The sequence below is a fragment of the Mesoterricola sp. MK458 genome (assembly GCF_055384935.1).
This window is the reverse complement of record NZ_AP045075.1, coordinates 1945823-2171020: the sequence shown is the minus strand read 5'-3', so window position 1 is coordinate 2171020 and position 225198 is coordinate 1945823. Positions and strand designations below refer to the sequence as shown.

The window sequence follows — 225198 nt, the reverse complement described above, 5'->3', positions numbered from 1 at the left end:
AACATGTACTTCTTCTTGGGGTAGATGGAAGGCAGGCCCCGGGACTTGCGGAAGGCGTAGGCGGCCAGGGTGCGCACCTGCGAGAGGAGGTGGGCGGCCTGGATCTCGAAGCGCTCGGCGTCGTAGTCGGTGTTGAGCTCGGGCAGGAAGCAGCCGGCGGCGTTGATCATGGCCGACAGGATGGCCATGGGATGGGCCGAGGAGGGGAAGCCCTCGAAGTGGAACTTCATGTCCTCGTGGATCATCTGGTACTTCGTGAGGAGGCCCGAGAAGCGCAGGCGCTCGGTCTCGGTGGGAAGCTTGCCGAAGATGATCAGGTAGGCGGCCTGCACGAAGGTGGAGCCCTCGGCCAGTTCCTCGATGGGGATGCCCCGGTAGCGGAGGATGCCCTTCTCGCCGTCGATGAAGGTGATCCGGCTCTGGCAGCTGCCGGTGTTCCCGTAGGACTCATCGTAGGTGATGTAGCCCGTCTTCGCGCGGAGATCCCGGATGTCGAGGGCCCGTTCAGCTTCGGTCCCGTCGATGATCGGAAGGTCGATCACCTTGCCGTCCAGTTCCAGTTTCGCCGTGTTGGTCATGAATTCCTCGCAGGTGGCTGTAGGGGAGCATTCTATACGGGAGACCGGGAAGGAAGGCTCCCGAATGTTGGGCGGCCCGGATACGGCAAGGCCCCGCGGGGCCGCGGGGCCGGGGTGGCTCCTTCCAAACTAACTGAAGTTGAGCCTCTCTCGCAAGAAATGCTCCATGAAGTTGAGATCCCGTCACAATGGAACCCTATCGGGCACCCCAAGGACGAGGAGCTGGCCATGGGAACGAGAAACGCGGTACTGCTGGGGGTCATCCTGGTGGGGCTCGGCGCCCTGGGAGCGGTGAGCCTGTCGGGCGGTCATGGAACGGGAACGAAGGAAAGGGAGGCGCGTGTGGAGCAGGGCGGCAAAAAGACCAAGGAAGAGCTCAAGAAGATCCTCACCCCGGAGCAGTACCGGGTCACCCAGGAGGCCGGGACGGAGGCCCCCTTCACCGGGGAGTACTGGAACGCCAAGGGGGAGGGCATATACGTGGACGTGGTGTCCGGGGAGGCCCTCTTCTCCTCCAAGGACAAGTTCGATTCCGGCTGCGGGTGGCCCAGCTTCACCAAACCCCTGGAACCCGGGGAGGTGGTGGAGCGCCGGGATGTGAGCCACGGCATGGTGCGCACCGAGGTGCGCTCGAAGAACGCCGACTCGCACCTGGGCCACGTCTTCGACGACGGGCCGGCCCCCACCGGGCAGCGGTACTGCATCAACAGCGCCTCCCTGCGCTTCGTGCCGGTGGCGGACATGGAGGCCAGGGGCTATGGCAAATACCTGCCACTATTCGGGTTGAACCCATCTCCCCGGGAGGTGGCCACCCTCGCCGGGGGCTGCTTCTGGGGCATGGAGGACCTGGTCCGGGAGCGCCCCGGGGTCATCAAGACCCTCGTGGGTTACACCGGCGGCACCACGCGAAACCCGGTGTACGAGGACGTCCACACCGGCACCACCGGCCACGCGGAGGCCATCGAGGTCACCTTCGACCCCACGAAGACCACCTATGAAGCCCTCCTCAAGTTCTTCTTCACCATCCACGACCCCACCACCCCCAACCGCCAGGGCAACGACATCGGCACCCAGTACCGCTCGGCGATCTTCTACCACGACGAGGCCCAGCGGAAGACCGCCGAGAAGGTCAAGGCCGAGGTGGAGGCCTCCGGGAAGTGGAAGCGCCCCATCACCACCCAGATCGCCGAGGCCACGACCTTCTGGCCCGCCGAGGACTACCACCAGGACTACCTGAAAAAGCACCCGGGCGGCTACACCTGCCACTTCGTGCGGCCCTTCTCGTTCTAGGAGGCTGTCCAAGTATTCCTCGGCCCCGCGATGATGGCACCGGCCATGGCAAGACAAGGCACGCGAGGAGAGCGATTCGGGTAATCGTTCGACGAGCGAAACGCGGGATTGCCGTGGCCGCTGCCATCACCCGAAGGGCGGCGCCTGGAAGCCCGCTTCTCGTGTGCAAGCCCCTTGAAAATATGACCTATATTTCCTGCGGGTCTTGCGCTCGATAATCGGGCTTCCAGACGCCGTCGCGGGGTCGAGTAATACTTGGACAGCCTCCTATTCCTCCGCCAGGCGCCGCGCCCACGCCGCCTGGCGTTCCTTGAGGGTCTCCTTCAGGACGAAGGGGGCCAGGTCCTCGGCCAGCACCTCCAGGATCACGTAGTCGAAGGCCGCCGCCCCATGCCGGTCCCACGCGGCCTGCAGGCCCTTGTCCAGGTGCCGGCGGTCCTCCAGCGTGTGCCAGAGGCCGTTGCGGGTGGTGTCCAGATCCTTGGCGGCGCCGGCCCAGGCCCGGCCCGAGGCGATGTGCCGGACCGCGTAGATGCCGGGCCTGGGTTTGCGCTCCTTGTAGGCGCGCAGGGCGGCCTTGCGGTCAAACGTCTGATTCATCGTTTCCTCCCTTGAATCCCGCCAGGCAGGGGCCGGCCAGGACCAGCGCGTGCTGTCGCACGTCCCCGGGCCACGGGGCCACCTGGGCCTGGAACCGGGCGGCGTCCCCGGCGAACAGGGCTCGGGTGGCTTCCTCGAAGCCCGGAAGATCGCCGCCCAGGGCCGCCATGAACCGGTAGGCCGCCTCCTGGGCGGAGCGCCGACGATCCGCGTCCTTGCCGGCGCGGCGGGCCTCCTCCACCAGCTTGCGCAGCGCCACCGAGGCGCCGCCGGGCTGGGCGGTCAGCCATTCCCAGTGCCTCGGCAGCAGGGTCACCTCCCGGGGCACCACCCCGAGCTTCGGACGGCCCCGGCCCCGGGGCGGCTCCGGCGGCGGCGCCAGGCGGGCCAGCAGGTCCGCCTCGGTGCCCCGCAGGTCCAGGTCGATGACCCGGCCGTCGGCGTCGTCGAACACCAGGGCCTGGCCCCGAGGGTCGGCCTCCAGGGCGCGCCGCACCGCCACGGCCACCGTGGCCAGGGAACCCGCCGCAAGCCGCCGGGTGCCCAGGAACGCGGTGCATGTGAGGGGGATGGGGGTTTCCACGGGGCGTCTCCAGAGGTCTGGGACGATTTTACCCGGATAAAAAACCCGTGCAAGAAATTTACCCGGATAAAAAGGGCGCTACCGCCAGTGCTCGGCGATGGGGTAGGCGGTCATGACGATCTGGAGCTCCTGGCCCTCCACCTGGTGCCGCTCCGTGATCACCCGGAACCACCGGGTGGGGTGGACGCCGAGGCGGTCCCGGTAGGTGCCCACGATCTCCGGGCTTTCGCAGACGGTCTGGAAGCCGCCGTCGGGCGCGGTCACCCGGGCGATTGCTCCGGAACCCAGCATTCCCCGGGCGACCAGGGTCGCCAGCGCCTGCGGATCCATCCATTTCGCGGCCCACCGCCCGTTGGCGTCCGGGGCGCCGCCATGGCGGACCAGGCTGTGCCGGACCGCGCCGGGGGTCAGGAGCACATCCTGGGTTTCCAACAGGTCCAGCAGGCCGTCCAGCTCGTCCGTTGGGGGTGTGGCCGGGCCGGGGGCCGGCGCCTCCTTGGGCTCGATGGACAGGCGGGCCAGGAGCGCCTTTTCGGCCGCCTCGACGCGGCGCTGGTGCAGGGCGTGGCGTTCCTCCCGGCTCAGCGTCTTCGCCGTGGTGACCGGCCGGGGCTGGTAGGTGGGCACCTCCCAGGAGGAGGACGAGGAGCTGGTTTCACGGCTCGCGGGAAGGGCCGGGGCCTTCCGTTCGTCCTGTTTGGACTCGGCGGCTTCCCGGGCCAGGTGATCGGCGTGGCCCGGGTCCAGCACCGTCGCCGCGCGCAGCGCCGCGCGGATCGAGCCGATGGCGTTCCGCCCTTCCAGGGTGAAGAGCATGCGGCCATCCCTCGCTGGGACGATTTCCAGGGGCCGGCTGCCTTTGGGAAGGGGGAACCAGGTGATGGGGCCGCCGGAAGCGATGCGCCCGATGCGTTCCCCGGCCGTGTCGGTGAACCACATGCAGCCGTCGGGACCGGGAGCGATCCCGTGCGGCTGGGGCCTAGCTCCGTCCAGGACATGCACCCTGCATGCCTTGCCGTTGGGGGCGATTTCACCGACGCCGGGCGTCCCGGTCTGGACGAACCAGATGCGGCCACCGTGACCCTGCACCATGCGCCGGGGCCGGCTTCCCGGGGGGAGCGCGAAGGAGTACGGCTCTTCCGTCGGCCCCCGATGGAAGAGGATCGCGCCATGCTCGGGAATGGCGAAGGCCACCTCCGTGCCCTGGGGGCTGGACACCGCCAGGGATCCGGCCGCCTCGGACACGCGGCGGTACCCCAGGTTGCGGAACGAGAACGTGCCCCTGGCGATATCGTGGCTGACGCACCAGGCCCGGTCGGAAAGCGAGATCCACACGTCACCGTCGGACCCGGCCACCACTTGGCTGGGCGGGGTCGGAACGTCCTTCTTCCAGGTGGAGAACCGGATGGGGGCGCCGGTGACGGCCGCGCCGTCCCCCGTCTGGGCGATGCCCACGAGTTGGTCGCCGACGGTCCACAGCCGTCCCAGGCTGTCCGTGACGACGGCATGGAGACGGGTGTCACCATTGGCCGGCATGGCGTGGAAAAGCCCGGTGCCCGAGACGTTCTCCAGCGTCGGATCGTCGCCCCTGGACCAGAAGATGCGGCCATCGAGGTCACAGGCGAGGTTGCGCACCGGGCCCCGGTCCTCCAGCCCAGGCTGGCCCAGATGGAGCGTCTTCACGTGCCCGATCTCCTCGTCCTGCCCGACCTCGAAAAAGGGATGGCGCCGGGTGCCGGACAGGTCGAGGCCGGTCGCGCCGCCGATGTCGGCGCAGAAGAGGCGGGCGCCCTCCAGCTTCGCCCCGGTCAGGTTGGCGCCTCCCAGCTGGGCCAGGGTGAGGTCTGCGCCGCGCAGGTCCGCGCCGCGCAGGTCGAGGCGCCGGAGGTCGGCCCCGCGCAGGTCCGCCCCGCGCAGGTCCGCCCCGGCCCGCAGGTGCAGGCCCCGCAGCGTCAGGTCGGTGAGGACTCCGCCCACGGGGGGCGCGGTCGTTTCCGTGCCGCGGCCGGGAAGCTTGAAGTCCTTGAGATCCGCAAGAAGGGCGCGCATGAGCGCTTCGGTCGCGGGATCGCCGACTGCCTCCGGGGCCTTGGGGCCGGGAGGGACCGGATCCATGGCGGGCAGGGAAAGCGCCCCCGGCGCCAGAAGGGCCGCGAGCAGGGCCGCCCGGTGTCGGCGGGTCGAATCGTGGAAACGCATGGCTTGAAGTCCTCGGGGCAGGGCGGGGCCATGCCCTGCGGGCTGGGGTTCGAGCGCGGCCCCAAGGGGTTACATGGTTCCAGATCGAAAGGAGTTCCCGCAGCCGCCGGCTAATTGCCCGGGTTGTGGCTGGTCTTGAAATCCTTGCCGAGCCACCCCCTGGCCAGGATCAGCAGGACGGTGGTGACCATGGACACCAGGCCGAACACCAGCCACATGGTTCCGGTGCGCCCCGGGCCGCCTTCGGGGCACCAGCGGGCCAGGGCGGTGCCGGCGTAGAAGCTCACCAGCATCTTGGTGAGGAACCAGGGGAACTGGGCCACGCCCATGTACGCGCCGGTGCGTCCCTCGGGGGCGATCTCCGCGGCGTACTGCAGGAACCGGGGCTGCCACATGGCCTCGCCGATGCTCATCAGCACGATGTAGGCCAGGAGGCCCGCCGGGGTGGGGCCCAGGGCCAGGATGAAGGTGGGGCTGGCCATGACGGCGGTGCCCAGGATCATCATGGTGTAGACCTTCACGCGGGTGGTGAGCGCGGCCACCACGGGGCAGAGCACGAAGACCAGCAGGGTGTTCAGGCTGCTGGCGGCCTCGAAGTGCGTGCCCACCCAGGTGCCGGCGAAGGCCCGGCTGACGTAGGGCGCGAAGAGCAGCCAGTTGTAGGCGAACAGGGTCTGCACGGGGATCAGGCAGAAAATGAAGAAGGAGAACTTCGGGTCGGCCAAGGGGTGGTTGCGCAGCCAGTGCATGAGGCCGCCCGAGGGCCCCGCGCCGGCGGGTGCCGGGGGCGCCTCCTGGGCCGCGAGGCCCGCGGCCAGGGCCTCCCGTTCGGTCCGGCGGCTCAAGAGGATCATCAGCGCCGCCAGGCTCACCAGCGTGACGGCCGCGTAGAAGACGTAGGCGCCCCGGATGCCCCAGTGGGTGCGCACGGGCGTCATGAAGGTGGGCAGCCACCCGCCCAGGTTCATCACGGCGTACAGCATGGCGTAGCCCATGCCGGCGGTGGCCGGCGTGGTGAACTTGCGGATGGCCGCGTAGCCGGCGGGGTAGCACATTCCGTAGCCCGTCATTACCAGGGTGATGGCCAGGGCTCCGGTCAGCGCGAAGGGCGTCAGGAAGCCGCCGCCGCGCAGCCCCAGGTAGGGCGCCAGGGCCAGCAGCGCGCGCCCGGCGAACATGATGCACAGGGCCACGATGAAGGTCCGGCGAAGGCCCCAGGCGTCGGCGCGGCCGCCGAAGAACAGCATGGAGATGGTGATGCCCCAGGTGAGGAAGCCCACCATAAGTCCGGCCTTGGGATCCGACAGGCCGCCGTACTGGTTGAAGTACATGTGGAGGTAGATGACCATCCCGAAGTAGACGAACCCCTCCAGGAAGCTCAGGAGGTTCACGGCCCACAGGGCCCGGGGCGCGTGCACCAGGTCGATGAACGGCTGGATGATCTGGTTCAGGGGGGACGGTTCCACAGGGGGCGCGGCCACGGGCATCTCCGGACAAGGGGGTAGGGAACTGTACCACGGCCGCGGACGGCGATTTCGACTGCCCGTGAGTCTCAGTCTGGTCTAGACTTTGCCCAGGAGTGTCCATGAAGCTGGTTACCTTTCTGCACAACGGCCAGGAGCGCATCGGCGCCGTCACCGGCGGCGGGCGCATCCTCGACTTCCATGCGGCCGACAAGCGCCTGGCCGTGGACATGCTCACCCTCATCCGCAAGCAGGACACGCTGATGCCCCTGGCCCGGGCCCTGGCGGCCAAGGCCCCCGCGGCGGCCTTCCTGGACGCGGGACAGGTGACGCTCCTGGCGCCCGTGCCCCGGCCCCTTTCCATGCGGGACGGCTACGCCTTCCGCCAGCACGTGTCCACCGCCCGGCGCAACCGCGGGCTGGAGATGATCCCCGAGTTCGACCAGTTTCCCGTCACCTACTTCACGAACCATCAGGCCGTCACGGGTCCCGGCCCCGTGGAGGTGCAGGAGCACCACCTGGACCGCCTGGACTACGAACTCGAAGTGGCCGTGGTCACCGGGTACCCCCTGAAGAACGCCACCCTCGCCCAGGCCGACGCGGCCATCTTCGGCTTCATGGTCATGAACGACTGGAGCGCCCGGCGCCTCCAGATGGAGGAGATGAAGCTCTCCCTGGGCCCGTGCAAGGGCAAGGATTTCGCCACGAGCCTGGGGCCCTGGCTGGTGACGTGCGACGAGCTCCCCCTGGAGCCCACGCCCCAGGGGCGGGTGCTCCAGGCGCGCATGACGGCCTCGGTGAACGGACGGCTCCTCAGCGACGGCGAGGCCTCCTCCATGAACTGGACCTTCGCGCAGATCCTCCAGCGCACCTCCTACGGCGTGCAGGTGAACCCCGGCGAGGTGGTGGGCAGCGGCACCGTGGGCACCGGGTGCCTCCTGGAGCTCAACGGCTCCAAGGTCACCGACAACCTGTGGCTGAAGGAAGGGGATTTCGTGGTAATGGAGGTGCAGGGCCTGGGCCGCCTGGAGAACACCGTGGCCCGGGCCGAGGGCATCGGACTGCCGCCGGAGCTGGTGGCCCTGGGGCCCCGGAGCCCGCTGCCGTGAAGACGATCCTGCCGGAGGACCTGACTCCCACCGCCACCAATGCCCTGCTCACGGGCGGCGTGGGGCCCCGGCCCATCGCCCTGGCCAGCACCGTCTCCGGGCGCGGGGAAAGGAACCTGGCGCCCTTCAGCTTCTTCAACGCCTTCGGAAGCAACCCGCCCATGGTGGCCTTCGCCCCCAACCGCCGCGCGCGGGACGGGACGGTGAAGGACACCTACCGCAACGCCACCGCCACCGGCGAATTCGTCATCGCGGCGGTGAGCTTCGCCATGCTCCAGCAGATGAACGTGGCCAGCGCCGACTACCCCGGGGACGTGGACGAGTTCGTGAAGTCGGGCCTCACGCCCCTGCCGGCGCGGTTCGTGGCGCCGGCCCTGGTGGGGGAGTCGCCCTTCCAGATGGAATGCCGCCTGCACCGGGAGGTGGAACTGGGCTCAGGCCCCGGGTCGGGCCTGATGCTCATCGGGGAGGTCCTGGCCTTCCACGTGCGGGAGGACTGCCTGGACCTGCATCCGGACCGCCTGGACCTCGTGGGGCGCAACGGCGGGGCCTTCTACACCCGGGCCTCGGGCCACGCCATCCTCCAGGTGGCGAAGCCCGCGGGCCGGCCCATCGGCTACGACGCCCTGCCGGACGTCCTCAAGCGCAGCCGGATCCTCACGGGCAACGACCTGGGCCGCCTGGCCAACTCCGCGGACCTGCCCGACCCCGGCCACGCCGCGGCCCTCCGGGACGATCCCCGCGACGCGGAGGGGCTGGAGCGGGCGATCCACCTGGCGCTGCAACGGGAGGACCTCCCGGAGGCCTGGCGGCTGGCGGGGAGGCGGCAGGTGCTTTAGGAGGCTGTCCACGTATTCTTCGGCCCCGCGATGATGGCACCGGCCATGGCAAGACAAGGCACGCGAGGAGAGCGATTCGGGTAATCGTTCGACGAGCGTAACGCGGGATTGCCGTGGCCGCTGCCATCACCCGGAGGGCGGTGCCTGGAAGCCCGCTTCTCGTGTGCAAGTCCCTTGAAAATATAACCTATATTTCCTGCGGGCCTTGCGCCCGATTATCGGGCTTCCAGGCACCGTCGCGAGGCCGAATAATACGGGGACAGCCTCCTACAGGCTCGTCATGAACTGCTTGGCCTGTTGGGCCTGGGGGCTGTCGGGGGCCATCTCGATGATCTTCGCCCAGACCTTGCGCGCGGCGGCCTTGTCGTTGAGGTTCGTGGCGTACACGATGCCCATGTTCAGCATGCTGGGCAGGTGGTTCGGATCGAGCTTGCCGGCCTGCTTGAAGTTGGCCAGGGCCTTGTCGAAGGCCTTGAGCTCGCGGTACATGACGCCCTGGTCGGTGAGGATGTCCGGGGCCTTGGGGTTCTTGGGATCCAGCGCCAGGGCCTTGGCGTAGGCGTCCACGCTGAGCTGGGGCTGGTGGGTGTCGAAGTAGTCGTTGCCCAGCATGACCAGGGCGTCGAAGTCCTTGGGGTTGCGCTCCAGGGCGGCCTTGGTGGCGGCGATGCGGGAGAAGGCGTCCACCTGGCCCATGCCCATGGGAGGCATTCCCGCGGGGGGCATGCCGGCGGGGGCCGCGGCGGCGGGCGCCGGGGGATGGGTGTGGCCGCTGGTGGTGGTGAAATACACGCCCGTCCCGTAGCCCAGCAGGAAGCCTGCCACGAGCCCGGTCCCCAGACCGATCAGGATGTTCCGGTTCTCCACGATGCCTCCAACCCGACAGAAATGAACGGATCGGAATTCTCTCACGAAGCGATGGAACCTGCGAGCGGGTCCTATTTCCAACTGCTCCAGTAGGCCTCGTTCTCCACGGCGGCCGCTTCGGGCGTGGCTTCCAGGGGGTGGAAGGCGTCCACCATGACGGCCACTTCGTCCGTGCGGTCCTTCAGGCGGGAGGCCGGGATGGCCTTGGGGTGGGGGCCGTGGTGGATGCCCTGGGGATGCCAGGTGACCATCCCGGGACCGATCCCTTCCCGGCTGAAGAAATGGCCGTCGGAGTAGAAGAGGACCTCGTCGTAGTCGATGTTGGAGTGGTAGAAGGGCACCCGCATGGCCCCGGGCTCCTCCTCGAAGGGGCGGGGCAGGAAGGTGCAGATGACGAAATTGCGCCCGAGGAACGTGCTGTGGGCGCTGGGGGGGAGGTGGTACCGGGGGCTCACCACCGGGCGGATGTCCTTGACGTTGATCCGCCAGACCGTGAGGTCGCCCTTCCAGCCCACCACGTCGTTGGGATTGAAGGGGTAGTAGACCCGGGTGATGGCGTTGCGGCGCTTGATGTGCACGGCCCATTCCCTATCGGGCTCGGCGGGGGGCTCCAGCTCCGGGGTGTCGATCATGGCGGGGTCGAAGATGGCGTTGGGGCCCAGCTGGTTGCGATCGGGGATGGTGATCTCGCCGGCGCTCTCGATGAGCAGGTAGGCCTGGGGCCCGGCGGAGGGCAGGAACCGGTAGGTGGTGCCCCGGGGCAGCACCAGGTAGTCGCCCCGCACGTAGTCCAGCACCCCGAAGGTGGTCTCCAGGCGCCCGCCGCCGGCGTGGATGTAGTAGACGTCGTCCCCGTCCGCGTTGCGGTAGAAGAAGTCCATGGCGCCCGCGGCCACCCAGTGCAGGGCCACGTCCTCGTTGCGGAGGAAGCACACGGGCTCGAAGGGGCCCGCGGCGGGGGCGAGCCGGTTCAGGTCGTAGCTGCGGGGGCGCAGGGGGCCTTCGATGCGGCTCCAGGCGGTGACGGGGTGGGTGCGGTACAGGTGACTCGTGCGTCCGAAGAACCCCTGGCGGGCGAATTCCTCCTCGAAGGTCCCCTCGGGCAGGTCCACATGCGCCTGGCGGGTGATCCGCCCCTTGCGAAGGGGGAAAAGGCTCGATTCGTTGGTCAATTTCATGGATTCACCTGGGCGGGGGGGCGTGGGTTCCAGCAGTGTAGCGCCGAAAAAATCTCCGCGGCGAATCCGTCTCAATCTCTTTGCAGGCTGCTATGATCCTGGATTCCTCCGCACGGAGTCATGAATGTCGAAGACCAGTTTCGCCCTTTCCACCCCCACCGGCCGGGTCGCCACGAACCCCCTGGGCATCGAGCGCATCGACCACTTCCAGATGACCGGTGTCCTGGACCGGCTGGAGCCCCTCTACCGCCGCCTGGGCTTTTCGCGGGTGGCCTCGGGCAAGGCCCCCTGGGGCCGGCTCGTGCACCTGCGCCAGAACCGCATGGACGTGCTCATCCTCGAGGCCGACGACACCCACTGGGCCGGGCGCTACTTCCACGCCCACGGGGAGGGCGTCTGCGCCCTGAACTTCCAGGTGGCCGACCTGGACCGGGCCCTGGCCACGGCCCGCGCCAGCGGGGCCAAGGTCATGCTCGAACCCGAGACCCACCACCACGGCGGCGGCACGCTGCGCTTCGCGGCCATCAAGGGCGTGGGGGACGTGCTGAACTACCTGGTGCAGCGCACCGGCGAGGTGGAGCCCTTCTGGCCCTTCCTCCACGCGGACCCGGGGCTGCCCCTGTGCGAACCCGGGCTGGTGCGGGTGGACCACCTCACCAACAACGTCGGCCCGGGCGAGATGGAGCCCCTGGTGGACTTCTACGAGCGGGTCTTCGGATTCACCGTGACGCGCACCTTCAACATCCGCGGGCACCTGGGCACGGGCCTCAATTCCAAGGTCGTCCAGAGCGCCAACGGGCGGGTCATCATCCCCATCAACGAGCCCACGGACGAGAAGAGCCAGATCCAGGAGTTCGTCAACCGCCACAAGGGCCAGGGCGTCCAGCACATCGCCATGTCCACCAACAACATCCAGGAGACCCTGGCCGTGCTCAGGGCCCAGGGGTTCCAGTTCCTGGAGGTGCCGCGCACCTACTACGAACTCCTGCCCGGCCGCATCGAGAAGGGCGGCTACAAGGTCACCGAGGACCTGGCGGACATCGAGGCCCTGGGCATCCAGGTCGACGGGGACGCCTCCGGCTACCTGCTGCAGATCTTCAGCGAGGACCAGATCGGCCCGCTCTTTTTCGAGATCATCCAGCGCCGGGGAAACATGGGCTTCGGGGAAGGGAACTTCCAGGCGCTGTACGATTCCATCGAACTGGACCAGCGGCGCCGGGGCGTTCTCTAGGGGCAACAATTCCTGCCTTTTGTCCCTGGCTCGGCCGGATCGGATCGGAAGGACCATCGAAAAGCTCAAACGCTGGGGCGCAGAGTGCTCGCTGGGGCGCTGGGAAAAGAAGCAAGTGTGCCTACGGCGGCCAAGAACCAGTCAGAGCCCCAGCCTTTCCCGCAGCCGCGGCGCGCCGCCCCGGCTCGCCTCCAGTTCGCCGCCTCCGGCCAGGCGGACGATGGCCCGGCCCCCTGAGGAGGGGCGCAGGCCGATGACGGCCTCGGGGCGCACCAGGAGGTGCCGGTGGATGCGCAGCAGGCCCGCGGCGGGGAATGCGGCCTCCACCTCGCCCAGGGAGGTCCACTGGGTGCGCATGCGCGCGCCGGCGTGGGCGAAGACCACCTCGTTGTCCACCTCGAAGTGGGTGGTGCGGGCCAGGTCCACCAGCACGATGCCCTCTCCGGCCTGCACCGGGTAGCGCAGGGGGCCGGGGTGGGGGGCGGGGGCGGCCAGGGCGTGCACCTCGGAACCCTTGCGGGCCTCGATGCGCTTGAGGGCCCGCTCCAGCCGGGAGGCGGTGATGGGCTTGAGGAGGTAGTCGGTGGCCTCGGAATCGAAGGCCTCCACCGCATGCTCGGGGAAGGCCGTGGTGAGCACCGCGGGCATGCGGCCCTCCACGGAGCGCAGGATGGCCAGCCCGTCCAGGTTGGGCATGTGGATGTCCAGGAACAGGGCGTCGACGTCCTGGGGCCGCCGGAGCCACTGGGCGAGGCCTCCGCCCTCCGCGAAGGTGGCCACCACCTCGCAACCCGCCTCCTGGAGGAGGCGCACCAGGCGCTTGCTGCTCAGGGCTTCGTCTTCCGCCACGACCACGCGCAATCGGCTCATGCCTTCTCCTTCCACCGCACTTCGGCGACGGTCCAGGGGCCGTCCTGGGCCAGGGTGAACGCACCCGCGCCTTCCATCCAAAGGTTCAGCCGGGCTTCCAGGTTGGCCAGGCCCACGCCGTGACGGGGGGCGGAACCCAGGGCCATGCCCGTGTTGGCCACGGCCAGCGCCACCCACCCGCCCTCCCGGGCGCAGGAGATCCGCAGGTCGCCGCCGGCCCCGCAGGGGCTGATGCCGTGCTTGATGGCGTTCTCCACCAGGGGTTGGAGGAAGAGGGGCGGCAGCACCACCGCATCAGCCCAGGCCGGCCAGAGCCATTCGACCCGGAGGCGCTCCCCCAGGCGCATCTCCTCCATGGCCAGGTAGGCCTCCACCAGCAGGCGTTCCTTCAGGAGCGGCACGAAGTCGGCTTCGGAGTGGCGGGTGAGCATGCGGTACAGGTCCGCCAGGCGCGCGATCATCTCCTCCGCCGCCAGGGGGTCGTCGTGCACCAGCTCGGAAAGCCCGTTGAGGGCGTTGAAGAGGACGTGCGGCTCCAACTGGTTCTGCAGGGCCCGGGACCTGGAATGGCGGAGAAGGCCGGCCATGCTGCGTTCCCGGGCCTCGGTGGCCTCCTTGTCGGCGAAGACCCACCCGAAGGCCAGGGCGAAGGAGACGTTCACCAGCGCCAGACCCAGGATGGGCGGCGTCCGGGGGCCCCGGCCGGGGTCGAAGCGGTCCGGGGCCTGGGGGCCCTCCCTGGGGGGAGGTTCGCCCGGGCGCGGCGGCCGGGGCGGGCTCGCCAGCTGGTGGACGCCCAGGACCAGGGCCACCCAGGCCGCGTTGAAGAGGAGGGACTGCAGGATCCCCCTCCCCAGTCCGGCCATGGGGGCGTCGTCGCCGGTCCATTGCCAGGGAAGGGGAGCGAGGGCCAAGTGCCCCAGGAGCAGGACGAAGGGGAAGACGATCTCGGACACCGAGACCCCCGGCGGGCCCAGGGTGAAGCGGAACAGGCAGAACATTCCCCCGACCAGTAGGATGATGGCCAGGTTGGCGCGACCGGTGACGCGCCTGAGGAGGGTCGTGCTGATCCGTTCCTGCCGCATGGGTTTCCCTGGGTTCGGGCCGATGGCCCAGCATCCATGAAAACAGCGAATTGGGCAAACCGTCGGCTGCCGCCGCCCAACGGCGGATTCGTCCCGCCCGGCGTCGACGGGGCCCCGGCGGGCGTTCCGGCCGGGGGATCCGGCCGATGCGGGCGCCCCCGGAGGGACGCTGCGGAATGTGCATGGCGCTTTTAAATTAAATATTGATTCATGTTGGATGGCCTTCCCCGGCCGGCGGCCGCGGCGCCGCGGGAACGCCCCTCCCGTCGGCCCCCCCCCAGGCGCGATCCGGCGGCGCGGGGGGGCCGTTCCCCGGAAACCCTTTCGCCGTGCCCGTTTCCGGCCGAAGGTACCTGGCGGGAGGTTTGCAATGGGTCGAGGCGGACCGTGTCCGCTTCCACAAGGAGGGAACCATGAACATCACCGCAACGGGGACGTCGAGCCTCTCGGCCCTGTATCTCCAGCGCCTGCTGGGCCTGACGGACACGTCCCCGGACGACGAGTCCGGCACCGGCACCAGCACCGGCGCCACGGATCTCCTGACCCTTTCCGCCGCGGGGCAGCAGGCCGCGGCCGCCGGCGGGACGGATCCGTTCCAGACCGACCTGGCCTCCCTGGCCTCGAGCATCTCCTCGGGGGACCTGGATTCGGCCCGGAAGGCCTACCAGTCCATGGTGGAAAAGATGGGGAAGAACGGCGAGATCCCCAGTGATTTCAAGGCCATCGGCACCGCCCTGGAATCCGGCGACCTCGACGCGGCCACTGCCGCCGTCGAGGAGGTGCGGTCCAAGGCCGCCAAGGGCCCCCAGGGCGGGCCGCCCCCCAAGGGCGCCCCGGCGCTGGATGAGGATTCGACGAGCCTGGTGGAAGCCCTGCTGTCCGGGGACACCGGCTCCACCCGGAGCGTGGAGTCCATCGCCGCCGCCGCCTACCTCGCCAACGCCTCGGCGCTGGGGTAGCGCGGCCGCTCCGGCTACTTCGCCCACTCCAGGCTGTCCCGCTTGGCGTGCCAGTGCGCGCCCAGGTCCAGGGCGATGGCCATCTCGCACAGTTCCAGGGCACCGTGGAAATCGGCCCTCTCCGTGCGGGCCTGCACGCCCCGTTCCAGGGCCGTGGTGGCCTCCAGGGCCCGGCGGTAGCCGTGGCCCAGGGCCGGCTCCATCTCGGGGAGGTTCTTCAGGAAACCCTGGAGGGCCTCCTCGACGCCCTCCCAGTCCTGGGCCTGGGCCCGGGCCTCCGCCAGGAGGTCGAAGGCCACGGCCTTGACGGCGTTGGGCAGCGACTGCTGGCCCTCCAGGGTGCGCAGGAGATACCGGGCCGCGCCGGCGGGGCCCGTGAGCGCGGCCTCCCGGTGCCCTTCCACCAGGTCCTCCAGGACCTCCTTCACGGACTTGTTCACGCGTTCGATGCGCTTGGCCATCAGGACCCCAGGAGGATGCGTACGAGGGGGATCACCGCGAGGCTGCAGACGATCCCGGAATAGACGGAGACGAGGGTGAAGGTGCGCCCCGAGTAGCGCTGGACGAAGGGCAGCATCACGTCCATGGAGGTGGCCCCCCCGATATGGATGGGCAGGTAGGGCGAGACGCGCGCGGCCACCGGCGCCGCCAGGATCGCGAAGAGCTCCCGGGTGAGGTTGTGGATGAAGGCCAGGAGCGACATCACCACCAGGCCCTTCTGGGCGATCAGCACCGACGAGAGGGAGTACCAGCCCAGCCCCGAATACAGGAGCAGGCCCTCGCGCACGGGGATACCGCGCACCAGGCTGAAGACGGCGCCGCAACCCAGGGACATGGCGATGTTGAGGAAGGGCAGGACCAGCAGCGGCAATGGCAGGTCCTTCACCTTCAACCGGTGGAGGTCGGCGCCCAGGTCGAAGCCGATCATGGCGACCAGGATGCGCAGGAGCCAGTCCGCCACGGCCTCCAGGGGCAGGTCCGCGGAGACCCTCGCGGGCAGGACCAGGAAGGCGGCGGCGCCCAGGGCGATCCATGCGACGTTCGCCGCCACCGCGGCCAGCTCGTGGCCGCCGCCCCCGCCGTTCGACTCCGGCTCGCTGGCGGGACCGCGGCGCGCCTTGGACGCGGCCCAGAACACCAGGAAGAAGACCGCCACCAGGAGGAGGCTGCTTCCCACGGCGGCCGCCAGCACCCCCAGATCCCGGGCGAAAAGCTCCCGGGAGCGGGCGAGGCGGGTCCCCATGATGAAGAGAAGGGAGCCGATGGCGTAGCGCGTGGCCGCCCGGTTGAGAAGAATGGCCTTCTCGTTGAGGCGTGAGGCATAGCCGGCCAGCGCGCCCGCCAGGAGTAACAAGAGCAGGGCGAGCACGTTCATCTGGCCATCCTATCACCCATGGTACCCTTTTCCCCATGAGCGACCTGGCCGGCTACGAACGGGACCCCTACCTCACGGAGCTGGACACCGCGGTCCTGCGCGCCGGGGACGACGGGCGCCCCTTCGCCGTGCTCGCGGACACGGTGCTCTACCCCGAAGGGGGAGGCCAGCCCGCGGACCGGGGCACCCTGGGCGGAGCCGAGGTGCTGGACGTCCAGAAGCGCGACGGCGAGATCCGCCACTACCTCCAGGCCCCCGCGGCCCCGGGCCCCGTCCATGTGCGCCTGGACTGGGAGCGCCGCTTCGACCACATGCAGCAGCACACCGGCCAGCACCTGCTCACCGCGGTGGCCCAGGACCGCTTCGGCTGGGAGACGCGGGCGTTCCACCTGGGGGAGGAGGTCTGCGACATCGAACTGGGCGTGGCCGCCCTGGGCGCCGAGGACCTGCGGGCCCTGGAGGACGCCGTGGCCGCGGAGGTGCGCGCGGCCCGCCCGGTGGAGGCGGCGCGGGTGAAGCCGGAGGACCTGCCGGGCCTCAAGGTGCGCTCCCGGGGCCTGCCCGAGGGTTTCACGGGCGACGTGCGGCTGGTCACCATCCAGGGGGTGGACACCAACACCTGCGGGGGCACCCACCTGCGCTCCACGGCCGAACTGGAGGCGGTGGTCCTCCTGGGCGCCGAGAGCCTGCGGGGCGGCACCCGCCTCTTTTTCGCAGCCGGGGGGCGCGCCCGCCGGCGCATGGCCGCCCACGAGGCGCGCAACGCCGCGCTGCGGACCCTCCTGGGGGCCCCCGACACCGGCCTCGCGGCGGCCGTGGAGGGCAAGCTGGAGCAGGTGCGCGTCCTGGAGCGCAAGGCCCGGGCCCTGGAGGAGGAACTGGCGGACCGGGTGGCGGAGGCGCTGGCCGCCCGCCCCGGCGTCGTGGCGGACCACCATTTCGAGGGCCGGGACGCGGCCTTCCTCCTGCGTGCCGGTCGTCAGCTGGCCGCCTCGGCCCCCGGCAAGGCGGTGTTCCTCACCGCCACCCTGGAGGGCAGGCATTTCTTCCTGCTCACCGCGGGGGAGGCCTCCCCCCTGGACGTTCCCGCCCGGGGCCGGGAGCTGGCGGCCCTCCTGGGGGGCCGGGGAGGAGGCTCAGGCCGCCTCTTCCAGGGCAAGGCCCCCAGCCTGGACGCCCGGGACGCCGCGGTGGCCCTGCTTTCTTGAATTTTCCGGCCTTCGGCCCTATCATCCTCCCATCCGGTCCTCCGATAGGTTTGGGCGGAGCGATCGGATCGCCACCAAAACCCATATCGACCTTGAACCATCACGCGGCCCGATCCCGCCGGGGCAGGCGTGCCTGACCCATGGCGGCCTCATCCGGGGATCCCCCATGGCCGACGAACCGCTTCTCACCAAGACGATCCCGTGCCCCGCCTGCGAGCAGAAGGTGCCCCTGCGGGTGGCCAATCCCAGGCTGTACACCGTGGCCAGCCGGGAATCGGACCGCCACGTCACCGCCTACCGCTGGCTGCGGGGCCTCGTCACCGACGTGGTGCCCCACCACTACCGGGTCTGGCAGTGCCCCTCCTGTCTGTTCGCGGACCTGGCCGACCGGGTGGACACGGAGAAGCTGGACGGCAGCCTCGACGAGGCCCGTTCCGTCTTCATGGACATCTCCATCGAGAAGCGCGTGGTCCTGGATTCGCTGCGCAAGCTGGTGCCCGACGGGGACCTGGACCTGCGGGGGGCGGTGGCCATCCACCTGGCCGCCCTTCTCATCGCCCTGCTGCCCAGCAAGCGCATGGACCACGGCAGGCTGGCCCGGCTCGCCATCCGCCTGGGGTGGCTGTACCGGGAGATGGACGGCCCCGCCGCGCCGCCCCCCGAGCCCGAAAGCCGCACCTCGGCGGAGCTGGCCGAGGCCACGGAACGGCTGGACGGGCTCCTCCAGGAGGCCGCCGCCGCCCTGGAGGTCATCCGGGGCAAGGGCCGCCAGCGGGGCGTCGAGCTCCGGTTGGCCGCCGACGCGAACCCCTACCTCGCCCACGGGGAGCTCATCGACGTGCGGCTCCGCACCGTGCAGGCCGAGGTGGCCACCCTCCAGCTGGCCGTGCTCCAGGACCAGCAGGGTCGCCTGGCGCCGCCCCCGCCCCCCGAGGCGGACCCCGGCGGCACCCTGGCCGGGTCGCTCCAGGCCATCCTCCCGCTGTGGCCCACCCTGCCCAGGAACGAGCGCCAGTGCATGCTCCTGGCCCTGGAGGCCCTGGAGTACAGCTACCAGTACGAGCGCGGCAGCGAGAGCGAGGACGAGGGCGTGGCCCAGGTGAACCTGATCCTCGATCTGCTGGTGCGCCTGGGCCTCCTGGAGCGGGCCCTGGACTGGACCTCCCAGATCTCCAAGTACGCCACCGACAACGTCGAGGACCTCCAGAACCGCCTGGCCAAGGGCCGGGGCACCAAGGCCATGACCGCCTTCGACGAGACCGTGATCAACCGGAAGATCGCCGCCATGGGCCTCACGCGGCAAAAAGCGGGCGAGCGTCGGCGGGAGGTCCTGGAGCTGATGCTGGAGCGGGACCGGGAGGCCATCGACGCCTCCCTGGCCGCCACCTCCGCCCAGCCCGCCCCGGAGCGGGTGAAGGCCCTCCTGGAGCTGGGCATCCACCAGGGCGTGGTGGCCCTGCTCGGCAAGGAACTCGCCGACAGGACCAAGGAAACGCCGGGCTGGTTCAAGAACCTTTTGAACTAGACCGTTACGGTATCCGCCACGTCCCGGAAGGACGCGATCTGGTCGAAGTTCATGTAGCGGTAGATGTCGCTGGCCTTGCTGTTGACGGTGGCCACCTGGGCCTGGTACTCGGCCGAGGTGGGGATCCGGCCCAGCAGGGCGCAGACGGCGGAGAGCTCGGCGGAGCCCAGGAACACCTGGGTGTCGATGCCCAGGCGGTTGGGGAAGTTCCGGGTGGAGGTGGAAATGGCGGTGGCGCCCTTCTTCACCTGGGCCTGGTTGCCCATGCACAGGGAACATCCCGGGGTCTCCATGCGGGCGCCGGTGCGGCCCAGGATGCTGTAGTAGCCCTCCTCCATGAGGACGAATTCGTCCATCTTGGTGGGCGGGGCGATCCACAGGCGGGTGGGGATGTCGGTCTGGCCTTCCAGGACCCGGCCGGCCGCGCGGAAGTGGCCGATGTTGGTCATGCAGGAGCCGATGAAGACCTCGTCGATCTTCGTGCCGGCCACCGCGGACAGCGGCTTCACGTCGTCGGGGTCGTTGGGGCAGGCCAGCAGGGGTTCCTTGATGGCGCTCATGTCGATCTCGATGACGGCGGCGTATTCCGCGTCCCGGTCCGCCTCCAGCAGCTCGGGCTTGGCGACCCAGGCCTCCATGGCCCGGATGCGGCGCTCGAGGGCGTTGCGGTCCTCGTAGCCGTTGGCGATCATCCACTTCATGAGGGTGATATTGGAGTTCATGTATTCGAGGATCGGTTCCTTGTCGAGCTTCACGGTGCAGCCGGCCGCGGACCGCTCCGCGGAGGCATCCGTCAGTTCGAAGGCCTGCTCGATCTTGAGCTTGGGCAGCCCTTCGATTTCCAGGATCCGGCCCGAGAACACGTTCTTCTTGCCCTTCTTCTCCACGGTGAGGAGGCCCAGCTTGATGGCCTCGTAGGGGATGGCGTTCACCATGTCCCGGAGGGTGATGCCGGGCTGCATCTCACCCTTGAAGCGCACCAGCACGGATTCCGGCATGTCCAGGGGCATGACGCCCGTGGCGGCGGCGAAGGCCACCAGGCCCGAACCCGCGGGGAAGGAGATGCCGATGGGGAAGCGCGTGTGGGAGTCGCCGCCGGTGCCCACGGTGTCGGGCAGGAGCAGGCGGTTCAGCCAGGTGTGGATCACGCCGTCCCCGGGCCGCAGGGACAGGCCGCCGCGGTTGGTGATGAAGGGCGGGAGGGTGTGGTGCACCTTGATGTCCACGGGCTTGGGGTAGGCGGCGGTGTGGCAGAAGGACTGCATGACCATGTCCGCCGAGAAGCTCAGGCAGGCCAGGTCCTTCAACTCGTCGCGGGTCATGGGGCCCGTGGTGTCCTGGCTGCCGACGGTCGTCATGCGCGGCTCGCAGTATGCGCCGGGGCGAACGCCCTCGCCTTCGGGCAGGCCGCAGGCGCGGCCCACCATCTTCTGGGCCAGCGTGTAGCCCCGCTTGGACGCGGGGGGGACGGGGTTGGGGCGGAAGAGGCCGGAGGGGGCGAGCCCCAGGGCCTTGCGGGCCTTGGCGGTGAGGCCCCGGCCGATGATGAGCGGGATGCGGCCGCCGGCGCGCACTTCGTCGAAGAGCACCTCGGACTTCACCTTGAACCCGGCCACCTCCTGGCCGTTCTTGAGGACCTTGCCCTCGTAGGGGCGCAGCTCGACCACGTCGCCGGTCTCCAGGCCCGAGACGTCCATCTCGATGGGCAGGGCGCCGGAGTCCTCCATGGTGTTGTAGAAGATGGGCGCGATCTTGGAACCCAGGCACACGCCGCCGAAGCGCTTGTTGGGCACGAAGGGCACGTCGGCCCCCGTCCACCAGAGCACGGAATTGGTGGCCGACTTGCGGCTGGAGCCCGTGCCCACCACGTCGCCCACGTAGGCCACGGGATGCCCCTTGGCCAGGAGCTCCTGCAGGAGCTTCATGGGACCCAGCTTTCCGGGTTCGTCGGGAACGATGCCCGGGCGCGGGTTCTTGAGCATGGCCAGGGCGTGGAGCGGGATGTCCGGGCGGCTCCAGGCGTCGGGGGCCGGGGAGAGGTCGTCGGTGTTGGTTTCGCCGGGCACCTTGAAGATGGTCACGGTGAGGCTCCGGGGCACCTCCGGCCGGCAGGTGAACCACTCCGCCTCGGCCCAGCTGGCCAGCACCGCCTTGGCGTTGGCGCCGCCCGCGTCGGCCTTGGCCTTCACCTGGTCGAAGTAGTCGAAGATGAGCAGGGTCTTCTTGAGGCCTTCGGCGGCGATGGCGCCCACCGCCGGATCGTCCAGGAGCGCGATGAGCGGCGAGATGTTGAACCCGCCCAGCATCGTCCCCAGCAGTTCCGTGGCCTTCTCCCGGCTCACCAGGGGGCTCTTGGCCTCGCCCCAGGCGACCTTGGCCAGGAAGTCGGCCTTGACCTGCGCCGCTTCGTCCACGCCCGCGGGCACCCGGTGGATGAGCAGCTCCAGGAGGGCGGCTTCCTCGCCCTGGGGAGGCTGCTGGAGGAGGCCCACCAGGGCCAGGGTCTGGTCCGCGGTCAGGGGAAGGGGCGGAATGCCGAGGGCGGCGCGTTCGGCTGCGTGGATACGGTAGGCGGCGAGCATGGGACCTCCGGACTCAACGATAGCGCCCTATGGGGAAAACATCTAAGCCATTGCGCACTCAAAAGAGGGCGGTTTGCCCCCCAGGGCCGGGTCCTGGGCGCGCGGTTTTGCATCCGTTGCATATTCTGCGAAGCTTGGGCAATCCCGGGCCGCGAAGGCGGCCCCACGGACCGAACCCCATGCGCCTCGATATCCCCCCCATGCTGATCGACCGCCGGGAATCCTCGTCCTGGGTCCGGACGCTTGCGCTGCCCGCGGTCCTGGCCCTGGCGTTCATCGGGGTCGCCAGCCTGCTCATCGGCCGCATCCAGGGCGAGGACGCGCGCCGCACCCGGTCGGCCGTGGAGGTGGGCGGGAGGGCGGTGGGCCAGAGCCTGGCCCGGGCCCTGGAGGACGACGAGAACTACCTGGAGGCCCTGGCCGACGCCTGGATCCGGGATGCCCTCCCGGAGGAGACGTTCCGGTTCCGGGCAGGGCGCTTCGTGGCCGACCATCCTGAACTCCTCAACCTGACGCGGGTGGACCCGTCCCTGACCATCCGGGACGTGGCCCCCCGGGAAGGCAACGCCCAGATCCTGGGCCTGAGGCTGACCCTCCCCGAGCCCTTGCGGGCGGCCACCGCCGCGCGGGAGGGGCGGCGCCCGGTGCACACCCGCCCCTTCACGGCCATCCAGGGGCACCCGTCCCTGGAGATCTGGGTTCCGGTGTACCGCGGGGAGACCTTCCTGGGGCTCATCGCCGGCGTCGTTTCCGTGGAACGGCTGCTGGCCGCCTCCATGCCGCCCTCCCTGGCGCAGATGCAGCGTTTCGAACTCCGGGGGGACGCGGGGGACCTGCTGGCGGAATCCACCTCCGCCCCTTCCCCCCGGCCCGATATCCGCAACTCCGTGACGCTACCCGTCCCGGGCCTCACGCTCACCGCGGCGCCCCTGACGGAGGACCGGGTCCGGGCCGGCACGCTCCTGCTCCAGCTCCTTTGCGCGGGCCTGGCGGCCGCCATCGGCTGGGCCCTGTGGCTGACCCGCCGCGACGGGGCGCGGCGGAAGGTCGCGGGCCAGAACCTGCTGCGCATGGCCCAGATCCATGCGGCGCTGGGCCAGGTGAACCAGGCCATCATCCTGTCCCGGTCCCAGGACGAGCTGCTCAAGCGCATCTGCAGGGCCATGGTGGAGTTCGGCCAGCTGAGGATGGCCTGGATCGGACGTCTGGACCCGGAGCGGCGCCGGGTGGAGATCGTCTGCCAGGAAGGGGACGTGAACCGGTACACCGAGGCCATCGAGATCCGCATCGACGAATCGCCCTGGGCGGAGGCGCCGTCGGCGCGGGCCATCCATGGGGGGACCCCATTCATCGCCAACGACTTCCTGGCCGCCTCGGCGGGCGCGCCCTGGCAGGCCGCGGCCGCCGCCCAGGGATTCCGGTCCGCGGGGGCCTTCCCCATCCTGAAGGGGGGCGCCATCTGGGGCGTGCTCGCGGTCTACTCCTCCGAGCTGAACTTCTTCGGGGAGCACGAGATCGGGTTGCTGGACAAGGCCGCCGCCAACGTCTCCTTCGCCCTGGACCACCTGGAGGGCGAGGCGCAGCGGGCCCGCGCGGAGGAATCGCTCCGGGTGAACGAGGAACGGCTCCGCAACGCCCTGGAGGGCGCCAGCGACGGCATCTGGGACGTGGACATGACCACGGGCGGCGTGTACCTCAGCCCCCGGGGCTGCCAGATCCTGGGTTTCCAGGGCGACGAACTGCCCGCCGTCATCCGCGTGTGGAACGAGCTCGTCCACCCCGACGACCTGGAGGAGACCCGACGGAGCCTCGCCGCGTACCTGGACGGCGGGCGGGATCTCTTCCAGGTGGAGCAGCGCCTGCGGACCAAGGATGGCGGCTGGAAATGGATCCTGACCCGGGGCAAGGTGACCCGGCGCGACGCCGAGGGGCGCCCCATGCGCATGACGGGCACCCACACGGACCTTACGGAGCGCAGGGCCATGGAAGCCGAGCACGCCCGCATGGAACGGGAGCTCCACCACGCCCAGAAGCTCGACAGCCTGGGGGCCCTGGCGGGGGGCGTGGCCCACGACATGAACAACGTGCTCACCGCCATCCTCAGCCTGGCTGAGACCCTTTCGTTCTCCTTCCCGGAGGAGGCCCCCCAGGCCAAGGCCCTGGGCACCATCATCCAGGCCACGGAACGGGGCAAGGGCCTGGTGAAGAGCCTCACCCACTTCGCCCGCAAGGATCTGGCCGACGCGGCGCTCCTGGACCTCAACGACCTGGTGCGCCAGGAGGAGGGAATCCTCCGCCGGACGCTGCGCCAGAAGGTCTCGGTCATCGTGGACCTGGAGGAAGGACTGCCCCGGATCCTCGGCGAGGCCGGCCTCCTGGGCAGCGCCATCATGAACCTGTCCATCAACGCCCGGGACGCCATGCCCGAAGGCGGGGCCATCACCCTCCGGACCCGCCGCCGGCCCGGAGGTGTGGAACTGGAAGTGGCGGACACGGGCCAGGGCATGGCGCCCGACGTCCTGGCCCGGGCCACGGAGCCCTTCTTCACCACCAAGCCGGTGGGGCAGGGCACGGGCCTGGGCCTGGCCATGGTGTACAGCACCCTCAAGGCCCACGGCGGCACCCTGGATATCCGCAGCGCGCCCGGGGAGGGCACCACGGTGGTCCTGCGCTTCCCCGCGGCCCCCGAGCCCCCGGGAGCGCCCCCTGCCGCCGATCCCGCCCAGACGCCCTCCCGGGCCCCGCGGCGGCTGCTCCTGGTGGACGACGACGAGCTGATCCGGTCCTCCGTGCCCGCGGCCCTGGCGCGCCAGGGCCATGCCGTGGAATCTGCCGGCTCCGGCGCGCGGGCCCTGGAACTCCTGGAAGGCGGCCTGGACCCGGACCTGGTGATCCTGGACTACAACATGCCCGGCATGAACGGGGCCGAGACCCTGGACCGCATCATGGCCCTGCGCGGCCGGATCCCGGTGATCGTCGCCACGGGCTTCGTGGACACCGAGCTGTCCGAGGCGCTGGCCCGCTGGCCGAAGGTCCTTTGCCTTCCCAAGCCCTTCACCACCGAAGCGCTCCAGGCGGCCATCGACCGGCTTACCTGAATGCGACTCGGGCTCTGCGAACAAGCAGGGCGGGGTTAAATTTCTTATAAGTGCAATAAAAAATAGGATTGCACCCCGGGCTCATGGCCTGTGCCCCGGATTCTCGTCCCGGAGATTGGCGCTCTGAACGGATTGTGCCAATCGGATCGGAAAGACCATCGAAAATCTGAAACGCTGGGGCGCAGGCTCGAATCCTCTCATCGCGTCCAAAGGGTGGTTATTCAAGTCCGTTCAAACGCATGGCACGGCACCAAAAAATCAGTCCTCAATATCATAAGGATTGGCTCGTAGGTCCACCGGGGTTTCCGGCACCAGGAAGATATCCCGTTCGACTTGGTGAAAGTGCTCCACGAACTTGGGGTAGTCATCTGCGAAAGCTTGTCCCCGGCAGTGATCGATGGCCGACAAAAAGCGATCCAGGAAATGGTCGTGGTCCAGCTTCTGGAATTGGACCATGGCCGCGAGGTCTGCCTGATCGTTGCCATTGAATCGCTTCAGCTTGGTAACACACACATCCGTGATGTCCATGACCTCGACTTCAAAACAGCTGAGAGCGGAGGAGAATTCCAGAAGCGGGCGATAGGTCACGGCGCTTGGCATGAAGAGAATCCCACTGGGCACGATATCCAGGTAGATACCGTGGCGATTCGCCAAGCCGGTTCCCTTTCCGCCGAGAGCGAGCAATTCGGATTTGATGCCTCGATGGATCGGCGCGCTCTCGAGCACGTCTCCATTCTTTGTGCCGCGAATGTAATCGGCCTGGATCATGAGGGCCATCGAGCCCAGGATCCGCAGTCGGACCTTCGGCGCCTCGGCCGGCCTTTGGGCGATGTAGAGCCTGTCGAGGTCCTGCAGGAATATTTCAAACGGTGTCATTGGAATTCCGGATTTCGTTGAGGTTCAAGCCCGCCTTCAGTGCCTCGATGAAATCCTGGAGCTGAAGGTTGGAGACGACGCCCCAGCGCCTGCTGACGGGGTCCGCAGAGGACCAGGTGTTGCGGATCGTCCGCCAGGACTGGGCCTTTCTTCCAAGCACATCCAGGTGGGAGAGGGCCTCCTCCCACCCCGGGCCCGCTCCGGGGGCCTCAGGAACACCAGGCCACCCATCGGTAACGGGCCCCCGGACCACCAGAAAATTCCGAAGGCTGGTTTCAGCCTGACGAAGCGGCCTCGCATCGTGGCTGGCGAGCCTGCCTGAAAGTTGGCCAAGGGCATCAGCCACGTTCTCCAGAGCCCATCCAAGGCGGTTCTGAAGGCCGTAGTCGGTGAATCTGGCCCAGAGCCGTTTCAGGTCGACCTGGTCGTGATTCCGGGCGAGGACCGGTGCAATGGCTGTGATTTGACGCGGATTCCGGCCATCCAGGAGGACTTCCCGCAGGGTGGTTTCGACATCCTGGTTGAGAGCGCTGGGCAGGACCCGGGGATCCTGGAATAGGTGTTCGGCCCCCTGCTGGGCAAGGGCCCGCTGGAACTCTGCTTCCGGATCCCGCTTGCCCAGGGTGAAAGCCTGGGGCACTTCGTTGAAGATCTTGAGGACCTCCAGGAGTTGCTCAGCGGTGAGGGAGCCTTCGCCCCTCTCCACATACGAGAGCCAGGCCTGGGAAACCCCGAGCTGCCGGGCGAGGTGGGCCTGGGACAGGCTGCGAGCCTTTCGCAGTTCGCGAAGCTTTTGGCCGATATGCCTTCTCAGCTCGGGTTTCCAGGTCGATCCAATCATTTCACTGATGGCTCCATCAAATTCATTATAATTATGCTTTCTTGCCTAATTTTATCAATCCCAAAATCGCGTCCGGCTCCCCTCCTCCAAGGCAACGCGTTCGCACCGGACCGCACACCGAATGGAGTCCGGGGCCCAGACAGGAACGGGCCCCATTTCGGGGCCCGTCTTGTATCCAATTCTGGAAAATCCGCACCGCCTTCCGGAGACCGGGGCGGGGTCTGCAACCGTCCTAGAAGGACCAGCGGGCCTGGAGCGCCCAGATGTCGATGGCGTTCTTGAAGGTGCCCGAGAGGTTTCCCTTGATGTAGTCCGAGGACAGGGGGTTCGTGCCGCCCTTGAGGTCGACGGTGGAATCCTTGGCGATGATGTGGGTGTACCCGAAGTCCAGGGTGAAGCCCTTGCTGAACCGGTAGCCCGCGCCGGCGGAGATCCAGGTGCGGTCGGCGTCGGGAATGCGGGGGGTGCGGAAGGTGTCGTCCACGGGGGCCGAATCCATGGCCAGGCCCATGCGCCAGGTCCAGGCGCCGCCGGGACGGTAGGTGGCGCCCACGGCGACGAAGGTGCTGTCCTTCCAGTTCTCATTGGTGACGTTGTCGCTCTGGGTGGCGGGGTTGCGGAACTTCAGGCGCAGTTCCTGGAATTTCGACCACTGGGTGCGCTCCACCTCGGCGCTCAGGGTGACGGCGGGGGTCACCTGAACGTTCAGGCCCAGGGTGATCACGGCCGGAAGGTTCAGCTCGGCGGTGACGGGGCCGTTGGCGGTGCCGGCGGTGAAGGCCGCCGCCAGGCCGTCCAGGTACGCCTTCTTGGTGGCGCCGGGGTTGATCTGGTAGAGCGCGGCCAGCCCCATGGGAACGGTGGAGGGGATGGAGAAGGTGGCGTCGCCCTTGATGTTCTCCTTGATGGCGGACTGGTAGCCCATCCCGATGGAGATGTCCTTGGTGGGCTCGAAGAGCAGGCCCGCCTTGAAGCCGTAGCCCCAGGCGTCGCCCGTCACGGTGACCTTGCCGTCGGCGGCGCCGGGATAGACCACGGGGCCGCCGGTGAGGGGGTTGGTGTTGGTGATGCCCGCGGGGGCCAGCTGGGCGACGCCCATGTAGGCCTCGTAGCCGAAGTCCACGGCCTGGCTGAGTTCCGCCTTGGCCCGGCGGGCCACGAAGGAGACGCCGCCGCTCCACTTCTCGGAGAAGCGGAAGGCCACGGTGGGGGTGATGTCCACGGTCTCGAGCTGGCTGCGCAGGCCGTGGTAGCGCCCGATCCAGTTGTCGTCGTACTGCGTGGTGAGTCCGTAGGGGACGTTCACGGAGAGGCCCACCTTCAGGCGGGGGTTCAACGACCACATGGCGTAGAGCGTGGGGGTGACGGCGCTCTTGGCGGCGTTGCCGGTGGAGGCCGGGCCGGAGATGGCGCTGAAGGGCGAGGCGGCGGGGATGCCGGCCCTGCTGGCGGCGCCGTTGCTGAACTTGGTGGAGGGCAGGATGTTGGTGAAGCCCACCTGCAGCTGGTTGCCCTCGAAGCGGTTGAGCACGGCCGGATTGAAGAACATGCCGCCGATGTCGGTGCTGCCGGCGCTGATGCCCGCATAGGAAAGGCCCTGGCCGCTGGCGCCCTGTTCCCGGAGCTGGAACCCGGAGGCCATGGCGTGGGGCGCCGCCGCCACGAGCAGGAGGGCCACCGCTGAAGCGGACAGTGAAACGCGGGAATGATTGGACATGCTATAGGCTCCTTGGTCCTTGTGGCGTGAAATCACGCTTTTTGCCGAATGGGCAGGCAGAACGGTAAACCTTATCAAACCGCACGGCGCGGAGCCCTTTTAAATTCCTTTTGGAGATCAATCTAATTGACCGCGGGTCAGTATTATCAAGATCGAGGTTTCCATGCGGCGTGCGTACCGACCCGAAGAGAAGGAACTGCGGCGCAAGGCCATCCTTGCCGCCGCGGCCCAGCTCCTGGGCGCCTGCCGCTACCAGGACCTGCGCATGGTGGACCTGGCCCGGCGGCTGGGCATGGGCAAGGGCACCCTCTACCTCTACTTCCCCACCAAGGAGTCCCTCTTCCTGGCCGTGCTGAAGGCCGAGATGGGCGGGTGGTTCCAGGGGGCCGCCCAGCGCCTGGAGGCCATGCGCCCCGGTGAGGACCCCGGGCGGGTGGCCGCGTCCCTCGTGCGCGAGCTCCTGGACCGGCCGCTCCTTCCCAGCCTCCAGGCGGCGGTGCACGGCGTGCTCGAGCAGAACGTACCGCGGGAGGAGACACTCGCCTTCGCGCGGTTCCTGCAGGACGGCGTGAACCGCGTGGGCGCCAGCCTGGAACGGGCCGTCCCGGACCTAGCCCCCGGCCGCGGCGCCCAGTTCCTGCTGCGGTTCTACGGGCTGGTCATCGGTTCCCAGCTCATGTCCGGGCGGCCCCCGTCGGTGGCCGAGGCCCTGGCGGAACCCGGGCTCCACGTGTTCGACTTCACCTTCGAAGGCATCTTCACCGGGGCGGTGGTGGACCTTCTGAAGGGGATGCTGCAGGGGGAACCGGCCCTGGCGTGCCAGGCGGCGCCCGCGGAGTGAAGGCCGGAGTGGGGCCTCAAGGCTTCGGTGAGGACCCCGGAAGGTAGGAGAGGGGCACCCGCAGCGGTTCGTCCTGGCCCCGGAAGCGGAGCACCAGGATCGCCCGGGCCACCTCCGGGGCGGTGCGGCGGATGGCCAGGCGCTGCTCGGGCGCGGCACCCGGGATGGGCCCCACCTTGAAGCCGGCGCCTTCCACCTCCGCGCCTTCGATGACGAAGGGCTTGCCGTCCCGGGCCTTCAGGACCAGGTCCTGGGCGGGCGCCGCCGGATCCAGGAACACCACGCGGCTGGGGAGGGCCTCGATGGGGTGGTGGAGCTTCCAGTCCAGGTAGAGGGTGAAGGCGGGCTGCTGGGGCGCGCTGGTCTCCACCTGCAGGGTCTCCAGGCCCAGGGTGGCCCCGGGCGGGATCCGCGCGGGCCGAAGCGTCACCAGGAGGCGCGAGGCCGGCGTGCCGGGGACCACCTCGGTCTCCAGGTAGGGCGCGACCTCGCCCGCAAGGCGCAGGGCGGTGGGCTGGCCCGTCTCGCGGGTGAAGGTGAAGACGGCCTGGGGGCTCTCGTGGGGCGCGACGGTACCCAGGCTCTTGCGCAGGGCGTCGACGGTGAGGTCGGCGCGCACGTCCATGGCCACGGGCAGCCGGTATTCCCCCTGCCCGGGATCATCCGTGAGAAGCCGCACGTTGCGGGCCTGGTGCCCCACGAAATCCGAGGGGTCCACCGTCAGGGTCAAAGCCAGGCTCTGTCCGGGCGCGAAGGGCCCTTCCAGCGCCGGCCCGCGCACGGCGACCCCCGGAGAGAGCTCCCCCACGCGCAGCGCGATGGGGCCGTCGCTGACGTTGGTGAAGGTGTACTCCACGGTGCGGACCTCGCGGGGCCCGGTGCTGCCCAGGTGCACGCGGCCCGCGGGCTTCACCGCGAGCCGGGCCGGGGCCACGGCCGCGAGGGGCGCGGCGAGGACCAGGAGAAGGGGGAGGGCGAAGGGGATGCGCATGGACATTGGGTTTCCCGGGAATGGTTGGCGTCGTGTGCATCGGGGGACGAGGCAGTATCACACGCCGCGAAGGGTCGGGCCAGCGTTCTATCTCGTTCATTTACAATTGAATACATCCCCATCTTTAATTGCGATTTCACATTAATTAACACGCGTCCCGCGGGGGAATCTCTGATGATCCTTTCAGGTCATTTCTCCATCGTCCATAGTCCGCGTGCCGCAGGCGATTCCCGCCTTCGGCCGCACCTCCAGTAGCCGCTGGAGCCCTCCAACCCAACCTCGCGGGAGCATCGCATGGTTTCGAGTCGCTGTACCTACACCGTTCTCACCCTCGCCCTGGTCGTGGCCCCGGCGTTCGGACAGGAGGCTGAGCATGGCCGCCTCATGAACATGCGCGCCGCCCTGGGCCTGGACGCCCAGCATTCCTTCGCCCAGCGCAACATCCTCCGTGACGAGAAGGGCCGCACCCACGTGCGCTTCCAGCAGCACTACCAGGGCGTCCCGGTGTTCGGCGGCATGGCCATCACGCACACGGAGGCCTCCGGCGTGGAGCGCGCCATCACCGACCACCTGGTGCGCCACATCGCCATCAACGTCCAGCCCAACCTCGCGCCGGCCGAGGCGGTGGCCGTGGCCCACGGGCGCCTTTCCCCCCGCGGCGCCTACGCGGTACCGCCCACCGCCAAGCTGGTGATCTATCCCGTCAAGGCCGTGGCGGCCAAGGCGGGCCGCCTGCGGGCCTCCAACGCCGAGGACTTCGAGGAGCAGGTGCTCGGGCAGGTCCTGGCCTACCACGTGCACACCTCCCTGCGCAACGAGGACGAGACCCGGGACACCGACTACCTCGTCGACGCCCACACCGGCGCGATCCTGGAATCCTGGGACGACCTGCACACCACCGCCGCCGTGGGCTCGGGCAAGTCGCAGTTCAGCGGCACCGTGGCCCTCAACACCAACCTCAACGGCGCGTCCTACGAACTCAAGGACACCGTGCGCGGCATGAACATCGCCACCTACAACCTGAACCACGCCACCAGCGGCACCGGCACCCTCTACACCGACGCCGACAACGCCTGGGGCGACGGCACGAACTACACCGGCTCGACCACCTCCACCACCGGCGCCACGGGCCAGACCGCGGCGGTGGACGCGCACTACGGCGTGGGGATCACCTACGACTTCTACAAGAACATCCTGGGCCGCAACGGCATCGACGGGGCCGGCAAGGCCACCTATAGCCGCGTGCACTACAGCAAGAGCTACGACAACGCCTTCTGGGACGACGCCTGCTTCTGCATGACCTACGGTGACGGCAGCTCCTTCAAGAGCCTCGAGGCCCCCGACGTGGCCGGCCACGAGATGAGCCACGGCGTCTGCGCCTCCACCGCGAACCTCACCTATTCCGGCGAGTCCGGCGGCCTGAACGAGGCCAACTCCGACATGTTCGGCAACATGGTCGAGCTCTACGCCCGCAACGGGTTCGCCATGCCCGCCACGGTGGCCAACACCGACGCCTGCTGGACCGTGGGCGAGCAGCTCTCCTCCACCCCCCTGCGCTACATGTACAAGCCCAGCCTGGACGGCAGCAGCCCCAACGCCTGGTCCTCCACCGTCAAGAACCTGGACGTGCACTACAGCTCGGGCCCGGCGAACCGCATGTTCTTCTTCCTGAGCCAGGGCGCCAGTTCCAGCAGCACCAGCAACTACTACAGCTCCTACGCGCCTTCGGGCTTTGCCGGCATCGGTCCCGAGAAGGCCATCCGCATCTGGTACAAGGCCCTCACCAGCTACATGACCTCGAGCACCAACTACGCCGCGGCCCGCACCGCCGCCCTGAACGCGGCCTCGGACCTCTACGGCGCCGCCGGCGCCGAGTACGCCGCCGTGCAGAACGCCTTCGGGGCGATCAACGTGGGCGCCCTGGCCTCCACGGGCGTCTCCGTCGCGGTCACGCCCGGCTCGGCCACCCTGGCCCCCGGCGCCACCCAGCAGTTCACCGCGGCCGTGAGCGGCAGCACCACCACCACCGTCACCTGGACCTGCACGGGCGGCACCGTCACCACGGCCGGTCTCTACACCGCCCCGGCGACGGTGGGCACCTACACCGTGACGGCCACCTCCACCGCCGACACCAGCAAGTCGGCCTCGGCCACCGTCACGGTCGCCTCGGGCTCGGCCACCTACGCGGAAGTGGAAAGCAACGGCACCCTGGCCGCCGCCAACGCCGTGGGCAACGCCGTCACCAAGATCACCGGCTTCGTGGGCACCACCACCGACGTGGACTACTTCAAGGTCGCCGTCAACGCCGGCGCCACCCTGACCGTCAAGATGACCGGCCCCGCCAAGGACTACGACCTCTACCTGTACAATTCCGCCGGAACCCAGGTCGCCAGCAGCACGGGCTCCTCTTCCACGGAATCCGCCACCTACAAGAACACCGGCGCCGCCGCGGCCAACTTCTACATCAAGGTCAACGGGTACAAGCGGGCCTACTCCACCACGGCCGGCTACACCCTCACCCTCACGCGCTGACGCGCGCCCGCTCCAGGGCGAGCATCACCCGCTTGCGCCCTTCTCCCCAGTGGTAGCCCCCGAGGGCCCCTGAGCCCTGGATGATGCGGTGGCACGGAATGAGCCAGGCGATGGGGTTCCTGCCCACGGCAGCCCCCACCGCCCGGCTCGCCCCGGGTGCGCCCAGGGTGCGGGCCAGGTCGCCGTACGAGAGCACGCGGCCCTCGGGAATGGCCAGCAGGGCCTCCCACACCCGGAGCTGGAACGGGGAACCCTGGAGCAGCATGGAGAGGGGCTTTCCCGGCTCGCCCCGGAAGCGCGCCTCCAGGACCCCGGCCAGGTCCGGGAGCGCCTCGCGGCGGAACTCAGCGCGGGGCCAGCGGTCCCGCAGCTCCGCCAGGGCGGGGCCGGGGTCGTCCCCCTCGAGGAAGGAGAGCCCGCACAGGCGCCCGTCCAGGGCCGCGAGGAGGGCCGGCCCGAAGGGCGTGGGCGCCACCGTCCAGGCCACCCGCACGCCGCTGCCGAGGTCCTTGAACTGGCCGGGCGTCATGCCCTCCAGGGTCAGGAACAGGTCGTGGAGGCGGCTGGGGCTGGACAGCCCCAGCTCCACGCTGGCTTCCAGCACGGAGCGGGAGTCCCGCAGGAGGTCCCTGGCTTCCTGGAGGGTCAGGTACTGGAGGAACCGCTTGGGGCTGATGCCCGCCCACCGCTGGAACATCCGCTGGAAATGGAACTCGCTCACCCCGGCCTGGGCGGCAACGTCCGAAAGGCGCGGCTGGTCCCGGACGCGTTCGCAGAGGAACCGGATGGCCCTGGCGCACCGCGTGAAATCGCTCTCGGACATGGCAATCCCTCCGGAACCCAGCTTCGGGCCACCGGAGGGAGGTCGCAATCCGGATCTTGCTACGGAATCCGGAAGATGGCGGCAAGGTCGCCGCCCGTGGGGATGATGCGCCCGGCCTTGAGGCAGGTCTCGAAGCCGCCCCGCACCCAGTCCCGGACCCGGTAGAGGGTGGCGAAGTTCCAGGCCGGGGTGGCCTCGCCCTGGCCGCCCACGATCTCGCCGCCGCGGCGGACGTTGTCCGACATCCAGGAGGGCAGGGTGAGGTGGTAGGGGTTGCGCACCACTTCGCCCTTGTGGAAGGACGTGGCCGCAACCAGGTCCGCCACCTCGCCGGGGGTGGACTGGATCATGAGGTTGGGATCGGTCATGGGGTGCCAGTACTCGGTCTCGATGACGCGGCACTTGAAGGCGGGACCCAGGGTCTTCAGGGCGTCCACCACCAGATGGTGGGTGCCCAGGTGCGTGCTGTTCCAGTCCTGGTCGTGGGGGATCACGACCAGCGTGGGGCGGTGGTAGGAAAGGATCTGGGCGATGGTCTCCACCGAGGTGGCCCAGCCGTCGGGGTTGCCGCCCCGGGTCTTGGGATTGACGCTGGCGAGGCCGTTCTGCCGGGTGGTGATCAGCTCGAAGCCCAGGAAATGGCAGGCCCCGTACATCTCCTGGAGGCGGGCCTCCTGGCGGTCCACGCGGCTGCCCTGGGTCACGGCCACCACGCACACGCGGTAGTTGAGCTCCCGGCGCAGGCGCAGGGTCAGGGCGCCGGTGATGGATTCGTCGTCGGGGTGGGGGGCGAAAACCAGCACGCGGGGGGCGTTGTCCATGAGCCGGGGCGCGGGCGCGGGCGGCAGCTCGCCCAGGGGCATGGCCCGGGCCTCCTCCTGCAGCTTGACGTATTCCTCAACGTAGTGGGTGTAGGGATGACTCACGGTCCTTACTCCTATGCCAGACGGATACCCATGAATACCACGATGCCCGGGGCCGGGCACCCTCTTATTGGATGCCTAACCCGGGAGGCTTTCCAGCGCTTTATCCAGCAGTCCGTTCATTTCCGAACACTGTTTCTGGATCCGCGAGGCGATCCGGGCGGTCTCGGGCGTGCCGCAGGTCTCCTCCAGGAGCTGCGCCATGAGGAGGATGCTGTTGAGGGGGTTGCGCAGGTCGTGGGCCAGCCTGCGCAGCGTCTGGCGGTGGTCCGCCCTCGCCTCGGCCAGCGCGGACACCCGGCGCGTCTGGGTCATGTGGAGGATTCGGGTTTTCATGGCACCTCCAGGGCCGGTTTATGGCTAAGAGCGTAGGACCATTCACTAATTGTTCAACCCAAACCTCGCGCCCGGGTCCCGTCCGACGGGAACCGTTGCGCCGGGGGCCCATCCCTGGCTGAATGGCGTTATGACTTTCGCCGACTTGACCTACCTGGTCGTGGACACCGAGACCACCGGGCTCAGCCCCGCCACCGACCGGGTCGTGTCGGTGGCCGGCGTGTGGGTGCGGGCCGGGGAGGGCCTCCTTCGCCGGGAGAGCTTCCTGGTGGACCCGGGCATTCCCATTCCGCCCGAGGCCTCGGCCATCCACCACATCGTGGACCGGCACGTGGCCGGCGCCCCCGCCCTGGCCGAGGTGCTGCCCGTGTTCCAGCAGGGCGACTTCGACGCCTACGTCGCCCACAACGCCGCCTTCGACTTCGGCTTCCTGCCACGGGCCGGGCGCCCGGTCCTTTGCACCATGCGTCTGGCCCGCAAGGCCTGGCCGAAGCTCGGCCGGTATTCCAACCAGTACCTGCGGTACCGCCTCCACCTGGAGGTGGCTGAGGCCGAGGGCCTGCCGGCCCATGAAGCGCTTTCCGACGCCCTGGTGACCAGCCACCTCCTCCTGCACGAACTGGAATGGCTCCGGGAGAATCCCCAGCCCGGCGTGGAGACCCTCCAGGACCTCATCGCCTGGGCCGAGGCCCCCAGCCTGCTGGAGACCTGCCAGTTCGGGAGCAAGCACCGGGGCGTGCCCTGGGCCCAGGTGCCCCGGGACTACCTCGCGTGGATGAAACGGGAGGTCAAGGACATGGACCCGGACCTGCGGCACACCGTGGACCATTACCTGCAGCGGGTCTGACCCGGGTTGTGCATTCCATCACCAATTGTCCAGGCGTCAGATGCCGGCCCCGGGCCGCTTTGCGGGTCTCCCGCATATAAGATGAATATTAATTGATCTTATCAAATGAAATCCGCGCCGCCGCTCATTCGATCCTGAAGCGAGGATTCACCGGTATTTTCCAGGCTCGCGAATTTCCCCTGACCCTACAATAGCGGTTCGAGGGCAGATCAAGGTCTGGTGGAGCCCCCGCCCTGGTTGGCGCGGCTCTGCCCCCACTTTACCGAAACGCTTGGAGGAAGCGGATGGACACCAAGGCCAAGAAGGAGATGCTCGAGAAGCTGCGCGGGGAGGCCCTCCTCGGGGGCGGCCAGGACCGCATCGACGCCCAGCACGCCAAGGGCAAGATGACCGCCCGCGAGCGGGTGGAGGCCTTCCTGGACAAGGGCTCCTTCCGGGAGCTGGACGCCTTCGTGGCCCACCGCACCCACGACTTCCAGATGGACAAGAAGACGTTCCTGGGCGACAGCGTGGTCACCGGCTGGGGCCAGGTGGAAGGGCGCCCCGTCTATGTCTTCAGCCAGGACTTCACCGTCCTGGGCGGCAGCCTGGGCGAGGTGCACGCCGAGAAGATCTGCAAGGTGATGGACCTGGCCGTGAAGAACGGCGTGCCGGTGGTGGGCCTGAACGACAGCGGCGGCGCGCGGATCCAGGAGGGCGTGGTGAGCCTCGGGGCCTACGCCGACATCTTCCTGCGCAACACCCTGGCCTCGGGCGTGGTGCCCCAGATCAGCGCCATCCTCGGCCCCTGCGCGGGCGGCGCCGTGTACAGCCCGGCCCTCACCGACTTCATCATGATGGTGAAGAAGACCAGCCACATGTTCATCACCGGCCCCGACGTGGTGAAGACCGTCACCCACGAGGACGTCTCCATGGACGACCTGGGCGGCGCGAGCATCCACGCCAGCAAGAGCGGCGTGGCCCACTTCGTGGCCGAGGACGAGAAGGACGCCCTGGCGGGCCTGCGCAACCTGCTGTCGTACCTGCCCGCCAACAACATGGAGGACGCGCCCCGGGTGGACACCGGCGACGACCCCGCCCGGCGGGAGGAGGCCCTCAACACGATCGTCCCCGACGATCCCCGCAAGGCCTACGACATGCACGAGGTCATCGGCCACGTGGTGGACAACGGGGAGTTCCTGGAGGTCCACGCGGCCTTCGCGGGCAACATCATCGTGGGCTTCGCCCGCATGGACGGGCACACCGTGGGCATCGTGGCCAACCAGCCGATGGTGCTCGCCGGCGTCCTGGACATCGACGCCTCGGTGAAGGGGGCGCGCTTCGTGCGCTTCTGCGACGCCTTCAACATTCCCATCATCACCTTCGAGGACGTGCCCGGCTTCATGCCCGGCGTGGACCAGGAGCACCGGGGCATCATCCTCCACGGCGCCAAGCTGCTCTACGCATACTGCGAGGCCACGGTGCCCAAGCTCACCGTCATCACCCGGAAGGCCTACGGCGGCGCCTACGACGTGATGAGCTCCAAGCACATCCGCGGCGACTACAACGTCTCCTGGCCCACGGGCGAGATCGCGGTCATGGGCCCCGACGGCGCGGTGAACATCATCTTCCGCAAGGAGATCGCCGAGGCCGCGGACCCCGCCGCACGGCGGGCCGAGCTCATCGAGCTCTACAAGGACAGGTTCGCCAACCCCTTCGTGGCCGCGGGCCGGGGGTACCTGGACGACGTGATCGATCCCGCCGACACGCGCGCCCGGCTCATCGAGGCGCTGCGGATCTCCCAGAACAAGCGCGATTCGAACCCTCCACGCAAGCACAGCACCATGCCTTTGTGAGGTGAGAGATGGGCAACAAGACCAGCATCAAGGAACTCGCCAAGCACCTCGCCACGCCATACAGCCACCTGGAGCTGGGCCAGGTCAACGACCACGCCGCCTACGTCATGAACTTCAAGGACGTGTTCCCCTTCCACCGGCACATCCAGGACGAGCTGTACCTGGTGCTCCAGGGGGAGATCACCATCCGGTTCAAGAACGCGGCCCCCATCCGCCTGCGCAAGGGCGAGAGCACCGTCGTCCGGGCCTACACCACCCACTCCTCCGAATCCCTGGAGGGGGCGCTGGTGCTCATGGTCAAGCCCAAGGAAATGTTCCCCCATCCCTCTGAAGTGGAGTAGCGCACATGGCAGCCACCCCCCTGATGATCTGCGAGACCCTCCTGCGGGACGCGCACCAGAGCCTCCTGGCCACGCGCATGCGCACCGAGGACATGCTTCCCCTTTGCGAAGCCCTGGACGATATCGGCTACTGGTCCCTGGAAGTGTGGGGCGGGGCCACGTTCGATTCCGCCATCCGGTTCCTGGGCGAGGATCCCTGGGAGCGCCTGCGGGCCCTGAAGAAGGCCCTGCCCAGGACGCGGCTCCAGATGCTGCTGCGCGGCCAGAACGTGGTCGGCTACAAGCACTACCCCGACGACATCCTGGAGCACTTCGTGGGCCTGGCCCGGAAGAACGGCATCGACGTGTTCCGCATCTTCGACGCCCTTAACGACCTGCGCAACATGGAACCCGCCATGCGCTTCGCCAAGGCCGCCGGCGGCCACGTGCAGGGGACCATCTCCTACACCATCAGCCCCTTCCACACCGACGCCGCCTTCGTGCAGATGGGCAGGGACCTCAAGTCCATGGGGGCCGATTCCATCGCCCTCAAGGACATGGCCGGCCTGATCACCCCCTACATCGCCTACGACCTGGTCAAGGCGCTCAAGGAGGAGGTGGGGCTTCCGGTGCAGCTGCACACCCACTACACCTCGGGCTTCGGTTCCGCGGCGCTCCTCAAGGCGGCGGAGGCCGGCGTGGACGTGGTGGACACGGCCATCTCGTCCATGTCCATGTCCACCTCCCAGCCGCCCACCGAGACCATCGTGGCCGCCCTCAAGGGCCAACCCCGGGACACGGGCCTGGACCTGGGCAGGCTGGCCGACATCAGCCGGCGCATGGAGAAGGTCCGGAAGAAGTACGTGAGCTTCGAGGCGGGCGTGGCGGCCGTGGACGTGAACGTGCTCCAGTTCCAGGTGCCCGGCGGCATGCTGAGCAACCTCGTGGGCCAGCTCCGGTCCCAGGGCGCCATGGACAAGTACTACGACGTGCTGGACGAGATCCCCCGGGTGCGCAAGGAGATGGGCTATCCGCCCCTGGTGACCCCCTCCAGCCAGATCGTGGGCACCCAGGCCACCCTCAACGTGGTGCTGGGCGAGCGCTACAAGGTGATCCCCGAGGAGGTGAAGCAGTACTTCCGGGGCTGCTACGGCAAGCCCCCCGCGCCCATGGATCCCGACATCCAGAAGCTGGCCATCGGCAGCGAGAAGCCCATCACCTGCCGCCCCGCCGAGCTCCTGGAGCCCGGGTGGGAGGTCGCGAAGAAGGAGATCGGGGACCTGGCCGAAAGCGACGAGGACATCTGCTCCTACGCCCTCTTCCCCCAGATCGCCAAGCCCTTCCTGGCCCGGCGCAGGCAGGGCATGGGGGGCAAGGAGGAGGTGGCCGCGGCCATCGCCGCCGCGCTCTTCGCCCAGGCCGATGCCAAGGCCGTCAAGCCCGCCGCCGGGCCCGCGCCGGCGGCTTCCATGTGGAAGATGGCCGGCAGGACCGGCGCCCAGAGGGGATGGTGATCCGATGCCCACGAAATTCAAGCTGACCCTGGAAGGCAACGCCTACGACGTGGAGCGCCGCGATGGCCTCATGGTGGTCAACGGGGTGGAGTTCGCCCTGGCGGCCAAGGAGAACCAGATCCTGGTCGCCGGCACCCCGCACACCGTCAAGCTCGGCGCCGGAACGGCCGAGGTGGACGGCATCACCTACGCCATTTCCGCCGAGGGCCTGGAGGAACCCGCCCCGTCCAGGGGCCGGCGCACCGCCAGTCCCACCGCCGCCGCCGAGGCCGGCGCCCTGGTGGCCATCATGCCCGGGCTCATCATCAAGATCCTCAAGAAGGAAGGGGACCGGGTGGAGGCCGGCGAGGTGATCCTCGTCCTGGAGGCCATGAAGATGCAGAACGAGCTCCAGGCCAGGGCCCCGGGCGTCATCCGCCAGATGAACGTCAAGCAGGGCGACAACGTGGAGATGCGCCAGGTGCTCTGCGTCATCGAGTAGGGAGCCAAACTCCGGGAAGTGAGTCAAACTGGACATCTTGACTCACCCCGGAAGGACTCCATGGCCAACACGCTCCCCGTCATCGCCCTCGACGGCCCCTCCGGGGTCGGGAAGTCCACCACGGCCAAGGCCGTGGCCCAGGCCCTGGGCTGGCAGTACCTGGACACCGGGGCCATGTACCGGGCCACGGCCCTGGCCCTGCGCCGCGCCGGCGTGGGGCTGGAGGACCGCGAGGGGCTGGAGCGGGCCCTGGCCGGCCTGCGCATCCAGCAGCGGGGCACCCGGGAGTTCCTGGGCGACGAGGACGTGAGCGACGCCATCCGCTCGCCCGAGGTGAGCCGCATGGTCACCCCCGTGTCCGCGGACGCCCGCGTGCGGGAGGTGCTGGTGGACCAGCAGCGCTCCATCGCCGGCTCCGGGGGCTGGGTGGTGGACGGCCGCGACATCGGCACCGTGGTGTTCCCCGACGCCTGCTGCAAGGTGTTCCTCACCGCCAGCGTGGACGTGCGCGCCCGGCGCCGGGCCCGGGAACTGGAGGCCAAGGGCACCCCCCAGCCCCTGGCGGAGGTGGCGGCCGACATCCAGCGCCGGGACCTGGCCGACTCCACCCGGGCCGTGGCCCCCCTCCGGAAGGCCGAGGACGCGGTGGAGCTGGATTCCGGCGGGATGAGCCTGGAGGAAGTGGTGAAGTGGATTGTGGAACTCCACCGGCGGCACTGACGAAAGTTGAAAATTTTGTAATTGGTGTGGCAACTTATGCATGCGAGGTTTTTAAATTGCTTGATTATCCTCGCATTGATATTATTTTGAGGTATTTTAGGTAAACTACTATTACGCAGAGGACGCCGAGGCGCAGAGTTGCGCAGAGGCGGCTTCGCATCCTTGGCGCCGACCCATGCCGCCCAGGCCCTGCCCGCTGGCGCGGGCTGCGTCGCTTGCGCGACGCACGGCAGGGCGCGCTGGTCCTGCCGCATGCAAGCCTGTGGAGGACCAGCGCGCCCTGCCGTTGGCTGGCCTGGGCTCATCGTACTGGAGGAAAACCGGCCCCGCGAACGTTGGCGGGGGTTGCCCCGGGCGAACCGGGGCGCTACGGGCTGGAATCAGCAACCTACACCTGATTGGTAGTTGGAACCGGATTCTACGCCAAACGCTGCAGGGCCTAATACGCCCATTCCGCTCCAAGCGGCAACACCCACCTATCGGACATTGGCAACATCCATCAAGCCCAGGCCCGTCAAAGGCAGGGTGCGCGGGTCCTCCGCAGGCTCGCATGTGGCAGGACCCGCGCACCCTGCCGCGCGCCGGCAACGGCGCGGTCCGCGCAGCGGACAGGGCCTGGGCGGCATGGGTCGGCGGTCTTGATAGCGAAGCCGCCTCTGCGTAACTCCGCGCCTCGGCGTCCTCTGCGTACGGGTTTTTTAGCCGAACTTGCCGACCCCAACAAATTCCATTAGCGCCAGTTCAACTATTCTTACCGAAACCCCACGCCTCAAACCCGGAACTCATCCCCCCGCCACTCCTGGATGCGCTTCTTAATCGCCTCCCCCCCCAGATCCTCCGCCAGGGCCTCCCTGACCCGGGCCTCCAGCTCCGCGTCCGAAGCGAACCGCAGGGCCACGAACTGACCGGGCTTGAGGCGCGCGATCTGGGCGTGCATGGGCTCGGGGAGCAGGGCCTTCATGCGCAGGGTCTCCTCCAGGCGGATGACCCGGTCCTGCACCCGCAGGGCGTAGATCCGGGTCTTGACCAGCGTCAGAGCCACGAGCGCCAGGAGAAGGATCTGGTACCAGGCCCCGGCGTGGCCGCGGATGGCGCTGAGGACGGCCATGCCGATGCAGACGAGCAGCAGCCCGAGACCCCCGTAGTGGTACCCGGGATCCATGCGGCGGTGGGTGGCGTAGGACTGGGTCATGGGGGCTCCACAGAGTCAACGTGCGGGACGGAAGGCCTTGAGCACGGCGGGGTCCGTCTCCAGGATCGGGCCTCCGGCGAGCTCGATGCAGTAGGGGATGGCGGGGAAGACGGCGTCCAGGCATTCCCGGATGGACTTGGGCCGGCCGGGGAGGTTCACCACCAGGCTCGAGCCCCGGAGGCCGGCCATCTGGCGGCTCAGGATGGCGGTGGGGACGTACTGCAGGGACACGGCGCGCATGCGCTCCCCGAAGCCGTCCAGGATGCGGGGGCACACGGCCCGGGTGGCCTCGGGCGTCACGTCCCGGGGCGAGGGGCCCGTGCCGCCGGTGGTGAGCACAAGGCAGCAGCCCTCGTCGTCGCACAGGGCCTTGAGCGTGGCCTCGATGACGGGCTGCTCGTCGGGGATGACGTGGTAGCGTTCCTCCCACGGGGTGGTGAGGTAGGCCTTGAGGGTGTCCCGGATGGCGGGGCCGCCCAGGTCCTCGTAGACGCCGGTGCTGGCGCGGTCGGAGATGGTGACGATGCCGATGCGAGGTCTCATGCCGCTATCCTACCCCAAAACGCGCGAAGGGCGCCCGGAGGCGCCCTTCGGCGGAGACGGAAGGTCCTACTTGTGGTCGTGGTCGCAGTCGGGGCCGTGGACGTGCTCGGCGGCCTGGACGGAATCCGGGGACCCGCCCTCCTGGTGCTCCAGCTCGCCGCCCTCGAGGCCGCCGGCGTCGAAGCGGGCGGCGGGGATGCCCGCCTCGCGGCGGCGCTCCAGCTCCACCAGGGCCGCGAAGGCGTCCTTGTCCAGCAGTTCCTCGGCGACGGTGGCGGAGGCCACCATCATCTGGAAGATCTTGTCGGTGCGCACCCGGCCCTTGATCTCGGTGGTGGAGCCGCGCTTCTCGAGGCTGGCCTTGAAGGCCTCGAAGGGCTGGGGAACCTTGTGCTCTTCCATGATGGCGCGGATCTCGGCGTCGATCTCCTCGTCGGTGACCTGGAGGTCCTCGGCGTTGCCGATGGCCTGCAGGAGGTAGCCGGAGCGCACGGCGCGCTCGGCGTCCTGCATGCGGCTCTGGCGGTAGCCGGCCCAGTTGATGTTCTTGGGATCCACGCCCTGGCGGGCGGCCATCTCCGCGAACTCCTGGCAGTAGTCGTCCAGCTGGAGGCTCACCATGGAGGCGGGCACCTCGAAGGGGGAGGCGTCCAGGAGGGTGTCCAGGAGGGTGGCGTGGAGGCGGGCGACGGCGTCGCGTTCGGCGGCCTCTTCCAGGTCCTTCTTGACGAAGCTCTTGAGGTCCTCCAGGCTCTCGTGGGCGCCCAGGTCCTTGGCGAACTCGTCGCCCAGCTCAGGGATCTCCCGGGCGCGCAGGTCCTTGAGGGTGGCCTCGTAGGCCACGGCCTTGCCGGCCATGGCGCGGTTGGGGTCCTCGGCGGGGATGGTGATGGAGAACTTCTTGGTCTCGTCGGTCTTCATGCCGAGGATCTCGCCGTCGAAGGGGCGGCCTTCGGCCAGCTGGATGACCTGGTCGGTGTAGTTCACGGGCTTCATGCCCTGGGGTTTGACCTTGATGTCCAGGGTGGCGTAGTGGCCGACGGCGGCGGGGGTCTCCTCCACGGGGATGAACTTGGCGTGCTGCTGGCGCAGGGACTCCAGGTGCTCGGCGACGGCCTCGTCGTCGATGGCCCGCTTCTTCTTGGTGACGGCCAGGCCCTTGTAGGTGGGCAGCGCGACCTCGGGGGCCACGTCGAACTGGGCGCGGAAGACGCCCTCGGCCCCCTCCTTCAGTTCGAGCTTCTCCAGGGCGGGGCGGGAGATGGGGGTGGCGCCGGCCTGGGCGGCGGCGGCCAGGAAGTGCCGGGCGATGAGGTTCTCGGCCACCTCGGACTGGATCTCGCGCTCGTAGCGCTTCATGAGCACGTCCTTGGGCGCCTTGCCGGGACGGAAGCCGGGCACCTTGACCTTCGGGGCGATCTTGGCGAGGACCTTGCCGAACTCCTCGTTGACCTCGGCGGCCGGGACCGTGACGTCGATGGACTTCCGGGTGGAGGTGTGGTGCGTGAGGCTGGACTGCATGGGTGCTCCTGGAACAGGGTGAAGTGCTTCGGGCGGGTGTTGGTGCGAATGGCGGGACTCGAACCCGCACGGTGTGAACCGCTGGAACCTAAATCCAGTGCGTCTACCAGTTCCGCCACATTCGCAAAGACGTTGGTGCAGGTTCCTCGTGGTGCGCCCGGAGCGACTCGAACGCCCGACCCTCAGGTTCGAAGCCTGATGCTCTATCCAGCTGAGCTACGGGCGCACAACGAAACCGCTATTTTGCCATGAAACCGGCGGGAGTTCACGCTTCAATCGCCAGGGCCGGCGAGGCACCACGCGTCGGCCCGGGCGTTCCGGGCCAGGTCCTGCAGGTCGGAGGCGGACAGCCCCATGTCCTGGGCCGCTTTCCACTCGCCCGGCAGGTCGGTGGGGATGATCCCCGGGTCATCGGTACCCAGGGCGCACCGCACCCCCGCCTGGAGCAGGCGGGGCAGGGGATGGGGGCCCAGGTCCGGCACCAGGGCCCGGTTGGAGGTGGGGCACACGTCCAGGGCGATCCTCCGGTCCACCAGCAGCTCCACCAGCGCCGGATCGGCCGCCGCCCGCACGCCGTGGACGATGCGCTCCACGCCGGCGTCCAGGATGGCGTCGCGGACGTTCTCCCCGGGGCCGTTCTCGCCGGCGTGGGCGGCCAGGCGCAGGCCGGCCCGGCGGGCCCGCTCGAACACCGGGGCCCACTGGCGGAAGGGGACCCGCTCCAGGCCGCCGGTGGAGAAGCCCACCACCCAGGCGGGCCGTTCCGGCAGGACCAGGTCCAGCACCTCATGGCCGTGATCCACGCCGAAGTGGTTCACCGCGTCGATGATCACCGCGACGCGGACGCCGGCGCGCCGGGCCTCCCCGATGCCGTCGTCCATGCCCCGCCACAGCTCGTCCAGCCGCAGGAAGGCGGCCTGCTTCACCAGCAGGTGCGGGGAGACCCAGAGATCCACGCCCCGGGGCGTGCCGGTGTCCCCGCCGAGGCGGGCGGCCGCGGCGCGCACCGCGTCCCGCACCGCGTCCGCGTCGCACAGGAACCGGCAGCCGAAAAAGAAGGCTTCGATGAAGCCTTCAAACGGAACCGCTTCGCCCCGCCACAGGGCCTCCAGGGGCTCCGGCAGCGTCAGTCCCCGCTCCCGGGCCCGGTCCCGCACCCACCGCGGATCCAGGCCGCCCTCCAGGTGGGCGTGGCGGTCGATCCCAGGGCAGGCGGGCACTCCGGTCATACCTATTCGTCGTAGTCGTCCATCTGGAGGTCGCCGGGGTCCACGCCCTCGGCGCGCGCTCCGGAGATGCCAAGGCTTTCCTCCAGGGTGTCCTCGGCGGCGGGGTCCACTTCGCCTTCGGGAATGAAGTCGTCGTCGATGGCCAGCGCAACCTTCTCCTTCTTGGCGGCCTTGGGCTTGGCCGGGGCTTCCTTCTGGTTCGCGCCGCACTTGGGGCAGAGCGCCTCAGGTTTCGTGAAGTCGTAGAACTTCGCCCCGCATCCGAAGCAGGTCCATTTCTTTCCAAGATTCGCCATGGCTTCCTCAATCCCGTTTAAGGGTCAAGGATTTACCATGATTCCAGGCCCGTGTCACCAGGAAGAATGGCCTAGTGCGCGCCCCAGGGAGCGGGCCCCAGCCGCGAGGGGTCTCCTGCGCATAGCTGCTGGACAACCGTTTGGTAGAAAATGCGATGCTGGTTTTCAAGATCGAGCCCGTACCTTTCCACGAAGGAGGCCCGGCTCCGGTCCAGCTCGTCCTTCAGGACGGGGTAGAGGCTGCCGTCCTGCTGGCCCTGGGTGACCTTGGCGGGGAAGTAGAGCTCGATGTCGCCCACCAGGACCCGGGCGCTGCGCTCGGCGTTCATGCGCACCCGCGGGTCCAGGGCGGCGCCCTGGGGCTCCGCGATGGCGTCGGGAATGCGCTGGGTGAGCGTGGAGGGGTGGGACTCCACCGGAGCGGTGCGCTCCTCCTCCTTGACGCCGGCCAGGTAGGACAGGCGCGCCTCGGCGCCCAGGGCCAGGGCCCGCACGTGGCTGGGGTGCTGGATGGCCGGCAGCAGACCGCTGTCCACCAGGAGCAGCGCCACGATCTTCTTGCGCAGGCGCAGGGGGAGGATGAGGATGTCCCGGGCCTGGAAGCGGCTCAGGGGGGCCAGGAGGGCCTGGTAGGCGGGGCCGGGCCCGGCCACCAGGTGGACGCGGCCGCCCAGCAGGTCCTCCAGGTCCGGAGGGGGGACGACCGGGCTGCCGGCCTTGGGGGACTCGCCGTCGAAGCCCCGGTGGGCGTAGACGGTGGCGATGCCCTGCTTGAGGACGAAGAGGGCGCTGCGTTCCACGAAGCGCTGGGTGGCGTCCAGGAGGTGCTTGAGCACCTCGCCCTGGGTGTGGGCGTTCTCCAGGAGGTCCAGCCCCGCGCCCAGGTCCCCGTCCGTGGGCGGGGGCGGGGGAGGCGGTTCGGGGGCCGGCTCGGGTACCGGGAGGGCGGCCAGGATGGACGCCATCAAGGTGTCATCGGGGGCGAGGCGGGGGATGGCCTCGCTCCAGGCGAGCATCACCTGCTCGAGGAGGGCCTGCTGTCGTTTGTCGGCCCACTGCTGCAGCAGATTCTTCAGGGAGGCCTGCGCATTCTCGTCCATGTCATTCCCGATTTGAGGCCATGGTACCCCAAAACCCGCCGGTCCAACCCCCGGCTGGCAATTATTCCGCCGGGGCGATAGCATTCACCCAGGTATCCAGGGCCCTACATGGAGCGAACAGGCATGGCCGATCTTTTGATCCAGGTGCGAGAAGTGGACGGTGTCGCGGTGATGCGGCCCGAGGGCTTCATCAATGCCCACACGGTCCGGATGTTCGAGGACGCCCTCGAGAAGCAGGTGGCCTCGGGGCGCTTCACCATCCTCCTGGACTGCCAGGCCCTCAACTACATCAGCTCGGCCGGCCTCGGAGCGATCATGGGCCTGATCGAGACGGTCCGGGAGAACGGCGGGGACATCCTCCTCTGCAACCTCCACGAGAACGTCTTCGCCATCTTCGACACCCTCGGGTTCACCCAGCTCTACCGGGTCTTCCCCACCGAGGCCGAAGCCTTCCAGGCCATGGCGGGGAAGGGCTGAGTGCGGGCCGCCCCCGATCCCGAGAGCTTCCGGCTGGTCATTCCCAGCCAGACGCGGTACCTGAACCTGGTCACGGGCCTGGCCAAGCGGGCCTCCCTGGCCGCGGGCATGGACGACGCCACCGCCGCCAAGGTGTCCATCGCCGTTGACGAGGCCGTCACCAACGTCATCATCCACGCCTACCGGGGGGAGAGCACCCACCAGGTGGAGATCGAGCTGCGGTTCCGGGAGGAGGCCCTGGAGATCCGCATCTGGAACACCGGCACCGGCCTGCACGACGAGGACGTGGTGCTGCCCGATCCCAAGGAATACGTCAAGCACCCCCGGAAGGGCGGGCTGGGGCTCCTGCTCATGAGCCGATTCATGGACGAGATCCATTTCAAGGACGCGGATGGCCGCAGCGAGTGCTGCATGATTAAGCGCACTCCCGCCTGATTCGTGGGATTATCAGGGTCTGGAAAGGCAACCGGCGCACGGCCATGCTCACCAGGGAGGCCAGGCAGTGCTCTCAATCGCCAGAAACCTGAAAATCGCTTTGCTGTGCTTCGGGTTCCTCGCCGCCCTTGCCCAGCCGGGGGAACCCTCGGTGGAATCCATGAAGGCCGCCCTGGCGGGCCTGGCCGGCCCGGCGCGCATGGCGGCCCTGCTGGACCTGGCCAACCGCATCGAGACGGCCTCCCCCCAGGAGGCCCTGGTCTTTGCCACCGAGGGGCTCGCCCTGGCCGTCAAGGCGGGTGACCGGGAGAAGGAGGCGGCCTTCCTCACGTCCACCTCCTACTGCGCGGGCCAGTCCGGCGACTTCCCCAAGGCCGTGGACTTCGGCAAGCGGGCCCTGGCCCTGAGCACCCAGCTGGGCAACAAGGACCGCATGGCCAAGGCCCACAACGCCCTGGCCATCACCTACACCTTCATCGGCTCGTACAGCCAGGCCCTGGACGAGGCCATCGAATCCCTTCGCCTGCGGGAGGAGCTGGGCCTGGAGAAGTCCGTGACCCAGTCCCTGAACCTCATCGGGGTCGTCTACCACAACAGCGGCCAGTATGCCCAGGCCATCGAGTACTACGAGCAGATCCTCAAGCGCATCGAGCGCCACCCGGACAACAGGCGGCTCATCCTCACCCGGCTCAACATCGGCTTCTCCCAGTTCAAGCTCGGCAGGCTGGAGGAGGCCCTGCAGAACCACCTGGCCGCCCTCGCCCTTTCCCGGGAGACCCGGGACGACAGCTACCTGGCCTACAACCACCTGAACCTCGGCATGACCTATTCCGAGCTGCGCCGGTTCGACCTGGCCCGGGAGCACCTGCGCCTGGCCCGGGCCCAGTACGGGAAGTTCAACCACCGCCACGGCCTCGTCCAGGTCATGAACGTTACGGCGCGCCTGCACCTGCTCTCGGGCGACTACGCCGGCGGCATCCCCATCGCCCAGGAGGCCGCGGCGCTCGCCACCGTGCTCAACGCCCGGGACGAGCTCAAGCGGAGCTACGAGCTCATCTCCGAACTGCACGAGAAGATGGGCCGGACCGCCGAGGCCCTGCGCGCCTTCAAGCGCGCCATGGAGATCAAGGACTCCATCTACACGATCCAGGAGAGCAACAAGATCGCCGAATCCACCATGAAGATCGTGACGATCAAGAAGGACAACGAGATCGAGGCGCTCAAGCGCGAACGGGTGATCTCCGCGCTCCAGCTCCAGCGCAACCGGTACTCCCTGGCCGCCCTGGTGATGAGCCTGGGCGCCCTGGCCACCGTCGTCATCGCCATGGCCATCTACAGCAAGAACATGCGCCGGAACCGCAGGACGCTGCAGGCGTCCAACGCCGAGCTGGCCAAGATGAACGTCGAGCTCCAGGACCGGATGACCGAGATCAAGACCCTCAGCGGCCTGCTTCCCATCTGCGCCCAGTGCAAGAAGATCCGCAACGACCAGGGCTACTGGACCCAGCTGGAGAGCTACGTCGCCGAACACACCTCGGCCACCTTCTCCCATGGCATCTGCCCCAACTGCGCCGAGGACCTCTACCCCGAGGCCATGGACCGCATGCGCAAGAGGACCGAGACCTGCCCATGAACGACCCGTCCGGCATCCCCCCCTTCGAGCGCCTGCGGGAGCTGTGCACGCGCATCCCAGAGGGCACCCAGGAGCTGCTGCCCGTCATCGACTTCCTGGAGACCTTTCCCGCCCAGGCCACCGAGGAGGCCCTGATCCACCTGGTGGGGGTGACCGCGCTGGGCATCGCCAAGGCCTCCCAGGGGGGCATCTGGAACGGGACCCGGTGGATCTTCCTGCGGGGCAACGCCTCGCCGTTCCCCACGCACCCGGGCCCGGGCTGGACCAGCCTCCCCTGGGCCTACGGGGACGAACCCTACGGCCACCTGGTGGTGCGCACCCCGGCGGCGCCCGCGGCCCTCACCCTGCTGCTGTCCATCTCGGCGCCCCTCCTGGCGTGGCGGCGCCTGGAGGCCAACCGCAGCGACCAGAACCGGGCCCTGGCCCTGCAGCTGTCCCGCCTGAACACCCTGTTCGATCTCACCCGCAACCTGGGCGAGGTGGAGACCCGCACCGAGCTCATCCGCCTCATGGCCAACACCCTGGCCGGGGAGTTCCACATCCAGCGCCTCCTGGTGGTGGGGGCCGACGGCACGGTGCTCCACAGCCGGGGCCTGGGCCAGCTGCCCGCGGTCCTGGAGGGCGAGAGCATCAACGGCATCGTGGAGGAGAAGGGCCTGGTGCACGCGGTGGAGCTGCGCGACACGGACCACAGCCACGGCTTCGCCTACGCCGCCGAGCCCGCGCAAGGCAAGCTCAACGACGACGACGAGCTGTTCTTCCAGACGCTCCTGAACATCACCTCCACCCAGCTGGGCAGCCTGGAATTGCGGGAGACGCGGATCCAGGCCATGAAGCTGGAGAAGGACCTGGAACTGGCCCGCAACATCCAGCGCCGCATCCTCCCCAAGCGCCTGCCCGAGCCCGAGGGCTGGCAGTGCGCCGCGGCCAACCTGCCCTACCAGGCGGTGGGCGGCGACCTGTACGACCTCTGGATGGCCTCGGACCTGGACCGCAGCCCCCGCCTGCACCTGGCCCTGGCCGACATTTCCGGCAAGGGCCTGCCGGCCTCGCTGATGATGACCCAGCTCTCGGCCTTCCTGCGGGCCATGGCCGACCGCCGCGTGGCGGACTGGGGCGCCCTGGCGCTGCGCCTGAACGAGCGCATGAACGAGGTGCGGGACCGGAACCGCTTCGCCACCCTCTTCATGGGCAGCCTCAACCCCGCCACCGGCGACCTGCGGTACGTGAACGCCGGGCACAACCCGCCCCTGCTGGTGCCCGGGGACGGACGCCCCCTGGAGCACCTGCAGCCCACCGGCCCCATGGTGGGCCTCCTCCCCGGGGCGGTGTTCCGGGAAGGGCGGGCCCAGATGCATCCCGGGGATGCGCTGGTCATCTTCACCGACGGCGTTTCCGAAGCCGAGAACCTGGCCGGGGAGGACCTGGGCGAGGGACCCCTGGTGGAAACGGTCCTGGAGAGCCCCGGCGCCAGCGCCGACGACCTCTTCGAGCGGCTCCTCACCCGGACCTTCAAGCACCTGGACGGGGCGGGGTTCAAGGACGACGTCACGCTGGTGGTGATCAAGCGCCTGTGAGGCATAATGTGGGCACGGGGAGTGGCGCATGAATAGCGTTAAAACATTCATACTCATCATGGTCATGACGGGCATCCTGGTGTGGGCCGGCGGCCTCCTCTACGGGGACATGGGGATCGTGCTGGCCCTGGGCTTCGCCATCCTCATGAACGGCGTCAGCTACTTCTTCTCCGACAAGATCGTCCTGGCCGCCTACCGCGCCCAGATCGTCGGGCCCGGCGACGCGCCCGAGCTGTACGCCATCGTCGCCAACCTCGCCCAGCGGGCCGGCCTGCCCATGCCCCGGGTGGCCATCATCCCCGACGAGACCCCCAACGCCTTCGCCACCGGACGCAACCCGGACCACGCGGTGGTGGCCGTCACCGAGGGCATCCTCCGGGCCCTTTCCCGTCCCGAGTTGGAGGGCGTCATCGCCCACGAGCTGGGCCACGTCAAGCACCGGGACATCCTCATCGGCAGCCTCGCCGCCGTGCTGGCCCAGGCCATCATGCTCCTGAGTCGCATGGCCTTCTGGTTCTCGCCCCGCCGCGACGACGAATCCGGCAGCCCCCTGGTGGCCATCCTGGTGATGATCCTGGGTCCCGTGGCCGCCCTCCTCCTGCAGATGGCCGTGAGCCGGTCCCGGGAGTACGAGGCCGACGACTATGCCGCCCACATCACGGGGCGCCCCGACCAGCTGGCCTCGGCCCTGGGGCGGCTGTCCGCGTACAACCAGCAGGTGCCCATGCGGGACGCCCAGCCCGCCACGGCGCACATGATGATCGTCAATCCCCTGCGGGGGGGCGGGATCCTGTCCCTGTTCTCCACCCACCCGCCCATGGAGAAGCGCATCGAACGGCTCAACGCCATGGCGATCCAGATGAGGTAGGCTTGGGGCCCATGCGCGAGCGGATCGGGAAGTTCGAGGTCGTCCGGATGATCGGGCACGGCTCGATGGGCGAGGTCTACCTCGCCAAGGATCCGCTCCTGGACCGCGAGGTGGCCATCAAGACGATCCGCCTGAACGCGAGCTTCGCCCCGGAGGCCAACGCGCGCTTCGAGCGGGAGGCCCGCAGCGCCGGGTCCCTCAACCACCCCAACATCGTGACGGTCTTCGAGTTCGGCGAGGACGAAGGCACCCACTACCTGGTCATGGAGTACGTGGACGGCGAGGACCTGGGGGTGGCCATGCGCTCGGGGGCCCACACCCGCGAGGACCTGCTCGAGCTGCTGGCCCAGGCCTGCGACGGCCTGGCCTTCGCCCACGAGCACGGCATCATCCACCGCGACATCAAGCCCGGCAACATCCTGGTGAGCCGCCGGGGCAGGAAGGCCCAGGCCAAGCTCATGGATTTCGGCGTGGCCGCGGTGGAGCAGTCCGAGCTCACCCAGAAGGGCAACTGGATGGGCACCGCCAACTACATGGCCCCCGAGTACCTGGACACCGGCAAGGCCCAGCCCGCCTCGGACGTCTTCGCCATGGGCGTGGTGCTCTACGAGATCCTCACCGGCGGGCGCAAGCCGTTCGCGGGCGAGACGCCCGCCTCCATCCTGGGCCGGCCCCCGGTGCCCTTCACGCCCGAGGAACGGGCCGCCCTGAACCCCGCGCTCCTGGCGCTGGCGGAACGGGCCCTGGCCAAGGACCCAGCCGAGCGCATCCCTTCGGCCGAAGCCCTGGCCGAGGCCATCCGGGAGGCCGGTGCGGCCCCGAGGCCCGCCGAGGCCCCCGGCGTGCGCACCCTGACCGTGGGCAAGGGCGGGAAGGCGCAGTGCATGAGCCTGCGCGTGGCCCTGCGCCAGGCCGAACCCGGCACGCGCATCGCCATCCTGCCCGGGCTGTACCGGGAGTCCCTGGTGGTGGAGAAGGACGTGACGCTCGTGGGCCAGGGGGAGGCCGGGGAGGTGGTGATCGAAAGTCCGGCGGGCCCCTGCCTGGCCCTGAACGCCGCCGACGTCCGGCTTGCGGGGCTCACCCTGCGCAGCGCGGACGCCGAGGCGGCGCTCCTGGCGCTGCGGGGCCGGATCGTGGTGGAGGGCTGCGGCTTCGAGGTGGCCGGGGGTCCCGCCATCCGGGTTTCGGGCGATTCGGCGGACCCGTCCTTCCTGGACTGCGGCATCCGCGGTGCGGGCCCCGTGGCCGTCCAGGCCGACGCCGACTCCCGGGCGCGCCTGGAGGGGTGCACCGTGGCCGGGGAGTTCATGGCCGCCGTGCGCGCCTCGGGCGGCGCGCGGGTCCAGCTCAACCGCTGCACCCTCACCGCCGCGCCGGGGGTGGGTGTCCACCTCCTGCCCGGCGCCCAGGCCATCCTGGAGGACTGCCTGGTCTCGGGGCAGGCCGCCGGCGGCGTGGAGATCGAGGCCGAGGCCCGGGCGGAGCTGCGGCGCTGCCGCATCCTGGCCTCGGGCTCCATCGGCGTGCTGGCCATGGAAGGGGGCCAGGCCACCCTGGACGACTGCGAAGTGTCCGGCCACGCCCTGGGCGCCGTGCACGGCGCCGACGGCGCCTCCATCGCCCTCCGGCGGTGCCGCCTCCACGGCAACCCGGGCCTGGGCGGCTCCGTGGCGGACCAGGGCCTGCTCGCCATGGAGGCGTGCGAACTCTCCGGCAACCAGGAGCCCGCCGTCCTGGCCCACAACGGCGCCACCGCGCAGCTGAAGGGCTGCCGGATCTTCGACGGGAAGTCCTTCGGCGTGGTGTGCTCCTGGCGGGGCCGCGGCGTGCTGGAGGGCTGCGAGATCTACGGCAACGCCGGCACCGGCGCCAAGGTGGAGCCCGGCGGCAGCCTCCTGCTGGTGCGCTGCGACCTGCGGGACGGCAAGGACACCGGCATCCTCCTCCTGGAGGACGCCGAGGTGACCCTGGAGGAATGCGTCGTGCACCGCAACGCCCGGGGGGGCATCCTCCTGGCCAAGGATGCCGCCGACCCGATCCTGCGGGGCGGAAACCGCCTGCAGGATGACCTCATCCGCACCACCTCCACCGGCGAGGCGGTCAAGGTCGCGCCGGTCAGGAAGGCATAGCCCTTTCCAGCATCGCGTCCAGGGTCGCCAGGGACTCCTCCCCCACCTCCGTCGACACGAAGCGGGTGAGGTCGGCCTGGGCCAGGAACAGGGTGGGGTCCACGGCGTCGCAGAGGATGGCGACGGGGACGTTCCCCAGGTCCGCGACGCCGGCCTCGATGGAGCGCACGGCCTCCAGGGGCTCGGCGTCCCCGGCCCGGGCGGCGGCGAGGTCCACGATGCAGAGGCGGGGCGGGTGGCGCCGGGGTTCGGCGGCGAGCCGGGCGGCGAGCTCGTCCACTGAGGCGGCGACCTGGAGGCGGTGGAAGCCCGCGTCGCGAAGGCGGCGTTCCACGTCGGCGCGCCCGGGGCCCTCGGCCATGACCAGGCCCACGGTGGAGGTGCGCCGCCGCAGGCGGCGCAGGATCTCGCCCGCGGCGGCGGGTGCGTCGGGGACGGGCTCCACGCCGGGCTGAAGGGGACGGCTGTCGGGGCGCATGGCCACGGCGGCCCCTTCGGGACGGGGGCCGGAGCCCCGCTGGAGGCGGTCGCGGATGTCCAGGGCGGACTGGATGGCGGCTTCCTCTTCGGGGGACAGGGATGTGAAGGCCAGCCCCAGGATCACCTCGTTGCCGCGCTCGGTGGCGTGGGTGGAGATGCCGCGGGCCTCCAGCAGGTGGATGCGGGGGAGGTCCTGCACCCGGATCCGGGGGAATCCCTTGCCCCGGTCGAAGAGGGCGGTGGAGGGCGGGATGCGCACCCCCGTGTCGAGGCGGATGACCCGGTCCACCCGCAGGGCCAGGCCGCCCAGGCTGATGTTCACCAGGGGCCCGGCCACCCCCAGGCCCGGCACGCCGGAGTCCTGGAGGATCACGTAGGCGCTCTCCCGGGGCCGGAAGGGGTAGCGCTTGTGCACCCGCCGGTCCGAGAGGATGAGGTAATCAGGCCGCTCGAAGCGGTACTGGAGGTAGCCTTCGCGGCCCTGGAACGTGACGAATCCCTCGTACCGCTGCTCCCCCGAGGCGCACAGGAAGTGGAAGACGGCCCCCACCAGGAGCTCGTGGGGCAGGGGCCGTCCCAGCTTCAGGACGATGGCGCCCTCGTCCCAGTGGAGGCTCCGGATGGTGCTGAAATAGGGCAGGGTGCTGGTTCCTTCCACCTTGATGGGGAACTCCGCCTCCAGGTCGAACATCTGCTGGAAGATGTCCCGGAGGACGGCGGGATCCTCGATGCGGGTGCCTGGATCTGCGGGTTTGCCTGCCTTGAGCTTTGCCATCGCCTTTTCAGCCTGTCGCCACGCCACCGGTTCGGGAAGGTCCTGGAATCCAGTATGTCCTTCAGACGTTGAAAAGGAAGTGCATTACATCGCCATCCTTGACGACGTATTCCTTCCCTTCGGACCGCATGCGGCCCATCTCCTTGGCGCCCTGCTCGCCCTTGTGGGCGATGAAATCGTCGAAGGCGATGACCTGGGCCCGGATGAAGCCCTTCTCGAAGTCCGTGTGGATGACCCCGGCGGCCTGGGGGGCGGTGGCCCCGATGGCGATGGTCCAGGCCCGCACCTCCTTGACCCCGGCCGTGAAGTAGGTCTGGAGGTTGAGCAGGCGGAAGGAGGCCTGGATGAGCCGGTTGAGGCCCGGTTCCGACAGCCCGGCCTCCTCCAGGAAGAGCGGGCGCTCCTCCGGGGCCAGCTCCTGGATCTCGGCCTCCAGCTTGGAGCAGATGGGGATCACGGGGCAGCCTCGCTGGGCCGCGGCGGCCACCAGGGCGGTGTAGTGGGGGTTGCCCTCGGGGGCCGGGATGTCGGCCTCGGAGATGTTGCCCACCAGGAGCATGGGCTTGAGGGTGATGAACCCGAAGGACTTCACCAGGGCGAGTTCCCCCCGGTCCAGTTCGGCGGCGGTGGCCCATTCCCCGCGGTCCAGCACGGCGTACACCTTTTCCAGGACCGCCACCAGCTGCTGGGATTCCTTGTTGCCGCTCTTGGCGATCTTCCGGTGGCGTTCCAGGGCCTTCTCGGCGCCGTCCAGGTCCTTGACGATCAGCTCGGTGTCGATGATGGACAGGTCCCGCGCGGGGTCCACGCCGCCCTCCACGTGGGTGACGTCCCCGTCCTCGAAGCAGCGCACCACCTGCACGATGGCGTCGGTCTCGCGGATGTTGGCCAGGAAGGCGTTCCCGAGCCCTTCGCCCTTGCTGGCGCCCCGCACGAGCCCGGCGATGTCCACGAACTCCTGGGAGGCGGGGAGCACCCGCTGGGGGATGACGATTTCCGCGAGCCGGTCCAGGCGGGAGTCCGGCACATCCACGACCCCCGTGTTGGGTTCGATGGTGCAGAAGGGATAATTGGCCGAAGCGGCCCCGGCCCGGGTCAAAGCGTTGAAAAGGGTGGACTTGCCTACGTTGGGAAGGCCCACGATTCCGCACTGCACTGCCATTCGGTCTCCTTGTACTAAGCCTCTGATGAAGGTTTCCCCTGGCCGATGGCTCGTGTTCCGGCATAAGGGGCCGTAAGGGAATGCCGGTCATGGGAATGGAGATTCCCTAACGGCCCCTAATCCTCCAGTGTCCCAGGCCTTTGCTCAGCCGGGAAGGATTCGTACGGTGTAGGCCGATGTGGTGGTGGCCCCGGCCCCCACCTGGAAGACCCCGGGCTTCTCGTGGAACTCCCCGTCGAAGGCCGCGGGGCTGGCAAAGCCGCGCCAGGGCTCGATGCACACGAACCCCGCCCCCGGCCGCGTCCAGATGCCCAGCTGGGGGAAGCCCTCCCAGCTGACCTCCACCACCGGGGCGCCCGGGGCGGAGTACCGGAGGTGGCGGCTCTCCACCGGGTTGAAGATGAGGGCGTCCTCCTGGAAGATCTCGTCCCGCAGGGCGAGCTCCCGGTTGCGCAGGGGGCTGGGCTGGTTGCCGGCGCCCAGGAGGCCCCGGCCGTCCAGCACGGGCAGGAAGGCCATCTCGGGCTTCTCGAAGACCATGCGGTGGGCTTCCCGGGGGATGTCGGGGTGCAGGGGCCAGCGGAAGGCGGGGTGGGCCCCGAGGCTGGCGAAGAGGGCGCTGCCGCCCGGGTTGTGCAGGTCGTACTGGACGCGCAGGTGGTTGCCGTCGATGCGGAAGGTGACGCAGAGCTCGAAGGGGAAGGGATAGGCGGCCCGGGTGGCCTCGTCATCCACCAGGCGCAGGGTCACGGAATGGGCCGTGAGGCGCTTGAGGGACCATTCCCGGTCCCGGGCGAAGCCGTGCCGGCCCAGGGTGTGGGCCTTGCCCCGGTGCAGGAGCCGGTCGCCCTTGAGGGCGCCCACGATGGGAAAGAGGTTGGGAGCCTGCCGTGGCCAGACGGCGGGGTCGCCGTCCCACAGGAGGTCCAGCCCGGCCGCGGTCTGGAGCCGGCAGAGCTCGGCGCCAGCCGTGCGCACCGATGCGCGCAGCAGGTCGCCGGCGATGTGGTAGGTGCCCAAGGAGGCCTCCCGATCGGACATCATAGGCCCGGAGGCCCCTAACGGCAACCGCAGCCCGCGTTGTCCAGCACGGGCGTGGCCGCCGCCCAGAAGGCCCGCATCTCCTCGGGCTTGCCCAGGGTCACCCGCACGTGGTTGGGCAGGTCGTAGCCATGCATGGGACGTACGATCACGCCGGCCTTGAGGAGGTCCTTGAACAGCTCGGGGGCGGGCAGGGCGCTCTCCAGGAGGATGAAGTTGCCGGCGACGCCCGAGACCTGGCATTTGTGGTTGGCGGCCTCGGCCATGAAGGCCTGGCGGGCTTCGGCGTTGCGGGCCCGGGAGAAGGCCTCGAAGGTGTAGTCCTCCACCGCGGTTTCCGCGGCCACCTGGGCCAGCATGTTCGTGTTGAAGGGGCTGCGCACGCGCTCCAGGAGGGCGATGAGCTTGAGGTGGCCCACCGCGTAGCCGATGCGCAGGGCCGCGAGGGAGTGGATCTTGCTGAAGGTGTGCAGCACGAGCAGGTTGCTGCGCTCGTCCAGGAACGTCGCGGCGTCGGGGTAGGTCTCGGGGTCCTCGTACTCGGCGTAGGCCTGGTCGACGATGAGCAGGATGTCGTCCCGGAGCTCGCGCACCAGGCGCGCCAGGCCCTCCCGCTCCAGCATGACGCCGGTGGGGTTGTTGGGGTTGCCCAGGTAGACGATGCGCGTGTCCAGCTGCACCGCGCCCAGGATCGCGTCCACGTCGATGGCGGTGGGGCTGGAGGGGCACTCGATGAAGCGGCCCCCCGCGGTGCGGGTGGCGATGCCGTAGATGGCGAAGGAATGCCGCGGGGCCACGCCGCTGCCGCCGCCCAGGAGCGCGGCCTTGGCGGCCATCTCGATGATCTCCGAGCTGCCGTTGCCCAGCATGATCTGGCCCAGGTTGAAACCCCGCCGCCGGGCGATGGCCGAGCGCAGGTAGAACCCGTCCGAGACCGGGTAGAGGCCCAGGCCCTCGTCCTGGCTGCCGGTGGCGGCCTTGATGACCCGGGCCTTCACGGCCTCGCTGGGGCCCCAGGGGTTCTCGTTGCTGGCGAGCTTGACGATGGATTCCAGCCCAAGCTCCCGCTGCACCTCCTGGATGGGCTTTCCGGGAACGTACAGGGGGATCTGGCGGAGTTGTTCGAAGGCATGGTTGGATAGCAGCGTCATGGGGTGATCCTGTGGAGTAACCACTACCATGCCCCTACCCCTGCGCGTAATGCGTCACAACCCGGAAGTTTTTCAGGCGGGCCGCTCCGAAAGGACCCGGTCGATGAGGCCGTAGTCCTGGGCCTCGTCCGCGCTCATGAAATAGTCGCGATCCATGTCCTTCATGACCTTCTTGAGATTCTGGCCGGTGTGCTTGGCCAGGGCGGCGGCGAGGTTGTCCTTCAGGCGCTGGATCTCCTTGAAGGTGATCTCGATGTCCGAAGCCTGCCCCTGGGCGCCGCCGGAGGGCTGGTGGATCATGATGCGGGCGCTGGGCAGGGCGAAGCGCTTGCCCTTGGTGCCGGCGGCCAGGAGGTGGGCCCCCATGGAGGCGGCCTGGCCGATGCAGTAGGTGACGATGTCGTTCTTCACGAACTGCATGGTGTCGTAGATGGCCAGCCCGGCCGTGACGCTGCCGCCGGGGCTGTTGATGTAGATCTGGATGTCCTTGTCCGGGTCCTCGCTCTCCAGGAAGAGCATCTGGGCCACCACCGCGTTGGCGACGGAATCGTCGATGGCGGTGCCCAGGAAGATGATGTTGTCCTTGAGCAGGCGGGAATAGATGTCGTAGCTCCGCTCGCCCCGGGGGGTCTCCTCGATGACGATGGGCGGATAGTAGGCGCGTTCCATGGGTGCTCCTTGGGGCTTAGGATACTTGCGTTGCGGACGGGGTGGGTAGTCTTATTGACAATTTATACTTCCGCTTCCTCCCGTACCTCGTCCACCCAGGTCCTCCAGGCCTCGGGCTGGAAGGGGCCCGCATGGCAGCGCAACTGCCGGCGCAGGCTCCGGAACCGGGCCGCGGCGGGGGCCCAGAGGGCCTCGGGCATGCGGGAGGCGGCCTCGGCGCAGGCCAGGGAGCCTTCGGGGGTCTGGCACACCAGGAGGGCTTCGTGGCCGGCCATGAGTCCGTGCCGCACCTTGTCCTCCCAATTCCACCCCCCGGCGCCGCCCATTTCCAGGTCGTCGGGGATCCACCTCGCCTTGATCCCCCAGGGATTGCCGGCCACGCACCGGTCGCTGAGGCTCGCGGGCAGGCCCTCGCTCCGGGGCACCTTGAGGTGGGCCACCATCATCAGGCGCTCGGCGTGGGCCAGGACCCGGAAGGGCGCCAGGTTGGCTTCGACCCGGACGGGATCGGTGAGCTCGGGCAGGCCCACGTGGCTGTCCAGGCGGGTGCCGCCCAGGCCGGGGAAATGCTTGAGGCAGCCCCGGACGCCCTCGGCCTCCAGGCCCTCCAGGAAGGCGCCGGCGGCGGCGGCGGTCTCCCGTGGATCGGCGCTGGCGCAGCGCCCGCCCAGGGCAGAATCCGGGGCCGGGTCGAAGAGGTCGGCCACCGGCGCGAAGTCCACGTTGAAGCCCAGCATGCGCAGGCCGCGGCCCCACAGGGTCCCCCACCGGCGGCAGCCCGGGGCGCCTCCGGCCTGGAAGACCGCCCGCAGGCCGGGGGTGAGTCCCACCCACTCCCGCAGCCGGCTCACGGCCCCGCCCTCCTGGTCCACGGCCACGGCCAGGGGGCCCCAGCGCTCCTGGAGGGCGGTGATGAGGGCGTGGCAACGGGCGGGGCCCGCCACGGGATCCGGGTCGAGGTTGCGGGCGAAGAGCACCACGCCCCCGGGCTGGAATCCCGGCTGCACCTGGGCGGCGTCCAGGCCCGTGAAGCCGGTCCACAGCAGGCGGTGGGCGGGGGACCGTTCCACCTCAGCGCGTCCGGGCGGCTTCCACCTGGACGCGGACGCGGTGGAGGCCGTGCAGGGCCGCCTCCAATTGGCGGCGCCAGAGCAGGAAGGCCGGGGCCTCGGGGTGGAAGGAGCTCCGTTCCTCGAAGCCCAGGAAAAGCGCGCCGAGAAGGATGCCGTTGGCCCGCAGGGGGATGAGGTGCCCTTCGGGGTACCCGCCCTCCCAGGCGCATTCGCCGCCCTCCCCCAGCCGCGAGGGCGTGGGCAGGCCCTGGGTGCGCGGTTCGCGCGGGCCGTCCGCGGAAAGGAGGTCCCAGGCGTCGTGGCGGGCGGGCAGGAGGGCCATGTGGCCCTCGGGATGCCAGCGATCCTGGAGGTGGGCCAGGAAGGCCTGGAGGATGGGGGCCTCGTCGGCCTCGGCCTGGGCGGCCAGGAGAAGGACGTTGAGCCGCTCCATCTCCTCGACCAGTTCGATGTTCTCCCGCACCCGCGCCAGCACGCGGCCTTCCAGGTCCCGCTGGTAGTCCTGGAGCTGGCCCACCACCACCGCGTGGTCCAGGGCCCGGTCCAGCACCGCCTCGATCTCGGCCAGGCGGAAGGGCTTCTTCACGAAGTCGTAGGCCCCGAACTTCACCGCCTGGATGGCGGTCTCCAGGGAGGCGTAGCCGGTGATGACCACGCAGAGGGTGCGGGGGTCGCGGGCGTGCACCGCGGAGATGAGGTCGAAGCCCGTGGGGCCGCCGGGCATGTTGAGGTCCGTGAGCACCACGGGGTAGTGCCTGCGGGCGAGGATCGCTAGGGCCGAATGGGCGTCGGGGGCGTCGTCCACCAGGTAGCCGTCGTGGGTGAGGGCGTCCTTCAGGAAGGTCCTGAGATCCTCCTCGTCGTCCACCAGAAGGATCGGGTCGCGGATCATGCCCGCTCCGGTTCGGCCTTGATCTGGGTCATGGTCAGGTCGTAGATCCGGGCCTCCAGGAAGATGTCCAGGGCGTCCCCGTCCAGCAGGCCCGCCTTGGCCTCGTCCTCGAGGATCTCCAGGCTCCGGGGCACGGTGACGGCGACCTTGTAGGGGCGGTCCGCGGCCACCAGGGCGTCGTACACGTCGCAGATGGCCATGAGCTTGGACTGCGGGGGTATGGCGTCGCCCTTGAGGGCGCGGGGGTAGCCCATGCCGTTGAGCCGCTCGTGGTGGGCGTAGGCGATGCCGGGCACGTCGGCCAGGGTGCCGGTCCAGGGGATCTGCTTGAGGAACCGGTAGGTCTTGTCCACGTGGCTGTTGATCTCGTCGCGCTCGGCCTTGGAGAGGCTGCCCCGGGGGATCCGCAGGGCCGCGATGTCCGTGGGCTCGAGCACCTTGGCCGTGGCGCCCTCCCAGTGGCCGAAGGTGAGGTCCTCCAGTTCGTCCATGGAGTCCACCACCTCCTGGGTGAGGAGCTTGGGCTCGTTGCAGCGCAGCACCAGGTCCGCGAGGCGCTGGCTCTCGGCGCGGTGCGCGGCCATGAGCACCTCGAAGCACCCCTCGTCGAAGGCCTCGCTGCGCTTCCAGGCCTCCTGGAGGCGCCGGGCGACGGATTCCAGGTCCCGCTGGTACAGGCGCTGAAGGATGCGCTCCAGGCGCTCGGGTTCGAGCTTGCGGGCCTTGACCAGCACCTGCTCGCGCACGCCCACCTTGCCGAAGTCGTGCAGGAGGCTCGCGTAGCGGAGCTCCTTCACCTGGTTCTCGTTGAAGTGCAGGGGGCCGTAGGCCCCCGACGGCGTGCGGTTCACGGCCTCGGCCAGGCCCACGGTGAGGGTGGCCACGCGGTTGGAGTGGCCGGAGGTGGAGGGGTCCCGCGACTCGATGGCGAACACGGCCGCCTGGACGAACCCCGCGAAGAGCTTCTCGATGTCGTCCTTGAGCTTCACCACCTCGCGGGTCCGCTCGGCCACCCGCTCTTCCAGCCCGGACTGGTAGGCCTCGTTCTGGCGCAGGGCCTTGTAGTGGTTCAGGGCCCGCTGGAGGCTGGCGTCCAGCTCGGCCAGCTTGAAGGGCTTCTGGATGAAGTCGTAGGCGCCGTTCTTGAGGGCCTGGATGGCGCTGTCCGTGGTGGCGTAGCCCGTCATGAGGATGCAGAACGTCTTGGGATCGATCTCCTGGATGGCCTGCAGCAGGTCCAGGCCCGAGAGCCCTCCGGGCATGTTCAGGTCCGTGAAGATGATGGCGAAATGGCGGTTGCGGGCCATGTCCAGGGCGACCTCGGCGGTCTCCGCGCCTTCGCACTGGTAGCCCATGCTTTCCAGCGCCTCCACTAGAAGCGTCCGGAAGTCCGACTCGTCGTCCACGATCAGGATGTTATAGGTGTCCATAGGGGTCCTGGACACCTATCCTACCCGAAGCTTCATTTCCGGGGGGGAGGGAAGCGGGAAAGCATGGTGGCCACCGCCTGGGACACCTGCTGCTCGGCATCCTCGGGGTCCGTGAGGCCCGTGAGGGCGCCCTCGGCCACGGCCTGCCAGATGAGCTGGTTGGTCTTGTTGTCCACGATCTCCAGGATGATGCTGCCCTCCCGGTAGCTCCGGGCCTCGGTGAACTGGGTGCCCACGCCGTAGCCCCAGGGTCGCCAGTAGCCGAAGTGGGAGCCCACGGTCGTGGTGGTGTACACCGTGCCCTGGCGGTAGGCCGGGTAGTAGGTGACCAGCACGTCCGGTTCGGCCGAGCGCTCCACCTTCAGGCCCTTGGCCGCCAGTTCCCGCTCCACGGCGGCGCGCACCCGGCGGTCCATGATGGGGTTTTTCACCCCGTCGGACTTGCCCTGGGCCTTCTTGCTGGCGGCGTACCAGTCCCAGGTCTTGTAGGAGGCGTAGGAGGCGTGGGAGTCGTAGTCGTACCGGATCGAGTAGGGGGTGCACCCGGCCAGGACGGCCAGGGTCAGGGGGAACAGGGCGCTTTTCAGGTTCATGGGGACCTCCGGACTGGACTATAGATGCGCCTTGGGAGTCAGAGGTTTAAGGTTTCCCTGATCCCAGATCATGAAATTACCATCATGCGCCCAGGGCAGGGCGGTGCCGTTGCCCTCCACCTCGTGGGTGTGGAAGTGCCCGGTGATGAAGGTTTGGGTGGGGTGGGCGGCTGCCGCGGCCCGGAAGGCCTCCCGGGGGAAGGCCAGCTTGTAGGCGCGGTTCGTGGTGCGCATGGCCCGTTCGAGGCGGGCGGCCAGGGACCGGGCCGCGGAACGGGGCAGTGCCCGGGCCACCAGCCACATGACGCCGCTGCGGGAGAGGAGGTTCCAGAGGCGGTACCGCCCGTCGGCGGCGTTGATGAGGTCCCCGTGTTCCCAGGCCAGCGCCTCCCCGGGCAGGCCGCCGCCGATGCCCTCGCCCATGAGGTCGAAACGCCCGGAAAGCCCGTCCAGGAAATACTCCCGGTTGCCCAGCCAGAGCCCCACCCAGCGGCCCTGCCGGCGCCGCTCGTCCACCCAGGCCAGGAAGGCCTCCTGCTGGGGGGATTCCATGCCCGGGATGCCCACCCACACGTCGAAGATGTCGCCCAGGAAGAGCCAGTCGGCCTCCGGATGGGCGGCGGCGGCCTCCCGCAGGCCGGTGAGCTCCTCGCCCCAGTGGGGGTCGGCCACCAGGATCAGGGGCACGCGGGGGTCGGGCCGGCGCGGCTCGCCCCGGACCCAGCCCAGGGAAGCCATCCAGCGGCGCCACAGGAGGGGCAGGCACGAGACGCCCAGGCCCAGCACCGTGCCGGCGGAATCGGCCGCCCAGTCCAGGACCGAGACGTCCCGTCCCGGCACGAAGAGCTGGTGGATCTCGTCCGACAGGCCGTAGGCCGAGGCCGCCAGGAAGATGGCCAGGTGGCGCCGGTAGGTGGGGACGCTCCGCCAGGTGTGGCGGGCCGCCACCTCCAGGGAGAAGGCCAGCGCCGCGAACTCGAGGGCGTGGGCGCACCAGTCCAGGGGGTGGCCCAGGGAGACGGGCAGGGAGCTCTGGCCGCTGAGCCAGAAGGTGTTGATGGCCAGGGCCAGGGGAAGAAGCCAGATCCAGACGCGCCGCATGGCTCAATCCTACCGCGTCATCCGGGCCTCCGGGCCATGACGATGGCCTCCCCCAGGAACCCCGGGACCTTCTTCCTGCGGACCTCCGTGAAGCCCTCCCTTCGCCAGAACGCGAGGGCGCGGGGGTTCCCTTCGAGCACCGCCAGGCCCAGCGCGGGGCAGCCCCACGCCAGGGCCAGGGCCTGCACGACGCCCAGGGCATGCCTTCCCAGGCCCCGCCCCTGGTGGGTCTCGGCGAAAAGCAGCAGGCCGATGTGGACGCACCCCGGCGCCGGATACCCGCGCAGCAGCTCCGCGGCGCCCACCAGCGCGCCCTCCAGGAAGAACCCCAGCACGCATTTGTCGGCCAGCGCCATGCCCGGCGGGAGTGACGTGAAGGTCTCCTCCGCCTCGGAGCCGTCGGGGTCCCGCCCGTGGGCGATGCGGCTGTACCCGGGCGCCCCTGCGTGCAGGGCCTGCAGGGCCGCCACGTCGGCGGGCGCGTCACGGTCAAGCTGGCGGTGGGAGATGACGTCCAAGGGAGGGCCTCGAGGGGGATGGGAAGTCGAAGGGCGTGGAACAACCGTATCCAGGAACCCGCTCCGGGCGGCGAGGCCGCCTGAAAAACAGGTAGCAATCTGTCCTGACGCGACCAAAGGCGCTATAGGGTCTTTGGTCCTGCAGAATCCATTCTGTTCGAAGCCTGTGGGAAAAAGATTATCGCCGAGGCGCCGAAGACGCCGAGGATCGCCGAAAAAGATTTTCTTTCTTTTCCTCGGCGAACCTCGGCGACTTCGGCGCCTCGGCGACAAGCCTTTTCTTCCGGCCTACGGAACGACGGGCTCCTGCCGATATCCCCGGCCTCCCTTAAAGCGTCGGCCGATGCCATATAGAATCAGGGCATCCTCTGTCTCCCACATGCCCGGCAAGGTTCCCATGACTGAACACATCGAATGCGTGGTGATCGGCGCGGGCGTCGTGGGCCTGGCCCTGGCGCGGGAGCTGGCTTTGCGGGGCCGGGAGGTGGTGGTCCTGGAGCGGGAGGATCGCTTCGGCATGGGCATCAGCTCGCGCAACAGCGAGGTGGTGCACGGCGGCATGCACTACGCCACCGGCACCCTCAAGGCCCGCCTCTGTGTCGAGGGCAACCCCGCGCTGTACGCCTTCTGCGCGGCCCATGGCGTGGACCACCGGCGCTGCGGCAAGTTCATCGTGGCCACCCGGGCCGGCCAGGTGGAGACCCTGGAGCAGGTCCTGGCGCGCGGCCTCGCCAACGGGGTGTCCGGCCTGCGCCTGGTCACCGGCGCCGAGGCCATGGCCGCGGAACCCGGGTTGACCTGCCTGGCGGCGTTGGCGTCCCCTGCCACCGGCATCGTGGACAGCCACGGCCTCATGAAGGCCCTTCTCGGAGATGCCGAGAACCACGGCGCCAGTCTGGTGCCCCGCAGCCCGGTACTGGGGGGCGCCGCCGCTCCCGGAGGTGTGCTGCTGGACGTCGGCGGGCCCGAGCCCATGGCCGTCCTGGCTTCGGAGGTTTACAACTGCGCGGGTCTCGGCGCCCGGAAGGTGGCCCAGGGCATCCGGGGCGTGCGCCCGGAGGCCCTTCCACCGCTGTCCCTGGCCAAGGGCAGCTACTTCGCCATCGCCGGGCCCGCGCCCTTCTCCCGCCTCGTTTACCCCGTGCCCGAGGCCGCGGGCCTGGGCGTGCACCTGACCCTGGACCTGGGGGGCCAGGCCCGCTTCGGCCCGGACGTGGAGTGGGTGGAGGAGGAGGACTACGCCGTGGACCCCGTCCGCGCCGACGCCTTCTACGGGGAGATCCGCCGGTACTGGCCGGCCCTTCCCGACGGGGCCCTCCAGCCCGCCTACGCCGGCATCCGCCCCAAGCTCCAGGGCCCCGGCGACCCCGAGGCCCGGGACTTCCTCATCCAGCGCGCCGACGCGCACGGGGTGCCGGGGCTGGTGAACCTCCTGGGGATCGAATCGCCGGGGCTAACCGCCTGCCTCGCCCTGGCCGCGCACGTGGCGGGCGGCTGATCTGCGTCAGGGCAGCTCGGGCTCGGCGAAGGTGTCCGGATGCTGCCGCATGATCTCCTGGAACCGCGGGAGGTTGTCGAAGAACACGCGGGTCAGGGCGGGGTCGAAGAGCTTGCCGCTGTTGTCCCGGATGTAGGCGAGGACGTCGGGTTCGGTCCAGGGCATCTTGTAGACGCGGCGGTGGGTGAGGGCGTCGTAGATGTCCACCAGGCAGGTGATGCGCGCCTCGATGGGGATCTGCTCGCCCGCGAGGCCGAGGGGGTAGCCGGAGCCGTCCCACTTCTCGTGGTGGCACGCGGCGATGCGCGCCCCCATCTGGATGAAGGGGACGGTGGAATCCTTGAGGATGGCGGCGCCCATGGCGGTGTGGGTCTTCATGATGATCCACTCCTCCTCCGTGAGGCGTCCGTCCTTCTGGAGCACCCGGTCGGGGATTCCGATCTTGCCGATGTCGTGCATGGGCGCCGCGGCCTGCACGGTCTCGACGCGCTCCTCGTCCCACCCGAGCAGGCGCCCCATCTCCGCGGCGAAGAGCCCGATGCGCCGCACGTGGGCTCCGGTCTCGTTGTCCCGGTGCTCGGAGGCCGAAATGAGGCGCAGGGCCACCTCGTCCCGGGAGGCCCGGATCTCCAGGGTCTGCTCCTGCACGCGCCGGGCCAGGATGGCTTCCCGGTCCCGGTAGTCCAGTTCCAGCATGCGCCGGCGCAGCGCGGCGGCCACGGCGATGAGGATGTCGTTGGTCTTGAACGGCTTGAGCACGTAGCCGTAGGCCCCGTACCGCAGGCACTCCATGGCCATCTCGGTGTTGTCCATGGAACTGACCATCACCACGGCGATCTCGGGGATCCGGTGGGCCACCGCCTTCACCAGCGCGAGGCCGTCCATGCCCGGCATGCGGATGTCCGAGAGCACCAGGTCGATCTTCTCCTTCTCAAGCCGGTCGAGGGTCATGAAGGCGTCGGAGGCCTCGGAGCAGGTGAAGCCGTGCTTGCGCAAGGTGCGCAGCAAGGCCAGACGCACGATTTCCTGGTCATCCACCACCAGGATGTGGATGTCCTTGGGGTCGTGGCCCGGCAAGGGCCAGTCGATGGGAAGGGCTGGGGGGCTTCCTGCGGGTTCCATGACAAGGAGATCCTAGCGGAGACCCGGGTGTTTCAGGAATGTTTCGCCACGCCGGTGAACGCCTGGAGGGCGACGCCCAGGATGATCAGGGACAGGGCGCCCCAGCGCAGGGGCGGGATGCTCTCGCCCAGCACGGCCTGGCTCAGGAGGGCGTTGACCAGGAAACCCAGGGCCAGGAAGGGGTAGGCGTAGTTCACCTCCACCAGGTTGAGGGCGCCCGCCCAGAGCACCACGCTCAGGGCGTAGCAGCCCAGGCAGGTGAGGGTCCAGGGATTGAGTCCCAGTCTGAAAAGGGACGGGAGGTCCCAGGTCATGCCGCCCACGGCCTGGAGGCCCTTCTTCATGGCGATCTGGGCGAAGGCGTTGAGGAGCACGCCGACGAGGATGAGGGGGAGGGCCTTGACGTAGGGGCTCACTGGGTTTCCTTTCCGGTTTTCCGGCGGATGAGGAGGGCCTCCCCGCCGCCGACGGGCACGTTCAGCAGGATCTCGAAGCGGTTCCGGTCCAGGCCCCAGTCGTTCATGTCCCACTCCCTGCGCATGGCCACGAGGCGGTCCTCGGGGCCCAGGCCTTCCAGTTCGCGGGCCGTGTGGAGTTCGGGCATGCGGTGGGTGGTGTAGACCATGGCGCCGCTGCGGATCGTCTGCCAGAAGAAGACCCGGCGGCCCTGAATGAGGGGCTGGACCGACGCGGTCCACACCCGGTAGCCCTTGCGGGCGTCCAGGAGCCGGAAGCCCCAGGTGCCCACCACCAGGAAGGCCAGGAGGATCGTCGCCGCGGTGTCCCGCACCACGTGGCGGCCCTGTCCCGCCATCATCCGGCCCAGGAGGGACAGGGCGCCCAGGAGGAAGATGGCGGCGCACGCGCGCAGGGGTCCCAGGTAGGGGAGGAGCTCGGCCTGGAGCTTCGGGCCCCCGGCGTTCAGGAAGGCCAGGGAACCCAGGACCAGGCCCAGCACGGCCAGGGCCCCGGCCAGGATGCCCCCCAGGCGGCGCAGGCGGGTGGGCCCGACGGCCTCCACCGACAGCGGCTGCAGGAGCGCGGCCAGCAGCAGCGCCAGGAAGGGGTAGATCATGAGGAGGTACTTGCCCTGCTTGCTCTGGGAGCAGCTGAGGAGCACGAAGGGCACCACCACCGCCAGGATCAGGAACCGCGCCAGGGGGCTGCGCCGGGCCCCGGTGCCCCGGAGGAAGAGGCCCAGGGCCGGCAGCAGCAGGCTCCAGGGGAAGAAGTCCCCGGCCAGGTACTGCACGTAGCGCCACACGGGCTGGATGTGGTCCCAGGCCTTCAGGGCTCGTTCGAAATTCTGGTGGACGATCATCTGGTAGGCGTAGGCCGGGCCGCCCTTGATCCCCGCCGCCACGTACCAGGGCGCGATGATCGTGGCCATGAGCAGGAGGCCCCAGCCCGGCAGCGTCCGCCGCAGGGCGCCGAAGTCCCGTTCCCAGGCCAGGAAGGCCAGGAGCAGCGCCCCGGAGAGCACCAGCGCCAGGGGCCCCTTGGCCAGGAAGGCCAGGGACATGCAGGCGTAGGCCCCCAGGAACCACACCCGCTCCTCGTAGGGGTAACGCGGGTTGGCCTGGTCGCGGATGAGCAGGTAGCCCCCGATCCAGGCCAGCCAGCTCCACGCCAGGAGGGCGGCGAAGACCATGTCGATCTGGATCAGCTGGGACTGCCAGAGCCAGATGGGCGTCGAGGCCAGGATCAGGGCCGCCAGGTCCCCCATGTCGGCCTGCAGGAAGCGCGCCGTCCACCTGCGGAACCCGAACATGAAGAGGATGGAGGCCAGGACCGGCGGCAGGCGCAGCGCCCAGGCCGAAACGCCGAACGTGAAGCCCTGTCCTCCGGTGACGGCCTCGCCGACGATCACCGAGGCCTTCATGAGCCAGTAGAAGAGGATCGGCTTTTCGGAATAGGGCACGCCGTTGAGGTAGGGCAGCAGCCAGGTGCCCCGCTCCCGCATCTCCCGCACGCACTGGGCGAAATCCGGCTCGTCCGGGCTCCACAGGTCCCGCATGGGCAGGACCAGCAGCAGGGCCAGGGCGAACAGCAGCGGCACCCGGTTCCGCACGAGCCACGCCAGGAGGCGGTTCCGGGGCTCGGGGGAGGAATGGATGCTGCAGGCGTCGCCGGGGGTCTCGTTTTCAACCATCCCCTATCGTCCCCTGCCTTGCCGGATCAGGCCAGGGCCATTCGAGGCCCCATGGGATAATCTGGAAGCGATGAACGGCAACCACGTCCCCCTAGCTGAGCGCATGCGGCCCCACGCCCTCGAGGACGTCGTGGGGCAGGGCCACCTCCTGGGCCCCCGGGGGGCCCTGACGCGGCTCACCGCCGGGGGGCGGCTGCCCTCGCTGGTCCTCTGGGGTCCCCCCGGCACCGGGAAGACCACCCTGGCCCGGCTCCTGGCGCAGGCCACGGGCCACCCCTTCCTGGAGTTCTCCGGGGCCTCGGGCTCGGCGGCCGAACTCAAGAAGTTCCTCAACGAGCACCGGGAGCAGCCCCTGTTCCGCACCGTCCCCCCCGTGCTCTTCCTGGACGAGATCCACCGCTACAACCGGGCCCAGCAGGACATCCTCCTGCCCAGCCTGGAGCGGGGCGACGCCATCCTGGTCGGGGCCACCACCGAGAACCCCGCCTTCTACCTGAACCCCGCCCTGCGCAGCCGCTGCCAGCTGCTGCCCCTGAAGCCCATCGAACCCGCCGACATCCGCCGCGTCCTGGCCCGGGCCTGGGCCCTGGAGCGGGAGGGGGAGGAACCCCCCGCCCAGGTGCTGGAATGGCTTTCCGGCTGGGCCGGCGGCGACCTGCGCTCGGCCCTGGCGGGCCTGGAGACCTGGCTGAACCTGCCCGGGGCCGACCTTGAAGGCCTGCGGGAAGCCCTGGGCGGCCGCATCATGTACGACCGCGCCGACGGGCACTACGACCTGGCCAGCGCTTTCCAGAAGAGCCTGCGGGGCTCCGACCCCGACGCGGCGCTCTACTACCTGTCCCGCATGATCCGCGGCGGGGAGGACCCCCGCTTCATCTGCCGGCGCCTCCTGGTGTGCGCGGCCGAGGACGTGGGCAACGCCGACCCCATGGCCTTCGTCATCGCCGAGGCGGCAAGCCGAGCTGCCGAGCAGATCGGCTGGCCCGAGGCCCGCATCCCCGTGGCCCAGGCCGTCCTCTACGTGGCCAACGCCCCCAAGAGCAACGCCACCGTCCTGGCCATCGACGCCGCCATGGCCGCCCCGGACCTGCCGGTCCCCGACGCCATCGGCGACGCCCACACCGCCACCAGCCGCTCCGCCGGCAAGGGCGAGGGCTACTTCTATTCCCACACCGACTACGACCATGCCCAGGCCTTCCTCCCCGTGGCCCTGCGCGGCACGGCCTTCTACCGGCCCATCCGCCCCCAGGAGCGCAACTGGCGGGACAAGGCCGAACCCGACCCCGGCGCCCTGGGGGACCTCTGGACCGAGTGGATCCAGGCCAACCCCGAGGGCGGCGACGTGCCGGTGGACGCGTGGGCCACGGCCCTGGGCTGCAGCCGGGAGGCCCTGGCCCGCGCCGTCGGGCGGCTGGGCGCGGGCGTGTGGAAGCTGGAGCGGGTGCTGAGGATCCGGCCCGGGGATACGGACTGACCCCGATTGAGCCTCCCGGTACGTGATCCGCAGGATCCGGATCCGGGCGGCCGGGAACCCAGGTGCCGTCCGGGCGCATGTGGTAGGGAAGGCCTGTATGAATATTTAATTCATGCAAATCCCCTGCTACGGAATCCCCATGCCCAGGCTGCCCATCCTCCCCGCCTCTGCCTTGCGGACCTTGCCCGTGGCCCTGGGCCTCCTCCTGGCCCCGGCCTGCCAGGGTGACGGCAGCAGGAAACAGGCGCCGGAAACGGTGGGGGTCACCATCGAACCGCGCAACGCGGAGATCACGGCCGGGGAGGAGGTGCGCTTCGGGGCGGTGGTGTCGGGCACGGTCGAGCAGGGCGTCTACTGGGCGGTGATGGAACCCGGGGGCGGGGAGGTGTCGCCGGACGGGCGCTTCCTGGCGCCCCCCCTGGCCGGCGTCTACCATGTCCTGGCCCAGTCGAAAGTCGCTTCCCGGGCCAAGGACGTTGCCGAAATCAAGGTTCACCCCAAGGCGGAGGTGGTGGCCTTCAAGGCGCACCCGCCGCGGCTGCGCGCCGGTGAGACCGTTACCCTCACCGCCGAGTTCACGGGAGGGCAGGGCCGGATCCTGCCGGGCTCCGTGGCCGTGACCAGCGGAACCCCCGTCGGCTTCACGCCGGACGGCAACACCACCTACACCCTTGTGGTCACCAACCCCCTGGGCCAGACCGCGACCCGGAAGCTGGCGGTGGAGGTGGTCCCCGCCACGAATGCCCTGCCGGACATCAGCGCCCCCCGGGTGGTTCGCGCGGGCAACCTCCACGTGGCCGTCTTCAACCGCGCCAACGCCAAGGTGGAGTGGCATTCCGAAGATGTCGAGTTCATGGGGACCGGGGCCAGGCCCCACACCCACGTGGTGCTCTTCCGGCCCAAGGACCGGATCTCCACCTACGGCCTTTCCGTGAAGGCCCAAGGGGTGGCCGGGGAACCCGCCGACACGCCCGGTTCGGCCTCAGCCCGGCTCGAGCGCCAGTTCACGTTCCAAGGGAAGGTCGAGACGGGCTCCGGCGCCGATCCGGTCCTCATCGTCGACAAGCCCTTCGTGACGCGGGGGAAGACCTGCCGGGTGCGGGTCGGCTCGCCCCGTCCGGGGGCCTCGTACCGCTGGACCGTCAAGAACGGCACCGCCTCGGGAAGCGGACCGGAGGTGACCGTCACCGCGGGCGACGCCAGCCACCTGCTGGTCACCTGCGAGGACGGCCCCCACGCCACCACCACGGGCCTGCTGGTCCTGGAACCGCCGGATCCGCCCGTGATCCGGGCCGGCGAGACCACCGTGGCCGGCGCGCCCCAGGGCGCCTTCGTCACCGAACCCCAGGCGGGAATCACCTACCGCTGGGAACTGGACCCGGCCCAGGGCCGCTTCACGGGGAACCAGGCCACGGCCGCAGGGCGCATGGTCACCTTCACCGTGGCCAAGCCCGGACCCTTCACCCTGCGGTGCCAGGCCGCAAACCTGGCCGGCGACGTATCGGCGCCCACCCTCCTGGTCGTCACCGCCGTGCCCTACGCCCTTGAACCGCCCATGCTTCGGGTCCCCGCCCTGGTGCGGGCCGGCTCAGGTCCCCAGGCGGCCGAAGTCATCGACCCCGTCGCGGGCCAGACCTACGCCTGGACCGCCCAGGGCGCCGATCTGGCCACGGCGGATGGGGCGCAGGTCGCGTTCACGCCCACCCAGGACCACGTCCTCCTCACCTGCACCGCCCGGAACCCGGTCACCGGGACCGCCAGCGCCTCCGCCGCCACCTGCAGCGTCGTGCAGCCCATCGCCGAGCCCGTCATCCTGGCCCCGGCCACCGTGGCGCCCGCCACCACCCAGGTGGCGGGGGTGCTCAACGGAGGCCGTCCCGGGGAGACCTACACCTGGACCCTGGCGCCGGAGGGAACCCTTTCCCAGGCCACCGGGGCCGCCGTGGCCTTCACGTCGGGGGCCGCCCAGGGGCCTTTCGTGCTGACCTGCGTGGCCACCAACCCCCTTGGCGACCGATCCGCCACCGCCACCTTCACGGGCCAGGTCTCCGCCCCGGCCGGCCCCTCCGGAGGCGGGACCCCTCCGCTCGGCGGCGGCGCGCCCGCCGGCACCGGAATGGCGCCGGGCGGCGGGACGACAACGGGCACCGGAACGGACCCGGCCCCCGGGACGACGCCGGGAGCCGGAACGACCGCGGGAGGCGGCACCCCGCTCCGGCTGCGCATCGCGTACCCCTCGATGACCTTCCGGAAGAATGCCCCGGTCCCCGTCCAGGCCCCGGTGGTGACCAACGCCGTGCTGCCCATCGCGCGGTTCGAGCTTCTGGGCGCCATCCCCGGCGGACTCGCGTGGAACGGCGCCACCGGCGAAATCTCGGGCGTCCCGGACCAGGTGCAGTTCGCCAACTTCTACGTCGCCATCGTGGACGGCGCCGGCAACCGGGCCGAATCCGATCCGGTCACCTACGCCATCTCCGATGACACCGTCCTGGGCATCTCGTACGGCGCGCCCGGGCCCGTCGTCTGCGCCACCCGGCAGCAGCTCGACCCCCAGGCTCCCACCGTCACCAACGTGGCGGCGCACTTCGGCCTGGCCTACAGCCTGGTGGGTGACCTGCCCCCGGGGCTCCACTTCGATCCCGGGACCGGCTCCATCGGCGGGGTTCCGCGGGCCGCGGGGAGGTACGCCTTCCAGGTCGCCGTCCGCAACTGGGACCGCACCGCATCCACCGACCTGGTGTACCAGGTGAACCCCGGCCCGGCGATGGCCCTCCACTACCCCGACTTCCACTTCGACGACCGCCTGGCCATCGAACAGGTTCGCGGGGTCACCAACCCGGATCCCGATCATGCCGCCGGTTACCGCTACACGGCACTCACGCCCCTTCCTCCCGGCCTGGGCCTGGATCCCGGCTCCGGCGTGATCTCCGGGACCGTCCCCGCGCCAGGCACCTACACCTTCTCCGTGAAGGTGACGTCCCTGGACGGCCATTCCGGGTCCGAGCTCGACACGGCCGTGTCGAACCTCGTGACCTACACCGTGGTGCCCTTCGTGGCCCTGGGCTCCCTGACCCTGACCGCCTCGGTGAACCCGCTGCCCCATGACCAGGACCTCACCCACCTTTCCTGGACCTTCACGGGCATTCCCCAGGGGATCTCCCTCACCCGCAACCTCCTCGTCAAGCCCCGGGGGGCCGCCGTCTCCTCGGATCCGGACCCCGCCATCCCCCTCGCAGCCGGCGCCACCGGCGCGGATGTGCCGGTCACCCGCCGACAGGCCTTCACCCTCACCCTCAAGGACCGGGACGGACTCCCGGACCTCTCGGCCAGGCTGTCTCTGGCCAGGCGGTCCCTGGAGGTGGTGGCGGGGAATCCCGGGATGGCCCATCCCGCCCCGGAATATGGGGATTCCCAGTCGGGCCACCCCCCCCGGGAAGGACGGTGGCGCAACGTGAAGGGCCTCGTCGCCCATGGCGGAGACGTGATCATCTCCGAAGGCCCGGACGCCACCCTGCGCCGCATCGCCACCGTTGGGGGGACGGTGGAACGTTTCGCCGGGTCGTACCGGCTGCCGGACCACGGGGCCCGCCCCGACCGCCTCGCCAACCCCGGGCCCATGGCCGTGGCGGGCACGGAGCTGCTCATCTGCGACAACGGCACCCATACCGTCAAGACGATGCCTCTGGACGGGAGCGCGCCTCCCGTCACGCTCGCGGGCACCCCGGGCGTCGCCGCCCCCGCAACGGCCCCCCCTTTGGCCCCGAGCGTGACCCACCCCGGGCTCCCGCCCGAGCCCGTCACTCCCTTCGCCGGCGCCCGCTTCGGCACGCTCACGGGCATCGCGGAGGCCGGAGGCTTCGCCTTCGTGGCGGACCTGGAGCACGGTGTCCGGGTGCTGGACATCGCCAACCGGCGGACGCGGCTCCTGACCCCCGAGAGCGTCACGTACACGCACCCGATTTTTAATAAAACCGCCCCCCACACCCCGAGGCTGTGGCGTCCGATCGCGATCGCGGCTGCGCGGATTCTGCTTCCGCATCCCACGAACACATACCGATGGTTCGTCTTCGTCGCCACGGAGAAGAGCCCCCAGTGGGACCTCACGGCCAAGGAACCTTCCCCATTACAGAACGGGGTGATCCAGGTGCTCGCCTCGGACCGGGACGACCCCGTCAATGCGGCGTGGACGCTGAAGCCCTTCGCCGGCCAGGTCAAGTCCGGCTTCGGGGACGGCCCCGGCGGCAGCCTCGCGGCCGGGGCCATGTTCCGGAGCCCCGCCGCCCTGCTGGTGGCCAACGGCGAGCTCCTCGTCGCGGACCGCGGCAACCATTGCCTTCGCACCGTCGCCATCGTCGCCGACGGGGCCGGGACCGTCACCGCCGGCCAGGTCACGACCGTGGCCGGCGCCCTCGCCGCGGGACGCGTGAGCGCGGGCTTCCAGGATGCACCTGAGCCCCTGAAGGCCCGGTTCAGCCGTCCCTCCCAGCTTGCCGCGGGGGTCGCCCCGGGAACCTTCTGGGTGGCCGACCAGGACGAGCACGTGATCCGCCAGGTCCACCTGGGCCTTCCCGGCGGCGTCACCTCCCTGGGCGCGCCCTGGACCCCGACACCGGAAAAGCCCTGGGCCGACCACCTCAAGGGGCACGAGGCCCGGTTCCTGGGACCCAGGGGCATCGCGGTGGAACAGTCCACTGGCGACGCCTTCGTGGTGGACACCGGGAACAACTGCATCCGCCGGGTGGCCCTCCGCGGGATGGACACCGTTCCATCCGGAGCGGTGGGCACCTTCGCCGGAAACCCCAAGGTGAAGGAGGCCCAGTTTGGACCGGAGTCCCTCGCCAACGCCCGGTTCAAGAACCCCACCGAGATCGCCATGGACGGTTCGGCCCGGATGTTCGTCCTGGAAGATGGCGGCTCCCACATCAAGATGATCGACCAGGGCCGGGTCCTGAACGTCCTTGACGTCGTCCGCGGGGGGGCTGGCGTCCACATCGCAGCCCGGGGACGGGGCGCCCTGGCGCGCCTGAACCCCCTGGACCCTCCGGACGCCCAGGCCATGGTGGCGTTCTGCAGCAGCCCCGCGGCGCCCCCCCCGGACCCCAAGCGCGGAACCGCGCCCGCGCCGCTGGCGCAAGGAGCCTACGCGGCCTACCTGGCCACCCATCCCGGCGGCGGCCCCTGGAGGGTCACCCTCTGCCGGATCACCGGCACCGGACCCACCCCGGCCTTCGCCATGGAGACGGTTGCCGACGGCCTGCCCCACGGGCCGCAGGCCCTGGCCATCGGCTGGGACAACCGGGTCCATGTGGTCCTGCCCCATCACGACCAGGATCTCTGCATGATCCAAACCTATCGGGAGGTCGTGCCCGGGGGCCCCGCCTGGGTAATGGACGGCCCGCCCTTCGCCTTCGGGCCCGGGGTGGCCGCCAGCGTTCCCGGCACGGCCGAACGGACCGAGGGCGGATTTCCCGAGATCACGGCCGCTGCCGTGGATTCCAGGGGGAACCTTTTCCTGGCCGATGCCGCCAACGGGGCCGTCTGGGTCCGCCGGGAAGCCAGCGGGACCTTCGAGTGCGTCGCGGGCCATCCCGGCGTCAACCACCTGACGGGAGCGGAGCCGGGCCAGGCCCTCGCCTCGCCCCTCCTGGCGCCGATGGGCCTGGCCGTGACGCCCGAAGACGACCTGGCCCTATCCTGCGGAGACGCCGTCCTCCAGGTCACCGCGCCGCTGCTTCCCTACCAGGAGGCGCTTCCGAACCCGGCGTGGCGCACCCAGACCGCCCATAACCGAAGGGCTGGCGGGGCCACGGCACCCACCACGGGCACCTCCGGGGCCGGATCGATGTCCCAGTTGGAAGCCATCGCCAATATCCATTTCACGAAGGGCATGGCCCTGATCACCACCCATCCGGAGGGGGCCCTCGAAAGGCTCGAGAAATACCTGGAAGGCGCGGAGAAACACCCCGAATGGAGGAACTTCTCCAACGCGATCCAGGCGGCCCTGCCCCTCTGGGCCAGCCTCGGCGACCAGGCGCAGACGGCGGGCAACGCGGACCTGGCCCTGGAGCACTACCGGAAGTACGTCAAGTTCGGCAACGCGCCCCGGATCCCGGTGGTCCGTGCCGTCATGGACCGGATTCGGCCGCTGGCCGCCGATGGCCTCGTGCGCAGAGGAGACCAGGCAAGGCTGGCCGGCGACGCGCCCGCGGCCCGGGACTATTACGAGGAATTCCTCCGGATCCCGGGCATGAACGCCGATCCCCGCAGGGCCACCGTGAGGTCCCTCCTCGACGCGCTTCCCAAATGACCGTCAGGCCAGGTCGAACACCAGCACCTCCGCCCGCGCCTTCCCCGTGAGGCGCAGGCCGGGCGCTCCGGTCACCGCGGCGCCGTCCCCGGCCGCCAGGTCCACGCCGTCCAGGTCCACGCCGCCCGCGGCCACCTGCACCCAGGCCGCCCGCCCCGGGCGGAGCGGCATCTCCAGGACCGCGCCCGGCTCCAGCACCGCCGTCCAGAGGTCCACGTCCTGGTTCCAGTGCAGGGACCCCTCCCGGCCGCCCCGGCTGGCCAGGAGGGCGAAGCGGCCCGTCCTGGCCTCCACGGGGAAGGCCTTCTCCTCGTAGCCGGGGGCCAGGCCGGTCTTCTCGGGCAGCACCCAGATCTGGAGGAAGTGCACCGGCTCGGTGTCCGAGGCGTTGAACTCGCTGTGCCGGATGCCGCTGCCGGCGGTCATGCGCTGGGCGGTGCCGGGCCTGAGCGCGTGGCGGCCCCCGGTGCTGTCCTCGTGGGCCAGGGCGCCCGAGAGCACCCAGGTGAGGATCTCCATGTCCCGGTGGCCGTGGGTGCCGAAGCCCTGGCCGGGCTGCACCCGGTCCTCGTTCAGGACCCGCAGGGCCCGGAACCGCTCGTGGGCGGGGTCCTGGTAGTCGCCGAAGGAAAAGCTGTGGTGGGTGTCGAGCCAGCCGAAATTGAAATGTCCGCGCTCGTTGGCGGGCCGCTTGAGGATCATGGGAGCACCTCCTGGGATCAGTATACGTGTTTAAACATCTATTTCAAGACCCGGGCGTTCGCACTTCCCTGGCCGGGGCTTGACGCCGGGACTATGTTGGAGGTGTCCCCTGGAGATGCCACATGATCAATCGGGTGATCGTCGGAGTGGATTTCTCGGATGCCTCCCGGGCCGCCCTGGCCAAGGCGTCCATGTGGGCCCGGACGTTCGGGGCGCCCCTGGTGGCGGTGCACGTGCTGCAGCCGCCCGCGCCCATGTTGCCCGAGGCCCAGATCGCGCTGCCGGATCCGGCCTGGCTGCAGTCCATGGAGGCCCACGCCGCGGACCACCTGGGGCAGTGGGTGGCCGACCTTCCGGGGGCGGCCCTGGAGGTGAAGTGGGGCAGCCCCGCCGAGGAGCTGGTGGCGATGGCCGATCCGGATTCGCTCCTGGTGGTGGCCCAGGTGGGGCACTCGGGCATCGAGCGGCTCCTGTTCGGCTCCACCGCGGCGCGGGTGGTCAAGCACGCGCCCTGCGACGTGCTGGTGGTCCGCCACGGGAAGGCCCGCTGATGCGCGCCCTGGTCACGGGCGCCAACCGCGGCATCGGCCTGGCCACGGCCCGGGGCCTGGCGGCGAAGGGGCTGGAGGTCGTCCTGGGCAGCCGGGTGGCCGCGGAGGGCGAGGCCGCCGCGGCCGGGATCCCGGGTTCCACGGTCCTGCCCCTGGACGTGGCCGACGGGGCCTCGGTGGCCCGGGCCCTGGCGGCCCTGGGCCCCGTGGACGTGCTGGTGAACAACGCCGGGGTGTGCCCGGAGGGCACGGCGCTCCAGGTGGCGCCGGAGGCGGTGCGCCAGGCCTTCGAGGTGCACGTCTTCGGGCCGCTGGCGCTCATCCGGGGACTCCTTCCGGGGATGCTGGACCGCGGCTACGGGCGCATCGTGAACCGCAGTTCGGGCTGGGGCTCCTTCGGCGAGGGCCTCACGGGCCCCTTCGCCTACGCCGTCTCCAAGGCCGCGCTGGACGCCCTCACCTTCTCCCTGGGCCATGACCTCCAGGGCGACGTGAAGATCAACGCCTGCTGCCCGGGCTGGGTGGCCACGCGCATGGGCGGGGCCGCGGCGCCCCTCGTGCCGGAACAGGGGGCCGACACCCCCATCTGGCTCGCCACGCTGCCTCCGGACGGGCCCAGCGGAGGCTTCTTCCGGAACCGCAAGCCGATCCCCTGGTAGCCTCGGCGGGGCAAGTAGGGCACCATTTCAGGATGTCCCTACAGTCCCTTTCGGATCCGACCCCTTCAAGGCGCTGCGACTGGCTCGACCTCATCCGGGGGTGGGCCGTGATCGTCATGATCGAGGTCCACTGCGTGAACGTCTGGCTCCACCAGGGGCTGATCCCGGACTGGCTCAACTACCTCAACGGGCTGGTGGCGCCCAGCTTCATCCTGGCGGCGGGCTACAGCCTGGCCCTGTCCACCTTCCGCCCCGACGGGACGATCCGGCCCTTCGCGCCCACCGCCAGGCGCCTGGGCTTCATCCTCCTGTGCGCCTACCTCCTGCACGCCCCGGGCCTGACACTGGCCGAGTGGACGGTGCTGGCCACCCCGCAGAAGTACCGCGAGCTCTTCAAGATCGACGTGCTGCAGTGCATCGTCTATTCCCTCCTGATCCTCCAGGGGCTGGCGCGGCTGATCCGCCGGCCCATGGCCTACGCCGCCGTGGCCCTGGCCCTGGCGCTGGGCGTCACCCTGGCCGCACCCCACCTGTGGCGCGCGGGCGTGGCCGACGGACTCTGGATGCCCATCCGGGGGTTCGTCAACGGCAACACCGACCGGGGCGTGACGGCCCTGTTCCCGCTGTTCCCGTGGTTCGCCTTCGCGGCCTTCGGGTCCGTGCTGGGGGCGCTGTACCGGCATTTCCGGGTGCTGCCCGTGGAGGGCCGGGCCCGTTGGACCGAGGGACGGTGGCTGGGGGTGTTGTCGGCGGTGGGCCTGGTCCTCCTGGTGTGGGGCACCTGGCAGGCGAAGACCTGGCTTTGGAACGGGCCCTGGACCCAAGGGGAGATGGGGCGGCTCCACAACACCACGCTGCCCAGCGTCGCGCAGCGCATGGGGGTGATCTGTCTGGCGGGGGGCTTCCTGGGGTGGTTCGAGGCGGTGAGGGGCCGGTGGCCAGGCGCCAACGTGGTCATGGCGGCGTCCCGGGAATCCCTGCTGCTCTACCTCCTGCACCTGAATCTCATCTTCGGCCTGCTGCTGGCCGATCCCATCCGCCTGCGCACCGGATGGGGCTGGTACCAGTTGGGCTGGACCGGGACCCTCGCCCTCACGGCCGCCATCATTGGCCTGAACCTGGCGGCGGGCGTGGCCTGGCAGAAGGTAAGGAAGGATCCCCCGCGGGCCTGGCGGCTCCAGCGCGCGGGCCTGGCGGCCCTGGGGTTCTGGTTCCTGACGGGGGGCTGGGTCACCTACCACCACTTCCGCAGGAGTCCCGAATTGGCCACGGAGCCCTACGCCTTCCTCAACGCCGCCCGGGTCCGGAAGGGCCTGCCCCCCACGCCCGACGGGCTCAGCCGCGACCCCATGGAAGCCATCCGGGAAAAGGCCCGCCTGCACGGGAAGCTCACGCCCGATGAGAAACGCCTGCTAGAATTGCATCGTGACTGAACCCCCGAGTATCGCCCCTGGCCCCTGGCTCGTCGCCCTCATCGTCCTCGTCCTCCTGTACCGGGCCATCATGGCCGGGCTCCTGGAGGCCTTCCACGCCCTGCCGTCCATCCAGCGCCGGCGCATGCTGGAAGGGGAGGCCATCCGCAACCGCCTGTTGGCCCAGCTTCTGGTGGATCCCCACGTGCTGGGCCTGGGCATCTCCCTGCTCAACCAGGCCCTCCTGGTGGTGCTCCTGGGCCTCGCCTGGCCCCTTCGCGAGCTCCTGCCCGGAGGGGGCTTCACGCTGGGGGCCCTGATCCTCGTCTACATCTGGGCCATGGACCTGGCCCTGCCCACCCTGGTGGTGGCCAGCGACCCCGGCGTCTGGATGGAGCGGCTCTTCCCCTGGTATGGCCCCGCCCACCGCCTCCTGGCGCCCCTGGTGGCCCCCCTGGCCCGGGTCGTGCAGCGCCAGCGGGCCGACCACGACCGCACCCGCCTGGACGAGGACGAGGACGTGCCCGAGGAGGCCGTCACCGCGCTGCTGGAGGAGGGCGAGGCCGAAGGCATCCTGGAGGTCGAGGACCGGGAGCTCATCCGCAACGTGGTGGAATTCGGCGACACGGTGGTGCGCGAGGTGATGACGCCCCGCACCCTCGTCCAGGGCATCCCCGTGACGGCCACCTTCAAGGAGGCCTGGGCGGCCTTCCGCGACAGCCGCCACTCGCGCATGCCCCTCTACGACGGCACCATCGACACCATCGTGGGCATCCTGATCCTGAAGGACCTCATGCAGGTGGGCCGGGACGCCCCGGAGGACCTGGCCACCCTGGCCAAGCCGCCCTGCTTCGTCCCCGAGAGCAAGAACATTCTCCACCTCCTGCGCGAGATGCAGCGCAACCGCCAGCAGCTGGCGGTGGTGGTGGACGAGTTCGGGAGCGTCTCGGGCATCGTGAGCCTGGAGGACCTCCTGGAGGAGGTCTTCGGGGAGATCCACGACGAGCACGAGTTCCAGCCCGAGATCGTGGAGGTGGTGCCGGGCGAGTTCCTGGTGCCGGGCCAGGTGCACGTGGACGATCTGGAGGAGCGCACCGGGCTCGTCTGCGAACGGGACGGCTTCGACACCCTGGGCGGGCTCATCATGGCGCGACTGGGCCGCATTCCCGTGCCCCACGAGGTCCTGGAGGTGGAAGGCGCCCGCCTCACGGTGCAGAAGATGGAGGGCCGCAGGATCCTCCAGGTGCTCGTGCAGCGTCAGGACAGGTAGGCCTGGATCTTGCCCAGGAGCCGCGTGAACTCCACGGGCTTGCTCTCGAAGTCGGTGCAGCCCGCGGCCATGGCCTTCTCCCGGTCGCTGGTCATGGCGTGGGCGGTGAGGGCGATGATGGGAATGTCCCGGGTGTTCTCGGAGGCGCGCAGGAGCCGCGTGGCCTCGTAGCCGTCCAGCCTGGGCAGGCTGATGTCCATGAGGACCAGGTCGGGCAGGGCGGCCCGGGTCACGGTCACGGCCTCCTCCCCGTCCTCGGCGAAGATGACCTCGAAGCCCCGCCTCGCCAGGAGCCGGGACAGGGAGTCCCTGTTCATCTCGTTGTCTTCCACGAGCAGGATCTTCGGCATCGTCCGCCTCCAGGCCAGTTTAGCCGGGAAATTGTTCTCCATGCGACTTAAGCTGAAAGGGTTGGAGAACGCATGTTCAAGAAGATCCTGGCCGTGCTGGCCCTCGCCGCGGTTCCCGCGACCGTCGCCCTGATCCGCCACAAGTCCGCCCGGCGCCTGGTGCCCCAGCCCCGGGGCATTGTCCTGGGGATGTACGCGGGCCTGCCGGACTACGACTACCGGGAGGAACTCGAGCGCATCGCCGGCACCGGCGCCACCTGCGTGAGCCTCCAGGCCATCTACCGCATGGAGACGGGCCGGAGCGACGAGGTGGTGCGCCACCCCACCAGCAGCCCCACGGAGCGCGCGCTGCGCCGCACCTTCCGCCAGGCCCGGGACCTCCAGCTCCGGGTGATGTTCTTCCCCACCATCAACCTGCGCGACGAGGCGGAGAACGCCACCTGGTGGCGCGGCAACATCCACCCGGCCCACTGGGATCTGTGGTGGGCCGACTACACCGCCTTCAACGTGCACCTGGCCGCCCTGGCCCAGGAGGAGGGCGTGGAGTGGTACAGCGTCGGCACCGAGATGGCCAGCACCCACCCCTTCCCGGACCAGTGGCGGGCCCTGGTGGCCCAGGTGCGCAAGGTGTACAAGGGCAAGATCACCTACAGCGTCAACTTCGACAGCCACGACAGCTTCACCTTCGGGGACTGCCTGGACGTCATCGGCATGAACACCTACGACCCCATCGACAAGTCCGAGGACTATCCGCGGCCCGAGGCCATCCGGGACGCCTGGTGGTGGATCGTCAACAAGGCCCGCACGCTCCACGCGCGGTTCGAGAAGCCGGTCATGATCACCGAGGTGGGCTACCCCAGCGTCGCCGGCGCCCACGTGGGGCCCTGGGACTTCCGCACCGACAAGCCCCGGGACCTGGAGCTCCAGGACCTGCTGGTGGGCGGGGCCCTGAAGGTGCTGCGCAACTGGAGCGACGGCGAGGCGGTCTTCTACTACCTCTACGGCGAGAACATCAACGTCAAGCCCGTGGGCGGGCCCGAGGACCGCACCTACGCCGTGTGGGGCAAGCCTGTGGAGAAGACCCTGCGGGACTATTTCGCCCTGCCCATCTTCGAGGGCCACATCCCCCCCAAGCCCAGCGACCGCCACGACGCCATGATCCAGACCCTGGTGAGCCACCTGCGCAAGGAGCGGGACTACGAGGACGGGGCCCTTCCGGCCTGGGCCGTGGCCTGGATGGCCACCCACCCCGCCGACGCCGCCCAGGCCCGGGCCCTCATCGCCGACGAGCCCCGGCCCCGGCACAAAATCCCCAAGGGCCAGGAATCCGAAACCCACTAGACTGGCATCGATGATTACTCCGACCGGTCCCCGTCCCGCCAAAACCGCCCTTCTGGTGGAGGACGAGCAGTCCACCTTGCGGTTCTACCTGGCCGGCCTCAAGGGCCTTCAGGAATTCACCCTCGTGTCCGCCGCCAACGGCCGGGAGGCCCTGGACCGCCTCCGGGACCAGCCCGTGGACGTGGTGGTCACCGACCTCAACATGCCCGTGCTGGACGGCTACGGCCTCATCGCGGCCCTGGCCCAGCGGTACCCGAGCCTGCCCATCATCGTCATCACCTCCGTGGCCGACCCCTCCCTGCAGAACCAGGCCCTGGACCTGGGGGCCCTCCAGGTGATCCCCAAGCCCCCCAAGCTCTCCACGCTCATGGAGGCCATCCGCACCGCGGCCAGCCTCACCGCCCCCGGCCTGGTGCGGGGCGTGGGCATCGGCAGCCTCCTGCAGCTCATGAACTGGGAGCGCCGCACCGCCACCTTCACGGTGCGCGGCCCCGACGCCACGGGCTACCTCTACGTGAGGGAAGGGGAACTGATCCACGCCGCCCTGGGCCAGGAGGAAGGCCTCCTGGCCGCGTACCAGATCCTGAGCTGGGACGGGGTCCAGGTGGAGTTCGTCTACACCTGCCGCGTGGAGCCGAGCATCGACCTGCCCCTGCCGGAGGTGCTCATGAACCTGGCCCTGTTCCGGGACATGAAGGTGAAGAAGCAGCTGCCCCGCAACCCCTTCTACGAAGACAACTGGAACGCCTGACCATGCGCATCATCCTCGCCCGCCATGGCGAAACCCAGTGGAACGTGGAAGGCCGGCACCAGGGCCAGACCTTCGACATCCCCCTTTCGCCCCGGGGCCGCGAGCAGGCCCAGGCCCTGGGCCGGCGCCTGGCGGGCCTGGAGGTGGCCCGGGCGGTGGCCTCCCCCCTCCTGCGGGCCCGGCAGACCGCGGAGCTGGCCCTGGGGGAACGGCCGCTGACCCTGGACAGCCGGCTGGTGGAACTGTCCCACGGCGCGTGGGAAGGGCGGCTCACCTCCGAGATCCAGGAATCGCACCCCGACCTGCGCCGGGCCTGGCGGGAGACCCCCCACCTGGCGACCCCTCCCGGCGGCGAGGGCTTCCGGGACGTGGAGGCCCGGGCCTGGCCCGCCCTGTGCGAAGCCTGCCGAGGCCTGGGTCCGGAGGAGGTGGCCGTCCTCGTCACCCACGACGGGGTCAACCGCGCGCTGCTGGCCCGCATCCTGGGACTGGATCTCAGCCGGGTCTGGGCCTTCCGCCAGGCCCCCACCTGCCTTAACCTGCTTGAGGGAACCGATGTGGATCATCTCCAGGTGGTGCGGCTCAACGACGCGGCCCACCTCCATGACCTGTTCGGTGAAGGGGTGCACCGGAGGCTCTAGGGCCTCCCGGATGGCATGGCAAAAAATTTTCACACATTAGGAAATTTCTTTCTTATGCCCCTCTCCTTTGCCAAAATACCTCATCATCTTTAATAGTCCCTTGGCAACCCTCTCTCCCAGGAAGGATCGTATGTCCCAGCTGAAGCCCTTCAAGGCCTACCGTCCCAAACCCGAACTCGCCGGCCAGGTGGCCGCCGTGCCGTACGACGTCGTGAACACCGACGAGGCGCGGGCCCTGGCCGCCGGCAACCCCCACTCGTTCCTCCACGTGGGACGCCCGGAGATCGATCTCCCGGCGTCCACCGACATCCACGCCGACGAGGTGTACGCGCAGGGCGTGAAGGCCCTCCAGCGCCTGATCAGCGAAGGCACGCTCGTGCACGAGGCCCAGCCCTGCCTCTACGTCTACCAGCAGCGCATGGGCGACCACGTCCAGGCCGGGCTCGTGGGCCTGTGCTCGGTGAAGGAGTACGAGGACGGCCAGATCAAGCGCCACGAGTACACCCGCAAGGACAAGGAGGACGACCGCACCCGCCACGTCACGGAGCAGGCCGCCAACGCCGAGCCGGTGTTCCTGGCCTACCGCGCGGTGCCCTACATCGACTCCCTCGTCGACAAGATCCGCGCCACTGAACCCCTCTACGACATCGTCACCCCCGACGGCATCGGGCACACGGTGTGGCTCATCGACCACGAGACCCACATCTACACCCTCAACCACCTCTTCGACGCCATCCCCGCGCTCTACATCGCCGATGGCCACCACCGCACCGCCGCGGCCATCCGCTACGGCCAGGCCCGCCGCGCCGCCGCCCAGGACCCCACGGGCGACGAGAACTTCGAGAGCTTCATGGCCGTGGTCTTCCCCCACAACCAGCTGAAGATCATGGACTACAACCGCGTGGTCAAGGACCTGGGCGGGCTGACCCCCGAGGCGTTCCTGGCCAAGGTCGGCGAGCGGTTCACCGTGGCCCCGACCGCGGACCGGAGCCCCAAGGCCCCCACCTCCTTCGGCATGTTCCTGGGCGGGAAGTGGTATTCCCTCACCGCCAAGCCCGGCACGTTCCCCGCCGACGACCCCGTTCGCAGCCTGGACGTGAGCATCCTGCAGGAGAACCTCCTCGCGCCCGTCCTGGGCATCCAGGATCCCCGCACCGACACGCGCATCGACTTCGTCGGCGGCATCCGCGGCATGGACGAGCTCGAGCGGCGCGTGGCCAACGGCTGGGCCGTGGCCTTCTCCATGTTCCCCACGTCCCTGGAGCAGCTGATGGACGTGGCCGACGCCGGCCAGATCATGCCGCCCAAGTCCACCTGGTTCGAGCCCAAGCTGCGCTCCGGCCTGCTGGTGCGCCTCTACGAAGACTAGCGAAACGACGGGGGCCGCCCGGCGCGGCCCTCCAACCATGCCCATTCCCATTGGAGGTACCCCATGAAGATCCTCATCGCGGACGCGTTCGACGCGACGCTGCCCAAGCGCCTGGAAGCCATCGGTGACGTCTCCAGCGACATGGCGGACCTGGGCGGCGCCCACGTCCTCCTGATCCGCTCCAAGACCACCGTCAACCCCGAACTGCTCGCCAAGGCCCCGAACCTCAAGCTCGTAATCCGCGGCGGCGTCGGCCTGGACAACGTCGACAAGGAGGCCTGCAAGGCCAAGGGCATCAAGGTCATGAACACCGCGGCCGCGTCCAGCGTGTCCGTGGCGGAAATGGCCATGGCCTTCATGGTCGCCATCCCGGCCCGCCTCATCGAGGCCCACATGGCCATGAAGGAGGGCAAGTTCCCCAAGAGCGAGCTCAAGCGCACCGAGCTGTTCAAGAAGACCCTGGGCCTCATCGGCGCCGGCGCCATCGCCACGGAAGTGGCCAAGCGCGCCGCGGGCTTCGGCATGAAGGTCATCGCCTACGATCCCTTCCTCTCCTCCCACGCCCACGCCGAGCTGAAGACCCTGGACGAGGTGCTCGCCCAGTCCGACTTCCTCAGCTTCCACACGCCCCTCACCGACCAGACCCGCGGCATGTTCAACGCCGCGACCATCGCCAAGATGAAGGACGGCGTGATCATCATCAACACCGGCCGCGGCAAGGTCGTGGTCGAGAAGGATCTGGCCGAGGCCCTGGAGTCCGGCAAGGTGCGCGCCTACGGCACCGACGTGTGGCCCAGCGATCCCCCGCCCGCGGACTGCCCCCTGCTCACGGCCAAGAACGTCTTCATGGCCCCGCACATCGGCGGCAGCAGCAAGGAGAACCTCGGCCGCATCGGGGACATCGTCGTCGAGACCCTTTCCACGTTCAAGATCTAGGAGATCGAAATGACCAACCGCGCGATCAACTTCTACGCCGGCCCCGCCGGCCTGCCCCTGCCTGCCCTGGAACGGGCCAAGGAAGAGCTCCTGGACTTCGCCGGCACCGGCATGTCGGTCATGGAGGTCAGCCACCGCTCCAAGGAATACGACGCCGTCCACGAGGAGGCCCTGGCGCTCACCCGTGAGCTCATGGGCATCCCCGCCAACTACAAGGTCATCCTGCTCCAGGGCGGCGCCCACCTCTCCTTCGGCATGATCCCCCTCAACTACCTGCGCGGGAACCACAAGGCCGACTACATCAACACCGGCAACTGGGCCGAGAAGGCCTACAAGGAGGCCAAGCTCGTGGGCGGCGAGGAGCGCGTGCGCCTGGCCGGGTCCACCAAGGCCGAGAACTACGCCCGCCTCCCCAAGGCGTCCGAGCTGAACATCCACCCGGATTCCCTGTACGTGCACTTCACCTCGAACAACACCGTCGAGGGCACCCAGTGGCAGGAATTCCCCGAGACCGGCGGGATCCCCTACGTCTGCGACATGTCCTCGGACATCATGTGGCGCCCCTTCGACGTGTCGAAGTTCGGCATGATCTACGCCGGCGCCCAGAAGAACCTCGGACCCTCGGGCGTCACCCTCCACATCGTCTCCGATGAGTTCCTGGCCAAGGCCGAGGCCCAGGACCTGCCCAGCTACCTGCGCTACAAGCTCCACGCCGAGAAGAACAGCCTCTACAACACCCCGCCCACCTTCGGCATCTACATCCTGCGCAACGTGCTGGCCTACAACAAGTCCATCGGCGGCCTCAAGGCCATCGAGGCCAACAACCGCAAGAAGGGCGAGCTGCTCTACGGCTGCATCGACCGGCACGCGGGCTTCTTCAAGCCCTTCGTCACCGAGAAGGCCGACCGCTCCCTGATGAACGTCGACTTCTTCCTCCCCACCGAGGAGCTCACCGACGCCTTCGTGAAGGAAGCCAAGAAGAACAACATGATCGGCCTCAAGGGCTATCGTGACGTGGGCGGCATCCGCGTTTCCACCTACAACGCCGTCACCGTCGAGAACGTCAAGACCCTCGTGGAGTTCATGGAAGCCTTCGTCAAGAAGAACGGCTAGACTGCGCCGCCGTCAGGATGAGGACGCCCCCCGGCCGGGGGGCGTCCTCTCGTTTATCCGCGTTCCCGCGGGGAGAGGGCTGCGACCGCGCCGATCCCCCTCGAAACTGTCAATTCCTGGGGCTCCCGATGACGATCTGGGTCCCCGAAAGGACGAGTTTCGTTCCGGAAGGCAGGGTCACGGAGACGGGGTCGGCCGCCTTGGGGGAGGCGACCTGCACCTTCACCTGCTTGTACCCTTCGTCCCGGATGAAGAACGTGTGCATGAGCTTGCCGGCGGCATCGCGCGAGGCGAAGACGGTGGCGACCTTCCTGGGGCCAACCTCCACGTCCTTCGAATCCCAGGGCTTCAGCGTGGACGATTTGCCGTCTAGGGAAACGGCCAGTTCCCCGGTGTTGCCTTCATTGCCCTGGACGAGGATGACGTACTTCGCGGTGGATTGGTTGACGACCGTGATCGGCTCCTCCCTGGCCGCGGAGAGCGCGGAGGTCGCCGCCAGGGCGGTCCCGAGGAGAAGCAGGTGGAGAGGACGGAAGGAGGGCATGGGTGCTCCGGAGGGGATAGGGACGAGGTCGCGCCGGCGGTGGAAGCTGACGCGAGGGGAATTAATAAAACATAATTTGATTTCGATTCTTCGCCAGGGATCTTCCCGTCTCGGGGCTCGAATCGCCCAATTCGAATGCATGCAATGGCTTATCATCAGGAGGACCCCCTTTCCGACCGGATCCGCCATGCTTCATCCGAAACCCGACCCCCTGGGACGCTGGCTCATCGGCCTCGCGGTGGCGGCGGTGTGTGTGCCGGCGGGGCTGGCCCTGGCCGGGCGGGGACCCGAGCCCCGGACCGTCCTGGCGCTCCTGGGGATCGGCCTGGCCGCGGCCGGGGCGGGGGCTGTCCTCCTGAACCGGGGCCCCGCGGACGACGGGGACGCCGCCGACCCCCTGGAGCTGGGCCTGCGGCGCCTGCTGGCCGCGGTGCGCAGGCCCCGGGACGTGGCGTGGTACCGCTGGGGCCTGGCGGCCTCCCGCCGAGGGAACGCGCTGGCCTTCCTGGAGGAGGCGGCCCGCCTGGGCCACGCGGAGGCGCATTTCGAGCTGGGCCTCTTCCATGAAGAGGGCGGCATGGGCCAGGCGGGGCGCGAAGTGGCGGCCCGGCATTTCCGCGCCGCGGCGGAGGCGGGGCACGCCGAGGCCGCCTTCCGCCTGGCGGAGCTGCTGCGCTGGGGCATCGGTCCCGCCCGGGACCCGGGGGCCGCCCAGCGCTGGTACCTGCGCAGCGCCAACGACGGCTTCCGTCCCGCCATGGAATGGCTGTCGCGGGCCTACGAATTCGGGGTGGACCTGCCGGAGGACCTGGAGAAGGCCGTGTACTGGACCGTGAAGGCCCGCGATGCCGAGCGGGTGGGGCTGCGGATCAGCCACTTCGCCCGGGCCAGCCGCCTGGGGTCGAGGGCGCAGGAGGAGATCACCCAGGGGTGGGAGGCCACCGTCGAGACCCTGGCCACCGCGGATCCGGACCGGGGGCAGGCCTGCTTCATGCTGGGCATGAGCCTCCTCACCGGCACCGGCGGCAGGCCGAGGGATCCCCAGGCCGCGGAGGTGTGGCTCCGGCGCGCCGCGGAGGCGGGCCACGTGGAGGCCATGGCCGAACTGGGCGCGCTGCTGGAGCCTTCCGGCGATGCCCAGGCGTGGTTCCAGCGCGCCGGCGCGGCGGGGCACCAGGGCGCCCAGATCCGGCTGGGTCAGCTGGATCCGCTCAGGCCCTGGGGATATCCAGGTAATCGTAAGGATTGACCTTCCAGTCGTCGGGGTCCTCGTTGCCCACGATGGCGTCCATGCCGTTCTCCGGGTCGGCCAGGTCCAGGTCGAAGGGATCGATCCGGGTGCGCTTCACGCAATCGTACATCACCCGCAGCTTGGGGCTGAGCAGCCCCTCCTGGCTCTGCTCCAGGACCACCGCCAGGCGCCGGCTCTCCAGCTGCACCAGGGAACCCACGGGGTAGATGCCCAGGGCGTGGATGAAATGCTGGACCAGCTCCCCGTCCATGTGGGGCTCGGCGGTGGCGGTGGGATCGCTCCACTCGTAGATCTTCTTGAGGGCGAGGGGGGGCTCCATGCCCTTGTGGTAGACGCGGTTGGAGGTGATGGCGTCGTAGACGTCCACGATGGCCGCCATGCGCCCCAGGAGCGAGATGTCGGCGCCCTTCTTGCGCAGGGGGTAGCCCGTGCCGCAGAACTTCTCGTGGTGCTCCCCGGCGATCTGGAACACCGTCTCGGAGATGCCCGGGGTCTTGTGCAGCACCTCGAGGCCCAGGTTCACGTGGTTCTTCATGATGGTGAACTCGGCGTCGGTGAGCTTCCCGGGCTTGTTGAGGATGTGGTCGGGCACCCGCATCTTGCCGATGTCGTGGAGCATGCCGCCCACGCCGGCCTCGTGGATGATCTCCGGCGGCAGTTCCATGGCCCGGCAGAAGGAGATGAGCAGGGTGGCCACGCTCACGGAGTGCTGGAACGTGTAGGTGTCGCCTTCGCGGATGCGGCACAGGCTCACCAGGGTGCCGGGGTTGCGCAGGATGGAATCGGTGATCTGGCTGACCACCGGCTCCACCCGCTCCACCTGGATTCGCTTGCCCAGGCGCACGTCCTCGAGGATGGAATGGATGACCTTGTTGGCCTCCTTCGTGATCTGCTTGGCGAAGACCAGCTCCTCCTGGTGGCTGGTCTTGACCTCGGCGCCCGGGGCGGTGGCCACGGGGGAGCTGAGGATCTTCTCCTCGATGATCTGCTCGACCGCGTCACGGCTGGGCGCGTCCACGTCCTCCAGCACGTCGATGCCCTTCTGGGTGTCGATGTAGACCTCCGTGATGCCGCTCTTGGCGATCTTCTCCAGGTCGGCCTCCTTGCGCAGCATGAAGCTGTTCCGCAGGAAGGAGTGGTCCATCCAGCCGCAGTTGAGGTCGTGGATGAACATTCCCAGCCTGAGATGCTGCTTCCCCACCTTCTTGATCATCGGTCCATCCCTAATGATTCATTCAAGATAGCGGTTATCGGCGCGCCCGGTAAGTGTCATGTGAAAGTTTCAGTGTCGTTGCCTGATAACACAAGGGCATTCCCCGCCACCAGGGAATTTGCGCGGGGCGAGCCTGGGGCGGCCGTTTGCGGAAGGTGACAGCCTGAAGCGACGATGGCCGGGAAGATCCTCCGGTCCAGCGGATGCCCTCCGGCATGGCGTTTGATTCAGCATGGGGCAGTTTCCGGGAGCCCCATGAAAGCCCTGCTTCTCTCCTGCTTCCTCGCCCTCCTCCCCCTCCACGGGGGCAAGCCCAAGGCGCCTGCCGAGCCCGTCGACCTGAACACGGCCACGGCCACCGAACTCATGCAGCTGCCCAGGGTGGGGGCCCGCACGGCAGCCCGGATTCTGGAGTACCGGAAGACCCACGGCCCCTTCCGCAAGCCCGAGGAGATCATGAACATCAAGGGCATCGGCGAAAAGGCCTTCCTGCGCCTCCGGGCCCACATCCGCACGGCGGACGCGCCGTGAGGGCCCGGGGCCACACCCTCCTGGAGGCCGTCCTGGTCCTGGGCCTGCTCGCCGTCCTGGGGGCCGCGGGCAGCCTCGCCCTGGACCGGCGCGGCCCGTCCCTGGCCCTCCTGGCCGCCGACCTGCGGGGCGCCCTGGACCAGGCCTTCCTGCTGGCCCGGGCCCGGGGAAGCGACGTGCGGCTGGCCCTGGGGGGCCCGGGCGGCGACGTGGAGCCGGTGCGCCTCCCCCGCGGCGTGCGGTGGGGCCTGCCGCGCGCGGGCGTGTCCATCCCGGCGGGCAAGGACCCGCCCCGCAAGGCCCACCTCACCGGTGCCGCCCACCCGGTCATCACGGTCACCCCGCGGGGCACCGCCACCTCCGGCGTCTGGTACCTCACGGACGGCCGGGACGCCCTGTGCCTGAGCCTTTCCGGCCGGGGGGACGTGCACCTTCTGCGCTGGCGCCGGGACCTCCGGCGCTGGGTCGGGTGAGATGCGCATCACCGACCTCTCCCCCCACCAGCGCCCCCGCGAGCGGCTCATGGCCGGCCTGGGGGAGGAACTGGGCGACGCCGAGCTCCTGGCCCTGCTCTGGGGTTCGGGCATTCGCGGAACGAGCGCGGTGGAGCTGGGGCAGCGCATCCTGTCCGCCTGCGGGGGCCTCTCGGGGCTCCTGCGGCTTGGGCTGAAGGACTGGGCCGGGTACCCGGGCATCGGCCCCGCGAAGGCGGGCCAGCTCTGGGCCAGCCTCGAGCTGGCCCGGCGCGCGGGGCGGGGACAGGACCCGCTGCGCCTCCTGTCGCCCCAGGCGGCGGGGACGTATCTTCTGGCGCGGTGCCAGGGCTGGACGGAGGAGCGCTTCGGCCTCCTGGCCCTGAATTCCCAGGGCGCCCTCATCGCCGACCGCATCCTGAGCCAGGGGCTGAGCAACGCCACCCTGGTGTCCCCGCGGGAGTTCTACCGGGAAGCCCTGCGCTACGGCGCGGTGACGGCCATCGCCTACCACAACCACCCGGGCGGCGGCGTGACCCCAAGCCGCGAGGACATCGCGCTCACCCGGCGGCTTCGCGAATCCGGGAAAACCCTGGGGGTGCCGCTGGCCGACCACCTGATCCTGGGAGCGGCCACGTTCCACAGTTTCCGGACCCAGGAAGGGTGGGGCCAGGATGGCGCGGGATGAGGGCTCAGGGCCAGACGGTGTGGACTTTCTGGCCCGGCTGGTCGAAGCGTTCGTAGGTGTGGGCGCCGAAATAGTCCCGCTGGGCCTGGATCAGCGATGCGGTTCCCCGGGCCGTGCACAGGGTGTCGAACCAGGAGAGGGAGGCCGAAAGGCCGGGCACGGGAAGGCCGGCGCTCACCGCCGCGGACACCACCCGGCGCCAGGCGGGCTCCCGGCGGCGCAGCTCCTCGGCGAAATGGGGCGCGAAGGCCAGGAGGTCGGGGGCGGGGGTGTGCAGGAAGGCCGCGCGCACGTCCTCCAGGAACCGCGCGCGGATGATGCAGCCGGCGGTCCAGATGCGGGCCATTTCCGAAAGTTCCGTGCCGTAGCCGTGGGCGGCGCTGGCGGCGCGCAGCAGGTCGAAGCCCTGGGTGTAGCTGGCGATCTTGGCGGCGTAGAGGGCGTCCCGCAGGTCGTCCAGGGGAAGGGAGGGCAGGGCGGCGGGCTCGGTGGGGAAGAGGGCGGCCCCCGCGAGCCGGCGCGGCCGGTCGGCGCTGAGGCTCCGGGCCTCCACGGCCGCCGCGATGGTGGGGATGGGGACGCCCGCTTCGGCCGCGGCCAGGACGGTCCAGGCGCCGGTGCCCTTCTGGCCCGCCTGGTCCAGGATGGCGTCCACCAGGAAGCCGGAGCTCTGGGGATCGGGGGTTCGCAGGATGCGGGCGGTGATCTCCACCAGGTAGCTGTCCAGTTCGCCCCGGTTCCAGTCCTCGAAGACCTGGGCGGCGTCGGGCGCGCTGAGACCCAGGCCCCGGCGCAGGAGGAACGCGGTCTCCGCGATGAGCTGCATGTCCCCGTACTCGATGCCGTTGTGGACCATCTTCACGAAGTGGCCCGCGGAGCCCGCGCCGCAGTAGGCCACGCAGGGGCCCGAGGCGCTCCGGGCGGCCATGGCCTCCAGGCAGGGGCGCAGGGTCTCGAAGGCCGCGGGGTCCCCGCCGGGCATGATGGCCGGGCCCTTCAGGGCGCCCTCCTCCCCGCCGGAGACGCCCATGCCCAGGAAGGACCAGGCGCGCGGGGCGCGGATGCGGCGGTCGGTGTCGGTGAAATGGCTGTTGCCGGCGTCGGCCAGCACGTCGCCGGCCTCCAGCAGGGGGTCCAGCTGCGCCAGGACGGCGTCCACCGCCGGGCCGGCGTTCACCATGAGGAGGATCTTCCGGGGGCGGGCCAGGGAGGCCACGAAGGCCTCGGGGCTCCCGGCCACCGCGATGGCGGCCTCGGGATGGTCCTCCGTCAGCCTTCGGCCGGCGGCGGGGTCGCGGTCGTAGCCGGCCACCGCGTACCCGCGGCTGGCCAGGTTCCGGGCCAGGTTGGCGCCCATGACGCCCAGTCCGATGACGCCGATTTCGCTAAGCATGGGTGTCTCCTTCCAGATCGGTCACGACGGTCAGGCCCCGGAAGCCGCTGGCGGGCAGGGCCGGGTCCCCCCGGAGCAGCCGGCGCAGGGCCGGCGCCTTGGCGGGGCCCCAGGCCACCAGGATGGCCGCGGGGGTCTCCGCCAGCAGGTCCCGGCCCAGGGTCATGCGGCCCGGGGGGGGCTTGGGGCTCCCGTCCACCGCGTGGACCCGCTCCGGGGGCCAGGGGCGGCCGGGAAAGAGCGAGGCCGAATGGCCGTCCTCCCCCAGGCCCAGGAGGAGCACGTCCAGGCCCCCGCCGAAATCCGCATCCAGGGCCGCCTCCACCCGGCGGCAGGCCTCGGGGGCGGTTTCCAGGTCCAGGTAGAGGGGCAGTTCGGCCCCCGGGGGGTCCGCGGGGTCCAGGTGGCCCTGGCGGTAGGCTTCGCCCCGGTTCGAATCGGGGTCGGCGAAGGGCACCCGCCGCTCGTCCACCCAGGTGAGGCGCACCTGGCCCCACCGGGGCCCCAGGGCCCGGCGGGCCAGGCCCAGCACCGCCGCGGCGCTGCCGCCCGAAACCCCCAGGCGCGGCCGGGGCAGGGCGGCGAGGGCCTCGCACAGGAGGGCCGCGGCCGTCGCCGCGGGGGTGGCGGTGCGGACCACCTCAGCCACGGGACCAGCCCCCCTCGCAGCCGTGGAAAAGGCGGTCCGCCTCCGGGGGCCCCCAGGAACCGGCGGGGTAGTCCAGGAGGGGCTGGGCCGGGAGGGCGTCCACGGCGCTCCAGGCGGCCTCCACCTCGTCGTTCCGCAGGAAGAGGGACGGGTCGCCGTTGATGGCGTCCAGGAGCAGGCGCTCGTAGGCGGGCGCGGTCTGCGCGCCGAAGCGGTCGCGGTAGTCGAAGGCCAGCTCGGCGGGCGCCATGATCATGCCGGGCCCGGGCACCTTGACCCCGAAGCCCAGGGACAGGGCCTCCCGGGGCTGGATGCTGAGGGTCAGGTGGTTGGGGCGCAGCTGGCAGGCCAGGCCGTCCACGACTGGGGGCTGGGCGCAGGTGTCGAAGAGCTGGATGGGGGGCACCCGGAACTGCACCTTCACTTCCGTGAAGCGCTTGGGCATGCGCTTGCCGTGGCGGAGCAGGAAGGGCACGCCCCCCCAGCGCCAGTTGGCCACCTCCGCGCGCAGGGCCACGAAGGTCTCGGCGGTGGAATCCGGGCCCACGCCTTCCTCGTCCAGGTAGCCCGGAACGGAGCGGCCGTTCGCCTCGCCGGCGGCGTACCGCGCCCGCACGGGGGGATCCTCCAGGGGGAAGCGCAGGGCCTTGAGGGCCGCCACCTTCTGGTCGCGCAGGGTCTCGGGGTCCAGGGAGGACGGGGGCTCCATGGCCACCAGGGCGAGGATCTGGAGCATGTGGTTCTGCACCATGTCCCGCAGGGCGCCCACGGCGTCGTAGTAGCCGGCCCGGCCCTTCTCCACCCCCAGTTCCTCGGCCACGGTGATCTGGACGAGCTCGATGTGCCGGCGGTTCCACAGGGGCTCGAAGATCGCGTTGTTGAACCGGAAGGCGAAGAGGTTCTGGACAGTTTCCTTACCCAGGTAATGATCGATGCGGTAGATCTGGGATTCCTCCGCCACCCGGTGCAGGGTCTGGTTCAGGGCCCGGGCCGAGGCCAGGTCGTGCCCGAAGGGCTTCTCCACGATCACCCGGCGCCACGGCCCGCCCTGGAGCAGCCCGGAGGCGCCCAGGTTCTCCATGGCCGGCACGAACAGGTCGGGCTTCAGGGAGAGGTAGAAGAGCCGGCCCGCGGGGGCGCCCCCGGCGAGCTCGTCCAGGCGCGTGCGCAGGGGCCCCAGGCCGTCGGCGGCGTCGCCCCGCACGTAGTGGACGCGGCCGGCGAAGGCCTCGAAGGCCCCCCGCTCCCCGGGGTCGAGGCGCGCGGCCAGGGCGTCGCGGAATTCGGCGTCCGAATAGGGCCGGCGGGCGACGCCCACCAGCTGGAGGTTGGCGGCGCCCTTGGACGCGATGGCCAGGAGCGCGGGCACCAGCTTGCGCGCCGCCAGGTCTCCGCTGGCCCCGAAGATGACGATCTGGACGAGCTGTTCCATGGCCTACGCTCCCGCGACGCCGGGCACCGTGAAGTCCTCGCCCGGATTGATGAACTGGTCCAGCTCGCTGCTCTGCTGGCGGTCGTGGAGCTGGCGGTAGCGCCCTCCCAGGGCCATGAGCTCGGCGTGCGCGCCCCGCTCGACGATCTCGCCCCCTTCCACCACGAGGATGAGGTCGGCGGTCTCGATGGTGCTCAGGCGGTGGGCGATCACGAAGGTGGTGCGTCCGGCCCGCAGCCGGCGGAGGCCGTCGCGGATCATGGCTTCGCTCTCGCTGTCGAGGCTGGAGGTGGCCTCGTCCAGGATGAGGATCCTGGGATCGGCCAGGATGGCCCGGGCGATGGCCACCCGCTGGCGCTGGCCCCCGGAGAGCTTGACCCCACGCTCGCCCACGACGGTGTCGTAGCCGTGCTCGAAGCGCCCCACGAACTCGTCCACGTGGGCGATGGCGCCCACCGCCTCGATCTCGGCCCGGGTCGCGCCGGGCCGGGCGAAGCCGATGTTGTCGGCCACCGTGCCGTCGAAGAGGAAGTTGTCCTGCACCACCACGCCCAGCTTGGAGCGGTAGTCCCGCAGCCGCACCGAGTCCACGTCCCGACCGTCCACCAGCACCCGGCCCCGCTGGGGGTGGTTGAAGGCCATGAGGAGCGAGATGATGGTGCTCTTGCCCGAGCCGCTGGAGCCCACGAAGGCCACGGTGGAGCCCGCGGGGGCGACGAAGGAGATGCCCTTGAGCACCGGGGTGTCCTTCTCGTACTCGAACCACACGTCGCGCAGCTCCACCTGCCCGTCCATGGCCGGAAGGGGCGCCCGGGCCAGGTCCTCCTGGTCCTCGGTGGGCATGTCCAGGGTCTCGCGGATGCGGTCCAGGCCCGCGAAGGCTTCGCTCACCTGGGTGCCGATGTTGGCGATCTGCACCACGGGCGCGGCCAGGAGGCCCACGAAGAAGGTGTACATGATCAGGTCGCCCAGGGTCATGCGCCCGGCGAAGATGGCGTTGCCGCCCACCACCATGATGAGGACCCCCACCACCCCGATGATGGCGGTGGAGAAGGCCGCGATGGCGCTGGTGCCGGTGATGGTGCCGGCCACGTTGCGGAAGAGCTTCTCGGCGCCCTCCGCGAAGATCCTCGATTCCCGTTCCTCGGCCACGTAGACCTTGAGGATCCGCACGCCGCCCACGGATTCCCCCAGGCGGCCGGTGATGTCGGCGGTGAGCTCGCTGCGCTTGCGGAAAAGGGGCCTGAGGTGGTTGAAGGCCAGGGCCATGGCGCCCCCGAAGGCGGCCAGGAACACCAGGGTGCCCAGGGTCAGCCTCCAGTTCAGCCAGAACAGGACCCCCAGGGCCAGGATGGCCGTGAGCACGCCCCCCGCGAGCTGGATGAGGCCGGTGCCCACCAGGTTCCGGATGCCCTCGGCGTCGTTCATGACCCGGGCGATGACGATGCCGCTCTTGGTGGTGTCGAAGTAGCGGATGGGAAGGCGCAGGATGTGGTCCTGCACCCGCTGGCGCATGTCCATGATGGCCCGCTGGGCGGCCACGGACACCACCTGGGAGTTGGCGTAGCCCGCCAGGGCCTGCACCAGGGTGGCCGCGCCCGCCGCCAGGGCCAGGGGCAGGAGGAGGTGGCTGTTGTGCCGGCCGATCACCTCGTCGATGAGGTATTTCGTGCTGGCCGGCAGTACCAGGCCCGCCAGCCGGCTGACCACCATCAGCGCCATGCCCACCGCCAGGGATTTCCGGTGGCGGTAGAGCAGCTCGCGCGCTTCCTTCCAGGCCCTGCGGGTGTTGATCTTGGTGGGAGGCTTGGGATCGGCCATCAGCTGCTTTCAAGGTAGGTCAGCTTCCATGTAACCACGAACCGATGGGCGGTGGGCCAGGAAGGAATCAGGGATACCATGGTCGTTTCAACTTCCCCCGGATTCCCCATGACCCTCAAATCCCTCATCCGAACCATTCCGGACCACCCCAAGCCGGGCATCCAGTTCCGGGACGTGACGACCCTGATGAAGGACCCCGCCGGGTTCGGCCGCGCCATCGACCTCCTGGCCCAGCGCTACGGGGGCCAGGAGATCCGGCTCGTGGCCGGCATCGAGTCCCGGGGCTTCATCGTGGGCGCCGCCCTCGCCCACCGCCTGGGGGCCGGCTTCGTGCCCATCCGCAAGAAGGGCAAGCTCCCCGGCCCGGTCATCCACGAGGACTACGCCCTGGAATACGGCACAGACCGGGTCGAGATGCACGTGGACGCCATCAACCCCGGGGAGCGGGTGCTCCTGGTGGACGACCTCATCGCCACCGGCGGCACCGCCGAGGCCGCGCTGAACCTCATCGCGAGGCTGGGCGGGGTGGTGGTGGAAACCGCCTTCCTGGTGGACCTGCCCGACCTGGGGGGGCGGAGGCGCCTGGAGGCCCTGGGGCAGAAGGTGTTCTCGCTTACGGAATTCGAAGGGGACTGAGGGGGGATTTTAAAAGGTACAAATGAAAAGATGGGTTGAAATCCTGGTTCAAGGATTGTGAACCGGGATTTTGGTGGCGGAGGTTGGGCTCTTGACGGATTGTCCGGAGCGGATTGGTAGGACCAGCGAAAAGCCTAAACGCAGAGGCGCAGAGGGCTCGCAGGGGCGCTGGGAAAAGAAAATGATGAGCCTTGCGTGCCGTTCATGCATTAATTTGAACACCCAGCGCCCCAGCGAGATCTCTGCGTCCCAGCGTTTGGTCTTTCTGTTTCGTATGCGAGCGGCGACGGGTTCGTGCATTGACGTAAGGCCTTGGCTGGAAGCAACATGGGCCGGATCGATCGGGTATTGGCCATCCCCCTTCAGATATTAGAATCAGCCTCTTTTTCTTTTACCGGTAAGTACCCAGGCGTTCCAGGGTCATCACCGGTTCCCCGGCCTTGCGCGAGGCGTCCAGGTCCACCTGGAATTCCGCCACCCAGTCGTTGTCCCCGGCCTCGTCCACCAGCATCTGCTGGACGCGCCAGCCGGGGAGGACGTAGGTGTGGCGCAGGTTGCGGCCTTCGGCATCCAGGCGGGGGCCCCGGTGGTCCATGCGGTAGGCTTCGGCCAGGCTCTTGAGGCGGTCCGCGGTCCAGGGCTCGCCTTCGGCGTCCGCGGCCTCTCCCGGTCCGGCCAGGAGGGCCGCGGCCTCCTCCCAGTCGCCCACCACCAGGCTCCGCAGCCACGTGAAGATCCGGTTGCGCACGGCGGCGGTGAAGGCCTTGGGGTCCCGGGTGATGTCCAGGGCGGCCTCCTCGGCGCCGGGGGGGCGCAGTTCCGGGGCTTCGCCGGGGCGGTAGCCGCCGTCGCGCATCTTCTCCCACTCGTCCAGCAGGCTGGAGTCCACCTGGCGCAGCATGGCGCCCAGGTAGAGCTCCATCTCCCGCACCTCCTCGGTCTTGGCCGCGTCGGGCACGGTCTGGGCCAGCACCTTGAACACGCTGTTCAGGTGGCGCAGGAGGAGGCCCTCGGAGCGCTGGATGTCGTACTCCCGCACGTAGTCCGAGAAGGAGCGGTAGTCCTCGAACATCTCCCGGGCGATGGACTTGGGGCGGATGTTCTCCTCGCCCACCCAGGGGTGCTTGACCGCGAAGGCGTTGAAGGTGCCGTAGATGAAGTCGCGCTGGGGCTTGGGGTACTCGAGCTTCTCCAGCTCGGCCATGCGCTCCTCGTACTCGATGCCGGCCATCTTCATCTCGGCCACGCGCCTTCCCTTGAGGCGGTCCAGCTGCTTGCGGAGGATGACCTCGGGGTTCTCCAGGATGGATTCCACCAGTGTGATGAGGTCCAGCGCGTACTCGGGGCCCTCGGGATCCAGGAGCGGGATCGTGTCCAGCAGGTAGAGGCTGAGGGTCTGGTTCATGGAGAAGTCGTCCTGCAGGTCCACGTTCACCCGCAGGCCGTGGCCCTCGCCCGTGAACTCCACGATGCCGCGGTCCAGCAGGGCGCGGAACAGCTGCCAGGCGCGCCTGAAGTGGCCGGCGCGGGCGCGTTCGTTGTCGTGGCAGCTCCGGATGAGGCCCCGCATGGCGGCGCAGCCGTCGCCCTTGCGGGACAGGACGTTGAGGAGCATCCCGTGGCTCACCTGGAAGCGCGACACCAGGCGCTCGGGTTGGGCCACCACGAGCCTCTCGAAGGTCTGCTTGTCCCAGTTGGTGAAGTTGCGCTCGGGGGGCAGGCGCTTGGTGAACTTGCGCCCGCCGGCGGCGGCCTTGGCGGCCAGCTTCATGTTCTCGATCCAGTGCTCCGGGGCCTGGGCCACCACCCACCCCACGTCGTCGAAGCCCTTGCGTCCCGCCCGGCCCGAGATCTGGTGGAAGTCCCGGGCGCTGAGGATGCCCGTCTTCTGGCCGTCGTACTTGCACAGCTTGGTGAAGAGCACCGTGCGGATGGGCACGTTGATGCCCACGCCCAGGGTGTCCGTGCCGCAGATCACCTTCAGCAGCCCCTTCTGGGCAAGCTGCTCCACCAGGATCCGGTACTTGGGCAGGAGCCCGGCGTGGTGCAGCCCGATGCCGTGGCGCAGCCAGCGCTTGAGGTCGGGGCCGTAGGGGCTGTTGAACCGGAAGCCTTCCAGCTCCTTCTGGATGGCCGCCTTCTCCTCTTTCGTGCACAGGTTGATGCTGGTGAAGTCCTGGGCGCTGGTGGCGGCCTCGAGCTGGGTGAAGTGCACGAGGTAGACCGGGGCCTTGCCTTCCTCCACCAGGCGCTCCAGGGTGAGGGAGAGGGGCGACTCCGCGTAGGTGAATTCCAGCGGCACGGGCCGGTCCGTGGAACGCACCGCGGTGGTGGGCAGCCCCGTGCGCCGCGTGAGCTCCTCCTCGAAGAAGGTCGTGTCGCCCAGGGTGGCGGACATGAGCAGGAACCTGCACTGGGGCAGGGTCAGCAGCGGCACCTGCCACGCCACCCCCCGTTCCCGGTCGGCGTAGTAGTGGAATTCGTCCATGACCACGTCCCTGATGTCGGCCTCGCCGCCTTCGCGCAGCGCGATGTTGGCCAGAATCTCCGCCGTGCAGCACAGGATGGGCGCGTCCCGGTTCACCGTGGCGTCGCCCGTGCTGAGCCCCACGTTCTCGGGTCCGAACTCCCGGCACAGGGCGAGCCACTTCTCGTTCACCAGCGCCTTGATGGGGCAGGTGTAGACGGACCGCCGCCCCTCGGCCAGGGCCTTGAAGTGCAGCGCCGAGGCCACCAGCGACTTGCCCGAGCCCGTGGGGGTGTTGAGGATGACGTTCCTCCCCTCGAACAGTTCGAGGATGGCGGCCTCCTGGGCGGGGTAGAGGGCCAGGCGCCGGCCTTCCACATACTCCAGGAAGCGCCCGAGCAGTTCGTCGCCGCCGGCTTCTTGGGCCCTGGGAAGGAGGTCGTGGAGGGTCGTGTGCATGGGGATTCCGGGAACGTTGGCGGAGAAAGGGCCTTGTCTACCCTAGCCCATTTCCCACTAGATGAGCCCCGGCCAATCCCGGCCCTTCGCCTGGAACGCGGCCCGGATGGCTTGGGACAGGTCCCCGGGCAGCGGGCCCTGCTCCACGATCGCCAGGTTCCGCTTGAAGTGCTCCAGGTTCCCCGTTCCCACGATGCAGGCGTCCACCCCCGGGGCGTGGGCGGCGAAGCGAAGGGCCACCTCCCCGGGAGACAGGCTTGTGGGGAGCCGGTCCAGGCCCAGGGCGCGCCACCGGTCCCAGTAGTGTCCTTCCGCGAAGGTGTCCGGCCGGGACGCCCGCGTCCACACGGCCCCCGCGAGGGGGCGCTTGGCGATCACGCCCATGCCCCCGGCCGTTAGGGCGGGCAGGCGGCCTTGGAGGTTCACCTGGTCGCAGACGCTCACGGAGGTCTGCACCGAGGCGAAGCGCTCGCACCCGATGGCGAAGTCCAGCTCGGCGTTGTCGCCGGCATAGGCCGCCACCCGCACCTTGCCGGCCCGCACGCAGGCCTCCAGGGCCTCGATGACGTCCCCGCGCTGGAGCACCGGCAGCGGGCAGGAGTGGAGATGCACGATGTCCAGGTGGCCGCAGCGCATGCGGGCCAGGGCCGCGTCCACCCCGGCGAGGATGCACGCCCCGGTCCAGTCCTCGAACCCCGGGATGCCGTAGCCCACCTTGGTGGACAGGATGAACTCCCCGCGCCGGGAGGCCAGGTGGCGCCCGATGCGTTCTTCGGAAAGGCCGTAGCCCCGGGCCGTGTCCACCAGGTTCACGCCCAGGTCGAGCACCGCGTTCAGGAGGACCCCGGCCTCGGCTTCGGTCACGCGGTCGTCGTTCAAGTGCATGGCGCCCAGGCCCAGGGGGGTCACGGCGAGTCCGGTGGTGCCGAAGGGACGGGTCTGCATGGGTGCCTCGGGCTCCAAGGTTACCTGACAGCCCGGGACCGTCCCAGGCCAAGGGGGGATCGCAGGGGCCACATTCACCCGAAGGCTTGGCGGCATTAATTCCCGCCTTCGGCTTGACGCTCGGGAGGAGCCGCCTAATTTGAAGGTGAAATATAAACTAATCATGCAAAGCCATGGTTGCCTTCCTTCGAGAATCCAATGGTCCCCAAGCTCCAGATCTATGCCGGCGACCCGGACCCCCTTCCCGGCGCCCCGACGGCCGTTCGTTTCAGGAACATCCACCGGATCTGCTACCTTGACGACCCGTCCATGCCGGGCGCCATCAACCGGCACTGGGCGGTTTCCGACGACTTCGGGGTCCAGCTCGTGAGCCTGCGGGGGGAGATCCAGCCCTGGCTGGGCGCCGCCACGCGGCAGGCCCATGGGGACCGCGTGCCCTGGGTCCCGGGCGCCTTCCATTGCGAAGGCCTGGCTTCGCGACCTCCCAACAGCCTTCCGGGCAACCCCCACCACCTGGTCTTCAGCGAAGCCCCGGCGGACCCGCGCATGGGGCGGGCCTCCCAGGTGTACGCCCTGGAGCCCGACGGCAGCCGTCGCCTGCTGGCGGGAACCCACGAGTTCGGAGGCATCGCCGACCTGGCCATGGACCGGGAGGGGGCTGTGTTCGTCCTGGACCGGGGCAACCGGCGCGTGGACCGCATCTCGCCCCAGGGCGAGGTCTCGCCCGTGGCCGGGGACGCCTTCGTGCAGCCCATGGGCCTGGCGCTGGATCCCCAGACCGGGGAACTCTACGTCTCGGACTTTGACGCCGTCTACCGGATCCGGCCCGACGGCGACGTGAGGAGGGTGCTGAGGACCGGCGAGGCCCACGGCTCCCTGGGTGCGCTGGAGCCTCCGGTGCACGATCCCGCCCCCCGCATCCCCAGTGATGCCGTCAACGGCCTCTACCGCGCCGGGGGCCTCACGGTGAAAGGCCGGAACCTCTACATCGCCGACACAGGCGCCTGCGCGGTGCGCGTGCTGGACCTGGACACGGGCACGCTCCACACCCTGGCCGGGAGTTCCGGGGAGACCCGCACCCGCCGAGGTCCCATCGGCTACTACAGCCCGGGCAGGGCTCCGGACGAATGCGCCGCCCTCGCCTACCCTTCATGCGTGGCCTTCAGCACCGACGGCATCTGCCTGGTGGGCGCGGGCTCCTGCATCGCCGAACTGGACATGCCCCCCTTCGAGTCCCCGGCACGGGCCGCCTTGCGCGGCAAGCCCGAACTCCGTCGCAACGGCCACCCTGTGGCCCGGAGGCATCCGGAGGGATCCGGCTCCTGAACGGACCCCCTTCACGAAAGGGCCCCGCCTCCTGGATGGAAGCGGGGCCCTTTCGCGTGGGGCCGGGGCGTCCCTTAACGCACCGTTCCGGTCACGGCCAGGGCCATGGGCGCCGGGGGCGAGGTGTCGAGGGGCGATCCGGGGGCGGGGATCGCCTGGCCGATGGGGGTCAGGACCCCGGTGGAGGGGTCGATGGAGAAAACCGTCAGTTCCGGCGTCAGTCCGTTGGTCATCAGCAGGAACCGCCCGGAAGGGTCGACCGCCAAAAGCTTGACGCCCGGGTCCAAAGCCGGGTCGGCGGGGGTGGTCCCCAGGTCGGTGAGGGAGCCGTCGGCGCCGAGGCCCAGCCGGTGGATGGGCACGGGGGGCCCCAGATTGTAGACGGCGGCGAAAAGGAACCGCCCCAGGGGATCCATGGCCAGGCTGGTGATGCCGTCGTTGCCGGGACTGAGGGCCCGGGTGCCCAGGGGCGTCAGGCCTCCGGTCGATGGGTCGATGGCGTAGGACCAGACGGCGTCTCCGCCGAACCCCAGGCCGGAGTTGCCCACGAAGAGATACCGGCCGGAAGGATCCACGCAGATGGCCCTGGGGTTCAGGCCCGCGGGCTGGGCATCTCCCGAGGAGGGCCGGGTGACGTTGCCGCTGGCGTCCAGGACGAACGCGGCGACGCTTCCCGAGGTCGCCGCGAAGAAGAACCGCCCGGCGGGAGCGAAGGCGAGGATCGCGGCCGTACCCGGGGCCGTGGCCGACCCCGCAGGGGCAAGGCCGCCGCCCGAGACGCGGTGAACCTGCAGGTCGGTGGTGGCCTTGTCCGAACTCACGGCGAAGCGGCCTCCGGGTTCGAGAACGAAACTGACGGGCTTGCCGAGGGGCGCGAGGGACGAAGCCAGGGGAGTGAAGGCGCCGTCGTGGATGCTGAAGGAGGAGAAAGGGTCCACCTCGGCCGTGGGAACGAAGTGGGTCACGAAGGCCGTGGCCCCGGTGGGATCGACGGCGATGCCCCGGGGTTTGGGGGCCGCGTCCACGGGCATGCCGGACACCGCGGCGAGGCTCCCGGTGGACCCGTCCAGGCCGTACCCGGCGATGGAGCCGGAGGTGGGGTCGGCCACGTAGACGAAGCCCGGGATCCAGGAGGCTGCGGCCGCGCCCGCGGCCACCGCCAGGGCCCGGCCGTGGCCGCGGCCGCGGATGAGGCTGCCCGAGCCGCTCGCGCGGCCCGCCAGGTTCGTGGCGGCCGGGGTCAGGGCCCCGGAGGCATCCCGGGCGAAGGCGGAGATGGAGCCGTCACCGGCGTTGGCCACCAGGACGAACGCGCCCGAGGGGTCGACGAGGATGCCCTCGGGGCGCATGCCCACGCTGGTGGCACCCCCGGTCTCGGACAGGGTTCCCGAGGCGAAGGCGAAGGTCCGCACCGCCCCCGGGAGGGAGGGGTCGCCGGCCGCGGCCAGGTAGACGGAACCCCCCGCTGGATCGAAGGCCAGGGATGGGATGAGGCCCAACGTCACCGGCAGGCTCCCGGCCAGGGCCAGGGCTCCGGAGGAGGGATCGATCCCGAAGGCCTTGAGCGCCTGGTCACCGATGTCGGCCACCAGGAGATAGGCGCCGCTGGGGTCCGCCGCCACACAGGCCGGTGAGGTGCCCACGGGGAAGGGTGAACCGGAGACGGGCAAGAGGCTGCCTCCGGACCCGATGGCAAAGGCCGAAACCGTCCCTTCCGGGAGATTGGCCACGTAGGCGAACCGGCCCGAAGACTCCAGGGCTATCCCGCTGGGAGCCTTCCCGGTGGCCACCGTGCCCTGGGACAGGAGGGAGCCGTCGTTGCCGATGGAGAACGCTTCAAGGGTGCCGCCGGGGTTGGCCGGTTCGGCGCAGAGGACGTAGAGGAAGGAGCCGCCAGCGTCGAGGGCGAGGGCGCGGGGCTCCACCCCGGTGGGCGTCGTGGCCAGGGCGGTCAGCGAACCATCGGTTCCCAGGCCGAAGGACGAAAGGGTGCCGTCGCCCTGGTTGGCGACGAAGGCCACCCTGCCCTGGAGGTCCACCGCCACGGAGGAAGGCTCCAGGCCCGTGGCCGCCCAGTCCCTGAACCGGAGCTGGCCGGAGACGGCATCCACGGCATAGCTGGTCAGGGCGCGCTCGGAGCCGCTGGCGACCAGGGCGAACCGCGGGTGGAGGCGCGTCACGCTGAGTACGGCCTCCGGGCTGGTGGACGAATCCCCGAGGGCGTCCGTGACCACCGCGGCGAACCTCGCACCCTCGTCGCCGGGTACGGCCGGAGGGGCCAGGTAGGACGTGCCCGTGGCGCCGGGGATGGCCACGCCGTTCTTCGTCCATTGATAGACGAGGGGTGCCGCGCCCGTGGCCGCCACCGTGAAGGCGGCCCTGCGCCCCTCGAAGAGGGTGAGGCTGTCGGGCCCGCGGGTGATCACCGGACCCTCGGCCTCCACCCGGAAGGACAGCTCCGCCGTGGCGGAGCCGCCGGAGTTGGTGGCGGTGACGGTGTAGGTGGCGAGGGCCGCCACGGCGGTCGGGGTCCCGGCGAGGACACCTGAAACCGGGTCCAGGGTGAGGCCCGCGGGCAGGGCGGGGAAGACGGTGTAGGCCACCACGGCTCCGCCTGCGCTGGTGGGCGTGTCCGGAGCGATGGGATGATTGCGGATGTAGGTGGCGGAGGCGTTGGCGTAGGCGAGGCCCGAGGGGGCGGCGTCGTTCACGGTGAGGACGATCTGGGCCTGGGCCGAGCCCCCGGTGTTGGTGGCGGTGACGGTGTACGTGGCCGCGGGGCTCAGGACGGCCGGGGTCCCGGCGAGGGCGCCGGTGGCCGGGTCCAGGGTGAGGCCCGCGGGCAGGGCCGGTGAGATGGCGAAGGTTACCGGCGCACCGCCGGACCAGGCCGGGGTTGCACCGGGGATGGCCACGCCCCGGGTGAAGACCGAGGCGCCGCCGGGGTAGGCCAGGTTGGCGGGAGGCAGGTCGATGATCGTGAGGGTCAGGGTGGCCTGGGCGGATCCGTTGGGCGCGTCGAGCGTGACGAGGTGGACCGTGGCGGGGCTGAGGGCGGCGGGGGTGCCGCCGATGATGCCGGTGGCGGGGTCCATTGTCAGGCCCGCGGGCAGGGGGGGCGTCACGCGGTAGGTGGCTCCGGCGGCGTCGGTGGCCACCGGGATGGCGGGGGTGGCGGCCACCCCCCGGGTGCAGGTCATCGTCCCCCCTGGATAGGCCAAGGTGGGCCGGGTGGCATCAACGACGGTGAACGTCAGGACGGTGCTGGCCGAACCGCCCGTGTTGGTGGCGGTGACCGTGTAGGAGGTCGTGGGCGAGGCGGTCGCCGGGGTTCCGGCGATGACGCCGGTGACGGGATCCAGGGCGAGGCCGGGGGGCAGGGGAGGGGTGACGGCAAATGCGGTGGCGGCGCCCCCGGAGGAGGCGGGGATGTCGGGCGGGATGGCGGTCCCCCGGGTGAATACGGCCGTGGGCGCGCCGTAGGCCAGGCCCGACGGGGGCCGGTCGATGACGGCGAGGGTCAGGGGGGCGGTGGCGGTGCCGACGGCGTTGGTGGCCGTGAGGGTGTAGTCCGTCTCCGGGCTGAGGACGGCGGGCGTGCCGGAGATGAACCCCGTGGCGGGATCCAGGGCCAGGCCTGCGGGCAGGGCCGGCGCGATGGCGTAGGCCTGGATCGAGCCCCCTTCGCTGTCCTGGACCAGTTCATCCATGGGCTCCCCGAGGGTGAGAACGACCCTGGCGGCGGTGAAGGCCAGCCCCGCGGGGGCCAGGTCATCCTCGGCAACCTCGCGGAGTTCCAGCTGGGAGCTGGTCACATCGCCGGTGGCCGGGTCGGTCCGGGCCAGGGTCACGAGGATCCGGTCGTCCGCGGCGCCGAGGGCCTGGACCCGCCGGGCGCTGGCCGCACCGGATCCGCCGTTGAAGAGGGTGATCGTGGGCGTGCCCTGGCCTTTGAGGAGGGTGGCGCCGGAGGCCGTCCAGGCGTAGGTCGCGCCGGGTACGGCGGGCGTGCTGACCGTATCGATCCCCTGGCGTAGCACGGAGATCCGCGGACCCGTCAGGATGGGCCCGGTGCGCACCGGAATGGACAGGGTGCCTGCCGTGGTGCCCCGCCGGGTGGTCTGGGCGCAGGTGAGGGTCAGCGCGCCGGCTTCCCCCGCCTTGAAGGTGATTTCGGGGCCGTTTCCCCCCGCCGTGAGGGTTCCATTGGAGAGGGTCCACGTGAAGGAGGCGCCTTTCAGGGCGGGCACCGAGGCGTGGTATCCCCCCTGGCCAGCCGTGAGGACGGCGGGGGCGGTGATGGCCGGTTCCTTGGGCGGAGCGCCCTGGCGGGGTCCCTGCCTGCCGGGGTCCGCCATGCCCACCCAGCCTCCGGACCCTCCTCCGCAGGCCGTCGCCAGGAGGCAGAGGGTCAGGGCGGTCAGGGTTCGAAACGGCGGGGCGGGCATGGCTTCTCCCAGGCGAAGGGGTGGTGGAAACAATATAAATAAATAATTTTTACCTGCCACCCGGACTTCCTCTCCGCGAAAAGGCACCGGGCTTGAATGCGTCGCAGGGTCCCTGATATGAGCAATACCTATCCATTCCCAGGCCCTTTCCGGGCGCCGGGGTACTGATACCCTTGGACCCTGGATCGCGCGGGAGGGGCCGGGGATGGAAACCGAGGGGCTGGAGCGGCGGCGGTACACGCGCATGAGCACCTCCGGGGGCGCCTACCGTGTGGCCTTCCACATCCACGACCGCATGGTGTCCGGGGCCCGGCTCGCGAACCTCAGCGCCGGAGGGTGCGGGCTGGAGATCCAGATCGCGGATGCCTGGGACCTGGACACCGGCTCGGTGCTGGAGAACTTCTGTCTTTTCCACCCGGACCTCCCCTGCGTGCCGCTGCGGGGGACCGTGGTGCGCCTCCTGGGGAAGGTGCCCGGCAAGACCAGCGGCTACGTTCTGGCGGGGATCGAGTTCACCATGGTCACTCCCTTCGTCCAGGGACTGATCGACGGTCACGTGGAAGCGCACTGCGCCCCCGTGAACTAGGATGAACGTTTCCAGGAGATTGCATGGCGTCGAAGGCACTGGATAACTTCAGGGGCGTCCTCGACCACCTGGACGGGGACGACCGGCAGCACCAACTGGCGTTCTTCCGCTGCATCCTGGAGGCGGGGCCGGACGCGGTGCCGGAACTTGACGGGCGACTGCCCGGGTCCCGGGCGCCCCGGGCCCTGCGCCAACTGGCCATGGAGGCGGCGTTCTACTTCCCCTGGCCGGACTGGCTGGATATCCTCGCCCGCATCCTGCGCTACGAATCGGACCTGGCCATCTTCGAGACGGGCGTCCGCGCCCTTGGCCGCTTGGCCACGCCCGCGGCCATGGATGCCCTGCGCGAGCTGAACACCATGCGCCAGGGGGCCGATTTCAAGGAAATCCTTGCGGAGGTCCTGGCCCAGACGGACCCCCAGGAGGCCTTCAACCACTACCTGGAGCACCTTCTGGAGGGCTCCGCCAACCCCGCCGCCGCCAATGAGGCCGCTCATCGGCTCGCGCCCCTGGTGGGCCCCGCGAACCTCGAAGCCCTGCGGGTGGTGGCCCAGCACCCGGATCTCCTGGTGTTCCGCCACGGCCTCCTCCTGCTGGCCATGGTCCAGACGGCCGAGGCCGCGGAAGGACTCGCGGACATCCTGGAGGACAGCCACCGGGAGGTGCTTTCGGACCGCCTGCTCAAGGAGCAGGTGGCCCAGTTCCGGACCCTGCAGGGGGCCGCCGCCCGCGAGAAGGCCCAGGCGTCCCTGGGGGCGCTGGACGCGGGGGAGGCCCTGGATGCCCCGCCCCTCATCAAACGCTTCCTGGCCGATGTCGTCGCCGCCACGGAGGAAGGCGCCAAGCCCAGCGCCTTGAACGCGGTCATCACCCAGGCGGCGGAGGCCATGCACCAGCGGGCCCGCCGCCTGGGCTTCGCGGTGGACAGTTCGGCCGAGGGCCTCGCGGCCCATGTGAAAAAGGGCCTCATCGACCATGGCCGGGTGCTGGACCTCCTGGTGGAGGCCTTCCGGGAGCAGACCGGACGGGAAGGGGTGGCCCGGGCCCTGGCCCGGCTCGTGCCCGCGGACGCCGGGAAGATCCACCAGCTCATCCTGGACGGTCCGGACGGCGCCCAGCGGGCCGCGGCCGTGGAAGTGCTGGGCGCCCGCCAGGAGGCGGCCCTCCAGCCCGTGCTGCTGCAGGCCTGCCGGGACCCGCTCACGGACATCGCGGACCGGGCCCTGTTCCACCTGGGGCACCTGCCGGGGGCCCTGGACCTGGCCCGGACCCTCCTGCGGGAACCGGCGCCCCAGGACCTCTCCCTGGGCCTGCGCCTGGCGGCCCAGCGGAGGTTTCCCGAGCTGGTGCCGGATCTCCTGGACCTCATGCGGTCCAGCACCCGGGAGGAGACCACCCTCCAGGTCATCGAGGCCCTGGGCGCGGTGGGGGGAGCCGAGGCCGCCGCCCAGCTCCTGGACATGCTCCATTCCGGACAGAGCCTGCGGATCCAGACCGGCGTGGGGCAGGCCCTGGCCGGCCTGGGGGACCCGGACGTGGCCCTCGCCCTGTGCGCCCGGGCCGATGCCATCAAGCTGCCGGTCCTGCACGGCCTTGCCGTGGAGGCCCTGGCGGCGGCCCACGGCGCCTCCGGGCCGGCGCTGGCGGAGCAGAACGGTTCCATGCTCCTGCACCAGGTCCGGGGGGCGTGGGCGGACCGCAATCCCTGGGCGCTGCGGCTGCGGGTGGTGAACGCCCTGGTGGAGATCCGGCTTCCCCATCCGGAAACCTGGTCCGTCCTGGTGGACCTGGTCCGGGACACCCTGACGGAAAAGCGGCCTGCCGGGGCGTGGAGTCCCGACGCGCTGCACGCGGTTCAGGGGGCGGCCAAGGTGTTCATGCGGAGGGCCGCCGGGCTGGAGGAGGGGTGAGGCGGGGCCGCACCCGGCCGTATGCCCGGAGCTTGCGGTACAGGGTGGCGGATCCGATGTCCAGCTGCCGGGCCGTGATGCCCTGGTTGCCCCCGTTGGCCTCCAGCACCGCGAGGATGTAGTCCCGCTCCACCTCCGCCAGGGGCCGGGCGGGGCAGGCCACGGGCGGCGCGGCCACCGGCGGAGCCAGGTCCCCGGGCAGGGCGTCCACCACGGCGCGGTCCGCCAGGGCCGCGGTGCGCTCCATGGCGTTTTCCAGTTCCCGCACGTTGCCGGGCCAGGGGTAGCGCAGAAGCTGCTCCTCCAGGGCGGGGGCCAGGACCCGCCCCGGCGCGCGCAGGCGGGCCGAGGCCTCGGCCAGAAGCTGGCGCGCCAGGGGCAGGATGTCCTCCCGGCGCTCCCGCAGGGGCGGAACCCGCAGCTCCACGACGTTCAGGCGGTAGTAGAGGTCCTTGCGGAAACGGCCCTGGCGGATGTCGGCGGCCAGGTCGGAATTGGTGGCCGCGATGACGCGCACGTCGATGGGGCGGGAGCGGTTCTCCCCCACCCGGCGCACCTCCCGCTCCTGCAGCACCCGCAGGAGCTTGACCTGCATGGCCGGCGAGATCTCGCCCACCTCGTCCAGGAGGATGGTGCCCCCGCCCGCGGATTCGAAGAGGCCGGCCCGGTCCGCCACCGCCCCGGTGAAGGCGCCCCGGGCGTGCCCGAACAGCTCGCTCTCCAGGAGGGTCTCGGTGATGGCCCCGCAGTTCACCGCGATGAAGGGCCCCGCCGCGCGCCGGGAGGCGCCGTGCACCAGGCGCGCGATGCGCTCCTTGCCCGTGCCGCTCTCGCCCGTGATGAGCACCGTCGACTCCACCGGGGCGATGCGGTGGGCCAGGTCCAGCAGGTGGCGCATGGGGGGGCTCTGGGCCACCATGGCCGCGGGCCCCGGCGGAAGCTGGGCCGCCGGCTCCCAGTCCTCCCGGATCCGGCCCTGGAACCGGCACCGGCCGGCTCCTTGGGCGGCGCACCGCTCCTCCCGCACTTCCACGGCGCGCCCCTGGCGCCGGCTGAGGTAGCCGCTGGCCAACCCGCAGATCACCCAGCACGCGGGCACCCGGCTGGGCCCCAGGTGGGCCAGGTGCTGCTCCGCCTCGAATGAGTCCAGGGACAGGAACCGGGCCCCCGCCTGGTTGCCTTCCAGGAAGGCGGGAACCCCCGGCTCCATGCGGAACAGCCCCAAGAGTCCCGGCGTGAAGGGCCCCGCCGCCTCCGGAGCGGCCAGGCGCCACCCCTGGGCGTAGCCCACCCGCGTGAGCAGGGCCCGGGCCTCCTCCAGCCCCGCCTGTTCCACCAGTTCCTTCGTCAGCACGCCCAGGGTGCTGGCGTCCAGGACCACCGCAGGCCGGCCCGCCAGGCGTACCCGCCCCACCGCCGCGTCCACTTCCAACTGGTCATTCATAGGGGTGGGTTCAAAGCTCATTGCGCCTCCTTTTCCGGCAAGGCTGATCACCTCCCTGACGGATGGGCAATAAATAAATAAAATAAGTATTTAAAAATATGAAAGGGGTCAAAAAGGGGGAATTCCCCGTGGGGAATCCATCATAGATGAATGGGCATGGTTATGCAAATTCATGATTCAGGAAAAGAAGCATGATGGCAGAATCATTAACTTCAGAGGCATTTTCTTGATTTTTTCCCGGTTCGCTTCCCATCCATTGCGCACGTTTTTCAAATGACAAGGGTTGACGAACCCCATCCCACTTCATCCCTTGCATCGGCGTTCATCCTTGTTAAGCAGGGCCATCCATGGCCTGGGTAGGCGCAACCCTTACCTGCCTGCGCCGACCCATCCGGTCCTTGGCCCTGCGATCCGGGGATGGACGCCTCTACTGGGGCGCGCGTCTGCCATTCCCGGAATCTTGGATTGGCAGGGGTTATGGATGCTGGGGGGAGGATGTAACCCTCGGTCCCGATGCGGCAGTAGAGATTACGGGGTCTGGAGGTGTCAGATGACCGTACAGGACATCGATCAGGCCAAGGTAGTGGCATTTGCCAGTGCTCTGTTGGTGCCGGCCTTGCGGAAGGCCAACTGGTGGGGTCCGGAGCAAGTCGTTTGCGACTATTGTCGAGGGCTGGCGCTGCCCGGCGAGCGAAAAAGCATGGAGCCCATGGCGGCGCGGCTCGCACCCGGGAGCACCCAGGCCAAGCATGCGTCGCTGCAACGATTCATCACGGATTCCGTCTGGGATCACCGGGCCATTCTGCGCGGGGCCCGGGACTATGCCTTGCCATTTCTGCTCTCCAGGGGTGCCCTGGAAGCCTGGGTCGTGGACGATACCTCCTTCCCGAAACGCGGTTCCTGCTCCGTAGGGGTGGCCAATCAATACTGCGGCGAGCGGGGCATCGTCGCCAATTGCCAAAGCGTGGTTACGATCAACCTTGCCAACCAATTTGCGAGCCTGCCTACCGCCTACCGGCTGTTCCTGCCCAAGGAATGGACGCAGAATTCAGCCCGCCGCCGGATGACCGGCATCCCGGAGGACATGAAGTTCCTTTCCAAGCCGGAGATTGCGCTTGGACTGATCGATGACCTGATTGCAGAAGGAACGGACTTGGCGCCGGTAGTCGCCGATGCGGGTTACGGCGACAGTGGCGCCTTCCGCAAGGGGCTGGCCGATCGAGGTTTGAGTTTCATGGTGGGAGTCCGCTCCAGCATCTTGGTCTGGAAGGAGGGACAAGGTCCGCTGCCACCCCGGCGGCGGAGGCCCAAGCGCGGGAGATACTCGCAATGTTTCAGGCCCAACCCGAAGCAGCCGACCCGAAAGGTCCTGGTCCTGGCCCAGGGGCTACCGAAGACGGCTTGGAGATCCATCGAATGGCGAGAAGGCTCGAAGGGACCATTGACCTCCCGATTCGCCGCCTGCAGGGTTTTGGTGCCGGGGCTCCTGCGCTCCAAGGGCAACTATGTGTTCATCCATCCGGAGCAATGGCTGCTGGTCGAGTGGCCACCGGAGTCTCCCAGCCCGGTGCGGTTCTGGCTCTCCAACTTACCGGCCAACACCTCGTTGCGAGCCCTAGTCCAGGTGGCCAAGCTGCGCTGGCGGGTCGAGCGGGACTACCAGGAATTGAAGGGGGAACTCGGCTTGGGACACTTCGAGGGCCGGACCTGGGCCGGCTTCCACCACCATGGCAGTTGTTGCTTGGCCACCTTTGCGTTCCTGGTCACCGAGCGAGCTCGGGTTTTCCCCCCTACGATTCACGAACTCCTTGGATCTCCGAAACCTCCCTTTCCCGAAGCCCGTTCCTGGCGGACCCCCGCTGGTCCGGCCCGAACGCCATAGCCCGTTTTCCATCCCCACCCTGAGGGCCTGGGTCGCCCGAGAGGCAATCCGAACCTTGCCCTGGTGTCCCTTCTGTGGCCGACCTGATCCTCGACCGCCTCCCGGAATGCCTCGGCCCGACGTAAGAGCTCCCTGACGCCCCAGTAGAGACGCCGATTCCAGGGATGAAGGAGATGAAGCTGGTTTCGGGATTGGCGGAAGGCGAGGGATTCGAACCCCCGGTGGGCTCATCACCCACGCTCGTTTTCAAGACGAGAGCCATAAACCACTCGGCCAGCCTTCCTTCCCTGCATGATGCCACGCCTCCCGTGGGGCGTCCATCGGGGGGCGGGAGCTACGCGTTGGCCCGGTACAGGCTTTCGATCAGGTCCTTGAACGTCTCGTTCACCACCCGCCGCTTGAGCTTGAGCGAGGGGGTCAGGAGGCCGCTTTCGGGCGTCAGCTCCTTCTCCAGGAGGGCGATCTTGCGCACGCGCTCGTAGGCGGGAAGCCGGGAATTGGTGTGGTTCACGCGGGTCATGATCTTGGCGTAGACCCTGGGGTTGGCCAGCATCTCCGCGTCGTCCTTGAAGGGCACCTGCTTGCGGTTGCACCAGTCGCGGAGGGCCGGGAAGTGGGGGACGATGAGGGCGGCGAGGTGGTTGCGCCGGTCGCCCACGACGATGGCCTGCTCGATGTAGGGATCGTCCCTCAGGGCGTTCTCGATGGGCTGGGGCGCCACGTTCTTGCCGCCGTTGGTGACGATGATCTCCTTCTTGCGGTCCGTGATCTTCACGCGGCCCTGGGGGTCGATCTCGCCCACGTCGCCGGTGCAGAAATACCCGTCGGCGTCGAAGACCTCCCGGGTGGCGGCCTCGTCCTTCCAGTAGCCCTGCATGACGTTGGGACCCTGGCACAGGATCTCGCCGTCGGCGGCGAGCTTGAGGAAGGGCCGTCCGTTCCAGGTCTTGAGGATGGGATGGCCCACGTAGCCGGGGCGCACCCGCCCGATCTTGTTGAGGGTGAGGATGGGGCTGGTCTCGGTGAGGCCGTAGCCCTCGTAGATCGGCACGCCCATGGCCCAGAAGAACTCCATGATCGTGGGGTTGATGCCGGCGCCGCCCGTGACGCAGAAGCGCAGGCGGCCCCCGGTCTTGGCCCGGACCTTGGACAGGAGGATGCGGTCCGCGAGCCTCCAGGCCAGGTTGGTGAGCCCCCCGGGCTGCTTGTCGAAGTAGAGGTAGCGCACCACCCGGTGGCAGGTGGAGCGGGCCCAGCTGAACACCATCCGCTTGACGAGGCCGCCGGAGGTGAGGGCGTCCCGCACCTTGGCGTAGATCTTCTCGAAGATGCGGGGCACGGCCATGAGCACGGCGGGCTGAACCTCCAGGAGGTTCTGGGGCAGGCAGATGAGGCTTTCGGCGTAGTAGATGGCGATGCCCAGGTGGAGCATCGTGTAGTGGCCCGCGGTGCGCTCGAAGATGTGGGAGAGGGGAAGCACCGAAAGGCACCGGTCGCCGCGCTCGGGCCGCAGGGCCACGATGGCCACCTCCACCACGGCCTCGATGTTCGAGGCGAGGTTGCCCTGGCTGAGCATCGCGCCCTTGGGGTCGCCCGTGGTGCCGGAGGTGTAGATGAGCGTGAGAAGGTCGGCCGGGACGCGTTCGGCCGCCCAGGCCCGCACCTCGGGCCGGCGCGCTTCCAGGGCCTCGCCTTCGGCCATGAGGGTGTCCCAGGGAAGGCAGTCCAGCCCGTGGGGCTCCGCGGGGATCCCGTCCAGGATGACGACGGTCTCCAGTTCGGGGAGTTTCTCGGAGCAGGCCTTGATCTTGGCGAACTGGGCGCCGTTGGAGGTGAGGATCCAGCGGGAGCCGCTGTGCTGGAGGATGTAGGACGTCTGGTCCGCGGTGAGGGTGTGGTAGATGGGCACGCTCACCACGCCCAGCAGGGCGCACGCGAAGTCCATGATGGCCCAGGCGGGGCGATTGTCGCAGAGGATGCCGACCCGGTCCCCCTTGCGCAGTCCCCGGGCTTCCATGGCCAGGCAGATCCGCTCGACCTTCGCCTGCAACTCCTTGTGGGAGATGGGCTTGTAGGCACCTCCCACCTTGGAGGCCAGGGCATCGGGCAGGTCGTACCTCAGACTTTCATAAAACAGCTCTGCGATGGTCTGGACCAAAGGGGGGACTCCGGGGAAATGGCAATGCGCATGTTAGCAGATGCATTTCCGGGTTGCACTGAAGCCCGCCAAAGGTTCTGACGCGCGTTGGCACGTCTGGAAAAAACACGGCTCACCGCGGCCATGCGGGACCGACGAGGATGCCGTGGAAGGCGTCCCACACCGCCTGCTCCTCAGCTCCGTCCGGTCCATAGATGTCCCGGGCCGAGGTGATGCAGGCCGCCCGGGCCTCCTTGTAGCCGCTGGTCGAGGTGAGGTAATGGGCCATGGCGCGGTTCCAGATGCGCCCCGCGCGGTCGTTTCCGATGCCTTCCATCCCCTTGGGGAGGGCGCAGGTGTAGAAATCGGACTTCGCGTTGGAGCTGGCGCCCTGGCTCAGGAAGTAGAAGCACCGGTTCATGGGGCCGGATCCCTGGTGCACCTCCAGGTACTGGAGGTCCGGCGTCCAGGCGTCAAGGCTGCTGCCGTCCAGGCTGGGCTTGTACAGGTAGCGCAGGGGGCCGGGATGGTTCGGCCGGGTCACGTCCTCGCCCAGGGTCCAGTTGCCGCCCCGGTTCCCGATGAGGTCCCCCGAACCCCCGCGGGCGTAGAACTCGATGAGGACCGCGTTGATGTCCGAATTGGCCTCGTTGAGGGCGCCACTCTCCCCGAAGTACTCCAGGTTCGCCGTGGCGGCGCAGAAGCCGTGGCTCAGCTCGTGCGCGACCACGTCCAGGGAGGCCAGGGCCTTGAAATAGGACCCGTCGCCCAGGGTCACGCACTTGCAGGTGTCGGACCAGAAGGCGTTGTCGTAGTCGGTGTCGTAGTGCACCCGCATGGTCAGCGCGGTGCCCCGGTCGTCCAGGCCCTTGCGCCCCAGGACCTTGTCGAAATAGTCCCAGGTCACCTGCAGGGCGTAGGCGGCGTCCACGGCCGTGGTCTCCCCGTTGGCCGAGGCGGTGGTGCCTCCCTCGTAGTTCTGGCCGTCCCCCCAGGTGTTGTCCGTGTTCGTGAAGATCGTCCCGTCGTCCTCGCCGGTCTTGTGGTCGAGATTGACGGTCATGTTGCCCGTCCTGCCCCGGGTCCAGTCCCGCAGCTCGTAGCCCCCGCCCTGGGCCCGCACCGTGGTGTTGAGGGTCACCTTGCCGTTGTACTGGGAGTTCCCGGTGCCCGTGGCGGCCCTGCCGGTGCGCAGGGAGGACCACCGGCGGAGGATGGCGGCGCTGTGCGCGTCCACCAGGAAGTCCATGTGCACGGTCTCCCTGGAGCCGTTCTCCAGTTCCAGGTGGATGCGGTAGGCCAGCGCGTCTCCGGAAGGAAGCCTCGCCACCACCAGCTCCGATGCGGGCGGGGTGCGCAGGCGCCCCCTGGGGGCCAGGGCCGCCATGGCCACCGCCAGGGCTTCCCCGGGGGGCACGCCGGGGGTCGTGTCCAGGTTGAGGTCCTTCACGAAGGCGTCCGTGATGGAGCGCGTCCGGGGCCCGGAAAGGTGGAGGATGCCCTCGCCGCCCAGGACCTTCACGCCCTTGTAGTACTGGTGGATGCGGGCGTCGCGCCCCTGGGTGAGGGGGTCGGCCACGATGCCGCGGACCCGCACCGCATCCTCCCGGCCCAGGCCCAGGCTGGGCTTGAGCTCCTGGATCAGGAACTGCTCCGGGGAGCCCATGAAGGAGGCCTCCTGGCCCGCGAGGGCGGAACCGAAGGCGAAGGCGGCGAGGACGATGGGGGGGCGGGACATGGTACCTCCAGGGCCGCAGGCGGGCCCGATGTGGTTTCCCCGCGGGTGCGGACCCCGGTCGACCGGAGAAGGCGATGGGTTCATTCCCGAAGGGGCTGATTGAACGGAACAATAATCATCCGGCCTTGCGTGTCAATAGAAGGCGCGTTATTGAATGTAAAAAAAATACTTATCCAATTTTGATGTCGAAATAATAAAAGGTCCGGCGATCCATCGATGCCCGCAACCTGCGCGCGGTGGCGGGAATCACGGGAGGCCAGGATGGTACCTTGCCCGGAGAGCCCCCAACGGTTACGATGAAAAGCCACCGGGAGAGATGCCGGAGTGGCCGATCGGGCTCGCCTGCTAAGCGAGTGTATTGGGTAAACCAGTACCGGGGGTTCGAATCCCCCTCTCTCCGCCAGAAACACGAAGAAGCCCTTGAAAATCAAGGGCTTTTCTTTTGGGCGTTTTCGGTACCCAGCTTTGTACCCATATTGCGGAAGGTGGTCCCCGGGACCCCCAAGTGGACGGATTCAGGGGTCGATCCAGGCGCGTCGAGCGGCTGGTCGGCGACAGGGTATCCACCCTGAAACACGGGGGCCGCCTTCCCGTGGAAAGCGGCCCCGTGTGCGGATATGCAGTGGCTTTTGTTTCGGCGATCACCCTGCGCGCTCTCGGTGGAGGTTCGGGTGTTCCTGGGTGCCGGAAGGAAGACTCTCGAGCCAGCGATCGACGGCGTCTTCTTCCCAGACGGACTTTGTTCCGATCTTCTTTGGCGAGGGGAAATCGCCCTTCTTGATCAATCGGTAGATGGTGGGGCGGGAGAGGCTCGTCTTCTCGAGCACGGTGCGCAGGGGAATCACGTTCATGGTTGGGGCTCTCCTCGGGTGCCGGCCTTTGGCTCGGCGTTGGTGGTTCCCGTCGCAGGGAAGGAAGGGTGGATTCGGGTACAGGGGTTGTCCTGGTGGTTCTTCAGCAGGTTCTTGGCGCCGGCGACCCATTCCTTGGCCAGGCCTCCGCCGTCAAGGCATTCCTGGAGAAAGGTCGCGAACAGCTCCGCGCGTTTCCAGGGGTTCACCCGGTCATCCTCGAGGTCCAGGCGTTCGGCGATGGCCATGGCGCAGAACTGATCCTGCGTCATCCGGCTGCGGGCCATCCGGCCGTGGTTGATCAGCATCGTCTTGAGCCGGAACCGCAATTCCTCGGGAATGCTCAAGGTGATTCTGACCATCGGCAGGAAAGTGGCGGGCTCCTGGTGGGCAGGGGTTGCGGGCGGAGTGGCGGCGCTCGACTTCGGGGCGGCTGCGGGCGGTTGCGCTTCACGGTCCTTGGGTAGTTGTGCATTGAACCCGTTCTGGACCAGGGTCAGGAGGTCGGTTTCAGTTGGGCGTTTGGGTTTCATTTGGCGCCCCGGTGGATGGCCTCGCACACGGCCAGGGCTTCCCTGGCGCTGCTGGAGTCGGGCGCGTATTCCCAGACGGCTTGGCGCTTGGCGATGGCGTCCTTGAATTCGACGCGGCGACCGAGGCAGCCCACGAATTGGAAGACGCCTGAACCCTGCACCCACTTCAGAAGGAGCCTGTCGTTGAGCTGGCCGCGCATGAACTCGTTGATCAGGCCGAACATCTGCGGCTGGACCCGGGTGGTGTCGGCCATGCGCTCCTGTTTGGCCTGGAACAGGGAGAGGGCTCGGGAGAAGGCGCGCAGGTCATTGCCGCCAGGCTTGAAGGGGAAGACCAGGATGTTCCCGACCTCTTGCGCGCGAATGACCTGGGGCGGGTCCAGCGGCGGGCAATCCACGACAGAATCCGCGCCTGCCTTGACGAGGCTTCGCATGGCGCTTTCGACTTGGTCGGGGTCCTCCAGGGCCAGGTGCGCGATTCCCGGGAGGTCGGGGAACAGGCGGGAGCGGTCGGCGAAAAACTCGTAGCCGTCCCGCTGGGGATCAAGATCCAGGTAGGCCACGTCCCTGCCGATCTGCCGGAGGTAGATGGCAAGGTTCATGGCCACCGTGGTCTTGCCCACGCCGCCTTTGCGAAGGGTGATGACGAACATCCGTCCGTGTTTCATGAAGAGTCCTTAAGAGGATGATTGCCGCGCAGGTGGGTGGGTGGCTGCACAGGAAGTCAGGAAGGTGCGCATGCAGATGGTTGTGGGCGCAGACGCCCATGCACCCAGGAAGATTCCTGGATGGGCAGGAGAGCAGGCAGGAAGCAAGTCTGATGGAACGGAATGAGGATGATTCGGTGAGTGCGCAGGCAGCTTCCTGGCTGCATGGGGGATACTCTGGGTGAAATTTTGGTTTGTTTGGATTGTTAGTCAAGATGGGTCTAAAAGGTTTTTAGGGCTGGTTTGGGCGTTTCCATGTAAGTCCATGGATTACCACACCCAAGGGTCAGGGACCATGGGCCTGGCGGCCTGGGTTCCGACCTGGTCCAATGGAGGCGATGCAATCAGACAGTCAAACGGATGCCAGGATTTCCACCCCTACTCGCCGCGCGTGGCGTCGGGAGGAACTTGTCGCCGCCTTCCGCCTCTACTGTCTTCTCCCTTTTGGTCGGCTGCACCAGCGGAACCCGGACATCGTGGCCCTCGCGAAGGTCTTGGACCGCACGCCGGCGTCTGTGGCGATGAAGTTGGTGAACCTTGCGAGCCTTGATCCGGCGATCACGGGCACTGGGAGGAAGGGGCTGGGCAACGCCTCAGAGGGCGACCGACGCATCTGGGCAGAATTCCATGAGGATTGGGGCGCCTTGGAAGAGGAGAGCGGCGCTCTATTCCAACGCCTCGGATTGCCTGAACCCGGGGCGTCGGTGGTAGTGGTGGACCCGGCCGTCCCGGGCGGCGGGACCAGTGTGGAAGCGATGGTCCGAGTAAGGCGAGGGCAGGACTTCTTTCGGCGAATGGTCCTGGCAAGCTACGGCGGCCAATGCTGCATGTCCGCCCTCGGAGTGGAGCCTCTCCTCCTTGCCAGCCACATCGTGCCTTGGGCACGAGACGCAGAGAACAGGCTCAACCCCAGGAACGGACTCTGCCTGTCGGCACTCCACGATCGAGCTTTCGACATAGGCCTCATCACGGTGGGGCCAGACTACCGTGTCAAGGTGTCGCCGCTTCTTCGGCCCCAGGTGCTGAACCCTCTCGTCCGGACTTCCCTCCTCGACCTGGAGGGGGTTGCCATCCGGCTTCCTGAGCGGTTTTTGCCGGGAAGAGACTTCCTTGCATGGCACCTCAAGACGATCTTCAAGGCTGGCTGAGGGCGGGCCCCTAGGTTCAGGTGCCTTCGAGGTCGAGGAGGTAGGTAGAATTCAGGCATGAGGAACGCTGAGGATCTGATCCGAGAACTTAACAATGCCGACGAATGCCCAGGAATTGAGGCGAAGCGCTCCCGGGAGATCGGCAAGTCCATCCTGGACACGGTCTCGGCCTTCAGCAACGAGCCGGGCCTCGGTGGCGGATACCTGGTGCTCGGGGTGGAATGGGAATTGAATCTTTTCGGAGACCGGGTCTATTCACCTGGCGGGCTCCAGGACCCCGACAAGGTCCAGGCCGATCTTGCTTCGCAATGCGCATCGGTTTTCAATGTGGTGATCCGTCCGGAAATGAGTCTGGACCGCGTCGACGGCCATGTGGTTCTGGTCGTCTACGTGCCGGAGGTCCCGGCCCAGATGAAGCCTGTCTTCATCAAAGCCACCAACCTGCCTCGCGGCGCCTATCGGAGGATTGGGAGCACGGACCAGCGATGCACCGAGGAGGATGTTTGGGCGTTGCGCGGGCAGGACGCGCCGACCGAGAGCTTCGATGCCGCGCCCATCGGGGATTCGAGTCTGGATGACTTCGACCCTGCCGCTCTTGCGGAGTACCGGAGGCTCCGGCTCCAGGTGAACGGCGCCGCGGAGGAACTTCAGTACTCCGACGAGGAGTTGCTGGAATCGCTTTGTGCGGTCCGGAAGGTGAATGGGGCTTTCAGGGCGACCCTCGCGGGCCTGCTCTTGTTCGGAAAAGCCTCATCCATCAGGCGACTGATGCCTGCCACCCGGGTGGATTACATCCGCGTGCTTGGCACTGAGTGGGTGGAGGATCCTGAAAAACGGTTCCAGTCCATGGATATCCGCAAGGCTCTCCTGCTTGGGATCCGCCAGGCAGAGGCCGCGATCCTGGATGACCTGCCCAAGGGGTTTCATCTGCCTGAAGGTTCCCTGCAGAGCGTTCAGGAACCCGTTCTTCCCAGGAAGGTCATTCGCGAGACCCTCGCCAATGCCTTGATGCACCGCAATTACCGGATCAACGAGCCCATCCAGATTATTCGCTACAGCAACCGGATCGAAGTCCTGAATCCGGGCCACTCCTTGAAGCGCCCCGATGAACTTGGCCAACCCGGTTCCCGGCAACGGAACCCCCTGATCGCCGCGGCCTTTCACGACCTGAACCTGGCCGAAACCAAGGGCACAGGCATTCGGACCGTCCGGCGCCTGCTGGAAGAAGCAGGAATGGCGGCACCTGAATTCCAGTCAGACCGCGAGCACGAGCGGTTCCGGGCCGTTCTGCACCTCCACCATCTGTTCACTGAAGATGATTTGGCTTGGCTCAAGACCCTGAGTACCGAACCGCTCTCAGCCCATGCCAGCAAGGTTCTTTTGTTCCTGCGGGAGGCCGAGGCTGTGGACAACATGACCTGCCGCGATCTGACCGGTTTGGATACCCTCCAGGCGAGCGCCTTGCTCCGGCGTCTTCGGGATCTGGACCTCCTGGCAAAGGAGGGGAGTGGCAGCCGCACCTACTACGTGCCGGGACCTCGATTTGTGCAGGAACTTCCCCAAGCGCTTCCAGATCTCCACCAGTCCCCCCTGGATCTCCACCAGTCCCCTTCGGATCTCCACCAGGTACCCTTGGATCTCCACCAGTCCCCCCGGGACCCCGCCGGCTTGCTACCCATCGAATTGCTGGAACGGCTTCCCAAACCAGGGGCCCGGCCGCGACAGGCGGTCATCCGAGGCCTGATTCGCGAAATTTGCGCTATTGAACCCAAATCTGCTCGGGAACTGGCAGGTCTGCTCGGGGGAAGGGATCCCAAAGATCTGGTTCGGTTCCACCTAGGCCCCATGCTTGCCGCTCAGGAACTTGAATACACCATAAGAGATATGCCGAACCATCCGCAGCAATGTTACGCGGTCCCCAAGGCATTGGAACGCTAGAGGGGATAGCCTGATCTCGAGGGCTTTCCCGGTAGGTCGTGACCAGCCAGGACGACCGCCCCCCGGTCCGGGCTCCACGCCTGCGGGCGTTCCGGGGGCGTCAGCCCTGCTCCCTCCGTGGCCCCTGGTTTAATTGGGCCACGGGTAGTGGCACAACCGCGCCCAGTTCCAGGTGGGCCCCGTAGGCAGCCAGCAATCGTTTAAGGTCGTTCGGAAAAGCCTTTGATGTCTGGCAGTTCGTTCCGCATGGCCCGGGCCTGGGCGCTCTGGATGCGGGTATCGAGGGAAACCCAAGAGTGGGCCCGTGTGGGTCGAGGCGGATGGGCCGACCCATCCCGCCCCCCGGTCCGGAGTCCGAGCCTGCGTGAGCTTTCGGCGGACGTGCGCAATGCCACTTGGTTCCCAATTGGGTATGCCTTTGGTTGAGTCGTAGGGACTCACCTGGAACCAAAGCACCCAACCTTCTGAGGACTATTGGGCTTCCAGCACCTTCAGCGTGGCTTGGTAGCTCCAGGGCATCCATTCCTCGGGGTTTTCCTCGGCGAGCACGTGGTTCCTCTGGACGGCCACGAGGTAGTCGAACGGGTTCACGTCGTTTATCTCCGCCGTGTGGATCAGGCTCATGTAGATATCGCCGACCCTGGCACCCTCTTCGGTCTTGTAGAACAGGCTGTTCTTGCGGTGGAGGATGGCGCGCTTCAGGGCTCGTTCGCAGACATTGTTGTCCAGGGGCGCGCCGGGTTCGCGGAGGAACAGGGTCAGGGCCGTCCAGTGCTTGAGCATGTAGGTGATGGCCTTGCCCAGACCGGAGTTGGGCTCGACCTTCCTGGCCTCCATCTGGCTCTCCAGCCAGCCTTTCAGGGCCCCCATGACCGGGCCACTGTGGTCCTTGTGGAACTGGAGTCGCTCCTGGGGAGTCAGGGCCTTGGCTTGGCTGTCGTGATGGTAGACGTCCCGCAGGGCCTCCAGCAGGTGCCTGCACTCCTCGGGGAAGTCGTCCACCACCTCCACGAACCTGCGGCGGGCGTGGGCCAGGCAGTGGGCGACCAGAGTCTCGAAAGGTCCCTTGGTGTTGGCCGCCAACGCATCGCACATCTGGATTGGGGGCGGCAGGTCCTGGCTCCGGGAACGGAGAATCTCGGCCAGGTTCTCCCCGGCATGGTGGTGCCCGGTACGGAACAGGACGACCCCCCGGGCCCGGCCGGGCCCCGAATGCTGGAGCCGGGCCACGATCCCGGAGGTGTAGACCCCCTTCCGCTCCTTCCGGTCGAATCGGAGAGCCTGAACCTCAGGGGGTCGCTGGAGAGCTGCGCCAAGGCCGGGATCGACATGTTCAAGTTCCCGGAGCTGCGAAAGGTCTTCTGCCCCACCCGGGAGGAATACTTCACCGGGCCCTGCTGCCCCTGGCCACGAGCGTCCGGCGTGGACAACGAGCGCGGCCTGGTGCGGCCGCAGGACCACGTGTTCACCGGGTTCGACCAGGTCCTGGACTACGGGAAGATCGTCGGCCTCCAGATGAGCAAGGTCAGTTGGTTCGACGCGGCGACGTTCGTCCAGGTGTCCTTGAAGACCCAGTGGCAGGACGCGGTGCTGCGCCGGGGAGCCGTGGATGCCCGGGGGGCGCTGATCGCGCCGCCGCGGTTCGGGGAGACCATCGGCTATTGCCCGACCTTCCTCATGGCGGACGAATGCCAGACCAGCGCCACGCCCCGAGACAACGAGTTCAAGGCGCTGTGCCGGTCCAAGCGCGCCAGCTGCTGGGAGCTGACCCAGTCGCACACCTCCATCCTGGAGGCGTTCTCGGCCGGAAAGGAGAAGGCGGCGGAGACCTACTTCCAGAACTCCATGACTCACATCTACCTGCGGCAGTCGGACCTCCATTCCATGGAGGTCATCCAGAAGGAGGCCGGCACCAAGGACATCGCCAAGACGCAGATGGCCGTCACGGAAGGTGGCCGTACCTCCGATCTGTCCTATGTCCAGGGAGGTTTCGTGAACAAGGGCCTGGCGATGTCGTCAACCCGCACGGTCACGGCGGAGGAGAAGCCCTTTGTGGAGGTGGACGAGCTCAAGCAACTGCCGAACAACGTGGCCGTGGCATTCCCCAGCACGGGGGAGAAGACGCTGCCGGCAACCTTCGTGTATCTCAGGCCCTTGTGGGTCTTCCTGGAGAACCCCTCAATGCGCCTGGAGACGCCATGGTCGGATTGGCCCAGCCACCTGCGCCAGACGTACGGCCTCGATTTGCCTCCGCAGAGCTCCCCATGGAACGGATGGGGTCGAGGCCCGCTGGAATGTTCGGAGGTGGTGGCCCCGGAAGGAAGGCTTAACGGCTTCCTGCAGGAGCCTTGAAGGCCCGCATGGCCCCTTGCGTCATCAAGGGAGCCAGGGGTGATGTCCGAAGGGCCTCACGCCTCATTCTCAATTCGAGCTGGCCTCTTCCCGGGCCGTCCTGAGCCGTTTAAGCCAGGGCTTTTCAAGGAAACTATGGCCATCGTCCAGGTTCAGAAGGCGCTCCAACATCGGCAGAGTGACCGTGAACGAAAGGAGGTCGGGGGGGACCAGGTGCCGCATCGCGATGTCCGTCAAACCGATCATCGCCTGGGCTCTGGTCAGGTCCGGGAACATGCTGAACATGAGGCCGCAACCCGAGCCGAAAGGGGCCATCACGGGTTCTGGGTCATCGGGATGGGCATGATAACTGGCCCCGTAGAGAAGAGCGCTCAATTGATCCGGATTAACGAAAAAGGTGACGGTCCGAAGGTAGGGTGAAGCCTCCTCGCGCACGGGACCCAGGACGATGGAGCCGTGCGATGATGGGTAGGGAGGGTGGGCATCGACCCAGGCACTCACGAGTTCCCCGTTTTCCCGAAGTCCCTCCTTGTCGGCAAGGAACGAGACCATGGCGGCTCGGCTCGGGAACCGGCCCTTGCCTAGCATCCAATATCCGCAGCCAGGGCAGCCGAGGCTGGAGGCGTCGATAACCAGGGAGGATCCGGACTGGAAATCCGGGTAGTGGTCGAAAAGACACCGTTTCAGCGGCACCAAAGGGGCGAACGCCTTTGGGTTGGGGGCGTCGTAGACGCCGACTGGGACGGTCTCGATTCCCAGTTCCTCGCAGAGCCTTGCCAGGGTCATCGTCATGAGCCGACCTCCATTTCCTTTTGCTCGGCCTCCAGGCGATCGAGGAGCTCCTGGAGCAAGGTTTCACTGCTTTCCAGCTGGCCTGGGCGCAGTCCATTCGAAATGCGGTTTGCCCACGCCGCCTGTCGATGTTTCACTTCCCGCATCACCCGCAGCCCCATGGGCGTGAGCTCGTATAGCTTCGCCAGCCGATGATCCGGATTGGTGGTGGTCTGGGCGTACCCGTCGCGCACCAGGCGGTCCGCGGTCCTTTGGACGCTCTGGCGCGTCAATCCAATGCGGCGGGCGATGGCAGATACGGTAAGTGGGGTATCCACGATCATTCCAAGAACCTGCCACCGGGCGGTGCTGATGCCGAGGTCATTCACCAGCTGGTCGCCCGCCGCAACAAGGGCCCCGTTCAGGCGGAAAACCGCCAGGACGATTTCCGTGAAGACATCAGCGCTGGCGGTTCGCCCCATTTGACCACCCCGACAATAAGCTTACATAATGACAGCATGCTGACAAAGTGATTTGGAGCACAGGTCCTGCGGGCATCGGCCAATTCTTCCAGTCGGTGCTTGTCTTCGGTTTCCCAGTCTGAGGTCCCACGGGCGGCGCGGTGGTTTTGACCCACCGTGTCGAAATGAAGCCACAGGCGAATCGGAGGGAATCCGGTCCACGCGTCAAAGCGTTGAATCGCCCGCATCGGGACAACAGTGCCTGTGCCAATCGCCCCACGCAGCACCGGTGGTCTCTCCGCCACGCCTGAAGGTCGGTTTGATTGACATGACGAAGTCGGCAAAGGCATGAAGCCCCCCCGCGTCTTCCACGGCAGGGTCGATAGGGCTTAAGGTCTTCGCGTCCTTGGCCAGGGACGCTACCGCGGCCTCGTCGAACATGGTTGAAAGCAGGTTCAGGTTCAAGAAAAGAAGGCTGTTGCCAAAAGGACCCAGGTGAACCCGCTTGAAGCAGCATGCGAAGGGTCCCTTCTTGGCCCAGCTCCGAAGCGTCCGCAACCGGAATGGAAGACGGTCTGCGATGTCTTCCACCGGGAAGAGTCCAACCATGCGGATCATCTCCACAAAGGGTGTCCGGCGGCCGTTCCGGTCGAAGGTCAGCCCAGGGTGATGTAGCTTGCCTTCATGGGCAAAGGGAGATGGGGAAGTACCCGGCTGGAGATGCATGGAACGGTTCCTTGATGTATTTCGAAGGCGATGCTTGGCCGGCGTGGGGCCGGCGATGATTCCTTCGCTGATTGGAAAGACGTCAGGCCAGAGAGAAGAGAACTCTGTCCACCTTCTCGCTGCAGTACGGGTGCCCTGCGGGGAGGTTTTTGTCCGCCCCCAAGGCACGCAGGGCATACGCGATAAAGAACTCCGCCTTCATTTCCGACGGCACCGGGCCCCCCTCGCGAAGCCGTGCCTGGATGCCGGTGATCATGCGCTCGTGGTAGAGCGGTCCAGTTACCGCTGTTGCCAACAAAGACAGGGACAGGGGGGTCAATCCCGGTGCAAGGATGCACAGGAACCCGCGGATCCGCCGGACTGAAGCCCAGATCTCATCCATGATTTCCTGCTGGAAATCAGATGGGAGTTCAAAGGTTTCGCGGTAGCTCAGGAGGACGATTTCGTTCTCCCGCGGATCCAGGTGGTTTCCGGCGGCGGTGACGATGTTTCGGATGAAGGTTGCGAGGCCGTTCACGGCGACAAGATGGGCATCCGGATCCCCCGGATCTGGGTCTCGGGGCAGATTCCGGATGGACAGTTCCATTAAGTGTTTTAACGATTTTAAATAAGCCTCTTTATAAAGCCCTCGTTTCCCTGTTTGAAAATAATGGTAGATGAGCTGAGACGTAACACCAGCGTGCTTGCCAATATCATTGACCGAAACACCTTCATACCCCCTTCGTGCGAAGAGCGAGATGGCCGCATCGATCAATCTGCTCCTTCCATTATTCTTGTCCACAGCGCCCGTCGGGCTTGAGTTGTCAGGCTTCACGTTTCTCCCTTGCCCTTTCAGGCTTGGCGCCAACACCAGAATGTGGGCCTATCAAAATCTACCTTACAACTTAAGAAGTGCAAGACTGAAAGCCAAAATAAATGAAATAAAAATACAATAATATTATTCTTCCTTAATGATGTTCCATCGGTTTGCGAATAATTGTTGGACCTTTCAACGAGTTGCTTGTGTCCAAGCGTAAATGGATGGCGGGTTTAAGTTGTTTTACCTGTTAGCTCGTCGTCTTGATTGGACATGCCAGGCGTGCATTTTCTTTTGAACCCTCCGGGAACAGCACTGATCTTGCGGGTCCCGGAATCAATAAAGCCGATGGCTGTCTTGGCCCGGGCGACCTCGACTCCCGTCTTGACGTTCGTGATGCGGTAGAAAAGATCGCAACCGATGCGCGTGAAATCCCCAGCGGTTACGGCGAACTCCAAGGTGTCGCCGGCATAGCTTTCGGCCTTATAGACAATGACCGCGTCGGACATGATAGTCCCGTAGCCCTCAACGTCCTCTTCCCGGTAGCCGAGGCTATGGTAGAAACCCACCCGGGCTTCATTCATCAACGAGAACAAGGCGTCGTTCGCGAGGTGGCCACCGCGGTTCATATCGGAAGGGCGGACTTCAATTTGAGTCGCGAACGAGAAGGTGTCGGGCAAATCAAGCTTGATGCGGACCATTTCACTCTCCTGAATGACAATGCGGCTAAAGAGCCGGCCCAGCGGAAAAAAGAACCGCTTGTCCGACGCACTCCCAGGTAACCACCGGGAAATCCCTCATGAGCCACCTTGCGGAGGCGTTGCCTCCTTCAGGAAGCAGGGTGCTGCCGAACAGGCATCCCCGTGGATGGAGGTGCGGACGAAGGTGCTTCAGAACTTCGCCCTTAGCCGACAAGGGGCTTGGAAGGCAATGAAGGAGGTAGCCCAGGTGGATGCTGAGGTACTCCTCCTTCGGCAAGGGAAGCGGGGCCAGAAGGTCGGCCACAACAGTCCTTGGGTGGTATCTGGCCAAGCGCTTACTTGCGACTTTGAGGCAGTACGGGTTTACATCCACCAGGGTGATGGCCGGCGTCCTCGTGGGAATGTGGCAGTGATCGGGCAAGAACCCAGTGCCAGCCGAAGCTTCCAGGTGGCGGATTCCGGTATGGCTTTCGAAATGCTTGATCAAACTGCAGGTTGGGACCTTCCAGACATGGTGATTGCTTAGGCCGAAGACCCAGGTTTCATTGAAAGGCCTCAGAATGAAGGGCGAGTAGAAAGCGGCGGAATGGGGGAGGTTGGTAATCATGCCGGCTCCTCCGAAAGCATACGGTTCCAGCCGGGATCATCAAGTTGTGTATGGCTTGTTTGGTTGGTTTGGCATAAGTTGTTTGAGAGGAGCATCGCCGCTTAGTGGGCTCTGCTCACCCCCTTGCCGCCTGGAGGAAGGGACCCATTTGGGCTGAAAGTCGACTATGATCCCAGGTGGTAGGATTGCTAGTTCGCCTAGCCTCACCGAAATTGATATTATTGATTAACCAACCATGCGGGATCCTAAATGGCCAAGAAGACACCTCCAATCGGTATGGGCCTGTTGGCACGAATTATGGTCAAGGGACGAGATTTCGACACCGGCGACGTCGACACGGCCAAGGAGGAACTCTTTGCGATGCCCGGGCTGTTCAAGCTCAAGGATGTCGAGGATCGGATCCCCATCGATGCCAAGCGGCTCAAGTACTGGTACTCCTCGGATGGGCCCTACCGGAAGTGCTTTGTGAAGATCCCCATGGGCGAGGTGCGCTCTTTGGTGTACGTGGACCTGGAAATGCTGAGCGCGGAGTTCCAGGCACAGTATGAAAGAACGCTGAAAGACTGATTTAGGCAGGTTCGCTCGCCTTGGCAAAGGCAAGGGGTTACCGGGATGTCCGCCGTCTCATCTCTATCGCCAATCTCATCGCCGGCAAGATCAAGTTCCAAGTCGCCGATTTGTGGCCTGCGCCAGCCCTACGCACCCCAATGAATTTCCGCGATGCGAAGTTCCGATCAAGCCGCTTGCCCTTCTGAACAGCGAGCCTGAAGAGTCTGGATTACTGTCTGCCCAAATCGGAGCCAGGAGGTCCCCCCCCCTGACGGCAGGCGGGGCCAGCACGGGCATCCCCTGTCCTGCCTTTTTCCGCATGCCGTTTTTGTCGCCCATCGGCCACCGTAAAGAGGCAGACATTCGGCCGCTAGCCCTTCGCTGCCTCCATGTGGTCAGGATGGCCTGCGAACCCACCTGTTCAACAGCAGACACCCGCTTTGATGAGAGTGTGATGCAGCAGGGCATGCTCTGCCACATGGTCCTGCCCTGGTCGAACTGGAACTATGCGACGGTGAGTCAGTCGGAGTCCATGCTGGCGCTGCGCACCGGGATCGCCTCCGCATTGCTCCAGTTGGGCCGGGTGCCCCGGTTCCACCAGACCGACAACTCCACCGCCGCCACCCACCGGATCCCGGACAAGGAGGATGGAGCGGAAGTGGCCGACCAGGAACTGACCGGCGACTGCTACGGGCGGAAAACCCGGGAGTTCAACGCGGAATACCTAGCCGTGGTTCGCCACTACGGCATGGAGCCCAGGACCATCGGCATCGGCCAATCCAACCAGAACGGCGATGTGGAGGCGTCCAACAACGCTCTGAAACGGCGACTGAAGCAGCACCTGCTTGTGCGGGGCAGCCGGGACTTCCCCTCGGTGGAAGCCTACGAAGGCTGGCTTCAGAACATCTGCCGGGTGGTCAATGGCCGCCGAAAGCGGGTGGATGAGGAACTGGCCGCCATGGCCCCCCTGCGGGTGGAGGCGTTCATGGAGTTCGACGAATTGCAGACCAAGGTGACCGAGGAGAGCGTCCTGGTGGTGAAACGGAACCTCTACTCGGTCCCGCCGCGGCTGATCGGCCAACGTGTCCGGGTGCGGATCTATGAGATGCGCCTGGAGGTCTGGCATGCCGGCCACCGGGTGCTGGACCTGCCCCGGCTTCTGGGTAAGAACAACTGCCGGATCGACTACCGGCATATCATCGACGCCCTGCTACGCAAAACTGGGGCCTTCGCCCGCTACCGCCATCGGGAGGCCCTGTTTCCCAGCCCGGTGTGGCACCAGGCCCTGGAGGCCCTGGAGAAGGCCCTGGGCCCTCGCAAGGGCGAGCTGGCCTACCTGAGGCTCCTGCACTTGGCCGCGAACACCCTGGAGTGCGACGTGGAGGCAGCTCTGGTCCTCCTGATGGAGAACGGGGAAGTGCCTGAGCCTGAGCGAGCCAAGGCCCTGCTCGGGATGGAGAAGCCCGCCGAAGTGCCAGCCATTGAGCCGTTGCAGGTGGACCTGTCGGAATTCGATGGCCTCCTGGCCGACACCCTGGCGGAGGCCGTATGAGCCGGGAATCGCGCCTCAAGCTGGGAGAGATGCTTCGGGAACTGAAGCTGCCGGGGGTGAATGCCACCTACGGAGAGGCTGCAGCCAGGGCCGAGAAGGAGGGCTGGGGCTTCGAACGGTTCCTGCACCATCTGATGGAGGTGGAACTGGAGCAGCGCCGCCAGAAGCGCCTCGAGCGGGTTTTCCGAGCCGCCCACATCCCTCCGGGCAAGACGATGACGACCCTGAAGCAGGACCTGCTGCCCACCAAGGTCCGCCGCCAACTCCCGGCCCTGATAGAAGGCGGGTTCGTGGACCGCGGGGAGAACCTGCTCGCCTTCGGTCTCCCTGGCCGAGGCAAGACGCACCTAGTCTGCGCCCTGGGCACCGAACTGATCCAGCGGGGATACACCTTCCATTTCACCCCCGCCTTCGCCCTGGTCCAGCGCCTGCTGGCGGCCCGCAAGGGGCTGGCCCTGGAGAAGGAGTTGCGCCGACTGGACGCCTTTGACGTCCTGGCCATCGACGATATCGGGTACATCCAGCAGGACCGGGACGAGACAGAGGTGCTGTTCACCCTCCTGGCCGAGCGATACGAGCGAAAGAGCGTGATGATCACCTCGAACCTGGTGTTCTCCCAGTGGGACCGGATATTCAAGGACCCCATGACCACGGCGGCGGCCATCGACCGGATCATCCACCACTGCGTGATCCTCGAGCTCAACGGCACCAGCTACCGAGCCGAGACGGCCAAAGCACGGATGCCCAAGGACGCGGAATCCGCAACGGCCTGACCCCCCCAGACCCCCCCGGCGCCTGCCCCTGCTCGGGCGCGGATTTCCCATGGAAAGCGGGCTGCGCCCCCTTCCCACAGGAAATCCGCCTCCCTCGGCCTGCGGCTGGAAAACGCTGCGCGTTTCCCACAGGGGCCTGCGCCAACGGCAAGCATCAGCAGCGCACATTTGTAATTGTCGTCGGGTAGTTGTCGCTGCACACGTGTAATTGTCGTCAGCGCAAGCCGCGTCGCTACTGAAATTAGGTAGGGCGTAGGCTCCGCCTCGCCCCTGCTATGGGGAAGTGTAATTGTCGTCGGGGCAAGTTCGGCGTTTCCTGAAATTTGGTACGGCCACCGGCTTCGCCGGGGCCGCTTAAATGCACACATCTAATTGTCGCCGGTGCACATTCCTAATTGACGCCGGGCGAGGATTATCCTTGCTTCCCCCGAATACACCGTCCACAGCACTGGGTGAACAGCTACATGAACATCCGCAGATGGGGTATTTTTGAATAGGGCCTCCATCTCCGCCGCCGACAACCTGGCTTAGGAACTCTTCGGATTCAATCGATTTCATTTCTACCACCTCGTCAGTTTATGATTGAATTACATATGGGTAGCACATCGCCTTTTGTCAATTCAGGGACCCCGTATTTGAGTGTCGAAATCAATCATGGCTAGCAGAGGTCATTGGCAACCTTTCACTGTGGGTTTGTGAATTCTTGATTCTCCTATTGAATAAATTTATTGGCGTGAGAGTCGAAATGAAGATGCAACACTTTGTGTTTCGGTTTGCCAAAGGATTTTGGCGCATTTTAATGCTTCCCAAATTGGATGTAATTTGAATGATCAGAGATGCCTCCGGTGATGGAGTTCCACTCTTGGCCTAATTCAAATTTATTATTCGCCAACGCCAATCCAACTGCCTTGGTGACGATCGCCTTGCTCTCGGTCAGAGTGTATAGATCCCGCACCAACCCGGTTGCCTGGTCATCTCGCCCAAGGCGAAGAAATGCCTCCATTAGTGGCCCCCAGCAATTCCATGCTGTTTCTGAGAGTCGTTTTCCAATGTCGGAATTTTCATCATATTTTATTTGAGGAAGAAACTTTTCTCTTTGCCATAAAGGGTCAACAAAGGTTATAATTCCAATCCAATTGTGTTTCTTAATGGCCTCCTGATTGTATTTAATTATAACAGGTGTTGGGAAAGACTGCGGTCTACCAGGAAGAGTCGAAACCTGATCTATGATATTTTGGATTGAATGAGTATTCCCCACCCAATTGCATAGAGCGGACCATGCCTGCCAGAGTCGACCATCATTGGGTGCTTGAAATATTTCCGTTTCAATCTTCGGAATCATTTTTTTGGCAACTATTTGCATACTTTTTGAGTTGTGGCCCGCCATGGGGATGTCATACACAAAAGTCTCACACCCCTCAGCCCACCATTCTGTTGCCTGAACCTTATCAAAAATTTTTGACGTTTTACCCCAAATTTGGTTGTCAAGATCGTCTGGGAGATCTATATCTGTCAGCCCACTTTTTTGGCTTTTTTTATTGAGTAGATTTTTTAATAATCCCTTCTCCATTCGGTCGATGCTCACAAGGAAGTATTCGCGCAATAATTCTTCCAACGCTTGAATGCTGTCTGGGTTGATTCGTAGATAATCCTCCAGGACTTCGGCTCGGGAGACAAGCTTCTTGCCCCGGTTTGGCTGAGTCCTCTCCTTTGAAGTGTGCACGCTTGAAATATTCTGTTGACCTGGGTCTACTATAGATGCCCATTTTTCAGCCCAAACAGGCTGTTGGCAAACCCTGGCCAAGTCTGATGCTGATTTATAATAGCTATTGGTTCCCGACCATTCCATTGCCTCAGCCAACGCCTTATCAGCTTCAGTGCCGCGATTTTCCATTAAAAGTGCCTCAATCATTGGTCCAAGAGTCGTATTCCACGGTTGCTCTCTTGCAGTTTTAATGGAACTTAAATCTCCGGATGCTATCACCTGTGTTTCACGCCATCTCGCCCACTTAGGGCCGAGAAGTCTGGAAATGCCTTGCCAATCCCTCCTTATTCGTGATGAGGCAACCAGGCGAGAAGTAACAGAATCAGGGGGGAAATCGCCAGCGCCTGGCAGGGGTGACAGTGAATCTAATAATGGACTAAGGTCTCTCCCCCCGAGCCAGTCCGTCAAGCCGCACCAAACCGTCCAGATAGACTGCCGTCCGGGCCACCGCCGAAGAGCCGATTCAACGATTGGGATTGCATAAACTGCTTCAGCCCTCATTAGTGGCGATGCGCTTGCCTCCGCAGCATTCGGCCAAGCCATGAAGCCGCCCTTTGACCAAGCGCCTGTCTCCATCAATCGATGAAGAACTGCTGCAGCACTTCCCCAAATTCGGTTGTCCTCGGTAGAGTCTAGGGATTGATTGGCTAGTGTACTTGAATCAGGAATGCCGGCCCCTCGGTTTGTTGATGGTGAAGTGGATCTTAATGTTGATCGAGCTATCCGTACCTGTTCTTTATATAGTAGCTGAACAATATCTGCTCTTTCAGGATGGATACGTATAAAGGTTTCGCATTTATCTGTCAAGGTGGGCACTCGGGCTTCACGCAGCGCACGAACAATATCAGCTGGAGATTTCCAAATTGTGCCTTGGGCGATTACTTTATAAGAGTCATCAAGCAAGGCCCAATGAGGCTTATCGTCCCATCCTAATTCTTTTTTAATTTGCTCTGGTACTCCCTTTTCGTTGAAATCATAAAATGCCTCCAGTAGGTCATATGCAAAATAGTCCTTCCCTTTGTGTGCGATAGAATTTCGAAAAGCATTTGTAAGAGATTTGTCTTCATTGTCAAGAACTATAAGGCACGCTTGGAAGGGTCTTTGAATGGCAAGCTCGCTTATTGTGACCGCCTGCCTTTTGTTTAGATTGGTTGACATGACGATTTGCTGTTGGGCAAGAATCGGCGAAAATGAAAACAGAACAATTAGTCGGCCCTGAAAAACCCTCAAGTTGAAATTCTTCAAATCTTTAAGGGAACTTTTCAAGTATCTGGTACACCAGAAAGGTAGGGACAAACCCCCTTATTGCGGTGTACCGATGAAGCCGAAAGCCAAGCCCAGGACTCACGAGCAGCCCCTGATCGCCACCATGCGCCTCGACTTGGCCCTGGACATGGACCATGAACTGGTTCGCCTGGCGGCCACGATCCCCTGGGACCACCTGGCGGAGGAATTCGGCCCCCTGTACTGCGCCGACAACGGAAGGCCGGCAGTACCGATCCGGCTCATGGCGGGCCTCCATTACCTCAAGCACCTCAAGGGCATCTCCGATGAGCAGACGGTACGCGGGTGGGTCGAGAACCCCTACTGGCAGTTCCTTTGCGGGGAGGAGTTCTTCCAGCATGCCCTGCCCATTGATCCAAGCCAGATGTCCCGCTGGCGCCAGCGCATTGGCGAGGAGGGCGTTGAGAAGCTGCTCCAGGCAACGATCACGGCAGGGATGAAGGCTGGCGTCATCACCGAGAGCAGCCTGGAGAAGGTCATCGTCGACACGACGGTGCAGCCCAAGGCCGTGGAGCATCCGACCGATGCCCGGCTCTATCGGAAGGTCCACGCCGCCATGCTCCGCATTGCCGAAAAGGAAGGCATCACCCTTCGCCAGAGCTACCGAAAACTGATGGCCAGGGCCTATCAGAAGCATGGTGGCCATGCCAAGGCCAAGCAGTACGGCCGGGCCAAGAAGATCCTGCGAACCCTGAAGACCATGACAGGCCGAGTGATGCGGGATGTCGAACGGAAGATGAGTGATGAGGCCTTCGAGGCCCACAAAGGTATCTTCATCCTGGCGGAGCAGATCCTCACCCAGAAGCGCTTCACCAAGGGCAAGGTCTACAGCCTCCATGCCCCCGAGGTGGAGTGCATCGCCAAGGGCAAGGCCCACAAGCCGTACGAGTTCGGGGTCAAGGTGAGCTTGGCCGTGACCCACAAGGAGGGTTTCGTCGTGGGCATCCAGGCCTTCCCGGACAACCCCTACGACGGCCACACCCTGGAGGGCCAACTCGACCAGGTCGAAAGGCTCACCGGCAAGGTCCCCGAGACCACCTTCGTGGACCGAGGCTACAAGGCCCATGGGGTCCCCGTAGAACGGAGCCGGGTCCTCATCAGCGGCACCCGCAAGCTCGGCTACACCCTGAAACGACACCTCCGGCGGCGTTCGGCCGTGGAACCCGAGATCGGCCACATGAAGAACGACGGGCTGCTGGGACGAAACTTCCTCAAGGGCATGAAGGGCGACGCGATGAACGCCTTCCTGTGTGGAGCTGGACACAACCTGCGGAAAATCCTGGCCAAGGTCAGGCTTGGCCTGTACCGATGTGCCGCGGCCATCGTCCATCGGCCCTGGTGGGCCCCCTTTATGCCCTGCCTTCGCCTTCAGGCTGCGTGAGGCCTCCGGACCTGCCATGGGGCGCCGGAGCTCCTTCCGCCGCCTCCGGCGGCCGGAAGGGGTTTTTCACGGCCGACCAATTACGGGAAGGCTTCGAAAAAATTTCATTTTGTCTCCATTATTTAGCTTCATTCGAGCCATGTGACGCCATCCAAGTTCGCCGAGCTTTTCGAGCACATTGGTCATTGGCAATCCAGAATGCCTCTCGTGGTATTTGTGAACCTCATTGCCAGCACTGGATCTAACGGAGGGAATTGCGACTCAGTTGCAGGGTATTGGGTTTGGCTCCTCTACACGGCCTGAATTCCAGGCAATGTGAAAAATTAACTGTTCTTGATATCTCACGGGAACCCCTCCTTTTAATATTTAGGCCGAAAATCTGAAATATACAAATACTGTTCTCTGGGGCCAATTGAACACGCTGGATCTGGTATGGTTCTTAGTAGACTATTCGGAACAATATTTTTCAATAGCTTTTTCTGCCGAACGGTTGATTCTCTGGAATGAAATGCATTAGCGTGTTCCAACATCCGTCTTGTCTCTTGTTTACTCTAGATTCAGGAAATATGTACCGTGCTCTGTTGTTTAGACTAGAGATATGCATCCGACCGCTTTCGGTGAGAGCTAGCGGCAGTGTGGCCATTAAAAAAGGAGGAACCATGGCCGCGAACCGACCACCAAAGAAGGTTCCGCCAATCCCAGCGGAAGGGATCAAACTAATCAGTCTGAAAGGCAATTGGGACGAAGTCCTCCGGGGCGGCATGCCGTCAAAGGATGTTGAACGAAGGCTGCGTTCACAGCGGAGGAGGATCGCGCCGGCAGCGTGATGGCCTCAGAACCGGCTAGCGGAAATCGCTGAAATGAGGCTCCTTGAATGTGGCGGTGTGACAGTACCGTTCCCCACGTTCAGGGAGGTAGTACATGAGCCACAGCCCCTCAATGGCGCGACTCGAGACCGATCTTAGGATGGCCGGTCGTGCCAAGGGAACCATCCAACAGTACCTGGCGTCGATCGGCCGGTTCCAGGAGATGATCGACAAATCGGCCGACCGGACCTCCCAGGAGGAGAATCGGCGCTGGGTGGAACACCTCCAGGGTTAGCCTTTCGGCCCAGAGCGCCTGCGGTGCCACTACTCGGCCCTTTCCTTCCTGTTCCGGAAAACGCTGGGCCAACCCGAGAAGGTGGCCTTCCTCTCGATGCCCCGGAAGGACGCCACACTGCCGGAGGTCCTCACCAAGGGCGAGGTGGAGAGGGTCCTCAGGTCCTTCACTGTGGCCAAGTACAGCCTGTTCTTCGCCCTGATCTATGCTGCCGGCCTGCGGATCAGCGAAGCCATCGGCCTGGGGACCCAGTATCGACTCCCTGCGCGGGGTCATCCATGTCCGGCATGCCAAGGGCGGCGGCCATCTCCACGATCCTGGAACTGGACCGGACCCACCTAAAGGCCACCCTGGGGGTGAGGTTCCTGCTCCACACCAGGATGTGGGATCTGCGCTACCACCCGTACCTCCATGGCCTTTTTCCCGCCGGGGGCCTGGCTCTTGACGGCAGCCGCTGGGTACCGACCTCCCAGGACTTCCTGTTCCACGTCCACCGCATGGGGGCGCTGTTCAAGGGCAAGTCCATGGACCTGCTGCGCGAGGCCCAGGGCAGGGCGAACTGGGCCGTACTTCGGTGGCCTTCAACGTCCTGATGGCCCGGTTCTGGAAGCAGAGGTGGGTGCTCTACTCCAAGCAGCCGTACCGGGAAGCCTGGCATGTCCTGGCCTACCTTGGCCGTTACGTGCACCGAGTCAGCATCTCCAACTACCGGATCCTCGACGTCGGTGACGGCCAGGTCACCTTCCGGACCAATGGCAAGGCCAAGGCGACCCTTCCCGTGCTCACCTTCCTCCGCCGCATTCTGCTCCAGGTGCTGCCGGAGCAGTTCACCAAGGTTCGCCATTTCGGCCCCTACGCTTCGCCGGTGGCCCTGGAGAAGGCCAAGGCCCTGCTCCGCGACTTAATTATTCCCGACCTCTGGCGCAGGCCCGCCCCCGACGCGGACGAGAAGGGTCAGGCCCCGCTGGCCTTGGAATGCTGCGACCTCCAATGCCCGGACTGTGGCAGGATCATGGTCCAGAAGCACCGGCCCAGGCCCTGGGACCCACCCAAGCAGCCTCCCGCATGAGTGCCGTCCCGACAACGCCCAGATGTGTGACCCTGCGGATGGCCAAAGCTGCCGGCATGGGGAGGGTCTGTCCCGACCTCGAGGCCAAGGTACTCCCTCAGGACCGCCAGCCATGCATGGGTAGCTGCCGATGCATCACCGGCGCCTCCTCCAGGGCGGCGAGGGTTCGTCCCAACCCGAATTCCGCATAACGGTCGCGCCGGCTCCGCTGCGAACGAGTTCAACCCGCAATTCTGGGGGGCTGGGGCCGGCATGCTCGATTGGCCGACCTGATCAGGCCCCCCGAATTGCAAACAGTTTTATGCCGGTATTTCCTGCATCCAGTTTGTTCGATTGTATCGCCGGTGCCTTGAATTTCGCTGAGGAGCAGCGGAAAAGCGTTCTGGGCTCCATGATGCGAGGAACGGGAGAAGAGCCAAGGCAGTTAAACACATGGCTTTACCCCACAAACCACCCGTAATCCTCAGTTCGGGATGGCCGAGTTCCATGCTCTGCGGCCCGTGCTCGGCCATAGACAGGGCCATAGATTTCCTGCTGATCTCCACGTTGGGGTACGGCCTACGGGAAACGGGCTTTCGCCCGCTTACGGTTCCAATCCCTGCCCACAACCTTGACCTGAGTCTAGAGACTTCTCAGGCGTTCTCCTCACGTGACGCTTCCGCCTTGAGTAGCAGCAATGCATAATCCACCCCCTTTCGCCGGCTGTTGCGAAGCGGCTCGCCGTAGGCATAACTTGGACGGGTTCATAACGCCTACCAATGGTTACCCCCTCTTGGTGGTCCAGGAAATTGGGGCGCGGGTCAACACTCCGAGACTATCTTCGAAGGTGTGTTTCCGGCAGGGCTGCCTGATGTGAGCGTCGTTTGCTGAAATCCGAGTTTGGGCGCACGTGAGCGACCCACACTCAACCAAAACCTCCCAACTTTAGGCGTCCGTCATGCCGAAGTCGGTGCCGCCGGATAAGTCCATGGCAGCCACCGGCCCGGTTCCCGGTCCACGTCGTCGGCGTGCTTCAGCAACTCGACCAGGTATTCGAACGGCTCCACGCCATTCAACTCCGCCGAGTGGACCAGGCTCATGAACGTGTCGCCGGCCCGGGCCCCCGTTGCTGACCTGTAGAACAGGGAGTTTTTTCGGTGCATGATGGCCCGTTTTAGGGAAATTTCGCAGAGGTTGTTGTCCAGTGGAGCTCCCGGCTCGCGCAGGAACAGGGTCAGCGGCTGCCAGTGCTTGCGCATGTAGGCGATGGCCTGGCCCAGGCCGGAATTGGGCTCAGCCTTGCCGCCCTCGACCTGGTCCCGGAGCCAGGCTTCCAGCCCGGTCATCACCGGGCCGCTCTCGCGTTGGTGGAAGGCCAGTCGGGCATGGGGGTCCATGCCCTCCCGGCGGGCTTGGGCATCGTTGCGGTAGACCACCTTGAGCTCCCCGAGCAGGTGCTCGACCTCCTCCGGGAACCGGTTCTCCACTTCCACGAAACGCCGGCGGGCATGGGCCAGGCAGTGGGCCAGGATGGTGTTCAGGTCCCCGGCCTCGCCCACCGTATTGGCGGCCAAGGCGTCGCACATCTGGATCGGGGCGGCGAGGCCCTCGGCCCGCTGCTTCAGCACCGCCTCCAGGTTCTCGCCGGCGTGGTGGTGGCCGGTGATGAACAGGGCGATCCGGTGGTCCCCAGCCCGGGAGAGGATGCCGCTGGTGTAGGTGGCCTTGCGCTCCAGCGGGGCCTTCTCGAGGATGCGCATGACGGTGTCGTCGTTGAACAGCACCTCGCCCTGGGCGGCGTGCCGGGTGAGTTCCGCGTAGGCGGGCGCCAGCAGGTTCGCTGCCTTGAGCAACAATTCCCACTGGGTCGAGGCCGGCAGCGGCATGCCGAACGCCAGTTGCAGCCGCTCGATGCGGTTCATCGGTAGCCCGGCCCCGTAGCGGAGTAGGGCCAGCAGGGCGGCCACGCTCATGTCATATTTGGCCTCGCCGGCCTCCGCCGGCGCCGGAGCGGTGAACACTTCGCCGCACAGATTGCAGCGGCGCCGTTCCAAATCAAAGACGGTGGCCTGGATTGGCGCCACGCCGATGATGCGCAGCAACGGCGAGGGCTCCTTGAGGGGATAGACCTTGCCGTTGGGGCAATGCGGGCAGGGTTCGCCGCTGGCATTCCCTTCCAGGGTCACCTGGACATGCTTGGCCTTGGGGAAGTCGTCGGCGCCGTTGCGGCCGTGCCCCTTGGGCTTCTCCCGCTTCTCCTTGGGGCGGCCGGCCTGGCTCTCCATGGCCTTCCGGCACACCGCGGCGAACGACTCGGTTTTCGGACCCCAGAACAGGAACTTCAGGCGATCTAGGCTGACGTCCTTGCGGCCCGTCTCGTCGCGCACCAGCAGCATGGTCTCCAGGAGCATCTTGAAGTCGTGGTAGACCTCGCCTTCGCCCATGGTTTCCCGGATCTGGACCAGGTCGTTGCGCAACCGCTCGGCCGGGATGTCCTGGAACTGCACTTCCGGTCGCCGCGGAGGCGGTGCCGCCTGCTTGCGCTGTTTGTTGTGGGCCATACCTCCAATGTGGGCCAATCCGAAAACGGTACAAGCGAATATAAATCGAATTGAAACAATTATTTAGATTGATGGTCGTCCAGGTGCTGCCGCAGGGGGCGCCACGCTGCCGGGACCTTGGCGCCATGCGGATCGCCGCCGCAGATGAGCACCTGGAGTTCGTGGGCCATGAGCCGGGCGGAGGCGGACCCCGCCTTGGGCGGCCACCACCGGAACCTGCCCTTGGAAAGCCGCTTCATGCAGAGCCAGTACCCTTGGCCATCGAACATGAGCAAGCGGATGGAGGTGCCGGACCGGCCCCGGAAAACGAATACCGTGCCGGAGAACGGGTCGGCGCCCAGCACCTCCCGGCAGACCTGGGCCAGGCCATCGATGCCGCGGCGGAAATCCACGCTCTCGACGGCCACCAGAATCCGCATCTGCGGGGTGATCTGAATCAACCGCGGCTCCCCAGGAAGGCGGCGACGATGCCGGCGGCGTCCATGCTGTGGCCAGCCTCCAGGTGGATGAGCATCTTGGCACCATCCCGGGCGGATACCTCGATGGTGGTGGCTGCCGCCGCCACTGCTGTCAGCGGGGCCGGAAACTCCATGAAGGTAGGCCTCATCAGGCGGCCCTCCTGACGAGCCTCCACCCGCTTGCGCAACGCCGTGTAATCCACCGGCAGGGCCCGGGCGATGGGGCATACGCCGTATTCCTTGGCCAGAGCCACCGCGCCAGCCCAAATTTCATCGGGTATCGGCCCGGGCCCGATCCGGGTCCGGCGCCATTCCTGGATTTGGCGGCGCAGCGGAGCCAGCAACTCCGCCGAAGGGGGTTTCCGATGCCGCGTCATGGGGCCTCCAGGGACTCCACGAGGCTATCGGCCGTCAACTCACCCGGTCACGCACGCTTGCCGGAAACACACCTTCGAAGGGGCCGCGTCGATTCCATGTGCTCGCAAGCGGTCGACACAAAATCCGCTGGGGGTTTTGCCTAACCGAGATCTTGTTGGCGGTGGCCAAGCATGGTGGCCGGAATGGTTGCTGTGAATTTCAGAAGTGACGGCTAAATGTCATTGGGGTTACGGCCCCATTTTTCAGAAGTCAGTGCTAAAAGTCGCTCGCTTGTTTGGTTTTTGACCCATAAATTTGCAGAAGTCGCCGCCAAAAATGGGCGAATTCGGGCAGGAATTTCCTCTACCCCAGGCCATCGGCTGCATGCTTTCGGGCCTCCGGGGACACCCAGCCCAACTGGCGTATGGAACCCAGGGTGATGCGCTCCTGGCCGGACCGGATGGCTTCCACGGCCGCATCGGCAAGGAGGGTCGCCAGCTCCCCGATCTTGCCGTCCACCAGCCCATGGAGCCGCACCGCCAGATCCTTGTCGGTCAGGTGGGAGGGCTTCCGCAATGGCAGCAGGAGTTCGAAGGAGGCCAGCAGCTGGAGGAATTCCTCGTTCAGCTCCCACCGGGGAAGGACGACCGGCTTGAACCGGTTCGCCATCTGATCGTCGCTCTGGATGGCGTGGAAGGCCGTCTGGACCCCGGCGCCCACGATGGAGACCTGGAGATCGTTGCTCATGTATTTCAGGACGCTCATCATCTGCCGGCTCCGAATCGCGCCCGCCGCCACCAGGTGCTGGATCTCGTCGACGAACAGGATCTGGACGCCCAGTGCACGAAAGATCCGGATCACATTGGCCTGGGCCCCGGCCACCGTGGACCCGGGACGCCTTACGTCCATCGCCTCCAGGATGGCGTCGTAGAACCGCTTCTCGTCGGCGATGGGGGGCGCCGAGATGTAGAACACCGGGAGGCTGCCGTTTCCCCGGCCATCGTCCTGGAAGGGGTGGTGGTCGCAGAACCGCTGGAACAGCGCGGTCTTCCCGTTGTTGGTGGCGCCCAGTAGAAGGAAGCAGGGGGAGCGCGGAACCCGGGGCCTTTCCAGGAGTTCCTGGAACAGCCCCAGCACCTGCTGGGCCCTGGGGTAGGAGACCCAGTGGGGTTCCCGGGCGAAGTAGACTCGAGCCCGGTCATCCTTCTCGATCACCTCCCGAGCCTGCTCCCCCAGGTGGGGCCATGCCGTCGCCATCACGACTCCACGGCAAAGGGTTTGATCGGTTTGGCAAAGAGGGTTTCCGGATCCTCCTCCTCAAAGGGCAGAACCTGTTGGGGCCAGGCCGGATCCACGGTGGCCTGGCCTGGGCCGGGCTCCATTTTCTCCGGTCTCCCTTCCACGAACACCGGCTGGTGGATCGAGGTCTCCCGGTGGATCTTCTTCCGGGCCCGCCCCCGGCGGACCTTGGTGGTGGTGGCCACGGCAGTCTCCTCCAACTCACGCATTTTCCGGATCGACTCAAATATCATCGGCTCCTGGATCTGGCCCTTGTGGCGTTCCTGGATCCGCCGGCGAGCCTCCCGCAACTCCCAAATGCTGATCGGCGGATACGCCGTATTCCGGTATGGCACCGGACAATAGGCCTGGGTGTTGGGATCGAGGAAGTAAACCACGCTGATGTCCCGGGGATCTCGGCGGAACAGGTGGCGCCGCCGCTGGGTTGGGTGCTCCGGATCCACCACCAGGACGTGTGGGCGAAGTGCATCGGAGAAGTAGGTGATCCGGTCGATCTGGACGCCGTATTCCTGGATCGTCCGCTGGATTCCAGGAAGGAAATCCAGGAGCAGCCTCCGGCCTTCCCTCACACGGGAGGGCCGACCCCTGCCGGGCTGCGTGGGCGTTCCCACAATGCCCTCCTCGTATCGCATGAGCGGGCATTGGCCTTCCAATCCCGCGTGCGGGCGCTGGTGATAGTTGCCGGTGATGAAGTTGGCCAGCCAGCATTCGAACTCCCGCAGGGTGAAGGCGGAGTTCTTCATGGCGTCATAGGAACCGCGTTCGGCCACGTTCGAGAAGGTGGTGCCGGCCAACTGATGCATCTCCTTGAGGAAGGTCCCCAGGAGGCGCTCGATGTGCCCACCGTAATTCGCCCGCCCCATAGGCCGCCATTCGATGTTGATTCGGTGTTCCAGACAGGACCGCTGGAGGGTTTCGCACCGGAAGTCCTTGCCGTTGTCCGCGTGGATCGTCGTAGGCAGGCCGCAGCACGGCCAGGAGGCCTTCAGGCCGAACTTGTTGAGCCAGGTTTCCTTCGAGAGGATTGTGTGGACCAGGCATAACCCCACCGAGAGGGCTCCGGGTGGATCGAACGTCAGGTAGTAGCCCGCCACCATGCGGCTGTAGACATCGATCGCCAGGGTGAGCCACGGCCTTCCGATCGGCATGCGGGCGATTTCATCCACAAGGATAATGTCGAGCGGGGTGTGATCGATCTGCACGATGGAGAAGGGGTATTCCGCGCCCACGAAGGGGCCCCGGTGGATCGTTGCCGCCTCCCGGGCCTCCTTGGCGCCGATCCGGGCCTTGATGCGATCGTAGCGTGGGATCTCCAGCACCCGGGCCAGCACCGTGTTGTAGGCCGGCACCGGCAACCCGGCCTCCTTGCAGCGCGCCTCAACCAGGCGCTGGATGGCGCTGACCTTCAGCCTCTGCTGGGTAAGGAAGGAGGCCTCGAGAACCTCCTGGATCAGGTCTCCCACGCGCGGATCCAAGCGACTCCGTCCCCGCCCGCCCGGGGCGCCAGCCGGGGCCAGTGCGGAAACGTGTTCATCGCCAGCCCGGAACTGGCGGAACCAGCGGTACAAGGTGGTGAAGTGGACGCCCGCGGCCCGGGCTTGCTCCAGGATGGCCTCCATGCCGGATTCCTGGGAGCGCAGCCCTTCGATCGCCTTGTAGCGCCGCGTCGCCACCTTCCAATGCGTTTCCGACAGGCCATGGAGATCGGGAGGCGGCGTCGGCGCCTTTGGTTCCACCGCTGCCTGCTGGAATTCCACCGCGATCCTGGAGGTGTGACCGGTGGCCTTGGGCGTCATGAGCGCGACCGTCATGGTGAGCGGCCTGGTGCTCGCGGCCGTGAAGTTCTCCAAGAAGGACGATAGCGCTCTCTGGTACCTCATCGGCACCGTGGGCGCCTCGGTGCTCCTGGGCGCCGCGGCCGCCTACGTGTGATGGGCCGGCCATGCGAGAAGCCTTCATCTACCGCCACCTGCACGGGGCGCCGGAGATCCTGGGCGTGCCGGTGCATCAGGTCCTGATTCTCGTGGCCGTGGGCACCGTCGGGGCCCTCCTGGTCAACCAATGGAGCGGAGCCTGGGCCATTGTCTGGGCCCTGGCCACGGCGGCCTGCGGCCTGGTGCTGCACCTGGTCCACGCCCAGGACCGGATCGTGCTGCCGATGCTCAAGCTCCGGATGGTCCACCGGTTCCAGGACCGGGTGGCCAGCTACGCGCCCAGCTACCAGCGCGTGGAACTGGAGGAGGACTGAATGGGGTTGGCGAAGGATCTGGGGGCGCTGTTTCGCGACTGGAACGATCTGGAGAGCAACCTTGAGAACGAGGTGCTCTTCTACGACTACTTCCGCCGGGAGGAGGGCTACGATCCCAGCCGCCCCCTGATCCTCTGCAAGAACCATGGGCTACTGGCCCTGTACCGGATGGAGGGCCTGGACCCTGAACCCCTGGGGGAGGAGGGCATCGAGATGGCCTCCAACGCGGTGCGGCGGGCCGCGGACGCGTTCAACCCGGAGAACCAGGACAGCGACTTCCGGGGCGGGTGCTGGGAGGTGCAGAACATCTTCCGGCGGCGACGGGGCGCCGCGCCTTCGCTGACCAAGCCCACGCGGGATTCGGCGGCCCTGCGGTTCCTCTGCGAAACCACCCAGGACTATTGGGACCGGCGTGTGGTCTACCAGGATGAGATCCATTGGGCGATCCACTTCGCCCCGCGGTTCAAGGAGCAGGAACGCTGGCGCCTGCGAGATGCGGCCCAGACCGCGCTCATCCGGCTCGGGGAGCTCCAGGCCCAGGCCCGCTTCGTGCGCCGGGTCCTCAAGACCTTCGAGGAGAACCTCCTGGCCTTCCAGACGGGGCGGCCTCGCATGGGGTTCGGCCTGTGCATGCTCAGCGAAGCCGAAGGCCATGACGCGCTCTACCGTCTCACCAACCGCACCGAAGCGGAGCCGCCCCCTTTTGACCCGGGCTTGCCCCTTGTGACCCAGGCCTGCGCATCGCACCGGGACACCTCGGAGCGGGTCTATCGCACCAATGGCCGGCCCACCAAGGTTCTCACCTGGAAGGTCCCGCCCCGGATCAGCGTGGGCTATGTGTTCCGGCGCTTCCAGGACGAGCTGGCCTTTCCCTTCACCATCACGCAGACCTGGCGGTCCCGGGAGTTCTCCAGGATGTCGCGTCGCATTGAGCTCTTCCAGGGGTTCGCGGGAGCCCTTGCGGGTCGCCAGCGGGACGCGGCGGAATACGAGGCGGAGGCCCGGCACTTCCTGGGGACAGTTCGCATGGACAGCGCCGCGCCCTTCAACTGGTACTTCAACCTCCTGGTGGACGGGGAGAACCTGAGCGAGCTCGAGGACCGCGCCGCCAAGGTGCAGTCCCAGATGAAGCTGATCTTCGGGGCGGATTGCCAGGAGGAGGGGGCCCGGCACCGGCTGTTCGCGGACCTGGGCTCGATCCCCGGCAACGGGAGCTACTGCCAGCGGTTCAACCTGGTGACCTCGCTCAACGTCGGCGATTCGGCCTTCCTGTACCGCCTGGCGGCCGGGGACAGCCGGCCCTTCATGATCTTCGGGGACCGCAAGGGCGGGGCCTATGGTTACAGCCTCTTCACCCCCAAGGAACCCAGCTGGAACAAGGCGGTCCTGGGCCTGCCGGGCTCCGGCAAGTCGCTCCTGATGAACATGTTCCTGGTGGGGAACGCGATGTTCCCCAGCCAGGCCTATGTTCTGGACAAGGGCAACAGCTACGGGCCCATCTTCGAGCTGCTGGGCCAGGAACTGCCCGGCGAGGTCGCCTCCATGCGCATCCGGGGCGGGCAGTTCCAGTTCAACCCGTGCCCCCTGGCCTGGGCCCTGAAGGAGAAGGCCCGGCAGGAGCGGGAAGGGATCTACCTGCGGCCCATGGCTGACGGGGGCTTCCTGGCCTGTCCCGTGGAGCAGACCAAGCAGTTCTTCGAGGCATGGCTGGATGCTTTGGTGGGGCAGGGCAGGGTGCTGGACCCCGCCCAGAAGAACCTCCTGGATCGTGCCCTCAAGGGCAGCGGGTCCTCGGGCCGAGGCGGATTCTTCCGGGATTTCGAGAATCAGTGCACGCAGTATCTGCGGGCGATGGAGAAGGACCCGGAGTGCAGGCTGCCCGCGCCGCGGCCCCTGTCCAGCCTGCTGACCTTCCTGCGCAGCGAAGCGCCCCAGTTCGTGGACGCCGTGGAGCTATGGACCCGTTCGCCCCGGGACCAGTTCTTCGATAGTGGGGTGGACACTGTTTCGTCGGCCAAATACGTCTACTTCGAGTTGGAGGGGATCGAGGACGACCCGCTCCTGGCCAAGCCCTTCGTGGCCGCGCTCATGGGTGTCATCTGGAACCGGATCACCAACCCCAGCGCTCTGCAGGAGCGCAAGGCGGTGATCATCGACGAGGCCTGGTCCTTCCTGGCGGATCCGTCCTTCTTCGGAATGGCGGAGATGATGTTCCGCACGATCCGCAAATTCAACGGGTTCGTCGTGCTGAGCACCCAGACCCCCAACGACATCCAGAACGGGGAGGCCCGCAAGCTCCTGCAGACCATGGCCGAGATGTTCCTGTACAAGGGCTTTTCGGAGCCGACGTTCTTCGCGGAGGACCTGGGATTGTCCGAGCACCAGCGGCGGCTTCACGAGGGGCTCCAGCAGGATGAGCGCCGCCGGGAGGTGCTGTATTGGAATCGCCGTGGGCATGTGCGGGCGCTGACCGTGGAGATCGCCCCCGCGGCCTACTGGTTCGCCACCACGGATGCCGAGGACAAGGCTTTTCGCGCGGCCTTCTTCCGGCGTTACGGGATGGTGGAGGGCACCCGGCACCTGGTGGCGGCCTGCGAGGGCCGCACCCTTGCCGGCAAGGAACTGCGGTTGCGCCTGGTGGGCGCCTACGCCCAGGCGCGGGGGATCGTTTGAGGACGGGGGGAGCCATGTGGATTTCGATCAGGCGGGTGGTCCTGGTGGCGGGGTGGGCCACGGTGGTGCCGGCCAGCTTCACCCCGGCCCAGGCCTGGGTGTTCCATGACGGAGCGGCCTTCGCCCAGCGCATGGCCCAGTACATCCAGATCATGTCCCAGTGGCGGCAAGCCGTGAAAACCGGCGGCGACCAGCTGATGGCCTTCAAGGCCGCCTACCAGGGACTCAAGGACTGGCGGAGCTTTGCCTGGGTGGACGTGCTGCGCCTGGCGGACAGTCCCTGGTTCGATGGCATCCAGGGCATCGACGAGCTCCGGCGCTGCACGACCCTGACGGTCATGTCCGCCGAGCAGGCCCAGGGGCTGTGGGACAACCTGGACTTCTACAACAAGATGCTTCTCAACCCCCGGTATGCGAACGACCCGTGGTACCGGGCCAAGGTGCAATCCCTCCTGCGCCAGTCCAAGAAGGCCAAGGGGGTGAAGGCCTCGATCCTTCGCCAGTTCCAGACCCAGAACAAAGAACTGATCGAGGACGTGAAGAAGATCAAGCGGATCAAGCAGGACATCGAGGCGACCAACAAGCAGTCCCCGGTGGACACGGCCAAGGTCGCCAGCCTCCAGGCCGAGCTCCAGGCCACCGAGGCCAAGTTCAAGGGCAATGCCCTCATCCTGAAGAACCAGCAGGCCATCATGTTCCTGGTTGGCGAGAACGACGCCCAGAAGGCCTTCATGGACACCCTTGACCGCGGCTGGATCCGCGGCAACACGCGCGGGCTCAAGACCCTCGGCTCCCGGTTCACGCGTAGGCGCTAAACCGACCCAACAACCAACCGCCTGGCGATCTCGTCGCCCTGGAGAGGTCATGCTTATCGACAGCCGACCGACTTTCTACATGGACAAACTGGTGAACGACGTTCTGGAAGTCGCCTCCCTGGTCCTGGAGAAGGACATCACCCGGGTGGCCCTCGGGGTCTTCTTTATTTGCGTGTTCTTCCACCTGGTGCAGGGTGCCGGGGAAATGGCTGAGGAACCGGGCTCCTGCCGTCTTTTCAAGAGCCGGTGGTGGATGCGCATGGCTTTCTGCCTGGCCCTGCTCATCGGCTACCGGCCCATGTTCGACGGGTTCGCGCGGTCGGCCCTGCCCACGTTCATGACCAGCTTTGCCGGGTCCTGGTACGAGATCTGGAGCGGCCAGTTGGATGCCAAGGACGAGCTGCAGAAGCTGCATCAGGACAACCAGGACGTGAAGAAGGCCGAGATCACCGCCACCCGCCAGGGGGAGCAGGACCAGGCCTGGTGGAGCAAGGCCATGGCCTGGTCCGTGGATGCCCTTGTTTCGGCCCTGGCGGTGGTCCTCTCCACCCTGGCCGGCATGTTCATCACCGTCCTGATCCTGATCCAGGGGTTCTGGGTGCTGGGCATCAATGCCCTCATCCTGACCCTGGGGCCGCTGTGCATCGCGTTCCTGGCCCACGAGGCCACGGAAGGGATCTTCTGGGTATGGGCCAAGGCCTGGCTGGTATACGGCCTTCTCTACTTGCCCATGCTGGGCCTGGGCGCCAAGATGGCCGGGGTCGTGTTCACCGGCATCACGGACATGGTGGCCGGTTCCGACATGGTCTTCGGTGACGGGTCGGACATCGCCATGCACTTCATCTTCACCATGCTGGGGCCGCTCTGCGCCTTCGCCGTGGTGCGTTCCACCCCGGTCTTCCTGAGCCAGCTGCTGAGCGCTGCGGTTCAGGCCTACGGGGCCAGTGCCGTGCCCTCCCCGATTCGGTCCGCGGTGGCCGCCGTGTCGGCGGCGCACAGCCGGGGGGTAGGCAAGGTCCTGTCCACGGTGGTGGGTGCGCCACGCATAGAGATGCCCGTCTCCGCGAACCGCACCGCCGTGTCCGAGGCCCTGGGAGTCAGGCCCGGGGAGGGCGGCCGTTGATGACATCACCCGAGAAAGGACCCATGGCCCACGATCCCCGCTCCCACGACGACGCCTTCATCCTGGCCTGGGGGCGGCAGAATGCCGCCCTGGCGGTCTACCGCTGGCTGCTCCTGCTGCTCCTGGTGGTCACCCTCGCGCTTGCGGGGGTCGTGGCATACCTGGCCTACCGCAACGACCAGAAGACGGTCTGGTGCTTCGTGAAGGATCACCTGGGCAACGTGGTGCAGGCTGATCCGTCCAGCCTCCTGCGGGCCGGGGAGGCCCGGACCGAGGTCGACATCAAGGGCTTTGCTCGCCGCTGGGTGATGGACAGCCATGCCTGGACCCCCCTGGACGTTAAGGACAAGCTGGGGCTGGCCCTGCGCGTGGTGGAGCCCAAGGCGCGGGAAGTGGTCCGCCGCGGCCTGCGCCTGGCCCAGCGCAAGGCGCTGGTGGACAGGGGCGTCAGCGGCCGGGTCGTGAATGTGGAAGGGGATCCCAGCCACCAACCGCAGATCCTCATCCAGAGCCGCAAGCCGCTTTCCGTCCTGGTGTCCTTCGACACCCTGCTCATCCTGCCCGACGGCAAGGAGGAGCCCGGGGGACGGGTCCTGTTCACCCTGTTTCTGAAGGAGGTTCCACGTACGCCGGACAACATGGCCGGCTTGACCATCGTGGACGGGACCTTCCCGGAAACCCTTTGAGGAGAAGTACCATGCAACGTCTTTCCATGCTCCTGCTGTCCACCGCAGTGGCGCTGGCCGCCCAGGACACCCAAAAGCTCCCCTACCTGCCCAGCCGGATCTACGGCCTCAGGCTGATCCCCGGCGCACCGGCGGTGGTGGAGCTGCCCCAGGGGGAATCTGCCCACAACATCTGGTTCGACAAATCGTTCTTCAAGGCGGAGAGCACCCCGGACACGAACCGGGTGGTGGTTCAGGCCCTCAACACGCCCGAGGCCGTGGGCCGGACTTCATACATCCACATCGAGACCGAGCCCAGCAATCTGAGGATCTCCCTGAAGGTGGAGGGTGTGCCTGACCGCCAGGAGGTGCCGGGGGTGCTTCAGATCTACCTGGACGGCGCAGATGAGGGCTCCCTGGTCAACGCCCAGGTCCAGCGGAAGGTGGCCAAGGAGGCCGCCTACGCCCGCAAATTCGCCCAGGAGAAGGCCACAGCCGACTTCCAGGCCTGGCGGCAGCAACTGCTCCAGAACGTGAACGAGCGCTACGGCTGGAGCGGCGGCATGGCCATCGAGAAGGTGGTCGACGACCGGGTTCAGACGTTCGTGTCCATGCCCAAGGCCAGCGACCTTGCCGTGATCGAGTTGCTGGACAAGGCCGGCAAGCCGGAGAAGGTCAACTACGAGCTGGAAAACGGTTGCTACGTCATCAACAAGGTCCTGCGGCCAGGGGAAAGGTGGCACCTGATCCTGGGCAAGGAGCAGGCCTGGATCCGGGTCAAGTGAGGGGGGCGGCATGAGCATCACGACTGAACGAAAGCCCGGCTCCGGCTCTTTGGCCGGGCGGAATGGAATCATTGCCCTGGTGGCGGGCGGGCTCGTGGGGGTGGGCTGCCTGGGCTTCCTGCTGACCAAGGCCTTCCGGCCGGCCCCGAAGGGTCCTGGGCGGCCGCAGGCGCCGGGAGAGGCCCGGATCGCGGCCCGGGCGGAGGCGGCCAAGGACCGGGCCGAATCCGGCGTGTCGCGCATGCGCCAGGAGGAGGTGGGCACGGGCTACCAGTTCGATGCCCTGGGCAACTACGTGCCGCCGAAGGTGGATCCCCGGGACCTGCCGGAGAACCAGCCCCTGGTAACCCTGGAGCCGATCCAGGCCGCTCGGCCCGGTCCATCTCCCGCACGGGAGGAGGGTGGCCAACCCTGGCGTCAGGAAGCAACAGAAACCGATCCGAGCCTGGTCCGGGAGCGCCGGGAGGCGCGCAAGGAGGAGCGGCAGAATCTTCGGGATTCCATGCTGGGCTACACCACCAGCCGCGCAGCCAAATGGGCCGGCCGCCGCGCGGACCGGGAGGGCAGGGGGGGCGGCGACGAAGCGCCCAGGACGGCGGAAGACGCCCAGGCGGAGGCCAGCGTCCGCTCCATGGAACGGCTGACAGCCCTGGCCGAAAAGTCCATGGGGGCGGGTAGCCCAGCCGCCCCGGAGCGGATGCCGGCCGAGACGGCGAGCCAGACCGCCCCTCCCGGCGAGGTGGCCGACATGCGCATCGGCGGGGGGAGCGGAGCCACGGACACCGTCCGGGAAGGCAAGTTCTTGGACTGCGTCACCATCAACCGGGTGGAGTCAGACATCGCCGATTCGCCGGTGATGGCGCAGGTGGCCCGGGATTTCGTGAGCTTGGACGGCAAGCAGGTGCTGGTCCCGGCCGGCGCCAAGGTCTACGGCACGGCCGGGAGGGTGCAGTCGTTGCAGCAGGCGCGGCTATACGTACGGTTTCACAAGATCGTGTTCCCGCGCCGGAACCCGGAGGAGACGCCGCGGGTGGCCTACTTTCCTTCCCGGACCTTCCCGGGGATGGACCAACTGGGCAGCCTTGGGGTTCGGGACAAGTTCAACCAGCACCTGATGCTCCAGTTCGGCGCGGCCATAGCCCTGGGGGTGTTCGACGGCTTGGCGGCCAAGGTGGAGAGCCCCCAGGCCGGGGACAACCCGTCCGCGCGGGACCTGGTGATGGCCCGGACTTCGCAGAACTTCAACCATGTCGCCGATGCCGTCATCCAGCGCTACGGCAACGTGGTGCCCACGGTGACCATCCGGGAGGGGACCAAACTGAAGGTGTACTTCACCCAGGACGTGATGCTGACGCCCTTCATGGCGACCGGAGACCTGTCGTGGATGAAGGGGCGCCCATGACCGGCGGAACGACGCTGGTGATCTGCCTGGCCGTCCTGGGGCAGGGGACGGTTCCGGAGCCTCCCCGGGGCCCCGCTGAGATCTGGCGGGCCCTGGGGGTTCGCGAACCGTTCCTGCAATCCCAGGAGGCCCGGGAGGAATCCCAGAGCCTGTGCCGGTTCTTTGGGGTGGAGGACTACCGCAAGCTGGAGGGCAACCCCGCCCTCGGGTTCTACCATGCCGGTGGGTTCCGGTGGGTCGGTCAGAGGGTGGCCTGGTTGGGGGTCCGGCCTGTCACGCCGGATGCGGCGGGCATTCCCGCCACCGCCTGGGATGGGGCCTTCCAGGCTCTGGCCCGGCAGCGACGCTGGAAGGTGGACCCCTCGGCGCCCATCCGGATCAAGGGGGCCTGCGTGGGAGCGGTGCTGTCACCCTCGGCCCGGGAGCCTGAGCGGGGGGTATGCCTGGAATTGCAGGTTGCCAGCCCTACGGGGACCCTCCTGTTCCGCTATGCCGTGGCCAAACCTGGGGTTGAGGAGGCCGCCAAGGAAGCCCTGGCGTGGACGCTGGGGTGTGCCCGCGTCATGGACCAGATCACGGCCCAAGGAGCCCGCCATGCCCCTGCGCAACCCTGAACGCTGGGACGCGTCCCTGCTGAGCGCCCTGCATCCCGTGCGGGACCTCCTGGAGGACGAGCGGATCACCGAGATTGAGGTGAACGGGGCGGACGATATCTGGATCAAAGGCGAGGGCATCCGCGGCCACCGCCAGGTGACGGGCACTGGCTGGGCGGATCTCCAGGACTTCACCACCGCCTGCACCCGGATTTCTGACGTCATTCAGCGCCGCATCCACCAGGACCGTCCGATCCTGAACGGCCGGCTCCCGGGCGGCGAGCGGGTCAACATCGTAATCCCGCCGGCCTGCGAGAAGGCCTCCATGACCATCCGGAAGTTCCCGCGGGACACGATGACCATGGAGAAGCTGCTGGAATACCAGAGCGTGAATCCGGCCATCGTCACCATGGCCCGGAGCCTGGTGCTGGCCCGGAAGAGCATCATCGTCGGTGGCGGCACTGGGGCTGGCAAGACCAGCACGCTAAACGCCTTGTCCAGGCTGATCCCGCTCCATGAGCGGGTGGTGACGGTGGAGGATGCACGGGAGCTGCAGGTCCAGAACCCGAACTGGGTGGCCCTGGAGACTGTGGAGCCCTACCGTGAAGGCGTGGCCCCCGTGGGCATCGGCGACCTGGTCCGGAACTGCCTGCGGATGACGCCAGACCGGATCGTGGTCGGGGAAGTCCGTGGGGAGGAGGCCTTCTTTCTCCTCCGGGCCCTCAGCAGTGGCCATGGGGGTGGGTTCGGGACCATCCACTGCAACGATGCTGCCTCTGCGCTCAGGCAGCTGCAGGTGCTTGCGCAGATGGCTCCTGTGGGGGGGCTTACCAGTCAGGCGGTTGCCTTGATGGTCGGGGATGCGATCGATGTGATTCTCTACCAGGCGCTGGATGAGGGCACAGGGCGCCGGCGTGTCACGGAAGTAGTGGAGGTGCTCAAGCCCGGTGCGGTGGTTGGGGCCAACGGAGAGGTCGAGTTCCGGCTCCGGATGTTGGCCAGGTGGGACCCGTCGGGCATGGACTGGACGTTCCCGGAGCGCCCCAGTGAGGCGCTGATGACGGCTATTCGGTTGCGGGGGGTGGAGTGGCCCGAGGAAAGCCTTGGGGCGCCGTTGCGGGGGCCTGGGGGTCAGGAAGGGGTGGTGCAGGGTGAAATGGATCCGATGTGTGGAATTGATCGCAGCGGCGGGTCTTGGGTTCTTCGGTTCCTGGTTTGCCGTTAACAAAGGGGAACCTTCACCAGCCACAATCGTTTCCCATGCAGGCAGAGACCAGGTATTGATTAGGCTCCTTCAGGGAGCAAGAAAAAGTATCTACCTTCGAACACTGGCGTCTGGTTCCCTAACGCATCTTTCTGAAAAGCGCCTGTAATTTCAACGCGATCCCGGCGCAAAACCTTGGTGTCGATTTGAAACGGCGTTTGCGCAGTGCCCCCAGGATGGTGTAGAGGGGGTCGCCGATGAATTCGGGCAAGACGCTTTTCGCCCAACTGATGGCCTGGGTGCCATGGACCAGCTTCGACCGAATCGTTCGGCGACACCAGGGAGACTACGGCGTTCGCACCTTCCCGTGCACCGAGCAGTTCCGGGCCATGGCCTTCGTGCAGCTCACCTGGCGCGAAAGCCTGCGCGACCTGGAGGCATGCCTGGCCGCCCATCCCAACAAACTCTATGGCATGGGCTTCCGCCAGCCAGTTCGCCGCTCCACGCTGGCGGATGCGCTTGAACAGCGCGACTGGCGAATATGGGCGGAACTGGCCCAGCTCCTCATCAACAAGGCCCGCAAGCTCTACGCCGGGGATGACCTGGGCCTGGACCTCGAAGCCACGGTCTACGCCCTGGATTCCACCACGATCGACCTGTGCATGACGCTCTTCCCCTGGGCCCACTTCCGCAGCACGAAGTCGGCCGTGAAGCTCCACACAATGATTGACTTGCGTGGCTCGATCCCGACTTTCATCCACATCAGCACGGGCAAGATGGCCGATGTGCGGGTCCTGGACATCCTTCCCGTCGAGCCGGGTGCCTTCTATGTCATGGATCGAGGCTACATCGATTTCGCCCGCCTCCATCGGTTCCAAGCGAGCGGCGCGTTCTTCGTGACACGCGCCAAGGTGGGCATGGATGCCCGGCGCCTGCGTTCTGCGCCCTCCGACCGGGAACAGGGCGTGATCTGCGACCAACACATCGCGCTGAACGGCCATTACGCCTCGCGGGGTTATCCCGAGCCACTGCGCCGCGTGCGCTTTCGAGACCCGGAGACGGGCAAGACGCTGGTCTTCCTGACCAACAACATGGCCCTCCCAGCCCTGACGATTTGCGCCCTCTACAAGAAACGGTGGATGGTGGAGCTGTTCTTCAAGTGGATCAAGCAGCACCTGCGGATCAAGCGGTTCCTGGGCACTAGCGAGAACGCCGTCAAGTCGCAGGTTTGGTGCGCCGTGGCCACCTATGCCCTGATCGCTATCGCCAAGAAGGAACTGCAAATCGAGGCCTCCATGTACACTTTGCTCCAGGTCTTTTCAGTTTCCGTCTTCGAGAAAACCGAGCTTCGGCGCGCCTTTGCGGAGCCCGAACCCCAAAACGACAATGGGTGGATCTCTAAACCATTGTTTCCGCTGGAGATCTAACCGGACACTAGTGAGATCAATTGGCTGCTTCATTGAACGTAACCCCAGATCAAGCATCAAGCATGGTTGAAGGTAGTTTTCCAATCACCTTCTCATTGGCTGGGAAGTTGGCGGGGTTGCTTGGGGGGTCTACTGAATTTTGGATGGCAAGAGAATGCCAATACAGAGAAGATCTTGTGCGTCTCTATGGACTACATTCGGATTGGATTCAGGATTTACCTTTAGGGGACATGGTGGAATATAAGTGGATGAGGAAATGCGTTGACCCCTCATTCAGTTATTTGGCTTGTCTGCGGTTCTTTGGTGTGCCAAATGTGGCAGCCTGGCATAGGGCATTTGATGGTTTGGCTTCTCGATACGCTTTTAAAAAATCACTGAAGGTTAAACCTAAACCCCTTGCCGTCACCGCGTGGTTGCGAAAGGGTGAAATCGAAGCGGAACAAATCCAATGTGCACCCTGGGATCGTGATCGGCTTGTAAATGCCTTGCCCCGACTGAGGCAAATGGCGAAAATTAAAAACCCGGAAGAATTTTTTCCGCAGATACAGAAAGCATGTGCAGAGTGTGGGGTTGCGGTCGTAGCGGTAAGGGCTCCCAAAGGGTGTCCCGTAAGCGGCGCAACGCGGTTCGTTTCCAGCACAAAGGCTCTATTGTTGCTCAGCTTTCGATTTTTATCTGATGACCATTTCTGGTTTAGCCTGTTCCACGAATTGGGCCACCTCATTTTGCACGACCAGGCGTGCCTATTCGTGGAAGAAGAGGGTTCAGCATGCTTGTCTAAAGAAGAAATTGAAGCAAACCAATTTGCTGAAAAGGTCCTGATCCCGGATGAATTTAGGGATGAGTTGTTTCATCTTCGATTGATGCCTATGGATATTATTAGGTTTTCGCTGCGAATAGATATTCCTCCCGGCGTGGTTGTCGGTCAGCTACAGCATGCTGGGGTGCTCCCGCACAACCGTCTGAACTCCCTGAAACGGCGCTATCAATGGGGGTAATCAGTCATCCGGTAAACGCAATGTAGGTGGTGGGGCATTTTTGCCAATTACAGATTGAGTCTTCCATCGCCTGCATGCCTATTTGGAGAATTGAATCCAATTCGATCGCCCACTGCTCAAGAGTGCCAATAGGGGCTTTCCCGAATAAAAGGCTCGCACCACGGACCGGACCAGTTGAGTCACGAAGATAGGGTGTGCCGGGTGCGATTGGTGCCAATCCGATTTTCCCGAGCATGGTTAAATAATCAAATTTCGCAGTCCTACCGAAACTGGCAACTGCTTCGAGTGAGTGGTAAAGCAAATTGAAGGCGGTAAAGGGGTCTTGTTTGGCGGCGAGCAGGGCCTCCTGAATGATTTCTGGGTGAGTACGGGGTGGGTGCACCCAATTTATGTACGTTTGGATGGCATTGCCAGTGCCGTTGTCAGAAAAAGCATCTAGGCTTTGATACTTACGATGGTTGCCGAAACCACCTGGCTTGCGAATTGCCTCTTGATTTTTTGCGAGCCAGCGTCTGAAGTCAGAAGGGCTGGCTGACGTTGAACTCCAGTCCCAGAGACCCCCCTGTCCCAGGCGACCATAGATTTCGCGCGAATATCTCCAGCCAGCTGTTCGGTGTTTGCCAAAATGAACAAATAAAAATACCAGCCAGAATGCATCATCAATGTCACCAGCGCGCTCCTTAATTATCGCTGCCTTTAATGGGTCAAAGAGGGAATTGCTTGGATCTGCACATAGGGGGCTGAGCTGGCGCTGACGAATCCTCGCGGGGTATTTCACCCGGTGTAGACTGGCAATTATTTGACGGATAAGACAATCCCTGGCGGCCTCGTTTGCAATACCTGGAAGAGGCCTGAATTCCTTCTCGAATTTCTGAAACCCATCTAATAAATTAATATATGTTACTTGGTCCCCAAGGCTCATGGCTTCTCCATTGATTTTTGCGCAATCCATGCTTGAATATTTTCTACTACATTCTTGGTAACGCCAAAGCTGCTTTGGATGTTGTGGTTGTATCCCAGAATTAGAACTGTTTTCCCTAAATCGACATTGCCAATGTGTTCCGTTTTGCCGAAATATGCAATTCCGGATACCTTGTTTGTTGTTGATCTAGGCAGGGACCATTCGGGCATTACTTTAGAACTTAAGCGTTTACCTGCTATTTGTTCAAAGTGGTTTACGACGGATTTCCCATTTAAAATAAGGATCGAAACAGGCGAATCTCGAACTAATCCACCGAGGATATCTCCGGAATTGTCGAGCAATTTTTTCTTTTGGATCTGTGTTAAATTCGCCCATTTTTGGGCTGTGGCAAAGGGAATAATATCAAGATGACATGCACAATTAGATTTATTGTAGAAAGAAGAATTTGTTCCGGAAATAATTATATCAAGTTTTCTAAACCAATTGTCATAAGGATTTCCGGAGAAATAATTTTGGCAAGCCTCTGCAATCTTTATTAACTGGGTTCCATTGACGTCCGACCATTTTCTTAATTTCATGGATTTTAGAGTTGGAAACCTTCGCTCGCTTCCATTTAATTCTGAGCCATCCTTGTCCAAGAACTCTCTATTGCTTGGATTCAGGCCTAGCGATGCGACTCTGGATCGGGAGAGATCTCCAAAAGAGGGTACAGGACAACTCCATTCAATCACGCTAGTATCCATTCCGTGTAGGTTCTCAAGTTTCTCGATGAGCGTTGTTAGTGATGCATACATTTTAACCTCGAATATATCCTGAAGATTTCAGTGGTTTGAATCTTCCAGCAACTTTGAGACAAAGCAATTGTATATTTGGGTAGTTAACATTGATTGAAGTTCGCGGGCTTCGTGATAATTCCCGGTTTTTGATAGTTTGAATATTTTTAGTATGGTTATTAGATCTTGCCAGTATGGATCTAGGTCTTTCTGAACAGGATAAGATCCTGCTCCATCAAGACGTATTGCTCTTTCCGCTTCTAATAGGATTTGAATATTTGGCCACGGATCTCCTTTAGGCATTGAAGGCATGGGGACTTCGGTAGATTGCCAGCCTTCATCAAGGAAATCTTTGGCCTTGCCCTGGAATTCATTATATAGATGCAAGCTGCCAACAGCGTGGAGATAAATTCCTGGTTCGATATCTAAAGTTCGTGCAATAATTTCCTGAAGCATGGTAAAGCAATAAACGTCGTGGGGAAGTCCAAAATAGATGTCATTTGATCGCATATTGGCAATAAGGTTCAACTTGTTGTCTCTGATTACAAATTGGAGCGAACAGGTGCAAGGAATATCCGCATGCTGCTCAAGAAGGTCGGTTCGGTCAAAAAGCTGAATTACGGCTTTTCTTGTGGACCTCTTATTTTTTAACAGCTCAATCACATTTTGCAATTGGTCAATCCCTGACCAATTTCTCAGTCTCTGGCCATATCCACCGTATACATACCCGTCTTCTGCGCACATGCTGTATTTGCTTATGTAGTCGGCCCTGAAAAACCCTCAAGTTGAAATTCTTCAAATCTTTAAGGGAACTTTTCAAGTATCTGGTACACCAGAAAGGTAGGGACAAACCCCCTTATTGCGGTGTACCGATGAAGCCGAAAGCCAAGCCCAGGACTCACGAGCAGCCCCTGATCGCCACCATGCGCCTCGACTTGGCCCTGGACATGGACCATGAACTGGTTCGCCTGGCGGCCACGATCCCCTGGGACCACCTGGCGGAGGAATTCGGCCCCCTGTACTGCGCCGACAACGGAAGGCCGGCAGTACCGATCCGGCTCATGGCGGGCCTCCATTACCTCAAGCACCTCAAGGGCATCTCCGATGAGCAGACGGTACGCGGGTGGGTCGAGAACCCCTACTGGCAGTTCCTTTGCGGGGAGGAGTTCTTCCAGCATGCCCTGCCCATTGATCCAAGCCAGATGTCCCGCTGGCGCCAGCGCATTGGCGAGGAGGGCGTTGAGAAGCTGCTCCAGGCAACGATCACGGCAGGGATGAAGGCTGGCGTCATCACCGAGAGCAGCCTGGAGAAGGTCATCGTCGACACGACGGTGCAGCCCAAGGCCGTGGAGCATCCGACCGATGCCCGGCTCTATCGGAAGGTCCACGCCGCCATGCTCCGCATTGCCGAAAAGGAAGGCATCACCCTTCGCCAGAGCTACCGAAAACTGATGGCCAGGGCCTATCAGAAGCATGGTGGCCATGCCAAGGCCAAGCAGTACGGCCGGGCCAAGAAGATCCTGCGAACCCTGAAGACCATGACAGGCCGAGTGATGCGGGATGTCGAACGGAAGATGAGTGATGAGGCCTTCGAGGCCCACAAAGGTATCTTCATCCTGGCGGAGCAGATCCTCACCCAGAAGCGCTTCACCAAGGGCAAGGTCTACAGCCTCCATGCCCCCGAGGTGGAGTGCATCGCCAAGGGCAAGGCCCACAAGCCGTACGAGTTCGGGGTCAAGGTGAGCTTGGCCGTGACCCACAAGGAGGGTTTCGTCGTGGGCATCCAGGCCTTCCCGGACAACCCCTACGACGGCCACACCCTGGAGGGCCAACTCGACCAGGTCGAAAGGCTCACCGGCAAGGTCCCCGAGACCACCTTCGTGGACCGAGGCTACAAGGCCCATGGGGTCCCCGTAGAACGGAGCCGGGTCCTCATCAGCGGCACCCGCAAGCTCGGCTACACCCTGAAACGACACCTCCGGCGGCGTTCGGCCGTGGAACCCGAGATCGGCCACATGAAGAACGACGGGCTGCTGGGACGAAACTTCCTCAAGGGCATGAAGGGCGACGCGATGAACGCCTTCCTGTGTGGAGCTGGACACAACCTGCGGAAAATCCTGGCCAAGGTCAGGCTTGGCCTGTACCGATGTGCCGCGGCCATCGTCCATCGGCCCTGGTGGGCCCCCTTTATGCCCTGCCTTCGCCTTCAGGCTGCGTGAGGCCTCCGGACCTGCCATGGGGCGCCGGAGCTCCTTCCGCCGCCTCCGGCGGCCGGAAGGGGTTTTTCACGGCCGACTATGTAGTATTCGATTTGATCAACGTTGTTTGTTCCCGAAAGGTACCATAGCAAATCCCCTATGCAGCTAAAGGGTTTACCCCGCATTTCCGTTCGACTCAACCTGGCACGGGGGTTTTCAATTTCTATGATGGCGCCGAAAATTTCAATATTATCACCTTTTGTAGAACAAATAGGTTTGCCTTCGGCGAGAATGCGCTGGAAACACTCTCTCATTGCGTCATCTAGGGTCGGGGTGGAGACACTCAGATGTTGTGCCATGTGAATCCCCGGGCATGCTGCGGTGATGGTGACATGGCTGAATAATATCAATTGCTCGTCCAACTTGCCTCATCTTAATTGGCGATTCGGCCCTGACCCATGATTCAAGGGGAGTGTTGGCTCGTTTTGCTGCGTTGGCGCCAAGCGAGCCCGGTTGGATGATGGAGGGCCCCTAAATCATGGTCTGCCAAGCGCCGCCTTCCCAGAATGGTAGTAGCCTGAGTTGAAGTCACCTCGTTCATGGACTTCACGCATCCATTTTCGTCCGGCTTGAGGATGCCTTCATGGTGGCGACTTGGGAGGATGGTATTTGCTCGGTTTTGGGATTGTGTCACACCTGGAGAGGCAAATCCTAGCAGCCAGACAGCATACCTATTTGGGTGAGGGGTGGATTTCGGAAGTGTCTTGTGAAAAGTCCCGCCATAGGCGCTCGCCCGAAATTTGCCCGAACATTGATTGAATTTTTTGTAAATCATTGTAAAAACCTGAATTAGCGTGGTCGAATACGCCCCGCCTAGGGGCGGTACATCCTTTGGGAGGATCATTGGAACGTTTCCCCGAGGCCATGGAGCGGTATCCGACTCAAGATTATTTTGAGATTGTGGTTGTCTTTGATGACGAGGTGAATCGAGCGTTGCAGTAGGCCGCCCAATCCTCCATCAGCTGCCGCCGTCGCTCCGGCATGGTCGATCTTGCATAGGCTGCCTCGGCCTTGTCCTTTAGTCTGTGCGCGAGGGCATGCTCAATCAGTTCCCGTGGATAGCTCGTCTGTTCTCCGGCCCAATCACGGAAGGTGGAACGGAAGCCGTGAACAGTTATTTCCTCACGCTCCATCCGCTTGAGGACTGCGCTCATGGCCATGTTGGACATTGGGCCGTCGGTCTTGAGGCCGGGGAATACGAACTCGCCAACCTTGTACTTCGCCAGTTGCTTGACGATCGCCAGGGCAATGGGCGACAGCGGGACGATGTGCTCTTTGCTGGCCTTCATCCGGGCCGCGGGGACGGTCCAGATCGCCTTCTTCAGGTCGAACTCATCCCACATGGCGCCAATGACCTCCCCCGTCCGTGCCGCAGCCAGGATCAGGAACTCCAAGGCGAGGGCTGCCACGCCCTTCTGGGCACGAAGGTCCTGGGTGAACTTGGCGATCTCCGCATAGGGCAGGGCAGCGTAGTGCTCCTGCTTCTGGACCTTGCTGGGCTTGGGCAGGAGGTGGTCCAGGTGGCCGCGCCAACGCGCAGGATTGTCGCCGGTTCGGTAACCGCTGACCGTGGCCCAGGCGAGGACGGACTCCAGGCGTTGGCGGACTCGGCTGGCGGTTTCATTCTTGGTCGTCCAGATCGGATCCAGCACCTTCCGCACCAAGGGCAGGTCAATGGAGGCGACGGGGAGCTTGCCGAGAATGGGAGAGGCATAGGTGGCCAAGGTGCTGACCCACTGCTCAGCGTGTTTCTCGTTCCGCCAACCTGGCCGTTTGTCGGCGATGCACCGTTCTGCCGCTTGGTCGAAGGTGAGCATGCTGGCGGTAGCAGCCTTCACCTCCGCCCGTTTCTGTGCCTTTTCGGCCTTCGGATCCTTGCCGTCGAGCAGGACTTTCCGCAGGGTACCCGCCTTTATGCGAGCATCGGCGAGGGACAGGTCCAAAAGGGAGCCGAGACCAAGCTCCGTCAATTTCCCGGTGACCCTGTCGCGGTAGCGGAAGCACCAGGATTTCGTGACCTCTTCCGAGGGCTTGCGAGGCTTCTCGCCGACGCGTGCGGGGGCGCGAACGGCAATCTGGAGGTAGAGGCCGCCACCATCCAGGAGGAAGCCGGGCTTCGTTGCTTCCAGGACTTGTCTGGCGCTAAGCTTGTTGCGACCGATTCTCAAATTTCAACCTTCAAAGGGCTCTGAAAGGTCGAATCGTACCCAGCTTCCTACCCATACTTCAAGGCCAGATTTTGGGACACGAGTGGAGTCGGCGGGATCGGTCGGATTGACCAAATCGCCATGTATTTCAATGCGATTGACACGAAGTGCGACGAAGGGATTTTGGGCCTCGGCAGACCCTCTCTCCGCCAGTAAGAAAGCCCCGTTCGCGGGGCTTTCGCGCATCCTACAGGACGTCCAGGTAGCGGGTGGGCCCGGCCTCCATGCCCCCTTCGGGCACCCACGCGAAGGCGTCGGCCTGGGCCAGGCGCACCAGGTCCGCGGAGCCCCGGCTCGCCAGGGGGTGGAGGTCCTTCCCGTCGCGTTGGCAGGGGTGGAGCAGGGGGCGGTCGCCGGGGTTGCGCACGGCTTCGGCGAGGCGGCCCTCCTTCCAGGGATCGGGAGCGCGCCGGCCCTGGATGCCCGCCATGGCCACGGGCAGGAAGAGCAGGGCGTTCATGTAGGAGGACACGGGGTTTCCGGGCAGGCCCAGGATCACCCGCCCGTCCAGGAGGGCGGTGAGCATGGGTTTGCCGGGCTTGAGGCGGATCTTGTGGAAGAGGATGCGGGCGCCCAGTTCCTCCAGCACCCGCGGGAGGTGGTCCTTGTCCCCGGCCGAAACGCCGCCGGAGGTGAGGAGGATGTGCAGATCGCCCAGGCCCAGGAGGAAGTCGCGCACGGCCTCGGGGCGGTCGGGGAGGGGCGGGAGCCGCACGACCTCGGCGCCCAGGGCGTGGGCGAGGGCCTCCAGCATGGGGCCGTTGCTGTCCCGGATCTGGTGGGGTGCGGGGCGTGCGGTGATCTCGTCGCCCGTGGGAACGATGCCCACCCGGACCCGCCAGGGGGGGGGCACGGGCAGCCCCACCTGGGCCAGGAGGCCGGCGCGGCCGGCGCCCGGCGCGGCGCCGGCGGGGAGCAGGAGGTCCCCCTGCCGGGCCTGGGAGCCCCGGGGGCGCACATGGGCGCCGGGAAGGGGAGGCGCCGCGGGGGACAGGCCCTCCGGCCCCTGGACGAGGTCCTCCACGGGCACCACGGCGTCGGCCCCGGGCGGCAGCGCGGCCCCGGTCATGATGCGCACGCAGGTGCCCGGCTCCACCCGGAACGTCGCCGGGTCATCGCCTGCGAAGAGGGTGCCCAGGACCCTGCGCGGGGCGGCCAGGTCCTGGCTGCGCATGGCGGCCCCGTCCATGGAACTCAGGTCCAGGGCGGGATCGTCCCGGTCGGCGCGGATCTCGGGGGTTCCCGGAACGGGGAAAGCCCCGGCCAGGATCCGGAGGGCGTCTTCAAGGGGGAGGAGAGGGGCGGCGCACATGGTATATATCGTAGTCGAGGGGGATTGGGATAGGAGAATGGCAACGCCGGTCGTGGATGACGCCTCCCCAGGCGGAGGCTCGTGTCCCACTCTCGAAGGGGCCTACGACCAGGTGCGCTCCAAGTTCCTCTTCCACCACCCCGACGGCGACACCGCGCTGATCGACCGCGCCTTCAAGGTCGGCAAGAAGATGCACGCCAGCCAGAAGCGCAAGAGCGGCGAGCCCTACTTCTTCCACCCGCTGGCCGTGGCGGACTCCCTGGCGGAATGGCGCCTGGACGCCGTCAGCCTGGCCTGCGCCATCCTCCACGACACGGTGGAGGACACCCTCATGACCCTCGAGGAGGTCCGCAAGCAGTTCGGGGAGGAGGTGGCCGACATCGTCGACGGCCTCACCAAGATGAGCAAGCTCAGCTTCACGGACCGCACGCTGCTCAACGCCGAGAACGTGCGCAAGCTCCTGGTGGCCATGGGCAAGGACGTGCGGGTGCTTCTCGTCAAGCTCGCCGACCGTCTCCACAACATGCGCACCCTGGCTTCCATGCGGGAGGAGAAGCGCCGGCGCATCGCCCGGGAGACGCTGGAGCTCTACGCGCCCCTGGCCAACCGCCTGGGCATGGGCACCGTGCGCGCCGAGCTGGAGGACCTGGCCTTCGCCAACCTGGAGCCCGAGCGCTTCGCCGAGCTGCGCAAGGTCATCGACCAGAAGCGCAGCAAGAGCGCGCCCATGGTCGAGGAGATCAAGAAGACGCTTCAGTCCGCGCTGCGGGCCCAGGGCATCCACGCCGAGATCCTCTACCGGGAAAAGCACCTCTACGGCATCTGGAAGAAGATGGGCCTGCAGGAGAAGAGCCTGGAGGACATCCACGACTGGCTCGCCTACCGCATCCTCTGCCCGGACCGGGCGTCGTGCTACACGGCCATGGGCCTCGTGCACGCCCTCTACAAGCCCATTCCGGGCCGGTTCAAGGACTACATCAGCCTTCCCAAGGACAACGGGTACCAGAGCATCCACACCAGCGTCCTGATGCCCGGCGGGGACTCCTTCGAGGTGCAGTTCCGCACCCAGGACATGGACGACCACGCCGAAGCCGGCATCGCCGCCCACTGGACTTACAAGGAAGGCCGGATCGCGAACAAGCAGGAGATAAACCAGGCCTCCTTCCTGCGGCGCATGGTGGAGCTGCACCAGGAGTCCCGGGACAGCCGGGACCTGGTGGCCAACCTCAAGGGGGAGCTCAGCTTCCAGCGCATCCAGGTGTTCACGCCCAAGGGCGACCTGCGCAGCCTGCCGGAGCATTCCACCCCCATCGACTTCGCGTATTCCATCCACACCCAGGTGGGCCACCACTGCGTGGGCGCCAAGGTCAACGGCCGCATGGTGCCCCTGCGCCACACCCTGCAGAACGGCGACCGGGTGGAGATCTTCACCCGGGCCGACCACAAGCCCAGCCGCGACTGGCTCAGCATCGTGGTCTCCGCGGGCGCCAAGGCCAAGATCCAGACCTACATCCGCGAGGAGGAGCGGGCCCACGCCATCCTCATCGGCAAGGAGCGCCTGGACCGGGAGGCCCGGACCCTGGGCATCCGGCTGGAGGCCCCCGAGGCCCACGTGGCCCTGGAGGCCCGGCTCAAGGAGCTGAAAATCCCCAGCTGGGACGCGTTCTACGCCCAGGTGGGCTTCAGCCGCATCACCTGCCGGAAGCTCCTGGATCCCCTGGTGCCCGAGGCCAGCAGGACCGCCAAGGAGGAAAAGCCCCCGGAGGTCTTCCACGATACGGTGCTGGTGGACGACAACGTGGGCATCCTCTATTCCCTGGCGGTGTGCTGCAAGCCCATCTGGGGCGACGAGATCGTCGGCTACACCACCCGGGGCCGGGGCATCTCCATCCACCGGGCCAACTGTCCCCACCTCAGCTCCTCGGCCCCAAACCCCGAGCGCCTGGTGAGCGTGGCCTGGGGCAAGGCCTCCAAGGGCCTGTTCAACACCGAGCTGGTCGTCACCACCGAGGACCGCCCCGGCATGGTGGCCTCCATCTCCAACGCCATCCAGAAGGCGGGCCACAACATGCAGCGGTTCAGCGGATCCAGTTCCGAGGAGGGTGGAGGCGTCTTCCACATCGCCCTGCGGGTGAAGGACCGCAACCACATCGTCGAGCTCATGGGCGCCATCCGCAGGCTCAAGGGCGTCTTCACCGTCGACCGCGTCAGGGGGTCCTATTTTGGAACCATCAAGTAGGTGGGTCCCGCCCCCCGGGGGCGAGCCCGTGGCCTGGGCCCGGGTGGAGGCGAGCCTGCGCATCGCCCAGCGCTGGCCGGATCCCTTCAAGCTGTCCCCCAGGGCGCCGGAGAACCCCCGGCGCGCCGCGGTGGCGGTGCTGCTCTGGGGGGACGCCCAGGGCGCCCGGGAGGTCATCCTGGTGCGCCGGGGCGCAACCGCGCCGCAGCATCCCGGGGAGCTGGCCTTTCCCGGAGGCATGGCCGAACCCGGGGACCGGGACCTCACCGCCACCGCCCGCCGCGAGCTGGAGGAAGAACTCGGGGTGAAGGACGGCCTCTGGGAGATGGGGTGCTTCCCGGACGGGGTCGCCAAGGCCCGCACCCGGTTCACCCCGCTCTTCCTGCGCTGGGAGGAGCCGGAGCCCCGGTTCACGCTCAGCTCCGAGATCCAGGACGTCCTCCGCCTGCCCCTGGAGCCCCTGATGCATGCCCCGTGGGGGATCCAGCGCCTGGAACTGCGCGGCGCGGCCCTGGACATCCCCAGGCTGGAGCTGCCCATGGCGCCGCTCTGGGGCGCCACCGCCTTCGTCCTCAAGGCGTGGCTGGACGTGCTGCGCGGGACCTGACGGGCTGATACCCTGTTGTCCTGGCCCCGAGCCTGCCTTCCCACCTCCCCCACCCACAGGACCGCCGTGAAATTCCTCAGCAGCCACGTGATCCAGTTCCTCATCATGGGCATCGGGGTCTCCGTGATCCTGGGCCTGCTCACCCCCACCTCGCGGCCCGAGCGCACCCGCCAGAGCATCCTGAAGTACGCCGGGGGACTCCTGGGCATCGGGATCATCCTCGCGTGGGTGATGTACCTCCTGCCCCAGCACCCCATCCGGTTCTGAGGCCATGGAACCGTCGCTCCTGGGTCTTCGCGCAAGCCTGGCGAACCGGGCCGGCGGCGTGTACGGCCAGGCCACCCGCGCCTTCCCTCCGTTGGGACAGGCGGGCTCCTTCATCCGCGAAGTCCTCAGAAAGTACCACCATGACGACTGCCTCTCGTACGCGGCCAGCCTCAGCTTCTTCCTGACCATCTCGCTGATCCCCCTGACGACGCTTTTCTTCAAGCTGCTGGTGCTGATGCTGGGCAGCGGCGCCTACAGCGCCACCCTGCAGCGGGCCATCGGATCCATGTACCCCTACCTGCCCCAGGGCTTCATCGCCGACAGCATCGCCCACAGCCGCAAGATCGGCGGCATCGGCTTCTCCTGGGTGGTGCTCCTGGTGGGCGCCCACTGGGGCGTGAACCAGCTGGACCGGTCCCTTTCGCACATCTTCGGCCTGCGCATCAAGGTGCACCGCCAGACCCGCAAGCACAACCTGCTGCGCCGCCTGGGCGTGGTGCTCATGGGCCTGGCGTTCCTGGTGATCCTCCTGACGGCGGGGTTCGAGTGGAGCCTCCGCCGGCAGGCGCCGTTCTCCCCGATCCTCATGTACACCTTCCTCCCCCCGTGCCTGGGCCTTCTCCTGATCACCCTCATCCTCCAGCACATTCCAAGGCGGCACGTGAAGTTCCGCCACGCGTTCCTGGGCGCGGCGGTCACCACCTCCCTGTGGTGGGCGGCCAAGGTGGGCTTCGGGTACTACCTCATGCACACCCCCACCTGGGGCATCCTCTACGGCTCCCTGGGAAGCCTCATGGCGGCGCTGGTGTTCCTCTACTACAGCTGCGCCATCTTCATGCTGGGGGCGGAAGTGACGGCGGCGTTCTACCGGCACGAGGCCGTGTCGAACTAGGAGATGCTTGTCATAATCCGAAAGGGGTCGTTTCATACCCGATCGGCTCGGTGCAGGGTGCATCCAGGTACGGCTTCACGTCAGCGCACCGACCCGTCGCGCCGCGAATGCCAAGAATAAAATCAAACGCTGGGGCGCAGAGATCTCGCAGGGGCGCTGGGTGAAAAGCCCCGTTTGTGAACGATCCCAAGCATCCCGTCAACCTTCGGGGGCCAAGCCCGGAAGGTCAGAACTGGGTCGACGTCGAGCCGGCAAAGCTTGGCTGCGCGTTGACCCGGGCGAGTTGAACCCCATCCCATTGGATGACAGTCTTTTCTTTTTCCCCAGCGCCCCAGCGAGATCTCAGCGCCCCAGCGTTTATTCCTTTCGACGGTCCTTCCGACCCGCCCCGGACGATCCGGTCAGTGCCTCATCCCTACGTCGATGCCAGCCAAGGAAACCTGCTTTCTTCCAATTCCATCCATCGAAATGCGCGTAGACGCTTGGCCTGGTTCCGAACCCAAATGCCTGATCCTGCCAAGGCCCTGCCGTCCCTGATTTCCCTTCCTAGATCTCATCGAAAAGGGACGGCTGGAGCACCTGCGTCGTGTCGGCCAGGGCCGGGCAGTCCTTGAGGGGGGCCCAGGGGCGTTCGGGGGTGAAGGGGCCGGGGGGTTCCACTTCGGGGGGGAACCAGCGGATGGCGGGGGGCGTCTGGAGGCCGCCCAGGAAGGCCAGGACGGCCCCTTCCAGGGGCACCGCGGGGACCCGCAAGCGCGCCTGGGGAGGCAGGAGGATCCCGGCCAGGGGGCGCGGGAAGGCGCTGCGGGCCTCCAGGGAGACCGGGTCCCGGGGGTCGGCGGCCAGGCCGGGGGTGAAGGTGGGGGAAGCGGGGGGCAGGGGGAGGGCGGCCCGCCAGGGCAGGCCCTCGTTCATGGCCTGCCGGCCCAGGTCGGCGGCGGCGCGGTGGTCGGTGCACACTCCGGCGTGCACGGCGCAGCGAAGGGTCTTCTCCAGATGGGCGGTGAGGGTGTTCACGGCCTGGGCGGCCCGGTCCCAGTCGGCGCCGGACAGCTGCCACTCCCGGCCGCCCAGGAAGGACACGCGCCAGCCGGTGCGCCGGCGCTGGAAGGGCAGGGCCATGGGCCAGGCGCCGGCTTCCATGCGCAGGCTGATGGCCTTTTCGGACCGCGCCTGGGCGTCCTCCAGCGTCCGGGCCAGTTCCGCCGGGTCCTGGTGCTCCACGGCGCCCAGGGGCAGGATGAGCTCGCCCCAGAGCCAGCCGGGGTTCTCCGTGTCGGCGGTGCCGCCCTTGCCGGGCATGGACCAGGCGCCGGGTTCCTGGGGAACCCAGGCGATGCGGCCCTGGCGCCAGGCCAGGCCCAGGTCGCCCCCGGGCGCCCGGGGGGCGTGGAAGGCCACCCGCGCCGGTTCCCGGACGAGGTCGGCGAAGGCCTCGTCCCGCACGTGCAGGGTGAGTCCCGGGGTGTGGGTGAGCAGCTTCCACCAGCCCAGGCGCACCTCCGGAGGCAGGTCCCGGATCCAGTCCACGGGCCCGTCCCACAGCAGCGAGAAGCCCCGGGGAAGGCGCCCGGCCAGTTCGCCCAGCACCCCCAGGGCCTCCCAGGGCGCCGCGGCCACGGACATGGCCGCGTCCAGGGCGCGCACGCCGCCCCACCCGGCGTAGGGGACGTCGTCGCCGGTGAGGAGCAGGTAGCCCCGTCCCTCCTGGCGCCTCATGCCCGCCCCGCGGGGGCGAAGCAGGGCCGGCCCTGGCCGCCGGGACACGCCCCGGGTTCCCAGGCGTCGCGCAGGAAGCCCGCGGCGGCGGAGGCCGCCTCCGGACCCCCGAGGCCCCTCAGGCGGAATCCCAGCCAGGCCGCGGCCAGGGTGCATCCGGTGCCGCGGCGGTCGCCGGGAAGGCGGGATTTGCGGCCCAGGCTCTGGACGCCCGCGTCCGTGATCCAGAAATCCTCCACCTGGTCCCCGTCGCCGTGGCCGCCCTTGAGCCACACGGCCCCGGCGCCCATTTCCAACAGGGGCCGGGCCAGGTCCGCGGGGCCGGCGTCCCGGTCAAGCCCGGCCAGGGCCGCGGCCTCGGGGAGGTTGGGCGAAACCACCCAGGGGCCGGAACGCAGCAGGAGTCCGGCCAGGGTCCGCAGGCCGGCCGCGTCGTGGAGGCCCACCCCCGCGGTGGGGGCGAGGATGGGGTCCCAGATGCGGACCGCGGGTCCCTGCGTCTCGAGCCGGGTGGCCAGGTCCCGCAGGGTGTCCGGCTCCAGGGCGCACAGTCCGAGCTTCACGCCCCAGGCGCCCCCGAGGTGGGGCACCAGGGCGTCGAAGGCCGGCAGGGGATCCCGGGGGGGGCGGATGGCCAGGCATGCCAGGCCGTTCTGCACCGTGTCGGCCGTGCTCAAGGCCATGGGGTGGACGCCCAGGGCCGCCAACGTCATGACATCCCGGAGGATGCCGGCGCCCGCGGAGGGATCCATGCCGCCCAGGCAAAGGGCCACCGGTACGGCGGGAGCCGCAGAATGCATGGACAGCCTCCTAGACCTTCCGGTGCGGGTCGATGATCTCGACGATCCGGAGGCCCAGCGAGTCCTCCAGCACGGTCACCTCGCCGCGCATGACGGGGCGGCCCTTGCACAGGACCTCCATGGGCTCGCCGGCGCTCTTCTTGAGTTCCACCAGGGAGCCCACGTCCAGGTCCAGGAGTTCGCGGATGGTCATGGTGGCCGTGCCCAGCTGGATCTCCAGCTTGAACCGGGTGTCGATGAACGGCATGAGCTCCCCGATCACCGTCTCGAAGGTGAGGACGCGGTCGGTGTCGAGCCTGTCGCTGCGCTTGGCCATGGGGATCCGGGAAGGGGCGTCCGTCAAGAAACGGACGCATCAGATGATATCGGCAACCGCTGTGCCAGATTCGCGGCCTATTGCTGGAGGGCCCAGTCCACGATCAGGACGTCCTTGATGGGGGGCTTGACCTTCTTGCCGGTCTTCTTGGCCTTGTCGAGCTCCTCCTTGGAGTGCTTGTTCGCGAACTTCGCGTTGAGCTTCTCCTTGATCTCCTGCCGGATGGATTCCCGGGTCTCCATGTCGGAGGCGGCTTCCACCGTCTTGCCGGAGATGGATTCCAGGACCATGGAGCGGATGATGCTGTTTTCCGGGGTTGGCTTGTCGCTGGCGGCCAGCCTGCCCAGTTCCTGGTTGCGGAAGAGGATGTGGATGTCGCACTTGAGGAAGGCGTTCTTGCGGCCGTCCAGGTTCACGATGAGGCGGTTGAGGGTCATGACCGCGGGGCCGCCGCCCTCTTCGTGCCCGCCGCCTTTGGCCTCCTCCTCGTCCTCTTCTTCGTTGGCGGCACCCGTGGCCTCGCCGTCCTTGGCTTCGGCGCTCTCGTGCTGCGCGGCGTCCCCGGGCAGGGGCGCGGCGACCTTCTTGGCGGCGAAGGTCTTCCAGGCGAAGAACCCGCCCCCGCCCAGGAGCAGGAGGACCACCAGTCCGATGCCGCCGAAAATGATCATCTTCTTCATGAGTGCTCCCGATCCCAGGTCCTGAACGTTTTCAAATGGACAAGCCATCTTATCGGAAGGGGGGCCTCTTTCCCCGAATCTTGGGAGCGTGCCTGCAATTCCAGGGATTCCAGGGTTCCTTGCCAGCGCCCCCGGCATTTCCAGGATCCGATTTCCATGAAAGGACCCGGTGGGGGACGTTTGACCCGTTTGGGCGAAAGGGGACGTTAGCGGTCCCATTTTTACCCGAACTTGCCCACCGGCCAAAAAAGAAGCGGCCCGGAAACCGGGCCGCTTGGGGGGATCGGTGAAGCCTACTTCTTCTTCTTGCCGCCCTTGCCGTTGACGTCGTCAGCGAGCTTCTTGCCGGGCTTGAACTTGGCGACCTTCTTGGCGGCGATCTTGATCTTCGCGCCGTCGCGGGGGTTGCGGCCCGTGCGGGGTCCGCGGGTGGCGACGGAGAAGGTGCCGAAGCCGACGAGGGTGACCTTGTCGCCGGCGCGCAGGGCGGCGGAGACGCTGGCGATGATGGTATCCAGGGCGGCAGCGGCCTTGGACTTGTTGATGTCAGCCTTCTCAGCGACGGCGCTGATCAGTTCGGCCTTGTTCATGAGGAAACCTCCAAAATGGGGATTTGTATCCCCGGTGGAAAGGAAACGGCGGTGGGGGGATTTGGAAAGACCCGCCGGTGCTCAGTTCTGAAGGGAGTAATGCCCTGAAACCCTTGTGGATTCTAGTCTTCAACTAAACTACCAGCAGGTTAGGCCTGCGATCTAAAGGTGTCAAGGCTTTCCGGGATTTTTTTTTTGCAGAATGGCGGCAGTGGGACGTCTAGGTACCGGGCCATGCCTTCGACCCGCCCCTGTCAACGGTCATAACCCAAGCAGGAATTGAATATGCTGATTCCACGGGCCTCCGGCGGGGCCCGGCGCACCGGGGGCCGCCCCGGTGGGGAATCCGCGCCGGGAGGGATAGAATGTCCCCATGACCTACCCCTATTTCCTCCGCTGTGCCTACGTGGGCACGGGCTTTTCCGGCTTCCAGATCCAGTCGGTGCTGCGCAGCGTGCAGGGGGACCTGTGGAAGGCGCTGCACACCTTCGACCCCGCGGCCCCCATGCCCCAGGGCACGGGGCGCACGGACGCGGGCGTCCACGCCCGCGCCCAGGGCGTGCTGGTGCAGCTCTCGAAGCCCTGGGACCCCTACCGGCTCCTGGCCGCCTTCAACGCAAACCTGGCCCCGGACGTGCGGGTGATGGCGGTCCTCCCCGCCCCCGAAGGCTTCTTCCCCCGGGCGCACGCCGTGGCCAAGCGCTACGTGTACCGCCTGCAGGAAGGCCCCGCGGCCGACCCGTTCCAGCACCTGCGGCGCTGGCACGTGCACGGTGCCCGGCCCCTGGACCGGGACGCCATGGCCGAGGCCTGCGGGCACCTGGAGGGCGTCCACGACTTCTCCAGCTTCCGGCACCAGGAGTGCGCGGCCCTTTCGCCGGTGAAGGAGATCTACGCCATCCGCCTGGAAGGGCGGGGACCGGCCCTGGACCTGGTCTTCGAGGGGAACCGGTTCCTCATGCACATGGTCCGCATCCTTTCGGGGACCCTCGTGGAGGTGGGCAAGGGCCGCTACCGCGCGGGGGACGTGCCCGCCATGCTGGAGGCCCGCGACCGCGCAAGGGCCGGCATCACCGCCCCCCCCCACGGCCTCTGGCTGGAGGAGGTGTGGTACCAGAAGCGCTGGGGCATCCTGGAACCCTCCCCCTGGCCTGAGGAACCGCCGCGGGACTAGGAGGCTGTCCACGTATTACTCGCGGGGCCGAGGAATACGTGGACAGCCTCCAGGCGCGCTATCCTCTAAGGATGCGCATCGCCCTTCTCCAGCTCAACTCCCGCCTGGGCGACCCCGAGGCCAACGGCCGCGCCCTGGAGGACGCCTACCGGGAGGCCCTGGATCTGGGGGCCGACCTGGTCCTTTCCGCCGAAATGGCGGTGGGGGGCTACCTGGCCGAGGACCGCCTGTGGGAGGCCGGCCTGCGCCGGGCCGTGACCCGGGAATCCGAGCGCCTGGCCCGGCTCGCCGGAGCCGTCCCCCTGGTTTTCGGCACCTGCAGCCCCTCCCCCTCGGGCCGGCTCTGGAACGAATTGTGGTGGTGCCAGGACGGCGGGGTGCGCGCCGTGGCCCGCAAGCGGATCCTGCCCGCCTACGACGTGTTCGACGAGAGCCGCTACTTCGACGCCGACCACGGGCGCCAGGCCCTGGTGGACCACCGGGGCGAGCGCGTCGGCCTTTCGGTGTGCGAGGACCTGTGGGCCAACGCCGAGCTGGCCCCGGGCCCCATCCGCTACCCCTTCGACCCCATCGCGGACCTGGCGGAGCAGGGGGCCACCCTCATCCTGAACGCGTCCGCCAGCCCCGGGCACCTGGGCAGCTTCCTGCCCCCCGGCCGCACCGCCCCGTGGGCCGCGCCCTCCAAGCTCGCCCTGCGCAAGCGCCTTCTCCAGGGCCACGCGTCCCGCCACGGGCTGCCCATCGCCTACGCGAGCCGGGTGGGGTCGGAAAGCTGGCTCACCTTCGACGGCGGGTCGGGGCTGGTGCTCCCCGACGGCACCTGGCAGCGGGACGAGTTCTTCAAGGAAGGGGTGGTCATGACCGACACCTCCGTGCCCGGCGCCCCCTGGCCGGAGGAGCCCCGCGAGGAGGACTGGCTGCGCCGGGCGCTGGCCACCGGCTTGCGGGAGAACATGGCCAAGCAGGGCCTGGAGGCCGCCGTGGTGGGGCTTTCCGGCGGCATCGACAGCTCGGTGGTGGCCGCCATGGCCGCCGAGACCCTGGGCCCAGAACGGGTGCTGGGCATCGCGCTGCCCACCGCCTACACCAGCCAGGAGAGCCTCTCCCTGGCCCGGGAGCAGGCGCGGGTGCTGGGCATCCCCTTCCTGCAACTGGACGCGGGCCTGCCCTTCACCGGCGCCGTGGGCGCCCTGGCCGCCGCCTTCCCGGACCGCCGTTTCGGCCTGACCGACGAGAACTTCCAGAGCCGGTGCCGGGGCATGCTCCTCATGGCCGCCACCTCCGAGCCCGCCGTCCACCGCCTCCTGGGCACCCCCCGCGTGGCCGTGCTGAACACCGGGAACAAGAGCGAGGCCGCCACCGGGTACTTCACGCTCTACGGCGACGGGATCGGCGCCTTCGGCATCCTGGGGGACTGCCTGAAGGCGCGGGTCTTCGCGCTGGCCCGGGAACTGGGCGAGGCGATCCCCGCCGGCATCCTGAACCGCCGGCCCACCGCCGAGCTCCGGCCGGACCAGACCGACGAAACCAGCCTGATGCCCTACGCGCAGCTGGACGCGATCCTGGGGATCCTCCTGGAGGCCCGGCGGGAGGAGGAGCTCGTCTCCGCCGACTTGGCCTTCGCCCTGGAAGGCCCGGCCCTGGACCAGGCCCGCGCCGCCCTGCCGCGCGTCTTCGCGCTGCTGCGCAACTCGGAGTTCAAGCGCCGCCAGCTGCCGTTCAGCCTGAAGGTGAGTCCCTGGGCGTTCGGGCGGGGGAGGCGGATTCCTTTGACGGCAAAGTAGGGGGGGGGATTAGTGGAACTGGCTCTGAGGGAATTGATAGTTCGGTAGCGTGGGCTAAAAGACAATTACGCTGAGGGCGCCGAGGCGCAGAGTTACGCCGAGGTGGCTTCGCAACCCGATGCGCCGACCCATTCCGCCCAGGCCCTGACCGCTATCGCGGTCCGCGCCGTGACCGGCGCGCGGCAGGGTGCGCTGGTCCTTCCGCATGCAAGCCTGTGGATGACCAGCGCACCCTGCCTTGGGCGGGCCTGGGCCTGGCGTTTTGGGGTGCGATGAATTGTGTGACCGTCCGGATCATGACCCATACAGGATCAGGTGCAGGATCAGGGCATGGGACAGGACCCAGGCAGCACCCGCTTAACCTCGGTTCCAGGAAATGCTTTTCTCCCCGATCGACCAGCCCAGGCCCGTCCAAGGCGGGGTGCGCTGGTCCTTCCACATGCTTGCATGCGGAAGGACCGGTGCGCCCCGCCGCGCGCCGGCAACGGCGCGGACCGCGTCAGCGGTCAGGGCCTGGGCGGCAAGGGTCGGCGCAACGGGTTGCGAAGCCTCCTCGGCGTAACTCTGCGCCTCGGCGTCCTCAGCGTAATTGTTTTTTACCCGAAGCATCCGAGCCCAAAAAAGTCATCGGAGCCAATTCAACAATTTAACCCTGATCTCCTCTAACTCCGGAAATCCGTCCCAACGATGTAATTCTCCAGCCCCTTGATGGTGATCTCCCGGTCCGCCACCACCTCCGCCACCACGTCGCGGATGGAGACCACGCCCACCACCATCTTGCCGTCCATCACCGGCACGTGCCGGATGCCCTTCTCGCTCATGAGCCCCATGACCTCGTCCACGGACGTCCTCAGGTTGACGTGGTAGACGGAGGTGGTCATGACCTCCATCACCTTGAGGTCCAGGGCGGCCGCGCCTTTGCGGGCCATGAGCTTGACGACGTCCCGCTCGGAGAAGACGCCCTCCATGCGCTCGCCGTCCATCACCAGCAGGAAGCCCACCTTCTTCTGCTCCAGGAGGCGCACGGCGTCGGCGACCTTGGCTTCGGCGGAGATGAAGAAGAAGGAATAGCCCTTCGCGTCCAGGATGCGCTTCATGTCGGTCATGCCAGGTTCTCCTCAGGATTGGATCAAGGGTAGACGATTCCCGCCGGGCGTCAATGCGTGGGTAGGTGTTTTGGAACCTGTATTTGAAGAGCAGGGTATCAGGAAAGGGCCTCGCGCCTGAGCCGGCGGATCAGGGCGTTGGTGGAGCTGTCGTGGGCCAGGGCGGGCTCCCCGGGGGCCTCCAGCTCCGGCAGGATGCGCCTGGAAAGCTCCTTGCCCAGTTCGACGCCCCACTGGTCGAAGGGGTTCAGGTCCCACACGGCGCCCTGGGTGAAGACCACGTGCTCGTAGAGGGCCACGAGGCTGCCCAGGACCGCCGGGGTGAGGCGCCGGGCCAGAAGGACGTTGGAGGGGCGGTTGCCTTCGAAGGTTCGGTGGGGCACGAGCCATGCGGGGGTGCCTTCGGCGGCCACGGCCTCGGGGGTCTTGCCGAAGGCCAGGGCCTCGGTCTGGGCCAGAACGTTGCTGAGCAGCATGGCGTGGTGGCCGCCCAGGGGATTGAGCGGCGTGGCGAAGGCGATGAAGTCGCAGGGGATCAGGTGGGTGCCCTGGTGGATGAGCTGGTAGAAGGAATGCTGGCCGTTGGTGCCGGGCTCGCCCCAGTACACGGGGCTGGTGGGGTAGTCCACCCGCGCGCCGTCCCGGGTGACGGACTTGCCGTTGCTCTCCATGACCAGCTGCTGCAGGTAGGCCGGGAAGCGCCGGAGATAGTGGTCGTAGGGGAGCACCGCCACGGTGGGAGCCCCGAAGAAGTCGGCGTACCAGACGCCCAGCATGCCCAGGATGACCGGCAGGTTCCGCTCGAAGGGGGCGGTGCGGAAGTGCTCGTCCATGGCGCGGAAGCCGTCCAGGAACTCCCGGAACCGGTCGGGGCCGATGGCGATCATGGTGGAAAGCCCGATGGCGGAATCCAGGGAGTAGCGGCCCCCGACCCAGTCCCAGAAGCCGAACATGTTGGCGGTGTCGATGCCGAAGGCCGCGACCTTGGCGGCGTCCGTGGACACGGCGACGAAGTGGCTGGCGATGGCCGCCTCGTCCTTCAGGGTCTCCAGGCACCAGGCCCGGGCGCTGGCGGCGTTGGCCATGGTCTCCTGGGTGGTGAAGGTCTTGCTGGAGACCACGAAGAGGGTGGTGCGGGGGTCCAGGTCCCGCAGGGCCTCGGTGAGGTCGGTGGCGTCCACGTTGGACACGAAGCGGAACTGGAGGTCGCGTTTGGAATAGGCGCGAAGGGCCTCGCAGGCCATGGCCGGGCCCAGGTCGGAACCGCCGATTCCGATGTTCACCACCGTCCGGATGGCCTCGCCCGTGAAGCCCTTCCGGGAGCCGGACCGGATGCCCTCGGCGAAGGCCGCCATGCGGTCCAGCACCGCGTGGACGTCCGGGACCACGTTGCGACCGTCCACCTCGATCACGGCGCCCCGGGGGGCCCGCAGGGCCACGTGGAGCACGGCGCGGCCCTCCGTGAGGTTGATGCGCTCGCCCCGGAACATGGCCTCGATGCGCCCGCCCAGGCCCCGCTCCCGGGCCAGGGCCATGAGCAGGGCCAGGGTCCCGGCGGTGGCGCGGTTCTTGGAATAGTCGAGGTACAGGCCCGCGGCCTCGCAGGCCATGGCCTCGCCGCGGCCGGGGTCCTTCGCGAAGAGCTCCCTGAGGTGGACCCCCTGGATTTCCTGGTGGTGGAGGCTGAGCGCCTTCCAGGCCTGGGATTCGGTAACGTGGGTCATGGGAGCCTCGACATCTCCTTCCAGAATAGCGGAGCCCCGCCCCGTCTGGGATAATGGGCCTCTGGAGGTCCAGGAATGGCGAATCCGTGGTTCACGCCGGCCTTCTTCCGGTTCCTGACGGAACTGCGGGAGAACAATTCGCGGGAATGGTTCCAGGACAACCGTTCCCGGTACGAGGAGGACGTGCGCGACCCCCTCCTCGCCTTCATCCTGGCCTTCGGCGAACCCCTCTCCGGCATAAGCCGCCACTTCCTCGCCGACCCCAGGCCCAGCGGCGGCTCCATGTTCCGCATCTTCCGGGACACGCGCTTCTCCCGCGACAAGTCCCCCTACAAGACCAACGTCGGGGCCCAGTTCCGCCACGGCGCCTGCCCCAGGGACGTGCACTCGCCGGGGTTCTATCTGCACCTGGAGCCCGGCGGGTGCTTCGCAAGCGCAGGCCTGTGGCGCCCCGACGCGGCCGCCCTGAAGGCGGTGCGGGACCGCATCGTCAGCCACCCGCGGGAATGGAAGGCCATCGGCGGAGCCGGCCTGGAGGTCCTGGGGGAGTCCCTGGTGCGCGTGCCCCAGGGGTTCGACGCGGCCCATCCCCTGGCGGAGGACCTGAAGCTCAAGGACTTCTACACGCACCAGCCCCTGACCCAGAAGCAGATCTGTGCCGGCGACTTCATGGAGGCCTACACGGAGATCTGCCGCCGGAACGCGCCCCTGCAGAAGTTCCTGGCCAAGGCCCTGGGGCTTCCCTGGTGAAAAGGGGCGGCGGCCGGTAGAACCGCCCGGCACCCTCCCGGCATCGTATGCGGGGAGGTGCCCCATGCCGGTTGAAACCCTTGAGCAGCTCGACGAGCTGGTCGCCCGCGTCCTGGACGCCCAGCGCCGGTTCGCGTCCTTCACCCAGGACCAAGTGGACGTGATCTTCCGCCAGGCCGCGCTGGCGGCCGCGGACGCGCGCATCCCCCTGGCCCGCATGGCGGTGGAGGAGACGGGCATGGGCGTGCTGGAGGACAAGGTCATCAAGAACCACTTCGCCGCCGAATACATCTACAACGCCTACAAGGACGAACGCACCTGCGGGGTGATCGCCGAGGAGCCGCTCTACGGCACCTGCACCCTGGCCGAACCCGTGGGCCTCATCTGCGGCATCGTGCCCACCACCAACCCCACCTCCACGGCCATCTTCAAGGCGCTCATCAGCCTGAAGACCCGCAACGCCATCATCTTCAGCCCCCACCCCCGGGCCCGGCGGTGCACCTGCGCTGCCGCGCGGCTGGTGCTGGAGGCGGCGGTGGCCGCCGGGGCGCCGCCCGACGTCATCGGATGGATCGACCAGCCAAGCGTTGAGCTCACCGACCACCTCATGCGCCACCCGGACGTCAACCTGGTCCTGGCCACGGGCGGGCCGGGCATGGTCCGGGCGGCCTACGCCTCGGGCAAGCCGGCCATCGGCGTGGGCGCGGGCAACACCCCCGTGGTGGTCGACGAGTTCGCCGACCTCAAGCGCGCGGTGGCCTCCATCCTGCTCTCCAAGACCTTCGACAACGGCGTCGTCTGCGCCTCGGAGCAGGCCGTCATCGCCGTGGACGCGGTCTACGACGCCCTTCGCGAGCGATTCCGGAGCCACGGTGGCTGCATCCTGGACTCCGCCCAGTGCGAGGCCGTCAGGCGCGTGCTGCTGGTGGACGGGGCGCTGAACGGGGCCGTGGTGGGCCAGTCCGCCCCGGCCATCGCGGCCTTGGCGGGAATCCAGGTGCCCCCCGGCACCCGGGTGCTCATCGGCGAGGTGGCGTCCACGGGCGCCGAGGAAGCCTTCGCCCACGAGAAGCTCTCGCCCACGCTGGGCCTATACCGGGCCGCGGACTTCGAGGGGGCGGTGGCCACGGCCGAGGCCCTCGTGGCCCTGGGGGGCATCGGGCACACGTCGGTGCTCCACACGGACCAGGACCTGCGGGCCGACCGGGTCGCGGCCTTCGGCGCGCGTATGAAGACCGCGCGGATCCTGGTGAACAGCCCGGCCTCCCAGGGGGGCATCGGCGACCTCTACAACTTCAACCTGGCGCCGTCCCTCACCCTGGGCTGCGGGTCCTGGGGGGGCAACTCCATCTCCGAGAACGTGGGCCCCCGGCACCTCCTCAACCACAAGACCGTCGCCCGGAGGGCCGAGAACATGCAGTGGTTCAAGCTCCCGCGGAGCATCTACTTCCGGCGGGGATGCCTGCCGTTCGCCCTGGAGGAGCTGCGCGGGCGCCGGCGCGCGGCCATCGTCACGGACCGCTGGCTCTTCGACCACGGGCGGGTGGACGCCACCGTGCGCATCCTCAGGGACCTGGGCCTGGAGGTGGAGGTCTTCCACGAGGTGGAGGCCGACCCCACCCTGGAGGTGGTCCGCCGGGGCGTCGCCATGCTCGCGGCCTTCAAGCCCGACGTCCTGGTGGCCCTGGGCGGGGGCTCGCCCATGGACGCCGCCAAGATCATGGGCGTGTTGTACGAGCACCCCGAGGTGCGGTTCGAGGACTTGGCGCTGCGCTTCATGGACATCCGCAAGCGCATCTGTCCCTTCCCCCGCATGGGGGCGACCTGCGCCCTGGTGGCGATCCCCACGACCTCCGGAACCGGGTCGGAGGTGACCCCCTTCGCCGTGGTGACCGACGGGGCCACGGGCAGGAAGTACCCCCTGGCCGACTACGAGCTGACGCCCACCCTGGCCATCGTGGACCCCGACCTGGTCATGGATCTGCCGGGCCCCCTCACCGCCTTTGGCGGCATCGACGCCGTAACCCACGCGCTGGAGGCCTACGTGTCGGTCATGGCCAACGCCTATTCCGATCCCCAGGCGCTCCAGGCCCTGCGCCTGCTCAAGGACCACCTGCCCGCGGCCCATTCCCAGGGCGTGGGCAATCCCCACGCCCGGGAGCAGGTGCACCACGCCTCCACCCTCGCCGGCATGGCCTTCGCCAACGCCTTCCTGGGGGTGTGCCACGCCCTGGCGCATCCCCTCGGGTCGGCGTTCCACCTGGCCCACGGCCTCTGCAATGGGCTGCTCATCACCAACGTCATCCGCTACAACGCCACCGATACGCCGACCAAGCAGACGGCTTTCAGCCCCTACGACCGCCCCCAGGCCCGCCACCGCTACGGGGAGATCGCCCAGCACCTGGGCCTTTCCGGCCGCAATACGGCGGAGCGCATTGAAAGCCTGCTGACGTGGCTGGATGGGCTCAAGCGGACCCTGGGCATCCCCGGCTCCATCCGGGAGGCCGGCGTGGGGGAGGCCGAATTCATGGAGCGCCTGGACGCCATGGCCGAAGCGGCCTTCGACGACCAGTGCGCCGGCAGCAACCCCCGCTACCCCCTCCTGGCCGAACTGAGGCAGCTGCTGGTTGATTCCTATTACGGGCGGGCCTACGAGGAGGCGGCGGGTTGAACCCCCGGGGGGGCGGGCTGCTGGTACCCTGGAGCCCATGGGTCTTGAATTGCTCGCCCCCGCCCGGAACGCGGACCAGGGAATCCTCGCGCTGAAGTGCGGGGCCGATGCCGTGTACATGGGGGCCTCCCGGTTCGGCGCGCGCCAGGCGGCGGGCTGTGACCTGGCCGATTTCGAGCGCCTGACGCGGGAAGCCCGCCTCTGGGGCGCCAAGGTCTACGCAACCCTCAACACCCTGGTCTTCGACGCGGAACTGGAGGACGCCCGGCGCCTGGCCTGGGACCTGCACGGCGCCGGAGTGGACGCCCTGATCATCCAGGACATGGTGTACCTGGAGCTGGACATGCCCCCGCTGCCCCTGCACGCCAGCACCCAGGCCGTGTGCGACAGCCCGGAGAAGGTGGCCTTCCTGGCCGGCCAGGGCCTCGCCCGGGCCATCCTGGCCCGGGAGCTGAGCCTGGAGGAGATCCGCGCCATCCGCGACGCCTCGGCCATCGAACTGGAGGGCTTCGTGTTCGGCGCCCTTTGCGTGGGCGAAAGCGGCCAGTGCTACCTCAGCGGCGCCATCTGCGACCGCAGCGGCAACCGGGGAGAGTGCGCCCAGCCGTGCCGCGCCCCCTGGAACCTGGTGGACCCCCGGGGCCGCGTGCTCTTGCGCGATTCCCACCTCCTGAGCATCAAGGACCTGGACCTGTCCGACCACCTGGAGGAACTGGCCGAGGCCGGGCTTTCCAGCTTCAAGATCGAAGGGCGCCTCAAGGACGCCGACTACGTGAAGAACGTGGTGAGCCATATCCGGCGCCGCCTGGACGCGGTCCTGGACCGGCGGCCGGAGTGGGCGCGGGCCTCCCTGGGCCGGGCGGCGCACGCCTTCGCCCCGGACCCCGCCAAGACGTTCCAGCGGGGCCATTCCACCTACCGCCTGATGGGCGAGCGCCAGCCCATGGGCAACCCGGAGACGGGCAAGCACCTGGGGGAATTCATCGGCACCGTGCGCTCGCTCCAGGCGGATCGCCTGGTGCTGGACCGCGCGGCCGACCTGCACCCCGGGGACGGCCTGGCCTTCGTGGACGGCCCCGAAGCCGCCGGCACCGTGGTGAACGCCGTGGAGGGCAGCCAGGTCTTCGTGCAGGACCCCTCCCGCATCCGCCCGGGGACCCGGCTCCACCGCAACCTGGACCTCCACTGGCTCAAGGCCCTGCGGAGCGCCAAGGTGGAGCGCCGGATCCCCGTGACCGCGCGCCTGGACTTCACCGAGGACGCCGTGACGCTGCGCCTGGAGGACGAGGCGGGCTTCCAGGCCCAGGCCCGCGCCGAAGGCGCCTTCGGCCCCGCCCGGGACCCCCAGGCCGCCGCCAAGGCCATGCGCGATGCCCTGGACCGCATGGGGGACTCCCCCTTCGCCCTGGCCGGGCTGGAGGCCGAACCGCGCTTCGTGCCCGTGAGCCGCCTCAACGCCCTGCGCCGGGAGGCCACCGCGGCCCTGGAGGCCCTGCGCCGGGCGCCCAGGCCCCGGCCCGCCCCCGGGGCGGCGGCCCCCGCCGCGCCGCTGCCCGCCACGGTCCTGGACTTCACCTGGAACGTCGCCAACCGGGCCGCCCGGGCCTTCTACGAGCGGGCCGGCGCCCGGGTCCAGGAACCCGCCGCCGAACTGCAGTCCGACCTGCGCGGTCGGGTGGTGATGACCACCCGCCACTGCCTGCGCTACGAACTCGGCTGGTGTGCCATCCACCCCAACGCCGAACCCTGGAGGCAGCTGGCCGAACCCGATGGCCCGCTCTTCCTGGAGAACGGCACCACCCGCCTGGAGTGCCATTTCGACTGCGCCCGGTGCCGGATGGAGCTGATCCTGCGCGACCACGCATGAACCGGGCCTGCGACGTGGTGGTGATCGGGGCGGGGCCCGCGGGGCTCCTCGCGGCCGGAAGGGCCGCCATGCTGGGCGCGAAGGTGCTCCTTCTGGAAAAGATGGAAAAGCCCGCCCGCAAGCTGCGCATCACCGGCAAGGGCCGCTGCAACCTCACGAACATGCGGCCCCTGGAGGAGCAGCTCAAGGAGATCCATCCCGAGCCCCGCTTCCTACGCCAGGCCTTCGGGGCCTTCTCCAACCTGGACCTCATCGCCCTGCTGGAGGCCGGCGGGGTGCCCACCAAGACCGAGCGCGGCCAGCGCGTCTTCCCCGCCAGCGACCGCGCCTGGGACGTGGCCGAGGCCCTGGTGGCCTGGGCGAAGGGGCAGGGGGTGGAGATCGTCGGCCGCGCCCGGGTGGAACGGCTGCGCGTCGAGGACGGGGCCTTCGCGGGCCTGGAGTACCTCCACGGCGGCGCCACGCACCGGGTGGATGCCCGCTGCGGCATCGTGGCCACCGGCGGGCTCAGCTACCCCGCCACGGGGTCCACCGGCGATGGGCTCGCCTTCGCCGAGGCCGCGGGCCATGCCATCGCGCCCACCCGGCCCTCCCTGGTGGGGGTGCGCACCGAGCCCGTGTGCGCCGCCGCGGGCCTGCGCCTGCGCAACGTGAACCTGACCCTCTGGGTGGATGGCCGGAAGAAGGCCAGCGAATTCGGCGAAGCCGAGTTCACGGACGAGGGCCTCGATGGACCCATTGTCCTGCGCCTGAGCCGGCAGATCGTGGACCATCTGGCCGCCGGGCGCAGGGTGGAGGTGGTCCTCGACCTGAAGCCCTCCCTGGACGTCCCCACCCTGGAGGCGCGGCTGGACCGGGAGTTCACGCCGGCCACGCCCCTGCGCGAGGTCCTGCGCTCCCTCCTGCCCGCCCAGCTGGTGGAGCCCTTCGCGGCCCGGCTGGGCCCGTCCCCCCGCCGCGGGCAGCTCATCGCCCTGCTCAAGGAACTGCGCTTCCGGGTCACGGGCCACGGATCCTGGGACTCGGCCATCGTCACCGCCGGCGGCGTCGCCCTCAAGGGCGTGGATCCCCGCACCCTGGGCTCGCGGGTGGTGGCGAACCTGTTCTTCGCGGGGGAGGTCCTGGACCTGGACGCCAACACCGGCGGCTACAACCTCCAGATCGCCTTCTCCACCGGCTGGCTCGCCGGGGAGTCGGCCGCGAAGCGGGCCGTCCCCCCGACTCCCTAGTGTAGGCCGATTGGATTTGCGGAATCAGTTCGCCCAATTGGAATGTTGAGGAACCTTCGGGTAAAGAACACTTACGCCGAGCACGCCGAGGCGCAGAGTTACGCCGAGCCGGCTTCGCGCTTAAGTGCGCCGACCCATGCCGCCCAGGCCCTGCCCGCTTTCGCGGGCCGCGCCGTGACCGGCGCGCGGCAGGGGGCGCTGGCCCTTCCGCATGCGAGCCTGTGGCGGGCCCGCGCCCCCTGCCTTGGACGGGCCTGGGCTCAGGAAACGGTTCAGATGTCAGGTCAGGGAACCTTCCCGGAGGTCGAGGAACACATCCAGGATGGAGGCCCGGCTTGCCACGACAGATTCCGGCATCCGAGGCGTCGAGCCCAGGCCCGTCCAAGGCAGGGGGCGCTGGTCACCCACAGGCTTGCATGTGGCAGGACCAGCGCCCCCTGCCTTGCGCCGCGTGAGCGGCGCAGCCCGCGACTGCGGGCAGGGCATGGGCGGAATGGGTCGGTACGTCGGGTTGCGAAGCCGCCTCGGCGTAACTCAGCGCCTCAGCGTGCTCGGCGTACGGGTTCTTTACCCGAAGACTCCGAATCTTCAAATTTGGCAGAGAAGGTTCCGGTATTTCGATCGGGTTACCCTGGCCCTAGTTGTCGCTGGCCTTCCGGAAGACCGAGAACTTCAGCTTGACCCGGCGGCCGGTGTTGTAGGCGCCGGAGGGGTCGTACTCCTCGTACTCCACCACCTTCACCTTGGCCAGGCGCTGCTCGCTGGTCTTGATGAGGTAGACGTCCCCCAGGTTGGAGCTGTTCACCTGGTAGGCGGAGACCACGTCCAGGTTGGCGGCGTAGAGTTGGGCCTCCTGGCTGGTGAGGCTGTCGTAGTCCACGGAGGACGGCAGCTTGTAGCTGGTCACGCCGGTGCGGGGACGAAGCTCGGCCACGCCCCGGAAGGCGTTGTAGACCAGCCACAGCTCCATGGTCGTGTCCTGGCACATGGGATAGTTGTCGGCCGACACGGAGCCTTCCTCCCAGCCCCAGGCGTAGATGCTGCTGTCGTCCAGGTCCACCGCCCAGCTGGACCAGTCGTCGGTCCAGTACCAGCCGTAGTAGGCGTAGAGGTGCGTCTGGCCCACGTGGAAGGGCGAGACCTCCTGGAACCGGGCGCCTCCAAGGGTGGAATAGAGCCCGTCCTTGGTGAAGGCCACCAGCTCCGAGGACGTGAGCAGGTTCGCGGCCGGGGCGGGAAGCTGGGCCCGCCAGCGGTTGGGGCGGCGGTAGGCGTCGGGCACGGGGTCCAGGGGGACGGCGACGTACGACCCCGAGAAGGGGTAGTAGAGCTCCACCCGCGACAGGACGGTGCGGGGATCGGGCACCACCTCGGCTTCCAGGAAGGAGGTGGAGGTGCCCTCGCTGTCGGTGACCTTCTCCACGGTGGCCCACTTGATGTCGGGCGCGGTGGGCACCGGGACCACGTAGATGCCCGAGAGGGTCTGCTCGGCGACCATGCCCTTGACGTTGGTGACGCGGATCTTCTCCTTGCCGGTGAAGCGGTACCCGTCCGGGTAGCTGGCGAGGTCGGCCAGGGGGTAGTACACGTAGAAGTCCGAGCCTGGCAGGTCCTGCGCCATGGCCCGGGCGTTGCCGGCGCCGTCGATGAACTCCACCTTGGCCACGCCGTTGTAGTCGCTCACCACCCCGCTCACGCTGCCCAGGGAGCTGTCGTAGAAGGCGTAGTAGATGTCGGGCAGGAGGGGGTACTGGGGATCCGGGTTCACCCGGGGCGCCCGGGCGAAAATTACCGAACTGGGGTTGAGGCGCAGGTCGAAGATGTTGGTGCCCGCGGGCAGGGGCGCGCCTTTGGCCAGGCCGTTGGCGGAATAGGTGCCGCCGTCCACGCACACCGTCCAGTTGGCCAGGTCCATCTGCTGGGACAGCCCCGCCAGGTCCCGGTAGTTCACCCCGATGCCCTGGGTGGTGAAGCCCCCGATCGCCCACAGGAAGGCGTCGCCCAGGGTCACCCGGGGCGAGGTGGGGGAGTTCCCCGCATAGACGAGGCTGTGGGTGAAGTTCCCGTCGCCGGTGTCGAAGTACAGGTCGGCGCACACGGCCCGGCAGCGGGCGGCATACTCGTTCCAGTCGCCCATGGACACGTAGGCGCCCGTGGCGGCGTCCTTGCGCATGACGTCGGCGCTCATCTGGGTGAGGGTGAGGGTCACGGGCGCGCCGCTCTCCAGGGCCCGCAGCTCGTCGATGGTGAGGGTGATCTTTCCGCCGTTCTGGTTGGTGTCCACCACCCAGTAGACGCCGGGGGTGGAAGGATAGGTGGCGCCGGGCTCCAGGAGGTTGACCTGGGTCTCTCCGGGCTGGAAGGTGGCCACGTTGTGGCCGCCGATGCGCAGGGTCATGGTGGGCACGACGTTGCTCGCGCAGGCGGTGCCGGTATTGTACACCTTCAGGAAGAGCTTGATGGCGGCGGCTTCCGAGGGCTTGGTGGTCCGGGCCTTGCTCCACTCCTCGGCGTTGGCCACCGACCCGCCCTTGGAATTGGACGTGCTGGTCTCGTGGGTGTTGGAGATGCTGCCCGAATAGTTCGCGTGGAAGGTGACGCTGGCCTCCCAGCCGGGGAAGGAGTACCCGGCCGTGGCCTCGTACCCCACCTCCCAGCCGTGCTCGGTGGTGCGGGAATCCCGGGCTTCCGTCTGGCATTCCCAGGTGGTCTCCTTGGTCACGGACTTGGACTCGGTGAAGGTGATCTCGTCCAGGGTGGTCACCCGGTAGCCGTCCATGCGCACCACGATCTCCGGCAGGGCCGGTACCATGGGCAGGCCCCCGGGGCTCTTCACGGACACGTCCATGTTGAGGCCCGAGATCTCGGTGCTGTCGTCGAAGGGATCCTGGTCCGTGGACCGCTGGTTGGGGTCGGTCTTGAAGTAGGGCACCGAGTGGTCCACGCCGTCCCAGAGCTTGGGCTTGCCGGTGAGGGCCTCGTACGTGTAGCCGTAGAACTCCAGGTAGTCCGGGATGCCGTCGCCGTCGCTGTCCACCAGGTCGCCGTCGTTGGCGCCGTCCCCGTCGTCGTCCTGGTCCAGGGCCGCGATGACGCCGTTGCGGTTCTTGTCCTCCAGCGGGTCCTCGGCCTTCCAGGCCTTGTTCCCGAAGACCTCCACGTTGTCGGGGATGCCGTCCCCATCGGTGTCGACCTTGGTTGGGTCGGTGTGCAGGAGCCCCGTCTCGATGTCGTCGGGAATGGTGTCCCCGTCCGTGTCGACGTGGCCCGCCTTCAGCGACGCGAGGGTCTTCTCGTACACCTCGGCGATGGTGAGCGCCCCCGAGGTGGACGCGGCGGGGGTGGAACGCGACCCGCCGCCGCTGCAGCCCAGGGCGGCCATCAGGAGGACCAGGAGGGGAAGGCAGGCCGGACCGGGGTGTCGCATGGGGGCTCCGTGGGGAAACCAACAGGCTGGATTGGGTTTGCAGAAATCTTGACGGATGCCTGTCAACAACATGCAAACGAGCGGATAATGCCCTGCAACCCATCTCCGGCATGAACGAACCCGCCCCCATCCTGCTCATCGAGGACGATCCGGCCCAGCGTCTGCTGCTGGCGGCTTACCTGCGCCAGGCCGGGCTCGCCGTGGAGGAAGCCGGGACCCTCGCCCAGGGGCGCGCCCAGGCAGCGCAGGGCCACCCCAGCCTGGTCCTCCTGGACCTGAACCTTCCGGACGGCGATGGCCTGGACCTGGCGCGGGACCTGATCCGGCGGAGCATCCCCGTGCTGGTGGTGACGAGCCGGCCTTCCGACCGGCTCCGGGCCCTGGAGCTGGGCGCGGACGACTTCATGGACAAGCCCTACGACCCCCGGGAACTGCTCGCCCGCATCCAGAACCTCCTCCGGCGCTGCGGGGCGTCCGGCACCCTCGCCGCCGGACGCTACCACCTGGACATCCCGGCCCGGCGCCTGCGGGGCGCCGACGGCGCGGAGATCCCCCTCACCCGGGGCGAGTTCGACCTGCTCGCGGCCCTGCTGGAGGCCCGGGGCCGCGTCCTGTCCCGGGTGGACCTCACGGAAATCATCAGTCCGGAGGGGGAGACCGTGTGCAGCCGCAGCGTGGACGTGCTGGTGTCCCGCCTGCGGCGCAAGCTGGCCGGCGAACCCGCCCTGGTGCAGACCGTGCCGGGGGTCGGGTACCGGATCCAGGGCTGACGGGTGGACGCCGGGCGTTTCGCCCTGTCCTGGGGGCTGGCGGTCTTCACCGATCCCGCCACCGAGGCGGCGTTCGCGGCGGACCAGCGGCCCCGCCTGGCCGCCCAGATGCGGCTCCTGGCCTTCCTGCCGGGCCTCTACGCGGCCGCCCTGGTCCTGGACTACCAGGTCTTCGGCACCGGCGGCCCCTTCTGGACCCTCGCCGCCCTGCGCCTGACGGTCTGGGGCCTGGTGGGCGCGGCCGGCGCCCTGGCGGCGCGCGGCCCCAGGGCGGCCCAGGCCCTCCTCTTCGGGGGGGTGTCCCTGCTTTTCGTGACGGAGGTGGTGGAGCACTACCTGCTCGTCCAGGTCCACGGCCCGGCCACGGCCCAGGAGCTTCCCTTCCTGGCCCTCTTCGTGCTGGGCGTCTACATGATGCTGCCGCTGACCCTGGGCCTGAGCCTGGGCTCAGCGCTGGGGGGGTCGGTTCTCTTCCTGGGGTACCTGGCCGCCACCCGGGCCCAGGCGGCAGGCCTGGGGCTCCCCGCCCTGTATCTGCTGTTCGCCAATGGGCTCGGCTTCGCCTTCCGCGTGACCTGGAACCGCTCCCAGCGCCGGGACTTCGCCCTGCGGACCCGCCTGGGGCAGGAGGTGGCCGAGCGCAGGGCGGCCGAGGCGGACGCGCGGCGCGCCAACGAGGCCAAAGGCCGCTTCCTGGCGGTGATGAGCCACGAGATCCGCACGCCCCTCAACGGCGTGCTCGGGGGCGTCCAGCTCCTCCAGGCGCTGCCCCTCCAGCCGGATCAGCGGGGGCCCCTGGAACTCCTGGCCCGCAACGGGGATCTCCTGGCGCGGCTGCTGGACGACCTGCTGGACCAGGCCCGCCTGGAGACGGGCCACCTGCGGGTGGAGCAGGCCCCCTTCAGCCCCGCGCAGCTGGTCGCCGCCGTGCGCGCGGATCTGGAGCCCCTGGCCCGGGCCAAGGGACTGGCGTTCCGGGTGGAGCAGGCCGGCCCCATGCCCGCCCTCCTTCTGGGGGACGCCCTGCGCCTGCGCCAGGTGCTGGTGAACCTGCTGGGCAACGCGGTGAAATTCACGGACGAAGGGGAGGTGGTCCTGGGCCTGGAGACCTCCTGGGGGGACGGCCCGGGCCTACGCTGTGCCTTCCGGGTCCGGGACACCGGGCCGGGCCTGGATGCCGGGGCCCAGGAGCGCGTCTTCGCGCCCTTCGAGCAGGGGGACGCGTCCATCCAGCGGCGCCACGGCGGGGCCGGCCTGGGCCTGGCCATCAGCCGCCAGCTGGTGGCGGCCATGGGCGGTACGCTGGCCCTGGAGAGCGAACCGGGCCAAGGCTGCCGGTTCACCTTCACCCTCCCCCTGCCCATCGCCGAGGCCGCCCCCGGAAATGAGGGCGCGCAGTCCCTGACGGTCCTGGTGGTGGATGACCTGGAGGCCAACCGCATCGTGGCCGCCGGGCTCCTGGAGGTCCTGGGGCACCGGGCGGTGTGCGCCCCCAGCGGCGCCGCGGCCCTGGCGATCCTGGACCGCCAGTCCGTGGATGCCGTCCTGCTGGACGTGCACATGCGGGACCTGGACGGCCGGGAGGTGCTGGAACGCCTCCGGGCCCGGCCCGACCCTCGGGTGGCGGGCCTTCCGGTCCTCCTCTCCTCCGCGGACACCGAGGGGTGCCTGGCCCTGGCGGAGCGGGACCCGGGCGTGCGTGGGGTGCTGCCCAAGCCCATCCGCCGGGACCGCCTCGCGGCCCTGCTCCGGACGCTCCCGTCGCCAACGCCGCCGTCCTGGGACAGCCAGGTGGACGAGGCCCACGTGGCCCGGATCCTCGGCGACCTGGGCCCCGCCGTCTGGGCCGAGGGCCTCCGGGCCTGCCGGGACTCCGCCCAGGCCAGCCTGGACGACCTGGCCCACCCCGGGCGCGCCCCCCAGGCGCTCCACCGGCTGGCGGGCCTTGCCGCCACCTACGCCATGACAGGCCTCCACCGCCTGGTGCGCACCGCCGAGGCCCAGTTGGCCGCCGGGGCCCCATGCCCCGTGGAGCCGGTCCGCGCCTGCTGCCTGGCCTCCCTGGAAAAGCTGTGGAAGGCCGACCTGCCCGCCGAAGCCACCCCTTCTTCTTCTCCCAGCGCCCCAGCGAGCCCCCAGCGCCCCAGCGTTTGATCCTTTTGATCGTCTTTCCGATCCGCACCGTACAGCGCCTCAACCTCCAGGACAAACCCCCCCGCTCACGAGCCCTCCGGGGATTCCGGAACCTTGCCGTCCCCGTTCGCATTTCCTCGCCAGGACCGCCGGAAACCGGCTCCACCAGGACGTCTGCGCTGGAACGGACCGGCGGCCGCAAACCCACTTCCATTTGGAGGGGACCATGGGCACACCGATTACCGCCACCCGCCTGCTTCACGAGGACCACCAGCGCGTCCGCGACCTCTACCAGCAGCTCTGCCAGGAATCCAAGCCCGGCGACCAGGAGGACCTGGCCAAGGAGCTCCTGCAGTCCCTGGAGATCCATTCCTGGATGGAGGAGCGCCTGGTCTATCCCCTTCTCGCCAAGGCCTCCCAGGACGAGGACCTCACCCAGCGCATGGGCCGGGCCCACGGCGACATGAAGCGGCTCATCAGCGAATACCGGCTCAAGGGAGGCTTCGCCGGCCCGGAGGGCCGCCGGGTGCTGGGCCAGCTCATGACCGCCGTCCAGGACCACGTGCTCGAGGAGGAGGACCAGGCCTTCCCGCTGTTGGCCGCCGGTGAGGCTCCCAACGAGGAACTGGGCGCCGACCTCGCCCGGCTCCGTAGCCGCATGGAGATGTTTCCCCCCTTCGCCCATGCGGTCGACCTGGCCGTGCCCCTGCAGGTGGCCTACAACCAGTGGACGCAGTTCGAGGACTTCCCGCGGTTCCTGGCCAACGTGAAGGAGGTCCGCCAGGCGGGTCCCACCCGCGTGGAGTGGCACGCGGAGGTGGCCGGCAAGGAGCTCCGCTGGACCTCGGAGATCTATGAGCAAACCTCCGATTCCCGCATCGCCTGGCGGAGCGTTGAGGGGTCGCTGAACGGGGGCTCGGTGAGCTTCCTCGCCCTGGACGAAGGCACCACGCGGATCCTGGTGGAACTCACCTACGAGCCCCAGGGGGTGCTGGAGAACCTGGGCGCCATGGTGGGCGTCCTGTCCCGCTACGTGGCCGCCAACCTCCAGACCTTCAAGGAGCACCTCGAGCGCACGCGCACGGAAAGCGGGGCCTGGCGCGGCAAGGTCATCGGCACCCCCCTGGATGCCCGGAAGGGCGGCGGCGGCGAGGTGCGCCCCGGCCCTCCCGCGTGACCCGGGCCCGCGGGCCGGGAGGACCCGGCCCGCGGGTGCACCCGCCTCAGGGGGCGACGGTCATCTGGTTCTTGACGCGCCGGACGCCCTTGACGTCCGAGGTGATGCGCTCGGCCAGGGTCCTCTCCGCGGGCGTCCGGGCCTCGCCCCCGAGCGTGACGACGCCCCGGTCGGTCTTGACGTGGGTGGCCAGGCCCCGCGTTCCCCGGTGGGCCAGCAGCACGGCTTTCACCTGGGCGGTGACGGAGGCGTCGTCGATCTTCTCGGCCAGGGTCTTGGCGCCGGGTTGCCCGATGCGCAGGGTGTTCTTCACCTCCTTCACGCCCTCCACGTTCGAGGCGATGTCCTGGGCGAGGTCCTTCCGGGCGGCGCTGGCGACCTGGCCCGAGAGCGTGACGACGCCCTCCCGCGCCGAGACGCTCACGGAGGGCTCGTCCAGGCTCCGGTGGTAGCGCAGGGCGGTGCGGACCTTCGTGGCCAGCCAGAGGTCGGGGGCCGTGGCGGAGGCCTCGGCCTTGAGGACCAGATGGTTGCCCACGGAGACGACGCCCGGGAGGTCCTTGACGGTCTCCTCCGCGAGGGTCCGGTGGAACTCGTTGGCCACAGTCCCCGTGAGGCTGACCGCGCCGGAACGGCAGGCCACCTTGATGGCGTCGCCCTTGAGGTGGACGCGGAAGTTGTAGGAATTCCGGGCCGCCGCGGCGATCCGGGCATCCTGGTCGGGGTGCGAGGCCGCGAGGATCGCGGGGACGAGCAACAGGGTTTGAACGGGAATCTTGGGCATGGCTGCTCCTGGATCCGGACGCGCCGGCACTGTCACTGTGCGGGCGTCGCGGCATTGGTTCAGCCCGGAACGGAACCCCCCCTGCGTTGCCGGCACGGGATGGAAACCGCGGGACGTGACGGTCATGTCCGGCGGCCCGAACCCCTTTTATTCACGGAGGATGTCATGACCCGAGGCGTTGGTGGAGAATCGCCGTCCAATTTGGCGCTGCATTTGAAAGGACTGGAGTTCCCCTGCAAGAGGATGGACCTGGCGGACCATGTCCGGAAGAACAACCCCGACGAGAAGGTGGTGCATGCCCTGGAAGGCCTGCCTGACCGCCTCTACAAGAACATGGCCGAAGTCATGGAGGCCTTCGGCGAGACGCACTGAGCGGCAGGGGGCCGCGCAGGGATCCCCCCCGCGGCCCCCACGGCCTCGGTCCCCTTCAGTTGGGGAGGTCGCGTGGAACAGTCGCTGACCGGCCCCTTCCCATCGAGCACCAGGCCCCAGCGGCTCCGGCTGGAACCCCCGTACGCCGCCAGGAATACGTGCAGCAATAAGTCCCACCGCGACCAAAGGCGCAATGGGGTCTTTGGTTCTGCAGAATCCAATCTGTTCGAAGCCTTTGAGAAAAAGCTTATCGCCGAGGCGCCGAAGACGCCGAGGATCGCCGATTAAAAGAAGTTCTTTTCTCGGCGAACCCCGGCGCCTCGGCGCCTCGGCGACAAGTCCTTTCACCCGGCTTTCGAGACGGCGGAATCCTGCCGAAAGATCAACCCTCCCAGACTGTGCCCCTCTGTCACCCGTCTTCAGGCCCATGGGAATGTGTAATGTTTACATGTATTTATGAAACAATGCCCAATCGGGTGCCCGGGAATGACATGCGGCCAGATGACCCCGGCCGGTCATCCAGGTCTTGACGGTAGTAAATGTTTACTTACACTGGTGGCATGACCGGCACGCCCCTCACCCCGAAGCAGATCGAGATCGCCGACGCCGCCCTTAGGATCATCGGCGGCCAGGGCGTCTCCGCCCTGACCTCCACGGTCCTGGCGGCGGAGCTGGGGGTGAGCCCCGGCGCTCCCTTCCGCCACTTCGCCAACCGCGAGGAGATCCTGGAGGCGGTGGCCCTGCGCGTGGAGGAGGTGGTCCTGGCGACCATCCCCCAGGCCACGGGTTCGCCGCTGGCGGACCTGGCCAGCCTGTTCCAGGCCCGCACGGGGGTCGTGGGCCGGCAGGTGGGGATCGCGCGGCTGATGTTCTCGGACCAGTTCACCCTGGCGCTTCCCAGGCCCGCCTCGAAGCGGCTCAAGAACCTGGTGACGCGGACCCGGGCGTTCATCCTGGACGCGCTTTCCGCAGCGGCCCGGGCCGGCGAGATCCGCACCGACCTGACGCCCGAAGCCCTGCTGCCCATCGTCCTGGGCACCCTCCAGGTCCTCGTCCTGGCCCGGTCCGTGGGGTCGGGCAAGGACGCCGAAGTCGAACAGGTCCGCGCCACCCTCTTCACCCTGCTCTCCCCCCGCTGACCGGCGCCGGAAACCCGCGCCCCACCCCGACCCAGGAGAATTCCCATGCGACTTTCCAGACTCGTCCTGCCCCTGGCCTGCGCCCTGGCCCTGGCCCCCGAAGCCGCGGCCCACTGCGACACCCTGGACGGACCGGTGGTCAAGGCGGCCCAGGGCGCCCTGGACACCGGCAACGTGAACCTCGTGCTCATCTGGGTCCAGAAGGACGGCGAAAAGGAGATCCGGGAAGCCTTCGACCAGACCGTGGCGGTGAGGAATCTCGGGGGCGAGGCCCGCAAGCTTGCGGACCAGTTCTTCTTCGAGACCGTGGTCCGGGTGCACCGGGCCGGTGAAGGGGCCCCCTACACCGGCCTCAAGCCCGCCGGGCTGGATATGGGCCCCGCCATCCGCCTGGGGGACCAGGCCATGGAGACCGGCGACCTGAAACCGGTCTGGAAGCTCCTCAACGAAAAGGCGCACACCACCCTGCACCAGAAGTTCGAGGCCGCCTACACGGCCAGGACCCCCAAGGCCGGCGACGTGGAAGCGGGCCGGCGTGCCGTGGCGGCCTACATCACCTACATCCACTACGCCGACGGCCTCTACCGGGCGGCGTCCGGGCAGGGTCCCGCCGAAGGCGAGGCGGGGCACGGGACGTCCGAAAAGGGTGGTTGCGGCCACGACTGAACCGACGGAGACCGCCCGCGAAACGAAGGCCCCGTCCTCGGACGGGGCTTTTCCCTTGGTGCCGGCGGTCGGGGTCGAACCGACACTCACTTGCGTGAAACAGATTTTGAGTCTGTCGCGTCTGCCATTTCGCCACGCCGGCGTGCGTTCCCCCCAGGATAGCGGGAAAGGGGTCCGCGGCCCAGGGGCGGCTGAGGGGGGGCTGGGGAACCGGGGTCCCCGTTGAATTCCTGAAGCGTTGCGTGACCCACCGGGGGTCCTTATCGTGGTAGGCTCGGGGCATCCCCCTGATCGCAATTTTACACGTGAAGGAAAGTCATGCCGCGCCCACGCACCTGGTTGTTCATCGGTATCGGTTCGCTGGGCGTGCTCGCCTCCATCGGCTGGGTGGGCCTGCGCTCCGGGCCGGCCCTGGTCGAGTTCACCACCGAGGCCGTCAAGCGCCAGCCCCTGCGGGACAGCGTGGCGGCCAACGGCGAGGTGCAGGCCAAGACCCGCGTGAACGTCGGCGTGCAGGTCACGGCGGCCATCAAGGAGATCCACGTCGCCGACGGCCAGTGGGTGAAGGCCGGCGACCTGCTGGTGACCCTGGACCAGGAGCGCTACAAGCAGGCCCTGAACCAGTCCGAGATGGGGCTCCGCATGGCGCGCAAGGACCTGGAGATCGCCCAGGCCACCTTCGCCAAGCAGGACCAGACCTTCGTGCGCCAGGACCGGCTCTTCAAGGCCGGGCTGACCTCCCTGGAGGAGTTCCAGCAGGTCAAGCTGGCCCGGGACACCGCGGCCACCACGCTGGAGCGGGCCCGGGTGGCGGTGCAGCAGTCCGAGGCCCAGGCCGCCATCGCCCAGGACGACCTGAGCAAGACCGTCATCCGCGCCACCATGGCCGGACAGGTGACGGGCCTCAAGGCCGAGAAGGGCGAGACCGCCATCGCCGGCACCACCAACCTGGCCGGGGCCGTCATGATGGTGATCTCGGACCTCTCGGAGATGATGGCCGAGATCCGTGTGGGCGAGCTGGACGTGGTGAAGGTCGCCGTGGGGCAGCCCGCGGAAGTGACCGTGGACGCCCTTCCCGGGCGGATCTTCCAGGGCAGGGTGCTCACCGTGGCCAGCAGCACCGACCGGCCCACGGGATCCAGCACGTCCAATTCGCAGGAGGCCCAGAGCTACAAGGTGCGCGTCCTCCTGGAAGGCAGCGCCCAGGACCGCGCCGCGCTCAGGCCCGGCATGAGCGCCCGGGTCGCGGTGCTCACCGCCGAGCACAAGGACGTCCTCGCGGTGTCCCTGCCGGCCATCCAGGACCGGGAGGCCAAGGCCGGGGGCCTGGGGCTCCTGTCCGGCAGCCGCAGCGTCGTGTTCGTGGTGAAGGACGGCAAGGCCGAGGAGCGCGGCGTCACCCTGGGGCTCGCCACGCGGCGCGCCGCGGAGGTGCTCAGCGGACTCCAGGCGGGGGACGTGGTGATCAACGGCCCCGCCAAGCCGCTCGCCACCCTCGCCGGGGGCACCGCCGTGAAGGTCAAGAAGGACAAGCCGTGAACGGCTGGACGCGCTTCCAGGAGACCTTCCGCACCGCCCTGGCCAGCATCTGGGCGCACCGCATGCGCAGCATGCTGACGACCCTGGGCATCATCATCGGGGTGGGGTCGGTCATCACCGTCGTGAACCTCACCAAGGGCCTGGAAGGCCGCATCATGTCCGACGTGAAGCAGGAGGGGACCCACACCTTCTTCGTCAGCGCCTGGGTTCCCTATTCCCGGTTCAAGACGGCCAAGATCCGGCGCATGCCCATGGACCACCAGACCATCCGGGAACTGCGCGAACTCATGCCGCAGATCCTGGTGGCCAGCCCCCAGGCCAACATCTTCAGCCCCCAGATGGTGGTGAAGGCCGGCGCCGTCACCCGGCGGGTGACCTACCTCACCGCCGTGGACGAGAACGGGCTGGACCTTTCCAACCGGGAGCTGGCCTGCGGCCGCAACTTCAGCGCCACGGACCGCACGACCCGGGCCCCCCTGGCGATCCTGGGCGCCCAGATCGCCGAGGACCTGGGCCTGGGCGAGCACTCCGTGGGCAAGCACTTCACCGTCTCGGGCCAGACCGTGGAACTGGTGGGCATCCTGAAAAAGCACGGGGAGATCCCCTTCATGCCCAGCGAGGGCGAGGACGAGGACGCCGCCATGTGGGGCCCCGACGGCATGTTCTTCGTGCCCTTCGGGAGCCTGCGGGAGCTGGCCCGCCCCGGCGCCTTCGACAGCCCCTTCTGGCGCCTCCAGGTGGACGCCCGGGTCCCCGTGAAGGAGGCGGAGAACACCCTGCGCCAGGGCCTGCGCCGCATCCGCGGCCTCCGGGGCGACGACGCGGACAACTTCATGCTCGAGAGCAACGAGAAGGCCGTGGCCCAGGTGGAGAAGATCGGCAAGACCCTCATGACCGCCAGCGGCGCCATGGTGGGGATCAGCCTCCTGGTGGGCGGAATCGGCGTCATGAACATCATGCTGGTGAGCGTCACCGAGCGCACCCGGGAGATCGGCGTGCGCAAGGCCCTGGGCGCCCGCAGGCGGAACATCCTCTTCCAGTTCCTCATCGAGGCCACCCTGCTGTGCGTGGCCGGCGGGATCATCGGCACGGTGCTGGGCATGGTGCTCGGGACGGTGCTGAGCCAGGTGCTGATGAAGCACCTGGGCGGCGTGCCCGCGTGGGCCTTCCTGTCGGCGCTGCTGGTGCCGGCGGCCGTGGGCGTGGGCTTCGGTCTCTACCCGGCCAACAAGGCCGCCAAGCTTGATCCCATCGAGGCCCTCCGCTACGAGTGAGGCCTACCGTCCCTGGGTCCGCGCGGCCATGAGGTGCCCGATGGCCACGGCCGCGGCGTCGGCGGCGTCGGCCTGGAGGGGCTCCTTGAGGCTCAGGAGGACCATGACCATCTTGCCCACCTGCGTCTTGTCGGCCCAGCCGTAGCCGCTGACGGCCTTCTTCACCTGCATGGGGTTGTAGTCGCCCACGGGCAGGCCGTGGAGGCCGGCGGTGAGGAGGATGCCGCCCCGGATCTGTCCCAGCTTGATGGCGGTGGCGGCGTTCTTCTCCACGAAGGGCGACTCCACGGCCATGACGTCCGGGTGGGTGCGGTCGATGACCTCGGCGAGCTTGCGGTGGATGCCCAGGATCCGCTGGTCGAAGTCGGCGCCCCGCTGGGAGCGGATGACGCCGGCTTCCACCAGCTCAAGGCGGGAACCGCACCGGCTCACCACGGCGTAGCCGCAGGCCAGGGAGCCGGGGTCCACGCCGAGGCAGATGGTGGTGGGCACCGCCACGGGCTAGCCCTTCTTCCGGCGCGCCGGGCCGCGGACGCTTCCCTTGGGGGGCTTGGGACGGGCCTGGGCGCCGCCGGGGCTGCCGGGGCGCACGTAGGGTTTGGACGTCCCGGGGCGGGCCTTGCGGTCAGGTTCCGGGGCCTGCCTCGCCGTCCGGGGTCCCCGGCCCCGGGGGGGCAGGGGCTCGCGGACGAAGTCGGCCTCCCGCAGGTGGACGGGGGCGGCGAGGCTGGGCACGAAGGTGACGGGCTTGCCCTGGCCGTTCTTCGCCTTGGCCTCCACCACCCAGGCCGAGACGCGGCGCAGGTCCTCGTCCACGCCGGTGATCTCCACCTTCACGGGGTCGCCGATGGCCAGCACGACCCCCGACCCGGCGGTGGATGCCCGGGTGCGGTTCTCGTCCACGGTGAACTCGCCGCCCAGGGCGCCCAGGGGAACGCCCACCTCCACGAAGGGGCTGTCCAGGCGCACGAAGGCGGCCTTCAGGGAAAATCCCTGGATGCGCCCGTCGTACCGGTGCCCGATGCGGGTTCGCATGAGCAGGCAGGTCTTCCACTTGTCGTTCTCGCGCTCGGCCTCGGCGGCGCCCTGCTCGGTGTCGCTGCACTGCTTGGCGACCACGGCCAGGATGCTGTGGAGGCCGTCGGGCAGGGGCTTGTTCCGGAGGACCTTGCGCAGCTCCCGGTGGACGGCGAGGTCGGGGTAGCGGCGGATGGGGCTGGTGAAGTGCAGGTAGTCGTGGAGGGCGAGGCCCGAGTGGCCGATGTTGTCGGCGCTGTATTCGGCCTTCTTGAGGCTGCGCACCAGGAGGGTGTTGAGCATGGCCTCCAGGGGGCCGCCGCGGATCTTGTCCAGCATGGCGTTGAGCACCTCGGGGGTGGCCGGGTCGTAGGGGCGCAGCAGCCCGAAGGCCGCGGCCACCTCCTTGAAGGCCTCCAGCTTGAGGGGGTCGGGCACGTCGTGCACCCGGTAGATGGTGGGGATCTTCCGGCGGGTGAAGAAGGTGGCCACGGCCTCGTTGGCCAGCAGCATGAACTCCTCGATCATGCGGTGGGCGTCGTGGTGGGCGTAGCGGCGGGCGTCCACGGGCCGGCCGTCCTCCCCGAAGACGAATTCCGTCTCGTCCGTGTCCAGGTTCAGGGCGCCCCGGCCCAGGCGCTTGGCGGTGAGGCTCCGGGAGACCCGCAGGGCCTCGTCCAGCATCTCCGCCACGTCCCGGCCCATGTCCTTGCGCCGGGCCTGGGCGTTGTCCATGCAGCCCTCCTTCACCTCGTCGTACGTGAGGCGCTTGCGGGAGCGGATGACGGATTCGGCCAGGCGCGTCTCCCGCACCTGGAGGTTCGCGTCCAGGGTGATCCAGGCGGTCATGGTGAGGCGGTCGACCCCCTCCCGCAGGCTGCACAGCTCGCCCGAGAGGCGCTCGGGGAGCATGGGGATGCACTGGTCGGGGAAGTACACCGAGGTGCCCCGGAGCAGGGCCTCGGTGTCCAGGGGACCGCCCTCGGCCACGTAGTGGCTCACGTCGGCGATGTGCACGCCCAGGATCCAGCCGCCGTCCTCGCTGTCGGGCAGGACCTCCAGGCTGATGGCGTCGTCGAAATCCTTGGCGGAGGGGGGATCCACGGTGACGGTGAGCGTTTCCCGCAGGTCCTCGCGGCCCTGGATCCAGGCCTCGGGGATGGAGGTGGGGAAGGGGGCCATCTCCTCCATGACCGCGTCGGGGAACTCCGTGCGCAGGTTGAAGAGGGCCGCGGTGAGCTTGTTCTCGATGCGCAGGTCGGTGGGGCGGCCCAGGCGGGCCTTCACTACGCCCCTGATCTGCTGCGCGGCGGGATCGGGGTCGAGCTGCACGCTGACCAGGTCGCCGTCGCCGGCCAGGTCCGTGGGGGGCACGCTGACGATCTGGGAGAGGCGGGGCTCGAGGGGAATGGCGCGCCAGCCCCACTCCTGCTTCTGGAGGTGGGCCGGGATGGGGTTGGGGTTGCGGGAGAGGACGCGCAGCACCTTGGCCTTGGGGCGGCCGTCATAGGTGGTGCCGGTGATCTCGGCCTGGACCTTGTCGCCGTGGATGGCGCCGTGGCCCTCCCGCCAGTCCACGAGCAGGTCGAGGCGCTGGCCGCGGGTGGCGCCCACGGGCCGCAGGAAGCCGCCGGTGCCTTCGGGGTGGCCCAGGAAGGTGGCCTCGAAGGTCTCCGAAACCCGCGCCGCGGACCCGGGTGCGGGGGGCATGGGGCGGTCGGGGCGGCCGGGGCGGCTGGGGCGGGGGGAGAAGGAGCGGGATGGGCCTTGATTTTTTCGATGTGCCATTCTCCAAGCCTAACACTTGGGGCCACCCCGGCGTCCAAGCCGGGGTGGCCCCAAGGTTCGCCCGGGTGGGTCCGGAAGACTACCGCCTCTTCTTGGCGGGGGCGGGCTTGTCGGGAACCGCCCGGCCCAGGGCCACGTCCAGGGCGTTCTCCACCTTGCGGTTGTCGGGGGCCAGCACCTTCAGGCGGTGCAGGAAGGCGACCTTGTCGGCCTTCTCGGTGAAGGAATCCAGGTAGGCCTTGCTGGAGGCCACGGCCTCGGCCCACTTGTCCTTGTCGCCGGGGTGGCCCTTGTAGGTGTCGATGTCGGCCTGCTGGTCCTTGATCTTCTTGGTCTGGAGATCGACGAACTTCTGGAAGTCGTCCACGTTGCGGGAGGCCAGATCGAGGTCGTACTGGAAGAACTTGCTCCACTTCTCGCCCTCGGCCTTCTCCTTCTCCCAGGCCTTCACCTGGGCCATGGCGCCCTCCTCGTAGTCCTCGAGCTTGGTCTTGGCCTTGAGCAGGCGGATGGCATCGGCGTTCTTGTCCATGAACCCCTGGAAGGCCTCGGCCCTCTTCTTGTGGTAGTCGCGCTGCTCGGTGAGGCCGTCCTTGCCGGAGGCCACGTTCTCCTTGGCCGTTTCCAGGGCCCTGGTCAGGTACTCCAGGCCCTTTTCCCACTGGCCGTTGTTGTCGGCGGCCTGGAAGGCCAGGAAGTAGACCTGGCAGAGGTCCGCGTAGGTGAGGGTGCTCATGTGCAGGTTGTTGACGCTGGACTTGTCGAAGGCGGGCTTCGTCGCGGGGATGAGGGCCTCGGCCCGGGCCTGGGCCTGGGCGTATTCGAAGGCGTCATTAAGTTTCTTGATTTCAGGCCTTTCCGCAGCAAGGCGCTGGCCGAGGGTCGCCGGAGCGGCGGGCGCCTGGGCGACCAGGGCGGGGGTGCTGAGCAGCGTAAGTACCAAGCCGGTGTGGATGCGCATGTGGATGGGCCCTCTCATGGTTCCCACAATTGTCAGGCCGAGGGGGGCATTTTGCAAACGTGGAAAGCTATGACCAAATGCGCAAACGTCAGCGGCGCACCAGGAGAGCCCGGGCCAGCGCCCCGTGGAGCCTCCCCAGGCCCAGGGCCAGGTGCAGCGTGCCGGCCAGTCCCAGGACCCCGCCCAGGGGCAGGAGCACCTGGATCCAGAGGGGGAGGACGTACTCCTGGCCGAAGCACACCACGATCGGCACGTGGAAGAACCAGTGGGCGAAGGGGGCCGCCACCAGCGACAGGGACAGGGTGATCCCCATCAGGGCGAAGGAGAAGCTGACGAGGCCCAGGGGCAGGTGGAGGATGAGGTAGGTCAGGCACTTCCAGGTGTAGGAATCCACGAAGAGGCCCTTGAGGCGGTCGGTCCAGGTCTTTCCCTCGGGCAGGAGGGGAGGGCGCCGCGGCATGCGCACGTCCAGCATGGCCTCCACCAGACGCCCCTCGCCCAGGCCCAGGGCCCGCACGGAGCCCAGGAAGACCGCCAGGAGGGGCACGCCGATCACGAGGATGATGAACCCCAGGGAGATGGAAAGGCCGGTGACCGCCCAGACGAAATAGAAGATGCCGGTGAACATGGCCATCAGCAGGTAGACCAGGGACGTGTAGGCCCGGGGGTCCAGGAAGACGCCGAAAAAGGACGGCCACGGCCTGGGCGGGGGGAGCTCCTCGCCGGGATCGGCGGGGGGCGCATAGGGGACCGGGGCCAGGGCTTCGGCCACCACCCGCTCGCGCTGGCGGTAGGACTCGGCCCGCTCCGCGGGGGACCCCAGGGAGGCCAGGATCCGCGCCACCGCCTCGGGGTCCGAAAGCATGGGCTCCGCCCAGGCGAGGCGCTCCCGTTCCTTGCGGAACCGGGCCTCGGTCTCGGCCAGGGCGTCCTGCACGAGGGCGGGGTCGCTCCCGGCCAGGGCCAGGTGCAGGGACTGGAGGTAGGCGCTGATCTCGGACACGTGGGCTCCCGGAGGGTATGGAACCAGGGTACGCCCAAGGGCGGGGCGGCCGCCCCTGGAATCGGCCGGCGGCGATGCGCCACCGGCGAGCATCCGCCCGGCGTCGGCAGGTAGTAGAATCGCCCCCATGCGCATCGTACTGCTTCGCCTTTCCGCCCTCGGGGACGTGCTCAGGGTCCTGCCCGCCTGGGCCAGCCTGGGGTCGGCCTTCCCCGGCGCGCGATTCCAGGCCGTGGTGGAGGACCGCCACGCCTTCCTGCTGGCGCCCATGCCCTGGCTGGAGCCGGTGGTGGTGCGCCGGGGCAGGCTGGGCAATCCCCTGACCGCCCTCGGGGAGCTCCGGCGGGTCGCGGGCGAGCTGCGCGGGGCCGACGTGGCCCTGGACTTCCACGGGATCCTGAAGTCCGCCCTGCCGCCGTGGCTGGCCGACATCCCCGAGCGCTGGGGGGACGGCCTCGCCCGGGAGGGGGCGGGATTTCTCCAGACGCGGCCCCTCCCGTACCTGCGCCAGACCCGGTACGCCCAGGCCCTGGGCCTGGCCGGGGCCTTCGGCGAAAGCCGGGGGATCCCGGGTCTGGCGACGTTCCGCCCGGCCCTGGCCGACGCGCCCTTGCCGGATCCGGGCCCGGTGTGGGCCGCCGATGGCCGCCCCCGGGCCGTCCTGGTGCCCGGAGCCTCCCGCCGGGGCGCCATCAAGCGCTGGCCCCTGCGGCACTGGATCGCCCTGGCGGAGCGCCTCAAGGGCAGGTACCAGCTGCGCTGGTCCCTGGGGCCCGAGGAGGAGGACCTGCGCGCCTGGCTTCCGGGCGCCACCGGCGTCGAGGCCCTGCCTTCCATGGGCCTGTGGCAGCTGGCCGCCGCATTGCGTCAGGCCGGCCGGGTCGTGGCCCCGGACACGGGCCTCCTGCACCTGGCGGTGGTCCTGGGGGTGAAGGCGGTGGGCGTGTACGGCGGTTCGGACCCCGTGGTGGCCGGCCTGCCCCAGGGGGCCGGCGTGGTGCTGCGCACGGGCATCGAATGCTCCCCCTGCCGGGAACGCCAATGCCGGCGGCGGCAGTGCCTGGAGGACCTGGATCCCGGAGGCGTGGCCGAGGCGCTGGACCAGCTCTAGGAGGCTGTCCAAGTATTACTCGGCCCCGAGGAATACTTGGACAGTCTCCTAGGGGGCTAGGCTCTCCGCCAGCCCACGGTGCCGTCCTTCCTGTCCTCCAGGAGGATGCCCATGGCCTTGAGTTCGTCCCGCACGCGGTCGGACTCGGCCCAGTTCTTGGCGGCCTTGGCCTGCCGGCGGCGCTCGATGAGGGCCTCCACGTCGGCGTCCAGGGACGCCTCCTCCTCGTGGGGCCAGCAGGCGAAGACTTCGTTGGTCTCGTCCAGGAAGGCCAGCACGGCGTCCCGTTCCTCCCGGGTCAGGGCGACGCGGTCGTCCTGGGCGTTGATGTCGGTGATGAGGGTGAAGAGCGCGGCCAGGGCCTCGGGGGCGTTGAGGTCGTCGGCCATGCCGGCCCAGAAGCCCTCCCGGGCCGTCTCCACGCGGCTGAGGGGGTCGATGGCCTCCTTCATGGCGCCCTGGCCGGCCTGGGTGCCGTCGCCCTCCATGCGCTTGCGGAACTGGCGGATGCGCCGCAGGGCGTTCTCGGCGCCCCGGAGCCCCTCGAAGGAGAAGTTGAGCACCTTCCGGTAGTGGTTGGACTGGATGGTGAACCGGAAGGTGGCGGGGTCGTAGCCCTTGGCCACCAGGTCCCGCAGGGTGAAGAAGTTGCCCAGACTCTTGGACATCTTCTCGTTCTCCACCAGGAGGAACTCGCCGTGGACCCACGTGTTGACCCAGCGGTGGCCCAGGCTGCCCTCGCTCTGGGCGATCTCGTTCTCGTGGTGGGGGAACACCAGGTCCACGCCGCCCGAGTGGATGTCGACCCGGGGGCCCAGGAGCTCGATGCCCATGGCCGAGCACTCGATGTGCCAGCCCGGCCTGCCGGGGCCCCAGGGGCTCGGCCACCAGGGCTCGCCTTCCTTGGCGGCCTTCCACAGCACGAAGTCCTGCACGGCATCCCGCTCGTACTCGTCGGCGTCCACCGAGGTCCCGGCCTTCATGCCTTCCCGGTCCAGGTGGGCCAGGCATCCGTAGTGGGGCAGGCCCGCGATGCGGTAGTAGACCGATCCGTCCCGCACGTAGGCCAGGCCGCGTTCCTCCAGGCTCCGGATCAGGTCGACCATCTGGGGGATGTAGTCGGTGGCGCGGGGCGTGTAGGTGGGCTCGATGATCCGGAGCGCCGCGAGGTCGTCCAGGAAGGCCTTGGTGAAGTGCGCGGTGAGTCGGCCCATGGCCGCGTGGCGGGCCTTGTTGTCCGAGCCGGGCTCCAGGTCCTTCTGGGAGTCGCGGATGATCTTGTCCTCGACGTCCGTGATGTTCATGCAGTGGCGCACCCGGTAGCCCGCGGCCAGGAAGGTGCGCTTCATCAGGTCCTGGAAGAGGAAGGTGCGCAGGTTGCCGATGTGGGCGAAGTTGTAGACCGTGGGGCCGCAGGTGTACATGGTGACGGTGCCGGGTTCCAGCGGCGCCACCGGTTCCACCTTGCGGGTCATCGTGTTGTGGAGGGAGATCGTCCTGAGGCTCATGTGCCCAGTCTATAGGGCCGAGGCCACCAGGGCCAGCATCGCGTCCGGCAGGGTGCGGTTCCGGCCGTCGGGGCCCGTGACGATGTGGACGGTCTCGCCTTCTACGAGGCGCGTGCCGTCGCGGGTGACCTCGTAGGCGAACACCAGCTTCCTGCGCGCGGCCTCCTTGAGCCTTGTGGTGACCGTGACCAGCTCGTCGTACCGGGCCGGGGCCCGGTACGTGAGGCTGATCCCGCTCACCGAGAGCATCACGCCCTGGGCTTCCCACCGGGCGTAGCCGTCGCCGAGCTGCCTGAGCAGGTCCGAACGCCCCAGTTCCATCCACACCGGGTAGACGGCGTGGTGCACGATGCCCATGGCATCGGTTTCGGCGTAGCGGACGCGGATGAGGGTCTCGGAGGTTACGGACATCCGCTCATTGTAGGGTGATCTTGACCAGATCGCCCTTGTCGGTGGTGAGCTCCAGGAGGACGTCGCCGGCCTTTGCGGTTTCCAGGAGCGCCATGAGCTGGTCGATCTTGAAATCCTTCCGGGTCTTGCCGTTGACCTTGACCTCGGTGGAGTTGGCGGTTTCAAGCAGGCCCTTGGCGAAGGAGATGGGCATGCGGGCGTGGACCTCCTTGGGGCCGTCTTCCCGGTGGTGGCTGAGGCTGGACTTGCTGACGACGTCCACGACGATGAACCGGGGGGCCTGGGCGATGGCGGAACCGGCCAGGAGCGTGGAAAGGGCGAGTGTTGCGAAAACACTGTTCATGGGGCCTCCTTGAGGGGGACGGTTGGGTTGTGGCCGGTCGAAGGGGATACGGCCGGCCCCCCCTTCCGGTTAGGGCGATCTTGCCGTATGGTTGGTCACACCATGGAGGTGCCCGTGAAACTGCTCCTGATCCCTTTCCTCGTCGCCGGAACCCTCGCGGCCAAGGACGTCAAGTGGGAAACCAACCTTGCCGCCGCCCAGGCCCGGGCGAAGAAGGAGCACAAGGTCATCTTCATGGACGTCTGGACCGAATGGTGTGGCTGGTGCATCAAGCTGCAGAAGGACACCTTCCCCACCGCCGTGGCCCAGGAGGCCCTGGCCAAGGTGGTCCCGCTCAGCGTCAAGACCCAGCTCAAGGACGGGTCCCCCACGGCCGACAAGGCCCTTGAGGCGAAATACAAGGTCGAGGGCTTCCCCGCCCTTTTCATCCTCGACGAGAACGGCCAGGTCCTGGCCCAGCAGCCCGGGTACCTGCCGGCCGGGCCCTTTGCCGAGTGGATTAACAACTCGGCCAAATTGAAGAAATAACCCAAGGCGGTTTCCCGCCGAAGGGGGTCGGGGCCGGTTGCCCCTCGAAGGGAGTTTCCATGAAGTTGTCAAAGCTTCTGGTGACGGCGGGCATCGCCGTCCTGGTGGGATGCGCCACCGAATCGAAGGTGGACACCTCCAGCACGGACCCCGAGGCCATCAAGGGTTCGCCCGCCGGCGTCTCGGTCTTCGGGCTCACGGACATCCTCACGACCCTTCCGGGGGTCCTGGGCGGCAGCTACCCGTCCTGCGTCACGCCCACGGTTGACGGCACCACCGCCACCCTCGCCCTGGCCGGGTGCCGCTCCGGCAGCGGGGGGACCCTCGCCGGGACCCTGACGCTCTCCGACACGCCTTCCGGATCCGCCCACACCTACACGGAGACCTTCGGGTCCCTGGTCAACACCCGGAGCGCCACGGTCCAGTGGGTGTACACCGGCAGCCTCGCCGCGGTGGTGAACGGCAACCTGGGCACCGTCATCGCCGATCCCGGCTTCAAGATCACCGTGACCGACACCTCGGTCCCGGCCAACAGCAAGGCCTGGACCTTCACCTGCGACCTGGCCAGCACCACCACGGCCAACGGGTTCACCCTCACCGGCACCTTCGGCGTGGCGAACGCCACCGGGGACAGCGTGGCCGTGCAGATCGATCCGGTCCGTCCCCTCGTCTGGGCGAAGGGCGGCGCCTATCCGGTCACGGGCAGCCTCGTCATCACGGATAACCGGGCGACCGGCGCCGCGACCCGCGAAACGGTCACGGCCACCTTCGACCACGGCACGGTGAACATCAACGGCGGCATCATCACCCTCGGCTAGGGCCGGTTCGGAACAAGGAGGTCACATGCGGACCCTGGTCCTTTCAGCAGCCATCCTGGCGGCGCTTCCCGCCTTTTCCCAGTCCCGGGGGGCCTGGTACCTCGACCTGCACCGGGTGGCCCCGACCCTGGAAGGCAGCTACACCGGGATGCAGGACGGCGAACCGGTCAACTTCGACATCGTCAAGGACCTGGCCCTGGCCAAGGACTCCACCCGCGTGGGCGTCGCCCTGGAATACCAGGGGCCCCGCTTCGGGCTCGAACTGTCCGCGGAATCCCAGGACTACGCGGGCTCCAACCTCATTTCCCGGGACGTGACCATCTCGGGCCAGACCTGGAACGCCCAGGCCACGGTGGCCACGACGGTGAAGATGACCAACTACACGGGGAACTGGACGATCCGCTTCATGCGGACGCCCGGGTTCTGGATCGGGGTGGATCTGGGGGTGCGCGGCACCGTCCTGGACCTCAACGCCACGGGCACGAGCTACCTCACCGGCGTCACGTCCAAGGCCTCCTTCAAGTCGGGCCTGCCCATGCCGCAGGTGGGGCCCTCGGTGGGCTACTCCGGCCTGGACGGCCGGCTGGTCATGCGGGGCTACTACCACTACCTGGGCTACAAGGGCGCCCGGTACCACCACGCAGGGGCGGACGTGCGCTACTTCCCGCTGGCGTGGCTGGGAGTCCGGGTCTTCACGTCCGGGGAGTCCTGGAAGGTGCCCACCGACACCATCTCCAAGGACCTAGCCATCACCCTGGACCGCTCAGGTACCGGGTTCGGCCTCGTCCTGAAGTTCTAGAACCGGTACTCCAGCCCCCCCTCCAGGGTCGCCAGGGTCACCCCGCCCAGGTTCGTGGCGGCGTACCGCACCGACACGGCCACGGCGTCCGTGAACCGGTAGCCGGCCCCGGCGGCGAAGCCCACCTTCATGGACGTCTTCTGCTTGTCCCAGCCGATTCCGGCCCCGGAGGCCACCGGGCCCACGGTACCGAACTCCACCCGGCTCAGGGTCACCCCGCCCAGCATGAAGGTGCCCCCCAGCCCGGGCACGCCGTGGCGCACCTCCACGCCCAGGGAGACCTGGTTGGCGCTGACCCGGACCGTGCGGGGCGCCACCATGTCGTTCAGGATGCCCCGGGTCCGGGCCGCGTCCTCCCGGAAGGTGAGGAAGTCCAGGCGGGTGCGCAGGGTCCAGCCCTGGCCCTGGTCCGACTCGAAGAACAGCCCGCCGCCCGCCCCGGTGCGGCCATTGATGGCCTTGAGGTCCGCAAGGGGCCTGGCGGCCGTCGCCTGGAGGCCGAAGCGCAGGGGGGAATCCAGATCCGCGGCGCGGAGGGTGGGGGGGGCGAGCAGGGCGAGGCCAACCAGGACGAAGGCCGAGGGTCTGGGCATGGGTACTCCTTGACTAATTATTAATAATATGCCGCCGTTCCGGCTTGGCAATGCGACGGGGATCGCCAAACCTGAAGCCAAGCCATGGGGGAACCGCCGGTGGGTTCCCGGAAGCGCGCGTGGAGCCGGACCGATGGCTAGATATCCTTCACCCCTCCCGGGGGCTTCTTCGGCAGCCGCTGCTTGAGGCCGTCCAGTTCGTCCTGCCGCGCGGCCTGGCTGGGCGGGGGCGGGGGCGGCTTCTTGGGGTTGGGGGGCGGCGGGCCGGGGTCCTTGAGGAGCGTCTGGAGGTTATGGATGGCCTCCTCGCGTCCGGGCTGCTCGGTGAGCACGCGCTCCAGGAGGGTACGGGCGTCCTCGGGGCGGCCCAGGTCCATGCTGGCCTTGGCGGCCAGCAGGAGGGCGGGGGCGCGCCAGGGGGGCAGGGGGCGGGGGGCGCCCAGGCCCGTGAGCGGGGCGAGGGTCTCCAGCGCCTCCTTGGGGGCCTTCGACTTCAGTTCGATGCTTGCCCGCAGGAGGCGGTGGCTGGGGGCGTCGCCCCGGGGCTTCCACCGTTGGGCCGCGGCCAGGTCCTCGCGCTCCAGGGCGCTCTGGGCCATCCAGGCCCGGATGGACTGGGGCACGGGCAGTTCGGCCCGGGCCGGGGCCCCCAGGGCTGCCAGCACAAGCAGGAAGGGGCGCCAGGCCCGCATGGGCTTGCCCGCGGCGGCAAGCCAGATGCAGATGCCGGCCAGGGCCAGCCACGCCCCGGCCTCGGGGTGGGCGGGCAGCAGGGAGCGGGACATGGGCAGGGGCTCGCGGCCCTGGGCCAGGTCCTGGAACAGCCGGGGCAGGTCGTCCCCCGGGGCCAGGGCGCGGCCGCCAGCGGCCTTGGCCAGGTCCGCCATGTAGTCCGGCCGGGCCTGGCTGAAGAGCGCCTCGTCCGGTCCGCCGGAGGCCACGGGTTGTTTGGTCGTCTGTCCCACGCACAGGGTGTAGAGGGGCAGCCGCGCCTTGGCCAACTGGGCCGAGGCGCGCCGCAGGGCCTCCTCCGGCGCCTCCCAGGTCTCCTCGCCGTCGCCGATCAGGAGGATCACTTCGGGGGTGCGGGGTCCGGCCTGGGCGGCCACCTGGGGCAGGCCGCGGCCGATGGAGGTGCCCGGGGAGCCCAGCTCGCCGGGGGTCACGGCCCGGGGGGCGTCCCGGAGCAGGCGGAGGTCGTCCCCCGGGGGCAGGAGCGGGATGGCGTCGCCCGTGAGGAGGTCCAGGCTGAAGAGGATGCCGGGGTTGGGCTGCGACCAGAGGCGGTCCAGTACGCCCAGGGCCGCTTCCCACCGCGTGCGCATGGCGCCGCCTGGGCCCGGCGCGTCCCGCACCCCCATGGAGCGGCTGGCGTCCAGCACCACGCGCACCGTGAGCCGCGGGGCCTCCGGCGCGCCCCACCGGGGCTCGGCCAGTCCGATGGCGGCGCCCAGGAGGATGAAGGCGAGCCCCAGGCCCTGGGCCAGGGGCATCTGCCCCACCACCCGCACGCCGAGCCCGGGCCGGCTCTGGGCCCACAGGCCCAGCGCCAGGGCCAGCCCCGCCAGGCCCAGGCCGGGCCACAGGAGGGCGGGGTGGGTGAAGGTGCCGGGGATCATGCGTCCACCATCCAGGCCGGGGCGGGCCGGCCGCGCTTGCGCCCCAGGTCCAGGGCCAGGGGCACGGCCAGGATGCCCGCGGCCAGCAGGAACCAGCGCGCCAGGGGCCGGCCTTCGGTGGGCGCGTCCACGGGCAGGGCGGTCTTCTCCAGCGCGTCGATGGCGGTCATGCTCCGGGCCAGGCCCGCGGGGTCGCCGGCGCTGAAGGCCTCGCCGCCGGTGGCCTGGGCGATGCGCTTGAGGGTTTCGGGATCGGTCTCCACCTTGAGGCTGGCGAAGCCGCCGCCCTCCAAGGGATAGAGGGCGTCCCCGTCGCCGCCGATGGCCACGGTGTGGATCCGGATGCCGTTGCGCCGGGCCTCCTCCGCGGCCTCGGCGGGCTCCACGTGGCCCCGGTTCTGGGCGCCGTCGGTGAGCAGCAGGATCACCCGGGAGCGGGCGGGGCTGTCCGAGAGGCGGCGCACCGCGGTCATCAGCGCGCTGCCGATGGCCGTGCCGTCGTCCCGGCTTTCGATCTCCAGGCGCTCCAGCATGGTCCAGAGGCGCACGTGGTCGGCGGTGAGGGGGCTGAGCGTGACCGGGTGGGCGCTGAACAGCACCATGGCGAAGCGGTCGTGGGGCCTTCCCGCAATGAAGTGCTTGAGCAGCCGGCGCGCGGCGTTCCAGCGGTCCTCCTTGGCCCCGCCGTCCAGGGCCATCATGGAACTGGAACCGTCCAGCACCACCGCGAAGTCGACCACCGGGGCCCGCCCCGCGACCTCGGCGCGCCGCTCGGGCACCGCGGCCGCCACCACCAGGAGAGCCACGATGAGGGCGGGCATGAGGTGGGACAGCCACCGCGCCGCGCGCCCCGAAGGCCGGGAGCTGGGGATGCCCCACCGGTAGCTGGTGCGCACCGCGATCCAGATGCCCGGCAGGAGGAGCAGCAGGAGCCACGGGTAGCGGAGGGCGAGGCTCATTTCCCCTCCAGCGCGTGGAGGAGCTCGCCCACCGGCGGGAAGGGAGGCTCGGTGCGGGCGAAGCGGGCCGCGTCCAGGCTCAGCGCCCAGGTGGCCCAGACGTCCAGGCCCCGGGCCCGCAGCGCCTCGGCGCCCCAGCCCAGGGCGTCGTCGCCGAGGTGGGCCGCCAGGAGTTCCCGGCCCGTGGCGTGGGCCGCGTCCAGGGCGAGCCGGCCCGGCTCCCGGGGGGGGTAGTGGTGCGCGAAGGCCTTGCGGGCCGCGCGGCGCCGGCGCCCCTCGGAGCCCTTGACGTGGCGGCGGCGAAGGCCCCAGGCCGCCGCGGCCAGGGGGATCAGCAGGAGCGTGGCCCAGGGCCAGGGAAAGGGCACGTGGGGCAGGATGTCCTCCCGGCCTCCGCCCACGGCCACCCAGGGCGCGCCGAAGGGCACGGTGCGGGGCACGGTGATGCGCAGTTCGGGGGTCCTGCGGCCGTCGCCCAGGTCCAGGGGCCGGACCACCGCGAGCCCCGGTCCCAGGGGCTGGACGGTGATGCGCCAGCCGCGGCCGTCCTTGAGCGGGTCCACCCCCCGCACCGCCAGGGGACCCAGGCGCTCGTCCCCGGGCCGGGGCAGGGGCGGGGCCGCGGGGTCGTCGTCCCGCAGTTCCAGTGTCCCCAGCCTGCCCATGGGCAGTTCGGCGGGCGCCTTCCACACGGGGGTCCCCATCAGGCGCCTCCGCCCTTGAGCCAGATCCCCAGGCGCGTGACGGGGTCCTCCATGATGTTCCAGTCCTGGCGCTCGACGTTGGCGGGGAAGCCCGGGTCGGGCCAGTTGGGCATGTGGCGGTAGTGGGGCTGGTCGGGACGGAACCACACCACCCGGTGCCGCGCGGCAAGGGGCTTGAGGAGCGGGGCCAGGCCCTGGAGCCCGGCTCCGTTGCTCAGGATCCAGAGCCGGTGGCCCCGTCCGTGGTCGCCCCAGTGCCCCAGCGCGGCCTGCCAGTCCGCGGGGCCCGGGATGGCCGGGCCGCGTCCGGCCAGCGCCTCCAGGAGGTGGAGGCCCTGGACCCGGCCCCGGCGCGGGGCGATGCGCAGGGGCGGCGTGGTCGCGTCCCCGGGCACCAGGAGTCCCAGGCGGTCCTTGCCCGCGGCCGTGGTGGCCTGGGCGGCCCCGCAGATCTCGATCGCCCACCGGATGGGGCTGACGGGATCCCCCAGGAACATGGAGGGCGAGGGGTCCACCACCAGCCACACGATGAGTTCGCGGCTGGCCTGGAAGACCTTGACGATGGGCTCGCCCGTGCGGGCCGTGAGGGGCCAGTTGATGGTCCGGGGATCGTCCCCGGGCACGTAGGGCCGGTTCTCCACGAAGGTCAGGCCCGCGCCCTTGACCTTGCTGAGGTGCAGCCCCTCGGTGCCCCCGCGCAGCACCTTCCGGAGCCTCAGCGGAAGCCGCCGGAGCCGGGACAGGAATCGCTTCCAGCCTCTGGGAGTCATGGGTTCATCGTAGCCTAGTTCCCTAGTCCCCCAGGCGGTAGCTGAACCCCAGGCCGGCGTTGAGGAAGGAATCCCTGCGCGCCAGGGGGCTCCGGCGCGCATCCCCCTGGAACGTGCCCCCGAACAGCATCCCGTGCCAGGTGAGGCGGGGTCCCGACCGGTAGGCCAGCATGAGGATCCCCCCGACGTCCCGCAGTCCCGCGCCCGGGGCGAAGGGGCCGGTCTCGCCCGGCTTCAGGCGGGTGTCCCCGGCGGCCACCAGCGCCGACCGCCGCTGGGCCTGCTCCGGGGAGATGCCGAAATCGTAGGCGAGATTGTCGGCGTCGGACCAGCTGGCGTGGAGGCCCGCGGTGAGGCTCCAGCCGGGGGCCAGGGGGAAGGTGCGGCCCACTCCGGCCGTGGCGCGGTTGCCCCCATCGTCGGACAGCCCATGGGCCAGGTTGGCCCTGGCGCTCCAGCCCCGGCTGCGCCACTGGATGCCCGTGCCGGCCCAGACGCTCCGGTTCCGGTCGCCCATGCCTGCCAGTTCGGGAGCACGGCTTTCCGGCCGGCCGTCACCCACCCCCAGGCCCAGTTCCCAGGTCCATGCCGGCGTCCGCCACAGCTGGATCCCGCCCCCGAAGCCCACCGCCACCCGGCTGGACCCCAGGTAGAACTTGCCGTACTGGGCGCTGGCCGTGGGAAGGAGGACCGTCCGGTTCGAGGCGGAGCCGGGAGCCGAGGGGTAGGTGAGCGCCATGGCGCCCACGGAGCCGGTCCACCGGTCGGATTGGGGGGCGCCGCTGCCGGTCCATTCCTGGGCGGTGAGGGGCAGGCAGGCGATGAGGACGAGGGGGACCAGGGACATGGAGGCTCCAGGGGCTTTTCGCCGGGTAAAGAAAGAATAGCCACTTGACCCCGCACGGCGCGCCCCGGTTGAGCCCTTTCCCCACGGCTCTTTTGCGGGAAGGGGGGCCGGGGTAGGCTGGTCCTTTTCGGAAGGACCCATGACAGGAAGGCTCATTTCAGACCCCTTCGTTCCCGCACGGTCCATGACACCCTCGACCACGAGCGGCCCGGTGCCTGGTGACCTTGCGCCTGGGCGAGGATGCATTACCATTGGTAATGAAGGTGTGCCCATGCTCATCGCCGTCTCCAAAGTCACCCGTCAGGGCCAGATTTCGGTGCCCGCCGAAGTCCGGCGGGACCTGGGCATCCGGCCCGGAACCCAGCTGATATGGGACCGCGGGGAGAACGGCGAGTACCGGGTCCGGCCCAAGCGCGTCACCTGGACCGACCTTCACGCGCTGATCGGCCCCCTCGAGATCCGGCTGACGGACGAGGAGCTGCGGGCCGCAAGGCGGGAATTCCTGGCTTCCCGCGCGGGGCGCCGGGATGAGGGGAGGTAGGGATGGCCGCCATCGACACCAACGTCCTGGTCCGCCTCGTCACGCGGGATGATCCCGGTCAGTTCGAGAAGGCCCAGGCCTTCGTCAAGCGCCACCATCCGGTTCTCGTGACGCACCTTTCCCTTCTGGAACTGGTCTGGGTACTCATGAGCCGCTACGGTCTGGCCAAGGAAAAGGTCTGCCAGGTGGCCCAGGCCCTTCTGGAGATGGCGGAGCTGGAGGTGCAGGAACCGGCCCTCCTGGAGGCCGCGCTCAGGACCTGGGAGGGGTGCAGGGCCGACTTCGCGGACTGCTTCATCCTCGAGACCGTGAAGGCTTCGGGGGGCGTGCCGCTGGGGACCTTCGACGCCACGCTGTCCAGGCAGGAAGGGTGCCAGCGGCTCTGAAAAAACCTGGCCGGAGAACCCGGGCGGCGTTCCCACGCGCCGCCCAGGCGTCTCCGGCCATTCCCGGGATCCTGCGGATCAGGCCTTGGGTACGGCCTTGTCCTTCTTGAGATAGCGCTCCAGGATCAGGCTCACTTCGCCCGGGGTCACGGGGCCGTGGACCTGGTCGTCGATCATCACCACGGGAGCCAGGCCACAGGTGCCCAGGCAGCGGGTGGATTCCAGGCTGAACATGCCGTCCTTGGTGGTCTCCCCGAACTGGATGCCCAGGTTGTCCATGAGGCGCTGGCTGATCTTGTCGGCGCCCTTGACGTAGCAGGCGGTCCCCAGGCACACGTTGATCATGTGCTTGCCCCGGGGCTGGAGGCGGAAGTAGTGGTAGAAGGTGGCCACCCCGGTGACCTTGGCCAGCGGGATCTGGGCCAGCTGGGCCACGGCTTCCATCTGTTCGGTGGAGAGCCAGCCGGTCTCGGCCTGCACCAGGTGCAGGATGGCGATGAGGTGGCTCTCGGAGTGGAGGGTGCCGTTCAGGGAAGCGATGAACTCCACCACGTTCGCGGGGAGCGCGGCTTCGGCCGCGGCCTTGATTTCAAGCCAGTTGTCGGTGTTGGTTGCGCTCACTTGATCCCCCTGGGCATCCGGGCGTGGTAGTGGGTGTGAAGCAGATGGTGGGCCTTCTCCCCGTTGGGCTCACCCAGGAACTCGGCATAGAGGTGCTCGATGGCCGGGTTCTCGTGGCTGCGGCGCAGCTGCTTGTCGCTGTCGATCCGGTAGAGGGCCTTGGCGCGCAGGCGTCCCAGTTCGGGATCCAGCACGTCCATGGTGAAGGGCGGGTAGGGCTGGCCGCCCCCGGCGACGCAGCCTCCGGGGCAGGCCATGATCTCCACCAGGTGGTACTGCTTCTCGCCGCTCTTGATGGCTTCGAGCACCGTCTTGGCGTTGGTGAGGCCGTTGGAGACGGCGATGTTGATCTCCTTGCCGGCGAGGGTGATGGAGGCCTCCTTGAGGCCGGTCACGCCGCGCACGTCCTCGAAGACCAGGGGACCCAGCTCGTCGCCGGTGAGTTTCACGGCCGCGGTGCGCAGCGCCGCTTCCATCACGCCGCCCGTGGCGCCGAAGATGTCGGCGGCGCCCGAGGAGATCCCCAGGGGCCGGTCGAACTCGCCGTCGGGGAGGTTCACGAAATCGATGCCGTAGGACTTGATCATCCAGGCCAGCTCACGGGTGGTGAGCACGGCGTCGGTGTAGGGGGTGCCGTCCTCCATGGCGTGCTCGGGGCGGGCGGCCTCGAACTTCTTGGCCACGCAGGGCATGATGCCCACCATGTAGATCTGGTCGGGGCTGAGGCCCTTCTTCTCGGCGTAGTGCGTCTTGGAGAGGGTGCTGAGCATCGACATGGGGGACTTGCAGGTGGAGGTGTGGGGAATCATCTCCGGGTAGAACTTCTCCATGAAGCTGACCCAGCCCGGGGAGCAGGACGTGAGCAGGGGCAGGGGGCCCTCGCCGTTCATGCGGCGAAGGAACTCGTTGGCCTCCTCGATGATGGTCAGGTCCGCGCCGAAGTTGGTGTCGAAGACCGCATCGAAGCCCAGGCGGCGCAGGGCCGTGATGAGCTTGCCGGTGACCGGGGTGCCGATGGGCAGCCCGAAGCACTCGCCGATGGCGGCGCGGATGGAGGGGGCGGGCTGCGCGACGATGTGCTTCTTGTCCCGGGGCATGGCCAGGGCCTCCCACACGCGCTCGGTGTGGTCCTTCTCCAGGAAGGCGGCGGTGGGGCAGACGTTGATGCACTGGCCGCACTGGATGCAGGCGCTGTCGTCCATGGGGCCGAGGTTGGCCGGGCCCACCACGGTCTCGAAGCCGCGGCCGTGCTGGCTGAGGTTGTGCACGCCCTGGACCTCCTCGCAGACCCGGATGCAGCGGCCGCACAGGATGCACTTCTCGGGGGTGCGCACCACCGACTCGCTCTGGTCGTCGATGGGGAAGCGCTTGCGCTTGCCCTCGAAGTGGCGCTCGCGCACGCCCAGGCGGTATGCCTGCTTCTGGAGCTCGCACACGCCGTCGCGGTCGCAGGTCTGGCAATCCATGGGGTGGTTGTCGAGCAGCAGTTCGACGATGTCGCGCCTGGCGCGGCGGATCTCGGGGGAATTGGTCTGGACGTTCATCCCCTCCCAGACCTCGTGGCTGCACGCCGTGAGGAAGCTGCTGAAGCCCTCCACCTGCACGACGCAGATGCGGCAGGCGCCTTCGAGGCTCAGCTTGGGGTGGTAGCAGAGCCTGGGGATGTGGATCCCCAGCTTCTCGGCGGCCTTGAGGACGGTGGTCCCCTTGGGCACCTGGATGTGCTCGCTGTCGATGGTGAGGTTGATCATGGTCTCGGTCATCGTGGGTTCCTGTGTCAGGGGTGCGTTTGATTAGACGCGTTCGACCGCGTCGAACCGGCAGACTTCGAAGCACTGCCCGCACTTCACGCAGCGTTCCTGGTCGATCAGGTGTGCGGTCTTGCGCTGGCCGGAGATGCACTCCACCGGGCAGTTCCTGGCGCAGACGGTGCAGCCGATGCACGTCTCAGGATCGATCTGGTAGCGGATCAGGGCGACGCACTTCTTCGCCTTGCACTTCTTATCCACGATGTGCTCGCGGTACTCGTCACGGAAGTTCTTGAGGGAGCTGAGCACCGGGTTGGGCGCGGCGCGCCCGAGACCGCAGAGGGCGGTCTGCTGGCAGAGCCTGGCGAGGCGCTCGAGCTTGTCCAGGTCCTCCAGCACGGCCCGGCCCGACGTGATCTTCTCGAGGATCTCGAGCATGCGCGTCGTGCCTTCGCGGCAGGGGGTGCACTTCCCGCAGGACTCCTCCTGGGTGAAGCTGAGGTAGAACTTGGAGAGGTCCACCATGCAGTCGTCCTCGCTGAGGACGATCATGCCGCCCGACCCCATGATGGAGCCGGCCTTGGAGAGGGGGCCGAAGTCCACTTCCATCTCGGACTGGGAGGCGGGGATGAAACCGCCCGCGGGGCCACCGGTCTGGATGGCCTTCAGGGCCTTGTCGTCCTTGACGCCGCCGCCGATGTTGAACACCACCTTGGAAAGCGGGGTGCCCAGGGGCACTTCCACCAGGCCCGTGTGCTTGACGTTGCCGGCCAGGGCGAAGACCTTGGTGCCGCCGCTGTCGGCGGTGCCCTGGTTGGCGAACCACTCGCCGCCGTAGTTGATGATGGCGCTGATGTTGGCGAAGGTCTCCACGTTGTTGATGCAGGTGGGCTTGCCCCAGAGGCCCTTGACGGTGGGGTAGGGGGGGCGGACCTTGGGCTGGCCGCGCTCGCCCTCGATGGACCGGATGAGGGCGGTCTCTTCGCCGCACACGAAGGCGCCGGCGCCCAGGCGGACTTCCATGTCGAAGTCCCAGCCCGAACCCATGATGTTCTTGCCCAGGAGGCCCGCCTTGCGGCACTGGGCGAGGGCGTTCTGGATGCGCTTGATGGCCAGCGGGTACTCGGCGCGGATGTAGTAGAACCCGTGGCCGGCGCCGATGGCGAAGGCGGCGATGATCATGCCCTCGACGATGTTGAAGGGGTCGGACTCCAGCATGCCGCGGTCCATGAACGCGCCCGGATCCCCCTCGTCGCCGTTGCAGATGAGGTAGCGGGTGGTCTCGGCCTGGTCGTGGGCGATCTTCCACTTCTGGCCGGTGGGGAAGCCGCCGCCGCCACGGCCCCGCAGGCGGGCCTTGAGGACTTCGTTGATCACCCACAGGGGATCGTTCTTGCCGAGCACCGTGGCCAGGGCCGAGAACCCGCCGTAGCGCACGTATTCCTCGAGGTTCTCGGGGTCGACGATGCCGCTGTTGCGCATGGCGATGCGGTTCTGGTGGTTGAAGAAGTGGATGTCGCCGTAGAGCGAGTAGAAGTCCTGGGTGATGGGCTTCTCGGGGCAGCGCAGGTGGTCGACGACCTCGCCACCGATGGCGTGCTTGTCGAGGATCTCGTCCAGGTCCTTCTCGGTGAAGATGCGGTAGAGGACCCGGTCGGGGTTCACCAGCACGTGCGTGCACTTGCCTTCGGTCTCCTCGCTGCAGGCGCCGAAGCACCGCACGTGGGAGGTCTTCACGCGGCTGGCGGGAACGCCCTTCTCCTTGAGCTTGCGGTCGAAGGCGTGCTTGAGGGCCTGGCCCGTGGTGCAGCGGCGGCCTTCGCAGAAGATGAAGGAGAGATCGGCCACGTTGTCCAGGGAGCCGTCCAGGGCGTGCTCGGGGAGGGGCTCGCCCTTCTGGATGTGGCTGGAGAAGATCTTGTGCACCAGGGCCCGGTCCACGCGCTCGTACTTGACGGGCATCTTGCCGGGGACCGTGATGCCGACGATGGGCTCCTTGCTGCAGCGGCCCGTGCAGCCCGTCTTGTGGATGACGATGTCCTCGCGGCCGGAAGCCTGGATGTGCTTCTGGAATTCGTCGAGGGCCTCGAGGGAGCCGGCGGCGTGCTCACAGGTTGCGGAGCCGATCTGGATCTGGATCCTGGCGGAATCGCCGCTATCAGCCAGGACCTCGTCCGCGTTCTTCCTCAACGTGTCGAAGAAGGCCGCAACCGGGTTTGCCTCGACCGGGTTTGCCATGGGGAACTCCGTGGGAACTGGGCCGGGGAACGGCGGCCAATGTTAGAAAAAGTATCGATAGAAAAATATCGAATCGTGCTACACTGTTTGCCGTGGTGCCTGATCATGCGTTGAAACACGATGCAAGGTGGGTATCGCACGATCAGCGAGTGCCGGAACCCGACCCTCGTTTCTTGTCGTTCCTTACGGAGCCCAGGAAACCGTTGGGAGGGCTCACGACAGGTCGACCACAGATCCAAAATAGCCTTATCCGGTTACCCGCGCGTTGATAATTGTCACATCGGTTACCGGCGCATGCGTGCGCGGTAGGTGAGCGTGGAACTGCCTTCGGCCGGAACCGGCACGTTGAACCGGGCGAGACCGCTGGCTTCCTTTACGAAATCGTGGCTCTTCTGGACGATCTCCCAGTCGCCGAAGATCGGCTCCAGCACTGAAACGGTGACGGCCTCCTTCTTGGCGTTGCGCAGCTCCACCTGGAAGGCGACTTCGGTCACCTGGCGGTAGGCGCCCTGGGGGCCCAGCACCTTGTAGTCGGTCTGCTTGCGGGCCGCGGTGACGTCGAAGGCATCTCCGAGCTTGAGTCTCACCGTCTCGTTCCGGGGCGTGTGATCGATGGCGTCCTCGCCCACGAACTGCGGCCGTCCCTGTCCATCGCGCTTGTAGACCCGCACCACGCCCTTGGGCATGGGCATGCCCATGCGCGACTCCTCCCGGTTCCTGAACTCCACGAAGACGCCGACCTTGGGCTTCTCGCCCAGGTTCTCGTAGCGGGCCTGGAAGGCGTAGGCGTCGCCGCGCAGAAGGTACTCCTTGCGCACGGGCACGCCCTGGGCGGTGAGCAGGGCCACCTGCTTGGTCTGGTTCTCCTTGAGGGTCGTGGGCCGGTCCAGGGTGTAGAGGTGGTATTCGAAGAGGCTCTCCTCCTTCATCTCGGCCCGCGCCGAGGCCTTGGCCATGGCCATCATCGGGGCGGGGGCCTCCCGGTTCGCCGAGGCGCGGTGGACGTCGCCCGCCACCAGCTGGAGGGTGGCGTTGGGATACGCCGAGCCGCTCTGGTTCGTGAGGGTGACCCAGCCGCCCAGGTCGAGGGTCTTCTCGTCCGGGGAGAGGTTGGCCACATAGTCCGCGCGCCAGGAGAGGCCGGCCGTGAGGTAGCTGAGCTCGAGCTTCTGGGAGCGCTCCTTCGGGGAATGGAGGCTGAGCACCAGGGTGGGCCGGGCCCGGAGGTTGGCGGGGACCCCGGGGTAGATGATGCGGCCCGGCAGGGAGGTCTCGATGCGGTCCGCGAACTTCAGGACGGTGCCTTCGTTGGCGGCCAGGACTTCGGCCTCCTCCCGCACCTCCCGGGAGCCGGCGCCGTCGGGGTTCGGCTTTTGCGAGACCACGGTGACCTTGCGGCCCACGTACTTCTCCAGGAGCTTGCCGGGCGTGAGCAGGTCGAAATCGAAGTTCTGCTCGTTGACCCAGAAGTCCTTGGCCTCGGTCAGGTTGCGGATCAGGGCCGTCTCGGGGCGGATCTGGGCCGAAACCTCCTGGAAGGCCAGGTCCAGATCGCCCTTGGGAAGGCGCACCTCGCGCTGGTCCTTCACCAGCGCGAGGTTGTCGTTGTAGATGGTCACGGCCAGGGCCTGCTGGTCCTTCTGGGTCGTGGTCTGTTCCGGGGCCTGGGCGGCAAGGATGGCCGGAAGCGAGGCGAGGACGAGGATGCGCATGGGGTCTCCTGGGGTTCCCGGGAATTCGGGTCCCAGTGTAGACCGCTTGGATACCCCGCAGGGTCGCCCTCAGCCGGAAATCGCCGCGAGCTCCTCCAGGGAGAGGACGTTGTCCACATCCAGGATGATGACGAACTCGCCCTCCACCTTGCCGATGCCCGCGAGGAAATCGGTGCGCAGGGAGGAGCCGAAGGCCGGTGGCGGATCGATGTCGGCCGCGTCGATGTCGAGCACCGCCCGCACCTGGCCCACGATGAAGCCCAGCACCAGGCCCTCGCCGAGATGCTCCACCTCCAGCACCACCACGCAGGTGCGCCGGGCCACCGGGCTGGGGGCCCGGCCGAAGCGCACCGCCAGGTCCAGCACGGGCACCACGGAGCCCCTGAGGTTGATCACGCCCCGGACGAAGTCCGGCATCATCGGAACCTGGGTCAGCTCCCCGTACTGGATCACTTCCTTGATGGACCGGATCTCCATGGCGAAGGTCTCCCGGCCCAGGACGAAGGCCAGGTATTGGCTTGGCTTTTCCGGGGCGATGGGAACCGGGTTGCGGCGTTGCACGGTCATGAGTTCGGACATGGTCGCCACTCCTCTCAGAACCGCGTGAAGCCGGTTTCGTCCACGCGGACGGCCTTGCCGGCCTTGCGCGCGGGGGGGGCCTCCCGCCTGGGCGCGGCCACCGGCGCGGCGGACCCGCCCTTGCGGTTGAAGAAGCCCATGGCGGTCTGGAGTTCCAGGGCGTGGCCCGTGACCTCCTCGGCCGTGCTGGCCAGTTCCTCGGAAGCCGCCGCGTTCTGGGCCACCGCCTGGCTGATCTGGGTGATGGCGCCGTTGATCTGGCCCACGCCGGAGTTCTGCTCGGAACTGGCCGCGGCGATTTCGGTCACCAGATCGGACGTCTTCTGGATGGAGGGCACGATGGTGTCCAGGAGCTTGCCGGCCCGCTCGGCCAGGTCCACGCTGCCCGAGGCCAACCTGCCGATTTCCTCCGCCGCCACCTGGCTGCGCTCGGCCAGCTTGCGCACCTCGGCCGCCACCACGGCGAACCCCCGCCCGTGCTCACCGGCCCGGCCCGCCTCGATGGCGGCGTTGAGCGCCAGGAGGTTGGTCTGGTAGGCGATGTCGTCGATGATGCCGATCTTCTGGGCGATCTCCTTCATGGCGCCCACGGTCTCACGCACCGCTTGGCCGCCTTCCACCGTGTCCCGGGCGGTGCTGGTGGCCAGATCGCCGGTCAACTTGGCATTCTCATTGTTCTGGGCGATGGAGGCGCTCATCTCCTCCATGGAGGCGCTAGTCTCCTCCACGCTCGCGGCCTGCTCGCTGGCGCCCTGGCTCAGGGACTGGGCGGTGGAGCTCAATTGTTCGGCGGCCCCGGCCAGGGAGCCGGAGGCGTCCTGGACCCGGCCCACCACGGCCGAAAGGCGCTCCACCATGTCCTTGATGGAGGCCATCATGCTGGTGGTGTCGCCAGGCGCCGTCCGCACCTCCACCGAGAGGTCGCCCGAGGCCACCCGCCGGGCCACCTCGGAGGCCTCGTTGAGCTCACCGCCCACCAGGCTCCGCAGGATGCGGGCGACGCCGATGCCCAGGGAAAGGGCCACCGCGAAGGCCCCGGCGATGAAGGCGATGGTCTGGGTCTGGAGGGAGGCGACGGCCTCGAGGCTGTTCTTCTGGGTGAGGGCGGCATCCTGCAGGTTGACCTCCTCGATGGCCTTGAAGATCCGGTCCAGTTCCAGCGTCTTGGGGCGCAGTTCGGAGAAGAGGAAGGGGCCCGCCTCGGCATGCTTGTTCTGGTCCACCAGGGCCAGGAATCGCCGGGTCGTTTCCTCGTAGGGGCCCCAGATACGGTCGAACGCGGCCCAGAGGACGGTTTCCTCCTTGGCCATGCGGGTGGCGCGCTCCTTGGCGATGTGGTCCATCAGGGACACGCGGTTGGCGGCCATGGCTTCGGCCACGGCGCGCCTGCGTTCGACGTCCGGGGCCACGAAGTAGTTGTTGGTGAGCCGGGCATACATGATCGCATTGCTTCGCGCCTTGCCCACCAGGGACACGGACGTGAGCTGGTTCTCGTACATGTCGGTCATCATCCCGGCCACCTTGCGGATGTTTCCCATGCCCCGCAGCCCCACGACGACGGCCACCAGGGCCACAAGGAAGAAGGAGAGGATGAGCTGGGTGGCCAGCTTCTGGTTGCGGTACCACTTCATGGGGGCTTCTCCGGGCAGGGCAGGGCCCCGCCTCCCTTCGGAGAGTTCGGGTTCCCGCTGGTTCCATGCAAGTGTGATTGATTCTCAGGTGCACGCCATAAGGGCCATTACGTAGCCTCCCGTCACCGGAGGGTGATTACCGTGGCCCCCGCGCCTCCCTGGCTTTGCGGCGCGTCCTCCACCTTGGCGATGCCCGGGTGGCCCTTCAGAGCCTCGCGCACGGCGGCCTTGAGCTTCCCGGTGCCGTGGCCGTGGACCACGCGGATGAACTTCTGGCCCGCGGCGATGGAGGACTCCACGAACCGGTGGATCTCGGTGTCCACGTCGTCCGAGGCCCGGCCGATGAGGTTGATCTCGGACTGGATGTCCTCGGCGTCGCCGCGGAAGCGCACGGAACCCCTGCGGGGGCTCTGTGCGCCCAGGGCGCCCCGGTGGATGGCCTCCAGCTCCCCGGCGCGGGCCTCCAGGCGCCGGCCCTGGGGGGTCTCCAGCACCACCCGGTCTCCCTTGAGGCTGGCGACGCGGCCCTCCACGCCCAGGCCCCGGTGCCGGGCGTAGCCGCCCTCCCGGAGCTGCGGCGGATCCTGGGCCCGGGGCGGGGCGGTCCCCGCCCGCATTTCGGCGTGGGCGATCTGCTCGATGGTGCGCACCCGCTCCCGGACGTCGGTGCCCACGCGGTCGGCGTTGAAGGGCTCGGTGGCCTTGTGCTTCTCCTTGAGCTCCTTCACGAGCCGCCTGGACTCGTGGTCGATGAAGTCGAGGACCCGCTGGACCTTCTCCCCCGACTCCCGCTGGAACTTCTCCTGGGCGTGGCGCAGGGACTCCTCGCGGTTGGCGAGGATCTTCCGGTCCTTCTCCACGGCCGCCGCGGCCTCCTTCAGGGCCTGGGTCTCGTCGGCCAGCCGCAGGCGGTCCGCCTCCAGCTGCCGGAGGAACTCGCGCCAGTCCTGCTCGCGCCGGCCCAGCACCTTCTCGGCGTGGTCGAGGATGGACCGGGGCAGGCCCAGCTTGGCGGCGATGGTCAGCGCGCGGCTCTGGCCGGGCATGCCCACCATGAGGCGGTAGGTGGGGGCCAGCCGCTCCTCGTCGAACTGCACCGAGGCGTTCTGGAAGCGGGGGTGGCGCAGGGCCCACTGGCTGATCTCCCCCAGGTGGGTGGAGCACAGCACCCAGCACTGGCGCCGGGAAAGGGACTGCAGGAGGGCGATGCCCAGCGCGGCCCCCTCCTTGGGGTCGGTGCCCGTGCCCAGCTCGTCCAGCAGCACGAGGCCCCCCGTGCGGGCCTGGCCCACGATGCGCTTGAGGTGGAGGATGTGGCTGGAGAAGGTGGAGAGGCTGCCGATTAGGGTCTGGTGGTCGCCGATGTCGGCGTGGAGGGTGGCCATCTCCGGCACCTC

195 protein-coding genes and 5 tRNA genes (2 of these 200 only partly in view) are annotated in these 225198 nt (G+C 67.8%); 92 read left to right on the top strand and 108 right to left on the bottom strand.

Annotated features, from left to right (window positions below):
* Window positions 1-578 carry the start of a citrate synthase gene (locus ACZ5LB_RS09560; protein ID WP_464605965.1) on the bottom strand. It extends 709 nt beyond the left edge of the window, so only the first 578 of its 1287 coding nucleotides appear in the window; the start codon lies at window positions 576-578; its stop codon lies off the left edge, out of view.
* Between the two features lie 228 nt (window positions 579-806).
* On the opposite strand from ACZ5LB_RS09560, the gene ACZ5LB_RS09555 reads away from it, so the two are divergent.
* Window positions 807-1868, top strand: a complete 1062-nt coding sequence (locus ACZ5LB_RS09555) for a bifunctional methionine sulfoxide reductase B/A protein (RefSeq protein ID WP_464605964.1) — start codon at window positions 807-809, stop codon at window positions 1866-1868.
* A gap of 267 nt (window positions 1869-2135) precedes the next feature.
* Here ACZ5LB_RS09555 and ACZ5LB_RS09550 read toward each other — a convergent pair whose 3' ends face one another.
* The 4 genes from ACZ5LB_RS09550 to ACZ5LB_RS09535 all read right to left on the bottom strand — a co-directional run bounded on the left by ACZ5LB_RS09550 (window position 2136) and on the right by ACZ5LB_RS09535 (window position 6731).
* Complete coding sequence (locus tag ACZ5LB_RS09550; RefSeq protein WP_464605963.1) at window positions 2136-2468, bottom strand: GIY-YIG nuclease family protein; 333 nt, start codon at window positions 2466-2468, stop codon at window positions 2136-2138.
* The gene (locus ACZ5LB_RS09545; protein WP_464605962.1) at window positions 2452-3051 is read right to left on the bottom strand and encodes a DUF2239 family protein; all 600 of its coding nucleotides are present in this window, start codon (window positions 3049-3051) and stop codon (window positions 2452-2454) included. The genes ACZ5LB_RS09550 and ACZ5LB_RS09545 overlap by 17 nt, the downstream gene beginning before the upstream one ends.
* Window positions 3052-3129: 78 nt before the next feature.
* Window positions 3130-5250 (bottom strand): virginiamycin B lyase family protein, encoded by a 2121-nt coding sequence (locus ACZ5LB_RS09540; RefSeq protein WP_464605961.1) that lies wholly within the window; start codon window positions 5248-5250, stop codon window positions 3130-3132.
* Between the two features lie 110 nt (window positions 5251-5360).
* Window positions 5361-6731, bottom strand: coding sequence for an MFS transporter (locus ACZ5LB_RS09535; RefSeq protein WP_464605960.1), 1371 nt, complete (start codon window positions 6729-6731; stop codon window positions 5361-5363).
* Between the two features lie 104 nt (window positions 6732-6835).
* Between ACZ5LB_RS09535 and ACZ5LB_RS09530 the strand changes: the two genes are divergently transcribed.
* Together ACZ5LB_RS09530 and ACZ5LB_RS09525 are read left to right on the top strand one after the other, a co-directional pair.
* Window positions 6836-7822, top strand: coding sequence for a fumarylacetoacetate hydrolase family protein (locus ACZ5LB_RS09530; protein ID WP_464605959.1), 987 nt, complete (start codon window positions 6836-6838; stop codon window positions 7820-7822).
* On the top strand, window positions 7819-8661 hold the full coding sequence (locus ACZ5LB_RS09525; RefSeq protein ID WP_464605958.1) for a flavin reductase family protein: 843 nt from the start codon (window positions 7819-7821) through the stop codon (window positions 8659-8661). Before ACZ5LB_RS09530 ends, ACZ5LB_RS09525 begins: the two co-directional genes overlap by 4 nt.
* 267 nt (window positions 8662-8928) lie before the next feature.
* Here the strand turns inward: ACZ5LB_RS09525 and ACZ5LB_RS09520 are convergent, their stop codons facing one another.
* Entirely contained in the window at window positions 8929-9528 is a 600-nt protein-coding gene (locus tag ACZ5LB_RS09520) for a tetratricopeptide repeat protein (protein ID WP_464605957.1), read from the bottom strand.
* Window positions 9529-9599: 71 nt separating this feature from the next.
* On the bottom strand, window positions 9600-10706 hold the full coding sequence (locus tag ACZ5LB_RS09515) for a homogentisate 1,2-dioxygenase (protein WP_464605956.1): 1107 nt from the start codon (window positions 10704-10706) through the stop codon (window positions 9600-9602).
* Between the two features lie 124 nt (window positions 10707-10830).
* Between ACZ5LB_RS09515 and hppD the strand changes: the two genes are divergently transcribed.
* Entirely contained in the window at window positions 10831-11937 is a 1107-nt protein-coding gene (gene hppD / locus ACZ5LB_RS09510; protein ID WP_464605955.1) for a 4-hydroxyphenylpyruvate dioxygenase, read from the top strand.
* Between the two features lie 141 nt (window positions 11938-12078).
* On the opposite strand, the gene ACZ5LB_RS09505 is transcribed toward hppD, so the two are convergent.
* Window positions 12079-12807, bottom strand: a complete 729-nt coding sequence (locus ACZ5LB_RS09505; RefSeq protein ID WP_464605954.1) for a LytR/AlgR family response regulator transcription factor — start codon at window positions 12805-12807, stop codon at window positions 12079-12081.
* The gene (locus ACZ5LB_RS09500) at window positions 12804-13892 is read right to left on the bottom strand and encodes a sensor histidine kinase (protein WP_464605953.1); all 1089 of its coding nucleotides are present in this window, start codon (window positions 13890-13892) and stop codon (window positions 12804-12806) included. The genes ACZ5LB_RS09505 and ACZ5LB_RS09500 overlap by 4 nt, the downstream gene beginning before the upstream one ends.
* A gap of 413 nt (window positions 13893-14305) precedes the next feature.
* On the opposite strand from ACZ5LB_RS09500, the gene ACZ5LB_RS09495 reads away from it, so the two are divergent.
* Window positions 14306-14851 (top strand): hypothetical protein, encoded by a 546-nt coding sequence (locus ACZ5LB_RS09495; protein WP_464605952.1) that lies wholly within the window; start codon window positions 14306-14308, stop codon window positions 14849-14851.
* Between the two features lie 14 nt (window positions 14852-14865).
* Here the strand turns inward: ACZ5LB_RS09495 and ACZ5LB_RS09490 are convergent, their stop codons facing one another.
* Both ACZ5LB_RS09490 and ACZ5LB_RS09485 read right to left on the bottom strand, forming a co-directional pair.
* Complete coding sequence (locus tag ACZ5LB_RS09490; RefSeq protein WP_464605951.1) at window positions 14866-15312, bottom strand: hypothetical protein; 447 nt, start codon at window positions 15310-15312, stop codon at window positions 14866-14868.
* On the bottom strand, window positions 15312-16226 hold the full coding sequence (locus ACZ5LB_RS09485) for a LysO family transporter (RefSeq protein WP_464605950.1): 915 nt from the start codon (window positions 16224-16226) through the stop codon (window positions 15312-15314). The genes ACZ5LB_RS09490 and ACZ5LB_RS09485 overlap by 1 nt, the downstream gene beginning before the upstream one ends.
* 35 nt (window positions 16227-16261) lie before the next feature.
* On the opposite strand from ACZ5LB_RS09485, the gene ACZ5LB_RS09480 reads away from it, so the two are divergent.
* Window positions 16262-17434, top strand: coding sequence for an alanyl-tRNA editing protein (locus tag ACZ5LB_RS09480; RefSeq protein ID WP_464605949.1), 1173 nt, complete (start codon window positions 16262-16264; stop codon window positions 17432-17434).
* 166 nt (window positions 17435-17600) lie between these two features.
* Window positions 17601-18959, top strand: a complete 1359-nt coding sequence (locus tag ACZ5LB_RS09475) for a DUF2225 domain-containing protein (RefSeq protein WP_464605948.1) — start codon at window positions 17601-17603, stop codon at window positions 18957-18959.
* Here ACZ5LB_RS09475 and acnB read toward each other — a convergent pair.
* Window positions 18956-21541 (bottom strand): bifunctional aconitate hydratase 2/2-methylisocitrate dehydratase, encoded by a 2586-nt coding sequence (gene acnB, locus ACZ5LB_RS09470; RefSeq protein WP_464605947.1) that lies wholly within the window; start codon window positions 21539-21541, stop codon window positions 18956-18958. The genes ACZ5LB_RS09475 and acnB overlap by 4 nt on opposite strands.
* A gap of 179 nt (window positions 21542-21720) precedes the next feature.
* On the opposite strand from acnB, the gene ACZ5LB_RS09465 reads away from it, so the two are divergent.
* Window positions 21721-24639 carry a PAS domain-containing protein gene (locus ACZ5LB_RS09465; RefSeq protein ID WP_464605946.1) on the top strand — a complete coding sequence of 973 codons (2919 nt, stop codon included), beginning with the start codon at window positions 21721-21723 and terminating at the stop codon, window positions 24637-24639.
* A 258-nt stretch (window positions 24640-24897) separates the two neighbouring features.
* On the opposite strand, the gene ACZ5LB_RS09460 is transcribed toward ACZ5LB_RS09465, so the two are convergent.
* From ACZ5LB_RS09460 to ACZ5LB_RS09450, 3 genes are all read right to left on the bottom strand, one after another.
* On the bottom strand, window positions 24898-25515 hold the full coding sequence (locus ACZ5LB_RS09460; protein ID WP_464605945.1) for a DUF6036 family nucleotidyltransferase: 618 nt from the start codon (window positions 25513-25515) through the stop codon (window positions 24898-24900).
* Complete coding sequence (locus tag ACZ5LB_RS09455) at window positions 25502-26356, bottom strand: helix-turn-helix domain-containing protein (protein WP_464605944.1); 855 nt, start codon at window positions 26354-26356, stop codon at window positions 25502-25504. Before ACZ5LB_RS09455 ends, ACZ5LB_RS09460 begins: the two co-directional genes overlap by 14 nt.
* Before the next feature lie 232 nt (window positions 26357-26588).
* Window positions 26589-28073 (bottom strand): OmpP1/FadL family transporter, encoded by a 1485-nt coding sequence (locus ACZ5LB_RS09450; protein WP_464605943.1) that lies wholly within the window; start codon window positions 28071-28073, stop codon window positions 26589-26591.
* A 163-nt stretch (window positions 28074-28236) separates the two neighbouring features.
* Here ACZ5LB_RS09450 and ACZ5LB_RS09445 point away from each other — a divergent pair, with 163 nt between their 5' ends.
* Complete coding sequence (locus ACZ5LB_RS09445) at window positions 28237-28914, top strand: TetR/AcrR family transcriptional regulator (protein WP_464605942.1); 678 nt, start codon at window positions 28237-28239, stop codon at window positions 28912-28914.
* A 16-nt stretch (window positions 28915-28930) separates the two neighbouring features.
* Here ACZ5LB_RS09445 and ACZ5LB_RS09440 read toward each other — a convergent pair whose 3' ends face one another.
* Window positions 28931-29911, bottom strand: a complete 981-nt coding sequence (locus ACZ5LB_RS09440; RefSeq protein WP_464605941.1) for a hypothetical protein — start codon at window positions 29909-29911, stop codon at window positions 28931-28933.
* A 288-nt stretch (window positions 29912-30199) separates the two neighbouring features.
* Here ACZ5LB_RS09440 and ACZ5LB_RS09435 point away from each other — a divergent pair, with 288 nt between their 5' ends.
* Window positions 30200-32437, top strand: a complete 2238-nt coding sequence (locus ACZ5LB_RS09435; RefSeq protein WP_464605940.1) for a M4 family metallopeptidase — start codon at window positions 30200-30202, stop codon at window positions 32435-32437.
* Here the strand turns inward: ACZ5LB_RS09435 and ACZ5LB_RS09430 are convergent.
* The 3 genes from ACZ5LB_RS09430 to ACZ5LB_RS09420 all read right to left on the bottom strand — a co-directional run bounded on the left by ACZ5LB_RS09430 (window position 32427) and on the right by ACZ5LB_RS09420 (window position 34519).
* Window positions 32427-33260 carry a methylated-DNA--[protein]-cysteine S-methyltransferase gene (locus tag ACZ5LB_RS09430; protein ID WP_464605939.1) on the bottom strand — a complete coding sequence of 278 codons (834 nt, stop codon included), beginning with the start codon at window positions 33258-33260 and terminating at the stop codon, window positions 32427-32429. The two genes, ACZ5LB_RS09435 and ACZ5LB_RS09430, sit on opposite strands and share 11 nt — an antisense overlap.
* 59 nt (window positions 33261-33319) lie before the next feature.
* Entirely contained in the window at window positions 33320-34186 is an 867-nt protein-coding gene (locus ACZ5LB_RS09425; RefSeq protein ID WP_464605938.1) for a PIG-L deacetylase family protein, read from the bottom strand.
* Between the two features lie 75 nt (window positions 34187-34261).
* Window positions 34262-34519, bottom strand: coding sequence for a sensor histidine kinase (locus ACZ5LB_RS09420; protein WP_464605937.1), 258 nt, complete (start codon window positions 34517-34519; stop codon window positions 34262-34264).
* Window positions 34520-34649: 130 nt separating this feature from the next.
* On the opposite strand from ACZ5LB_RS09420, the gene ACZ5LB_RS09415 reads away from it, so the two are divergent.
* The 6 genes from ACZ5LB_RS09415 (at window position 34650) to cmk (ending at window position 40236) form a co-directional block, all read left to right on the top strand.
* The gene (locus ACZ5LB_RS09415; RefSeq protein ID WP_464605936.1) at window positions 34650-35366 is read left to right on the top strand and encodes an exonuclease domain-containing protein; all 717 of its coding nucleotides are present in this window, start codon (window positions 34650-34652) and stop codon (window positions 35364-35366) included.
* A gap of 284 nt (window positions 35367-35650) precedes the next feature.
* On the top strand, window positions 35651-37201 hold the full coding sequence (locus ACZ5LB_RS09410) for an acyl-CoA carboxylase subunit beta (protein WP_464605935.1): 1551 nt from the start codon (window positions 35651-35653) through the stop codon (window positions 37199-37201).
* An 8-nt stretch (window positions 37202-37209) separates the two neighbouring features.
* Window positions 37210-37542: a cupin domain-containing protein gene (locus ACZ5LB_RS09405; protein ID WP_464605934.1), complete on the top strand. Its 333-nt coding sequence runs from the start codon at window positions 37210-37212 to the stop codon at window positions 37540-37542.
* Window positions 37543-37547: 5 nt separating this feature from the next.
* Window positions 37548-39035, top strand: a complete 1488-nt coding sequence (locus tag ACZ5LB_RS09400; RefSeq protein WP_464605933.1) for a pyruvate carboxylase subunit B — start codon at window positions 37548-37550, stop codon at window positions 39033-39035.
* 4 nt (window positions 39036-39039) lie between these two features.
* Window positions 39040-39516, top strand: coding sequence for an acyl-CoA carboxylase biotin carboxyl carrier protein subunit (locus ACZ5LB_RS09395; RefSeq protein ID WP_464605932.1), 477 nt, complete (start codon window positions 39040-39042; stop codon window positions 39514-39516).
* A 60-nt stretch (window positions 39517-39576) separates the two neighbouring features.
* Complete coding sequence (gene cmk / locus ACZ5LB_RS09390; RefSeq protein ID WP_464605931.1) at window positions 39577-40236, top strand: (d)CMP kinase; 660 nt, start codon at window positions 39577-39579, stop codon at window positions 40234-40236.
* A 769-nt stretch (window positions 40237-41005) separates the two neighbouring features.
* Here cmk and ACZ5LB_RS09385 read toward each other — a convergent pair.
* The 8 genes from ACZ5LB_RS09385 to ACZ5LB_RS09350 all read right to left on the bottom strand — a co-directional run bounded on the left by ACZ5LB_RS09385 (window position 41006) and on the right by ACZ5LB_RS09350 (window position 46117).
* Complete coding sequence (locus tag ACZ5LB_RS09385) at window positions 41006-41428, bottom strand: DUF6526 family protein (RefSeq protein ID WP_464605930.1); 423 nt, start codon at window positions 41426-41428, stop codon at window positions 41006-41008.
* 15 nt (window positions 41429-41443) lie between these two features.
* On the bottom strand, window positions 41444-41971 hold the full coding sequence (mog, locus tag ACZ5LB_RS09380) for a molybdopterin adenylyltransferase (RefSeq protein WP_464605929.1): 528 nt from the start codon (window positions 41969-41971) through the stop codon (window positions 41444-41446).
* A 66-nt stretch (window positions 41972-42037) separates the two neighbouring features.
* On the bottom strand, window positions 42038-43492 hold the full coding sequence (tig, locus tag ACZ5LB_RS09375; RefSeq protein ID WP_464605928.1) for a trigger factor: 1455 nt from the start codon (window positions 43490-43492) through the stop codon (window positions 42038-42040).
* 40 nt (window positions 43493-43532) lie between these two features.
* Window positions 43533-43617: transfer RNA gene (locus ACZ5LB_RS09370), tRNA-Leu, on the bottom strand.
* A gap of 24 nt (window positions 43618-43641) precedes the next feature.
* Window positions 43642-43718, bottom strand: a tRNA-Arg gene (locus ACZ5LB_RS09365).
* Window positions 43719-43764: 46 nt separating this feature from the next.
* Window positions 43765-44721, bottom strand: a complete 957-nt coding sequence (locus ACZ5LB_RS09360) for an adenosine deaminase family protein (RefSeq protein ID WP_464605927.1) — start codon at window positions 44719-44721, stop codon at window positions 43765-43767.
* Between the two features lie 2 nt (window positions 44722-44723).
* Entirely contained in the window at window positions 44724-45017 is a 294-nt protein-coding gene (locus ACZ5LB_RS09355; RefSeq protein WP_464605926.1) for an FYDLN acid domain-containing protein, read from the bottom strand.
* 71 nt (window positions 45018-45088) lie between these two features.
* Entirely contained in the window at window positions 45089-46117 is a 1029-nt protein-coding gene (locus ACZ5LB_RS09350; RefSeq protein ID WP_464605925.1) for a hypothetical protein, read from the bottom strand.
* A gap of 123 nt (window positions 46118-46240) precedes the next feature.
* Here ACZ5LB_RS09350 and ACZ5LB_RS09345 point away from each other — a divergent pair, with 123 nt between their 5' ends.
* The 6 genes from ACZ5LB_RS09345 to ACZ5LB_RS09320 all read left to right on the top strand — a co-directional run bounded on the left by ACZ5LB_RS09345 (window position 46241) and on the right by ACZ5LB_RS09320 (window position 53239).
* Window positions 46241-46594, top strand: coding sequence for an STAS domain-containing protein (locus ACZ5LB_RS09345; RefSeq protein WP_464605924.1), 354 nt, complete (start codon window positions 46241-46243; stop codon window positions 46592-46594).
* On the top strand, window positions 46595-47029 hold the full coding sequence (locus ACZ5LB_RS09340) for an ATP-binding protein (protein ID WP_464605923.1): 435 nt from the start codon (window positions 46595-46597) through the stop codon (window positions 47027-47029). It abuts the gene before it with no gap.
* A 160-nt stretch (window positions 47030-47189) separates the two neighbouring features.
* Window positions 47190-48662, top strand: a complete 1473-nt coding sequence (locus tag ACZ5LB_RS09335) for a tetratricopeptide repeat protein (RefSeq protein ID WP_464605922.1) — start codon at window positions 47190-47192, stop codon at window positions 48660-48662.
* A complete protein-coding gene (locus ACZ5LB_RS09330) occupies window positions 48659-50239 on the top strand; it encodes a PP2C family protein-serine/threonine phosphatase (RefSeq protein ID WP_464605921.1) in 1581 nt (526 codons plus the stop codon). The genes ACZ5LB_RS09335 and ACZ5LB_RS09330 overlap by 4 nt, the downstream gene beginning before the upstream one ends.
* 28 nt (window positions 50240-50267) lie before the next feature.
* On the top strand, window positions 50268-51107 hold the full coding sequence (locus tag ACZ5LB_RS09325) for a zinc metalloprotease HtpX (RefSeq protein WP_464605920.1): 840 nt from the start codon (window positions 50268-50270) through the stop codon (window positions 51105-51107).
* 11 nt (window positions 51108-51118) lie between these two features.
* A complete protein-coding gene (locus ACZ5LB_RS09320) occupies window positions 51119-53239 on the top strand; it encodes a protein kinase domain-containing protein (RefSeq protein ID WP_464605919.1) in 2121 nt (706 codons plus the stop codon).
* Here the strand turns inward: ACZ5LB_RS09320 and ACZ5LB_RS09315 are convergent.
* From ACZ5LB_RS09315 to ACZ5LB_RS09265, 11 genes are all read right to left on the bottom strand, one after another.
* Window positions 53226-54494, bottom strand: a complete 1269-nt coding sequence (locus ACZ5LB_RS09315) for a PilZ domain-containing protein (protein ID WP_464605918.1) — start codon at window positions 54492-54494, stop codon at window positions 53226-53228. The genes ACZ5LB_RS09320 and ACZ5LB_RS09315 overlap by 14 nt on opposite strands.
* Before the next feature lie 61 nt (window positions 54495-54555).
* Entirely contained in the window at window positions 54556-55656 is a 1101-nt protein-coding gene (ychF, locus tag ACZ5LB_RS09310; protein WP_464605917.1) for a redox-regulated ATPase YchF, read from the bottom strand.
* A 144-nt stretch (window positions 55657-55800) separates the two neighbouring features.
* Window positions 55801-56676, bottom strand: a complete 876-nt coding sequence (locus ACZ5LB_RS09305) for an aldose 1-epimerase family protein (RefSeq protein WP_464605916.1) — start codon at window positions 56674-56676, stop codon at window positions 55801-55803.
* 38 nt (window positions 56677-56714) lie between these two features.
* Window positions 56715-57848, bottom strand: a complete 1134-nt coding sequence (locus tag ACZ5LB_RS09300; protein WP_464605915.1) for a pyridoxal phosphate-dependent aminotransferase — start codon at window positions 57846-57848, stop codon at window positions 56715-56717.
* A 72-nt stretch (window positions 57849-57920) separates the two neighbouring features.
* Window positions 57921-58517: an ATP-dependent Clp endopeptidase proteolytic subunit ClpP gene (gene clpP / locus ACZ5LB_RS09295; protein WP_306601598.1), complete on the bottom strand. Its 597-nt coding sequence runs from the start codon at window positions 58515-58517 to the stop codon at window positions 57921-57923.
* Between the two features lie 62 nt (window positions 58518-58579).
* Window positions 58580-59587: a glycoside hydrolase family 3 N-terminal domain-containing protein gene (locus tag ACZ5LB_RS09290; protein ID WP_464605914.1), complete on the bottom strand. Its 1008-nt coding sequence runs from the start codon at window positions 59585-59587 to the stop codon at window positions 58580-58582.
* A 1-nt stretch (window position 59588) separates the two neighbouring features.
* On the bottom strand, window positions 59589-60482 hold the full coding sequence (locus tag ACZ5LB_RS09285; protein ID WP_464605913.1) for a response regulator: 894 nt from the start codon (window positions 60480-60482) through the stop codon (window positions 59589-59591).
* On the bottom strand, window positions 60479-61912 hold the full coding sequence (locus tag ACZ5LB_RS09280) for an HD domain-containing phosphohydrolase (protein WP_464605912.1): 1434 nt from the start codon (window positions 61910-61912) through the stop codon (window positions 60479-60481). Before ACZ5LB_RS09280 ends, ACZ5LB_RS09285 begins: the two co-directional genes overlap by 4 nt.
* Before the next feature lie 32 nt (window positions 61913-61944).
* Window positions 61945-62505 (bottom strand): DUF4136 domain-containing protein, encoded by a 561-nt coding sequence (locus ACZ5LB_RS09275; protein WP_464605911.1) that lies wholly within the window; start codon window positions 62503-62505, stop codon window positions 61945-61947.
* A gap of 18 nt (window positions 62506-62523) precedes the next feature.
* A complete protein-coding gene (locus ACZ5LB_RS09270) occupies window positions 62524-63606 on the bottom strand; it encodes a VanZ family protein (RefSeq protein ID WP_464605910.1) in 1083 nt (360 codons plus the stop codon).
* A gap of 17 nt (window positions 63607-63623) precedes the next feature.
* Window positions 63624-64124 (bottom strand): N-acetyltransferase family protein, encoded by a 501-nt coding sequence (locus ACZ5LB_RS09265; RefSeq protein WP_464605909.1) that lies wholly within the window; start codon window positions 64122-64124, stop codon window positions 63624-63626.
* A gap of 397 nt (window positions 64125-64521) precedes the next feature.
* Here ACZ5LB_RS09265 and ACZ5LB_RS09260 point away from each other — a divergent pair, with 397 nt between their 5' ends.
* On the top strand, window positions 64522-65622 hold the full coding sequence (locus ACZ5LB_RS09260) for an NAD(P)/FAD-dependent oxidoreductase (protein ID WP_464605908.1): 1101 nt from the start codon (window positions 64522-64524) through the stop codon (window positions 65620-65622).
* Between the two features lie 6 nt (window positions 65623-65628).
* Here ACZ5LB_RS09260 and ACZ5LB_RS09255 read toward each other — a convergent pair whose 3' ends face one another.
* The 3 genes from ACZ5LB_RS09255 to ACZ5LB_RS09245 are packed head-to-tail and all read right to left on the bottom strand — an operon-like array spanning window position 65629 to window position 68896.
* Window positions 65629-66744 carry an HD domain-containing phosphohydrolase gene (locus ACZ5LB_RS09255; RefSeq protein ID WP_464605907.1) on the bottom strand — a complete coding sequence of 372 codons (1116 nt, stop codon included), beginning with the start codon at window positions 66742-66744 and terminating at the stop codon, window positions 65629-65631.
* A 32-nt stretch (window positions 66745-66776) separates the two neighbouring features.
* The gene (locus tag ACZ5LB_RS09250) at window positions 66777-67160 is read right to left on the bottom strand and encodes a DMT family transporter (RefSeq protein ID WP_464605906.1); all 384 of its coding nucleotides are present in this window, start codon (window positions 67158-67160) and stop codon (window positions 66777-66779) included.
* Window positions 67157-68896: an ArnT family glycosyltransferase gene (locus ACZ5LB_RS09245; RefSeq protein ID WP_464605905.1), complete on the bottom strand. Its 1740-nt coding sequence runs from the start codon at window positions 68894-68896 to the stop codon at window positions 67157-67159. The genes ACZ5LB_RS09250 and ACZ5LB_RS09245 overlap by 4 nt, the downstream gene beginning before the upstream one ends.
* Before the next feature lie 70 nt (window positions 68897-68966).
* Between ACZ5LB_RS09245 and ACZ5LB_RS09240 the strand changes: the two genes are divergently transcribed.
* Window positions 68967-70370, top strand: coding sequence for a replication-associated recombination protein A (locus ACZ5LB_RS09240; RefSeq protein ID WP_464605904.1), 1404 nt, complete (start codon window positions 68967-68969; stop codon window positions 70368-70370).
* A gap of 139 nt (window positions 70371-70509) precedes the next feature.
* Window positions 70510-76677: a putative Ig domain-containing protein gene (locus ACZ5LB_RS09235; RefSeq protein WP_464605903.1), complete on the top strand. Its 6168-nt coding sequence runs from the start codon at window positions 70510-70512 to the stop codon at window positions 76675-76677.
* A 3-nt stretch (window positions 76678-76680) separates the two neighbouring features.
* On the opposite strand, the gene ACZ5LB_RS09230 is transcribed toward ACZ5LB_RS09235, so the two are convergent.
* A complete protein-coding gene (locus ACZ5LB_RS09230; RefSeq protein WP_464605902.1) occupies window positions 76681-77379 on the bottom strand; it encodes a pirin family protein in 699 nt (232 codons plus the stop codon).
* A gap of 122 nt (window positions 77380-77501) precedes the next feature.
* Here ACZ5LB_RS09230 and ACZ5LB_RS09225 point away from each other — a divergent pair, with 122 nt between their 5' ends.
* The 4 genes from ACZ5LB_RS09225 to ACZ5LB_RS09210 are packed head-to-tail and all read left to right on the top strand — an operon-like array spanning window position 77502 to window position 81271.
* A complete protein-coding gene (locus ACZ5LB_RS09225; RefSeq protein ID WP_464605901.1) occupies window positions 77502-77930 on the top strand; it encodes a universal stress protein in 429 nt (142 codons plus the stop codon).
* Window positions 77930-78589 (top strand): SDR family NAD(P)-dependent oxidoreductase, encoded by a 660-nt coding sequence (locus ACZ5LB_RS09220; protein ID WP_464605900.1) that lies wholly within the window; start codon window positions 77930-77932, stop codon window positions 78587-78589. The genes ACZ5LB_RS09225 and ACZ5LB_RS09220 overlap by 1 nt, the downstream gene beginning before the upstream one ends.
* Window positions 78590-78621: 32 nt before the next feature.
* Window positions 78622-80022, top strand: a complete 1401-nt coding sequence (locus ACZ5LB_RS09215) for a heparan-alpha-glucosaminide N-acetyltransferase domain-containing protein (RefSeq protein WP_464605899.1) — start codon at window positions 78622-78624, stop codon at window positions 80020-80022.
* Window positions 80015-81271 carry a hemolysin family protein gene (locus tag ACZ5LB_RS09210; RefSeq protein WP_464605898.1) on the top strand — a complete coding sequence of 419 codons (1257 nt, stop codon included), beginning with the start codon at window positions 80015-80017 and terminating at the stop codon, window positions 81269-81271. Before ACZ5LB_RS09215 ends, ACZ5LB_RS09210 begins: the two co-directional genes overlap by 8 nt.
* Here ACZ5LB_RS09210 and ACZ5LB_RS09205 read toward each other — a convergent pair.
* The gene (locus ACZ5LB_RS09205) at window positions 81259-81621 is read right to left on the bottom strand and encodes a response regulator (protein WP_464605897.1); all 363 of its coding nucleotides are present in this window, start codon (window positions 81619-81621) and stop codon (window positions 81259-81261) included. The genes ACZ5LB_RS09210 and ACZ5LB_RS09205 overlap by 13 nt on opposite strands.
* 72 nt (window positions 81622-81693) lie before the next feature.
* Here ACZ5LB_RS09205 and ACZ5LB_RS09200 point away from each other — a divergent pair, with 72 nt between their 5' ends.
* The 6 genes from ACZ5LB_RS09200 (at window position 81694) to serC (ending at window position 87772) form a co-directional block, all read left to right on the top strand.
* A complete protein-coding gene (locus tag ACZ5LB_RS09200; protein WP_464605896.1) occupies window positions 81694-82962 on the top strand; it encodes a glycoside hydrolase family 113 in 1269 nt (422 codons plus the stop codon).
* A gap of 10 nt (window positions 82963-82972) precedes the next feature.
* A complete protein-coding gene (locus ACZ5LB_RS09195) occupies window positions 82973-83713 on the top strand; it encodes a response regulator (protein ID WP_464605895.1) in 741 nt (246 codons plus the stop codon).
* Window positions 83714-83715: 2 nt separating this feature from the next.
* Entirely contained in the window at window positions 83716-84354 is a 639-nt protein-coding gene (locus ACZ5LB_RS09190) for a histidine phosphatase family protein (RefSeq protein ID WP_464605894.1), read from the top strand.
* 130 nt (window positions 84355-84484) lie between these two features.
* Entirely contained in the window at window positions 84485-85723 is a 1239-nt protein-coding gene (locus ACZ5LB_RS09185; protein WP_464605893.1) for a DUF1015 domain-containing protein, read from the top strand.
* A 63-nt stretch (window positions 85724-85786) separates the two neighbouring features.
* On the top strand, window positions 85787-86659 hold the full coding sequence (locus ACZ5LB_RS09180) for an NAD(P)-dependent oxidoreductase (protein ID WP_464605892.1): 873 nt from the start codon (window positions 85787-85789) through the stop codon (window positions 86657-86659).
* A 9-nt stretch (window positions 86660-86668) separates the two neighbouring features.
* Window positions 86669-87772, top strand: coding sequence for a 3-phosphoserine/phosphohydroxythreonine transaminase (gene serC, locus ACZ5LB_RS09175; protein ID WP_464605891.1), 1104 nt, complete (start codon window positions 86669-86671; stop codon window positions 87770-87772).
* 109 nt (window positions 87773-87881) lie between these two features.
* Here the strand turns inward: serC and ACZ5LB_RS09170 are convergent, their stop codons facing one another.
* The gene (locus ACZ5LB_RS09170; RefSeq protein ID WP_464605890.1) at window positions 87882-88316 is read right to left on the bottom strand and encodes a hypothetical protein; all 435 of its coding nucleotides are present in this window, start codon (window positions 88314-88316) and stop codon (window positions 87882-87884) included.
* 187 nt (window positions 88317-88503) lie between these two features.
* Here ACZ5LB_RS09170 and ACZ5LB_RS09165 point away from each other — a divergent pair, with 187 nt between their 5' ends.
* Window positions 88504-89565: a tetratricopeptide repeat protein gene (locus tag ACZ5LB_RS09165; protein ID WP_464605889.1), complete on the top strand. Its 1062-nt coding sequence runs from the start codon at window positions 88504-88506 to the stop codon at window positions 89563-89565.
* Here ACZ5LB_RS09165 and ACZ5LB_RS09160 read toward each other — a convergent pair.
* On the bottom strand, window positions 89528-90781 hold the full coding sequence (locus ACZ5LB_RS09160) for an HD-GYP domain-containing protein (RefSeq protein ID WP_464605888.1): 1254 nt from the start codon (window positions 90779-90781) through the stop codon (window positions 89528-89530). The two genes, ACZ5LB_RS09165 and ACZ5LB_RS09160, sit on opposite strands and share 38 nt — an antisense overlap.
* Before the next feature lie 255 nt (window positions 90782-91036).
* Here ACZ5LB_RS09160 and ACZ5LB_RS09155 point away from each other — a divergent pair, with 255 nt between their 5' ends.
* From ACZ5LB_RS09155 to ACZ5LB_RS09145, 3 genes are read left to right on the top strand one after another with little or no spacing between them, the layout of a single operon-like run.
* Window positions 91037-91312, top strand: a complete 276-nt coding sequence (locus ACZ5LB_RS09155; protein ID WP_464605887.1) for a ComEA family DNA-binding protein — start codon at window positions 91037-91039, stop codon at window positions 91310-91312.
* Window positions 91309-91785 (top strand): hypothetical protein, encoded by a 477-nt coding sequence (locus tag ACZ5LB_RS09150; RefSeq protein WP_464605886.1) that lies wholly within the window; start codon window positions 91309-91311, stop codon window positions 91783-91785. The genes ACZ5LB_RS09155 and ACZ5LB_RS09150 overlap by 4 nt, the downstream gene beginning before the upstream one ends.
* Before the next feature lies 1 nt (window position 91786).
* The gene (locus tag ACZ5LB_RS09145; RefSeq protein WP_464605885.1) at window positions 91787-92473 is read left to right on the top strand and encodes a JAB domain-containing protein; all 687 of its coding nucleotides are present in this window, start codon (window positions 91787-91789) and stop codon (window positions 92471-92473) included.
* 4 nt (window positions 92474-92477) lie between these two features.
* On the opposite strand, the gene gndA is transcribed toward ACZ5LB_RS09145, so the two are convergent.
* The 4 genes from gndA to ACZ5LB_RS09125 are packed head-to-tail and all read right to left on the bottom strand — an operon-like array spanning window position 92478 to window position 97768.
* On the bottom strand, window positions 92478-93866 hold the full coding sequence (gndA, locus tag ACZ5LB_RS09140; protein WP_464605884.1) for an NADP-dependent phosphogluconate dehydrogenase: 1389 nt from the start codon (window positions 93864-93866) through the stop codon (window positions 92478-92480).
* On the bottom strand, window positions 93859-94515 hold the full coding sequence (locus tag ACZ5LB_RS09135) for a 6-phosphogluconolactonase (protein WP_464605883.1): 657 nt from the start codon (window positions 94513-94515) through the stop codon (window positions 93859-93861). The genes gndA and ACZ5LB_RS09135 overlap by 8 nt, the downstream gene beginning before the upstream one ends.
* Window positions 94508-95947: a glucose-6-phosphate dehydrogenase gene (zwf, locus tag ACZ5LB_RS09130; protein ID WP_464605882.1), complete on the bottom strand. Its 1440-nt coding sequence runs from the start codon at window positions 95945-95947 to the stop codon at window positions 94508-94510. Before zwf ends, ACZ5LB_RS09135 begins: the two co-directional genes overlap by 8 nt.
* Before the next feature lie 3 nt (window positions 95948-95950).
* Window positions 95951-97768: an ABC transporter ATP-binding protein gene (locus ACZ5LB_RS09125; RefSeq protein ID WP_464605881.1), complete on the bottom strand. Its 1818-nt coding sequence runs from the start codon at window positions 97766-97768 to the stop codon at window positions 95951-95953.
* A gap of 108 nt (window positions 97769-97876) precedes the next feature.
* Here ACZ5LB_RS09125 and ACZ5LB_RS09120 point away from each other — a divergent pair, with 108 nt between their 5' ends.
* Window positions 97877-98404, top strand: coding sequence for an adenine phosphoribosyltransferase (locus ACZ5LB_RS09120; RefSeq protein WP_464605880.1), 528 nt, complete (start codon window positions 97877-97879; stop codon window positions 98402-98404).
* 391 nt (window positions 98405-98795) lie between these two features.
* Here the strand turns inward: ACZ5LB_RS09120 and ACZ5LB_RS09115 are convergent, their stop codons facing one another.
* On the bottom strand, window positions 98796-101330 hold the full coding sequence (locus tag ACZ5LB_RS09115) for a DEAD/DEAH box helicase (protein ID WP_464605879.1): 2535 nt from the start codon (window positions 101328-101330) through the stop codon (window positions 98796-98798).
* 57 nt (window positions 101331-101387) lie between these two features.
* A complete protein-coding gene (locus ACZ5LB_RS09110) occupies window positions 101388-102275 on the bottom strand; it encodes an aldo/keto reductase (RefSeq protein WP_464605878.1) in 888 nt (295 codons plus the stop codon).
* A gap of 198 nt (window positions 102276-102473) precedes the next feature.
* Here ACZ5LB_RS09110 and ACZ5LB_RS09105 point away from each other — a divergent pair, with 198 nt between their 5' ends.
* Window positions 102474-103601, top strand: coding sequence for an NHL repeat-containing protein (locus tag ACZ5LB_RS09105; protein WP_464605877.1), 1128 nt, complete (start codon window positions 102474-102476; stop codon window positions 103599-103601).
* A 74-nt stretch (window positions 103602-103675) separates the two neighbouring features.
* Here ACZ5LB_RS09105 and ACZ5LB_RS09100 read toward each other — a convergent pair whose 3' ends face one another.
* Window positions 103676-108049 (bottom strand): putative Ig domain-containing protein, encoded by a 4374-nt coding sequence (locus tag ACZ5LB_RS09100; RefSeq protein ID WP_464605876.1) that lies wholly within the window; start codon window positions 108047-108049, stop codon window positions 103676-103678.
* A 205-nt stretch (window positions 108050-108254) separates the two neighbouring features.
* Here ACZ5LB_RS09100 and ACZ5LB_RS09095 point away from each other — a divergent pair, with 205 nt between their 5' ends.
* Entirely contained in the window at window positions 108255-108635 is a 381-nt protein-coding gene (locus tag ACZ5LB_RS09095) for a PilZ domain-containing protein (RefSeq protein ID WP_464605875.1), read from the top strand.
* A 23-nt stretch (window positions 108636-108658) separates the two neighbouring features.
* Entirely contained in the window at window positions 108659-110545 is a 1887-nt protein-coding gene (locus ACZ5LB_RS09090) for a HEAT repeat domain-containing protein (protein ID WP_464605874.1), read from the top strand.
* Here the strand turns inward: ACZ5LB_RS09090 and ACZ5LB_RS09085 are convergent.
* Together ACZ5LB_RS09085 and ACZ5LB_RS09080 are read right to left on the bottom strand one after the other, a co-directional pair.
* Entirely contained in the window at window positions 110511-112010 is a 1500-nt protein-coding gene (locus tag ACZ5LB_RS09085) for a sigma 54-interacting transcriptional regulator (RefSeq protein WP_464605873.1), read from the bottom strand. The genes ACZ5LB_RS09090 and ACZ5LB_RS09085 overlap by 35 nt on opposite strands.
* Before the next feature lie 139 nt (window positions 112011-112149).
* Window positions 112150-112305: a hypothetical protein gene (locus tag ACZ5LB_RS09080; RefSeq protein ID WP_464605872.1), complete on the bottom strand. Its 156-nt coding sequence runs from the start codon at window positions 112303-112305 to the stop codon at window positions 112150-112152.
* 234 nt (window positions 112306-112539) lie between these two features.
* Here ACZ5LB_RS09080 and ACZ5LB_RS09075 point away from each other — a divergent pair, with 234 nt between their 5' ends.
* Window positions 112540-113871 carry an IS701 family transposase gene (locus tag ACZ5LB_RS09075; RefSeq protein ID WP_464602688.1) on the top strand — a complete coding sequence of 444 codons (1332 nt, stop codon included), beginning with the start codon at window positions 112540-112542 and terminating at the stop codon, window positions 113869-113871.
* A 192-nt stretch (window positions 113872-114063) separates the two neighbouring features.
* On the opposite strand, the gene ACZ5LB_RS09070 is transcribed toward ACZ5LB_RS09075, so the two are convergent.
* The 3 genes from ACZ5LB_RS09070 to ACZ5LB_RS09060 form a co-directional block, all read right to left on the bottom strand.
* Window positions 114064-114154 (bottom strand) — tRNA-Ser (locus tag ACZ5LB_RS09070).
* Window positions 114155-114205: 51 nt separating this feature from the next.
* A complete protein-coding gene (locus ACZ5LB_RS09065) occupies window positions 114206-116029 on the bottom strand; it encodes an AMP-dependent synthetase/ligase (RefSeq protein WP_464605871.1) in 1824 nt (607 codons plus the stop codon).
* Between the two features lie 112 nt (window positions 116030-116141).
* Window positions 116142-117746, bottom strand: coding sequence for a M4 family metallopeptidase (locus ACZ5LB_RS09060; protein WP_464605870.1), 1605 nt, complete (start codon window positions 117744-117746; stop codon window positions 116142-116144).
* A gap of 310 nt (window positions 117747-118056) precedes the next feature.
* On the opposite strand from ACZ5LB_RS09060, the gene ACZ5LB_RS09055 reads away from it, so the two are divergent.
* Window positions 118057-118149, top strand: a tRNA-Ser gene (locus ACZ5LB_RS09055).
* Window positions 118150-118387: 238 nt separating this feature from the next.
* On the opposite strand, the gene ACZ5LB_RS09050 is transcribed toward ACZ5LB_RS09055, so the two are convergent.
* Genes ACZ5LB_RS09050 through ACZ5LB_RS09040 form a run of 3 tightly spaced genes read right to left on the bottom strand, consistent with a single transcriptional unit; the run spans window position 118388 to window position 119798 of the window.
* Entirely contained in the window at window positions 118388-118597 is a 210-nt protein-coding gene (locus ACZ5LB_RS09050; RefSeq protein WP_464605869.1) for a helix-turn-helix transcriptional regulator, read from the bottom strand.
* Window positions 118594-119130, bottom strand: coding sequence for a hypothetical protein (locus ACZ5LB_RS09045; protein WP_464605868.1), 537 nt, complete (start codon window positions 119128-119130; stop codon window positions 118594-118596). Before ACZ5LB_RS09045 ends, ACZ5LB_RS09050 begins: the two co-directional genes overlap by 4 nt.
* On the bottom strand, window positions 119127-119798 hold the full coding sequence (locus tag ACZ5LB_RS09040) for a ParA family protein (RefSeq protein ID WP_464605867.1): 672 nt from the start codon (window positions 119796-119798) through the stop codon (window positions 119127-119129). The genes ACZ5LB_RS09045 and ACZ5LB_RS09040 overlap by 4 nt, the downstream gene beginning before the upstream one ends.
* A 515-nt stretch (window positions 119799-120313) precedes the next feature.
* On the opposite strand from ACZ5LB_RS09040, the gene ACZ5LB_RS09035 reads away from it, so the two are divergent.
* Together ACZ5LB_RS09035 and ACZ5LB_RS09030 are read left to right on the top strand one after the other, a co-directional pair.
* On the top strand, window positions 120314-120985 hold the full coding sequence (locus ACZ5LB_RS09035; RefSeq protein WP_464605866.1) for an HNH endonuclease: 672 nt from the start codon (window positions 120314-120316) through the stop codon (window positions 120983-120985).
* 57 nt (window positions 120986-121042) lie between these two features.
* Window positions 121043-122923, top strand: a complete 1881-nt coding sequence (locus ACZ5LB_RS09030; RefSeq protein ID WP_464605865.1) for an ATP-binding protein — start codon at window positions 121043-121045, stop codon at window positions 122921-122923.
* A gap of 471 nt (window positions 122924-123394) precedes the next feature.
* Here the strand turns inward: ACZ5LB_RS09030 and ACZ5LB_RS09025 are convergent, their stop codons facing one another.
* A complete protein-coding gene (locus ACZ5LB_RS09025; protein ID WP_464605864.1) occupies window positions 123395-124153 on the bottom strand; it encodes an IS66 family transposase in 759 nt (252 codons plus the stop codon).
* On the opposite strand from ACZ5LB_RS09025, the gene ACZ5LB_RS09020 reads away from it, so the two are divergent.
* On the top strand, window positions 124136-125275 hold the full coding sequence (locus ACZ5LB_RS09020) for a TraM recognition domain-containing protein (RefSeq protein ID WP_464605863.1): 1140 nt from the start codon (window positions 124136-124138) through the stop codon (window positions 125273-125275). The genes ACZ5LB_RS09025 and ACZ5LB_RS09020 overlap by 18 nt on opposite strands.
* A gap of 69 nt (window positions 125276-125344) precedes the next feature.
* Here the strand turns inward: ACZ5LB_RS09020 and ACZ5LB_RS09015 are convergent, their stop codons facing one another.
* The 6 genes from ACZ5LB_RS09015 to ACZ5LB_RS08990 all read right to left on the bottom strand — a co-directional run bounded on the left by ACZ5LB_RS09015 (window position 125345) and on the right by ACZ5LB_RS08990 (window position 129337).
* A complete protein-coding gene (locus ACZ5LB_RS09015) occupies window positions 125345-126067 on the bottom strand; it encodes a DUF169 domain-containing protein (RefSeq protein WP_464605862.1) in 723 nt (240 codons plus the stop codon).
* Window positions 126064-126528 (bottom strand): MarR family winged helix-turn-helix transcriptional regulator, encoded by a 465-nt coding sequence (locus tag ACZ5LB_RS09010; RefSeq protein WP_464605861.1) that lies wholly within the window; start codon window positions 126526-126528, stop codon window positions 126064-126066. The genes ACZ5LB_RS09015 and ACZ5LB_RS09010 overlap by 4 nt, the downstream gene beginning before the upstream one ends.
* A 204-nt stretch (window positions 126529-126732) precedes the next feature.
* On the bottom strand, window positions 126733-127233 hold the full coding sequence (locus ACZ5LB_RS09005) for a hypothetical protein (protein WP_464605860.1): 501 nt from the start codon (window positions 127231-127233) through the stop codon (window positions 126733-126735).
* A gap of 82 nt (window positions 127234-127315) precedes the next feature.
* Window positions 127316-128047: a TetR/AcrR family transcriptional regulator gene (locus ACZ5LB_RS09000; protein WP_464605859.1), complete on the bottom strand. Its 732-nt coding sequence runs from the start codon at window positions 128045-128047 to the stop codon at window positions 127316-127318.
* A 215-nt stretch (window positions 128048-128262) separates the two neighbouring features.
* Window positions 128263-128730 (bottom strand): acyl-CoA thioesterase, encoded by a 468-nt coding sequence (locus ACZ5LB_RS08995; protein ID WP_464605858.1) that lies wholly within the window; start codon window positions 128728-128730, stop codon window positions 128263-128265.
* 25 nt (window positions 128731-128755) lie between these two features.
* Window positions 128756-129337: a class I SAM-dependent methyltransferase gene (locus ACZ5LB_RS08990; protein WP_464605857.1), complete on the bottom strand. Its 582-nt coding sequence runs from the start codon at window positions 129335-129337 to the stop codon at window positions 128756-128758.
* Between the two features lie 249 nt (window positions 129338-129586).
* Between ACZ5LB_RS08990 and ACZ5LB_RS08985 the strand changes: the two genes are divergently transcribed.
* The 3 genes from ACZ5LB_RS08985 to istB all read left to right on the top strand — a co-directional run bounded on the left by ACZ5LB_RS08985 (window position 129587) and on the right by istB (window position 132211).
* On the top strand, window positions 129587-129904 hold the full coding sequence (locus ACZ5LB_RS08985) for a hypothetical protein (RefSeq protein WP_464605856.1): 318 nt from the start codon (window positions 129587-129589) through the stop codon (window positions 129902-129904).
* Window positions 129905-130340: 436 nt separating this feature from the next.
* Window positions 130341-131438, top strand: coding sequence for a Mu transposase domain-containing protein (locus ACZ5LB_RS08980; protein ID WP_464605855.1), 1098 nt, complete (start codon window positions 130341-130343; stop codon window positions 131436-131438).
* Window positions 131435-132211, top strand: a complete 777-nt coding sequence (gene istB, locus ACZ5LB_RS08975) for an IS21-like element helper ATPase IstB (RefSeq protein WP_464605854.1) — start codon at window positions 131435-131437, stop codon at window positions 132209-132211. The genes ACZ5LB_RS08980 and istB overlap by 4 nt, the downstream gene beginning before the upstream one ends.
* A gap of 796 nt (window positions 132212-133007) precedes the next feature.
* Here the strand turns inward: istB and ACZ5LB_RS08970 are convergent.
* A complete protein-coding gene (locus ACZ5LB_RS08970; RefSeq protein ID WP_464605853.1) occupies window positions 133008-135242 on the bottom strand; it encodes a hypothetical protein in 2235 nt (744 codons plus the stop codon).
* Between the two features lie 52 nt (window positions 135243-135294).
* Here ACZ5LB_RS08970 and ACZ5LB_RS08965 point away from each other — a divergent pair, with 52 nt between their 5' ends.
* The 4 genes from ACZ5LB_RS08965 (at window position 135295) to ACZ5LB_RS08950 (ending at window position 138811) form a co-directional block, all read left to right on the top strand.
* A complete protein-coding gene (locus tag ACZ5LB_RS08965; protein WP_464604112.1) occupies window positions 135295-136641 on the top strand; it encodes an IS5 family transposase in 1347 nt (448 codons plus the stop codon).
* Between the two features lie 921 nt (window positions 136642-137562).
* Entirely contained in the window at window positions 137563-137742 is a 180-nt protein-coding gene (locus ACZ5LB_RS08960) for a hypothetical protein (RefSeq protein WP_464605852.1), read from the top strand.
* Between the two features lie 278 nt (window positions 137743-138020).
* Window positions 138021-138335, top strand: coding sequence for a transposase (locus ACZ5LB_RS08955; protein WP_464605851.1), 315 nt, complete (start codon window positions 138021-138023; stop codon window positions 138333-138335).
* On the top strand, window positions 138335-138811 hold the full coding sequence (locus ACZ5LB_RS08950) for a transposase (protein WP_464605850.1): 477 nt from the start codon (window positions 138335-138337) through the stop codon (window positions 138809-138811). The genes ACZ5LB_RS08955 and ACZ5LB_RS08950 overlap by 1 nt, the downstream gene beginning before the upstream one ends.
* 935 nt (window positions 138812-139746) lie before the next feature.
* On the opposite strand, the gene tnpC is transcribed toward ACZ5LB_RS08950, so the two are convergent.
* The 5 genes from tnpC to ACZ5LB_RS08925 form a co-directional block, all read right to left on the bottom strand.
* Window positions 139747-141351 (bottom strand): IS66 family transposase, encoded by a 1605-nt coding sequence (tnpC, locus tag ACZ5LB_RS08945; protein ID WP_464605849.1) that lies wholly within the window; start codon window positions 141349-141351, stop codon window positions 139747-139749.
* A 59-nt stretch (window positions 141352-141410) separates the two neighbouring features.
* Window positions 141411-141791, bottom strand: a complete 381-nt coding sequence (gene tnpB / locus ACZ5LB_RS08940; protein WP_464605848.1) for an IS66 family insertion sequence element accessory protein TnpB — start codon at window positions 141789-141791, stop codon at window positions 141411-141413.
* On the bottom strand, window positions 141788-142186 hold the full coding sequence (locus ACZ5LB_RS08935; protein ID WP_464605847.1) for a hypothetical protein: 399 nt from the start codon (window positions 142184-142186) through the stop codon (window positions 141788-141790). The genes tnpB and ACZ5LB_RS08935 overlap by 4 nt, the downstream gene beginning before the upstream one ends.
* 343 nt (window positions 142187-142529) lie before the next feature.
* Window positions 142530-143423 carry a TniB family NTP-binding protein gene (locus ACZ5LB_RS08930; RefSeq protein ID WP_464605846.1) on the bottom strand — a complete coding sequence of 298 codons (894 nt, stop codon included), beginning with the start codon at window positions 143421-143423 and terminating at the stop codon, window positions 142530-142532.
* Complete coding sequence (locus ACZ5LB_RS08925) at window positions 143423-145276, bottom strand: transposase (protein ID WP_464605845.1); 1854 nt, start codon at window positions 145274-145276, stop codon at window positions 143423-143425. Before ACZ5LB_RS08925 ends, ACZ5LB_RS08930 begins: the two co-directional genes overlap by 1 nt.
* Between ACZ5LB_RS08925 and ACZ5LB_RS08920 the strand changes: the two genes are divergently transcribed.
* From ACZ5LB_RS08920 to ACZ5LB_RS08865, 12 genes are all read left to right on the top strand, one after another.
* Entirely contained in the window at window positions 145260-145397 is a 138-nt protein-coding gene (locus ACZ5LB_RS08920; protein ID WP_464605844.1) for a hypothetical protein, read from the top strand. The two genes, ACZ5LB_RS08925 and ACZ5LB_RS08920, sit on opposite strands and share 17 nt — an antisense overlap.
* Before the next feature lie 10 nt (window positions 145398-145407).
* Window positions 145408-145713, top strand: a complete 306-nt coding sequence (locus ACZ5LB_RS08915; protein WP_464605843.1) for a hypothetical protein — start codon at window positions 145408-145410, stop codon at window positions 145711-145713.
* Window positions 145714-148386 carry a VirB4 family type IV secretion system protein gene (locus tag ACZ5LB_RS08910; protein WP_464605842.1) on the top strand — a complete coding sequence of 891 codons (2673 nt, stop codon included), beginning with the start codon at window positions 145714-145716 and terminating at the stop codon, window positions 148384-148386.
* A 14-nt stretch (window positions 148387-148400) separates the two neighbouring features.
* A complete protein-coding gene (locus tag ACZ5LB_RS08905; RefSeq protein ID WP_464605841.1) occupies window positions 148401-149201 on the top strand; it encodes a hypothetical protein in 801 nt (266 codons plus the stop codon).
* Between the two features lie 49 nt (window positions 149202-149250).
* A complete protein-coding gene (locus ACZ5LB_RS08900; protein ID WP_464605840.1) occupies window positions 149251-150324 on the top strand; it encodes a hypothetical protein in 1074 nt (357 codons plus the stop codon).
* 23 nt (window positions 150325-150347) lie between these two features.
* A complete protein-coding gene (locus ACZ5LB_RS08895) occupies window positions 150348-151010 on the top strand; it encodes a hypothetical protein (RefSeq protein WP_464605839.1) in 663 nt (220 codons plus the stop codon).
* Between the two features lie 11 nt (window positions 151011-151021).
* Window positions 151022-151774 carry a TrbG/VirB9 family P-type conjugative transfer protein gene (locus ACZ5LB_RS08890; RefSeq protein WP_464605838.1) on the top strand — a complete coding sequence of 251 codons (753 nt, stop codon included), beginning with the start codon at window positions 151022-151024 and terminating at the stop codon, window positions 151772-151774.
* A 10-nt stretch (window positions 151775-151784) separates the two neighbouring features.
* Window positions 151785-153176: a TraB/TrbI/VirB10 family type IV secretion system protein gene (locus ACZ5LB_RS08885; protein ID WP_464605837.1), complete on the top strand. Its 1392-nt coding sequence runs from the start codon at window positions 151785-151787 to the stop codon at window positions 153174-153176.
* Window positions 153173-153790 (top strand): hypothetical protein, encoded by a 618-nt coding sequence (locus ACZ5LB_RS08880; protein WP_464605836.1) that lies wholly within the window; start codon window positions 153173-153175, stop codon window positions 153788-153790. The genes ACZ5LB_RS08885 and ACZ5LB_RS08880 overlap by 4 nt, the downstream gene beginning before the upstream one ends.
* Window positions 153771-154994 carry a CpaF family protein gene (locus ACZ5LB_RS08875; protein WP_464605835.1) on the top strand — a complete coding sequence of 408 codons (1224 nt, stop codon included), beginning with the start codon at window positions 153771-153773 and terminating at the stop codon, window positions 154992-154994. The genes ACZ5LB_RS08880 and ACZ5LB_RS08875 overlap by 20 nt, the downstream gene beginning before the upstream one ends.
* 236 nt (window positions 154995-155230) lie before the next feature.
* Window positions 155231-156400 (top strand): IS4 family transposase, encoded by a 1170-nt coding sequence (locus ACZ5LB_RS08870; RefSeq protein WP_464602275.1) that lies wholly within the window; start codon window positions 155231-155233, stop codon window positions 156398-156400.
* Between the two features lie 20 nt (window positions 156401-156420).
* Window positions 156421-157398, top strand: a complete 978-nt coding sequence (locus ACZ5LB_RS08865; RefSeq protein ID WP_464605834.1) for an ImmA/IrrE family metallo-endopeptidase — start codon at window positions 156421-156423, stop codon at window positions 157396-157398.
* A gap of 4 nt (window positions 157399-157402) precedes the next feature.
* On the opposite strand, the gene ACZ5LB_RS08860 is transcribed toward ACZ5LB_RS08865, so the two are convergent.
* The 3 genes from ACZ5LB_RS08860 to ACZ5LB_RS08850 form a co-directional block, all read right to left on the bottom strand.
* Window positions 157403-158320, bottom strand: a complete 918-nt coding sequence (locus tag ACZ5LB_RS08860) for an alpha-glutamyl/putrescinyl thymine pyrophosphorylase clade 3 protein (RefSeq protein WP_464605833.1) — start codon at window positions 158318-158320, stop codon at window positions 157403-157405.
* Window positions 158317-158958 carry a hypothetical protein gene (locus tag ACZ5LB_RS08855; protein WP_464605832.1) on the bottom strand — a complete coding sequence of 214 codons (642 nt, stop codon included), beginning with the start codon at window positions 158956-158958 and terminating at the stop codon, window positions 158317-158319. Before ACZ5LB_RS08855 ends, ACZ5LB_RS08860 begins: the two co-directional genes overlap by 4 nt.
* A gap of 183 nt (window positions 158959-159141) precedes the next feature.
* Window positions 159142-159837, bottom strand: coding sequence for a thymidylate synthase (locus ACZ5LB_RS08850; protein WP_464605831.1), 696 nt, complete (start codon window positions 159835-159837; stop codon window positions 159142-159144).
* 128 nt (window positions 159838-159965) lie between these two features.
* Between ACZ5LB_RS08850 and ACZ5LB_RS08845 the strand changes: the two genes are divergently transcribed.
* Complete coding sequence (locus tag ACZ5LB_RS08845) at window positions 159966-161312, top strand: IS5 family transposase (protein ID WP_464604112.1); 1347 nt, start codon at window positions 159966-159968, stop codon at window positions 161310-161312.
* A 926-nt stretch (window positions 161313-162238) separates the two neighbouring features.
* On the opposite strand, the gene ACZ5LB_RS08840 is transcribed toward ACZ5LB_RS08845, so the two are convergent.
* Complete coding sequence (locus ACZ5LB_RS08840; RefSeq protein WP_464605830.1) at window positions 162239-163519, bottom strand: tyrosine-type recombinase/integrase; 1281 nt, start codon at window positions 163517-163519, stop codon at window positions 162239-162241.
* A gap of 226 nt (window positions 163520-163745) precedes the next feature.
* Entirely contained in the window at window positions 163746-164870 is a 1125-nt protein-coding gene (locus ACZ5LB_RS08835; RefSeq protein ID WP_464605829.1) for a molybdopterin molybdotransferase MoeA, read from the bottom strand.
* Between the two features lie 37 nt (window positions 164871-164907).
* Here ACZ5LB_RS08835 and ACZ5LB_RS08830 point away from each other — a divergent pair, with 37 nt between their 5' ends.
* From ACZ5LB_RS08830 to ACZ5LB_RS08815, 4 genes are all read left to right on the top strand, one after another.
* Entirely contained in the window at window positions 164908-167109 is a 2202-nt protein-coding gene (locus ACZ5LB_RS08830) for a RelA/SpoT family protein (RefSeq protein WP_464605828.1), read from the top strand.
* Between the two features lie 28 nt (window positions 167110-167137).
* Window positions 167138-167716, top strand: a complete 579-nt coding sequence (locus ACZ5LB_RS08825) for an NUDIX hydrolase (protein WP_464605827.1) — start codon at window positions 167138-167140, stop codon at window positions 167714-167716.
* A gap of 66 nt (window positions 167717-167782) precedes the next feature.
* Window positions 167783-167983, top strand: a complete 201-nt coding sequence (locus ACZ5LB_RS08820; protein WP_464605826.1) for a hypothetical protein — start codon at window positions 167783-167785, stop codon at window positions 167981-167983.
* Window positions 167984-167987: 4 nt separating this feature from the next.
* A complete protein-coding gene (locus ACZ5LB_RS08815) occupies window positions 167988-168875 on the top strand; it encodes a YihY/virulence factor BrkB family protein (protein WP_464605825.1) in 888 nt (295 codons plus the stop codon).
* A 546-nt stretch (window positions 168876-169421) separates the two neighbouring features.
* Here ACZ5LB_RS08815 and ACZ5LB_RS08810 read toward each other — a convergent pair.
* From ACZ5LB_RS08810 to ACZ5LB_RS08790, 5 genes are all read right to left on the bottom strand, one after another.
* Window positions 169422-170594: a hypothetical protein gene (locus tag ACZ5LB_RS08810; RefSeq protein WP_464605824.1), complete on the bottom strand. Its 1173-nt coding sequence runs from the start codon at window positions 170592-170594 to the stop codon at window positions 169422-169424.
* Window positions 170591-171394 carry a bifunctional hydroxymethylpyrimidine kinase/phosphomethylpyrimidine kinase gene (locus tag ACZ5LB_RS08805; protein ID WP_464605823.1) on the bottom strand — a complete coding sequence of 268 codons (804 nt, stop codon included), beginning with the start codon at window positions 171392-171394 and terminating at the stop codon, window positions 170591-170593. The genes ACZ5LB_RS08810 and ACZ5LB_RS08805 overlap by 4 nt, the downstream gene beginning before the upstream one ends.
* Before the next feature lie 10 nt (window positions 171395-171404).
* Window positions 171405-171710: a FliM/FliN family flagellar motor switch protein gene (locus ACZ5LB_RS08800; RefSeq protein WP_464605822.1), complete on the bottom strand. Its 306-nt coding sequence runs from the start codon at window positions 171708-171710 to the stop codon at window positions 171405-171407.
* A gap of 77 nt (window positions 171711-171787) precedes the next feature.
* Window positions 171788-172390 (bottom strand): flagellar basal body-associated FliL family protein, encoded by a 603-nt coding sequence (locus ACZ5LB_RS08795; protein ID WP_464605821.1) that lies wholly within the window; start codon window positions 172388-172390, stop codon window positions 171788-171790.
* 293 nt (window positions 172391-172683) lie between these two features.
* A complete protein-coding gene (locus tag ACZ5LB_RS08790) occupies window positions 172684-172980 on the bottom strand; it encodes an HU family DNA-binding protein (RefSeq protein WP_243333269.1) in 297 nt (98 codons plus the stop codon).
* A gap of 373 nt (window positions 172981-173353) precedes the next feature.
* On the opposite strand from ACZ5LB_RS08790, the gene ACZ5LB_RS08785 reads away from it, so the two are divergent.
* Window positions 173354-174154, top strand: a complete 801-nt coding sequence (locus tag ACZ5LB_RS08785; protein WP_464605820.1) for a tRNA pseudouridine synthase A — start codon at window positions 173354-173356, stop codon at window positions 174152-174154.
* Window positions 174155-174225: 71 nt separating this feature from the next.
* On the top strand, window positions 174226-175938 hold the full coding sequence (gene nadE / locus ACZ5LB_RS08780) for an NAD(+) synthase (protein ID WP_464605819.1): 1713 nt from the start codon (window positions 174226-174228) through the stop codon (window positions 175936-175938).
* 662 nt (window positions 175939-176600) lie between these two features.
* Here nadE and ACZ5LB_RS08775 read toward each other — a convergent pair.
* Both ACZ5LB_RS08775 and pgi read right to left on the bottom strand, forming a co-directional pair.
* Window positions 176601-177044: a CBS domain-containing protein gene (locus ACZ5LB_RS08775; RefSeq protein WP_464605818.1), complete on the bottom strand. Its 444-nt coding sequence runs from the start codon at window positions 177042-177044 to the stop codon at window positions 176601-176603.
* A gap of 98 nt (window positions 177045-177142) precedes the next feature.
* Window positions 177143-178768, bottom strand: a complete 1626-nt coding sequence (pgi, locus tag ACZ5LB_RS08770; RefSeq protein ID WP_464605817.1) for a glucose-6-phosphate isomerase — start codon at window positions 178766-178768, stop codon at window positions 177143-177145.
* A gap of 75 nt (window positions 178769-178843) precedes the next feature.
* Here pgi and ACZ5LB_RS08765 point away from each other — a divergent pair, with 75 nt between their 5' ends.
* From ACZ5LB_RS08765 to ACZ5LB_RS08750, 4 genes are all read left to right on the top strand, one after another.
* Window positions 178844-179518 carry a DUF2461 domain-containing protein gene (locus ACZ5LB_RS08765; RefSeq protein WP_464605816.1) on the top strand — a complete coding sequence of 225 codons (675 nt, stop codon included), beginning with the start codon at window positions 178844-178846 and terminating at the stop codon, window positions 179516-179518.
* A 64-nt stretch (window positions 179519-179582) separates the two neighbouring features.
* The gene (gene adhE, locus ACZ5LB_RS08760; RefSeq protein WP_464605815.1) at window positions 179583-182189 is read left to right on the top strand and encodes a bifunctional acetaldehyde-CoA/alcohol dehydrogenase; all 2607 of its coding nucleotides are present in this window, start codon (window positions 179583-179585) and stop codon (window positions 182187-182189) included.
* 37 nt (window positions 182190-182226) lie between these two features.
* A complete protein-coding gene (locus ACZ5LB_RS08755) occupies window positions 182227-184056 on the top strand; it encodes a peptidase U32 family protein (protein WP_464605814.1) in 1830 nt (609 codons plus the stop codon).
* Entirely contained in the window at window positions 184053-185285 is a 1233-nt protein-coding gene (locus ACZ5LB_RS08750; protein ID WP_464605813.1) for a BaiN/RdsA family NAD(P)/FAD-dependent oxidoreductase, read from the top strand. Before ACZ5LB_RS08755 ends, ACZ5LB_RS08750 begins: the two co-directional genes overlap by 4 nt.
* Before the next feature lie 637 nt (window positions 185286-185922).
* On the opposite strand, the gene ACZ5LB_RS08745 is transcribed toward ACZ5LB_RS08750, so the two are convergent.
* Entirely contained in the window at window positions 185923-188712 is a 2790-nt protein-coding gene (locus ACZ5LB_RS08745) for a binary toxin-like calcium binding domain-containing protein (protein WP_464605812.1), read from the bottom strand.
* 110 nt (window positions 188713-188822) lie between these two features.
* Between ACZ5LB_RS08745 and ACZ5LB_RS08740 the strand changes: the two genes are divergently transcribed.
* The 3 genes from ACZ5LB_RS08740 (at window position 188823) to ACZ5LB_RS08730 (ending at window position 192792) form a co-directional block, all read left to right on the top strand.
* Window positions 188823-189482, top strand: coding sequence for a response regulator transcription factor (locus tag ACZ5LB_RS08740; protein WP_464605811.1), 660 nt, complete (start codon window positions 188823-188825; stop codon window positions 189480-189482).
* A 3-nt stretch (window positions 189483-189485) separates the two neighbouring features.
* Complete coding sequence (locus ACZ5LB_RS08735; RefSeq protein ID WP_464605810.1) at window positions 189486-191636, top strand: ATP-binding protein; 2151 nt, start codon at window positions 189486-189488, stop codon at window positions 191634-191636.
* A 205-nt stretch (window positions 191637-191841) separates the two neighbouring features.
* The gene (locus tag ACZ5LB_RS08730) at window positions 191842-192792 is read left to right on the top strand and encodes an SRPBCC family protein (protein WP_464605809.1); all 951 of its coding nucleotides are present in this window, start codon (window positions 191842-191844) and stop codon (window positions 192790-192792) included.
* Between the two features lie 46 nt (window positions 192793-192838).
* On the opposite strand, the gene ACZ5LB_RS08725 is transcribed toward ACZ5LB_RS08730, so the two are convergent.
* Window positions 192839-193576 (bottom strand): BON domain-containing protein, encoded by a 738-nt coding sequence (locus ACZ5LB_RS08725; RefSeq protein WP_464605808.1) that lies wholly within the window; start codon window positions 193574-193576, stop codon window positions 192839-192841.
* A gap of 243 nt (window positions 193577-193819) precedes the next feature.
* Here ACZ5LB_RS08725 and ACZ5LB_RS08720 point away from each other — a divergent pair, with 243 nt between their 5' ends.
* The 3 genes from ACZ5LB_RS08720 to ACZ5LB_RS08710 all read left to right on the top strand — a co-directional run bounded on the left by ACZ5LB_RS08720 (window position 193820) and on the right by ACZ5LB_RS08710 (window position 195753).
* Complete coding sequence (locus ACZ5LB_RS08720) at window positions 193820-193948, top strand: DUF2795 domain-containing protein (RefSeq protein ID WP_464605807.1); 129 nt, start codon at window positions 193820-193822, stop codon at window positions 193946-193948.
* A gap of 560 nt (window positions 193949-194508) precedes the next feature.
* Window positions 194509-195087 carry a TetR/AcrR family transcriptional regulator gene (locus ACZ5LB_RS08715; protein ID WP_464605806.1) on the top strand — a complete coding sequence of 193 codons (579 nt, stop codon included), beginning with the start codon at window positions 194509-194511 and terminating at the stop codon, window positions 195085-195087.
* A 45-nt stretch (window positions 195088-195132) separates the two neighbouring features.
* On the top strand, window positions 195133-195753 hold the full coding sequence (locus ACZ5LB_RS08710) for a DUF6448 family protein (protein WP_464605805.1): 621 nt from the start codon (window positions 195133-195135) through the stop codon (window positions 195751-195753).
* 56 nt (window positions 195754-195809) lie between these two features.
* Here ACZ5LB_RS08710 and ACZ5LB_RS08705 read toward each other — a convergent pair.
* Window positions 195810-195895 (bottom strand) — tRNA-Leu (locus tag ACZ5LB_RS08705).
* A gap of 176 nt (window positions 195896-196071) precedes the next feature.
* Here ACZ5LB_RS08705 and ACZ5LB_RS08700 point away from each other — a divergent pair.
* Complete coding sequence (locus ACZ5LB_RS08700; protein ID WP_464605804.1) at window positions 196072-197292, top strand: efflux RND transporter periplasmic adaptor subunit; 1221 nt, start codon at window positions 196072-196074, stop codon at window positions 197290-197292.
* Window positions 197289-198566, top strand: a complete 1278-nt coding sequence (locus ACZ5LB_RS08695) for an ABC transporter permease (RefSeq protein WP_464605803.1) — start codon at window positions 197289-197291, stop codon at window positions 198564-198566. Before ACZ5LB_RS08700 ends, ACZ5LB_RS08695 begins: the two co-directional genes overlap by 4 nt.
* Window positions 198567-198569: 3 nt before the next feature.
* On the opposite strand, the gene ruvC is transcribed toward ACZ5LB_RS08695, so the two are convergent.
* The 4 genes from ruvC to ACZ5LB_RS08675 form a co-directional block, all read right to left on the bottom strand.
* A complete protein-coding gene (ruvC, locus tag ACZ5LB_RS08690) occupies window positions 198570-199064 on the bottom strand; it encodes a crossover junction endodeoxyribonuclease RuvC (protein ID WP_464605802.1) in 495 nt (164 codons plus the stop codon).
* A gap of 3 nt (window positions 199065-199067) precedes the next feature.
* Complete coding sequence (locus ACZ5LB_RS08685) at window positions 199068-201293, bottom strand: ribonuclease R family protein (RefSeq protein ID WP_464605801.1); 2226 nt, start codon at window positions 201291-201293, stop codon at window positions 199068-199070.
* Window positions 201294-201450: 157 nt separating this feature from the next.
* A complete protein-coding gene (locus ACZ5LB_RS08680; protein WP_464605800.1) occupies window positions 201451-202350 on the bottom strand; it encodes a hypothetical protein in 900 nt (299 codons plus the stop codon).
* Between the two features lie 70 nt (window positions 202351-202420).
* Window positions 202421-203335, bottom strand: a complete 915-nt coding sequence (locus ACZ5LB_RS08675) for a sensor domain-containing protein (RefSeq protein WP_464605799.1) — start codon at window positions 203333-203335, stop codon at window positions 202421-202423.
* A gap of 127 nt (window positions 203336-203462) precedes the next feature.
* On the opposite strand from ACZ5LB_RS08675, the gene ACZ5LB_RS08670 reads away from it, so the two are divergent.
* Window positions 203463-204446 carry a glycosyltransferase family 9 protein gene (locus ACZ5LB_RS08670; RefSeq protein WP_464605798.1) on the top strand — a complete coding sequence of 328 codons (984 nt, stop codon included), beginning with the start codon at window positions 203463-203465 and terminating at the stop codon, window positions 204444-204446.
* Window positions 204447-204502: 56 nt separating this feature from the next.
* Here ACZ5LB_RS08670 and cysS read toward each other — a convergent pair whose 3' ends face one another.
* From cysS to ACZ5LB_RS08655, 3 genes are read right to left on the bottom strand one after another with little or no spacing between them, the layout of a single operon-like run.
* The gene (gene cysS / locus ACZ5LB_RS08665) at window positions 204503-205954 is read right to left on the bottom strand and encodes a cysteine--tRNA ligase (protein ID WP_464605797.1); all 1452 of its coding nucleotides are present in this window, start codon (window positions 205952-205954) and stop codon (window positions 204503-204505) included.
* Between the two features lie 9 nt (window positions 205955-205963).
* Entirely contained in the window at window positions 205964-206365 is a 402-nt protein-coding gene (locus tag ACZ5LB_RS08660; protein WP_464605796.1) for an acyl-CoA thioesterase, read from the bottom strand.
* Window positions 206366-206369: 4 nt separating this feature from the next.
* Window positions 206370-206708: a hypothetical protein gene (locus ACZ5LB_RS08655; RefSeq protein WP_464605795.1), complete on the bottom strand. Its 339-nt coding sequence runs from the start codon at window positions 206706-206708 to the stop codon at window positions 206370-206372.
* A 114-nt stretch (window positions 206709-206822) separates the two neighbouring features.
* Here ACZ5LB_RS08655 and ACZ5LB_RS08650 point away from each other — a divergent pair, with 114 nt between their 5' ends.
* From ACZ5LB_RS08650 to ACZ5LB_RS08640, 3 genes are read left to right on the top strand one after another with little or no spacing between them, the layout of a single operon-like run.
* Window positions 206823-207236 (top strand): thioredoxin family protein, encoded by a 414-nt coding sequence (locus tag ACZ5LB_RS08650; RefSeq protein WP_464605794.1) that lies wholly within the window; start codon window positions 206823-206825, stop codon window positions 207234-207236.
* Window positions 207237-207295: 59 nt separating this feature from the next.
* Window positions 207296-208054: a hypothetical protein gene (locus ACZ5LB_RS08645; RefSeq protein WP_464605793.1), complete on the top strand. Its 759-nt coding sequence runs from the start codon at window positions 207296-207298 to the stop codon at window positions 208052-208054.
* Window positions 208055-208079: 25 nt separating this feature from the next.
* A complete protein-coding gene (locus ACZ5LB_RS08640) occupies window positions 208080-208853 on the top strand; it encodes a hypothetical protein (RefSeq protein WP_464605792.1) in 774 nt (257 codons plus the stop codon).
* Here ACZ5LB_RS08640 and ACZ5LB_RS08635 read toward each other — a convergent pair.
* The 6 genes from ACZ5LB_RS08635 to ACZ5LB_RS08610 all read right to left on the bottom strand — a co-directional run bounded on the left by ACZ5LB_RS08635 (window position 208850) and on the right by ACZ5LB_RS08610 (window position 214345).
* Window positions 208850-209446, bottom strand: coding sequence for an outer membrane beta-barrel protein (locus ACZ5LB_RS08635; protein ID WP_464605791.1), 597 nt, complete (start codon window positions 209444-209446; stop codon window positions 208850-208852). The two genes, ACZ5LB_RS08640 and ACZ5LB_RS08635, sit on opposite strands and share 4 nt — an antisense overlap.
* 137 nt (window positions 209447-209583) lie before the next feature.
* Window positions 209584-211065 (bottom strand): vWA domain-containing protein, encoded by a 1482-nt coding sequence (locus ACZ5LB_RS08630; protein WP_464605790.1) that lies wholly within the window; start codon window positions 211063-211065, stop codon window positions 209584-209586.
* Complete coding sequence (locus tag ACZ5LB_RS08625; RefSeq protein WP_464605789.1) at window positions 211062-212024, bottom strand: VWA domain-containing protein; 963 nt, start codon at window positions 212022-212024, stop codon at window positions 211062-211064. Before ACZ5LB_RS08625 ends, ACZ5LB_RS08630 begins: the two co-directional genes overlap by 4 nt.
* Window positions 212021-212728, bottom strand: coding sequence for a hypothetical protein (locus tag ACZ5LB_RS08620; RefSeq protein ID WP_464605788.1), 708 nt, complete (start codon window positions 212726-212728; stop codon window positions 212021-212023). The genes ACZ5LB_RS08625 and ACZ5LB_RS08620 overlap by 4 nt, the downstream gene beginning before the upstream one ends.
* Window positions 212728-213498: a DUF58 domain-containing protein gene (locus tag ACZ5LB_RS08615; RefSeq protein WP_464605787.1), complete on the bottom strand. Its 771-nt coding sequence runs from the start codon at window positions 213496-213498 to the stop codon at window positions 212728-212730. Before ACZ5LB_RS08615 ends, ACZ5LB_RS08620 begins: the two co-directional genes overlap by 1 nt.
* 22 nt (window positions 213499-213520) lie before the next feature.
* Window positions 213521-214345, bottom strand: a complete 825-nt coding sequence (locus ACZ5LB_RS08610; protein WP_464605786.1) for a MipA/OmpV family protein — start codon at window positions 214343-214345, stop codon at window positions 213521-213523.
* A gap of 271 nt (window positions 214346-214616) precedes the next feature.
* On the opposite strand from ACZ5LB_RS08610, the gene ACZ5LB_RS08605 reads away from it, so the two are divergent.
* Window positions 214617-214886, top strand: a complete 270-nt coding sequence (locus ACZ5LB_RS08605) for an AbrB/MazE/SpoVT family DNA-binding domain-containing protein (protein WP_464605785.1) — start codon at window positions 214617-214619, stop codon at window positions 214884-214886.
* Window positions 214887-214888: 2 nt separating this feature from the next.
* Entirely contained in the window at window positions 214889-215272 is a 384-nt protein-coding gene (locus ACZ5LB_RS08600) for a PIN domain-containing protein (protein ID WP_464605784.1), read from the top strand.
* 78 nt (window positions 215273-215350) lie between these two features.
* Here the strand turns inward: ACZ5LB_RS08600 and nuoE are convergent, their stop codons facing one another.
* The 7 genes from nuoE to ACZ5LB_RS08565 form a co-directional block, all read right to left on the bottom strand.
* Window positions 215351-215893 (bottom strand): NADH-quinone oxidoreductase subunit NuoE, encoded by a 543-nt coding sequence (nuoE, locus tag ACZ5LB_RS08595; RefSeq protein ID WP_464605783.1) that lies wholly within the window; start codon window positions 215891-215893, stop codon window positions 215351-215353.
* Window positions 215890-217656, bottom strand: coding sequence for an NADH-dependent [FeFe] hydrogenase, group A6 (locus ACZ5LB_RS08590; RefSeq protein WP_464605782.1), 1767 nt, complete (start codon window positions 217654-217656; stop codon window positions 215890-215892). Before ACZ5LB_RS08590 ends, nuoE begins: the two co-directional genes overlap by 4 nt.
* A 30-nt stretch (window positions 217657-217686) precedes the next feature.
* Window positions 217687-219879 (bottom strand): NADH-ubiquinone oxidoreductase-F iron-sulfur binding region domain-containing protein, encoded by a 2193-nt coding sequence (locus tag ACZ5LB_RS08585; protein ID WP_464605781.1) that lies wholly within the window; start codon window positions 219877-219879, stop codon window positions 217687-217689.
* A gap of 284 nt (window positions 219880-220163) precedes the next feature.
* Window positions 220164-221591: a DUF4139 domain-containing protein gene (locus ACZ5LB_RS08580; RefSeq protein WP_464605780.1), complete on the bottom strand. Its 1428-nt coding sequence runs from the start codon at window positions 221589-221591 to the stop codon at window positions 220164-220166.
* 69 nt (window positions 221592-221660) lie between these two features.
* Window positions 221661-222170: a chemotaxis protein CheW gene (locus ACZ5LB_RS08575; RefSeq protein WP_464605779.1), complete on the bottom strand. Its 510-nt coding sequence runs from the start codon at window positions 222168-222170 to the stop codon at window positions 221661-221663.
* Window positions 222171-222184: 14 nt separating this feature from the next.
* Window positions 222185-223801, bottom strand: a complete 1617-nt coding sequence (locus ACZ5LB_RS08570; protein ID WP_464605778.1) for a methyl-accepting chemotaxis protein — start codon at window positions 223799-223801, stop codon at window positions 222185-222187.
* Window positions 223802-223923: 122 nt separating this feature from the next.
* On the bottom strand, window positions 223924-225198 hold the 3' portion of the coding sequence (locus ACZ5LB_RS08565; RefSeq protein ID WP_464605777.1) for an endonuclease MutS2. The gene runs 1158 nt beyond the window's last position; the window shows 1275 of its 2433 coding nt (coding positions 1159-2433); the start codon falls outside the window, past its right edge; the stop codon is at window positions 223924-223926.

Excerpts from the sequence above, each read along its gene's own strand:
- ACZ5LB_RS09170 (WP_464605890.1), bottom strand. The coding sequence starts at position 88,316 with ATGCCCTCCTTCCGTCCTCTCCACCTGCTTCTCCTCGGGACCGCCCTG.
- ACZ5LB_RS09245 (WP_464605905.1), bottom strand. The coding sequence starts at position 68,896 with ATGGTTGAAAACGAGACCCCCGGCGACGCCTGCAGCATCCATTCCTCC.
- ACZ5LB_RS09320 (WP_464605919.1), top strand. The coding sequence starts at position 51,119 with ATGCGCGAGCGGATCGGGAAGTTCGAGGTCGTCCGGATGATCGGGCAC.
- ACZ5LB_RS08725 (WP_464605808.1), bottom strand. The coding sequence starts at position 193,576 with ATGCCCAAGATTCCCGTTCAAACCCTGTTGCTCGTCCCCGCGATCCTC.
- ACZ5LB_RS09030 (WP_464605865.1), top strand. The coding sequence starts at position 121,043 with ATGAGGAACGCTGAGGATCTGATCCGAGAACTTAACAATGCCGACGAA.
- ACZ5LB_RS09405 (WP_464605934.1), top strand. The coding sequence starts at position 37,210 with ATGGGCAACAAGACCAGCATCAAGGAACTCGCCAAGCACCTCGCCACG.
- cysS (WP_464605797.1), bottom strand. The coding sequence starts at position 205,954 with ATGAGCCTCAGGACGATCTCCCTCCACAACACGATGACCCGCAAGGTG.
- pgi (WP_464605817.1), bottom strand. The coding sequence starts at position 178,768 with ATGACCCACGTTACCGAATCCCAGGCCTGGAAGGCGCTCAGCCTCCAC.
- ACZ5LB_RS09230 (WP_464605902.1), bottom strand. The coding sequence starts at position 77,379 with ATGATCCTCAAGCGGCCCGCCAACGAGCGCGGACATTTCAATTTCGGC.
- ACZ5LB_RS09325 (WP_464605920.1), top strand. The coding sequence starts at position 50,268 with ATGAATAGCGTTAAAACATTCATACTCATCATGGTCATGACGGGCATC.
- ACZ5LB_RS08790 (WP_243333269.1), bottom strand. The coding sequence starts at position 172,980 with ATGAACAAGGCCGAACTGATCAGCGCCGTCGCTGAGAAGGCTGACATC.
- ACZ5LB_RS09100 (WP_464605876.1), bottom strand. The coding sequence starts at position 108,049 with ATGCCCGCCCCGCCGTTTCGAACCCTGACCGCCCTGACCCTCTGCCTC.
- mog (WP_464605929.1), bottom strand. The coding sequence starts at position 41,971 with ATGAGACCTCGCATCGGCATCGTCACCATCTCCGACCGCGCCAGCACC.
- ACZ5LB_RS09220 (WP_464605900.1), top strand. The coding sequence starts at position 77,930 with ATGCGCGCCCTGGTCACGGGCGCCAACCGCGGCATCGGCCTGGCCACG.
- ACZ5LB_RS09155 (WP_464605887.1), top strand. The coding sequence starts at position 91,037 with ATGAAAGCCCTGCTTCTCTCCTGCTTCCTCGCCCTCCTCCCCCTCCAC.
- ACZ5LB_RS08830 (WP_464605828.1), top strand. The coding sequence starts at position 164,908 with ATGGCAACGCCGGTCGTGGATGACGCCTCCCCAGGCGGAGGCTCGTGT.
- ACZ5LB_RS09445 (WP_464605942.1), top strand. The coding sequence starts at position 28,237 with ATGCGGCGTGCGTACCGACCCGAAGAGAAGGAACTGCGGCGCAAGGCC.
- ACZ5LB_RS08990 (WP_464605857.1), bottom strand. The coding sequence starts at position 129,337 with ATGATTACCAACCTCCCCCATTCCGCCGCTTTCTACTCGCCCTTCATT.
- ACZ5LB_RS08740 (WP_464605811.1), top strand. The coding sequence starts at position 188,823 with ATGAACGAACCCGCCCCCATCCTGCTCATCGAGGACGATCCGGCCCAG.
- ACZ5LB_RS08960 (WP_464605852.1), top strand. The coding sequence starts at position 137,563 with ATGAGCCACAGCCCCTCAATGGCGCGACTCGAGACCGATCTTAGGATG.
- ACZ5LB_RS08965 (WP_464604112.1), top strand. The coding sequence starts at position 135,295 with ATGAAGCCGAAAGCCAAGCCCAGGACTCACGAGCAGCCCCTGATCGCC.
- ACZ5LB_RS08720 (WP_464605807.1), top strand. The coding sequence starts at position 193,820 with ATGGACCTGGCGGACCATGTCCGGAAGAACAACCCCGACGAGAAGGTG.
- ACZ5LB_RS08670 (WP_464605798.1), top strand. The coding sequence starts at position 203,463 with ATGCGCATCGTACTGCTTCGCCTTTCCGCCCTCGGGGACGTGCTCAGG.
- ACZ5LB_RS09060 (WP_464605870.1), bottom strand. The coding sequence starts at position 117,746 with ATGTCCCGCCCCCCCATCGTCCTCGCCGCCTTCGCCTTCGGTTCCGCC.
- ACZ5LB_RS09075 (WP_464602688.1), top strand. The coding sequence starts at position 112,540 with ATGACCGTACAGGACATCGATCAGGCCAAGGTAGTGGCATTTGCCAGT.
- ACZ5LB_RS09490 (WP_464605951.1), bottom strand. The coding sequence starts at position 15,312 with ATGGCCAAGCGCATCGAACGCGTGAACAAGTCCGTGAAGGAGGTCCTG.
- tnpC (WP_464605849.1), bottom strand. The coding sequence starts at position 141,351 with ATGGCCCACAACAAACAGCGCAAGCAGGCGGCACCGCCTCCGCGGCGA.
- istB (WP_464605854.1), top strand. The coding sequence starts at position 131,435 with ATGAGCCGGGAATCGCGCCTCAAGCTGGGAGAGATGCTTCGGGAACTG.
- ACZ5LB_RS08935 (WP_464605847.1), bottom strand. The coding sequence starts at position 142,186 with ATGACGCGGCATCGGAAACCCCCTTCGGCGGAGTTGCTGGCTCCGCTG.
- ACZ5LB_RS08800 (WP_464605822.1), bottom strand. The coding sequence starts at position 171,710 with ATGGCCAAGCGCAGCGACAGGCTCGACACCGACCGCGTCCTCACCTTC.
- ACZ5LB_RS09550 (WP_464605963.1), bottom strand. The coding sequence starts at position 2,468 with ATGAATCAGACGTTTGACCGCAAGGCCGCCCTGCGCGCCTACAAGGAG.
- ACZ5LB_RS09235 (WP_464605903.1), top strand. The coding sequence starts at position 70,510 with ATGCCCAGGCTGCCCATCCTCCCCGCCTCTGCCTTGCGGACCTTGCCC.
- ACZ5LB_RS08610 (WP_464605786.1), bottom strand. The coding sequence starts at position 214,345 with ATGTCCCTGGTCCCCCTCGTCCTCATCGCCTGCCTGCCCCTCACCGCC.
- ACZ5LB_RS09345 (WP_464605924.1), top strand. The coding sequence starts at position 46,241 with ATGGCCGATCTTTTGATCCAGGTGCGAGAAGTGGACGGTGTCGCGGTG.
- ACZ5LB_RS08795 (WP_464605821.1), bottom strand. The coding sequence starts at position 172,390 with ATGAAGAAGATGATCATTTTCGGCGGCATCGGACTGGTGGTCCTCCTG.
- ACZ5LB_RS08920 (WP_464605844.1), top strand. The coding sequence starts at position 145,260 with ATGAGCGCGACCGTCATGGTGAGCGGCCTGGTGCTCGCGGCCGTGAAG.
- nadE (WP_464605819.1), top strand. The coding sequence starts at position 174,226 with ATGCGCATCGCCCTTCTCCAGCTCAACTCCCGCCTGGGCGACCCCGAG.
- ACZ5LB_RS09460 (WP_464605945.1), bottom strand. The coding sequence starts at position 25,515 with ATGACACCGTTTGAAATATTCCTGCAGGACCTCGACAGGCTCTACATC.
- ACZ5LB_RS09225 (WP_464605901.1), top strand. The coding sequence starts at position 77,502 with ATGATCAATCGGGTGATCGTCGGAGTGGATTTCTCGGATGCCTCCCGG.
- ACZ5LB_RS09085 (WP_464605873.1), bottom strand. The coding sequence starts at position 112,010 with ATGAGCTTTGAACCCACCCCTATGAATGACCAGTTGGAAGTGGACGCG.
- ACZ5LB_RS08860 (WP_464605833.1), bottom strand. The coding sequence starts at position 158,320 with ATGAGCCTTGGGGACCAAGTAACATATATTAATTTATTAGATGGGTTT.
- ACZ5LB_RS09475 (WP_464605948.1), top strand. The coding sequence starts at position 17,601 with ATGGCCGACGAACCGCTTCTCACCAAGACGATCCCGTGCCCCGCCTGC.
- ACZ5LB_RS09205 (WP_464605897.1), bottom strand. The coding sequence starts at position 81,621 with ATGCCGAAGATCCTGCTCGTGGAAGACAACGAGATGAACAGGGACTCC.
- ACZ5LB_RS09195 (WP_464605895.1), top strand. The coding sequence starts at position 82,973 with ATGATTACTCCGACCGGTCCCCGTCCCGCCAAAACCGCCCTTCTGGTG.
- ACZ5LB_RS08765 (WP_464605816.1), top strand. The coding sequence starts at position 178,844 with ATGGCGAATCCGTGGTTCACGCCGGCCTTCTTCCGGTTCCTGACGGAA.
- ACZ5LB_RS09555 (WP_464605964.1), top strand. The coding sequence starts at position 807 with ATGGGAACGAGAAACGCGGTACTGCTGGGGGTCATCCTGGTGGGGCTC.
- ACZ5LB_RS08785 (WP_464605820.1), top strand. The coding sequence starts at position 173,354 with ATGACCTACCCCTATTTCCTCCGCTGTGCCTACGTGGGCACGGGCTTT.
- ACZ5LB_RS09285 (WP_464605913.1), bottom strand. The coding sequence starts at position 60,482 with ATGATCCGCGACCCGATCCTTCTGGTGGACGACGAGGAGGATCTCAGG.
- ACZ5LB_RS09540 (WP_464605961.1), bottom strand. The coding sequence starts at position 5,250 with ATGCGTTTCCACGATTCGACCCGCCGACACCGGGCGGCCCTGCTCGCG.
- tig (WP_464605928.1), bottom strand. The coding sequence starts at position 43,492 with ATGCAGTCCAGCCTCACGCACCACACCTCCACCCGGAAGTCCATCGAC.
- ACZ5LB_RS08575 (WP_464605779.1), bottom strand. The coding sequence starts at position 222,170 with ATGTCCGAACTCATGACCGTGCAACGCCGCAACCCGGTTCCCATCGCC.
- ychF (WP_464605917.1), bottom strand. The coding sequence starts at position 55,656 with ATGGCAGTGCAGTGCGGAATCGTGGGCCTTCCCAACGTAGGCAAGTCC.
- ACZ5LB_RS09180 (WP_464605892.1), top strand. The coding sequence starts at position 85,787 with ATGAAGATCCTCATCGCGGACGCGTTCGACGCGACGCTGCCCAAGCGC.
- ACZ5LB_RS09190 (WP_464605894.1), top strand. The coding sequence starts at position 83,716 with ATGCGCATCATCCTCGCCCGCCATGGCGAAACCCAGTGGAACGTGGAA.
- ACZ5LB_RS08875 (WP_464605835.1), top strand. The coding sequence starts at position 153,771 with ATGCCCCTGCGCAACCCTGAACGCTGGGACGCGTCCCTGCTGAGCGCC.
- ACZ5LB_RS08600 (WP_464605784.1), top strand. The coding sequence starts at position 214,889 with ATGGCCGCCATCGACACCAACGTCCTGGTCCGCCTCGTCACGCGGGAT.
- ACZ5LB_RS08570 (WP_464605778.1), bottom strand. The coding sequence starts at position 223,801 with ATGAAGTGGTACCGCAACCAGAAGCTGGCCACCCAGCTCATCCTCTCC.
- ACZ5LB_RS09160 (WP_464605888.1), bottom strand. The coding sequence starts at position 90,781 with ATGATCAAGAAGGTGGGGAAGCAGCATCTCAGGCTGGGAATGTTCATC.
- ACZ5LB_RS09145 (WP_464605885.1), top strand. The coding sequence starts at position 91,787 with ATGCGCATCACCGACCTCTCCCCCCACCAGCGCCCCCGCGAGCGGCTC.
- ACZ5LB_RS09260 (WP_464605908.1), top strand. The coding sequence starts at position 64,522 with ATGACTGAACACATCGAATGCGTGGTGATCGGCGCGGGCGTCGTGGGC.
- ACZ5LB_RS09020 (WP_464605863.1), top strand. The coding sequence starts at position 124,136 with ATGCTGGAGCCGGGCCACGATCCCGGAGGTGTAGACCCCCTTCCGCTC.
- ACZ5LB_RS08815 (WP_464605825.1), top strand. The coding sequence starts at position 167,988 with ATGGAACCGTCGCTCCTGGGTCTTCGCGCAAGCCTGGCGAACCGGGCC.
- ACZ5LB_RS09350 (WP_464605925.1), bottom strand. The coding sequence starts at position 46,117 with ATGGACGAGAATGCGCAGGCCTCCCTGAAGAATCTGCTGCAGCAGTGG.
- ACZ5LB_RS08640 (WP_464605792.1), top strand. The coding sequence starts at position 208,080 with ATGCGGACCCTGGTCCTTTCAGCAGCCATCCTGGCGGCGCTTCCCGCC.
- ACZ5LB_RS09165 (WP_464605889.1), top strand. The coding sequence starts at position 88,504 with ATGCTTCATCCGAAACCCGACCCCCTGGGACGCTGGCTCATCGGCCTC.
- ACZ5LB_RS08630 (WP_464605790.1), bottom strand. The coding sequence starts at position 211,065 with ATGATCCCCGGCACCTTCACCCACCCCGCCCTCCTGTGGCCCGGCCTG.
- ACZ5LB_RS09495 (WP_464605952.1), top strand. The coding sequence starts at position 14,306 with ATGAACATCACCGCAACGGGGACGTCGAGCCTCTCGGCCCTGTATCTC.
- ACZ5LB_RS08870 (WP_464602275.1), top strand. The coding sequence starts at position 155,231 with ATGAATTCGGGCAAGACGCTTTTCGCCCAACTGATGGCCTGGGTGCCA.
- ACZ5LB_RS08900 (WP_464605840.1), top strand. The coding sequence starts at position 149,251 with ATGCTTATCGACAGCCGACCGACTTTCTACATGGACAAACTGGTGAAC.
- ACZ5LB_RS08730 (WP_464605809.1), top strand. The coding sequence starts at position 191,842 with ATGGGCACACCGATTACCGCCACCCGCCTGCTTCACGAGGACCACCAG.
- ACZ5LB_RS08895 (WP_464605839.1), top strand. The coding sequence starts at position 150,348 with ATGGCCCACGATCCCCGCTCCCACGACGACGCCTTCATCCTGGCCTGG.
- ACZ5LB_RS08955 (WP_464605851.1), top strand. The coding sequence starts at position 138,021 with ATGTCCGGCATGCCAAGGGCGGCGGCCATCTCCACGATCCTGGAACTG.
- ACZ5LB_RS08680 (WP_464605800.1), bottom strand. The coding sequence starts at position 202,350 with ATGAGAGGGCCCATCCACATGCGCATCCACACCGGCTTGGTACTTACG.
- ACZ5LB_RS09090 (WP_464605874.1), top strand. The coding sequence starts at position 108,659 with ATGGCGTCGAAGGCACTGGATAACTTCAGGGGCGTCCTCGACCACCTG.
- ACZ5LB_RS09410 (WP_464605935.1), top strand. The coding sequence starts at position 35,651 with ATGGACACCAAGGCCAAGAAGGAGATGCTCGAGAAGCTGCGCGGGGAG.
- ACZ5LB_RS08850 (WP_464605831.1), bottom strand. The coding sequence starts at position 159,837 with ATGTGCGCAGAAGACGGGTATGTATACGGTGGATATGGCCAGAGACTG.
- ACZ5LB_RS09440 (WP_464605941.1), bottom strand. The coding sequence starts at position 29,911 with ATGTCCATGCGCATCCCCTTCGCCCTCCCCCTTCTCCTGGTCCTCGCC.
- ACZ5LB_RS09040 (WP_464605867.1), bottom strand. The coding sequence starts at position 119,798 with ATGAAACACGGACGGATGTTCGTCATCACCCTTCGCAAAGGCGGCGTG.
- ACZ5LB_RS09185 (WP_464605893.1), top strand. The coding sequence starts at position 84,485 with ATGTCCCAGCTGAAGCCCTTCAAGGCCTACCGTCCCAAACCCGAACTC.
- ACZ5LB_RS09400 (WP_464605933.1), top strand. The coding sequence starts at position 37,548 with ATGGCAGCCACCCCCCTGATGATCTGCGAGACCCTCCTGCGGGACGCG.
- ACZ5LB_RS08585 (WP_464605781.1), bottom strand. The coding sequence starts at position 219,879 with ATGGCAAACCCGGTCGAGGCAAACCCGGTTGCGGCCTTCTTCGACACG.
- ACZ5LB_RS08910 (WP_464605842.1), top strand. The coding sequence starts at position 145,714 with ATGGGGTTGGCGAAGGATCTGGGGGCGCTGTTTCGCGACTGGAACGAT.
- ACZ5LB_RS09015 (WP_464605862.1), bottom strand. The coding sequence starts at position 126,067 with ATGACGATGACCCTGGCAAGGCTCTGCGAGGAACTGGGAATCGAGACC.
- ACZ5LB_RS09120 (WP_464605880.1), top strand. The coding sequence starts at position 97,877 with ATGACCCTCAAATCCCTCATCCGAACCATTCCGGACCACCCCAAGCCG.
- ACZ5LB_RS09255 (WP_464605907.1), bottom strand. The coding sequence starts at position 66,744 with ATGGAACCCGCAGGAAGCCCCCCAGCCCTTCCCATCGACTGGCCCTTG.
- ACZ5LB_RS08755 (WP_464605814.1), top strand. The coding sequence starts at position 182,227 with ATGGGTCTTGAATTGCTCGCCCCCGCCCGGAACGCGGACCAGGGAATC.
- ACZ5LB_RS08590 (WP_464605782.1), bottom strand. The coding sequence starts at position 217,656 with ATGACCGAGACCATGATCAACCTCACCATCGACAGCGAGCACATCCAG.
- ACZ5LB_RS09480 (WP_464605949.1), top strand. The coding sequence starts at position 16,262 with ATGAGCGACCTGGCCGGCTACGAACGGGACCCCTACCTCACGGAGCTG.
- ACZ5LB_RS09105 (WP_464605877.1), top strand. The coding sequence starts at position 102,474 with ATGGTCCCCAAGCTCCAGATCTATGCCGGCGACCCGGACCCCCTTCCC.
- ACZ5LB_RS08605 (WP_464605785.1), top strand. The coding sequence starts at position 214,617 with ATGCTCATCGCCGTCTCCAAAGTCACCCGTCAGGGCCAGATTTCGGTG.
- ACZ5LB_RS09110 (WP_464605878.1), bottom strand. The coding sequence starts at position 102,275 with ATGCAGACCCGTCCCTTCGGCACCACCGGACTCGCCGTGACCCCCCTG.
- ACZ5LB_RS09420 (WP_464605937.1), bottom strand. The coding sequence starts at position 34,519 with ATGAAAACCCGAATCCTCCACATGACCCAGACGCGCCGGGTGTCCGCG.
- ACZ5LB_RS09500 (WP_464605953.1), bottom strand. The coding sequence starts at position 13,892 with ATGCGGCAGGAACGGATCAGCACGACCCTCCTCAGGCGCGTCACCGGT.
- ACZ5LB_RS09115 (WP_464605879.1), bottom strand. The coding sequence starts at position 101,330 with ATGCACACGACCCTCCACGACCTCCTTCCCAGGGCCCAAGAAGCCGGC.
- ACZ5LB_RS08835 (WP_464605829.1), bottom strand. The coding sequence starts at position 164,870 with ATGTGCGCCGCCCCTCTCCTCCCCCTTGAAGACGCCCTCCGGATCCTG.
- ACZ5LB_RS08905 (WP_464605841.1), top strand. The coding sequence starts at position 148,401 with ATGTGGATTTCGATCAGGCGGGTGGTCCTGGTGGCGGGGTGGGCCACG.
- hppD (WP_464605955.1), top strand. The coding sequence starts at position 10,831 with ATGTCGAAGACCAGTTTCGCCCTTTCCACCCCCACCGGCCGGGTCGCC.
- ACZ5LB_RS09335 (WP_464605922.1), top strand. The coding sequence starts at position 47,190 with ATGAAGGCCGCCCTGGCGGGCCTGGCCGGCCCGGCGCGCATGGCGGCC.
- serC (WP_464605891.1), top strand. The coding sequence starts at position 86,669 with ATGACCAACCGCGCGATCAACTTCTACGCCGGCCCCGCCGGCCTGCCC.
- ACZ5LB_RS09355 (WP_464605926.1), bottom strand. The coding sequence starts at position 45,017 with ATGGCGAATCTTGGAAAGAAATGGACCTGCTTCGGATGCGGGGCGAAG.
- ACZ5LB_RS09045 (WP_464605868.1), bottom strand. The coding sequence starts at position 119,130 with ATGAAACCCAAACGCCCAACTGAAACCGACCTCCTGACCCTGGTCCAG.
- ACZ5LB_RS09430 (WP_464605939.1), bottom strand. The coding sequence starts at position 33,260 with ATGTCCGAGAGCGATTTCACGCGGTGCGCCAGGGCCATCCGGTTCCTC.
- ACZ5LB_RS09450 (WP_464605943.1), bottom strand. The coding sequence starts at position 28,073 with ATGTCCAATCATTCCCGCGTTTCACTGTCCGCTTCAGCGGTGGCCCTC.
- ACZ5LB_RS09530 (WP_464605959.1), top strand. The coding sequence starts at position 6,836 with ATGAAGCTGGTTACCTTTCTGCACAACGGCCAGGAGCGCATCGGCGCC.
- ACZ5LB_RS08985 (WP_464605856.1), top strand. The coding sequence starts at position 129,587 with ATGGCCAAGAAGACACCTCCAATCGGTATGGGCCTGTTGGCACGAATT.
- ACZ5LB_RS09275 (WP_464605911.1), bottom strand. The coding sequence starts at position 62,505 with ATGAACCTGAAAAGCGCCCTGTTCCCCCTGACCCTGGCCGTCCTGGCC.
- ACZ5LB_RS09010 (WP_464605861.1), bottom strand. The coding sequence starts at position 126,528 with ATGGGGCGAACCGCCAGCGCTGATGTCTTCACGGAAATCGTCCTGGCG.
- ACZ5LB_RS08845 (WP_464604112.1), top strand. The coding sequence starts at position 159,966 with ATGAAGCCGAAAGCCAAGCCCAGGACTCACGAGCAGCCCCTGATCGCC.
- ACZ5LB_RS09005 (WP_464605860.1), bottom strand. The coding sequence starts at position 127,233 with ATGCATCTCCAGCCGGGTACTTCCCCATCTCCCTTTGCCCATGAAGGC.
- ACZ5LB_RS08885 (WP_464605837.1), top strand. The coding sequence starts at position 151,785 with ATGAGCATCACGACTGAACGAAAGCCCGGCTCCGGCTCTTTGGCCGGG.
- ACZ5LB_RS08645 (WP_464605793.1), top strand. The coding sequence starts at position 207,296 with ATGAAGTTGTCAAAGCTTCTGGTGACGGCGGGCATCGCCGTCCTGGTG.
- ACZ5LB_RS08715 (WP_464605806.1), top strand. The coding sequence starts at position 194,509 with ATGACCGGCACGCCCCTCACCCCGAAGCAGATCGAGATCGCCGACGCC.
- ACZ5LB_RS09455 (WP_464605944.1), bottom strand. The coding sequence starts at position 26,356 with ATGATTGGATCGACCTGGAAACCCGAGCTGAGAAGGCATATCGGCCAA.
- gndA (WP_464605884.1), bottom strand. The coding sequence starts at position 93,866 with ATGCTTAGCGAAATCGGCGTCATCGGACTGGGCGTCATGGGCGCCAAC.
- ACZ5LB_RS08635 (WP_464605791.1), bottom strand. The coding sequence starts at position 209,446 with ATGCCCAGACCCTCGGCCTTCGTCCTGGTTGGCCTCGCCCTGCTCGCC.
- ACZ5LB_RS08980 (WP_464605855.1), top strand. The coding sequence starts at position 130,341 with ATGCAGCAGGGCATGCTCTGCCACATGGTCCTGCCCTGGTCGAACTGG.
- ACZ5LB_RS08890 (WP_464605838.1), top strand. The coding sequence starts at position 151,022 with ATGCAACGTCTTTCCATGCTCCTGCTGTCCACCGCAGTGGCGCTGGCC.
- ACZ5LB_RS08750 (WP_464605813.1), top strand. The coding sequence starts at position 184,053 with ATGAACCGGGCCTGCGACGTGGTGGTGATCGGGGCGGGGCCCGCGGGG.
- ACZ5LB_RS09315 (WP_464605918.1), bottom strand. The coding sequence starts at position 54,494 with ATGGCAAAGCTCAAGGCAGGCAAACCCGCAGATCCAGGCACCCGCATC.
- cmk (WP_464605931.1), top strand. The coding sequence starts at position 39,577 with ATGGCCAACACGCTCCCCGTCATCGCCCTCGACGGCCCCTCCGGGGTC.
- ACZ5LB_RS09330 (WP_464605921.1), top strand. The coding sequence starts at position 48,659 with ATGAACGACCCGTCCGGCATCCCCCCCTTCGAGCGCCTGCGGGAGCTG.
- ACZ5LB_RS08805 (WP_464605823.1), bottom strand. The coding sequence starts at position 171,394 with ATGCATTCTGCGGCTCCCGCCGTACCGGTGGCCCTTTGCCTGGGCGGC.
- ACZ5LB_RS08925 (WP_464605845.1), bottom strand. The coding sequence starts at position 145,276 with ATGACGGTCGCGCTCATGACGCCCAAGGCCACCGGTCACACCTCCAGG.
- ACZ5LB_RS09095 (WP_464605875.1), top strand. The coding sequence starts at position 108,255 with ATGGAAACCGAGGGGCTGGAGCGGCGGCGGTACACGCGCATGAGCACC.
- ACZ5LB_RS08660 (WP_464605796.1), bottom strand. The coding sequence starts at position 206,365 with ATGTCCGTAACCTCCGAGACCCTCATCCGCGTCCGCTACGCCGAAACC.
- ACZ5LB_RS08625 (WP_464605789.1), bottom strand. The coding sequence starts at position 212,024 with ATGAGCCTCGCCCTCCGCTACCCGTGGCTCCTGCTGCTCCTCCTGCCG.
- ACZ5LB_RS08700 (WP_464605804.1), top strand. The coding sequence starts at position 196,072 with ATGCCGCGCCCACGCACCTGGTTGTTCATCGGTATCGGTTCGCTGGGC.
- ACZ5LB_RS08580 (WP_464605780.1), bottom strand. The coding sequence starts at position 221,591 with ATGCGCATCCTCGTCCTCGCCTCGCTTCCGGCCATCCTTGCCGCCCAG.
- ACZ5LB_RS09485 (WP_464605950.1), bottom strand. The coding sequence starts at position 16,226 with ATGAACGTGCTCGCCCTGCTCTTGTTACTCCTGGCGGGCGCGCTGGCC.
- ACZ5LB_RS08620 (WP_464605788.1), bottom strand. The coding sequence starts at position 212,728 with ATGGGGACCCCCGTGTGGAAGGCGCCCGCCGAACTGCCCATGGGCAGG.
- ACZ5LB_RS09280 (WP_464605912.1), bottom strand. The coding sequence starts at position 61,912 with ATGGACACCTATAACATCCTGATCGTGGACGACGAGTCGGACTTCCGG.
- ACZ5LB_RS08950 (WP_464605850.1), top strand. The coding sequence starts at position 138,335 with ATGGCCCGGTTCTGGAAGCAGAGGTGGGTGCTCTACTCCAAGCAGCCG.
- ACZ5LB_RS09515 (WP_464605956.1), bottom strand. The coding sequence starts at position 10,706 with ATGAAATTGACCAACGAATCGAGCCTTTTCCCCCTTCGCAAGGGGCGG.
- ACZ5LB_RS08745 (WP_464605812.1), bottom strand. The coding sequence starts at position 188,712 with ATGCGACACCCCGGTCCGGCCTGCCTTCCCCTCCTGGTCCTCCTGATG.
- ACZ5LB_RS09360 (WP_464605927.1), bottom strand. The coding sequence starts at position 44,721 with ATGACCGGAGTGCCCGCCTGCCCTGGGATCGACCGCCACGCCCACCTG.
- ACZ5LB_RS09270 (WP_464605910.1), bottom strand. The coding sequence starts at position 63,606 with ATGCGGCGCGTCTGGATCTGGCTTCTTCCCCTGGCCCTGGCCATCAAC.
- ACZ5LB_RS09505 (WP_464605954.1), bottom strand. The coding sequence starts at position 12,807 with ATGAGCCGATTGCGCGTGGTCGTGGCGGAAGACGAAGCCCTGAGCAGC.
- ACZ5LB_RS08810 (WP_464605824.1), bottom strand. The coding sequence starts at position 170,594 with ATGAGGCGCCAGGAGGGACGGGGCTACCTGCTCCTCACCGGCGACGAC.
- ACZ5LB_RS09300 (WP_464605915.1), bottom strand. The coding sequence starts at position 57,848 with ATGACGCTGCTATCCAACCATGCCTTCGAACAACTCCGCCAGATCCCC.
- ACZ5LB_RS08615 (WP_464605787.1), bottom strand. The coding sequence starts at position 213,498 with ATGACTCCCAGAGGCTGGAAGCGATTCCTGTCCCGGCTCCGGCGGCTT.
- adhE (WP_464605815.1), top strand. The coding sequence starts at position 179,583 with ATGCCGGTTGAAACCCTTGAGCAGCTCGACGAGCTGGTCGCCCGCGTC.
- ACZ5LB_RS08710 (WP_464605805.1), top strand. The coding sequence starts at position 195,133 with ATGCGACTTTCCAGACTCGTCCTGCCCCTGGCCTGCGCCCTGGCCCTG.
- ACZ5LB_RS09215 (WP_464605899.1), top strand. The coding sequence starts at position 78,622 with ATGTCCCTACAGTCCCTTTCGGATCCGACCCCTTCAAGGCGCTGCGAC.
- ACZ5LB_RS09200 (WP_464605896.1), top strand. The coding sequence starts at position 81,694 with ATGTTCAAGAAGATCCTGGCCGTGCTGGCCCTCGCCGCGGTTCCCGCG.
- ACZ5LB_RS09050 (WP_464605869.1), bottom strand. The coding sequence starts at position 118,597 with ATGAACGTGATTCCCCTGCGCACCGTGCTCGAGAAGACGAGCCTCTCC.
- ACZ5LB_RS09415 (WP_464605936.1), top strand. The coding sequence starts at position 34,650 with ATGACTTTCGCCGACTTGACCTACCTGGTCGTGGACACCGAGACCACC.
- ACZ5LB_RS08930 (WP_464605846.1), bottom strand. The coding sequence starts at position 143,423 with ATGGCGACGGCATGGCCCCACCTGGGGGAGCAGGCTCGGGAGGTGATC.
- clpP (WP_306601598.1), bottom strand. The coding sequence starts at position 58,517 with ATGGAACGCGCCTACTATCCGCCCATCGTCATCGAGGAGACCCCCCGG.
- ACZ5LB_RS09465 (WP_464605946.1), top strand. The coding sequence starts at position 21,721 with ATGCGCCTCGATATCCCCCCCATGCTGATCGACCGCCGGGAATCCTCG.
- ACZ5LB_RS09395 (WP_464605932.1), top strand. The coding sequence starts at position 39,040 with ATGCCCACGAAATTCAAGCTGACCCTGGAAGGCAACGCCTACGACGTG.
- ACZ5LB_RS08655 (WP_464605795.1), bottom strand. The coding sequence starts at position 206,708 with ATGAACAGTGTTTTCGCAACACTCGCCCTTTCCACGCTCCTGGCCGGT.
- ACZ5LB_RS09385 (WP_464605930.1), bottom strand. The coding sequence starts at position 41,428 with ATGACCCAGTCCTACGCCACCCACCGCCGCATGGATCCCGGGTACCAC.
- acnB (WP_464605947.1), bottom strand. The coding sequence starts at position 21,541 with ATGCTCGCCGCCTACCGTATCCACGCAGCCGAACGCGCCGCCCTCGGC.
- ACZ5LB_RS09125 (WP_464605881.1), bottom strand. The coding sequence starts at position 97,768 with ATGGCCGATCCCAAGCCTCCCACCAAGATCAACACCCGCAGGGCCTGG.
- zwf (WP_464605882.1), bottom strand. The coding sequence starts at position 95,947 with ATGGAACAGCTCGTCCAGATCGTCATCTTCGGGGCCAGCGGAGACCTG.
- ACZ5LB_RS09435 (WP_464605940.1), top strand. The coding sequence starts at position 30,200 with ATGGTTTCGAGTCGCTGTACCTACACCGTTCTCACCCTCGCCCTGGTC.
- ACZ5LB_RS08775 (WP_464605818.1), bottom strand. The coding sequence starts at position 177,044 with ATGACCGACATGAAGCGCATCCTGGACGCGAAGGGCTATTCCTTCTTC.
- ACZ5LB_RS09240 (WP_464605904.1), top strand. The coding sequence starts at position 68,967 with ATGAACGGCAACCACGTCCCCCTAGCTGAGCGCATGCGGCCCCACGCC.
- ACZ5LB_RS08915 (WP_464605843.1), top strand. The coding sequence starts at position 145,408 with ATGCGAGAAGCCTTCATCTACCGCCACCTGCACGGGGCGCCGGAGATC.
- ACZ5LB_RS08685 (WP_464605801.1), bottom strand. The coding sequence starts at position 201,293 with ATGCCCCCCGCACCCGGGTCCGCGGCGCGGGTTTCGGAGACCTTCGAG.
- ACZ5LB_RS09080 (WP_464605872.1), bottom strand. The coding sequence starts at position 112,305 with ATGCAAGGGATGAAGTGGGATGGGGTTCGTCAACCCTTGTCATTTGAA.
- ACZ5LB_RS08995 (WP_464605858.1), bottom strand. The coding sequence starts at position 128,730 with ATGGTCCGCATCAAGCTTGATTTGCCCGACACCTTCTCGTTCGCGACT.
- ACZ5LB_RS08880 (WP_464605836.1), top strand. The coding sequence starts at position 153,173 with ATGACCGGCGGAACGACGCTGGTGATCTGCCTGGCCGTCCTGGGGCAG.